Consider the following 220283-nt stretch of genomic DNA (forward strand, 5'->3'; position numbering starts at 1 on the left):
GGCGGGCGTCAGGTTTCGGCCGCCATACTGAAGATGAGGGGCGATATCGCGTAACGTTTGAGGCCGACGACCTCTTTGCGTTTCGCACGCCCAGCCTGCGCAATGTCACGCTGACTGGCCCTTGGGGGCATGACGGCGCGTTCGACGATCTGGAGGCGATGGTGCGCCATCATCTGGACAGCGTTGCATCGCTTGAAGCTTTCGATGCCAGCGCAGTGCCTCTGCCGCCCTTGGGCAGTATCATCGAACAGACGGCAGAGAACTCGGAATTGATCTTCCGCCCTCTCAACGGCGAACGTCGGGCGGCTTTTGATCTGCGTGATCGTTGGGTTCAGAGCGCGACGGCTCTGCGAGGCAGGATCGCACTGGCAAACACCCTGGCCCCTGTTGCGCTTGAGGATAATGAAATTGCCGAGTTGATGGCATTTCTGGACGCGCTGACCGATCCATCCGCCAGGGATCGGTCCGATCTGGTTCCGCAGCATGTACCCTCGGGTCTCGCACCGCAACCGGACCCCCGAAGGCCACGCAAGTAACCCGCCACGTTCATCACAGCTTCCGGTTCCTCATCCGGGCCGGTTCCCCGGGCAATTACGCCCAAAATCAACCAAAGGACCAATGATATGAAACCTTGTTTTCTTGCCAGTGCAGCTGTGCTGGCCCTGTCAATTGCAACAGATGTAGGCGCAGAGGACAGTACCAAAGTCAGCTACGATGCCGCCGAGCGTATGGAACTCACGTTCATCTTCCACATCGATGACGGCATGGCCGAACAGGATGTGTTTTATGAAAAAGAACCCGGATCAGGTGAGGTCTTTCGCCCGACCGCCGCAACCCGCGATATGGACGCGCCGCTTTACGCCCCGGCCTTGGAAGTTAAGCATAACTTTCTTGATACGACTGACACCGGACCGTATCCCAAGGGCCGTCCGCTGGGTTTGACATTGGGAGAGTGGTTTGCGGCAAAGGGGGGTGGCTCTTACAGCTGCGACAACGGTGTCGGCATCGTTGACCTGACCTTTGAGAACCTGGTGCCCAACGGGGTGTATACGATCTGGCATGACTTCATGGTCTGGCCGCCAACCAAACCGTTCATTGGCACTTATGACCTGCCATTTGGGGCGCGCGACGGGTCGGAAAACATCATTGTCGCCAATGACGATGGTCGCGCCGATTTTAAGCGTACGATCTCGCCCTGTCTGCAATTCAGCGGAGAACATCTTGCCGCCGATCTGGGTCTGGCGTGGCATTCGGATGGTAAGACCTACGGGCCGCTGCCGGGTGAGTTCTCGACCGTCACGCATGTCCAGATGTATGTGGCTCTGCCCGCACGCACAGGTCTCTGAGGCTGAAACCGCAGGGCAGGTCCAAAGCTTGCCCTGCCATTGCTGCATAGAAAGGGCACATTGTGAAAATCACAATCATAGATCAGGACGATAATGGTGGGTCATGGTTTGCAGATCGTGTCTGGACGTTGCAGGACGGCAGCTTTACCCCACCTTCCCCTACCGGATACCTAACGACACCGCAGATAGATGCCAGCGGCATACTGATGATGCATCACCCACCCGGTTACATAGATGATTGGCACACCGCGCCAGCGGTCGTTCTTGGGACGATCTTGCGCGGAGAGGTGCGCATCCAGACAAGTGATATGGATACGCGGGTGCTGCATGTCGGAGACCAGTTTTTGGCCTGTGACCTTGAGGGGAAAGGGCGCCGCATGTCAGAGATTAGCGGCGGACATTACGATCTGGCGCTTGTGATCCTAAATTCAGCGCCCTCTGCGAGTGCATTTTCACAATGAAGCTTCACGGATCTGAAGGTGTGGACGCCCGAACGCGTTCTCGGCTTTAAAGACATCGTGTCGATCCGGCTCTGAGCTCGCGTTTTCTGAAAGTCTTGGCCACACCGCTGACCCGGTCATCCTTTCACGCGTGTAACCATTTTGACCGGTGGCGCGCGGCGCAACACCAAGTTGTCAGAGGCACATTTCAATCGCTGCACCGGGGAACGCGTTGATCAGCGCTTGCGTTTGCGGCTCGGGCAGGGCGCATAAGGTTGTGGACAGGCCGTCCGCTATGGCGGCACTGGGCGCTGATACCGAAACGATGTGGTCCGGCCGCCTGTCCCCTTTGGGGTTTAGAATGTGACCATGCGCGCTTGTCAGCATGACGCTGTTGGCATCCGAGGTTGCAACGGCGCGGTCCCGAAGCGTGATGGATTTCTGAACTGTTCCTGCATTCTCGGCCAGGCCGACACGCCAGCTTTCGCCGTCGCTGCGCTGCCCTCGGGCGGCTATTTCTCCCATATCCACCAGCACGTCGCGCAACCCGTGCGCGGCCAGCAGGGCTGCAATGCGGTCGGTAATGGCACCCTGAGCGATGCCATTTAGTGTCAGCGCCGATTGTCCCGGATCGGGAAGGTGGATTGCATCTGCATCCACAGTGACCCGGTTCCATCCAACGCTGTTCCACGCTGCGCGCAGGCGGGCTTGATCAGCATCTTGAGCCATAGCAACCCAGACCGGTTGAATGGTCGGGTCGAATACCCCGTCCGAAGCCTCAAACAGTGCGGAGCATATTGAGAGGACGTTCAAAAGCTCCGGTGCAGGGGCTGTCAGACGACCCGTGCGGTTCAACTGATTCAACTGCGATTCCGAGCGGTAGAGGCTAAAGATGTTCTCAAGTCGGTTCAGCTCGGCCTCGACCGCGGTAAAGACCGGTGCGGCCTGAGCCTCCGTCAGGCCTTCCAGCCGCAAGCTGGCCTGGGCACCCAATGCGACACCGCGCCAGTTAGCCGCTTGCGTCGGAGTTGCTGCAGCCGGTGCTGCGGCGCAGGCAGCAGACATGATCAGGAAACGGCGACGGGACAGGGTGGTCATGACGGGGTCTCCAGTTTCAGGTCCAGATCGACGGGCCCCAGTACTTCGGTGTCGGGTATGTCGGACAGGGGCAGGCCTGTGCCGCCATATTGGGCAATGAACGCCATGGCATCGGTGCGGCCTGCGAAAGGCACCACTTCGCGTGCACCCATGCCGCCGGCGACATTAGCCCCGACTACGAAAGTTGCACCATCGGCCGCGATCCAGTTGGACACACCCGGCTGCCGCCAGTTAGGGGCGGCACCCATATCGCTGACATAGACGGCGGTGATTTGGGCGTCCCGTTCGGGGCTTTTGAGATAGGCGATCATGTCGCGCACCTGCGCGAAGAACAGGGGCATAGGATAGCCTTCCAGATGAATCTGACCCTTGGGTCCGCCATGTTCGGCAATGTTCATCTGGCAGAAATAACTCAGCGCGTCGGGGGTCAGATCAACCGGGTCAGGAACGGCGATCTGTTCTTCTTTGCAGGCCACCAGCGCGACCAGCGCGATCAAGACAAGATGTTTCATGGCTCGACCCTCCGGAATGCGGCGCGGGCCATGGCGAAACCCAGCACTGGCCAGATCAACAGGGATGCGGGGGCGGCCCAAGCGGGCAGGGCCTGCGCGGCCCCTGTCATGCCGGAAGCCATCGCAACACCTTCGGTGGCAGAGATGTTCCACAGGCGGAATGCGTCGGCCGGGTTGGCCACCATCACCCACGGAAAGACGGATTGGGTGAAGGTGCCGCCCTGATCCATGACGACGGCTCCCAACAAGCCCAGATCATAGAGGACGACAAAGACCAGCCAGAGCCCGGCCGACAGACCCGCCGCCGCCGTGGCGCCCCTCGCCAAAGCAGACAGCAGGTATCCCAGTGCCAGGAACACGGCGCCCAGAAGGATGGAAGTAAGGATCAAGCGCAGCAACGCCATCAGGCTCTCGGGGCCTGCGCCGCCAAACCATGCGGCGACGGCACCGGCGGTGCCAAAACCGACAGCCATAGCAAAAGTCAGTGCTGCGAGATGCGCGGTAAACTTGCCCAACAGGATTTCTCCGCGCCCAGCGGGGTAGGACAGCAGCAGCGACAGGCTCCCCCGGTCCACGTCTCCGGCGATGGCGTCAAAGGCAATCATCAGCGCCAGCAGGGGCGCAAGGTAGACCGACAGCGTGGTCATCGACGCGACCGAGACGGTCAGCATATCGACCCCCAGCGTTCCGGTTGGCGCGCTGCCCGCAAAGGTCAGCGCCAGTGCAAACAGCACCATGATCAGCGTGGCGACCAGCAGCCAGCGGTTGCGGCGCAGGATCAGCATTTCAGTGCGGGTGATGGCGAGAAAGCGGGTCATTGCAGATCCTCCTGTGCGTAATGGCGATAGAGGTCTTCCAATTTGGGAGGCGTCATTTCCAGATCTGCCACGGCCTCACCCATGCCAGCGATGCGTCGCAGGGCCTCCATCTTGTCATCCGGCGAGCAAAGCAGTTCGACCGACGCACCGTTGATGCGGTTGCCGCCCAGTTCCGCGGCCAGCGCATCCGGGTTGGTGCTGGCGCGCACCCGCAGGCGGATCGGCAGACCGGCCAGCGCCGACAGGTTGTTCAGCGTGTCATCGGCGACCATCCGGCCTTTGCGCATGATGGCTATGCGGTCGGTGCGGGCCTCGACCTCGGTCAGGGCATGGGAGGCGATCAGCACGGCTGTGCCTTGGGCTGCAAGTTCATCGATGATGGCATAGAGGTCTTGGCGCGAAATCGGGTCCAGGCCGCTGGTTGGTTCATCCAGCAGTGCTACTTTCGGTTGGCCCAGCAGCACTTGCGCCAGGCCTAATCGCTGCCGCATCCCTTTGGAGTAGGCACCGATCCGGCGATCCAGCGCATCGCTGAGCCCGACGCGGCCCAGCAGTCCGGTCACATCGGCTTTGGACCCGGACAGTTTTGCGAACAGGGTCAGTTGCTCCCGCCCGGTCAGGGCGGGGTGGAAGGACACCGCCTCGGGCAGATAGGCCGTGTCCCGCCGCGCTTGCGCGCTGCCGGGGGTGGCGGTGCCGATCTGAATGGCGCCGCCCTCAATCGGGATCAGCCCGAGGATGGATTTGATCAGCGTCGACTTGCCCGCGCCGTTATGGCCCAGCAGCGCCACGCGCTGACCGGGGGCAAGGGAAAGGGTGATACCGTCAAGAACGCGGGCCTTGCCGCGGTTCTTGCAGACCTGGGTTATCGTCAGGGCCTTATCCGTCATGAGGCACCTTTTTCATAGCTGGGGGTTCAGGGGCTTGCATTAGCGGGTTGCTGTCGATCACACCGCCCGGCAACAGGGCCGGAAACGCGGATTGCGACCAGCGCACCAGCTGCACGGCAGGCGAGCCGAGCAGTAATTTGGCTGAGGGTTGGGTCCACAGCACATGGTCCATCGAGTCATTGGGGCGATAGGGGGCGTCGGCGATGCCGTTGCCATCCACATCATAGGCGGCAAAATCGGACCAGTGATTGCCGCGCCCGTCTTCTGACCACTCGACCCACTTGGTCGAGACATATTTCACCTGTGTTCGGTTGCCGATGAACGCGTTGCCAACGATGCGATTGCGTTCGCTTCCAGCGGTGAAATGGATGCCGATGCCGCATCCTTGGAACCAGTTGTCGGTGAATTCGTTCTTGTTGGAATTATAGAGGAAGGTGCATTTTTCCTTGGCCCCGATCACGACATTGCCGGTGATTTGACTCTTGTTGGCATAGTTCAGCATCACGCCATGTTCCCGGTCACCCACCGAGACGTTGTTGGCCACCTTCACATTGGTCGTGAACATCACCGCATAGCCCAGATCATTGCCGATCGAGACATTGTCACTGACGACTGAATCGTCTGCGTACATGTAGTGCACGGCAAAGCGCAGGTCGCGGAACAGGTTGCCGGTGAAGAAATTCTTCTTCGAAGAGTTTACGAAAATCCCATCGCGGCCGAACTGAATGTCATTATCGGCGACAACGGCACCTGGCGCGTTCCAGACATAGACGCCATTGCCACGGTCATTCATCCGCTGGTCCAAACGCCCTTCGATCCGGTTTCCTCGCACGATGCTGTCCTTGGCACCGTGGATATCGACGCCATAGAGATTGCCCAGCAACACATTATCCTCGACCACCGGCGCGGTGGCCGTTTTGGTCAGCTGAATGCCGCTGTCGATCCCGTCATGGCTGGAGCCTGAGCCGACTACCGTCAGGCCGCGTAACGTGACGCCGGGCCCGGTCACAGTGATGACACTGCCCGCCCCTTGTCCGTCGATGGTGGCCTGTCCCAGCCCGTCGATGGTGACGGGCCGGTCCAGAACCAGCGTTTCGGCGTAAACACCAGGGCTCAGGCGGAGGGTGTCTCCATCCGCCGCCTGTGCCAGTATCTCATTGATGGCCCCCGCCCGGTTGGGCACATCCCAGTCTGCCGCCCAAAGGGGCGAGCCGAGCAGGAGTGATATGAGCAAGGACCAACGCATGGCTTACGCTCCCTGCGGCTCGACCAGCATCCGGCCGCGCATTTCCATGTGCAGCGCGTGGCAGAACCACTGGCAATAGAACCAGTGCACGCCCGGACGGTCGGCGGTGAAAGTGACCGAGGCGGTCGCCATCGGGGCCACTTCCATCGCGATGCCGTAGTTGCCCAGGCAGAAGCCGTGGGTCACGTCGTCCACGTCGTCCAGGTTGGTGATGTAGACCGTCACCTCGTCACCCTGTTTGACAGTGAACTTCTCAAGGCTGAAGGTCGGGGCCTGCGAGGTCATATAGACCCGCACCTTATTGCCGTCCCGGATGGGTTCCTCGGCACCGTCTTCCAGATCGATGCCATCAGCCTCGGCCTGTTTGCGGGCGTCTTCCCAGGTAACATCGTTGCGATCCCAGACGTTGACAGGATTGACGATGTCGCTGCGCACCATGATCGAGTCATGCGGCTCGGCAAAGGTCGGGCCGTCGTGGACCACCTTCATCTCGTTGGACGAGATGTCGATCAGCTGTTCGTTTTCCGGTTTCAGTGGACCAGTGTTCAGGAACCGGTCTTTCGAGAACTTGTTCATCGAAATCAGCCACTTACCGTCGGCCTCTTTGGTTTCACCCATAGTGGTCGAATTGTGACCCGGCTGGTAATGCACATCGACCTTCGAGATGATCGGGTCCACATCGGCACCGCCGTAAGCCTCAATCGCCTTGTCGATGTTCCACTTCACGATCTGGCTGTCCAGGAACAGCGTGGTGAACGCGTTGCCCTGACCGTCATAAGCGGTGTGAAGCGGGCCAAGACCCAGCTGCGGCTCACCCACGATGCAGGATCGCGGATCAGCGTCGCCGTCGAACAGCGCGTCCAGCTTGGTGACGTCCATGATCGACACGGTCGGCGACAGCTTGCCGTTGATACAGACATGCTTGCCGTCAGGCGCGGTGTTGATGCCGTGCGGAGAATTCGGGATCGGGATATAGCGGGTGTACTTCTTGTTCTGCCCTTTGCGTCCGTCGAGAACCTTGACGCCTTTCAGCTCTTGGTAATCACCGGCTTCGATACCTGCTTCGATTTCTGCGAGGTTGAAGACAACGACATGGTCCAGCTCGTTCTCGGTCATCTCGGCCAGGTTCATACCCATTTCCGAGTTGTACGAGGTCGAATAGGCGTATTTGCCCTGATAGTCGCAGTCGGTGTTGTCGAGGTTGCCCGACACGATCACCTGCCATGCGACCTCCATGGTGTCGCCGTCCAGCGCGGTGAAGATGTTCACGTATTGCGACGGATCGTCCAGCACGGTGCCATCATTGACCAGCGGAGTTTCATCCTCGCCATTCGCAAAGACATAGCCGGTGCGCGGGAATTTCTGCGGGCGCAGGCCGTGGATCGCCTTGGCGTTGGGGATCTCGGTGATCTTGTCGCATTTCATCACATCGCAACGCACGCGGGCGACACGGGTGTTGGCCTTGTCGTTCATGAACAGGTAACGGCCATCGTAGGTGCCGTCGGTGAACGACATATGCGGGTGGTGCAGATCGCCATTGTCATAGGTTTTCATGCCACGCTTGGCGAGAAACTCTTTGGTTTCCGGCAGCAGGCCGTCGGTCATGATTTTCAGCGATTCATTGGTCTGGCCCCAGCCGGTGGCTGAGCAGCGGTTGAACACCGGCACCCGCATCAGTTCGCGCATGGACGGAAAGCCGAGAATGCGCAATTCGCCGGTCTGTCCCGAGGACCAGAAGCCGTAGTATTCGTCCAGCTCGCCGGGTTCCAGATTGGCATTGGCCGCAGCGCTGGCCTGTTTCGCGGTCATCAGGGTTGACCCCAGACCGGTTCCGGCCAGCACGGCACCGGTGGCGGTCGCCCCCAGCATCCCGCGGCGGGTGATGTTCAGTTTGTTGTCATGTTCCGACATGATCGTTCCTCCTTTTTAGGAAACGGATTGCGGTTTGGCGTTTGGATGGTTCGCCGGTGGTTGTCCGAGTGGGGTCTTGAGGTCGACCGACCCTGTCTTGGCCCGCCGTTTCAGTTGGCGGATAACGACGGGACATTTGTCCTCGGACTGGTAGAGCACCTGACAATGCAGGCAGGTGACGCACTCATTCGGGTTGATCTCACCGGTGGGGTGGATCGCCTGAACGGGGCATTCATTGGCGCAGGTCTGGCAAGGCGTGCCGCAATCCTTGTAGCGGCGCAGCCAGTCGAACATTCGGACGCGGGCAGGGATCGCCAATGCGCCGCCCAGCGGGCAGAGATAGCGGCAATAGAACCGCTCAACGAACAGCCCGATCCCCAGCAGAAGCAACGCAAAGACCACAAAGGGCCAATCGCGCATGAATTTCAGGATGATCGCGGTCTTGAACGGCTCGATCTCGGCGTATTTTTCAGCCAGCGGGATCGACACAAAGCTGAGACCGAAGAGGCCCAGAAAGATCATGTACTTCGCGGGCCAGAGACGTTCGTTCAGCCCCCAGGGCAGGGTCCATTGCGGCACTTTGAATGCGCGTGCAATTTTGTTGGTCAGCTCTTGCAAGGCCCCAAACGGGCACAGCCAGCCGCAATAGGCCCCACGTCCCCAGAACAGCAGCGCGGCGGCGACAGCGAACCATTGGATAAAGACTAGCGGATCCAGCAGGAAGGCATCCCAAGAGAACCCGCTGCGCAGGCTGCCCGCCAGCGCCATCAGGTTCACCACGCTCAGCTGTGCATTGGCGTACCAGCCGATGAAGAACAGCGTCATGGTCAGGTATCCGATGCGGAACCAATAGAAGACCCGCGCGTTCATCGTGGCGTGGAACTGGAAGAAAAACGTCGCGGTCAGCACCAGCAGCATGATGCCAAGGACGCCAATTTCGACCGTGCGATCCTTCCAGATACGTTGCCACAGGGCGGCCTTGGCCGCAGCCTCGCTGGTGGCATCATCGACGATGGCAGGGGCAGCTACTGGCAGCAGGTAGCGTTCGGGCAGTTTGTAGCCCAGATCGAAGGTCAAAAACGTTTTCTCAACCGCGCCGACGGCCCGTTGCACCAGCAGTTGCAGGCGGAATGGTTCGGCGGGATCGAACTCAGCCTCGGCGGGGATTTTGAAGATATCCAACTCGGTGAAACTGGGCGCGTCGGCGGCTGCAACCCTGCCCAGGCGTTCTTGCTGCTTGTCGAAGAAGCGCACCGAATTGTCGCCCTGGATCAGCTGAATGCGGTCGAAAATTCCACCACGCACATAGCCCGAGCCCTTAAAGCTATAGGCCCCGCGCCCCAGCACCAGAATGGCCTGTTCTCCCTCATCCAGCCATTCGGTCAGGTTCTTGTATTCGGCCTCACCCAACAGGGATTTTCCGATTGCCGGAACCGAGACCAACGCCAGATGCATGTCGATGAACGTGTCATCCGGCTCTCCGGGTTCGGGGCGTTTGATGGCGCGTTGGTCGCCGGTGGCCGCAAAGGCTGTATTAACCTGTCCGACATCCAGTGTCAGACGCCGGATCGACCCGTCCCCGGACAGGGTAGTCCAGTCATAGGTTGCATCCTGCGCCATATCGATTTCGCGTTTGGGCCCGTCGGCCTGCAACGGCGACAGGCCCCCCAGACCCAGTGCGCGGGCCACTTTTATGCCGCCGCGCACAAGGCTGTCGTCAATCACCATGATGGTCACCGTCGCGCCGGATATGATGTCGAGGTCATGACCCTCGCCCCCGGTTTCGGCTTCGACCTTCAGGTCAAGCCCGGCATAGCCTTCGGTCAGCTCAACCATGCGCGAATTGGGGATGCCGATCAGAACGATGGGTTCCGAATGTTTGACCAGTTGTACCCCGGTCAGCACCGCATCGCTGTCGATGGCTGCAACCACGTGGATGGGCTTGCCGGAATAGCCGGTGGTGCCCACAAAGTCAGAGGTCAGAAAGGCCCAGGCCACCGTCTCGCCGCCCTTAAGAACCGGCGCAACGGGCACGTCCTCACGCACAGGGCCAAAGGCATCAGCACCGGGGGCCAGGTCAGTGGGTTCGATCTCGGGCAGGAAGCTGGCGAAGCTGTCGGCATGGGCGCTAATCGCCATCAGGCAGGACAGAACAAAGGCCAGCAGGAAATGGGTTGCGCGACTTACGACCACGACACACCTCCGGGTATTTGGGTGGGTGCCATGGACGCGTGCAGGGCGCGTTCGGTTTTTTCGTGGGCCGCGACCGGGGGGCCACGTGTTTCGGGCCATAACCGTTCGGACCTGTATGATGTGACCCGCTCACAAATCCGGCTTTGCAGGAACTCGGCGAAACCTGTCTGTGTCAAAACGGGCTGGTCGGGCAAGGACGCGGTGGCTGTGATAGCACACAGCGCACAGTCGGCACATTTCGGACAGGGCGCGGTCGGATCGTCGGTTGGCTCTTCCAAGTCGACCTCAACCCAAACCGCCCCTGCCTCCGAGCAGATCTCAATCCACATGCTTTGCCCGGGACTCGCCAGCGCCGGGCCAAGCAGTTGCAAAAGCAACAGGAAAATGCCCGCACAAGCACACACAGCGCGCATGGCGCAGACAGGGACGGTGTGCAGAGGGTTAGCGGCAGGCATGGAGAATCCAACTCGGCAAGCTTTCCTGAGTCCTATGGGATTCGCCGGTTCTGATACTTGACTTAGGTCAGGTACGCCGAAAAAGGGTGTCAGCTGTCGGCCTCATCCATCAATCCGCGCACCCAACGCGCCACCGGCCATACGGCAGGAATGCCCAGAGGAACTGACCACAGGATTGCGGTGACAGGCGCGATCACCGCAAACCCCAAGCCATGTGCAAGCAGACCCACCAGAAACAGGTTGATCGCAACCGCCAGCATTGTGGCGGGATACAGAAGAATGGCCAGCTTCCACACCGGCCATTTGTCCTCAGTGGCTGGTGCCTTCTGAGAAGGTGATCTTGTTCCAGACATTGTATTTTCCAGACGGTTTGCGCATTGGCAGGCGGCGGACCTCTTCCAGCGTTTGCGCGTCATAAACAATCACCGCACCGTCATCTTCCCAGATCGAAACCAGCGCGTGGCGACCGTCTTTGGTGAATTCCACATGGGCCACGGTTTTGCCCGGTGCAGGGCGCAACGTTTTGACGATCTCAAGGCTTTGCTTGTCGATCACGTGCATAGCGTCCTTGTTGGGCCCAAAGAACACATCGGCCCAGACATAGGGCGAGTTTTCATGGCTGCGCATAAAGAAACCGGGCCCTTCGGTCTTGATCCGTTTCACGGTTTCCCAAGTTGCCATGTCGATCACCGATACAGTGCCATCTGTCAGATGTGGCGTGGCCATGACGGTGGTATCCCCATGCCGCCATGTGATGCCCGAGCCCAGATGCGGCATGCCCGGCAAGTCCAGATCAGCCACTTTCTGACCGATCACCAAATCGATCACCTGACCGCCATTTCCGTCTCGGGAAGCGCCCATCACATATTCATAACTCTGGTCGAAAAAGAAATCGTCCAGATAGTCGGGCGTGGTGATCTTGCGCACCGGAAAGGGATCAGGGTTCTTGAACTGCCCTTCGATGCGGAAATCATGCCCCAACCCGGATTGAGGTGGGTTGTCGCCGTAAAAGACCTCCCAAATCTCGGGGACGTCTTTCAGGGCCAACACAAAACTTTCGCGCGGCGGGGCCTGGTAGACGGCTGAAACACGGCTGGGGTTGCCCTTTTTGCCTTTGACATCAATGACCTTGGCCACCGATAGATCATCTGTCGACAGCAGGGTCAGACTGTTAGGCAGGTAGTTCGCCACGGCCACCCATTTTCCGTCGCCCGACATGGCGATGTTGCGGCTGTTAACGCCTGCGCGGATGCGGCCGACCTGTTGCAGCGCCCAGATGTCATATTTCTGCACCCAGCCATCGCGCGACATGATGAATACAAAGCGCCCGTCCGGGCTGAACTTTGGCCCGCCATGGACGGCAAAAGGTGTCTCGAACCGGTCCAGAACCTCGAATGTGTCGCCATCCAGAACGCTGACATGGTGATCCCCGGTTTCAACGACCAGTGTAATGTTCATCGGGTCGCTGCCCCAAACGGGCGCGTCGACCGGGTTGTAATCCTCATCCAGAGTGAGGCTGGCCATGATCTCGGCCTCACCCCATTTGGGGTTGATTTCGAGCGGCGATTTCAGCCAGCCCGCCAGTTCCTCGATTTGCAACGCGTCGAGCTCGTGCGAGAAGGCGGGCATCTGCGTGGCCGTGCGCCCTTCGGCAATGACCAACGCCACGCGGGGGCCGCGCATGCGTTTCAACGTTTCGGGGATCAGCGCTGGGCCAACGCCGCCCAGACGGGTCTCGCCATGGCACGAGGCGCAGTGATTTGCATAGTCCGATGGGGCATCCGCCCATGCGGTTCCGGTCAGCAACAGGGAGCAAAGCGTGCCGATTTTCAGAGTGCTAAAAGAACTGATGTGCCGGATCATGACGTTTCCCCCGGAACGGTGTGACCTGCAGGCGCTCGCCTGCGCCATTCACGCCGATTTCTTGATTGGTTAGATAGCAGGCCGGATCTTCGGCCCAAGGATCCCCGGTTACCTGCAGCGCCCGAATCCGGGTATTACCGCCGCACACGTCCTTCAGCTGACAGGCCCCGCAACGCCCTTTCAACGGGCGAGGACGGGTGCGCAGCATCGCCAGCATCGGGTCATCACCGGTCCAAAGCTCGGAGAACGGTTTGGTCTTCACATTCCCGACCGTGTAGTCGGACCAGTAGGTGTCCGGATGCACCCGGCCCAGATTGTCTATATTGGCCACGCCCAGCCCGCTGGAATTGCCGCCCCACCTGGCAAGATGTTGGCGCACATGGGCGGCTTTTTCCGCGCCAAAATTCGCATACACCCAGTTCAGGAAATACCCGGCATCGGCGTCGTTGTTGCCGGTGACGATATCCAGCGGACGCCCGCCCGAGGCGGCCTCCCACGCGCGCTCCAGTAGCAGGTCCAGCCCGTTGCGGGTACGCAGATGTTCAGCATCTTCGCCCCGGTTCTTGTCACCGCGCCCGGCATAGACCAGATGCGACAGGTAGAATTTGTCGACCCCTTCATCATCACACAGTTGCAACAGGTCGGGCAGGTGGTGCTGGGTGCCTTCGGTCAGGCAAAAGCGCAGGCCAACTTTGATGCCGCGTTTCTTGCATTCGCGCACACCGCGCAGGGCGTCGGCAAAGGCGCCTTCGACCCCGCGGAACCAGTCATTGGTGGCCCCAATCCCGTCCAACGAGATGCCCACATAGTTGAACCCCACCTCAGCGATCATGTCGGCGGTTTCGTCATAAATCCGCGTGCCGTTGGTCGACAGCGCCAGCATCGGCACCAGATCGCGCGCACGTTTGGCGATGTCGAAGAAATCGAACCGGTCCAGCGGCTCCCCACCCGAGAGGATCAGGGCCGGGACGCGAAATTGGCCCAGATCCTCAAGGGTTACCATGGCTTGCTCGTGACTGAGCTCACCCGGGAAGGCCACATCCGCCGAGACAGTGTAGCAATGGCGGCACTTCAGGTTGCAGCGCCGCGTAAGGTTCCAGATCACTACCGGTTTCACAGGTCCTGGGCGGCGTTTGCGCGCCGGGGTCGGAGTGACCAGCTGATGCATGTATTCAGTCAGGCGGAACATGGTCTCAGCCCTTTGCTTTCAGGCGCAGTCCGGTCTTTTTCAGGATGCGGGTTGAGTACAGGATGTCTTTAGCCCGGCAGGCCTCGCCCAGAATGGCGCTGATCTCGGCGCGTTTTTCTTCGACCTCGGCACGGTCAGAACCGTGGACCATGGCAAACAGGTTAAAGGGCCAGTGGGGCAGGGCGCGGGGGCGTTCATAACAATGGGTGACAAAGGGCAATGCGCCGATCTGTGCGCCCAGTTCTGCGACCTGGTCGTCATCCACATCCCAGACGGTCATCCCGTTCGAAGTCATGCCCAATTTGTAGTGGTTGGGTGCAGCGGCGATGCGGCGGATCACACCGCGCGATTTCATCTTGGCCAGGCGGACCAAAAGGGCATCTTCATTCATACCCAACGTCTCGGCCACCTGCGCGTAAGGGGCTGGTACAAGAGGCAACCCGCCTTGCAGAACCTCGATGATCTGTCTGTCTTGCGCGTCGATCATGCCGCCACCCGGAAGCCAATGAAAAATTCCTGAAGTTTGGGAAACTGCAGGACCTCGATCCCGGTTTCCCGCTCGATTGCATCAGCGGTGATTGCGATCCCCTGAGGCGTTTCTGTCGCCATTACGAACCACATGTTCAGCCGGTGCGTGCGTTCATAATTATGCGCCACCTCCGGGTGTGCATTGACTTTGGTCAGGACGGTTTCGAATTTATCTGCAGGTACAGCCATTGCACACAGGCAGAACGCACCGCCCATGGCCGCTGCGTCGAAAAATGGGCCGAACCGAGTGATCACGCGATCGTTTTGCAGACGCCCGAGACGGCTGAGCAATTCGGCTTCGGGAATGCCCAGATCATCGGCGATGTCGGCAAAGGGATGAGTGGTCAGGGGCAGGTCGTCCTGCATCCTGTTCAGGATTGCGCGGTCAGTTGTATCCAGCATCATGCGGCGGCCTCTTTGGGTTGGATCAGCGCGCCCGTCTGTTTGAAACAGCGGGTCGAGAACAGAACTTTGTGCTGTGCGCCACGCAGTTCCGGCAGTGCGACCGCGCCTGACAGAACCTCTAGGGCTTCGCCGCGCGATCGGGCGTGGATCATGGAATACAGACGGTAGGGCCAGACGCTTTCGACCGGGTTCCGCTCGTAACACAGCGTCACGCCGGGAAGGGCCGCAAGGGCGGGCCCGGCGGTGTCGACCTGCGCGGCGGGCATATCCCAGACCACCATCGCATTGGCAGACCAGCCAAGCGCCCTATGGCGCACGATGACGCCAAGACGCGAGATGATACCTGCGGCGTGCAGCGCTTCAATCCGCAACATGACCTGATCCTCGTCGCGGTTCAGCGTTCGGGCCAGTGCGGCATAAGGATCAGCGACCAGAGGCAGGCCAGTACTGAGCGCCTGCAACAAAACGCGGTCGCCCGGTTGCATGGCGGTGCAATCCACCTTGCGCGGGCCTGGAACATGGCGCGCCGCACCCGACATCCGGAAACCCAGGTCAACATTGAAGGGTCGCACCAAACGCAAATCCAGAACTTGCAGCCCGGTGCGATGCGCAATGCGAGCCAATGTGTCGTTTACATGCGCGCGGTCGGGGCCGGTGGCCACGAACCAGAGGTTCCAGGAGTCCTCGCGTTGATAGTTGTGGTTCACACCCGGTTCTGCATCGATCAGCGCGGCGATCTCCTCCAGCCGCTCATCCGGTGCGGCAACTGCGGCCAGGGTACTGGCTGATACCGCGCCGGGCGCAATAGTGGCCCCGACCCGCGTGATCCGCCCGGTCTTGCGCATCCGGGCAAGCCGACCCAGCACCCCGGCCTCGTCCAGCCCAAGCGCATCGGCCAACACTTGAAAAGGGCGCCGCGTTATGGGGAAGTCACGCTGAAACTCATCCAGCAGGCGGCGGTCGGTTGGGTCGGTGATATGGTCCATCGCCTTACAGCCCCGTTCTGTGCGCGCGGGCGGTAAAGAATATGCCCGAGGGGCTGTCTGCCTCGATCTCGCGCAGTTTTTCGAAGGTCTGCGTGTCGTAGATCATGACCTTGCCCGCATCGCGCACGCTGATCCAAACCTCATGCCCGCGCGGCGTAAATTCCATATGCAGCACGGCGGGGCCGGGTTTGAACTCGTGGATGATCTCTTTGCTGACACTGTCGATGACCTGGATCGTGTCGTTCAGGGGGTGGGCGAAGTTCACCCAGACCTGCCGACCGTCCGGGCGAGCCATCGCAAAGACCGGCTGGCCATGGGTCTGTGTGCGCCCGGTCTCAGACAAGGAATCCGCGTCGATCCAAAGAACCTGGGGGTGACCGACGGCGGGCAAGACAAACTCGCGCCCGGTCAGCGCCCAGCCTTCCAGATGGGGCATCTTGTAGACCGGCATCTCCTGCTGGCCCCGGCCATAGTCGGGCAGCACGCGGATAGGTTCGGGCGTATCGGACCACAGATCCAGCGCGGTCAGTCCGTCCTCGCCGAACAGGCCGGTGATATAGGTGCGGCCATTGGCCGTGATCAGCGCGTCATAAGGGTTTTTGCCCATGTCGGGGATCTTGGTGATCTGCGGCGTACTATCGGTGAAATCAGCAATCCAGGTCTCACCCGTGTCCCACATGGTGAACACGAACCGGCGACCCGGCGCATCGACCAGACCGATGGTCTTGCTGCCGGTAGGGATGTCCGCGACCATCTTCAGCGTGTCGGCGTCAAAGACGCGGACGCCGCCCGGCTCATAGTTTGATACGGCCACCAGTTGACCATCATCCGAGATCGCGCCGCCGATAGCGTTACCCGCCTGCACAACGCGGTTCACGATCTGGCGGGTGACGATATCAACCTTGGTCAGACCGCCATCGCGACCGAACACATAGGCAAAACGCTGATCGGGCGAGTAAACCAACGAGGCGTGGGACAGATCGCCCAACCCCTCGATCCGGGCAAGCGCGGCCCGCTCGGATTGGTCAACCAGCAGGACCGAGCCACTGGCGCGTTCAATCACAAGTCCCAGATCTCCGGTCGCGGTTGGTTCGGCGTTTGATTCAATGGGGGCCGTTGTCATCATCAGGGTGGCTGCAAGGCCAAGGATAAGCTGTTTCATTGTGCCTCCGGTTGCAGAAGGTAGCGGGCGATCCATTCAGCCTCTTCTTCGCTGATCAGGGGACGCCAGGGAGGCATCGCCGTATCGGGGATGCCGTCGAGAATGACACCCGTCAGGATCTCAGGGTTGTAATGTTGCAATGTGTCGAATCGCAGATCCGGGCCAAGACCGCCTTTCAGGGACAATCCGTGGCACGATCCACAGTCCTGATGCACAAGCCGCTTGAGGGCATTGGGGTCGATAACATCGGCAGCCAGGGCCGAAGTGGCGACCAGTACAGCTGTGGTCAGAACAGCACGCGCCGCCCAACCCGAACGCTCTGTCGTCCGGACAGACAGGGGCGTGCGTTCTTGTTGACCAAGCCTAGCCATGTGCCTGTTCCTGCAACTCGGCCACGGGCTTTTCGGCATACAAGGAAACAACTTTGCCAATGATAAACAGCGTCGGCGCTTGCAGTTTGGCTGCACGCACATCAGTCGCCAGCCGATCCAGCCGCGAAACAAGGCGGCGTTCATTCGGAGTTGTGGCTTTGCCTACCGCCAGAACGGGGGTTGATCCGGGCAGGTTTTCGGTCATCAGACCCATGGCGATCTGGCCGATATTGGCAACGCCCATATAGACCACCAGGGTCGAATCCGGATCCGCCAGACGTTTCCAATCTAGATCCAGAACCTTGTCCGCCTGCCGGTGCCCGGTGACATATTGAACCGAAGTCGCCAGTCCGCGATGGGTTAGAGGCACACCGGTGGAACATGACGCACCTTGTCCAGCGGTGATGCCCGGCGCGTATTCGACCGGAACGCCACGGGCCATCAGATAGGCGGCCTCTTCCGAGCCGCGGCCAAAGATCATCGGGTCGCCACCTTTAAGACGGGCCACGATGTGTCCGGCGCGGGCTTCTTCCAGCAGGATGTCATTGATACGATCCTGTGGAACGGTGTGACATTTAGGGGCTTTGCCCACGGGGATCAGCCGTGCGTTTTCGGTATGCATGGCCAGAATCTCGTCCGAAACCAGGCGGTCATAGACCACGACATCGGCCTCTTGCAGCATGCGCAGGGCGCGCAGGGTCATCAATTCGGGATCGCCCGGGCCAGCGCCAATCAGAAAAACCTTACCGCTCATGTGCAAACTCGCTTGTTCTGAATGTCTTCGGAACCCGGGTTTCCTGTGCGAAACCGGCGCAGTGGCGGGACGTTGCTGGGGAAGCCGGGCGTGTCATGGGGGCAGGTTGACGGAATATCCGTGCTGCTTCCTTGACTAAAGTTAAGGAGCGCGGGTTTAGCGCCTGCGCTCCTCAGCCTTGCCTGTCTTTCTGCCTCGGCTCAGGGTTCGACGATAATCATGCCGATCATGTTTTGGGTTTCCCAATGGGGGCCGCACAGATAGTCCTGCGGTCCGGGTGTAAGGAAGGTCATATCAACCGTTTCTTCCGGAAACAGCCGGTCGCTTTCGGGGACGCTGCCATCTTTCAGCAGCACCGAATGGCTGGTGCGTTTGTCCACGTTGACCCAGCGCACGGTGGTGCCTGCCTTGACCGTCAGCTCAGCCGGGCAAAAGGTGTATTTGTACATCAGCACCACTTCGGCGTCCTCAATGGCCGCAGATGGCTGGCCGAATATCTCAACATACCGATCTTCAGCCTCGGCGCAGGTGTCGGCGGTTTCATCGGCCCATGCAGGCGCGGCCAGAAGCAGGAGCGCAGGTAAAACGTACAGGGGTTTCATGGTCGATGTTTCCTTTCCATCAAAGGGAATGGGGCCGGATTGCCCGGCCCCTCAGGTCACTGTTTCACCACGTTAATAAACGCGCTGTCGTCATCCAAAGCGAGGCTTGTATCCAGCGTCACATGGTGGAACCGGGCAGCTGCAAAGTCGTCGTGGATGGCAAAACCAACCGTATAGGTCTGGCCGGGTTCAAGCGGCACATCCCCTGGCGCGCCAGAGTTCAGAGGACGGGCAAAAACCACGGTCCACATCCCACCGGACAGGTTGGCCGAGGCGGCGATTTCACCGTCATTGACCACACGCTGTTCCAGCAGATACCCGTTGCTGGCGCTGCCATCGGAATAAACGCGCATCAGGTCCAGATAGGTGCCGTCGGCCAGGTATTGCTCGATCTGCGCTTCGGCCTGCAGCTTGTCCCAACCGCCCAGAGCCTTGCCACGACGCCCTTTGGTTTCAACCTCGGTGCGGCTTTCGCTGATGTATTTGGTCACCGTGTCCTGCGCGGTCATACGACCAGCGATATCTCCTGTGGCAGCAATCACATCCGCTTCGGGCGCGAAGGGCATAAAGGTGTTGTCCGCGTGGCACGAAGCCCAGCAGCCCACCTGATCGCCCATCTCGATACCGGTGCCGGTGATCATCATGGCAACCTTGATCTGGTTGTCCGGATCCATTTTGCCGCCATCGACAAAGGGTGCAGGGTTGTGGCCTGTATCCGGCCATTGCAGACGGACATACAGGTTTTGATCATCATGCGCCGCCTGAATGGTTGCGTCGATCACCCCGCGCTTGCCGGGGATCGGGGTCGGTTCCAGATCACCGCCCGCCACGATCTTGTTGCCAATGGTGTCCAGTTCCTTGGCGTGACAGGTCGAACATTGATCGCCCCCTTTGGTCAGCGGACGGGCACCACCGTGGAACTTGCCGTTCTGCACCCACTCAAACGAAGCCTGGCCGGGGTAGAACAGTTTCAGATCCGCACTCGCCACAGCGTTCCAGTCGATGTCGCCACCGACGTCACTGCCACCACCACTTGCAGGGGCGGCCGCGGCATCTCCGCTGGCGTTGGCGCGTTCTTCGGCGACGGCTGCGTCAACCGCGGCGGCGATTTGGGCCTGAACGGCCTCTTGCTGGGCCGCTTTGGCGGTTTTTTCAGCCTCAGCCTCAGCCGCTTCCTTGGCTTCGATGCGGGCAAGGCTGGTCAGGTATTCCTGCGGGATTGCGCGGATGAAATCGGGGTTCGGCGCTTCGAGCTTTTCCAGATATTCCTCATCGGCGCGGTCACGAGCGTCCGAATGTGCAATCCCCTTGTGACAGTCGATACAGGTCTGTCCAACCTCCATCGCGTTCAGGTGCTGCTGTCGGGCACGGGGTTTCTGGAACTCTGGCATCATCGATTCAAAATCGTGGCAATTCCGACATTCGCGTGAATCGGTGGATTTCATTCGCTCCCATTCGTTCATCGCCAAATGCACACGCTTGGCTTCGAACTTTTCGCGGGTGTTGATGGTGCCGACCATCTTTCCATACAGCTCTTTGGACGCCTTGATCTTGCGGATCATCTTGTGGGTCCAGTCCTTGGGAACGTGACAGTCGGAACAGACCGCGCCCACGCCAGACCGGTTCACGTCGTGGATCGTGCCGGTGTATTCCTCGTAAACGAAATCGCGCATCTCGTGGCATGAGATACAGAAATCCTTGGTGTTGGTGGCTTCCATGGCGGTGTTGAACCCGCCCCAGAAGATGATGCCGGCAGCAAAGGCCACGGCGATACCGGCCACGGGCATTCCCCACAGGAAATACCGGCGCCAGATTGGTTTTTTCTTTTCCGGTTCCGAGGTCATATCCGGGCTCCGTTTTGACTGTATTGACTGGCCCGGTCTGCCGGGCGGGCATGTTTGGCTGATCGGTCAAACGAGGAAAGGGCGGGCGAGGGGCCCGCCCTTTCCGGTGCTGATTGCAAACCCGTCAGGTGACGTGGTTTGACCGGTTGTAGACGTTGAACTTGCCGGTCGGTGCGAACAGGCCTTTGATCCGGGCCTTTTCTTCCAGAGTCTCAGCGTCGTAGATCACGATCTCACCGTTCGGCTCCTTCGAGTCGGCCAGGTTCCAGTTGGACACCCAGACCTCGGTTCCGTCCGCGTTGAACTCAAAGTGAACGGCGGCGTGGCCTTCCTGTTCGGTAAGCTGGATCGTTTTCACGATCTCACCGGTTTCCTTGTCGATGACCTGCACCGATTGTTGGATTTCAGGCTCGGGGTGTTTGGTCTGGTCCGCCCACACGTATTTCGAATTGGGATGTGTGCGGATGAACAGACCGGGGCCGTCGGTTTCAACTTCGTAGCAGGTTTTCCAGGCATCGTCGGGACGGTTCTCGGGGTCATTCCCCCAGACGGTCACAGTGCCCACACCCAGGTGAGTCGTACCGGCAACCGGGCCACAGTTCGGATCGTTCCAGTTTGCGCCCGGGCCGGGATGCGGCAGGGCGGCAGTGTCGATGATCGCTTCAAGCTTGCGCTCTTTGCTGTCGACGACGACCATCTGGTTCGATGCGTTTGCAGCGATCTGGAAGTACCGGCCTGTTGGATCAAAGAACCCGTCATGCAGGAAGCGTGCGGTGTCGATCTTGTCGATCCGCAAGTTGTCCAGATCGGAGTAATCGACCTGCCACATCTGGCCCAGCTCTTTGACGGCAACCAGCCATGTCGGTTCGTTCGGAGTTGTGTAGATTGCGGCCACGCGGGCCTCTTCCACATAGTCGCCTTCGGTGTTCACACCGCGGGTCGACACGACCTTGAGCGGCTCCATCGTCACAGCGTCCGAGATCACAAAGTGCGGTGGCCAATAGCCCCCACCGATGATGTATTTGCCATCACCTGAGACGGCAACGTCCCGGGCGTCATAGGCAACTTTAACCTCGGATACCAACATCTTGTCCGGTGTCTGCCAGAGATCGATCTTGGTCATCTTGCCGTCGCGGCCCATCGTGTACCAGAACCGGCCGGGTGTTTCAGGCTCGGTGATTTTGTGGTGTTCCGACGCCTTGATCACGTGCACGGCATATCCGGTTGGGATATGGGTCAGCACCTCTTTGGTGTCCCCGTCGATGATCGCGACCTTACCGACGTCACGTTCGATAACGACGAAGAAGTTTTCCCAGTTGCGACCGTGCAGCGGCTCGGTCGGATAGTCGGCTTCTTCGACATAGACCTTACGTGTGGCCCGCATCTGATCCAGCGACATTTCAGGCGGCTTGGGGGCCTCCATCATGATGTATGTGGACATATCCTTGATTTGCTGCTCGGTCATGATGTCCGAGAAATTGTTCATCCCGCCTTCGGTTCCCCAGGCGATGATCTTTTCAAGGCGTTCCTGACCCAGTTTCAGAGTGCCGCCTTCGGTCACAGTGCCGTCGGCCGCGGTTTTCTTCCAATGGGGTTCAAGGTTTTTGCCGGTGGCGCCTTTACGCAGCACGCCGTGGCAGCCTGCGCATTGTTCAAAATAGAGCTGTTTGGACGATTCAAATGCTTCATCGCTCAAGGTTGGTTCTTCGGCAAAGGCTGGTGCAGCGACGCTGCCCAGCAGCATCGCCAAACCGACCCCGAAGGCGCGGCCAGTTTTGTTGTAGCTGATTCCAAGTGACATGATCACTCTCCATTTGCTGGTGAGGCACCGCCAATGGTGGGACATCGGGCAGGTCAGCTCCTTGACGAAAGTCAACGCTGGCGGCGCAAGTTGGCTGGAAATTGGGAAAGAACGTCAAAAACACCGCACATAAAATTCGCCTCTTTGGCTCATGTTTTCCCGATGCTTTTGATTTTGGTTAAGTCGCGCGCGAGGACGGACTGCTAGGGCTGGGAAAACGAACCAGGAGAGCAGCCATGCCGACGTTCATCACCCGTATTCTAGGTGAGGGGTTTCGTGTTTTCTTTCTGTCCGCCGGGCTGTACGGCCTGTTTGTCGGGCTGGTCTGGGGGCTGTGGCTGGTCGTTCCTTACATGGCACCCGATTACGGCATGACGCCGCCCATGTGGCACGCGCATGAGATGATTTTTGGCTATGCCACCGCAGCGCTGGGCGGGTTTTTTCTGACCGCGGTGCCGAACTGGACCGGCGCGCCCGAAGCCCGTGCGCGTTTTGTCACTCTGGCTGCCGGGCTGTGGCTGGCGGGTCGGATGGCGATGTGGTTCTCAGGTTTTCTGCCGCCTGTTCTGGTCGCTGTCGTCGACCTGAGTTTTGTGCCTGTCTTGGCGGCCAAGATCGCAAGCCAGTTGGTCCGCCGCCCGAAACCTCAGAACATGATCTTCCTGCTGTTGCTCAGCTTTATTTGGGTTGCGGACCTGCTGACCCATCTGGAGTGGATGGGGGTCACGACGGATACGCTGCAAACCGGGCTGCGCGCCGGGTTGCTGATCCTCTGCGCCATGATCGCCATATTGGGCGGGCGCATCACGCCAGCCTTCACTCGCAACGCGATGAAACGAGCCGGTGAGCCCGAAGATAAATGGCCGGTCTCAGCGGTGGGGTTGGACAAGGCCGGGATGGTATTGGCGCTGATCCTGCCGCTTAGCGTCCTGGCGTTAGGGATAAGTTTGCTGCCGGGGACCCTGGCATTGGGACTTGGCGTAGTACAGACCCTGCGCATGGCGCGCTGGCGCACGCGGTGGTCAGTACGGCAGCCGATCCTGCTAGCGCTGCATATAGCGCTGGGCATGCTGGCGCTGGGGTTGATTCTATGGGGGCTTGGGGTGCTGGGAATAGGCAGCGAGATCGCCGCCTTGCACGTTCTGGGCATCGGCTGCGTCGGGGGGATGACTTTGGCTGTCATGAGCCGCGCCGCGCTGGGCCATAGCGGGCGTGACCTGATCGCGCCGGGGCCGATGGTGGTGGCTTATGGTTTGATGGCCTTTGCCGCCGTGTCGCGCTGGATCGGAACAGAACTGGATACCGGTTATCTGGGCGCAATGTTGCTGTCTGATGGTTTGTGGGTCTGCGCCTTTGCGCTGTATCTGATCGCCATGTGGCCGGCTTTGACCGGTCCACGCGCCCCTCGGGCAGGATGATTTCCCCCGAACTCCGGACGTCTTGACTTTCGTTAAGGCGCCTTGGCGACCCGATCTCCATGGTGTGTCTACTAGCAAAGCGGCGCAAAGGAGAGCGCAATGCGAGACGTCATGACCAAGAGCATGGCCCGCAACATATTCTATGGCGGGTCCCTGTTCTTTATCCTTATATTTTTGGCCCTGTCGGCCCATTCCCACTGGTACATCGTCACGTCCGAGAACGCGGCAAAACTGGATGACAGCGTGGTTCGGGGCAAACATGTCTGGGAAAAACACGCCTGTATCAACTGCCACACAATTCTTGGGGAAGGGGCCTATTTTGCCCCCGAGGTCGGAAACGTGATGACACGTTGGGGCGTACTGGACGACCCGGAATCAGCCTTTGAATCCCTCAAGGGCTGGATGGAGGCACAACCAACCGGCATTCCCGGTCGTCGGCAGATGCCCAATTTCAACCTCAGCGACGAAGAAATCCGCGACCTGACCAATTTTTTGATCTGGACGGACAATATCGACGCTCAGGACTGGCCGCCCAACGAGGCGGGCTGAGAAGGGAACGGAGCAATGAAATACGAATCCCAAAAAATCGCCTACGCCTACTTTGCCGTGGCAATGGGCCTGTTCGCGATACAGGTGATCGGCGGCCTGCTGGCCGGTTTGATCTATGTATCACCCAACTTCCTGAGCGAGCTTTTGCCGTTCAACATCGTGCGGATGCTGCACACAAACTCTCTGATCGTGTGGCTGATCCTTGGCTTCTTCGGTGCGGCGTACTTCCTGATCCCGGAAGAGGCCGAGCGCGAGATCCACTCGACCAAGCTGGCCTATCTGCAGCTGTTGATCCTTGTGGTTGGCACGTTGGGCGTGGTGGTCACCTATGTGTTCAACCTGTTTGAAGGCAACTGGCTGTTGGGCAAAGAGGGGCGCGAGTTCCTTGAACAGCCCAAGTGGGTTAAGGCGGGTATCGTCGTGGCCGCGCTGATCTTTCTGTACAACGTGTCGATGACCGTTCTGAAGGGCAAGAAAACCGCCATCACCAACATTTTGTTGTTGGGTCTGTGGGGTCTGGCGCTGCTGTTCCTGTTTGCCTTCTACAACCCGGGTAACCTGAGCCTTGATAAGCAATACTGGTGGTATGTTGTCCACCTGTGGGTCGAAGGTGTGTGGGAACTGATCATGGCCTCGATCCTGGCCTATCTGATGCTCAAGCTGACCGGTGTTGACCGCGAGATCGTCGAGAAATGGCTTTATGTCATCGTCGCCGCTGCGCTGTTCTCGGGCATCCTGGGCACCGGCCACCACTACTATTGGATCGGGACACCGGCCTACTGGCAGTGGATCGGATCGATCTTCTCAAGCCTCGAAGTGATCCCGTTCTTTGCGATGATGGCCTTTGCCTTCGTCATGGTCTGGAAAGGCCGCCGGGATCATCCCAACAAGGCCGCGCTGTTGTGGTCGCTGGGCTGTGCCACGCTTGCCTTCTTTGGCGCCGGCGTCTGGGGCTTCCTGCACACGCTGCATGGGGTGAACTACTATACCCACGGCACGCAGATCACCGCAGCCCACGGTCACTTGGCCTTCTACGGAGCCTATGTCTGCCTCAATCTGGCGATCTTCAGCTATGCCATGCCGATCCTCAAGAACCGCGATCCGTATAATCAGGTTCTGAACATGGCGAGCTTCTGGCTGATGACCAGCGGCATGGTCTTCATGACCTTCGTGCTGACCTTTGCCGGAACCGTGCAAACGCACATGCAGCGGGTGGTCGGAGACTACTTTATGGATGTGCAGGATCAGGTTGCGATCTTCTACTGGATGCGTCTTGGTTCAGGTATCGTGGTAGTCCTTGGTGCGCTGTTGTTCATCTACTCGATCTGGGTGCCCCGGAAAGAGATCATTGAACCCGGCGCTGCTGAAACCCCTGCGGAGTGATGGGTATGGATGGTTCCGTGAAACTGGGGAGGGGGGCGGCTGACGCCCCCTTCTACCTGCCCCAGGGCGACGAATGCGATGTGTTCGCCGCCGCTTATACAAACAACCTGCCGGTCCTGCTGAAAGGGCCAACGGGCTGCGGCAAGACCCGCTTTGTGGCCCATATGGCCGCCAGTCTTGGCCGCCCGCTTTACACTGTGGCCTGTCATGATGATCTTGCCGCTGCCGACCTGATCGGGCGTTACCTGCTGAAAGGAGGCGAAACCGTCTGGGTGGATGGTCCGCTGACCCGCGCGGTGCGCGAGGGAGCCATTTGCTATCTGGACGAAGTGGTCGAGGCTCGCAAGGACGTCACCGTTGTGTTGCACCCGCTGACCGATGATCGGCGTATACTGCCGATCGATCGCACCGGCGAGGAACTTGAGGCCACGCCCGGCTTTATGCTGGTGGCGTCTTATAACCCCGGCTACCAGAATATTCTGAAAACCCTGAAACCTTCGACCCGGCAGCGGTTCATCTCGCTGGAGTTCGACTTTCCATCGCCGCAGATGGAGGCCGAAGTGGTCGCCCGGGAAAGTGGACTGCCGCTGGAACGCTGCAAGCCGCTTATCCGGTTGGCTGGCAAGCTGCGTGGGCTCAAGGGTCAGGATCTTGAGGAAGGCGTCTCGACTCGTCTGGTGGTTTATGCCGCGACACTGATCGCACAGGGCATGTCCACAGACCGCGCCATCCTTGCCGCCATGATCGAACCTCTGACCGATGATGAGGATATCAAACGCGGGCTCCTCGATCTTGTCACGGCTGTCTTTGGGTGAGGCCAGCCAATGGTAAAGATCGACTTTGAGCCATGGGAACCCGAAGAAACGATCGGGAAACTGTGGCACACCCTTGCCAGCCGCCTTGATGCACCTGAGGTGCACATAGGAGCCGCGGTCGACCTTTCAGAGGTCGCGGGGCGGCTGGCAGTTCTTTTCCGGGGGCTTGGGGGAAGCCCGGGCGTCGAATTGCGCCCGGTCTCGCCCGAGGTCTCGCGCCACCGCCTAAGCTGGCGTCGTAGGTTGGGAACTGAAGTGGAACTGATGCCGCGCGCCTCATTCGATGGGGAAGTGCTGCGCTTGCCGGACAGTCTGGCCGTTTTCCCCGCGCGCGAGGCCAATGGCGCGCTTTATGTTTGGCTGGCAGCAGCAGCGGCCCATGCCGGAACCCGGTTTGAAGACGACGATCCCCTTCGCGCTGATCTGCGAGCGTTGGCGGCCGCAGAAGACATGGTCGCAGCAACGCTTGAGGATGCGCCCGGCCTGCGCTCGCTCTATGCCGAGCTGAGCAAGGGCGTGCTGTATCAGCGTGAAATTCGTTCCCTTCCGCCTGCTGAAGCCGCGGTAGAGGCGTTGATCCGGCAGGCGCTGGGCGACCCTGCGCCATTGCTGGACGGGGCCAAAGCCCTGTTGGAAGCGGTGGACGACATGACCGCACCGCGAGGGTATCAGCATTTCCGCCCTGTTCCCCTGTGGCCAGAACTGCGCGCTGTTGGGTTCTCCGAACATAGCGAGGTTGAAAACCCCGACACCGAAGGCCCGCCGGAAGAAACCGGCGACAAAACCCACCGTGCCCGGCGTCGGAAATCTGATCAGGCCTCGCGCAGCGACAGTTTCATCCTGCATAAGTTCGAGGCGATCCTCAGCTGGGCCGAGTTTCTGAACATCAACCGCCGAATAGACGATGACGACCCTGACAACGCCAAGAAAGCCGCCGATGATCAGGATGAGATCGGGCTGGGCCAGATCTCCAAAGCGCCACCTACGCGTCTGAAACTGCACCTGGACCTTGCGCCCGAAGATGTGAATCGCGAGCGACTGTCGGGTCGTATTCTGTACCCCGAATGGGACGTGCGCACCGGAAAATACCTGCCCGATCATGTGAACGTGCTGACCTCGGACGCTGATATCCGTGAAGGTGCCGCCGAATTCGGCAAGGACCCCGCCACCGCCCGCCGCATCCGTGCGGTGAAGCGCCAGTTCGAGGCGCTGCGCCCCGGACGTGTGATGACGCGCGGCCACCTGGACGGTGATCAGCTGGATATCGAGGCCGCCGTGCGCGCTGAAACTGATCGCCATGCCAGCGGTGAAGGTACTGATCGGGTGTGGTTGCAATCCCGGCCCGAGGCGCGCGATCTGGCGGTTTCGATCCTGCTGGATGTCAGCCGATCCACCGAGAGCGCGGTCACCGGACGCGCGGTGATTGACATTGAGCGCGAGGCATTGGCGGCGCTGGCCTGGGGATTGAACGCCTGCGGGGACGATTTTGCCATTCACGCCTTCAGCTCGCTGAAACGCCAACGTGTCTACGTGCAGCGCTGCAAGGGGTTCGATGAGATGATGGGCAAGACAGTAGAACAGCGCATCGCCTCGCTGCGGCCCGGCCACTACACAAGGTTGGGGGCGGCAATCCGCCATTGCTCGGCTGATCTGGCAGGTCAAACGTGCAAGCGGCGGTTGCTGCTTGTGATCACCGATGGCAAGCCCAACGATCTGGACCATTATGAAGGCCGCCACGGCATCGAAGACACTTGTATGGCTGTCCGTGAGGCCCGCCGCGCCGGGCAGTCGGTCTTTGGCGTCACCATCGACAAAACCGGCAAAAGCTGGTTCCCGCGCATGTTCGGGCAGGGTGGCTTTGCCGTTATTCCCGACCCGCATCGCCTGACCATGGCATTGCCGCAAATCTATCGCCAACTGGTCGGCGCATGAGCGACACCTCTTTGATGGACGAGCTTCCGGGCGAGTTGTTGATGTGGGTGCTGATCATCTCGGAATTGTTGGTTTTCGGGGCGGGGCTGATCGCCTTTATGGGCGTGCGTCTGACTGATCCGGCCGGGTTTGCCGAGGCGCAATCCCATCTCCACCGCACCGGCGCGGCGCTGAACACCGCCGTGCTGGTCACGTCCGGATATCTGGCCGCGCAAGCCTTGCACTGGCGTCAGATCGCCCGACGAGGTGCGGCGCGACTGGCCTTGGTTGGCGCGGCTCTGCTGGGCGTGGTGTTTCTGATCATCAAGGGTGCGGAATATGCGGACAAGGCCGCGCAGGGCATCAGCTATGAAACCCATCCGTTCTTTCTGTTCTACTACCTGTTGACCGGCTTTCATGCAGCACATGTGCTGGCTGGCGTCGCCATTCTGTTGCTTGTTGCCTGGCGGGACGCCCCCCGCAACATCGAAGCTGGCGCCCAGTTCTGGCATATGGTTGATCTGGTCTGGATCATGCTGTTTCCCGTGATCTACCTGTTGGGATAAGCGATATGTCCGACCCCGATATCACCTCGTGCAGAACTGGTTCCGACCACCTTGTGGTCGCCTGGTTGGGGCTATTGATACTGAGCTTGGCTTCAGCCCTGGTGACGATGGCACCGGTGCCACCTGCAGCCCTTGGGGCGGGTATCCTAATGTTGGCGCTGATCAAGACGCGAGTGATCCTGGCCCGGTATCTGGACCTTGCCGGAAGCCCCGCCTGGTTGCGTGGATTCACCATGGTGCTGACATGCTTTTCTGCCGCGATCTTTGGCTTGTACCTGATCTGACCGCAAAAAAAAGCCGCCCTAGAAAGAGCGGCAGTTTCCCAAGCAAAGGGACGCTTAGGTTATTGGGCGGCCATCGGCATCCGCGCGATCTGGCACTGCTGCCACAGGGCCGACAGTGCGCCGACCAGATGATCGATGTCTTCATCCGTATGAACGGGTGAGGGTGTGATCCGCAAACGCTCGGTCCCTTTTGGGACGGTGGGAAAGTTGATTGGCTGGATGTAGATGCCGAATTCTTCCAGCAGAGTGTCCGAGATGAATTTGCATTTCACCGGATCGCCCACCATCACCGGTATGATGTGGCTGGGGTTTGGCAGATGCGGAATACCCTCGGCATCCAGCCGGGCACGCACCTGCGCCACACGGGATTTTTGCAGGTCGCGTTCCACATTCGATTGTTTCAGATGCCGGATCGATGCAGCGGCCCCTGCGGCGATCGACGGCGGCAGGGCGGTCGTAAAGATAAACCCGCTGGCAAAGCTGCGCACGAAATCACACAGTGCAGCAGAAGCGGCGATATAGCCGCCCACGACGCCAAAGGCTTTGCCCAGCGTGCCTTCGATCACGGTCAGACGGTGCATCAGCCCTTCACGCTCGGCTATGCCGCCACCGTGCGGACCATAAAGGCCAACGGCGTGAACCTCATCCAGATAGGTCATCGCGCCATATTTGTCGGCCAGGTCGCAGATTTCCCTGATCGGGGCGATGTCGCCGTCCATCGAATAAACGGATTCAAAGGCGATCATCTTGGGGGCATCGGGATCGGCGGCAGCCAGTTTCGCCTCAAGATCATTTAGATCGTTGTGGGTCCAGATAACCTTCTGTGCCCGTGAGTGGCGGATGCCTTCAATCATCGAGGCATGGTTCAGCGCATCGGAAAAGACGATCAGGCCCGGAATTTTCGCGGCCAGCGTTCCCAGCGCGGCCCAGTTGGATACATAGCCCGAGGTGAACAGCAGCGCGGCCTCTTTGCCATGCAGATCGGCTAGTTCGGTTTCAAGCAATACATGATCATGGGTAGTCCCAGAGATATTCCGCGTGCCCCCAGCGCCAGCACCACAGCGATCCAGCGCGTCATGCATGGCCGCGATTACTGAAGGGTGTTGCCCCATGCCGAGGTAGTCGTTCGAGCACCAGATCCGAACGTTGCGCTGCACCGGTCCATCGGTCTGGCGCGCATTCGGGAAAGACCCGCATCGGCGTTGCAGATCGATAAAGACGCGATAGTTTCCTTCGTCCCGCAGATCATCGAGGCTCTGGGTGAAAAATCGCTCGTAGTCCATCTTTCTGGCTCCCCGGATTACTGGCTTTGGACCAAGATTAGGCCGGTGCCCCCCAACGTAACATGACATTAGTCAAGCTGCGGGCAGGAAAAGACTGGTGCACGCGGGGCCGCTTTGGCATAGCCTGATCCTGCGGGACGCACCGGTCAGATGATCGACCAGGGAATAGGGGAAGAACCTTCATGGCGCATGAAGCACAAAAGGCGATTGCCCGACAGTCACTCTTGCTCAAGAGTTTGCCGGACCAGCATATCGATACACTGCTCAGTCATGCGATCTGGCGGTCGTATGACCGAGGCGAGACAATCTTTCTGCAGGAAGAAGAGGCCAAGGCCGTTCACGTCGTGCTGGCGGGTTGGGTCAAACTGTTTCGCATGTCGCCAACCGGGGCCGAAGCTGTGGTCAGTGTTTTTACCCGCGGCGAAAGCTTTGGCGAAGCGGTTGCGCTGCGCAATGTTCCCTATCCTGTGTCGGCCGAGGCGGTTTCGCCTTGCGAGGTGATGCATATTCCCAGCCCCTTACTGCTGTCGTTGATGAAAGAAGATCCCGAAATTGGCGTTTCGATCCTGGCTTCTACCTTTACCCATTTGCATTCACTGGTTGCGCAATTGGAACAGCTCAAGGCCCAGACGGGCGCGCAGCGGGTCGCTGAATTCCTGCTGAACCTGTGCGAAGAAAACTTGGATGGGTGCGAGGTGGAGCTGCCCTACGATAAAATGCTGATCGCCGGGCGTTTGGGAATGAAACCTGAAAGCCTGAGCCGGGCATTCTCGCGCCTGAAAACGGTGGGGGTGAAGATCAACCGAAACCATGCCGAGATTTCCGATATCGACCGATTGCGTGACTACGCAGAAAGCGATCCATCGGAAAAATGACCGGAGCCCAAGCCGGGGCTTGCCAACAGATCAGCCATGCCTGTTCCTGCCCGCATCATGCGGCAGACGTCAACTGGCTGTCTTTCGCCAACTGTGCGGCTTCAAGGTGTTTCAATTCGTCCAGAGCCCGGGTTTGGTCTCCTGTCCGGGCAAGCGCTGTGTTGTACGCGCGCAGGACTGAACGCGGTCGCCAGGGCAACGCAGCCTGCGTGACCCAGGCCCGTAAAACCGGTGGGAGCCGGTCAAACTCGCGCATGGGGTCTTCTCTGCGGCGTCGCTTGCGGAGTTTTGTCTGGCCAAGGTTTCGACCCATCAACGAACCTCATCAGGTTCGAAGACCGGATCAAGCACAAGAACCAGGCGTGTCTCGTCGGTACCTTCGATGGGCGGCGAACGGTGGAGCAGACCAGAGCGTGGGTTCTGCGGCCAGAGCGTGCCACGCATGACCATTGGCGCTCCGGTGCCTACGGTGAAGACACGTTTTGGATCTTCGCCATCAGGCGAAATTCCATATTGGGTGCCCGTCCCCCGATAGGTGCAGATCAACCGGGCATGGAGAGCGTCGATGTGAAATTTCCGACAGGCGTTTGTGGTGATCGTGTCCAAGCGAAGACGCAGATAGGGTGCTCGCATCATCTCGGCAAAACGAGTGGCCAAGTCCGAGATATCCTCTTCAAGCCAGGCGCGCTCGGGAACATCCTCCATGCCCACGATTTCACACAGATGCCGCATTGCATCTTTCACGGCGTCCGGACGCAGTACAAGCCGCGCCTTGGGTAGCTTCAAAGGATCCAGCGCATCGATCCATGTTTGAAATTCTAAGGCAAGCTGGCGGCGCCAGAGGGTTGCTGCGCATCCGGGCTGTGCAATCCGTGCCAACCCGTCTGGAGTGTCCGTAACGCCGACGCCTACCGCTGCGTTTTTGATCTCGGCCTGGGCGTAGTTCATGCGGCATCCTCCACACGGCGCCACAACGGAAACGGATCCGGTAAATCATTGGGGAGGCTTTCCGGGTCAAAGGCAAGCGCGTCGGGCAACAGACAATCGTCGAGCCTGGATTTCAAAGCCGGCCAATCGATATCAGCGCCGATAAAGACAATTTCCTGTCGGCGGTCGCCCCAGGGATCCATCCAATGCTGATCTATATATTTCAACACTGACGGGTGATCGGGCCAGCGTTCCTTTGGAACCGAAGCCCACCAGGTCCCAATCGGCTTGACGCTGGACAGCGCGCCGGCAAGCGAGAATTCGGCAACCCACGCAGGCCTGGATGCGATCCAGAAATGGCCCTTGGCCCGGATCACGCCAGGCATCTCGCCGTTCAGCACGGCCAGAATCTTCTCTGGCTCAAATGGGCGGCGCGCGCGGTACACGAATGACGAAACACCATATTCTTCAGTTTCCGGGACATGGTCGGTAAAGCCGTAAAGTTCCTTTGCCCACATCGGGTGTTCGTGGGCGGCGTCGAAATCGAACAGCCCAGTATCCAGGATTGCCGAACTTTCGACCACGGAATGGTTTGTCTCGATGATTTGGGCATCGGCATTCAGGCTGCGAATGATCTTGCGTGCGGCGTCAGTGCGTTCGGAGCCTGCGTCATTCACTTTATTAAGGATGACGACATCCGCGAATTCAATCTGATCCGTCAGAAGGTGAACCAGAGTGCGCTCGTCCTCGTCCCCCAGCGTCTCGCTGCGGTCACTCAGAAAATCGTGACTTGAGAAATCGTTGAGCAGGTTCATCGCGTCAACAACCGTGACCATCGTGTCCAGACGCGCGACATCCGAAAGGCTCTCATCATTTTCGTCGCGGAAGTCAAAGGTCGCGGCAACTTGCAGGGGTTCAGATATTCCGGTCAACTCGATCAGCAAATAGTCGAACCGGCCTTCATCAGCCAACCGCCGGACTTCGGCCAAAAGGCCATCCCGCAGGGTGCAGCAGATACATCCGTTTGACATCTCGACCAACGTCTCGTCGGTGCGGCTCAGTTCGGTTTCGGCGCGTACAAGGTCGGCGTCGATATTCACCTCGGACATATCGTTGACGATCACAGCAACACGCCTGCCTTCGCGGTTGTTCAGCACGCGGTTCAGAAGGGTGGTTTTTCCGGCGCCAAGGAAGCCGGACAAGACGGTGACGGGAAGACGGATATCAGTCATGGGTCAGAAACACTTTATCTTTCGTAGCAAGGTCAGGTTGATGGGCGCGCAGCATGTCGAGGCTGCGTTGCAGTTCTGGTCGCCCAAGGTCGCGGGCTATAACCACAATGCGCGACCGGCGGTCATCGCCATCCCAGTTCTTCATCGGAACCGGCGGGTCGAAAATGTGTTGGACACCATGGAATACGAATGGCGTTTCGAGGCCTTCGAGAAACACGATGCCCTTGACGCGCAGAATGTCTGGGCCCTTGAGCGCGGTTAGCGTATCCAGCCATAGGTCAAAGACCGCGTCTTTCAGCGGCGCGTTCAACACAATCGAGGCCGAACTGATCCGTGTGTCATGTGGGAACATTGCCATTTGCGTTGTCTTGGGCCTGGAGAAGCCCGAGAGGTTGCCAAGCGGGTCAGGTTCACGCAGTTGAGCGGCTGAAGTCCACGCAATCGCTTCTTTTGGGTCTATGTCTTTGCGCAGACCGCTCAGCCCCCATAATATGTTGAGCTTGAAGCGACCTCCTACGGGTCGTTTGATCTGTGTGCTGGGGTTCAGGTTTTTTAAGCGGTCAGAAAATGCATCAGCCACGGCAGGTGAAACCAGATCCGTCTTGCTGAGCAGGATGAGATCGGCCATCGCAACTTGCGAAACGGCCTCGATCTGAGCGTCCAATGTTGTTGGCCCGTTAGCCGCGTCAACAACGGTCACCAGACCGTCCATTCGTGTAGCCTTTGGCAATTCGGGATCAACCAAAAGCGTCTGCAGAATAGGACCTGGGTCGGCAAGCCCGGTTGTTTCGATTACAATCCGTTCAAATCGAAGGGCCCCGTAATCCCGCCGCTCAATCAGATTTGCAATGGTCCCTGACAGGTCCCCGCGAATTGAACAACACAGGCAGCCGGATTGCATCAGCACGATCTCGTCCTCGACGGTTTCGATCAGGTCGTGGTCCAGCCCGGCTTCGCCGAATTCATTCACGATCACTGCGATTTTCCCGGCCGAGGTCTCAGACAGAACAGTGTTCAAAAGTGTTGTCTTTCCGGCCCCGAGAAAGCCCGTCACAACAGTGATCGGGATCCGCCGGTCCGCCTTGTCATCGACGCTGTTTGTCACATGAGAAATCACTGCTCGCTCCTGTTGGAAAATGAGATAACATAACATACCTTGAAAAGACAAGTCGCCCAGATCGCCGCCACCTCTAAAGATGAAAATTAGGGCAGTTCGGTGGATCAGGAGGACACCGTCGTGAGTGTCAGGGACAACGACGGCACTTGAAATACGTCCCTTGTGAACATGCGCTGTCCCTGATGACGCTGGCCCGGCCGAAGGATCACTTCGACCGAGCCAATCACTTGGCTTAAAGGCACTCGGCCAGGGTTTTGGCCATGTTGCGAATAACCTGCGGGTACAGGTCCGTCCCGGGATCCAGATCGGACCCAAGCGGATCGATCACGCCGGTATTGGCGGCAGTTCCGTCCAGCACAGCTTCGACTATTCCAGAGTTGAACTGCGGTTCAGCCAGAACGCATTCAATGCCCTCATCCTTGATGCGGGCCTGAATCTCGGCAATGCGTGCGGGGCTGGGGTCAGACGCATCCCCAATGGAAATCGCGCCCGAGGCCGGGAAATCAAAGGCGTCCTCGAAGTATTGGTAGGCGTCGTGAAATACGATGAAACTGCCGCCGTGTACCGGTTCAAGCGTCGCCACCACCTCTGCGGAAAGCGCATCCATCTCTTCACGTGCCGCTGCTGCATTGGCAAAGTAAGCCCCTGCATTGTCCGGATCGGCAGCGGACAGTTGCGCTGCAATCAGGTTCAGCCAGGTGTTTGCATTTGCAGGTGACAGCCAGGCGTGAGGGTCGTGCGCGCCATGTCCATGATCATCGTGATCGGCATGGTCTTCATGATCATCATGCCCGGTATGGTCTTCCCCTTCCGTATGTTTTGCGTGGTCGTCGTCATGCGCGTGCTCTTTGTCTTCGGCATGCTCGTCGCCGTGGTCATGCTCCTTATGATCGGTGTGGTCTTCGTGATCGTGATCCTTATGCGCCTCTTCGTCGTCATGCGCGTCATGATCATCGTCATGTCCATGCTCGTCGTCGCCATGGTCATGTGCTTCGAACAAAGCGCCTTCGCGGAAGTCCAAAAGGACAGTGCCGTCGGATTCCAGCAAGGTTGTGACGGTCGCGTCGTCAGCAAGTGTTTCAACCGCGCCTTCCATCCAAGGTGTCAGATCTTCGCCAAGCCAGAATACAAGGTCCGCCTCTTGCAGCGCGGCGGCCTCGGATGGCCGCAGATTGTATTCATGGGGTGAAGCACCCGGTGACACAATCAGATCAGGTGTTCCAACGCCATCCATGACACGAGCCACCAGGGAATGCACTGGCGCGATATCAACCGCGACCTTCGGAACATCCGCCATTGCTGTTCCACCCATTAACGCTGCGGTGATCGAAACTGGAAGAAGCTTTCTAGACATCAGACTCTCTATGTGATTGTATAACACTATGAGCGGCATACATGATATGGAATAACATGACAAGTGACACGCGACCCATTCCCGCTGATGCCTCGGCTCTGATCGGGTTTCAAAAACATGACCACGAGACCTGCGTTGAGACGGCTTTGGCAACCGCCGAGGACCGCTGCAGGGAAGATGGGCTGCGTTTGACTCCGGTTCGGCGCAAGGTGTTGGAGATGCTGGTTCAGGAACACCGCGCACTTGGCGCTTATGCGATCCTGGATCGGTTGCGCGAAGAAGGGTTCGGGTCGCAGCCACCGGTGGCTTACCGGGCGCTTGATTTTCTGGTCGAAAACGGATTTGTGCACAAAATCGAACGCCTGAATGCGTTTGTGGCCTGCGCGCATCCAGGAGCAACCCATTCACCGGCCTTTATGATCTGCCGCAAATGTGACGCTGTGGCCGAGGCACAGTCTGCCCCGGCCAAAGGGGCGCTTGGCGCCGCCGCCCGCGCGGTTGGGTTTGAGATTGAGCGAACGGTTGTAGAAGCCGAAGGCGTCTGCCCCGATTGTACCAAGAAGGCTTGAAGATGCCCCTTGTTTCTGTCGAAGGTCTCAGCATCCGCTACGGCGCCAACACCGTTCTGCATCATGTCGATATGGTAATCGAGCCAGGTGAGATCGTAACCATTGTCGGACCAAACGGGTCTGGCAAAACCAGTTTGCTACGCGCAGTGATTGGCGCGACCAAGCCCGTTGCGGGACGCGTTGTCCAGAAACCGGGGCTTAAGATTGGGTACGTTCCACAAAAACTGCATATCGATCCTACGCTGCCGATTACTGTTGAACGGTTTATGCGTCTAACCAACCAGGTGTCGCGACAGCGCTGTGTGGATGCGCTTGACTCAGCTGGCGTTCCCGATTTGCTGAAACGCCAGATGTCGCAGCTGTCAGGGGGGCAGTTTCAGCGGGTTTTGCTGGCCCGTGCGCTGATAAACCAGCCGGACATTCTGCTGCTCGACGAGGCGACCCAGGGTCTGGACCAGCGGGGATCAGCTGCCTTTTACCAACAGATTGAAACGGTACGCAGCGAAACCGGTTGCGCCATATTGATGATCAGCCACGAATTGCACGTGGTGATGAGCGCATCAGACAGGGTCATTTGCCTCAACGGGCATGTGTGTTGCGAAGGCTCGCCGGCGGTCGTCGCCTCAGCCCCGGAATACCGCGCCCTGTTTGGAACTGGTACAGGCGGAGCGCTTGCCTTGTATCAGCACCATCATGATCACCACCATGACCACGGTGAAAACCCCAAGGAAGCTGCAGAATAATGCTTGATGATTTTATGACACGCGCAACCCTGGCTGGGGTTGGCGTTGCGTTTGCAGCGGCACCGTTGGGATGTTTCGTCGTTTGGCGTCGTATGGCGTATTTCGGAGATGCCACGGCGCATGCAGCAATCCTTGGCGTTGCGCTGTCTTTGACATTTCAGATGTCAATCTTCACCGGTGCGCTGGCCGTTGCGCTGATCATGGCGCTGACCGTAACACTGCTGACTGGCCGAGGCTACGCGATGGATACGCTTTTGGGTGTTCTGGCGCATTCTGCCTTGGCCTTTGGACTTGTTGCGGTATCGTTCCTGTCCGGCGTTCGCATCGATTTAATGGCTTACCTGTTTGGCGACATTCTGGCCGTGTCACGCGCAGACCTGGCAGTGATCTGGGGTGGGGCGTCGTTGGTTGTGGCTCTGATTGCGTGGCGCTGGTCGCAACTGTTGACGGCGACCCTGAACGAAGAGCTGGCCTATGCCAGTGGTTTTGATCCCAGACGCGAGCAATTGGTCCTGACATTGTCGCTTGCGGTAACCGTGGCCGTTGCGATCAAGGTTGTGGGCGTTTTGCTAATCGCTGCGATGCTGATCATCCCGGCCGCGGCGGCACGCAGTTTGGCGCGATCTCCGGAATCGATGGCTTTGATCGCAGCGGCAATCGGCGCGTTCTCCGCCGTCGCCGGGCTGAGATCGGCATATGTGTTCGACACACCGGCTGGCCCATCCATTGTCTGCGTTGCTGCGATATTGTTTGCTTGCTTCAGTCTGATCGGATGGCAAACGCGACGAGGGCCGTAAATTCCCTCTGTGCAAAATAACGCCGGTCAGAAACTTCTGATCTGCACTGGTTCTGACCCATTGGATATTGCGTGGGGTGTCTGATCTGATGTTGGATAAACGCCAACGGACCTATCATATTCCGTGCATAAACCGTGAAAGCTACGCATGTAGCGACATGTGTGTCACGCCACTCGAATACTTGCTTTCAGTTTGAACCGATAGGGTTTGGTGGAGCCTAGGGGAGTCGAACCCCTGACCTCTTGCATGCCATGCAAGCGCTCTCCCAACTGAGCTAAGGCCCCATACAGGTACTGCCGCAGCAGTGGGCGGACGTTTATGAGACGGTGGCTGCAAGTGCAAGTCCAAATAAATGGAAATCGCCAAAAAATCTTCCGTCCCGCGCCCGGGGTGGGCATGAGGCGACGCGGGGGTCGCCTCTGACCGGTCTTAGGTTTCTTCTTCCGACGGCATGTCGGCGATTTCCTCCAGCGAGACGTTGTCTTCACTGTCATCATCATCGTCCAGAAGATCGTCGTCCAGTTCAACGTCAACAGTGTCGTCGTCATCCAGAACGGCTTCGCTATCCGACGCGTTCTCACGCGCTTTGGCCGATGCGGCGTCTTCGGCGTCCGCAGCGATCATCCGGCTTTTGCCGGTTTCAAGCTCCACGATCTCGCCGGTATAGGGGCTAACGATCGGGTTCTTATTCAGGTCATAAAACCGTTTGCCAGTCGTCGGGCAAACGCGCTTTACACCCCATTCTTCCTTGGGCATCTCAAATCCCCTTGATATCAGGTGAGTCGTATCAACGATTCAGGTCACGTGCCACAAGCAGCGGGCACTGTCAAAGCCTTTGCGCAGGAGAAACAGGTATATGGGAGATCATGCACTGCCCGGGAGGCCGCCGGTGCCGTTGACGCTGCGCAGATCGGCGCGGGCACGGCGTATCAGTTTGCGAATATCTCAGCTGGACGGCCGGGTTACGCTGACCTATCCGCATGGTTTGCCCGAGGTCGATGCGTTGAATTTCGCCCGCACTAAGGAAGAGTGGATTCGCAAGCACCTTCAGGACCGCCCCGAGCCTGCAACCGTTCAATTCGGTCAGATCATTCCGGTTGAAGGCGTCGACCGGCGAATCGTCCGCGCGCAGGGCCGTCGCATCCAGTTGCAAGACGATGAGATCGCGGTTCCCCAAGGGGCCGAAGCGCGACGTCTGGCTCGGTTCCTGAAAGAGCTGGCGCGGGATCGCCTGACCGGGGCCTGCGATGATTATGCGGCGATGCTGGGCCGCCCCTATTCCAGTTTGACGATCCGGGACACTCGGTCGCGCTGGGGGTCGTGCAGTTCGGCGGGGGGGTTGATGTTTTCCTGGCGGTTGATCCTGGCCCCCTCCGAGATCCTGCATTACGTCGCCGCGCATGAGGTGGCGCACCTGGCCGAGATGAACCACTCTGCTGCGTTCTGGGCCCAGGTCGAGAGGATATTCGGCGACTACAAAACCCAGCGGCGCTGGTTGCGCGACAACGGGGCGCAGCTGCATCAGTATCGATTTGACGCACCGGTGAGTTGACCCTCGGGCAGTTTGTGATCACATGGGGGGTATGTTAAGCGCACGCCCCTCCAACTCTCAGACCGCAACACATGATCGGGTCTATCGCGCTCTGCGATCCCGGATCATGCACGGAGAAATCGCGCCGGGGCAGGCGCTGACCCTGCGCGGGATCGGCAAGGAGTTTGGCGTCTCGATGACACCAGCGCGTGAGGCCGTGCGGCGGCTGGTGGCTGAAGGGGCATTGTTCCTGTCGACTTCAGGGCGGGTATCAACGCCGGAACTGACCAATGACCGGATCGAGGAATTGGCCGCCTTGCGGGCCTTGCTTGAGGTAGAGCTGGCCAGTCGAGCCTTGCCGCGTGCACATATCGCGCTGATTGACCGGTTGCAAAGCATCAACATGACCGTGGCCGAGATGGTCACCAAGCGGGACGCCGTAGGATATATTCGCACCAACCTGGAATTTCACCGCACGCTATATCTGCGGGCGCAAGCCCCGGCGATGCTGGCGATTGCGGAAACCGTCTGGTTGCAGATGGGGCCGACGATGCGGGCACTTTATGGGCGGCTGCGGCGCACTGAGCCGCCGCATTACCACAAGCTGATCATTGCGGCGCTGCAGGCCGGGGATGAACCGGGGTTGCGTCTGGCTGTTCGTTCGGATGTCACGCAGGGTCTGCGGATGCTTGTCAGTTAAGCGGCTTGTTGCCGAACATGCTGGTATGTTCCGGTAGGCTATGGTGGTTCTGGTCTGCGCATTGGGTCTGTTGTATTCTGCACCAAATCACAACAAGAGCAGATTTCAGACATGATCAATCGACGGAATTTTTCACTCGGGCTCGGGTCAATTTTGCTGGCCGCCTGTTCTGGTGGCGCGCCAACGCGTGCGCCTGCGTCGCGGATGCAGGCGGTACCAAATGCGGGCTGGGATGCCTGGGTTTCTGGCTTTAAGGCGCGCGCAGCGGGACAAGGGATATCCCAGACTACGATCAACCGCGCCTTTCAGGGGGCCGGGTACTTGCCCGGAGTGATTGAGCGTGATCGTAATCAGGTGGAATTCAAACGCTCACTCGAGGATTATCTGGCCATTTCGGCCTCGGACGAGCGGATCAGCACCGGAAAACAGATGCTGGTGCGCCACGCCGGAACGCTGTCGCAGATCGAGGCGCAATATGGCGTCGACAAAGAGGTTGTCGTGGCCGTCTGGGGCCTGGAAAGCCGCTATGGGGCCCGCCGGGGTGATGTGCCGGTGGTGTCCGCGCTGTCGACGCTGGCCTATGACGGGCGGCGCGGGCAGTTTTTTGAAAGCCAGCTGATCGCAGCGATGAAAATCCTTCAGAACGGCGACACCACGCCTGCCAATATGACCGGCAGCTGGGCCGGGGCGATGGGGCATACGCAGTTCATTCCGACCTCTTACCTTGCCTATGCGGTAGATTTCACCGGGGATGGGCGGCGCGATATCTGGTCCGAGGACCCGACGGATTCGCTGGCCTCGACTGCGGCCTACCTGTCGCGCGCGGGCTGGATCCGGGGACAGCCCTGGGGCGGTGAGGTCGGCACCGTATCCGGAACGCCTACGGCCGTGCTGCAACCTCAGGTGCCAGGCCCGCGTATTGCCGTGTTCCGCAATTTTCAGGTGATCAAGCGCTATAACAACTCGGACAGCTACGCGATTGGAGTCGGGCACCTGTCTGACCGGATTGCAGGTGGGGCACCGTTTCAGGCCTCGTTCGGGCCAGACGAAACTGGCCTGACACTGGAGGATCGCAAAGAGCTACAGCGCCGCCTGACCTCGGCGGGCTATGACACACAAGGTGCGGATGGGGTGATTGGCAACAACTCCAAATCCGCCATCAGCGCCTATCAACGCGCCAACGGGCTGTCTGTGACTGGAGAGCCCTCGGTTGCGTTGTTGCGCCAGTTGGGCGGCTGACGGATTAAGCCGCCAGACCTTTTTGGCCGATATCCAAGAATTTCTGACGGCGGTCCTTGATCAGGGCCGCCGCATCTTTGCCGTCCATCTCTTTCAGCATGGCAGCAATTGCGGCACGCACGGAATCGACCGTGGCCCCACGATCACGGTGGGCACCACCCTTGGGTTCGGTAATGATCCGGTCGCAGACACCCAGCTTGTACAGGTCTTGCGCAGTCAGACGCAGCGCCTCGGCGGCCTCACGCATCTTTTCCGCATCCTTCCACAGGATCGAGGCACAGCCCTCGGGCGAGATCACCGAATAGACAGAATGCTCCAGCATCGCGACGCGGTTGGCCGTCGCAAAAGCCACCGCTCCGCCGGACCCGCCTTCGCCGATAATGACCGAGACCAGCGGCACGCCGATCTTCAGGCACATCTCGGTTGAGCGTGCGATCGCCTCGGACTGGCCGCGTTCCTCGGCCCCTTTGCCAGGATAGGCGCCTGCGGTGTCGATCAGGGTGATAACCGGCAAGCCGAACCGGCTGGCCATTTCCATCAGGCGCACAGCTTTGCGGTAGCCTTCGGGGCGCGCCATGCCAAAGTTCCGTTCGATCCGGGATTTGGTATCCGACCCTTTTTCGTGCCCGATCACCATCACCGGCCGGTCGTCGAACCGCGCCAGACCACCAATCACGGCCAGATCGTCGGCAAAGTTCCGATCCCCGGCAAGTGGGGTGAATTCGGTGAACAACGCCTCGACATAATCCTTGCAATGGGGGCGTTCGGGATGCCGTGCGACCTGGCATTTGCGCCAGGGGGTCAGATCGGCATAAAGCTCGTCCAGCATCTTGGCGGCTTTGGCGTCCAACGCGGCGGCCTCTTGGGCGATATCCATTTCCTCGTTGGCGCGGGCCAGCGCGCGCAATTCCTCGGCCTTGCCTTCAATCTCGGCCAGTGGTTTTTCGAAATCCAGATACTGGGTCATGACGCCTCTCAACGCAGATGTTCCCCGCTATATGACCTGACGTCGCTCCGGATGCAACTCAGCAAGATTTGCGGATCAGGAATATGCAACCACAGATGGGCAGAGAGAAGGAAGGATGCCGATGGCCAACAGCTATGAAGATCGCGTTTTGCGCGTGCTGGCCTATATCCACGACCATCCCGCAGGGGACCTGTCATTGGATGCATTGGCTGATGTGGCGGCGATGTCGCGGTTCCACTGGCACCGCGTGTTTCGTGCCATCACCGGCGAGACCTGCGCACAGGCCGTGCGCCGGATCAGATTGCACCGCGCCGCCTGTTGGCTGGTGCAAACCGACCGCCCGGTTGCTGGGATCGCAACGGCTGTCGGCTACCCAAATCTGAATTCCTTTGCGCGGGCCTTTTCGCAGGCCTATGGCATCAGCCCCGGCACTTATCGCAGGTCCGGGCGCTGGTTGCTGGTCAATCCACACCTCAAAATTGGAGACTATCCCATGCATCCCGTTACAACCCGCACCGAACCCGCCCGCCGCATTGTGGCCCTGCCACACAAGGGCAACTATGCCGAGATCGGCAAGAGCTTTGAAACCTTTACCGCGATATGCGAATCCCGTGATCTGTGGCCACAGCTTGGTCCGGTTGTCGGTGTGTATCTGGACAGTCCGGATGATGTGGCCGTGGACAAGCTGCGCAGCTTCGCCGGCGCGCAATTCCGGGGTGACAACACGCCCGAGGGGATGGAAGACCTGAACATCACGGGCGGCAAAACGGCCGTCCTGACTTACAAGGGGCCATACTCGGGCATCCATGCGGCCTATCACAGCCTGTTTGGCAATTGGTTGCCTGAATCCGGTGAGGAACCAGCGGATCAGCCCTGCTATGAGATCTACCTCAATGATCCGCGCGACACCGCGCCAGATGAGTTGCTGACCGAAATCTGCCTGCCGCTGAAATAGCTCAGCTCGGCCACAAAACCGGGTAGAGCGAGGCCACCAGCAACGCAGCCATGGTCCAGTTAAAGAAAAACAATCGGCGCGGGTTCGTCAGGATCCGTGCCATCTGTTGTCCCAGAATGGTCCAGACGCTGACCGAGGGCAGATTAACCGCCCCAAAGATCAGAGCGACGATCATTATGGCCGTCAGCGTATGGTCCGGCGTATAGGCGGTAGTGGCCGTCAGGGCCATAGCCCAGGCCTTTGGGTTGACCCATTGAAACGCAGCGGCCTGCAAGAAGGTCATGGGGGTGCCAGTCGCTGCCTCTTCTTTTGCCGGGGCGGCGTGGGCAATCTTCCAGGCGAGATACAGCAAATAGACGACCGATGCGATTTTCAGCCCTAAATAGCTGACCGGGTAAGCCTCAAAAACCTTTACCAATCCCGTACCCACCAGTAGCACCATGAATGTAAACCCCAGGCCGATCCCCAGCATGTGCGGGACCGTGCGGCGAAATCCGAAATTCGCCCCGGATGCCATCAGCATCAGATTATTCGGCCCCGGCGTGATCGACGAGACGAAAGCAAAAGTGATCAAGGCCAGCAGGATATCGTAGGTCATGGCACGTATAATTGCATTGCAAAGGCCAAATGAAATTGCGTTTTGATGCAAAATTTTCTAGTAACCACAATTAATGACGAAAATTGATCAAATAAACAGCCTAATATTGCGTGAGCTGTCGCGCGATGGCCGTATCAGCAATCTGGATCTGGCGGACCGCGTCGGTCTGTCGCCGTCCGCCTGTCTGCGCCGGGTGCAAGAGTTGGAGCGCACGGGCGTGATCTCGGGCTACCGGGCGGTGCTGAACCCGACCGCGCTGGGCGTCGGGTTTGTCGCCTATGTCGGCGTTGGGCTGGGTGAGCACACAAAAGCTGCACAGGAAGGGTTCGAACGCGCCCTGCAACACGCGCCAGAGGTGGTCGAGTGTCACAACATCACCGGCACTCTGGAATACCTGCTGCGTGTGGAATGCACCGACCTGCCGTCCTACAAGACCTTTCACACCGAGGTGCTGGGAACGCTGCGACATGTGACGTCGATCACGTCGTATGTGGTGATGGGCTCGCCCAAGGATATGCGGGCTTGAAGGTGGAAATGTGATCTTTAACTGTCTTGCAGGGTGAAAATTCACGTCCTACTGTCACCTGAATGGCCTGACCAAAATGGAGAATAACTCCATAGGGGCCAAACTCAGGGAGAAGACCATGACATTTGTTCGGACCGGAGCGCTTGCCGTAGCCATGGCGTTGATCGCCGGGGTGGCTATGTCCGCACCGCTAAAACTGCAACCCGCAAATCCGCAACCCAACCCCAAGGCGGGTCTGGATGTGATGTATGCGTGGGAAGGAAACCCGCCGCGCAAGATACAGAACCTGACCAAGGTCAAGCAGATGGCGAAGAAAATGCAGCCGGGGCAACCGCTACGCGGTCTGGATTATCGCGACACCAGCGATGGCGACCCGGTTCTGACCTTCAATGAAGCCTACAATGTAGCGGCCAAAATCACCGGATACATCAAGTTCGATTCTCCAGGTATTTACGAATTGGAAACCTGGTCGAATGATGGCGTTGACGCATGGGTCGGCGGACAGCAGATCGGCTATGTAAATGGTCGTCAGGGATGCGAGGCAAATCAACGGACCGAGGTCGAGGTGCCCCAAGCCGGATGGTATCCGCTGAAGATCAGCTATTTCCAGAAATACGGCACGTCCTGCCTGATGATGAAGTCGGGCAAGCAGGGTGAAAGGATCACCTGGACACCAAACGAAGTGTTCGGCCGGTAGCAAAAGGCGCTCTATCGAGCGCCTTTTCCAATGTTCACCCGCGGGCAATCAGCTCGGCTTGCGCCACAATCACTTCGGCCTGTTTGATCGAGGCGATGTCGACTAGGCGGCCTTTGTAGACAGTTGCGCCTTCGCCATTGGCTTTTGCCTGTTCCATGGCGGCAAGTATCTCGCGCGCTTCGGTCACGGCCTCATCCGATGGCGTAAAGACCTGATTGGCCAGCGCGATCTGCTTGGGATGAATTGCCCATTTGCCCACCATGCCCAGAGTCGCCGAGCGTTTGGCCTGCGCGATGTACCCGTCATCATCCGAGAAATCGCCAAATGGTCCGTCCACTGGCAATACGCCGTGGGTGCGGCAGGCGGCGACAATGGCGGCCTGCGCCCAGTGCCACGGATCGGACCAGTGCTTTTCGCCTTCGCGCAGCATGTAATAGTTTTCCTGCGTACCGCCGATCCCGGTCGTCTGCATCCCCATAGAGGCGGCAAAATCCGCAGCCCCCAGGCTCATGGCCTGCATACGGGGCGACGAGGCCGCGATCGCTTCGACATGGGCGATGCCGGCTGCGGATTCGATGATGACCTCAAACGAAACCGGTTTGGAGCGGCCCTTGGCGCGTTCGATAGCGGTGACCAGCGCATCCACGGCATAAACATCCTCGGCGCAGCCCACCTTGGGGATCATGATTTGATCCAGGCGGTCGCCCGCCTGTTCCAGCAGGTCAACAACGTCGCGGTACCAATAGGGCGTATCCAGCCCGTTGATGCGGACCGACATGTATTTGCTGCCCCAATCGACGGTGTTCAGGGCTTCGATCACGTTGGCGCGGGCGGCGTCCTTGTCCGACGGCGCCACCGAATCCTCAAGATCAAGATTGATCACATCGGCGGCGGACGCGGCCATTTTGGGGAACAGCTTGGTGTTTGATCCTGGCCCGAACAGCTGACAACGGTTGGGGCGCGCGGGGGCGGCGGGTTGAATGCGAAAGCTCATCTGGACCTCGTGCGAGAAAGGAAATTGCGATTTTCTTGCCTCATGGGGTATTAAATTGCGCGGGGCTTCGCAAGCACCTTTGTGCAGTCGCGGCAATGCAATCGCAGCATTTGCGACGACACCCTGTGTGCCCGGTGATTAAAGTTTGGACGGTTTAAAAACTTGGAAGATAATTGCGCCCATCTGCAGGTTGACGCGAAATTTTCCCACAGGTCAGTTTGCCGCCGGGTGAAAACGCGAAACACTCGTCAGGCACGTCTCATAGCCTGCATCAGAATCAAAGGAGTGCACCGCAATGATCGAGACACCATATCTGCTGTTTTTGGGTGATGCGCCCGACCAATTGGCGGCCAAGGTTGCCATCGGCATCCGCGACTGGCGTCCGGAGAATGCCGTGGGTCAATACCGGATGGATGGCTGCAAGGCCGATCTCGGCCTGAAGGACCTGTCGCTTGCCGAGGCAAAAGCTGCCGGGGCAAAGACGCTGGTCATTGGTGTTGCCAACCGTGGCGGCGTCATCAGCGTGGCGTGGAAAGAGGTTCTGATCGAGGCGCTTGAGATGGGCTATGATCTGGCCTCGGGTTTGCACAATCTGCTGCGGGACGAAGGCGATCTGGTCGCTGCCGCGCAAACCCATGGCGGCACCTTGCATGACGTTCGGGTGCCGACCGATGGCTACCCCATCGCCAACGGCAAAAAACGCAGCGGCAAGCGGTGCCTGGCGGTTGGGACCGATTGCTCGGCCGGTAAAATGTATACCGCGATGTCGATGGATGCCGAAATGCGCAAGCGCGGGATGAAATCAACCTTCCGCGCCACAGGCCAGACCGGCATTCTGATCACCGGACAGGGTGTGCCGCTGGATGCGGTTGTGGCGGATTTCATGGCCGGTTCGGTTGAGTATCTGACACCCGATAACGACGCAGATCACTGGGATCACATCGAAGGGCAGGGCTCGCTGTTTCACATCTCGTATTCCGGTGTGACCATGGCACTGGTCCATGGCGGCCAGCCCGATGCCCTGATCTTGTGTCACGAACCCACCCGCACCCATATGCGCGGCCTGCCAGAATACGCGCTGCCCACGTTGGAGCAGTTGCGGGATACGGCCCTGCCGATGGCGCGGGTTGCGAACCCCGATTGTCAGGTTGCCGGTGTGTCGATCAACACACAGCACCTCAGCGAGGATGAGGCACGTGCCTATATCGCCAAGGTCGAGGCGGATATGGGCATTCCGGCAACCGACCCCTACCGTTTTGGAGCGGGCAAACTGGTGGAAGCGCTGACTGCTCTGTGATCTAAGCGGGCTGCTGTTGGCAAACCGAATGTGGCAAATGAAAGGGTGTGCGCGTGCAGATTGAGGTCTCTCGTGATGTGTTCCGGCTGGCTCAGGTCTTTACGATCTCGCGCGGGTCAAGAACCGAGGCAAAGGTTCTGACTGTTCGGATTTCGGACGGGGCGCATCAGGGCTGGGGTGAATGCGTGCCTTACGCCAGATATGATGAAACGCTGGAATCGGTTGAGGCTGAGATTGCCGGTTTGCCCGCCAGTTTTGGCCGCGCTGAGTTGATGGCCCTGTTGCCTGCCGGGGCCGCGCGGAACGCAGTCGATTGTGCGTTGTGGGATCTGGAGTGCAAGCGCACTGGCAAGCGGGCCTGGGAGCTGGCCGGGCTGCCGACGCCGGGGCCGGAAATCACCGCCTACACCCTGTCATTGGACACGCCTGAGGCGATGCAGACGCAGGCAGCTACAAACGCGCACCGCCCGTTGTTGAAGATCAAATTGGGCACACCAGATGATATGCCCCGGCTTGAGGCCGTGCGTGCAGGCGCGCCCAATGCCACGATCATCGTGGACGCAAATGAGGGCTGGTCGGCTGAAGTATACGCCGATCTGGCCCCGCATCTGGTGCGGCTGGGTGTGGCGCTGGTCGAACAGCCTCTGTCTGCCGGGGACGATGACGCGCTGATCGGAATGGACCGTCCGGTGCCGGTTTGCGCAGACGAATCCTGCCACGACCGCACCAGCCTAGCCGCGATGAAAGGCAAGTATGATGTGGTCAACATCAAGCTCGACAAGACCGGCGGTTTGACCGAAGCGCTGGCGCTGCGCGAACAGGCGCTGACTGACGGCTACAGGGTGATGGTCGGTTGCATGCTCGGCAGCTCTCTGGCAATGGCGCCTGCGACACTGCTGGCGCAGGGTGTAATGGTAACGGACCTTGACGGCCCGCTTCTGTTGGCCGAAGACCGCGACACCCCGCTGATATTTGATGACGCCGGAGTGCACCCGCCTGTGGCGGCACTTTGGGGCTGAGGAGACAAGACATGACCCGCACCGTTTATGTGAATGGCGATTACCTGCCTGAAACCGAGGCCAAGGTTTCGATCTTTGATCGCGGCTTCCTGATGGCGGACGCCGTTTACGAAGTCACCAGTGTTCTGGACGGCAAGCTGATTGATTTCGAAGGCCACGCCGTGCGCCTGAAACGCTCGCTGTCCGAATTGCAAATGGCCGAGCCCTGCAGCAAGGATGAGCTGCTGGAAATTCACCGCAAACTGGTCGAGCTGAACGGAATCGAAGAAGGTCTGATCTATTTACAGGTCTCGCGTGGCAGTGATGGCGACCGGGATTTTGCCTTTTCGTCTGAAGACACCAAGCCGACCATCGTTTTGTTTACCCAGAACAAGCCGGGTCTGGCCGATAGCCCTGCGTCTAAGAAAGGTGCCAAGATCATCTCGATCGACGATATCCGCTGGGGGCGTCGCGATATCAAGACAACCCAGTTGCTATACCCGTCGTTGGGCAAGATGATGGCCAAGGCGGCCGGGTGTGATGACGCCTGGATGGTTGAGGATGGCTATGTCACCGAAGGCACCAGCAATAATGCCTATCTCGTCAAAGGCGGCAAGATCGTCACGCGCCCGCTGTCCACCGACATCCTGCACGGGATCACCCGCAAGGCAGTTCTGCGCATGGCAGCCGAGGCGCAGATGGTGGTGGAAGAGCGCCTGTTCACAGTTGATGAGGCCAAGGAAGCGGACGAAGCCTTTACCACCTCGGCCAGTGCTTTCGTGATGCCCGTGGTTGAGATTGACGGGGTCACTCTGGGTGATGGCACGCCGGGTCCGATCGCCAAGCGCCTGCGCGAGATTTATCTGGACGAAAGCCGCAAAGCAGCGGTCTGAACCAAAAGGCCCGCCGAATGAGCGGGCCTTTTTACTGTCCGAACCTTCAGCCTTTTTTGCCGACGTTTTCTTCGAAGGCGACCTCGAACGCGGCTTGTTTGTCAGGGCTGGCCTCTGTCTGGTAGTTGGCTTTCCACTCATCTATGGTCATGCCGTAAAACACCTGACGGGCCTCATCCTTGCCCATCTCGATTCCCTTTTCACTGGCCGCTTCCTGATACCAGCGCGACAGGCAGTTGCGGCAGAACCCGGCCAGATTCATCATGTCGATGTTCTGAACGTCCGTCCGATCCTCCATCAGGTGCTTTTGCAACCGACGGAACGCGGCGGCCTGAAGTTCGATTTCGGTGTGCTTGTCCATGATCGGGCTCCGGATGGGTTTGTGGCGTGCTGTGTCTGACCTAACAAGCCAACGCCCGCGTTACAATAAACTGGTCATGGTCGAAGCCCGCAATTACACCAGTTTCAGCGCCAACCAAGGTATGATGCAGAATATGAGCGTCAGGATTTTGTAGTTGGCAAGATAGCGAAAATACGCGCGCCTCACTTCGGGCGGCTCCATCTGAAACATCCGTCCGTGAACAGTTACGGCCCACTCCTGTAACAGGACAATCATCAATGTGCTGAACAGTAATACCGCGATGTTCAGCACGGCCATCCAGCCAAAAAGGGTTGTCAGAAGCTCTTGTGTCATGGTCGCCTCCTTACCCCTTAAATATGGGTATCAAAGCGTGGCCTCACAATGACGTGAGGTCGAAATGTCGCGCAGCATTCTGGCGGTTACATTACAGCGCGCTGTTGGACAGGGCATCGCGCAGGATAACCGCCAAACGTTCCGCCCAGTTACGCTGTCCTGCGTGATCCGCGATCAGGTCGTTGCGCAATTCGATCAGTGCATTGGGGCGGCCATGCGCGGTACAGTGCCGGTCAATCGCATCGCCGGGCAGGACGCCCGTGTAAGGCTGGTTCACGCCAACGCAGAGATCCTCCTCTGCCTGTAGGCGGTCAATCAGCGGGTCCGAGAAGCGTTCATCCGGGGTGTGCAGAACGCCCACATGCCACGGGCGCGGCTCCCGGCCGCGCAATTGGCGGGTGAAAGAGTGCATCGACACGATCACCGCGTGGGGCAGGCCGGCCATACGCTCCAGCGCCTGATGATAGGGCCGATAGCACATGTTCAGACGCCGTTCGCGTTCAACCGCGTCAGCGTGGCGATTGCCGGGAATGATCGAACCGTCATAGAGTTTCATCAGCAGGGTCGGGTCGTCCTCGCCCCGGTTCGGGTCGATCACAAGCCGCGAGAAATTGGCAGCGATCACAGGCGCATCCAGAATCTCACCCAGATGCCTGGAGACTTCATAGGCCCCAACATCATAGGCGATGTGACGTTCCATATCCTCACGCGGCAGGCCAAGATCGCCCCCATTGATATCCGGTGGCACCGTATTGGTCGCGTGGTCACATGTGATCAGCCAGCGAGACGGGCGATCCGCGCCGTGGATAAAAAACGGAGAATACGTCATGAGCCTGTCATCTTGTTTGTCGCAGGTGTAGGGCAGTTGCTTCGGAAAGGGAATTGCGCAATAAGCGGCCTAACGCAGTGTTTGCGGTAACATCTGGGACGTGAGGAGAGTAAAACCAATGCGGCGCCTGAGAAATGTAAAAATCGTGGCGACGCTGGGACCGGCGTCCAATGACTATGACACCATCCGCGCGCTGCATGAGGCCGGGGCTGACGTGTTTCGCCTGAACATGAGCCATGGCAGCCATGAGGAAATTCGTGAACGACACCGGATCATCCGGCAGGTGGAAAAGGACCTGGACAGCCCGATTGCGATTCTGGCCGACCTTCAGGGCCCGAAGTTGCGCGTTGGTGTATTCGCCAATGACGCGGAAGAGCTGGAAGAGGGCGCCGTGTTCCGGCTGGACCTTGATCCCGCACCGGGGGATGCGGGTCGCGTGTGCCTGCCGCACCCTGAGATTTTTGCAGCGCTGGAACCCGGTGCACGCTTGTTGGTCAACGACGGCAAGATCCGCCTGACCGTTCAGGATTGCGGACAGAATTATGCCAATTGCACCGTCGAAGTGGGCGGTGCGATCTCGAACCGCAAAGGCGTGAACGTTCCGGATGTGCTGCTGCCGCTGGCTGCGCTGTCGGAAAAGGATCGGAACGATCTGGAATTTGTGTGTCAATTGGGCGTCGATTGGCTGGCGCTCAGCTTTGTGCAGCGGGCCAAGGACGTGTATGAGGCCCGCGCGCTGGCTGACGGCCGTGCCTCGATCCTGTCCAAGATCGAAAAACCGGCTGCAGTTGAGGCATTTGACGATATCCTTGATGCGTCTGACGGGGTCATGGTCGCCCGCGGTGATCTGGGTGTTGAATTGCCTGTTTCAGCTGTGCCGCCGATCCAGAAACGACTGGTCCGCAAATGCCGCGGGGCCGCCAAACCGGTGATCGTGGCGACGCAGATGCTGGAAAGCATGATCGAAAGCCCGATGCCCACGCGGGCCGAAGTCTCGGACGTGGCCACCGCCATCTATGAGGGAACGGACGCCATCATGCTCAGCGCCGAGTCGGCGGCCGGTTCGTATCCGATCGAAGCGGTGCAGACTATGAACAAGGTCGCCATCGAGGTTGAAGCCGACCCGACTTATACGCAAATCATTGCCGCGTCTCGCAGCGCCAAAGGTACAACCGTGGCTGACGGCATCGTGGCCGCCGCCCGCGAAATTGCCGAAAAAACCGAGATCAAGGCGATTTGCTGTTTTACGCAAAGCGGCACAACAGCCGCTTTGACGGCTCGTGAACGGCCCGGCGTGCCAATCATCGCGATGACGTCTCAGATGGGCACCGCGCGCCGCTTGTGTCTGAGCTGGGGATGCAACTGCGTCATGACACCCGAACTGGAGCGGTTCAAAAGCGCCGTTGTTAACGCCGCCCGCGCTGCACGGGCAGGGGGTTTTGCCACCGAAGTCGACCAGATTGTCGTGACCGCAGGTGTGCCTTTCAACGTTCCCGGGACAACGAATATTCTGCGTGTCGCGCCCTGTGACGAACGGCTGATCTACAGCACTGATCCCGAATAATCAGTCGCGCCTTGTTTTCATTCCGACCGGTTCCTTCACGGTTTCCATCACGGTAAAGGAACTGGTCTGGTGGATCCCGGGCAGTCTGTTGATCTTTTCGCCCAGTACCATCCTGAAATGCGCTATGTCCCGGGTGCGGACCGTCAGCAGATAATCAAACGATCCGGCCACCATCAAACAGTTTTCGATTTCAGGGACGTCTCGCACGGCCTCGTTGAATCTGTCCAACGATTGTTCCGCCGTTGCGGTCAGTGACACCTGTACAACCGTCAAATGGCCCAGACCCAACCGCTCTTTGTTCAGAACCGCGCTATAGCCGATGATATGTCCGCTTTTTTCAAGGCGTTTTACACGTTCGGAACAGGGTGTGTTGGTCAGGTTTACGCGCGCGGCAAGCTCTACAATGGGCAGGCGGCCATTGGCCTCAAGCTCTTGCAGGATGCGTTGATCGATCTTGTCCAAATCTCTGTCCATTAGGTAATTTACCTGCATTTCTGGCGTAGAACGAGATATTTAACTGAATATAGACCAAAAAAATCCCCATTTCCTAGTGATTATTCCTAATACTGACTTTGGGGCAGTCTTTAATTCAAGTTCCAGGTTCCGGCTGCCCTGCCGGGGGCACGGGCCCCGGTCAAATGTAAAAAAATGGAGGAACGAGATGACAACGAAAATTGTCATAGGACTGGACGGGACAGCAACCGGAGAACGCGCAATCGCCTTTGCCAAAGACCTGGCAGAGCGGATCGGAACTTGCGAGTTGTTGGTGGCTTACGTCATTGAATGGTCCCCTTATACTTTTCAAACGCCAGAAGAAAATGCGGCGCGGCACAAGCGGCGCGAAGAAGAGATCGAGCTTGCGACAACGCGGGTCGTTTCTCCTGCGGTTGATGCGCTTAAGGCGGCTGGGTTCAACGCAACTGGCATAGTGCGGCATGGTGATGTGGCTGAAACGCTGAACTCGGTCACGGTTGAAAACGGCGGCGCGCAGATTGTGGTTGGCCGCTCATCCGCGGACGGCCTGAAAAAGCGTATTTTCGGCAGCGCAACGCAGAACCTTGTGATGCACGCCGATGTGCCGGTCACGGTTGTGAATTGATGGGAGGCAGTAGAATGAAATCACTATCTAAACTGGGCCTGGCTGGCACAGCCGCAGCCCTGCTTGCCAACCCTGTCGCAGCACAAGAGGCGCCCGGGCTGGACGAAAAAATCAATCAGGCCTTTGCCGATCTGACCGGGCCGTTTGTCAGCTTTATCTTTGCGCCGCTTCCGGGAACGAGTTTTCCCTGGATCGTGATGTGGCTGGTGATCGCCGCGTCGGTCTTTACCCTGTATTTCGCCTTTGTGCAGATGCGGTTTTTCAGCCATGCGATCAGCCTGGTCAAAGGCGATTATTCTGACCCCAATGACGCGGGTGAGGTTAGCCACTTTCAGGCGTTGGCCACGGCGCTTTCGGGCACTGTTGGTCTGGGCAACATTGCTGGCGTGGCGGTGGCCGTCGGTATCGGTGGGCCGGGCGCGACATTCTGGATGATCCTTGCCGGGTTACTTGGGATGGCGTCGAAATTCACCGAATGTACGTTGGGTGTTAAGTATCGAAACGAATACGAAGACGGCACGGTTTCGGGCGGTCCGATGTATTACATGTCCAAGGGGTTCAGCGAACTGGGCTTGCCGGGCGGCAAGATCCTGGCGGTCCTGTTCTCGATCTTTTGTATTCTGGGTGCTCTGGGCGGGGGCAATATGTTCCAAGCCAATCAGGCGCATCAGCAGATTGCGGGCATCGTTGGCGACTATCCGGGCTGGATCACCGGGCTGGTGTTTGCGGTTGTGGTGTTCATGGTCATTGTCGGTGGCCTGAAATCCATCGCACGCGTGACGGAAAAGGTCGTGCCTTTCATGGGTATCCTTTATGTTCTGGCGGCGCTGGTCATCATCATCATGAACGCGGACATGATCGGCTGGGCCTTTGGTCAGATCTTTGCCGGTGCCTTCACCGGTCTGGGTGTCGCAGGCGGCATGGTCGGAGCCCTGATCCAGGGCTTCAAACGGGCGGCGTTCTCGAATGAGGCCGGCGTTGGTTCTGCGGCAATTGCCCACTCGGCAGTGCGCACCAAAGAGCCGATCACAGAAGGGTTTGTATCCCTGCTGGAACCGTTCATCGACACTGTGGTGATCTGTACCATGACCGCACTGGTCATTATCATCACCCAGCAGCTGATCATCGACCCGGAAACCGGAAACTACATGCTGAACGAGGCTGGCAGTGCCATCGCCACCGTTGATGGCAACTCGGGCGTCAGCCTGACTTCTGCGGCCTTTGGCAGCGCCTTCAGCTGGTTCCCGTATGTTCTTGCGATCGCGGTGATCCTGTTTGCCTTCTCAACCATGATCAGCTGGTCCTACTATGGCCTCAAGGCCTGGACCTATCTGTTTGGCGAAGGTCACACCAAGGAACTGGTGTTCAAGATCATCTTTTGCATTTTCGTGGTTATCGGTGCTGCGGCCAATCTTGGTCCGGTCATCGACTTCTCGGATGCGGCGATCTTTGCGATGGCGGTTGTGAACGTCTTTGCGCTCTACTTCCTGATGAAGGTGGTTCGGCAAGAGCTTGCATCTTATAGCGAGCGTCTGAAAAGCGGTGAAATCCGCAAATTCGGCCACTAAGTGACATCACCGGGGCGGCGCAGGTCGCCCCGGTGCCTGACCATCCTGCGAAATGCGCAGATTCTGGTCAAAACCCCCTTGCCAGCATGACCGAACTTGCGTAAACGGCGCTTCTGATCGCGTGACCGGCCAATGTGGCATGCCGAGTCGCGTTTAGTACCGAACCCCGAAAGGAGACGGAAATGCCTAAGATGAAGACAAAGTCGAGCGCCAAAAAGCGCTTTAAGGTGACTGCGACCGGTAAGGTCCTTGCTGGTCAGGCCGGCAAACGTCACGGCATGATCAAGCGGACTAAAAAGTTCATCCGCGACGCCCGTGGCAACACCACCCTGTCCGCCCCCGACGCCAAGATCGTCAAGGGCTATATGCCCTACGACCGATAAGAGGAGATTAAGATATGTCCCGCGTTAAAGGTGGAACCGTAACTCACGCCCGTCACAAGAAGGTCATCAAGGCCGCCAAAGGTTACTATGGCCGCCGCAAGAGCACCTTCAAGGTTGCCCGTCAGGCCGTCGATAAGGCCAACCAATACGCAACCCGCGACCGCAAGAACCGCAAGCGCAACTTCCGCGCATTGTGGATTCAGCGGATCAATGCGGCTGTGCGTTCGCATGACGAGGCCCTGACGTATTCCCGCTTCATCAACGGCCTGACATTGGCTGGTATCGAAGTGGACCGCAAAGTTCTGGCCGATCTGGCCGTGCACGAACCGGAAGCGTTCGGCGCGATCGTCGCCCAGGCGCAGGCTGCTCTGACTGCCTGATCCTCTGCAAAGAGACAGTGAATGAAGGGCCGTTCCGGAAGGAGCGGCCTTTTTCATTGCTGACGTTCTTTCTAGGGGGTGGGAACGGTCTTGGTGCTTTGGACTGCTTTTGCCAATGCACGTGAAAACATGTCCTCGACCAGCGCGGACTGTCGCAGGTGGACATCCCCGCCACCCACACAATATTCGGGTTTCGAGAGGCCGGGATTGTCCTCTGATCCGGTCACATCGCGCAGATCAAAATAGGGCAACCCAAGCGCCCGTGATTTTTCTTTCAGACCAGAGGAGAGTTCGGCATTGATATCCCAATGCCTCTGGATCGTGATGCCCAGTTCATCTGCTCTGCGCGTGAACTGGCCGCGGGGTGCCTGCAGACGCGTGCGTATCCGACGGTGCAGCATTTTTCGCAAGTCTTTGGGGTCTTGTATCGTGGCGGTGTTCAGCCCCTTGATCACGATGGCCCGGTTTCCCGCAACTTCTTTGCACGCCTCAAGATATCGCTTTTGCGCTTCCAACTTTGCTGTGATGGCGTCCTCAAGCCGGATGTTGTCCCGAAACGCCACGAAATAGCAGCTGAGTTCTGCATCAACCTGTCCAAATCCGAAACAGATCGCGGCCGGGTCAAGACGCTTGATCGCCCGTGCCGCGCGGGAATAAGAGGATTTCCGGTCGTTCTTGGGATAAAACCCGGCGGCGGTAGCGCCTTTGATGCTAATGACATTTGCCGTGTCGAACCCGTTCACTGCAGTGACGCTAACCCGCGCATACCGGAAATCCCCCCCATCCGGTTTCTGGCCGATCAGTCGGGCATGCGAGTCACCAACACACAGAAGCGTTTTCATTTCTTGTCCCGTTACGAATGCTTGAACACGGTTATATTTCTTCGTTCGCCCGTCAAGTTCGAAGGGTGCAACTTCAGTTGTTGCCCATCAAAATGACAACCCAGTTTATAATGATCTTCCCGGCTGTGTCAGAAAACAACACCGTTTGCCTGCGGCGACGAACGGGGATGGTATCGCAGGGCTTTCTTGCTAATAGTCACGTCACCAAAACCGGGTACAAAAAGGTCTTATGGTGTCTTGGCAACTTTATCTGCCCAAGCATCTGAGCTGGGCGAAGAAGTCTGAACACGTTTGAGCAGGTGAAACATGGTTGCCATCAGCAACAAGTACAAATTTGTTTTTCTAAAGTCCCGGAAGACCGCTGGAACAAGTATCGAGCGCGCCCTGTTTCCGTTTTGCACGAAACTGGATGACGATCTTCCCCTTGAGCTTTCAGACAGCCATTACGGGGAAGGGGTCGCTCGGGGTCCGGCCCCTGAAGGTTGGAGGCCACACATCCCCGCTGCACGTGTCCGCCGGCGGTTAGGGCAGGAAAAATGGGATTCGTATTTTCGGTTCACAGCGGTTCGAAACCCGTTTGATCGTGTTGTGTCACATTTTTTCTGGCTGCGCCGAGAGGATGAGATCATCCAGTCGGACAGTTTTGACGACATCCGGACCGCGTTCCGGCGATTTTGTGTGCGGCCCCGTTACGCAACCGACGCGGACATTGTCATGATTGACGATAAATTCGTTGCGCAAGATGCCATCAGGTATGAATGCCTTGCCGACGACCTTGCACGAATGGCCCAGAAGCTGGGCTTTGAAGAAGCGGTGGATCCCTTGCCTGAATTCAACAAGGGCATACGCAAATGGGGTGATGTCCCGGTCGCCGAATTCTATGACGACGCGTCCATTGAGGCGGTAAAACGCGCGATGGGTTGGGTGTTCGACAATTTTGACTATTCCGAAGATCCCCGAGACACACGTATTCCGGAGTTAAAAACCTAAAGCCGACCTGTGTTTGCACCACGATCCGTTTGCGAGAAACCGTAAAGGAAGGGCCATTCCGGAAAGAGCGGCCTTTATTGTCATTGGTCGCCAGACGTGGATTTGGAAAGCATTGAATACAAATCGACGGCTTCTGCGATGCGGGTAAATGATGGGTTCCCAATTCATCACAAAGTCAGCCGCCGCTGACTTTGACTTCATCCCGGAAATACGCATCATCACGAAATGATGCCAACTAACCTTTCTACGCGCTCGCGCGACGAACATCCCGTACATTACCTGGTTGTGGCACTTCATAAGCTCGGGGTATCGGAGGGTGATATTTGCGAGCGGCTGCAGCTCGACAAGACGCGGCTGTTTGATCCTGATGCGGTGTCTTCTGCAGAAAACTATCTGAATCTGTTTGAATGGGCAGCGCGGCAGCTCGGCGATGCGTCACTCGGCCTGCATATAACAGAAGTTGCCGAGCCGCGGCAGTTCGGGCTTTCCGCAAGAAATTGGGGCCAGACTGGCGACCAAAGTCCTGCAGCTTCACCTTTCCAAAGTCCCAAGATCTGACGGTATATAGAAGGATTTTCGGTGCCGATATCAGGTTCGATCAGACAGAGAACCGATTGACCTTTGCTGCAAGCACTCTCAGGCAGGAAATTCATGGATCGGACCCCGGACTTCTCGTTATTTTGCGCAATCAGGCGGATGCTATCTTGGCGCAGCCTTGGAGCGACCAGAGTTTGGCGCGCAAAGTGCGTTTGATCCTGTCATCACGGATTGGCCAGGCCGAAATGCGCGCGGAGCTGATGGCGGAACATTTAAATATGTCCGCTACAAACCTCCGGCGGCGGTTGAACGACGAAGAAACCTCTTTCCGACGACTGCGCCTGGACGTTCTTCAAGCTGCGGCACGCGAGGCGCTGGAACTAACGGATAAATCCGTGTCAGAAATTTCCGAGGACCTTGGGTATGCGGAAATCAGTGCCTTCAACCGTGCCTTCAAGCGAGAGGAAGGGATCAGTCCGCTCAAGTTCCGAAAACGTGCGATAAGCTGATATTTTCACTTTCGGTCCTGGAAGCTAAGCTTTTTATGCAGGCACACTGATCAAAAATGTCAAAAACGCGAACGCAACTGGCAAGGTGGGTGCCTCCGTTGCGTGTCATTGTCCAGCCATAGATGAGCTTGTGGGAAACGCGCTGTCTGCACCAGCGAACATCACCATCAGGATCGCGCCCAAGGTGGGAGGCACTTCACGCGCTGTGCGCGTAGGTGAAGCCGTGGGCGCGCATCGAAGCGGCGCAGAGATTGCGGCAGATCGGTTCAAACCGATGGTGCGACACGAAACGTGGAGGAATTCTAATGACTGACAAGAGAAACGCAGCGGCTGAAATGTCCGGTGACAACAGCAGGTCACATGTTCTTGACCTCAACTACAAACATCTCATTCCGCATCGTCTCGATACGTTCCGCAAGGCTGGCGTAGATATCCTGATCGGTGAGCGAGAAGGCTATGGGTTCAAGGACGTCAACGGCAAGGAATACCTCGATTTTCACCTAAATGGCGGCACCTATAACTTCGGCCACCGCCATCCGGAATTCATCGCCGCGCTGCAGGAAGGTCTGGAAAAATATGATCTGGGGAATCACCATTTCCCCAGCGATCCCCGTGCCGAGCTTGCCGAGGCACTAGTCGCCGCGGCACCAGGCGACATGCCGTACGTATCCTACGCTTCGGGCGGATCTGAGGCTGTGGACCTTGCCATCAAAGTGGCGCGGCAGACGACCGGCCGACGTGCCATCGTGGCCTTTGATTGCGCTTATCATGGGCGCTCGGGCCTGTCCGGTGCCGCTGGTGATGCAAGCACTGCAGAATACTTCCTTAGCGATAATCCGGAAGTTTTCCTAAAGGTTCCGTTCAACGATCTCGACGCGTTAGAGCGGGTGCTATCCACCGGCCAAGTCGCGGCGGCACTGATTGAAACCATCCCCGCCACTGCCGGTTTCATGCCGCCCGATCCCGGCTATCTGCCAGGCGTGGCCGAGCTGTGCCGGAAATACGGTACACTTTACATTGCCGACGAAGTGCAGACCGGCTTGATGCGCACGGGTAAGCTGTGGGGCAGCCAGACCTTTGGGATCGAACCGGATCTGCTGGTCACCGGCAAAGGTCTGAGCGGCGGCATCTACCCCTCGGCTGCGCTGCTGATGGCGGATCGCTGCAGCACCTACCTTAAGGAATTTGGTTGGGGCCATGTTTCGACCTTTGGCGGGTCCGAACTGGGCTGTTTGGTCGGCCAAAAGGTTATCGAGATGGCCCAACGCCCCGAGGTGTCCGAAAACGTGGCCAAGTTGTCGGCCTATTTCGAAACCTCTCTGGCCAAGTTGCAGACGCGCCATCCGCATCTGGAAACTGTGCATCAGACCGGGTTGGTGATCGGACTCAAGACCTCTTATGCCGATGGTGGCGTCATTTTGATGAAAGAGCTTGTTGAACGCGGCGTTTGGGCGATTTTTGCAGGTTTCGACATGTCGGCGCTGCAGTTCAAACCCGGTGTGCTGCTGGATATGGAGACCGCGAAGAAAGGCATGGAACGTCTGGACGATGCCCTTTCCGCCATGAAGGACCTGCCGGTGCCAAAAGCCGAAGCGCGTCCCAAAACGGCAATTGCAGCTTCGGTTCCCAAGATCGACGTCTCGGATGAAGTGACCAAAGACATGGAGCGGGCAGTTGACGCCCATCTGCGCGACCAGGAGTTTCATCCGCTCAAAACCCTTGGTCAGGGTGAAATCTGCGTCACGGTGGCGTTCCCAGATGATAACCCCGTTGCGGCATTCAAACGCCTACCGCCGTTTCCGGGCCGCGCGTATGCCGAAGCGTACCTAGAAACGGTCAACGACTATATCTCTAAACTGAGAGAGGCAGAGTGTCCGGTCGTGCCCACCGAGGGCCGCATCACCGAGACCGCTCAGGGCGGCGTCTCGCTCTACCTTTGCCAGCCGATGGCAAAAAAGGAGCAATTGGTTTCGAATGTCCTGCGCGCGGCCACGCCGGACGCCGACCACCCGGTGCTGAATGCCGTTCTGGAAACCACAAAGAACGCGATCAATCCACAGCTTGGTATTGATGCTCAGGTGTCGAATTGGGTCTGGCTCGACGGGAAAGTCATGCAAATTGATGTTTCAACACCGATGATGCGCACGGCGGCTGGGAAGGAATTGTTGGACCTTGATATCGTTTTGCAACCCTATCCGGCAATAATGCACCCCTTTTTACGCCGGTTCGTGGCCCCCGAGTTGTTGAAATCTTACTACGATCTGCGTGAAAACTGCATCGATTTGCTCGGCAATTTGAACCGTGAGGGCATGCCGCAGTGGATTGAACCTGCGCTGATCGCGTCGAACCGTTTGCTGCCGGCCGACGCACAGATCACCCGGGAAGAGGTGGACGAGGCCTACAAAAAGGACGCGGGGTCCTATGAGTTCATCTATCGGCTGAAACTGGTCAACGCGTGGTGGGCGCGGAATGTCCGCAGAACGGTCTATCCGTTCATCCTGCCAAAGCCTGAAAAGCGATGACCTAGCCTTGAGAACCCGTCGCCAGTTCAGCCCCAACAGAAGGGCTGCTTCGGCGGTGTTGAGGAAAATGCAGCAATGCTGCCGTTCACCCTGTTACCATGAACGGCAGTTATTGCCCGCCGACCGGACGTAAGACAAAGCATCGTAATCAATCACCAGAGAAAACCCGGGTGCGCTTGGTGTAGGCCTTCGTTACGCGCGAAACGCGCTTGCTGGCCTATTTGTTCTTGTCCTTTTTCACCAACTGCGCCGCAAAGGCAACGCCGGTGCCTGGACCGGCATAGGTGACCATAAGCACGTCATCCACATAGACCCCGTTGAATATCCCCGAAGAAACGTCGTCACCGGATATCCCAGCCTCGGCCAGAACAAAACGGGTTGGGTCGTCCAGTGAGAATGTGCCCATTGCCTCTTCGACGATCCAGTCCTTGTCGCCAATCCGACGCCAGCGGTTGGTGGCGGTGATCAGGTTGCCGTCCAGCTTGGTGATCTCCAGCTCCATTTCGGTCTGCAGCAGGCCCTTGTCGTGGTTTGGGTTCGATTTCGCGAAAGCCACCAGATAGGTGCCGGTCCAGGTGCCGACGATCTGAGGGAAACCGCTGCCGTCCTCGGCGCTGACGGGGGTCGCAAAGGCAATAACAATTGCAGCGGCGAGGCTGCGCGCAAATTTGAATAGCATGAACCAATCTCCTGCGTGGGGTAATTGCAGGCTATCCGAGTTCATAGATTTGGCAAACCGATGTGTGACCCAAAAAAACCGGCGCAGGACGCGCCGGTTTTTGATGTCTCGATTGGCATAAGACGTTGTGCAGTGTCAGCCGAACACACGTCCCAGCGCGCCGTCGACCGCATCGGTGATCTGGTCGATATCGTCTGCGGTAGCGATCAATGCAGGCGAGAAACACAGCGTGTTGTTCCGACCAGGGACCGAGCGGTTGGTGACGCCGATGATCACGCCCTGCGCCATACAGTCGGCCACAACAGCCTGCGCCAGCTTCTCGTCAACGGGCTCGCGGGAGGATCGATCCGCGACCAGTTCCGCCCCCAGGAAAAGACCCTTGCCGCGGACATCGCCGACGACTTTGTGCTTTTCCATCAGCGCCTGAAGGTTGCCGGTCATCCGTTCGCCCATGTCGACGCAATTACCCAGCAGGTTTTCGTCCTCGATGATGCGCATATTCTCGATCGCCGCCGCCGGACCAGCCGTGCAGCCACCAAAGGTCGAGATATCGCGGAAATAGCTCATCGGATCCGCCGCATCATCCTTGAAGTTGTCAAAGATTTCCTCGGTGGTGACTAGGCAGGCAATTGCCGCATAGCCCGAAGCCACACCTTTGGCCATAGTGACGAAATCAGGTTTTACGCCGTATTGCTGATAACCAAACCAGGTGCCTGTACGACCAACGCCGCAGACAACCTCATCGATATGCAGCAGGATGTCGTATTTCTTGCAGATCTCTTGTACGCGCTGCCAATACCCCTCAGGGGCTTCGATCACGCCACCTCCCGCCGTCACCGGCTCAAGGCACAGGGCACCGACGGTGTCAGGGCCTTCGCGCAGAATGACCTCTTCAATCTGATCTGCAGCCCATTCGCCAAAGTTCTCTTCTGGCGCGCCATCCAACTCGTGCTTGCGGTATTCCATGCAATGGGGAACGCGCACGAAATCGGGGGCGAAGGGACCATATTGGGCGTTGCGTTCATCCTGGCCACCAGCCGACATCGCCGCCAGGGTGGATCCATGATAATCGCGGTCGCGGTACAGGATCTTGGTTTTCTTGCCGCCGTATTTCTTATGGGCGATCTGGCGGACCATCTTGAACGCTTTCTCGTTCGCCTCAGACCCCGAATTGGTGTAATAGACCCGGCTCATCCCCGGCATTTTGCTGATCAGCTTTTCAGCAAAAATGGACCCGGGGATCGAACCCGCAGAGTTGGCGAAGTAGCACAGTTTCATCAACTGATCGTAGACCGCCTTGCAGATCGATTCGCGGCCATAGCCCACGTTCACCGTCCAGACACCGCCAGAAACGGCGTCCAGATGCTCTTTGCCGTTCTGGTCCCAGACACGCATGCCCTTGCCTTCGACAATGATCCGCGGATCGTTTGTTTCAAAGGGTTTATGCTGGATCAGGTGGTGCCAGATATGAGCGCGGTCGGCTTCGACCACACGGGAAAGATCGTTTTCATTGAACGTGCCGTCCATGACATGTCCTTTCAGAAGAAATGGGTGCGCAAATTACGGGAACGAAGCTGCCCCGGCTTTGTATTTCGATGGTTCAGATCACCGCGAAAGGCCATCGGTGGATAGGGCCAGACTGCACTATCGCGTAACGCCAGTCCATGCCCGCCGTATTTCTACGGGTTTGTCAGACGCGCATCTTTGTGGTCAAGTCGCGCAACAAGCGAACTGGAAGGGTCAGCCGATGACAGAGGCCAACATCTATGAAAGGCATTTGGACAAATGCCGGGCAAACTACACACCGCTGTCACCGCTGAGTTTTATCGAGCGCACCGCACTGATCTATCCGGACTACCCCTCGGTGGTTTATGGCGCGCGTCGTTATGAATGGGCCGAAACCTACGCCCGGTGCCGCCGTCTGGCCGGTGCATTGACCGCGCGGGGCATCGGCGCAGGCGATACGGTGTCGATCATTGCCGCAAACATTCCCGAGATGTACGAGGCGCATTTTGGTGTGCCCATGGCTGGCGCGGTTCTGAACGCAATCAACACACGTCTGGACGCGCCGATCATCGCCTTCATCCTGAACCACGCGGAATCCAGGGTTCTGCTGGTCGATCCCGAGTTTTCAGGCACGGTGAAAGAGGCGCTGAGTCAGGTTGATCACGACATTCTGGTCATTGATATCGAAGACCCCAGTTTTGACGGCGGCGAAAGGCTGGGCAGCCTGACTTATGACGCGCTGTTGGGGGAAGGTGATCCAGAGTTTGAATGGGTACTGCCCAAGGATGAGTGGGATGCGATCACGCTGAATTATACCTCGGGCACCACGGGCAACCCCAAAGGTGTTGTGTATCACCACCGCGGGGCCGCGCTTAATGCGCAATCGGATTTGCTGGATTGGAATATGCCGAAACACTCGGTCTATCTGTGGACCCTGCCGATGTTCCACTGCAACGGCTGGTGTTTTCCCTGGGCGATGGCCGCGAACGCAGGGGTTTCAGTCTGTTTGCGCGCCGTGCGAGACGAGCCTATCTATGCCGCCTTCCGGGAAGAAAAGGTCACACATTTCTGCGGCGCGCCGATTGTTCTGAACATGCTGGCCAATGCGCCTGATCACCTCAAGGATTTCGATCACGAGATCAAGGTGATGACAGCAGGGGCGCCACCGCCGGCGGCTGTCATCGAGAATATGGAAGGTATGGGCATCGAAGTGACCCATGTTTACGGTCTGACCGAAACATACGGACCTTCGGTGGTCTGTGCCTGGAAGGACGAATGGAACAGCAAAAGCGCCGAGGAACGTGCCGCGCTCAAAGTGCGCCAGGGCGTGCGCTATACCGCCTTGTCGGGGTTGATGGTTGCCGATCCAGAAACGCTGGAACCTGTTCCGGCGGACGGTGAGACCATGGGTGAAATCTTCATGCAGGGCAATGTCGTCATGAAAGGCTATCTGAAGAACGCTGAGGCCACGGACCAGGCCTTTAACGGTGGCTGGTTCGCCTCGGGCGATCTTGGGGTGATGCACCCAGACGGCTATATCGCGCTGAAAGACCGGTCCAAGGATATCATCATCTCGGGGGGTGAAAATATCTCATCGGTTGAGGTCGAAGATGTCCTCTACAAACACCCGGCCGTGATGGAGGCCGCCGTTGTTGCGCGCCCGGATGTCAAATGGGGTGAGACGCCTTGCGCCTTTGTCGAGCTTAAGCCGGGTGTGCAAGTGTCTGACGCGGATATAATCACCTTTTGCCGGGATAACATGGCCCATTTCAAAGCGCCCAGAACGGTTGTGTTCGGACCGCTGCCCAAAACATCGACCGGCAAAATCCAGAAGTTCAAGCTGCGGGATCAAGCAAGGGCGCTGGATTAAGCGCCCATTTTGTCAAAGATCGACAGATCCAACGCAAGCATCTCGCCCATCCAGATGGCTCGGTCCCGGTGATCGGTCAGATGATCGCCGGTTTCGGGATGGGTAAAGATCGTCAGGCCTTGCCGGTTCAGCATCAGCCATGGAATGACCTGTTCAAATACCTTGGGGGCAAAGGCCAACTGGCAGCTCCAACGTGGATGCGGACCGACATTCCGGGCGTGCATCCGGCCGACCTGAACCGGGAACAACCGCGCAGCCTCATCGCATAGCTGTTGCGCCGTCCCTTGTGTGGTGGCATCGAAATAGATGTGCGCGTGGTAACCAGTAATTTCGGGCATTGCGGTCTCCTTCAGACGTTTCAGGCAAGGTAAGACCGATGGCAGGCTGATCCTATCCCCACCCGTACACAGACCCTGTGCGGCGGCTCAGGTCGGCGCGTGTGCGTCCGGGTGGGCCGCAATGAACGCCGGGTGATCGGCGCAGTTAGCCTCGATCTGAAGAATGCGGGGCAGGTTGGTCAGATCCACATCCCACCGGCGGGCGTTATACATCTGCGGGATCAGGCACAGATCCGCCAGACCAGGGCGAATACCGGTGCAAAAGGGGGTCTGTTCAAAACCGCGCAGCAGTGCCTCGAATGCCAGCAGACCGGGGCGGATAAAATGGCGCATCCAGTCGCCGGGCATCCCTTCGGCCCCACCGCTGAGCGAGGTGGCGTGCTGCGCGACGGACAGGTTGCACACCGGATGCACGTCCACGGCGATGGAGTGCGCCAGCGCCGTCGCGCGCGCGCGTTCTACCGGGTCAGAGGGCAATAGCCCAACGCCGCGTGTATGATCCAAATAGTCGATGATCGCCAAAGACTGAGTCAGCCGAAAGCCATCAATTTCTAGCACCGGCACAAAGCCTTGCGGATTGCGCTCCAGATGAGCGTCCGAGCTGTGCTCGCCGGCCCTCAAATCGACCGTGACGGCCCGATACGCGATCCCTGCCAGATTCAGCGCGATGCGTACCCGGTAGCTGGCGGATGAACGCCAGTAATCGTAGAGGGCCACGTCACCCATGTCGTCAGCGGCCTTTGAGCGCGGCGGCATCCAGCGCTTGCGCCAGGACTTCGGAATTGCCGATATGGTTCGCCAGCACCAGCACCAGCCGCGCGTTCAGCGCATCGCTTTGTGCAGGGTCCAGCCCCTCATGCACCGACAGCAACCCGGCATAGAAATCATCGGCATTGTCGATATTCGGGGTGAGTATCAGATCGGTCATCGTTTCTACTCCTTACCGGTTGCGCGTCGGATCGCCTGCCGGAACGCGTTTTCTTCGTAATTGTCCCGCCGCGCAGCGACGTGCTGATCCGGGCGGATCAGATAGGCCGCACTGGTCGCACCCCCCAGATAGCGGCGTTTCAGTTCCAGCGTCAGGTCATCCTTGACCGACAGCGCCAGACGGGTAGCTTCAATCCCGCCTTCTTCAATTCGGTCAGGCGCGTCCGCGTCGATGGTCAACAAAGTGAACTTGCCTGCCAGTTTCGGCAATAGAAATTCATCCCCCAAAGGCGCGTCCGGACATGCCGCGCCCGGCCGGGTCACTTCCGGCCCGTTCAGCGCGTCTGCCGAGTTCAGAGAACTGCCCGTATAGGTGCAGGGCGTGCTGAGCCGTCCGGAGTTAACCAGCGGGCGGGCAAAGTCGTAATGTTCGCTGAGGTCCAGAACCGCATCGCGCAACAGACGCGACATCTCGGATTTCGGGGTGATGAAATCGGTTGAGCGGGTTGAGTTTGTGATGTTCTCATCGGCTGCCTGCACACGTTCGTGGCTATAGCTGTCCAGCAGCAACTCAGGTGCCTGGCCATCAATGACCAGCTTCAACTTCCAGCACAGGTTATCTGTATCCTGGACGCCGGAATTGGCCCCGCGGGCCCCAAACGGGCTGACCTGATGGGCGCTGTCGCCCGCAAACAATACCCGACCATGGCGGAAACGATCCATCCGGCGGCACTGGAACGTGTAGATTGATACCCATTCAAGATCGAACTCGACATCTTCGCCCAGCATGGCCTTGAGGCGTGGTATGACGTTTTCGGGCCGCTTTTCGTGTTCCTTGTCGATATCCCAGCCCAGCTGCAGGTCGATGCGCCAGACATTGTCCGGCTGTTTGTGCAGTAGGGCGGATTGGCCGCGGTTGAACGGCGGGTCAAACCAGAACCAACGTTCCGAAGGGAAGTCGGCCTCCATCACCACATCTGCGATCAGGAAATTGTCTTCGAACACGCGACCTTCGAAATCCAATCCCAGCATTCGCCGGGTGGGTGAGCTGGCCCCGTCGCAGGCGATCAGCCATTCGGCTTCGATGTTATAAGGCCCTTCAGGGGTGTCGACCTCAAGCGCGACATGGGTGCCATGAGTGCCGATGGCGTCGACCTTGTTGTGCCCGCGAATCTCGATCGGTGCGCCCGCGGCCTGTAATTCCCGAACTCGGGCCACCAGCGCATCTTCGAAATAGTATTGCTGAAGGTTGATGAAGGCAGGGTTGGCGTAACCGGTGTCGGGTTGCAGGTCAAATTCGTACACTTGGCGATCATCAAAATAGACCTTGCCAGCATCCCAAAGCACGCCCTTGTCCACCATCTGTCGCCCCGTACCCAGACGGTCGGCAATCTCGAGCGTTCGCTGAGAAAAGCATATGGCGCGGCTGCCAAAGCTGACCTTGTCGTTTTCGTCCAGCACAACAACTGCGATCCCCTGTTGGGCAAGGTCGATCGCGGCGGCCAATCCAACCGGCCCCGCCCCTACAACGATTGCTTTGTGCCGCACAGGCGTCGCTGCATCCTGATCCGGGCTGCGCTGATAAGCATAGAGCGGAGTTTCAAAAATCTTGTTCATGGGTTCTCCCCTGATACTCTGGCGCCGGTGGCGCAAAAGATTTCGTTCCCCGGCAGGCATATGCCATGGGCCTTACAGCGATGGTTTCACCAATTCCCCACGGGTAAAACGATCTGGATCAAATGCGACGGAATGTCCTTAACCTTGCAAAGCCTCCCACATGTCCAGGTCGCGTTGCGCGGTCCAGATACGCGGCGTGTCGATGCCTCGGGCCTCATCATAGGCGCGGGCGACGTTGAAGGGCAGGCAATGTTCGTAGATCGCATAGTCAGCGAACTTCGGATCACATTCGGCGCGCACAGCATCCCAGGCTTCTTTAAGTGATCCACCGCGGGCTGCCACTTTGGCCGCCGGGCGATAGGTGCTTTCGACAAAATCACGGGTATTCTCAATTGCAGCGTTCACCATATCCTTGCCGATCAGAGCGTTCCCCCGTCCTGGCGCGATGGCGTCCACATCGAACCATTTGATTTGGTCCAGAGTATCACCCCAATCGCTGAAATGACCGTCGCCGCAATAGCAGGCCGAGTGGTATTCGACGATATCGCCGGTGAACATCACGTTCTGATCGGGTACATGGATGACAATGTCACCTGCCGTGTGCGCGCGGCCCAGATGCATCAGGTCGATCCGGCGATTGCCCAGATACACAGTCATCGTATCGCTGAACGTCGTGGTGGGCCAGGTCAGGCCGGGGATGCTTTCATGCCCTTCGAACAGTCGGGGAAAACGTTGAAACTCGCTGTCCCAGTCTTCTTGACCGCGCTCGACCACCATGGCGCGGGCCATATCGGACATAAGGATTTGCTGCGCACCAAATGCACTGGCCCCCAGAACGCGCACCGCGTGGTAATGCGTCAGCGCCACGTGGGTGATTGGTTTGTCGGTGACCGAGCGGACACATTCGATCACCTTGCCCGCCAGGCGCGGAGTTGCCTGAGCCTCGACAATCATCACGCTGTCGTCGCCAATGATAACGCCCGAATTTGGGTCGCCCTCGGCAGTGAAGGCATAGAGACCTTCACCCACTTCGGTGAAGGTGATTTTCTTTTCCGACATATCCCCTTGGGACGCGAATGCCTTGGCCATGCTGGATTCCTTATCGTGCGTACGGGTTTTCAAGAGCAGGCAACACGGAGCCAACACAATCGCCGAACCCGATTGTGTAACCCTTGCCTTTGGCTGCGCCCGTCAGGGTCAGGACGTCGCCGTCTTCGATGAAACTGCGTGTCTCGCCGCTGTCCAGCGTCAGGGGCTCTTTGCCGCCCCAGCTGAGTTCCAGCAGTGAGCCGCGTTCGGGTTTGGTCGGGCCTGAAATCGTGCCTGATCCCAGCAGGTCGCCTGTGTTCATCGGACAACCCGAAGTGGAATGATGCGCCAGTTGCTGGGCGGCAGAGTAATACATCTGGTTGTAGTTGGTGCGCGCGATGGTGGTGGCGTCTTTTCCGTCAGGTGCCATCGTCACGGACAGGTTGATGTCATACAGCATCGGGCCGCAGTCTTTCAGATGGTCCAACAGCTCGAATTCGCGCGCGGGCGTGTCACAGCGAAACGGCTCAAGCGCCGCCTTAGTGACGATCCACGGGCTGATTGAGGTCGCCGTCGCTTTGGCCTGAAACGGGCCAAGCGGCTGGTATTCCCAGGCCTGAATGTCACGGGCCGACCAGTCGTTCAGCAGCACATAGCCAAAGATGTTGTCGTCGGCCTCTTGTACCGTGACTGGCCCGTCTGACGGGGTGCCGACAATTGCGCCCATCTCAAGCTCGATATCAAAGCGGCGACTGGGCAGGAACGCAGGATGATCCTGATCCGGGGCCTTCAACTGCCCCCAGGGGCGGCGGATATTCGTGCCCGAGACCACGACCGAAGATGCCCGGCCGTTATACCCGATCGGAATGTGCAGCCAGTTAGGCGGCAGCGCGTTTTCCGCGCCGCGAAACATGGTGCCCACGTTTTGGGCATGGTTCCGACCGGCGTAGAAGTCGGTGTATTCGCTGACGGCAAACGGCATATGCATTTCCGCGTCGTCTTGAGCGACCAGCATAGGTTCAATGTCACCACGTGCCTCGCTGCTTTCAGCCAGCAGGTCGGTCAACCGGTTGCGCAAGGCGGCCCAGACGGCTGGGCCTTCCTCCATCAGCGGGTTCCAGAAGGGCAGGTCGAACAGGGGCTCGTCTGACAGCGTAATCAGACCTTCAACCTCAGCAGTGGTGACGTCCAGGATCATGTCACCGATCGCTACTCCGCAGCGCGGGTCAGAGCCTTCGGTTGAAAACACGCCATAGGGCAGGTTGTTCAGAGGGAACGGGTGATCGGCATCATTGGCCGAGACCACCCAGGATTTCATCAATGGCATTGTGTCTCCAAACCTTTACTTGGTGTCATTTCTTGCCCGGTGTGCCGTCAAACTTTTTCTCAAGTGACGTCCAGCAGTCAATGTAATCATCCTGAAGCGGGGCCTTGTCGGCGGCAAACCCGGTCAAATGCTGTGGGAAGCGGGTTTCGATCATGAAGGACATTGTATTGTCCAACTTGTCCGGCCCGAGGTTGGAATTTGACGCTTTCTCAAATGCCTCCTTGTCAGGCCCATGCGGCAGCATCATGTTATGCAGGCTCATGCCACCGGGAACAAAGCCCTGCGGCTTGGCGTCATACTGGCCGTAAATGTTGCCCATCAGTTCAGACATGATGTTCTTGTGATACCAGGGCGGGCGGAACGTGTCTTCGGCCACCATCCAGCGCTCGCGGAACAGGACAAAGTCGATATTGGCCGTGCCGGGTTGGCCTGAGGGCGCAGTCAGAACGGTAAAGATCGACGGATCCGGGTGGTCAAACAGAATGGCACCAACCGGGCAATAAGTGCGCAAGTCGTATTTGTAGGGCGCGTAATTGCCATGCCAGGCCACCACGTCCAGTGGGCTTTGGCCAATCTTGGTGCTGTGGAACTGCCCGCACCATTTCACGGTTACGGTTGAGGGCACTTCGCGATCCTCGAAAGCGGCTACAGGCGCCTTGAAATCCCGTGGGTTGGCCATGCAGTTGGCACCAATGGGCCCTCGTCCCGGCAATTCGAATTTCTGGCCATAATTCTCGCAGACAAACCCGCGTGCGGGGCCTTCCAGCACCTCAACTCGGTATACCAGACCGCGCGGAAGGATGGCGATCTCCTTGGGCTCCAGATCGATGACACCCAGCTCGGTTGCAAAACGCAGGCGGCCTTCTTGTGGTACCACCAGCAGTTCGGAATCGGCCGAAAAGAAATACTCATCCACCATGGATTCTGTGACCAGATAGATATGGCTGGCCATGCCGACCTGCGTGTTCACGTCACCCGCGGTGGTCATCGTGCGCATGCCGGTCAACCAGGTCAGTCCCTCGTCGGTATGCGGCACTGCATCCCAGCGGTATTGACCCAGGCTAATTACATCAGGATCAACGCATGGTGCGGATTTCCAATAGGGCAGGGCGATCTTTTCATAACGGTGCGAATGCTTGACCGACGGCCGGATGCGATAGCACCATGTCCGTTCCGGCGGGTTTGCGGTAAAGGCGGTCCCGCTAAGCTGTTCGCCGTACAGGCCGTAATTGCATTTCTGAGGGCTGTTCATCCCCTGTGGCAACGCGCCGGGCAGGGCCTCGGATTCAAAGTCATTTCCAAACCCGGGCATATAGCCGGCATGGGTGCCAACTGGGGTGCTGGCCTGCGTCAGTGTGTGCGGATCAGTCGGATGGTTCATCCTGTGTTCCTCCATTTGCTGCTTGTCGGATAATAGTTGATTTTGTAACTAACAAGCATGACACAGCACGATTCCGCAAAAAATGATGACTTTGATCTGCAGGATTTCTTGCCTTACCTGCTGAATCGCGCGGCCGAGGAAAGCTCTTTAGAGTTTCAGCAGGTTTACAAGAACCGTTATGGCATGCTGCGCACGGAATGGCGGGTGCTGTTCCATTTGGGCAATTACGGCAAATTGACAGCAAAAGAGATCGGCACCAGAGCCCGGATACACAAGACCAAGATCAGTCGCGCCGTGCACCGGCTGGAAACACGCCGCTACCTAAAGCGCTCGCGCTGCGAGGCAGATCGCAGGGTCGAGGAATTGACCCTGACGCCTGCCGGGCAAGCCGCCTACCGCGATTTATGTAGTATTGCCGCGCAATACGATGCGAAGCTGGCCGGGCTGTTTAGTGCCGAGGAAACCGACCTGTTGCGCAAAATGCTGCGCCGTCTGGGACATATTGGCTAAGCACTGGTAATCACGAACCAGCGTCACCAGATCGGGGGCATAATGATAACAGGATTAACACATGATCGCCTTGGACAGTGAGACAACAAAATCCAGTGACCTGATCAATTGGCTGGTCACGCGCGGTCTGGAAGGCGCCGACAAGAACCAGCTGCTGGACGGGTATTGTGAAAAACTGGTGGAGCTGGGCGTTCCACTGATGCGCTTTCACGCCGCGCAATCGGCGCTGCACCCGGTATATGGCGGCACCGGCTTTAGCTGGTATCAAGGTCAGGGTGGGGATTTTGAGACTTTTGAGTATTCAGAAGAACCCAGCGAAATGTGGAAGCAAAGCCCGCTTTTTGCCATCCTGAATGATGAGGTCGAGGTGATTCACGAACGCCTTGTCGATCAGAATGAAGCCAGTCGCTTTCCCTTGTTGAACGACCTGCGTGAAATTGGCGCCACCGATTACTATGCGACCGGTGTGACCTTTGATGTTCCAACCCATAATGGGCCGAAAGACGCTAAAAAGGCTGTGGACGGTGTGCTGATGTCTTGGACGTCTGACGCGCCCGAAGGGTTTCGTGACGGCGATTTGTCGTTGATCAATACCGCTTTGCCGCATCTGGGGTTGGCGTTGAAATCAGCTTCCAACGCGCGGGTATCCAAAGACCTGATGCGAGTTTACCTGGGACGAGACGCGGGACGGCGTGTGTTGTCAGGCGAGATCCGGCGCGGGTCGTTGCAGCAGATCGATGCGGTGATCTGGAACTTTGATCTTGAGGGTTTCACCAGCCTGTCCGAAGAACTGCCGGGTGCCGAAATCATCGACATGCTGAACGACTATTTGGCGGTGGCTGTGGGCGTCGTGCATGACAACCGCGGCAATATCCTTAAGTTCATGGGCGACGGGCTGATGGCTATGTTCGATGTCGGCGAGATTGACGAAGACGCCCGCGCCGCGTTGAAGGCAGTGCCGGTGGTGCAGGAACGGATCGCAAAGCTGAACGCCAGTCGTGTGGCCGCTGGCCTGCCCGTCGCCAATTTCACTCTGGCGCTCCATGCGGGCGAGATTCTGTATGGCAATATCGGATCAGAAACCCGGCTGGACTTCACGGTCATCGGCCCGGCTGTGAATCAGACTGCTCGGATAGCTGGGATGCATCGGTCTTTGGGGCAGAGGATATTGATCTCGGATGACGTCGCACGCGCGGCACAACCCTGCGGTCAGGACCTGATTTCTGTCGGGCGCTACATGCTGCGCGGAGTAGCCGAGCCGAAGGAGCTGTTTACCGTGTACAATGCGAAGGGATCGTAGCGAAAGGTTTCACTTGCTGGCTGAACCCAATGGGTTTGTTGCGATGGCTTGCGACCAAATCGCTATGACTGGGCTTACAAAAAATGAATGAATTTGGATTGGTTCCTGTTCTCGAAACAGAGCGATTGCTTCTCCGCGGCCACCAAACAAGCGACTTTCCAGAAAGCGCGTCGATGTGGGCTGATCCTAAGGTGGTCGCCCACATCTCTGGGGTACCATCAAGTTATGAGCAGTCGTGGTCACGGTTGCTTGGATACACTGGGCATTGGCACCATCTTGGGTTTGGCTATTGGGCCGTAATCTCTAAAGAGGATGGTTCGTTCTTGGGCGAAGTCGGTTTTGCCGACTATCACCGCGATACCGAGCCTTCTTTGAAGGGCAAGCCCGAGGCTGGATGGGCATTGAATGTTCGTTCACAGGGAAAAGGTGTTGCGACCGAAGCGGTTGCTGCAATGTTGGTTTGGGCTGATGCAAATCTCAAACAAACTCATACGTCTTCAATGTTTGATCCCTCACACGTCGCGTCAATCAACGTTGCCAAGAAGGTCGGATACAAAAATAAGGTTCTGGGTCGATACGGGGATCAGGAAACTCTTTTCATGGAAAGAGAACGGCAGACGCCGGGTTCTTGAAAACAGGTTTCAAAAGTGATGTTTGCAAGGTCTGCCTAATCGATGTCCGATGCCCCTTAGAAATCGATCTCGACGCCGGGCAGGTTCAGCTCTTTCATCATGTCGCGCAGTTCCTGCCGCGCGGCAATGTTTGAAATGTTCAGCTGTTTGACGCCGATATCCTTGAGGTCCAGCAGGGTCAGCCCCCGGGGGAACAGCTCACGAAACACGACGCGTTCGGAAAAGCCCGCAGCGACCCGAAATCCGATGCGCTGCGACAGCATCTCGATCGCGCGCTGCATTTTTTCTTTGTTGACCATGCGCTGCGTGCCCACACGGTTGCGTACAACGACCCAGTCGATCGGTTTCAACCCCGCCTGCGCCCGCAATTGTCGCGCGTTCCACACCATCTCGGAGTAAACGGACGGCCCGAGGATTTTCTCACCTTTCGAGTCGATCCGTGCCAGCAGGTCAAAGTCGATGAAACTGTCGTTCAGCGGCGTGACCAGCGTATCGGCCAGTGAATGCGCCACCTGGCTGAGACGGGTATGCGATCCGGGGCAGTCGATCAGGATAAAGTCGCTGTCACTTTCTAGTTCGGCCACAGCGGCCGACAGGCGGTGATCATAGATGTTTTCGCCGGGCTTCAGTTTGCTCGCGTCGATCTCGGGTAGATCGTGGTGGCGGGGGCTGGGCAGGCTCAGATCTGCGTTATTCAGAAAGTTGATGCGGTTTTCGAAATAGCGCCCCAGGCTGCGCTGTCGCAGGTCCAGATCAAGCGTGCTGACCTTGTGCCCCAATCGCGCCAGCGCGGTCGCCACATGCATCGACACGGTCGATTTGCCTGCGCCACCCTTCTCATTCCCCACTACGATGATATGTGCCATGCCTGTATTCCCGTGTCCCGCCGTGCTTACCCACACGTTGTTGTAGACCACTATATGTTGTGGAAGGCTGGAAGGGAAGAACCCCAAGCATTGTTGCGATGCGATATCAGGTGCAAAATTGGAAAACCAAGCCACCTGTGTGGGTTATCCTGCGTGCTTGTCAAACTCCGAGCCCTGTTTCACTGTCCAGATCAGGGATTTGCATTAGAGGCCGCCGTTGGATCATCTGTTTCTGAACGTTCTGAACGTGGTGTTGCCGGTGCTGATTTGTGCTGGAATCGGCTATTGTCTGGCTTTGATCAAGGTGCCTTTTGACAACGCGGTGATTGGGGGGATCGTGTCGCGGGTGGGCTATCCGACCTTGATCATTTCGCACCTGTCCACCACTCAGATTGCCGTGGGTACGTTTCTGGACGTGATGGCAGCTGCCGTCCTTGCGATTGCGGGGTTCGGGGTGCTTGGTTTCGTGGCGCTCAAAGCCATGCGTCTGCCGGTGCGTGCGTTTCTGACACCCTTGATGCACGGCAATGTCGGCAATATCGGCCTTCCGATCACTCTGTTGGCGCTGGGCGATGCGGGGATGGCCTATACAATGGGGTTTGTCGTCGTAGTGCTGATCAGCATTTTTACTGTGGGCATGTGGATCCCTGCCGGAGAGTTCTCGCCCAAAAAACTGGCAACCTCGCCTATCATCTATGCGGTGGCGCTTTCGCTGATCCTGATGGCCACCGGATATAGCCTACCGCAACCGGTGGCAAAGTCCTTCGATATCCTCGGCGGTCTTTCGATCCCGCTGATGCTGCTGACGCTGGGCCATACGTTGGCGAGCCTTCGGGTCAAGAGCCTGGGTCGGGCCGTCGCGTTGACAGGCCTGCATCTGGTGATGGCTGTTGTAATTGCGTCAACACTCGTATGGGCGTTTGGATTCACCGGGGCCGAGCGTGGCGCGGTGATCCTGTGCTGCCTGATGCCGTCTTCAGTGGCGACATACCTGTTCATTGATCAGCATATGCCGGAATACGGACCCGATGTTGCTGGATTCATCCTGGTTTCGACACTGACCACAATAGCCGTGTTGCCCGTGACCTTGTCCTACTGGATTTGATCCCGCCCTATGCGGTGCGCTAAAAATCGTTAGACTGCTGATAAATTGCATTAAAGAACAACGATTTCAGGACACGTTCATGAGCGATAAGACCTCATCGGAACCCACCCCCGAGGCGCGGGCCCACGTTGTTCTGACGATGACCGCGATTTGCATGATGGTCGTCGGCTTTAATACCACCGCTGTCGCTACCATCCTGCCTAATCTGAAAGCTGACTTCGATCTGACCCCCTCAGGCCTGCAATGGGTGATGGCGATCTATACAGTGGCCAGCGCCACCCTTGTCACAATTGTCAGCCGTCTGGGCGATATCACCGGCAAGATGGGCGTGTTTTTCTTTGGCATGATCGTGTTTGCCATCGGGTCGGCCTCGGTCCTGTTTGCGCAGGATTCTACGATGCTGTTGATCGGACGTGGTGCGCAGGGCGCGGGGGCGGCGGCACTATTTGGCACCTCCCTATCCTTGCTGACCGCCGCCACGCCCGAGGATCAACGCGCCAGCGTTACCGGCGCATGGGGTGCGATTGTTGGCCTTGCTATCGGTGTCGGGCCGATTCTGGGCGGTGCTTTCGCCCACTACCTGAGTTGGCGCGGCGTCTTTGCGACTGACCTTGCGCTGCTGGCCATCGCGTTTGCAATCGGCCTGCATGTCAACAAAAAGAAGTACATCCCCGATACCCGCCTTGCCGATGCGCGGTTCGATTATCCCGGCGCGATTGCCATCCTGCTGTTTTTGGGGCCGCTGTCCTTTGCGCTCAGCAATGGGGAAAGCAATGGATGGGTCACGCCGCTGACGCTGATGCCGCTCGGGCTGGCGGCGGTTGCAACCGTTGCTTTGGTGATTGTCTCGCGCCGCAGCGATGACCCGCTGATTGAACTGCGTTACTTTCGCCATCCGCGCTACCTCATGGCAGCGACGGGGATGTTCGTCACGGGCTTTACGCTGTTCTGCTTTTTTGTGTACTTCAACACCTTTGTCCAATCGCCTGATGCATTCGGATACAGCTCGGTCGGGGCCGGGCTGGCGATCATGCCCCTTAGCCTCAGTATGTTTGTGATTTCGGTCACCGCCCCCCGGTTTCTTGCCCCCTTCAGCTTTCAGTGGCCGATTGCATTGGGGCTGGGTGCGATGGCCGTTGGGTTTCTATTGCTGACGACGACCACTAACACCACGCAATATGCCGAGATTTGGTGGAAGCTGATGATCGTTGGGATCGGGCTGGGTATCTGTTTCTCGTTGCTGCCCCGTCTGGGCCTGCGCCTGCTACCGGAAGAGCACGTGGGACAGGGGTCTGGGGTCATCAACGCGTGCCTTTACTTCGGTGCTACCCTTGGAGCCGTGGTTGGTGGTTTGGCCGAGGCCATCACAACCCGCCGGGGCCTGTCTAAGGTGATCGACGCACTGCCCACCGATTCAACCCAGGGCGCGGACCTGGCCCATGCGCTGGCCCATGGAACGCCCGGCCAGATCCAGCAATTGCTGTCCGGCTTGGACCCTGACACCAGTACAGCGCTGGCCAAGGCGCTGCGGGATGTGCAGGACAACGCTTTTGACAGTGCTATGGTGATCGCTGCAATCGCTGCGCTGATCGGAATGGCTCTGGCGCTGTTGCTGCTGCGCGGACCGGTGCCTGCAGTACACAGCGCAGCGGAATTGACGCGCGTACCCCGTTAAATGTGCAAGCCAAATGGCAGCGCCCGCTGCAGTTCAAGCGAACTTACCCTCCAAGGTACACGCCATCTTTGGGGCGATAAAAAACTTTCTGATCGTGCAGTTTGCCGAGAAGATCTTGGACGCTGCGAAGGGTGCTTTCGCGAAACACTTTGCTGGCAGCGGTTTCCTCTGGTCTTTCCTGCGACTGAGAGGCAGCCAAGCCGCGCAACGCCGTTTCGATCAGATCCATATCCTCTACCGAAAGTTCGAACATATCATTGTACTTGGGCATCTTCGGGGTCTCCGTCGTGTTTGGGCGGTTTTGATACCAAGTGTAACACCTTTTCGGCACAACTCGACTATCGCTCGATGCGGTGATCATGGCCTGTGCCAAGAGAGTTCGGTGACGGTGTTATCAAACGCTTTTCTGACAGCCATGTTTCGTTCGCACTTTCAAACCGATGTGCTGAAAAGCAAAAGGCCGCCCCAAGGGACGGCCTTTCGCATTCGAAAAGAGGAGGGTTTAGAAGCCCAGACCTTCGTATTTCTTTTTGAACTTCGACACACGGCCGCCGGCGTCCATCAGGCGCGACGAACCACCGGTCCATGCAGGGTGCACGGAGGGGTCGATTTCCAGAGCCAGCTGGTCGCCCTCGGCGCCCCAGGTGGATTTCATCTGAACCACGGTGCCATCGGTCATTTTGACGTCGATGACGTGATAATCGGGATGGATGTCTTTTTTCATCTTTCCGCTCCTTACGCTTCGGCGCCAGCTTTGGGCTTGTAGTTGGTGACCTCTGCGATACGTGCGGATTTACCACGACGGGTGCGCAGATAGTACAGTTTGGCGCGACGAACGCGGCCACGGCGGACAACGGTGATGCTGTCGATGTTTGTCGAAAACAGCGGGAACACACGCTCCACGCCTTCGCCAAACGAAATCTTGCGAACGGTGAACGAACCGGCAATGCCATTGCCGTTGTTGCGCGCGATGCAGACGCCTTCGTAGTTCTGCACACGGGTGCGCGACCCTTCGGTCACCTTATAGCCGACACGGATGGTGTCTCCGGCTTTGAAATCGGGGATGTCTTTCCCCAGGGCGGCAATCTGTTCCGCCTCAAGCTGTGCGATCAGGTCCATCGCAGGTACTCCTATATGCTCGCGGTTGGTCCACGAAGTTTGGGCACGGCCTGAGAGCTCTTGGTCTTCACCGGGTCCTGCGTACAGCCCGCCAGAGGTCAGATCGAATGTTCCTTATGCCTAGTTCGCCCTGACACGCCGCAGCCGAAGAAAGCCGGGTGTTGCGCCATGAGGCAAACCAAAACACCGGAGTCGCGACAGGCGCGGCACCGGATTGCGCTGCTTTACGGGCTTTGCGGGCAGGGATCAAGTCTAAATCGCTTTGATTGGCAGGCCGGATGGTAGGTTTTCGCCGCCCTAAAAATCCATCGTTGCCTTGTGGCGTCGATCAGGCATTCTGGGTGGCATAACACGAGCAGAAATTTGAAACAGGAATAGATCATGCGCGCAGCATTGATGTTGGCCGTTCTGGCCTTTGCAACCCTGTCCTGCGGGCGCAGCACCCCGCCGCCCCAAAAGCTGGAGGCGAACGCGTTTTTGGATACCACTGCGCCTTCGGTGATTTTCCCAGCCTTCGGCGACGCCGACCCGCATGACTGGGAGGAACGGCATCCCGGTCACTATCCGGTTCATGGCCTAGACGTGTCGCGATGGCAGGGGCCGATTGATTGGCGCACCGCCAAGGCATCCGGTGTCAGCTTCGTGTTCATCAAGGCGACCGAGGGGGGCGATGTGGCCGATCCGATGTTTGACGACCACCGGCGCGGAGCTCAGGCTGCAGGGGTGCCGTGGGGGGCGTATCACTATTACTATTTCTGCCGTCCTGCCCGGGAGCAGGCGCAGTGGTTCATCGAGAATGTCCCAAAAGGTGCAGACTTGCCGCATGTGCTGGATATGGAATGGACGCCGCATTCCAGGACCTGCACCTTACGCCCCGATGGCCGCACGGTTCGTGCCGAGGCGCAGCGGTTCCTTGATATTCTTGAACGCCATTACGGTCGCAGACCCATCGTCTACACCACGGTGGACTTCTACGCCGACACCGATATCGCACGCCTACCCAAGACCGAGTTTTGGCTGCGGTCTGTGGCCGGTCATCCCCGGCAGGTCTATCCCGGGTCTATATGGCGCTTCTGGCAATATACCGGGACCGGGCTGGTGCCGGGTGTTCAGGGACGCGTGGATATCAACACGTTCAACGGTCAGCCCGATATCTGGGCGCGCTGGAAGGCAAACGCCTACTGAACCGCGGCCAAACCATAGGTTTCGATAACGCCACCGCCGACAAGATGGTCCAGCCTGCGGACCCGCTCTTGTTCTGTCGCGCCCCGCAACCAACTGGTTTCATTGGTAGTTAGATCTCGGCGCTCGAAGCCGCGTTCTGTCAGGCAACGGTCGACCTGATCAATTTCTCCTTGGGTGCGGGATGCGCCCTAAGTGTTATAACCAATAATGGTACCGATTAATGGAGACGTCAGAAGAATGGCTGTTGCGTAGCCGCCAATCACGGCACTGTTGCCGCCAATATCCGCTTCGGCGGAGCAGGCATTCACAGCGATCCGGGCAGAATGCAGATTGTGACCCGCCTGAGTTGGCACTGACATTTCAAGAGGTTTGGTTGTGCAAGCGGACACAGCCACCAGCACGAATGCTAATTTCTTAATCATTATTGTTGCCTGTATTGGTGCAATTTACATTGCAAGGTAGAGGTTTATTTAGATTGAATATTGATCTGAAAAATCCACCACAAGTAGATCACGGTTAAGTTTGAAAACCGTGCCAAGTAAGCCACAGCCCTTGGGTCACCCTTTTTGGTTTTCATTCGATTTCAGGAAGCTATCCCACAGATCGGGCCGTCGTTTGCGTGTGATCTGCTCTGACATTTCGTGGCGCCATTCTGCGATTTTCCCGTGATGGCCTGACATCAGTACATCGGGAATCGGGCGGCCGTTCCATTCCGCCGGGCGGGTGTATTGTGGATGCTCCAACAGACCCGAGGAAAAGCTCTCTTCCTCGGCCGAAGCTTGATTGCCCAGTACGCCGGGGATCAACCGCACCGTTGCATCGATCAAGGCCTGAGCGGCTATCTCGCCACCAGTCATGACGAAATCCCCCAAGGAGACTTCCTGAATTCCGTAATGCTCCAACACCCGTTCATCGACGCCTTCGAACCTGCCACAAAGCAGAGTCATACCGTCACAGCGCGCAAGGTTCTGCATCATCTGCTGGTCCATCCGGCGACCGCGCGGGCTGAGGTAGATCAGTGGCCAGTTGCCCTGAATGCCTGCCATCGTGTGTTCAATCGCCTCGCCCAACACATCTGCGCGCAGCACCATGCCGGCGCCACCACCGGCGGGCGTGTCATCCACATTGCGATGCTTGCCGACACCGAATTGGCGCAGATCGACAGTTTCCATCTGCCACAGCCCCTCTTGCAGAGCCTTGCCGGTCAGGCTTTCGCCCAGAACGCCGGGGAAGGCGGACGGAAACAAGGTGATGATCTTTGCCTTCCATACCCCGTGCAGATCGGGCGTGGGCGACATCAATTCGCGTGGTTTGAGCGTCGGGCGGATCGCCTTGCGACCATGGGATTTACCAGGTGTGTCAGTCATGTCGTGCCGATCAGTACGTCTTTGGCGCGGTCAATAACCGCGGCTTTTTGTTCCACCAGAGCGGCCTCATCCAAGCGCGAGCGGTTGAGGTCCAGCAACAGGGTCAGAACATCTTCGGGCAGTCTGTTATTGACCCTGGTCGGCGGCACCAGACCTTTGGCTTTGTCCCGGGGCAGGTCGAGAAACTCGGCAAACGGAGTGCCGGGCCCATAGCGGCGCAGCTGTAACTCTTCCAGCCATTCCGAGGTCACGGTGACCGAGGGCAGCCTGTCCCTGATCTGGTTCAGCGTGTCTTCCAGCGCGGGCAGGTGATCCATGTTTGACCGGAACGTCTCAAAGTCCTGAACCTGACGTATGCGTTCCAAATCGTGGGCCCACAGGCTGCGCAACCAGCCGCCGCGCTGGCGCAGAGAGAGATAGATGGTGATCTCGACGTCCTGCCCGGTAAACCGATGGCGGATTGCGTCGACCATACAGGCCGCAAGCTCTGGCGCGGCCGCATAACCCTGTTCGATGTTGCGGCTGGGGCGCAGGCCCGCAAAGTTCTCTTCGCTAATGATCAGCCCACGTTTGTCGCCAAAATCGAGCGTATCCAGAAAAGCGTGCATCTGGGTGCCGAATTCGGACAGTGTCCCTACTGTGCCATAGACGGAATGGCTGGTGGCGGCCCGTGACAGGCCGGAATTGCGGGTGCGATAGGGCAGCACCAATGCAAAATGTGGCCAGATTAGCTCGCGGTTTTCGTACAGAAAAGACTGCGCCGCAGTGGTGCCTGTTTTGTGCAGGCCCAGATGCAGCAGGACGCGGCGCATCAGATCAGCCCTTCGGGTGGATCGGCGATGACGCGGCCCTTGTCCAGATCGACGGTTGGCACGGCCTCTTGCGTGAAAGGCAGCAAAACCGTGGCTTTCAGGCCCGGACCATGAAGTTCCAGCAAATCTGCGGCGCCGTGATTTTGCACCGATTTGACCCGGCCCAGCAGCGTACCGCCGGTGTCATAAACCTCAAGCCCGATCAGGTCAGTGTGATAAAACTCGTCATCAGGCAGCGACGGCAACTGGTCGCGTCGCGCAAACAGGCGCAGCCCGTTGATGGCGTCGGCCTGCTCTTTGGTTTCAATCCCACCCAGACGCGCGGCAAAGCCATTTTTGATCGGGCGGGTCAGAACCAACGGATAACGTTCTTTGCCGGCCTCGTCTGTCAGGGGCGAGTAGGTCTCGATATCCTCTGGGATCGCGCAAAAGCTCTTGAGCCGCACTTCACCACGCACTCCGTAAGAGCCCGCAATGCTGCCTACGCAAATCAGATCAGTCATTTGGCCCTTCCGTCGTTACACATAGCCCGTCCTGCCAGTCGCCACGCGTGGCACAGGCCTCGCGCTGGTTGCTGCGTTCAAAGAACACGCCCACAATAAAGGCGATCAGCAGCAGGATGGGAAGTCGTATCAATCCAAACACGGGTTATCGCACCTCAATGGGCAAAGCTGTGTCGCGGTTTTCCCAGCCGACACGCTCCAATTCGGGCGTGTCTGACAGCTCTTCCGGCCAGCCGATGCAGAAATAGCCAATCAGGCGCCAATCGTCCGGAACATCCAGGTCGTGTGCCATCTGGTCGGGGTCCAGAATGGACACCCAGCCCATCCCCAGCCCTTCGGTCCGCAAGGCCAGCCAAATAAGGGTAATGGCCGAAACCACCGAATAGCGTCGCATCTCGGGCATTGTGCCGGCACCCAGACCTTGCCCCTTTTCGGTGGCATCGTCGCAGAACACCGCCAGTTGCACTGGGGCTTCCTGCATGCCTGTCAGCTTGAGATTGCTATACAGCGCGGCTTTCTCACCGGAATAGCCGGTCAGTGCTTCTGAATTGGCAATCTGAAAATTCTCAAGTGCGGCAGCACGGGCCGCCTCACTTTCGACGCGGATCACGCGCCAGGGTTCGCTCAGCCCCACGGAAGGGGCCAGTCGAAACGCGTCGAGGCAGCGCGTCAGCACTGCCTCGTCCACAGGATCGGTGCGAAACCGGCGCACATCGCGCCGGAGCCGCATCAACAGATCGAACTGCGTGCGAAAATCGTCGGTGAAAGCCTGATCTCGCACAGCAATCGCCTGCTTACTCTTCTGCGGTCGCTTCTTCAGCTGGAGCAGCAGCCGCTTCGGCCGCAGCAGCAGCTTTGGCCGCTTTCTCTTCCACGCGCTCTTGGGCTTTCTTGCCCGGCGCACCCTTGTTGGGGTTGTTGCGCTCGGCTTTGTCACGGGTGCCTGCAGCCTCGAGCATGCGTGCGATCCGGTCTGTAGGCTGTGCGCCCTGATCCAGCCAGTACTGAACGCGCTCAACATTCATTTTCACGCGCTCTTCGCTGTCTTTCGGCAGCAGCGGGTTATAGGTACCCAGCTTTTCGATGAAACGGCCGTCGCGCGGCATACGGCTGTCAGCCGCAACAATGCGATAGAAGGGACGTTTTTTTGAGCCGCCGCGGGCGAGACGAATTTTCATAGCCATGGTGGTATCTCCTTTGAATGGCATCACGCCAGAGGCGTGTCTTTTGGTTGAGCCGGCATGCGCCCGGCTATTTCTGGTGTTTCTTGTGGTGTCGGATGACTTCCTGAATGATGAAATTCAGAAAAGCCTTGGCAAAGTCGGGGTCCAAATCGGCCTCTTTCGCCAGGTCTTCAAGCCGTTCAATCTGTGCGGCTTCGCGCGACGGATCGGACGGGGGAAGGTCGTGTGTGGCCTTAAGCTTGCCAACGGCCTGCGTATGCTTGAACCGCTCACCCAGCGTATAGACAAGGATCGCGTCCAGCCGGTCGATGCTTTCGCGATGGTTTTTCAACAACGTCGCAGCCTGCGTCACGGGGTTGGTCATTGGCCAGTCCTTTCGGTGGTCAAAGCAGGGGTCTTTACGTCGATCCGCGGGTGCCGCCAGATCTGGCAGGGCGTGCCCATCACCTCACCGTCACGCTCGTATGTGGCGCCCAGACGTTCGGCCAACGCGCGCGAGCGGGTGTTGTTGTGCGCGACATAAGATATCGGGCTATTCACGCCCAGTTTCCGAGCCGAATAGGCGCGCGCAGCATCAGCCGCCTCAAAGGCGATGCCTTTGCCCTCAAACGCGTCCAGAATGGTCCAACCCAGCTCGGGCTCGTCCCATCCGGGTGCGTTGATGATGCCGGTCCAGCCAGCGAATGTACCGCTGGCCTTCTCGACTATATGCCAGCCGCCATAGCCCAGGGTGGCCCAGTGACCGAACCGTCCCATCAGGGACCGCCAGCATTCCATCGCCGTTTTGGGGCCGCCGACCAAATGGCTGCGCTCGGTTTCGAAAAACGCAGTCATCGCGGGCAGATCGTCCAGGTGCGGAGCTCGCAGGATCAGGCGTTCGGTTTCAACTGTGGGGATGATGTACGACGTCATGCCACGTCCACCCGTGGCAGCTCGAACACATCGCGCGCAACCCCATCAGGGAATGTCTCGCGGTCGATCTTGCGCCCGCCCAACCGTTCCGCAAGGCGGCGCGCCGGCAGATTTTCGTCTCGCATGTGGGTTTCGACCGATGACCAGCCAAGCGTGTCATAAGCCCATTCAATAATCGCACGGCTTGCCTCGGTCGCAATTCCTTGGCCGCGCGCGTCAGGCATCAGCCACCAGGTCAGCTCATGACGGGGCCAATGATCAGGATGGGCCAATCCGCATCCGCCGATCACCTCGGTTTCACCGGTCCGGCGCAGCAACCACATTCCGAACGCCTTGGTTTGCCAGTGCTCGATATTGGCTTGCAGGATTTCTCTGACCTCATCGTCGCTGCGCCCGCCACGATACCCGCCAACGGCGACGTCTGACACGGCATAAAACGCCTGATACGCGCCGAAATCATCGGGCGTCGGCGCAGTCAACGTCAGCCGAGCTGTGGTTATGATGGGGGCGCTGGTCACGTTACTTCTTCTTGCCAAATCCGCTGAGCCCCGGGGGCAGGGCCATGCCGCCGCCCATGCCGGGCATGCCACCGCGACCACCCATTGCCTTGGCCGCAGCTTCCAGCGCCTTGGGGTCCATACCGCCGGCCATATCCTCGGGCGAGGGGCCGCCCTTGCCGAACATGCCCTTCATGGCCTGTTTCAGCATCTTGCCTTTGCCCATCTTGCCCATCTTCTTCATCATGTCCGACATCTGCCGGTGCATTTTCAGCAGCTTGTTGAGGTCGCTGACCTCCATCCCGGACCCGGCGGCAATCCGTTTCTTGCGGCTGGCCTGCAGCAGTTGCGGGTTGGCGCGTTCGCGTTTGGTCATCGACTGGATCAATGCGATCTGGCGCTTGAGCACCTTGTCGTCCATGCCAGCTTCTTCGACCTGCTTGGCCATCTTGCCCATGCCCGGCATCATGCCCATCATGCCCTGCATGCCGCCCATCTGGATCATCTGTTCCAGCTGCATCTTCAGGTCGTTCATGTTGAACTGACCTTTGACCATGCGCTTCATCATGCGCTCGGTCTGTTCGATCTCCATCGTTTCCTGGGCCTTTTCGACCAAGGCCACGATGTCGCCCATGCCCAGAATACGACCGGCGATCCGGTCCGGCTCGAACGTTTCAAGCGCGTCCATCTTTTCGCCTAGACCGACAAAGCGGATGGGCTTGCCAGTGACCGCGCGCATCGACAGCGCCGCACCGCCGCGCCCGTCCCCGTCCATCCGGGTCAGGACCACGCCCGAGATACCAACCTTGGCCTCGAATTCCTCGGCCACTTCAACAGCGACCTGGCCGGTCAGGCCATCGACCACCAACAGGGTTTCACGCGGGTCAACCGCGTTGCGGACCTGCTCGACTTCACCCATCAGCACTTCGTCGATGTGCAAACGGCCTGCGGTATCCAGCATGTAGACGTCATAGCCGCCCAGCGTCGCCTGTTGCTTGGCGCGTTTGGCGATATCGACAGGTTTCTGTCCCGGCACGATCGGCAGGGTATCCACGCCGACCTGTGTGCCCAGAACGGCCAACTGATCCATCGCCGCCGGGCGGTAGACGTCCAGCGAGGCCATCAGGACCTTTTTGCCTTCTTTTTCTTTCAGACGTTTGGCCAGTTTCCCGGTTGTGGTCGTCTTACCCGACCCCTGCAGGCCGACCATCAGGATCGGAGCAGGCGGGTTGTCGATCTTCAGAACGCCGGGGTCTTCCTCGCCGCGCAGCACCTCGACCAGCGTGTCATGCACGATCTTGACGACCTGCTGGCCGGGTGTGATCGACTTGGTGACAGCCTGACCGGTGGCCTGATCCTGAACCTTTTTGACGAATTCACGGGCAACCGGCAGCGAAACGTCAGCCTCAAGCAGGGCCACGCGCACTTCGCGCAGGGCGGTCTTGACGTCTTCCTCGGAAAGCGCGCCCTGTTTGGTCAGCCGGTCAAAGACGCCAGAGAGGCGTTCGGATAGATTTTCAAACATGCCTGCGGCCTCCTTAGCCGGTTTTGATGTGGCGCTTCTCAGATAAGAAACACCGGTTAAATACGCAATTGCCCCCACGGGCGAAACTCGCTGGTGGGGGGCGATCCCTGAACAACTCAAGGGACCGGAAGATCAGATGCTTCCGGATGTTGCGGTGGCATTTAGGCTGATTGGCTGTCCGAGTCAACCTTGTCTGCGGTCAACCAGTCATTGATGGCATCAACCAGCCGCGCGGTGTCCGATCCTTTGGTGTATCGGGTCACGATGGGATGGCGCCCGGCGCTCATCCCCTGGTCCAACACCAGAACCGGCCGGTGCTGATTAGGGGCAAGAAAAGACCCCTTGGGCAATGTGCTTTCAACTTCGGCGTGGGACAGCTCGGTCAGGGGATGTTCGATGGCCTCATATCCGAAAATGGACTTTTCGCGGATTTCGAGGGTTTGCGTTGCGCGATCGAAAATGACCAGAACGCGCCTGACAAACTTGTGGAACGTCCAAAACCCGAAAGCGCCACCGCCGATGATCAAGACCAGCCCGTAGATCATGAACCTGCCTCCGGCGAGCGTGAGGATCAGGCCCAACGCGATGAAAATCACGGTGTTGAAGGCAAACAGAACTCCGTAAAACCAAGGTATATCAGTGAGGATCAACTGGGTCGGAGTATTGCGTGCGATTTTCATGGGCACACTCTAGCAGTGCAGCCTGGACATGTCTCGCGCTTGAAATCCCGCGCCCGTTGCGCGATGAGCGCCCCAGACAGGAGGACCCCATGGACGCATCATCCGCTTTTCAGGACACGTTGCCGCTCAGTTCCGACGCGCTGCTGGCGCAGTTGGATGACTGGGGGCTGGCCTATCGGCTACACAGCCATGAGCCGCTGCGCACGGTCACGGACGCCAAAGCGGTCGAGGATCAGTTCATGGTGCCCGGCGAGAATGCATTGCGCCTCAAGAACCTCTATTTGCGCGACAAGAAAAAGCGGAACTATCTGGTGACGCTGGAACAAAGCCGCGACATTGACCTCAAGGCGCTGGGCGCCGAGTTGGGCGTCGGCAGCCTGTCCTTTGGCTCGGCGGATCGGCTGTTGCAAAACCTCGGCATCCGCCCCGGCGCGGTCAGCCCGCTGGCGATGATCAACGGCGTCCCGAACGACGTGCAGTTCTTCATGGACAGCGCGGCGCAACGGGCGGACATGATCTATATGCACCCGCTGGTGAATGACCGGACCGTGGCCATGACACGCGACGACTTGCTGTCGTTCTTTGACCGGATCGGTTGTGCAGTGAGCTGGCTGCCGTAGTCAGCCCTCAAGCGCCTCTTTCAGGGCTGCGGCGACATGCGCGGCGGAGGGGTTGATGAACAGATGTTCATCGGCCTCGAACACCGGGTCATCCAGATGATCGGGGAAGGCCAGTGGTAGCTCGGTGCAGGCCAGCAGGATTGCAGTGCCGGGCGCTGCATGTTTGGCGCAGAAAGCCAGCAACCGGGCGCGGGCAGTGTCCGAAGCCCCTCCATAGAAATCACTGTCGATCATTGCCTGCATTTCGGAGATCTCAGTGTCAGGCAATCGGTCATTCGCCCGGATATCGATTTCCGCCAGCCGATCCGAATAGTTGGTGGCCTGCATCGTGACGGTTGTGCCCAACACCAGCGCCGTGACGGCACCGGTTGAGGCGGTGACCTCAGCGGTTGCGTCGAAGATACTGAGAATGGGCATTGTGACCCCTTGTCGGATCGCGTGCAGCCGCGCATGAGGGGTATTCGACGCGATTATGGCGAAATCGCAATCTGCGCGTTGCAGCGTCATCAGCGCCTCGCGGAATACCGCATCGAAATCGGCCCAGCTGGCCTCATCTCCGGCCACGCCGCGCAAGGCGCGGGTTTTGGCCTGGGTGACGGATTCAATAGTCATGGGTGGGATCGGCAGAGGGGATCCGTGCCCGCGTTGGGCGAAATGACGCCCCGCACCCTGGGCAATCGCCCGATAATAATCCACGGTCGAGGCCCAGCCCACGCCGCCCAGAATGCCGATCTTTTTCATCGTAAACGCCCAGTCTGACAAACCCTGTTCGGGCTCAGACTGGACGTTTCGCGCCTTAAAGGCCAGAGATGATCAGGCCGCCAGTTCCGAGACTGCCTTGTGGGCGTTGCTCAGCGCGGCCTCGGCATCCAGCGCCATCTGGTCGGCGGCGACGATGTCGACATCCTGAATGCCGATAAAGCCCAGCACGTGCTTTGCATAACTGGTGGTAAAGTCGACCTCGGACCCGACTGCAGTGCCGCCCGACGCGATGGCCAGCACGGCGCGCTTGCCCTCCAGCAGGCCTTTGGGGCCATCTTCGTTGTAGGAAAAGGTCAGGCCAACCCGGGCGACCAGATCGATCCAGGCCTTAAAGGCGGCGGGCACCGAAAAATTGTAGATTGGCAGGCCAATCACAATGGTGTCGGCCTTCTGCAACTCGGCCACCAGTTCATCCGACAAGGCCAGCTGATCGCGCTGAACCGCGTCGCGTTGATCGGCGGGGGTGAAGTTGGCGTTGATCCAGTCTTCGGTCAGCAAAGGCAGCGGGACCGCAAGATCCCGACGGATGATGCGCCCCGCCTCCAGATGTTTGACGATCCGGTCCGAGAGGTCGCGGCTTGTAGATCCTTCGCGGCGGGCTGAGGCGTCGATATGCAGTATGGTTCTGGTCATGTCAGGGGCTCCTTTGGCTGTGGAATTCGTGTCTGGTACCAATATGAATGTTGCGTGAGCGAACAAAACTCTGTTAAGTCAACATCCATTGTTAGAATTTGCACAGTGGAACAGATGCGATGGACAATTGGGACGAGGTAAAGACCGCCTATCAGGTGGCACGTATGGGAACCGTCAGCGGTGCGGCCGAGGTTCTGGGCGTTCACCACGCCACCGTTATCCGCCACATTGACGCCATCGAGGCGCGGCTGGCCGTCAAGCTGTTCCAGCGCCACGCGCGCGGCTATACGCCCACCGAAGCAGGTGAGGATCTGCTGCGTGTGGCGCAGGCCACCGAGGATCAGTTCAATCAGTTGGTGGGTCGGATGAAAGGGCGCGGAGACGATGTCTCGGGCGAATTGGTTGTCACTTCTCTGGGCTCATTGGCGCCGCTGGTCGTGCCTACGCTCAGCGCGTTTCAAAAGTCGCATCCAGACCTGATTGTGCGCTATCTGACCGGTGATCGTCTGTTCCGCCTTGAATATGGCGAAGCGCATGTGGCCATTCGCGCGGGCTCGGCCCCCGACCAGCCGGACAATGTGGTTCAGCCCTTTATCACACAAGAGGTCGGTCTTTACGCCAGCAAGGATTACATTGACCGCCACGGTAAACCGTCGGGGATTGATGATTTCGCCGGCCACTATTTTGTAGGCACTGATGATGAAAACAGCCGTGCGCCGTTTTCGCGCTGGTTGCGTGGGGCCGTTCCGTCTGAGCAGATCACTTTTCGCTGCACCAACAACTTCTGCATTCGCGAAGCCGTCCTTTCGGGCGCCGGGATCGGCTTTATGGCTCGGTGGGAGGCCGCCCGCGATCCCAACCTGATTGAAGTGATCGAGCCCTTACCGGAATGGTTCGGCAACCTGTGGTTGGTTACTCATGTGGATTTGCACCGCACCACCAAGGTTCAGGCGTTTCTGAGCTTTCTTAAGGAACAGTCCAGGGGCTGGCTGCCGTGAGCCCTCAGGCCCGTGGCCATCTGGCCATGCTTGCCTTTTCGGCGCTGGTTGCGGGCAGCTTTTCACTGGGGGCGCAAATCGCCAACCAAATCACACCCGAGGCGATCACGGCGGCGCGTTTTGCCATCGCCTCTGTGGTGATCGGGGGCGCGGCGTTGGTGACAACCGGTTTGCCGCGCAGCGCAGCGCAGGCGCCGTGGCGCTATGTGGTTTTGGGCGGTCTGTTTGCTACCTATTTCGTGCTGATGTTCCACGGGCTCAAGACTGCGCCACCGGTCAGTGCCGCCGCCGTTTTCACTCTGACGCCGATCATGTCTGCCATCGCGGGGTGGGTGTTGCTGCGGCAGATCACGACGCCGCGTATGGCTTTTGCCCTGACCGTTGGCGCGGCAGGCGCGTTGTGGGTGATTTTCCGCGCCGACTGGCAGGCGCTCACCGCCTTTGAGATCGGTGGCGGTGAGATCATCTATTTCTGGGGCTGTGTGGCCCATGCGATCTATACTCCGATGGTGCGCAAACTGAACCGGGGTGAACCTGCTGTGGTGTTTACCTTTGGAACGTTGGTGGCAGGGTGTATTCTGCTGACCCTGTACGGGTGGTCCGACATCCGCGCGACGGATTGGGCCAACCTGCCGCTGATCGTTTGGGTCGGGTTGCTGTATGTCTCGATCTTTGCCACGGCGATCAGTTTCGTGCTGGTGCAATTCGCAACCTTGCGGCTGCCCTCAGCCAAGGTCATGGCCTATACCTATCTGACGCCCACTTGGGTGATCCTGTGGGAGGTTGCGCTGGGCCAACCAACTCCCGCGCTACTGGTCGGGTTTGGCGCAGTTTTGACTGTTGTGGCCCTGGTTCTGCTGCTGAAGACCGAAGATCAGCCGCTTAGTGCACCGAACCCTCTGGCCGAATGACGCTTGCTTTCAGCGTAGATTGTGCCAGCTTCGGCCCAAGGCAACGCAGGATAAAGACGATGAGATCAGCACTATTCCTTACTGTTGCAGTTGCCCTGTCAGCCTGCAATCAGCCTAGCCCCGCCAACACGGTTACCGAGGTCGAATTGCAGGGCAGTTGTGAGGCGTTGGTCTCGGCAGAGACGGGTGTCCGTCCCGATGATGTTTCGGCGATTTCGACTCAGATCCAACCTTCGGGATCGGTAACAACCCTGTCTGTCGCCGGGGCACAGGCACTTTGGTTGTGCCGAGCGGATCCGTTCGGCGTGATCACCGGTGTTGAATACAGCCAGGAAGGTTAAGCTCTACGCGGCCGGCGCGCTATGTACCCTTGAGGCAGATCAAGGCACGCAGGCTCTCTTTCTTTTACCTTTAGGCAAGGGAAAAGGAGGAACCCATGTTCAGCCACATCATGTTTCCAGTCGATCTGCATTTACCACCCGAGGTGCGTCGGGCCGCCGAGGTCGCCGCAGAGGTTGCCAAATGGCAAAGCGCCAAGATTACGGTGGTCAGCGTAACCGGAAGCCAGCCCGGGGATCCCGTGCAAACACATGCGGCGATAAACAAAGAACTCAGCGCCTTTACCGAACATCTGGCCAAAGACAGTGGGGTCGAGGTTGATTGCCGCAATATCCACTCGGTCGATGTTGCGGCTGAAGTCGACAGCGCTCTGAACCATGCCGCCGAAGAGATCGGAGCTGATCTGATTGTCGTCGGGACACATGCACCACGGATCACCGATTACATCTTTTCCAGCCACGCGGGATACCTGGTCAAACACTCGAAGGTTTCGGTGTTCGCAGTTCGGTGACACCAGGCCCTAGTCGTCTGCTGCTGGCAGTTCAACTTCCAAAAACCGCTCGAACGCATCCAGATTGACCGGTTCGAACTGCCCAAAGCCCTGCATCCAGACCGACGCCGCGCGCAGGGCGTCGGGTTCCAGCTTGCACCATTTCACCCGCCCGCGTTTTTCCTGACTGATCAAACCCGCTTTGGTCAGGATGACCAGATGCTTTGAGATCGCCGCCAGCGACATCTCGAACGGGTCCGCAACATCCGTCACGGCCATGTCATCCTCAAGCAGCATTGCCAGAATGGCGCGGCGGGTGGGGTCGGCCAGGGCCGCGAATACGATGTCCAGCTGGTCAGTCATGGCCAAGACATAATCGTTTGCGACCGGCGCGGAAAGAGTGTCAGAGCATCGGGTGGCGCATGTTTTGCGACGGCAGCCGCAGGTAAAGGCGCGCACGGTCGCTCTCTGACAGACCGATGTCCCGGGCCATTCGGTCGGTCGGGGGCAGGGGAGTCGGCTGCGGGCCGCGCTTTGGCGCGATCATGACGTCGAAGATATGTTTTAAAAACAGACGTAAAAATTGCGTCTTCTGTCTTTGAGCTTGTTCCATGACTTATACGCCTTTGCTTATTTCAAAAGCATTTTGTCAAAAAACCAGAGGCGTATCAAAATCAATTACTTGACGATATATGTCTGAAAATTGCACATATTGAACATGGCGCGCCTGTTACCCCCTTTAAATGCCCTGAAAGCTTTTGAGGCGGCGGGGCGGCACGAAAGCTTCAGCCGCGCGGCTGAGGAACTGAACGTCAGCCACTCTGCGATCAGCCGCCATGTGCGCGGGCTTGAGGATAATCTGGGGGCCTCGCTGTTTCGCGATCTGCCGCGCGGGGTCGAACTGACCCTTGAAGGGCATGCCTTGCTGACCCGCATCACCGCCGCATTGGACGAAGTGGCGGCGGCGACGGAAATGGCCCGCCAACAGCCCCAAGGCGTGATCACTGTCAGTTGCGAGCCGTTGTTCGCCCAGAAATTCCTGATCCCCCGCCTGTCCAGTTTCTATGCCGCCTTCCCTCAGATCGAGTTGCGGATCGAAGCAAGCCGCGCCTTGGCCGATGTCGCGCGCCATGAGGCTGATCTGGCCATTCGCTTTGCCCATCAGGGCAGTCTCAGCGTGCCGTCCGATCTGCTTAGCGATGCCCCCCTGTATCCCTATGCTGCGCCGATGCTGTGTCCCGGCGGTTGGAACGATCCGGCACAGCTGCTGGGCCACCGTCTTTACCGGGACCGATCTGGCGACCTCTGGCCACAATGGGCGGGATTGGCGGGAATTGCGCTTCCCGACGGCCACTCCGGGGCGTGGCGCATGGAAACCGGTTTGGCGCTTGAGGCGACCCTGCACGGGCAGGGTGTGTTCCTCGGGTCGCAGGATTGTGTGCTCGACGATTTGAGTGCCGGGCGTCTGATCCGATGCTTCCCAATCGGCTTTCGGGATGGGTGCTTCAGGCTCGTTCTGGGTGCTGGGTCTGCGCGCCGTAAATCCATCAACGCCTTTCGCGGATGGCTTCTGGATGAGACCGCGCTGCTGCGGGGGATGCCGATTGACGGGAATGATCAACCATTTGGTTGAATATGCGGATTCTGCTGATTTGCATCAACCTGTCGGGATGGGGCGAATTTCAGGCAATACGAAGATTGATAAATTTACATCAAATACAGTTACTTAGCCTGCGTCAATTCAGGCACCCAACGCCGTTGACTCTGTGCCCTGCGCGCCTTAGCACCATGCCCAAGACTGTACGAGGGAAACGCCCGTGACCGATGATGACCAAAAGCAGCGTATGGCGCAGCTGGAGGCCAAGATCGCGGCGACAAAAAAGGCTCAAAAGCCCGAGACCCGTGCAGACGCCGACTTTTCCGGGGGCGAGCTTGCCTGGCGAATGGTCATCGAAATGGTTTCCGGTCTTGGGATCGGATTTGGCATCGGATACGGGCTGGACAGTCTGTTCGGGACGATCCCGATCTTTCTGGTGCTGTTTACATTGCTGGGCCTGGTCGCCGGAGTGAAGGTTATGCTCCGCAGCGCACAACAGGCTCAAGAGAAACAAACGGCGGCCGAGGCCACCGATAAGGACGAGAGGGACTGAACGTGGCAAGCGAGACCACCGCAGCAGAAGGCAGCAGCCTGGTTTTCCATCCGATGGATCAGTTCATCGTCAAGCCGCTTTTTGGCGACGGTGCAATTGCCTGGTATACGCCGACGAACGTGACCCTGTGGCTGTTTCTGGCGATTGCCGCGGTCTTTGCCCTGCTGGTGCTCAGCACCTCCAAGCGCGCTATCGTGCCGACCCGGATGCAATCGGTGGCTGAACTGGCTTACGGCTTTGTCTACAAGATGCTCGAAGACATCTGCGGCAAGGATGGGGTCAAATACTTCCCCTATGTCATGACCCTGTTCATGTTCATCGTCTGCGCCAACTTCCTGGGCCTGATCCCGACGTCCTTCACCACAACATCGCATTTCGCCGTGACCATCCCGCTGGCGCTGGCCGTGTTCCTGACCGTCACCATTCTGGGTTTCGTCAAGAATGGTGCTGCGTTCCTGGGTCTGTTCTGGGTGTCCAGCGCGCCTTTGGCACTGCGCCCCGTTCTGGCGATCATCGAGCTGATCTCGTACTTTGTACGTCCCGTCAGCCACTCCATTCGTCTTGCCGGTAACGTTATGGCCGGTCACGCCGTGATCAAGGTTTTCGCAGGTTTTGCCGCGATCGCCGTGATCTCGCCCGTGTCCGTTCTGGCGATCACCGCAATGTACGGCCTCGAGGTCCTGGTGGCCTTCATTCAGGCCTACGTCTTCACCATTCTGACCTGCGTTTATCTGAAAGATGCGCTGCATCCTTCGCACTAAGGTCTGATAACCCAACATCGAAACTTCCAATTCGTAAGGAGAAACATCATGGAAGGCGATCTCGCACACATCGGCGCAGGCCTGGCAGCAATCGGTTCCGGCGCAGCCGCAATCGGGGTGGGCAACGTAGCAGGCAACTTCCTGGCCGGCGCCCTTCGCAACCCTTCAGCGGCTGCATCGCAGACCGCGACCCTGTTCATCGGTATCGCATTTGCAGAAGCCCTGGGGATCTTTGCATTCCTGGTCTCGCTGCTGCTGATGTTCGCCGTCTAATCTGCGGAACCTGATCCTTACGCACGGGTGGGCCCAAGCCATAGCGGCCCACCTGTTGTAAAGACAACGTTCCGACGGAGGACATCATGGCGACTGAACCCATTTCAGAAGAAGTAGTTGGCACATGCGTCGACTCCCATGGCTCTGCCATTGGGATGCCGCAGCTCTGCTTCGATTGGTTCCCCAACCAGATATTCTGGCTGGTTATCACGCTGGTCGTCATCTTTCTGGTCCTGTCCCGCGTGGCTCTGCCGCGTATCGCGGCAATCTTGGCGGAACGTCAGGGGACCATTACAAATGACCTGGCTGCGGCCGAAGATCTGAAGGCCAAAGCGGTCGAGGCTGAAGAGGCCTATAACAAAGCGCTGGCTGATGCCCGTGCCGAGGCACAGCGTATTGCCGCCGAAGCTCGTGCCGAAATCCAGTCTGGTCTGGATGACGCGATTGCTCTGGCAGACGCGGAAATCGCGGCCAAAGCGGCTGAATCGGAAAAGGCAATTGCCGACATCCGTGCCAGTGCGCTGGACAGCATTCAGGTGGTTGCCAAGGATACGGCGGCTGAACTGGTCACTGCGCTGGGGGGCGAGGCGGATGCCGATGCCGTTTCCGGTGCCGTAGACGCTCAGATGAAGGGATAAGTGACATGCGGAATACTCTTGCTCTTATCCTGACCCTGGGCGCGGCCAGCCCTGCATTCGCCGCAAGCGGGCCGTTCTTTTCGCTGGGCAACACCGACTTTGTGGTGCTGCTGGGCTTCATCGTTTTCATCGCGGTCCTGTTCTATTTCAAGGTTCCGGGCATGATCGGTGGTGCGCTGGACACCCGTGCCGAGGGCATCAAGTCCGAATTGGACGAAGCCCGTGCCCTGCATGAAGAAGCGCGCAGTCTGCTGGCGTCGTACGAGCGCAAGCAGCGCGAAGTTCAGACTCAGGCAGACGCCATTGTCGCGGCGGCCAAAGACGACGCCGCACTGGCGGCGGAACAGGCCAAAGCTGATCTGGAACAATCCATCGCACGCCGTCTGGCGGCCGCAAAGGATCAGATCGCGTCGGCCGAGGCATCGGCGGTTAGGGAAGTCCGTGATCAGGCCATCACCGTTGCCGTTTCGGCAGCGAATGCGGTTCTGGCCAAGCAGATGACTGCTGCACATGCGAACAAGCTGATCAACTCAGCGATTGCCGACGTAGGTGAAAAGCTGCACTAAGCATTTGGTGTGAGCCAAGTATTAAGCAACCCGGCAGAACCCTGCCGGGTTTGCTGTTTTTAGTGGCTGATCTGCACAACGTTAACCGTGACGCTTTTGCCCCCTGTTGCCTGATCGGGCAAATAAGATAAGCTCGACCGATACTTGCTTGCCGCCGACCAATTTACGGCCAGGGTGATTTTATGATGGGACTGCCATGACTGACCTGCCAATGATCAGTGTCGTGATTCCGAATTTGAATTGCGCCGACTTTTTGGAACGCACAATCAAATCCGTGCTGGAACAAGAGTATCCTAACCTGGACCTGATCCTTGCGGATGGAGGCAGCACTGACAGTTCAATGGATATCGTGGCGCGGTACCGCGATGCGTTTTCTCACGTGATCTCGGAGCCGGATACCGGGCAGGCCAATGCTTTGAACAAAGGGTTTGCCCTTTCGCGCGGCGAGGTGATGGGTTGGATCAATTCCGATGACAAACTGATGCCTGGCGGGTTGTCGGTTGTTGGGTCCTTGTTTGCGCTTAACAAGGATATTGAATGGCTGACCGGCCGGATGACCTGTATCGACGAGCAGGATAACTTGCTCAGCATCCGGCGGCCCAAGGTTGTTTCACGCGCCCGATTTTTGGCTGGCGACTATCAGTGGGTTCAGCAGGAATCGACCTATTGGCGTCGTAGCCTGTGGGAATGCGCAGGTGCCAAGTTTGACGAGTCACTCAAACTGGCAGTTGATGGCGAGCTATGGCTGCGCTTTTCGCGTCATGCCGAGCTGTTGCCGGTACATGCGCAGATTGGTGCATTCCGTTTTCGCGAAGGTCAGCGATCCGAAGCGATGGAAGAGTATAATGCCGAGATGCTCGAGGCGATCCGGTGCGAACGGCGCCTGGAAAGCAACGCGGACGAGCTGATGCGGTCCATTCTCGATATGCCGGTGGCGTTGCGCAATCGCTCAGAGGCCGAAGGCAGTTTCCCGGATCTCAGCGCCGTGGACCCCCAACCGTTGAAACGTCTGGACATGTGGATGCATGGCGTAATGCGGATTTTCCACGGCATCTAAAGCGCAAGCCCCCGGCGGTGTCACTCTGGATGCGGTATTGGGCGTCGCCGCCTACGCCAGACTATTAGCGCCAGTACGGTGATTGCGATCTCAACGGCAAAGGTCCAGTGGTTGAGAAACGACAATATCCAGTGCGAATGGGTAGCCTGAACCGTGACAAGGGGATGTGAAGCGTCCAACAGCGGCCAGCCCCAAGCAATCTCTCCGACGATTGAATCCAGCGCCATATGCACCACCCCACCGGCGCCAAAGAAAATAAGAACAATTCCAGCTCGCGGCATTCGAAGTCTAAGCATCAATCCTGCCAGTACTATGCCGACCCACAGAATTGGCCGGTGCGTCAGGTAAGCATGGTGATGATGTGCGCGGCTATCGACCAAATAAAACCAAAGCATATCGAGGTCAGGCGCAAGTGCGCCGATCATGGCCGCTGTAAAGGCCAATTTGTCGACACCTGGTGCCGCAGTCCGAAAGAACAGATATGCGCCGGGCAAATGGCCAATGAACATCAGGTCTATCCGGTTTCGTGTTGCAGCCGCTGCTGGGCAATCGCTTCGTTGCGGGCGGCTTTCTGGTGGTCTTCCATGCTGCGTCGGACAAAGCTCAGATGTTGTTGCACGGCGTCGCGCGCCCTTTCTGGGTCGCGGGCCTGCAAGGCGGTGTTGATGGTGCGGTGCTGGTCCAGAATGGCCTGGCGCGTTGCGCGCTGCTGAAACATCATCTGGCGGTTGTAAAACACGCCTTGCTGCAGCAGATCATACATGGATCGCATCATATGCAGCATCACCACATTATGGCTGGCTTCGATGATGGCCATGTGGAACTGTGCGTCCAGATGCGCCTCTTCCTCGGTGGCGTTGCGGGTATGGACGGTCTCCATCTTGTTAAAGATCGCCTGAATGACTTTCAGATCGCTGTCCGAGCCTAGCCGGGCCGTACGCTCCGCCGCCAGACCTTCCATGTCGCGCCGGAACGAGAGGTAGTCGAATACCGCCTCGTCATGGCTGCTGAACAGCCGGATCAGGGCCGGGGAAAAGGCCGACCCCAGAACTTCGGCCACATAGATGCCTGAACCCGCCTTGGCACTCAGCAAGCCCTGCTCCTGCAACTCGGCAATCGCCTCGCGCAGTGACGGGCGCGAAACGCCCAGCCGGTCGGCCAGATCACGTTCCGGCGGCAGTCTTTCCCCGGGGCGCAGGATACCGCGCAGGATCAGCAATTCGATTTGTTTGACCACCGCAATGGACAGCTTGTCGGTCTGGACTTTTTGAAAGGGCATACAGCTATCGGTCCGGGATTGGTCAAATCATATGACCACGGTTTTGCAGCCAGTTCAAGAAGGGCCAATCACCTGTTTGAAACATTAGGTCAGCATTATTGACATTAATCGCGCGATGTCTAATCTGCCGAACGTGAGAGGGAGGAGACTAATGTCTACGAAAGACCTGTTCGCCACGCGAACATCGCGCATGAAAGCGTCAGAAATACGCGAATTGCTTAAACTGCTGGACCAGCCGGGGATCATATCCTTTGCGGGGGGCATTCCGGACCCGGCCCTGTTTCCCGCCGAAGGATTTTCGGCCGCTTTCCAAAGCGCGTTAGGGCCGGAAAGTCAGGCGCAGGCGCTGCAGTATTCGGTAAGCGAAGGCTATGCGCCGCTGCGTGAATGGGTGGTCGACCACATGCGCGAGATCGGCATTGAATGCGGGCTGGACAACATCCTGATCACTTCGGGATCGCAGCAGGCGCTTGACTACCTGGGCAAGCTTTACCTGTCGCCTGGTGATACTGCGCTGGTTGGGTGGCCGACCTATCTGGGCGCACTGGCCGCCTTCAACGCCTATGAGCCGCGTTTTGATCGGCTGAGCATCAATGGCAATCGCAGGGCTGCAGAGTACAATGCTGCAGCGGGTGAGGGCGCGGTAAAGTTCGCCTATCTGTCGCCGGACTTCGCCAACCCGACCGGTGAAACCGTCGATCTGCGCGGCCGAGAGGCCCTGCTGGATCTGGCGGATGAGTTGAACTGTGCGGTGATCGAAGACGGCGCGTATCAGGCGCTCCGCTATGACGGTGAGGCGATCCCCCCGGTTCTGGCGTTGGAACTTGCGCGCAAAGGCGCGATCGAAGCTTGTCGGACGGTCTATTGCGGCAGCTTTTCAAAGACCCTGTCGCCAGGTTTGCGGGTCGGTTGGGTCGTGGCAGCCAAGCCAGTGATCTCGCAATTGGTGCTGATGAAACAGGCGGCGGACCTACATTCGGCAACGATCAACCAGATGGCCATTGATCAGGTGGCGCGGGCCAGCTTTGACACACATATCCCCATGCTGCGCCGGGTCTATGGCGCTCGCCGCGATGCCATGCTGGACGCGCTGGCAACCTATATGCCGGACGGTGTGGAATGGACCAAGCCCGAGGGCGGCATGTTCATCTGGGTGACCTTGCCAAAAGGCACAGACGGTGCCGACCTTCTGGCGCGTGCGCTGGACAGCGTGAAGGTTGCTTTTGTGCCCGGTCAGGCCTTTTTCCCGGATGGATCCGGCGTCGACACGATCCGGCTGAGTTTCTCAAACTCGGACGAGGCCACGATCCGTGAGGGTATCCGCCGCTTGGGGGACGTGCTGCGCGCATAAGACCGGAAAGGTTCTGTTAACCATATTGAGCCAAAGCTGGGCGCATGATCCGGTATCTGTCTCTTCTGGTGCTGGCCGCGTGTTCGGCTGGCACCCCATATTTTCGCGACCTGCCTGCAACCCGTGTGGCGGTGAACGGCAGCGTGTTTGACGTGCGCGTGCGCGGTGATCTTGCCGAGGCGGTGCGGATCAACACGCAATACGCCCCGCGCCTGGGCCCGATCCGAGATCGGGCTGGGCTGGCTATGGCGCAGGTCTCGGGTTGCCCTATTCTGGATGTGCTGGGCGATGCGGCGGTGACGGTTGGCGTTTTGGGCTGTGACCGCGCCGCCGGAGAGAGGTTGCTGCTGACCGCTGTCTCAACCCCGAATTACGAATGTGTCGATTTCGGCCTTTTTGAAGATATCGGCAAGGATTACGGCTATCAGGTGTTTGAATGCACGCCGTACTGAGATACGCGTTTTCTTGCGCAATTTCGGCAAGATGTTGTGGATAAGTCGGGATGATCTCCCACATCCTGCGTAACTGCGTTGACTCACCCCCAATCAGTTGCGCAAACTTCCAGATATAGGAATCATGGGACCAAGCGGCCATTGCGCTTTAGCAAACTGAAACTGACCGGCTTTAAAAGCTTTGTTGATCCGACCGATCTGATCATCGCGGACGGTTTGACCGGTGTGGTGGGTCCGAATGGGTGCGGCAAGTCCAACCTTCTGGAAGCGTTGCGCTGGGTGATGGGGGAAAACCGCCCCAAATCCATGCGCGGTGGCGCGATGGAGGATGTTATTTTTGCCGGTGCCGCCACACGCTCGGCCCGCAACTTTGCCGAAGTTGTTCTGACCCTGGACAACTCGGAACGTCTGGCGCCCTCGGGGTTCAACGACAACGACCAGCTTGAAATCATCCGCCGCATCACTCGCGATGTGGGCAGCGCTTATAAAACCAACGGTAAGGATGTGCGGGCGCGCGATGTGCAGATGCTGTTTGCCGACGCCTCGACCGGGGCGCATTCGCCCGCGCTGGTGGGGCAGAACCGTATTGCCGAGTTGATCAACGCCAAGCCCCGCGCCCGTCGCCGCATTCTGGAAGAGGCCGCTGGGATCTCGGGCCTGTATCAGCGCCGCCACGAGGCCGAGCTGAAGCTGAAAGGCACCGAATCCAATCTGACCCGCGTTGATGATGTGTTGGAGCAGTTGGGCACGCAACTGGCCCAGCTGGCCCGTCAGGCCCGTCAGGCCGCGCGCTATCGCGAGATTGGTGAACAGCTGCGTCAGGCCGAAGGCATGTTGCTGTATCGGCGCTGGAAAGAGGCTGATATGGCCCGCCAGCAAGCCGAAGAAAAGCTGCGCGAACGGATTACCGAAGCGTCCCGCGCCGAGGCTGACGCCCGCGCCGCCGCTGCCAAGCGGGCTGAGATCGAAGAGACTTTGCCGCCCTTGCGCGAAGAAGAGGCCATTGCTGCCGCTGTTTTGCAACGCCAGCAAGTACAACGCGATGCGCTGACCGATCAGGAAACCCGCGCCCGCCAAACCATTGAGACATTGACCAACCGTATTCAGCAGTTGGGCAATGATATCGAACGCGAAACCGGTCTGAATCGCGACGCGGGCCAGATGATCGAACGTCTGGAATGGGAAGCGCGCGAGCTTACCAAAGCTGCCGAAGGGCATGAGGACAAAGTGGCCGAGGCCGCCGAAATCGCGCGCGAGGCCGCGTCAGTCCTGCAGGACCGCGAAGATCACCTCTCCCAAGAGACCGAGGATATGGCGCGTCTGGTGGCGCGTCACCAATCGGGGCAGCGTTTGGTCGAAGACAGCCGCAAGACATTGGCCCGATCTGAAGGTGAGGAAGAAAAAGCCCGTGCCGCAGTGGCAGAGGCCAAATCGGCCCTGACCCGCGCCAGTGAGGCATTTGAAGCGGCGCAAGAGGGTGAAGAAGAAGCCCGAGAGGCGGCTGAGGCCGCCGAAGAGGCCTTGGCCGCCGCAGATGAGCTGCGCAACGAAACACAAGGCCGCGAGGCCGAGGCCCGCGCGCAACGTTCCGAGGCCGAAGGAGAGCTGGGCGCCATTCGCGCCGAGACGACAGCGCTGGCCAAGCTGGTTGAACGCGACACTGCCGAAGGTGGTCAGGTTCTGGACCTGCTGCGTGTGGCCCCGGGCTATGAAAAGGCTTTGGGAGCCGCGCTGGCCGACGATCTGCGCGCACCTTTGGTCGAGGGCGATGGTCCCTCTGGCTGGGTGCAGATGGCGGGTTACGACAGTGACCAGCCATTGCCCGAAGGGACAGAACCGCTGGCCTTGCACGTGTCGGGTCCTGATCGCCTTAGCCGTCGGATCGCACAGATCGGATTGGTCGATGCAGATCAGGGCGCGCGCCTGCAGGCATCATTGAAGCCAGGGCAGCGTTTGGTATCACGCTCAGGCGACCTGTGGCGTTGGGATGGCTTCCGGGCTTGGGCCGAGGATGCGCCCAGTGCGGCGGCATTGCGTTTAGAACAGTTGAACAAGCTAGAAGCGCTGAAACAGGAGCTGACCCGCACCGAGGCGCAAGCCGATGGGGCCCGCGCGGCACATGAGGCCCTGTCGCAGCAACTGGCCGATGTGACCGAGGCCGACCGCCGCGCGCGTGAAGCGCGTCGTGCTGCGGATCAGCGTATGGCCGAGACCGCGCGTCAGCTCAGCCGGGCCGAAGCCGACCGCAATCTGGCCCAGGGCAAGCTTGAGACCCTGACCCTCGCTGTAGATCGCCACAAAGAGGACGCCATGTCGGCCCGTGCTCAGCTGCGCGAGGCAGAAAGCGTGTTGGTGGGGCTGGGCAATCTCGACAGCGCCCGCGCCCAGGTCGAAGACATCAAACAAACGGTCGAGGCCGCGCGGATCACCATGCTGACCCACCGGTCGTCGCATGATGAACTGCGCCGCGAGGGTGAGGCCCGGACGCGCCGGACGCAAGAAGTGACCAAGGACCTCAGCGGCTGGAGGCACCGTCTGGAAACGGCTGAAAAACGGATTTCCGAACTGGCCGAGCGCAAGGAAGGTTCCGAAGAGGAACTGTCAGAAGCAATGGCTGCCCCGGCCGAAATTGCCGAAGCGCGCGAAGAGCTGAATGAGCTGATCGAAACGGTCGAGGCCCGTCGCGCTGAATCGGCAGACAAACTTGCCGAGGCTGAGCGCCAACAGCGCGAGGTCGTAATTGCTGAGCGGGATTCGGAGCGTTTGGCCTCAGAAGCTCGCGAGGCCCGTGCGGCGGCCGAGGCGCGGTGTGATGCCGCCAAGGAAAGCGTGGCTGCTACGTCAGAGCGGATTGCCGAGGATCAGCAATTGACGCCCAATCAATTGTTGAACCAGCTGGACGTGAACCCGGACCAGATGCCTGCCGCTGATGCTTTGGAAGCAGAAGTGAACCGCCACAAGCGTCAGCGTGACGCCATGGGGGCGGTGAACCTGCGTGCCGAGGAGGACGCCAAAGAGGTTCAGGAGGAGTTTGACACCCTGAACACTGAAAAGGCTGATTTGGAAGAGGCGATCAAGGCGCTGCGCAGCGGCATTGCCAGCCTGAACCGCGAAGGCCGCGAACGTCTGCTGACCGCGTTTGAGCAGGTGAACTCGAACTTTGCCATGCTGTTCAAGCATCTGTTCGGCGGTGGTGAGGCCAATCTGGTCATGGTTGAAAGCGACGATCCGCTGGATGCGGGACTTGAGATCATGTGTCAGCCGCCGGGTAAAAAACTCTCGACCCTAAGCCTGTTGTCGGGGGGGGAACAGACCCTGACAGCTACGGCGTTGATCTTTGGCGTCTTCCTCGCCAACCCGGCGCCCATCTGTGTGCTGGACGAGGTCGACGCGCCGCTGGATGATGCCAATGTCACCCGGTTCTGCGACCTGCTGGACGAGATGTGCCGCCAGACCGACACCCGCTTTTTGATTATCACCCACCACGCGGTGACCATGGCGCGGATGGACCGGTTGTTTGGTGTGACCATGCAGGAACAAGGCGTCAGCCAGCTTGTTTCGGTTGATCTGAAAAAAGCCGAACAGATGGTTGCCTGACCGATCACTGCAACGTTATGACCATCTGCCGACCCTGCAGGGTAAGCTGGCCGCATGACACGTTTTCTGATCCTCGCGCTTTTGGCCGCCGGACCGCTCTGGGCAGCCGAGTGGCCCACCAAACCCGGCGATGTCCCCCTGTCGTCAGTGGAATTGGACGGGCTCGCAGGCCGCACCCTGACTTTTTATGATGACGGTCAGTCCAAGTTTTCGGCAGGCGGGGCCTATTCGTTTACCTACGCCAGCGGCAACTCGGCCTTTGGCACCTATTCCATCGCCGAAGACGGCAGCGTCTGCATTGCCTATCGCAACGGGTTCACCCGGTGCGATCTGTATGTCCGCAGCGGTGAACGGCTGATCCTGATTGACGAAAAAGGCGATCGGTATCCGGTTCGGAGTGAGTAAATGATCGGAGTTCTGTGCCAAATGCCAATCAAATGATAGAAAATATCAAATAACTTAGTGATCTTTGGGAGAATAGCTGCCCGTTCTGGTGATATCGTACTGCGAAATTATCAAAGACGACGGAGAGTGGTGTATGTGCCGGTTTTTGGCCTGGGTAGGTGAGCAGCGATATCTGGACGAGTTGATCCAGGAGCAGGAGCAATCTCTTGTTATTCAAAGCCGAAATGCGCTGATCGGAAAAACGACGATAAATGCCGATGGTTTCGGACTGGCCTGGTATTCTGATCGTGGAACGCCGTGCTTCTACAAGGACACCCATCCGGCCTGGTCCGATGCCAATCTCAAGCAGTTGGCACATCACACCCGATCACGGCTTTTCCTGGCGCATGTGCGGGCCTCAACAGGAACCGCAACTTCGCGAAACAACTGTCATCCTTTTGGCTTCGACAAATGGAGCTTCATGCACAACGGACAGGCTGGGGGTCATGACAGAATTCGGCAGGCGCTAGACGCCATGATCCCCGCGCAATTATACGGATACCGCATGGGGGCAACAGAGAGCGAGGCAATCTTCCTGATCGCCCATGGCGAGGGTCTGAACACCGACCCAATCGGGGCTATGGAGCGCGCAATTGGGCGGGTGGAGACACTGTCCAGACAAAGTGGTGCGCTCCCATACCTACGATTTGCGGCATGCTGGTCAGATGGCAAACGTGTTTTTGCAGCACGCTATGCTTCTGACCGCTACGCACCCAGCCTGCACTACCGCGTCTGCAAGGACGGTATCATCATTTCTTCCGAGCCGCTGGATGTGGATAATGACGATTGGGTCGAGATCAAGCCCAACACGGCGATTGAAACTGAGGGTTCGTCAGTGCTGGTCCATGCATTCGACCCGTCAATTACGCGCAATCAGGAAAAGGTCGCGTAAAAGAACCAGCCCCTACAACCGTCCCAACAAATCCGCCGTTGGCCAGGCATCCGCTGGCAGCCCCAACCGCGCCTGTTCGGCCTGAACCGCTGCGCGGGTTCCGGCCCCCAAGATGCCGTCGATCTTGCCAACGTCATAGCCGCGCGCCTGCAGCTTGCTTTGCAACTGCTTCATTTGTGCGCCGGACAGACCGGGCGCCGGGTTGCCAGCATCATAGATTTGTCCGCCTTCCAGACGGGTGCCGAAATAGGCGGCGGTCAGCACATAGACAAAGCTTTGGTTCCACTCGAAATAGACGTCGAAATTGGGGTAGGCCAGAAAGGCGGGCCCCTTGTGCCCCTGTGGCAGGATCAGCGAGGCAGGCAGGTTGGCCAAGGACCCGCTGCGCGCCTGCACGCCCATTGCCTGCCAGTCGGAAACCGAACGTGGCTTGCCGGGGCCGGACAAGGACCAGTCCATCTGTGCAGGGAGCGTCACTTCTTGTAACCAGGGCTGGCCCGGTTGCCATCCCAGATGTGACAGCATCTTGCCCCCCGACATCAACGCATCAGGGGCTGAGGTCTTGAGCGAGACTGTGCCGTCGCCATCCCCGTCCACGCCGTTTTCAAGAATGTCGCGGGGCAACATCTGCACCATACCGATTTCGCCCGCCCAGGCACCGGTTGTGCGAGCTGGATCAAAATTGCGTTGTTGGTACAGTTCGATTGCGGCGAAAATCTGCGGTCGAAACAACTCTGGCCGGCGGCAATCATGGGCGAGTGTGACCAGCGCATTGCGGGTGTTGAAATCGCCCTGAAACGCGCCGTAGTCGGTCTCGAACGCCCAGAAGGCCAGCAACACGCCGCGCGAGATACCGTACTCGGCCTCGATTCTATCAAACACCGCGTCGTATTTGCGCGACATCGCCTGCCCGCGGTCAATCCGGTTTTGCGAGATCAGATGGCGTGAGAAATCGATGAACGGTTTCTGGAACACGCCCTGCGCCCGGTCGGCCTTCAACACCGCGTTGTCCTGTTGCACGCCTTTGAAAAACGCGTTGACGGTGGACTTGTCAAAACCCTGCTGAACGGCCTCGGATTTCAGCCCTTTAACAAAGGAATTGAACCCACTACCGCATTGGGCAAGGGCAGGTGTGGTGAGCAGGGCGGCGGCAACAAAGGCAGAGAGAAAGCGCATGAACGGATCCGTCAGAGAATAAAGTTGAGCCCAACCCACACCGACACGAGGCCAAGCGCAAGCCCCCAAACCCTCCAAAGCATGTCACATGCGCGGAAAACCTCTGGTGCTCCGATCTCGTGCGGGGCCTCGCCATTGACCCAAGCCAGGTCACGGAGTTGGCCGTCATAGCTGCGCGGGCCTGCGAGGGCGACATCGAGTGCACGCGCCATGGCGGCCTCGGGCCAGCCCGCATTGGGCGAGATATGGCGTCGGGCATCCGTCACCATATCAGACCAGCGCGCCCATTGACCGGACAGCGCCACGATCATCACATAAGTCAGGCGGGCAGGGATCAGGTTCAGCAGATCGTCCAGACGGGCAGCGGCCCATCCGAAGGCGTGGTATTTTTCGGTTCGATACCCGATCATGCTGTCGGCGGTATTGATCGCCTTATAAACCAACAGGCCCGGCAGCCCTGCGATCAGGAACCAGAACGCAGGCGCAATCACCCCGTCGCTGAGGTTTTCTGCGGCACTTTCGATGGCTGACCGCGCTACCTGCGCTTCGGTCATATCGGTTGTATCGCGTGAGACGATCATAGCTACTTTGGCGCGGCCTTCGTCCAGCGAGGCACGCAGCCCGTCGCCGACCGCGCGAACATGAGAGACCAGCGATTTTTGCGCCAACAGGATTGCGCAGAGGACAAGTTCAACCACCGGCCCTAGCATTGCCAGCCCGCGCCCGAGGACCACCGCTCCGCAGACCATCAGCAACACAACGGCGATCCCCTTCAGCCGTCGCTGGCTTCCCCGGTTCAGGCGCGTGTCCAGCCAGCCGATGATATTGCCCATCAGAACCGCCGGATGCCGGACCCGCGACCACAGCCAGTTCGGCTCGCCCAGGGCTGCGTCCAGACACATGGCGCAGACCAGCAGAAAGGCGGTGCTCACAGCACGGCCTCCAGCCGATCCCACCCATGGGCAGGGGGCAGGCCCAGTCGCAGATAGGACTGAGAATAGGGAAAGATGCGGCTCCAGATTTGGCCGCGTGCCAATTGGTCCTGCCATTCGGTGGCGTTGTTAACTTCGTAGAGGCGGAACAAGGGTGTGCCTCCGATCAACGTGGCTCCCTTGGCGGTGACAAGCCTGTCCAGACGAGCGGCATCCTCGGTTAGGCGCTGTCGGGTCTCGTCAGCCCAGCCGGTGTCTCGCAGCGCGCGTTCCCCGATCCGAAGGGCAGGGCCGGACACCGCCCAAGGGCCTGTTAGATCGTTCAACTGGGCGATCAGGTCGGGTTGCCCAATTGCAAAGCCCAGGCGCATCCCTGCTAATCCCCAGAATTTGCCAAAGCTCTTCAGCACGATGACACCGGGTCGCTGCGACAGACGGATCAACGAGACATCAGGGCTGATATCACAAAAGCTTTCGTCGATCACAGTCAGGGGCACACACGCATCCGCCTCGCTCCAAGTCCGCCCATCCGGGTTGTTTGGATGCACGATGACCCGGGCCTCTGCCGGGCCACCTGGCTGCACGGTCCAGCCTTGGGCGGCAAAAGCGGCGGCATGTTCGTTATACGTGGGCATTGTGATCTGCACACGGGCCTGCGGAGCAAGCGCCGGAATGCGGGCGATAATCGCTGAGGCCCCGGGTGCAGGCAGAATTGCTGCGTTGTCCGGCACAGACCAAAACGAGCGCGCCGCATTTGTCAGACGCTCAAACGCGCCATGATCGGGCAGATCGCTCCAATCCGATGGGGTAAGGCCCGACACTTCATAGGGCTGCGGGTTGATGCCGGTGGACAGGTCTATCCAGTCGGCACGCGCACCGCCATACGCGGTGATGGCACCGTCCAGCCCGCCGCCGTGGTCACGCGCCGCCCGAGGGTTCAAATCTTGGTCATGGCTTGCCATAGGGGTTCCACCGGATTCGCCTGCTTTGGCCCGGTTCAAGCGGATTTCTGCCGCTCATACAAGCAATTCCGCGTGATCACGGGGCTCTGCCGGCGCTGTTAACACTTTGTTAAGGAAATAGCGTGATCACAAACAACAAGGGTCGGCACCAATCACCACATCAAGTGCCGAGGTTGTTGCATATGAATGTTTTGATTGTTGAGAGTAACCCCGATCTGGGTCGGGTCTGGAAAAGGCATCTTGAACGGCAGGGTGCCGAGGTCACGCTTGTGACTGGTCAAGAGGCCGCAATCCTTGCGCTGTATGGCGCGGATTTCGATATCATCGTGCTGGATCTGGTGCTGGAAGCCGGCAGCGCGCTGGCTGTCGCCGATTTTGCCAGCTATCGCCGCCCAGAGGCGCGGGTGATCTTTGTCACCAACACGACCTTTTTCTCAGACGGGTCGATCTTTGCCCACAGCCCCAATGCCTGTGCCTATGTGCAAAGCGGAACGCCGCCAGAGGATCTGGCGGCGATGGTCGAACATTACGCGGCGGGTCGCTGATCGCGCCCGTGTGGCTCCATGTAATCCAGCACCGGGTTTGTCGGGATGATCCGATGCGGATTGATGCTGTCGTGGCTGTAATGATAGTGGCGCACGATGTGGTCCATATTCACCGTCTGTGCGACGCCCGGCCATTGGTACAGTTCGCGTGTGAAGGCCCACAGATTGGGGTAGTCGATCAGCCGCAGCCGGTTGCATTTGAAATGCAGGTGATAGACCGGATCAAACCGGATCAACGTGGTGAACAGCCGCCAATCGGCCTCGGTCACGCGGTCGCCCATCACATAGCGGTGGGACGCTAGACGGTCCTCAAGCCAATCGAGAGAGTCGAACAGCGGGTTGACGGCTGCATCATAGGCCGCCTGGCTGGTCGCAAAACCGGATTTGTAGACACCGTTGTTGACGTCGGAATAGATGCGGGCGTTGACCTCTTCAATCTCATCCCGCATCGCGGCGGGCCAGTAATCATCGGTATTGCCGGTGATCCCGCTGAACGCCGTGTTGAACATGCGGATGATTTCAGAGCTTTCGTTTGAGACGATCGTTGCCTGTTTTTTGTCCCACAGGATCGGCACTGTGACGCGACCCGAGTAGCTCGGATCGGCCTTCGTATAGACCTGATGCGCATAGTCGAACCCAAAAAGGGTGTCGCCAGTTGCCCCGTGCGCGTCCGTCTCAAAGGTCCAGCCTTTTTCCAGCATGTCAGGATGCACGACTGAGACCGATATCAAGTCGCTCAGACCTTTCAACTCCCGGAAGATCAGCGTTCGGTGCGCCCAGGGGCAGGCGTGGCTGACATAGAGGTGATAGCGCCCCGGTTCAGCCTTGAACCCGGCCTTGCCGGATGGACCGGCGCTGCCATCAGCGGTCAGCCAGTTGCGAAATTGCGCAGCGCTGCGTTTGAACGCACCGCCAGTGGATTTGGTGTCATACCAGGTGTCGTGCCATTTGCCGTCAACCAACAGGCCCATATCGAATTCTCCGCTTTGCGATTTTGGCAAAGATAAGAGGGTGTCTGGGCCGTTCCTATGCGAGGGCGCGCGCACAATCCCTGCGTTTGCGCACAGGTTCTGCTGGGATTTTCACGCAACAGGTTGATTTCGTGCACGTCTGTGTGACCAGCTTCACTGGATTTTTACACTCAGGGCCCCACAATAGAGTCCAGCGCGGGGGAAGAATTGGTATGAGTACTTATGTTTCAAAGGAAATCACGGCCGAACTGGTTGCGGCGCGAATCGCGGGGCTGAAGAAAACCAGCCGTTTGCGTGTCGAGTTTGGCGACAATACATTTAAAATTCTCAGATTGTGGAAAGATGGCTTCACGGTTGAGGCGGAAACCACGCCTCAGCTGCGCGGTTTGGTCGATATCTTCGATGGCGCGAAGCACATGTATCAATGCCTGATCATCGCCGACGACGATGAAGCAGGTGAGATGCGCTATGAATTCAAGCGCAGTACGGCTGCGGCCGACAAGGCTCCGCTGGATTTCTATCGTGCGCCGGATGCGCCGATTGCGCTGCTGGGGCACGAGGACTAAGGGCGGATTTCAACCACCGTCCCGTTGGAAGTCAGACTCCATAGCTTTGCCATCTCAGCATTTGACAGCGCGATGCAGCCTGCGGTCCAGTCTCCGGGCAGGGTCATGCCAACCACGCCGTTGGGTTGACCGTGGATGAAGATGTCACCGCCCGGGTCGATCCCCTGCGCATGGGCGTTTTCGATGTCTTTGGGTTGGGGATAGTTGATCCCCAGTGAAAGGTGAAACGCGCTTTGGGGATTGCGGCGGTCGATTTCGAAGACACCAATCGGGGTCTTTCCGTCGCCTTCTTGTTGTTTGTCCCCTTCAGGAGCGAACCCAAGCGCCACGTCCGCTTGCAGGACAACCGCCCCGTCCAGCGAGGCGGTCAGGAGGCGGGCGGATTTCTCAATCAATATATGGTCGACCCGCACCGCATCCGGGGCCATGGGCGGGGCCGATGGCCGCGGCCCAAAACGATGCCACCCTAGCCACGCGGCCCCTGCCAGCACGAACACCAAGGATATCAGTGCAAGCCGCCGCACGGCTATTGCAGGTCGGAAAAGGCGTGTTTCAGCCGGGTGCAAGCCTCTTCTACGCGGGCGCGCTGCGTGGCGAGGTTGAACCGCTCGAAGGTTTCGCCGCCCGCGCCAAACCCAGGACCGGATGAGGTGGCGATCTTGGCATCCTCGCGCAGGCGTCGGACAAACTCATCGTGGCTCATCCCGGTGCCCGAGAAATCTACCCAGGCCAGATAGGTGGCCTGCAGCGGCATGGACCACATGCCGGGGATGTCAGCGATGGCGGCGTCGAACAGTTTGCGGTTGCCGTCCAGATGCGCGACCTGGGCATCAACCCAAGCGGCACCCTGCGGGGTATAGGCGGCGGTTATCATGGCCACCCCCAATGCGCTGGGATCATAATCCAGCGTTTGAATGCGGTGGCGCATGGTCGCGCGCAGTTTGGGGTTGGGGATGATCATGTTACCCGTCCGCTGCCCTGCGATGTTGAATGTCTTGGACGCCGCCGTCAGCGTCACGGTCCAGGGCCGCGCATCCGGTGCCGCCACATCCATTGGCACAAAGGTGTTGCCGGGGTAGACCAGATCGTGATGGATCTCGTCCGTAACCAGGATCAACCCATTCCTCTCGGCAAACGCGGCCACGGCGCGCAGCTCTTCGGCAGTCCAGACCCGGCCCGAGGGGTTTTGCGGCGAACACCACAGCAACAGCTTTTCTGAACCATCCAGCCGAGATTGCGCGTCATCCAGATCAAGGGAATAGGTTTCGCCCTGCCTTACCAGTGGGCATTCTACCACCCGGCGGCCGGACTTGTTCACCTTGTGCGCGAACTCATGGTAAACGGGCGTGAAAATCACCACGCCGTCGCCCGGTTCGCTCCAGACATCGAGGCACAGCGCGATGGCATTGCCCAACCCTTGTGAGGTCAGAACCCAATCGGTATCGACATCCCAACCGTGGCGGTTTTTCATCCACCACTGGACCGAATTCAGGTAATCCGGGTGCATCCAGGAATAGCCAAAGACACCGTGATCCGCAGCCTCACGAACCGCTTCGATCACGCAAGGTGCGGTGGGATAATCGGAATCCGCGGTCCACATGGCCAGCCCGTCCTGTGGCGGCACGCCATAGAGCTTCTCCATCTTGTCCCATTTTGAACTGTTGGTTCCCCGGCGGTCGATCAGGTCGCTGAAAGTCATGTCTTCTCCATCTGTCTTGACGAAAGCTAGCCACAATTCCCGCAGGTGCAAGGGGGGCGTTGCGGCGGGGGCCGTGATGGCCTAAATCAGCCCCATGAAACGCAATATCCTGATCCATCCCGATCCCCGCCTGAAAAAGGTTTGCGCGCCGATTGCCGACCTGTCGGACGAGCTGCGCCAGCTGGCTGATGACATGTTGGAAACGATGTATGACGCGCCTGGCATCGGCCTTGCCGCGCCACAGATCGGCGTGTTGGATCGGCTGATCGTGCTGGATTGCATCAAGGAAGAGGGCGAAGCTCCGCGACCGCTGATAATGTTCAACCCCGAAGTGATCGCGTCTTCGGATGAGACCAATGTCTATGAGGAAGGCTGCCTGTCGATCCCCGAGCAATTCGCTGAGGTGACGCGCCCCAAGGTCGTAGATGTGGCGTGGATCGACCGTGACGGCAAAGCACAGCAGGAAACCTTTGATGGACTTTGGGCCACCTGCGTTCAGCACGAGATCGACCATCTGAACGGCAAGTTGTTCATTGATTACCTCAAGCCGCTCAAGCGCCAGATGATCACCCGCAAGATGCAAAAACTCAAGCGCGAGCAGGCGCGCTCATGACGGTGCGTACCTGTCTGCCCTGGCCGGACAAGCGCCTGCGCACCGCGGCCAGCGACGTGACCGAGATCACCGACGATATCCGCGCCATCTGGGCTGACATGATCGACACCATGGAGGCAATGCCCGGCGTTGGCCTTGCTGCGCCTCAGATCGGGGTCATGTTGCGACTGGCGGTTGTGGATGGTTCAACCGAACGCGGTCGGGCGGTGCGACTGGCCAACCCGGAAATCCTGCACAGCTCGGTCGAGCTGCGCGAGCATGACGAAGCCAGCCCCAATCTGCCCGGTGTATCCGCCAAGGTGAAACGCCCGCGCGCGGTGACGGTGCGGTTTCTGAACGAGCAGGGCATCATCGACCGCCGCGACTTTGTCGGGATCGAGGCCACCAGTGTGCAGCACCAGATCGATCACCTGAACGGCAGGATGTATTTCGACCGGCTCAGCAAGGTCAAACGCGACATGCTGCTGCGCAAAGCCAAAAAGCAGGGATAGATATGCGCGTCATTTTCATGGGCACGCCCGATTTCTCTGTCCCGGTGCTGGATGCGCTGGTCGCGGCCGGACAAGAGATCGCTGCCGTTTACTGCCAGCCACCCCGCCCAGCAGGTCGGGGCAAGAAAGACCGACCCACACCTGTGCATGCGCGGGCCGAGGCATTGGGACTGACCGTTCGCCATCCGGTCTCTTTGAAATCAGCACAAGAGCAAGATGCTTTTGCTGCGCTCAAGGCTGATGTGGCTGTGGTAGTCGCATATGGCTTGCTGTTGCCACAGCCCATTCTGGATGCGCCTTTGCAGGGGTGTCTGAACATCCACGCCAGCCTGCTGCCCCGCTGGCGCGGCGCGGCACCAATCCACCGTGCAATCATGGCTGGTGATGCCCAGACTGGCATCTGTATCATGCAGATGGAGGCTGGTTTGGACACCGGCCCCGTCCTGCTGCAGCAGGCGACCGACATTGGGCTGCAGGAAACGACTGCGCAGCTGCATGATCGTCTCTCGCACATGGGTTCTGACCTGATTGTCGCGGCTCTAACTCGCTTGCCGCACCTGACCCCTGAACCTCAGCCCCGAGATGGAGTGACCTACGCCTCCAAGATCGACAAATCCGAGGCCCGCATCGACTGGACCCGCACTGCAACTGAGGTTGATCGCCAGATCCGCGGCTTGTCCCCGTTTCCCGGCGCGTGGACAGAAATCGACGGTCAGCGCGTCAAGTTGTTGGCCTCATGCCTAGCCGAAGGGCAGGGTACGACTGGTGAGGTCCTGGACGATAATCTCACCGTAGCGTGCGGCGAAGGCGCGGTGCGTTTGCTGAGATTGCAGCGCGCAGGCAAAGGTGCGCAGGATGCAGAAGAGTTTCTGCGCGGATGGAACGTGGCGACGGGCAGTCGTTTATAAAAACAAGGGTAAGAAACCACATGTATATGACGTTGCTTGGGACAGTTATGATTGCGGCCATTGTTGGGGCGGTTTCCGAGAAATCGGGTTTTACCCGCAACGGCTATCTTCAATCGATCATCATCTGCATTGGCGGGGCGTTTTTGTTGTATTTTGCACAGTTCATGCTCGGCCGGATGTTTGGCTTTCGGCTGTGGTCCTTGGGCACGAACGCCGTTCTCGCCTCGGTCGGTGCGCTGATCATCGTCCCGACCCATTGGAGGAACTAATATGTCCGTCATCGCCCTGATCATCATCGGAGCCGCCGCAGGCTTCCTGGCCACAAGGCTGATGCGGATTGATGCGGATATCCCCACCACCATGCTGATCGGTATAGTCGGCGCGCTGGTCGGTGGTTTCCTGTTGCGCGCTTTGGTGACGATGATGGGCTGGTTGTCGGGATTTGTGGGCGCTGTTCTGGGCGCCCTGCTGGTGATCTGGATCTGGCAAACCTACCTGCGCCGCTGAACCTGGCTGTACTCAGGAACGCGGCGGGCGGCTTTTGTAGACGGGAAGCTTCCAGCCAAACAGCAGCGATCCTGCCCGTAAAACCCAGCAGATCATCGCGCAGGCTGCCAATGTTGCCAATTCGTCAAAGCCCAGACGCGCAGCCAGCACTGCGGTCATCGCACCCGCAAGCGCGCAAGAGACATACAGTTCGCCTTGTTTCAGGACCAACGGCACCTCGTTACAAACCACATCGCGCATCAGCCCGCCCAGGCATCCGGTGGTGACCCCCATCAGCACCACGATTGTTCCGGATTGGTCCAGCGACAACGCTGCGGCGCTGCCAGCTGCCACCGCGATGGAAAGCGCGAAACTGTCCAGCCAAACCAGCCAGTTATAGCGGCTTTCAACCAGATGGGCGGTAAAGAAAACCAGCACCGCAGCGCCGACAGCGATCAGGATATACGCAGGCTGGCCAACCCAAAACACCGGGTGCCGGTCCAGCAGCAGATCGCGCACCGTGCCGCCGCCCACAGCCGTCAAACAGGCGATGAAAGCAAAACCGACCAGATCCAGTTGCGCGCGGCTGGCCACCAACGCGCCCGTCAGCGCAAAAACCAGAACCGAGGCATAGTCCAGCAGCGCAAGCCCGCTCACGCTTGCGCCTTTTTTGGCTTAAAGGGGGCCATGCCCGCGCGGGCCAGCTCATCCGCCTTTTCATTTTCTGGATGCCCGGCATGGCCTTTGACCCATTCCCAGGTCACGTCGTGGCGAGTTTGTGCCTCGTCCAGGCGCTGCCACAGATCGACATTCTTGACGGGCTTTTTGTTCGAGGTTTTCCAGCCGTTCCTCTTCCACCCGAAAATCCATCCGGTGACGCCGTTCTTTACATAGGCGCTGTCCGTGACGACGATAACCTTCGACGCCCGCTCTAGTGTTTCAAGTGCGTTGATGGCGGCCAGCAGTTCCATCCGGTTGTTTGTGGTTTCAGCCTCACCACCGCAAAGTTCACGCTCTTTCAGGACGGTGTCGCCCTCGATTGCGCGCAGAAGAACGCCCCAGCCACCGGGGCCGGGATTACCAGAACAGGCACCATCGGTATAAGCAAACAACTCAGGCATGGGCCAGCACCAGAATGAAGCCGTCATACGACCCGGCCAACCCTCTGCCCATGCCAGTGGTTATGCGGTCGATCGTGAACCCCGCCGCAGCCAACGCCTCTTCGATCTCGGTCTGTGAGAAATAGGTGTAGTACCGATCCAGATCGTCGCGGTGTTCGCCTGTGCCCAGTTTCAGGCCAAGGAAAAAGACGCCCCCGGGTTTCAGGGCCTGGCGGATGGCTGCCAGGTGGCGCGGAAAATCTTTGCGAGGGGCATGTAGCAGCGAAAAACTGGCATACACGCCGTCATATTCGGCAACTTCTGTGACATCATCGAATGTGCCCAGATGGGCGTCGACGCCATTCTCGCGTGCGTGTTGGACAAAAGCCGGGGTTGCGTCCAGCGCCCGCACGGTGAGACCTTCGCGCAGGAAAAACGCGCTGTCCGAGCCGGGGCCGGACCCCAGATCAAGAACATGACCCTCACCCACAGCTTCTGCAAAAGCCAAACGCGACTCGATCTGTTCCGGGGGCAGGGGGATGCTCAGATAGGCGGAGACGCGGCTGGAATAGGCGTCAATCGTTTTCTGGTCAGTCACAGGTATACTCCGACAGCAAGGCATATCAGGACAATAGTGGTCAATAATAGACGCAGTCTGAGCCACCATACCGGAGTTAGTCGCCAATATGAAAAGACAGCGTCCAATATCAGCAAACCGGCAAAGCCATACATCAGATTGATGCCGGTGCTGACTGGCCCGCCACCGGTCTTGAAGAAAACCCAAAGCGCAGGAAGCACTGACAGCGCATAGCAGGTTGCCGCCTTGCTACCTGACGTTTTGGTGGCAAAGCCCCACAAGACACCGGACATAAAGCTCAGGATCACCGAGCCGTAGAATAGCTGGACGTAAGGCCCCACAAATCGCGACCCAAGCGTCTGTCTGCCCCAGTCGTTCAAATCGCCGTTCAGATAGGTCAGCGCGCCCCAAACAAATGGGATGAGCCCTGCCAGCCCAAGGTATAGCGGGGCTTTCGGGATACCGCTCATGCGGGTTGCCTCAGCACGCGCGGCACCTTGAATTCAACATTTTCAACTGCGGTTTCGACCAGTTCGACAGTGACATCGTAATGGTCGCGAAAGGCGTCGATCACCTCAGTGACCAGCACTTCGGGGGCCGATGCGCCCGCGGTGACTGCGACAGAGGAGATGCCTTCAAGCGCCCGCCAGTCAATCTCGGTGGCGCGTTGTACCAGCTGCGCATAGTTGCACCCGGCGCGCGATGCGACCTCGACCAGACGGCGGGAGTTTGATGAGTTGGGCGCGCCGACCACCAGCAAAGCGTCGGACTTCGGTGCAACCTCTTTCACGGCTTCCTGCCGGTTGGTGGTGGCATAGCAGATATCTTCTTTATGCGGGCCGACAATGGCCGGAAAACGGGCCTCAAGCGCTGCAATGATGTCCTTGGTGTCGTCCACCGACAGTGTGGTCTGGGTGACAAAGGCCAGCATTTCCGGGTTGCGGACCTGCACGTTGGCCACGTCTTCGACGGTCTCGACCAAAAGGACCTCACCATCGGGCAGCTGGCCCATGGTTCCAACGGTTTCGGGGTGTCCCTTGTGACCGATCATGATCATCTGCAACCCGGCCTCGGCGTGGCGCTGGGCCTCGACATGGACTTTGGACACCAGCGGGCAAGTTGCGTCGACATAGATCATCTCGCGCTTGGCGGCGCTGGCCGGTACGGATTTCGGCACGCCATGGGCCGAGAAAATCACCGGGCGGTCATCGGGGCATTCGTCCAGTTCCTCGACAAATACGGCCCCTTTGGCGCGCAGCCCGTCAACCACAAATTTGTTGTGCACAATCTCATGGCGCACAAACACCGGCGCGCCCCATTTCTGCAGCGCCATCTCGACGATCTTGATCGCCCGGTCAACACCGGCGCAGAATCCACGAGGGGCGGCAAGGTACAAGGTCAGCGGGGGCTTGGTCATGTCAGGGTCTCCATAAGGCCACAGGTAAGTCTTTTCCCGGCCTTGGTCCAGACAGGAGCGCGTCATTTACCTGACATGAATCGATGTTAGCCAATGGGTGTTTCAGCACCTAATCATTAATTAAAGAAGCGCGGCCAGGGTGGTGCATCCTGACCGCGCTAGTTCTTCCCCCGGCAGTGAGTGGCCGGGTCTTATTGTACGCCAGCTGCGACGCTGCGCGGTTCCATGGGCATTTCGCGCGGAGGCCGGCCAATCACGTCGCGCAGGTCCTCCAGTTCGATGAAGTTGTCGGCCTGGCGGCGCAGCTCATCGGAAATCATCGGGGGCTGGCTGCGAATGGTCGACACGACCGAAACGCGCACGCCCTGACGCTGCAGGCTTGCGATCAGCGGGCGGAAATCCCCATCGCCCGAAAACAGCACGATATGATCGACCCGCGGTGCCAGTTCCATGGCATCGACAGTCAATTCGATATCCATGTTACCTTTGACTTTCCGACGCCCCATGCTGTCGGTGTATTCCTTGGCCGGTTTAGTCACCATGGTGAAGCCGTTGTAGTGCAGCCAGTCAACCAAGGGACGGATCGGCGAATACTCGTCGTTTTCCAATAGCGCTGTATAGTAAAAAGCCCTGAGCATCTTGCCGCGACGCATGAATTCCTGACGCAGCAATTTGTAGTCTATATCAAACCCCAGTGCTTTTGCGGCTGCATAAAGATTCGAGCCGTCGATGAACAGCGCTAGCCGTTCGTCTTTATAAAACATAAATAGATCCTTCCGGTACAAACCAGCGCGCCGGGTGTTAGGTGAGTGGCTAAGAAATAAGCAGAGCGCTGATAAGCCCATAATTAGGGCATTTATTATGTATCGCAAGTATGCAATTCGCCGAATATTGGGAGCAGAATGAGCAATTTTTCGTCAGAAGCGGTCATCGCCTTGGGTGCAAATCTCAGTTTGAGAGGTGTTGAACCCAAGGTGACACTTCAAAACGCCATTGACGCGATTTCGCGTCAGGGGGTGGTGATTCGCGCCGTCAGCCGCTTTTTTGAAACCCCCTGTTTTCCTGCTGGGGCCGGGCCGGACTACATCAACGCGGCAGCTTTAGTCGACACCCATAAATCCCCGGCGGAGCTGCTGCAGCTCCTGCATGCAGTTGAACATGAGTTTGGCCGCGAACGGGTTCAGCGCTGGGGGATGCGCACGCTGGATCTGGATTTGGTAGGCTTTGGCGACCAGGTTCTACCGGACCTCGCCGAATTTAACCGATGGCTCGTTCTGTCGCCCGAAGCGCAACGGCAAGAGGTTCCGGGCCAGTTGATCCTGCCACATCCCCGACTGCAGGACCGTGCCTTTGTCCTGGTTCCGATGGCGGATGTGGCGCCGGACTGGCGCCATCCTGTGCTGGGCCGGACGGTTACGGAAATGCTCTCTGACCTGTCTGCCGAAGACATTGCGGCGGTCACCCCTGTGTGAAGGGTGCAATTGCGGCATTTCTTGCTTGTCAAGGCGGGGATTCGCGCTTAGATAAACCTCTTCCTGACATGGATTCAGTAACGGAGAGCGCCCAATGGCCCGCGTGACGGTAGAAGATTGTGTTGACAAGGTTCCGAACCGGTTTGAACTGGTGATGCTGGCCGCCCACCGGGCGCGCGAGATTTCCGCCGGTGGTCCGATCACCGTCGATCGCGACAACGACAAGAACCCTGTCGTATCGCTGCGCGAGATTGCTGATGAAACGCAAAGCGCCGATGACCTGCGCGAGCGTCTGATCGAGGCGAACCAGACCCAGATCGAGGTCGACGAGCCCGAAGAAGATCAGATGGCACTGCTAATGGGTGCCGAGTTGGACAAGCCTGCCGATGACGATATGTCCGAAGAGAAGCTGTTGCGCGCTCTGATGGAGGCTCAAGGCCAGGGGTAATTCCCAAACACGAAGGTGCGGACCGGATGATTTCTCCTGACGATCTGATTGCGCTGGTCCGCAACTACAACCCTAAGACAAATGCTGATCGCATCGCCCGGGCTTATGAGTTCGGCAAACAAATGCATGACGGCCAGCTTCGCCATTCCGGCGAGCCCTACTTTACCCATCCCGTTGCCGTTGCCGCTATCCTGACCGAACAGCGTCTGGATGATGCGACCATTATTACCGCGCTGTTGCACGACACGATCGAAGACACCAAAGCCAATTACGGCAAAGTGTCCGAGCTGTTTGGGGAAGAAGTCGCCAAGCTGGTCGATGGCGTCACCAAGCTGACCAATCTGCAGCTGTCCAGCCGTGAAACCAAACAGGCCGAGAACTTTCGCAAGCTGTTCATGGCGATGTCCAAGGATCTGCGGGTGATCCTGGTGAAACTGGCCGACCGGCTGCACAACATGCGCACGATCAAGGCAATGCGGCCCGAGAAACAGGTCGTCAAAGCGCGTGAAACGATGGATATCTATGCGCCGCTTGCAGGCCGCATGGGGATGCAATGGATGCGGGAAGAGCTGGAAGACCTCGCCTTCCGTGTTCTGAACCCCGAAGGCCGCCAGTCAATCATCCGCCGCTTTATCACTTTGCAGCGCGAAACCGGTGACGTGATCCACCGCATTACCGGTGATATGCGGCACGAGCTGGAAAAGGCCGGGATTGAGGCCGAGGTATTCGGCCGTGCCAAAAAACCTTACTCGATCTGGCGCAAGATGCAGGAAAAGGACCAGGGCTTCTCGCGCCTGTCTGACATCTATGGTTTCCGCATCATTACCCGATCTGAGGAAGATTGTTATCGCACCCTGGGCGCTATCCACCAGCGCTGGCGTGCGGTGCCGGGTCGGTTCAAGGATTATATCAGCCAGCCCAAATCGAACGGTTACCGCTCGATCCATACCACGGTGTCTGGGCGTGACGGTAAACGGGTCGAGGTGCAGATCCGCACCCGCCAAATGCACGATGTCGCCGAAACCGGGGTTGCGGCGCATTGGTCGTATCGAGACGGTGTACGTTCGGAAAACCCGTTTGCGGTGGACCCGGCCAAGTGGATCGCCAACCTGACCGAACAGTTCGACAGCGAAGAGGATCACGAAGACTTCCTCGAGGCCGTCAAACTCGAGATGTATTCCGACCAGGTGTTCTGTTTCACGCCCAAGGGCGATGTGGTCAAGCTGCCCCGTGGGGCAACGCCGATTGATTTCGCCTATGCGATCCACACTCGGATCGGACATGCCTGCGTTGGTGCCAAGGTGGACGGCATCCGCGTGCCGCTGTGGACTCGGATCAAGAACGGGCAATCGGTGGATATCATCACCGCCGACGGCCAGACGCCGCAGGTCACATGGCTGGAAATTGCGGTGACCGGTAAGGCCCGCACCGCCATTCGCCGGGCGTTGCGCGAAGTCGACCGCGAGCGATTCATCAAGCTGGGCAAGGAACTGGCCCGTTCCGGCTTTGAAAACGTTGGTCGCAAGTCGACGGACAAAGCGCTGGACACGGCTGCAAAGCACCTGCGCCTGAAGGATCGTCACGAATTGCTGGCTCGCCTTGGCAGCGCTGAACTGACAGCCCATGACGTGATCAGCGCTGTTTATCCCGAACTGACCCAGGACGAAGGAGACGCGATCCCCTTGCGCCGCGCGGTGATTGGCCTTGAACCGGGGCAGAAATTCGAACGCGCGCCTTGTTGTCAGCCGTTGCCGGGGGAACGCATCGTCGGCATCACCTATCGCGGCAAAGGTGTGGTTGTGCACGCCATCGATTGCGACCGCCTGTCCGATCACGAAAGCGAACCCGACCGCTGGGTCGACCTGCACTGGCATTCTGGCACCCACCCCGCTGTCTATGGTATGACGCTTGATCTGACCATCGGTAATGATGCCGGGGTGCTGGGGCGCATTTGCACATTGATTGGCGAGAAAAAGGCCAATATCTCGAACCTGGAATTCGTCGATCGCAAACCGGATTTTTACCGCCTTATGATCAGTGTCGAGCTGCGCGACCTGGAACAGTTGCATTCGTTGATGCTGATGCTTGAGGCCGAAAGTGACGTGGCTGCGGTTGAACGCTACAGGGACAGGTCCAAAACCGCTGTCGCGGCTGGCTGATAAAGGGGTGATCAGGAGTGGTATTTAAGCGCCGAGATCGACGCTCGCCTGTCCAGATTGCTTCGGAATTCGTCTACCCCCGTGGCGGATGGACCCGGGCCTTTCATTACGTCAAACACCGTGTTCGCCGCCTGCCGGATTCACCGGAACGCATTGCGCGCGGGATCGGGGCAGGGGTGTTTGCGGCATTTACCCCGTTTTATGGGCTGCATTTTGTGGTTGCTGCCCTGTGCGCGCGGCTGATCAATGGCAATATTCTGGCGGCGCTCAGCGGCACGTTTTTTGGCAATCCGCTGACCTATGTGCCCATCGGGGTTGTTTGCCTGCAAACCGGGCATTTCCTGTTGGGAACCGATTTTGAAGAAGGCGAAACGCATAGGCTGATGCGCACCTTCGCCAACGCCATTTATGATCTCAAGGACAACTTGGTCGCCCTGTTTACCGATCGCGTTGCGGATTGGCACGGGTTGGGCATCTTCTACCACGAGGTGTTCTATCCCTATCTTATCGGCAGCATTTTTCCCGGTCTTCTTGCCGCGGTGATCTGTCATTATCTCAGCCTGCCACTGATCCGCACGTACCAGCAGCGACGCCGCGCCCGGATCAAGGCGAAGTTCGAAGAAATCAAACGCTTGGCGGAATCCAAGACTGCCGTTTCTGTGACAAACCCACTAGGCTCGGGCCGGAAATCGGGAAAGGAATCGGGTGATGTCTGACAATCAACTGCGTCTGGGCGTAAACATCGACCACGTGGCAACCATTCGCAATGCCAGGGGCGGGGCTTACCCGGATCCGATGCGCGCGGCAAAACTGGCCGAAGAGGCGGGAGCTGACGGTATAACGGCGCATTTGCGTGAAGATCGGCGTCATATCGTAGACGAAGATATCGAAGCGCTGATGGACGCTCTGACTGTGCCGCTGAACTTTGAAATGGCAGCCACGCCCGAGATGCAGAAGATCGCACTGCGCCACAAGCCGCATGCCGTCTGCATCGTTCCCGAAAAGCGCGAGGAACGCACCACCGAAGGCGGGCTGGAAGTCGCGCGTGAAGAAAACAAGCTGGCCCATTACATCGCCCCGCTGCGCGAGGCTGGCTGTCGCGTGTCAATCTTTATCGCCGCCGACCAGCGTCAGATTGAGGCCGCCCACCGTATCGGCGCCGAGGTGATCGAACTTCATACCGGCGCTTATTGCGACGCGCATGCAGACGGTCATATGGATGAGGCCGCGCGTGAATTGGACGCCCTGCGCGACATGTCCGCTTTTGCTCATTCGCTGGGTCTCGAAGTGCACGCGGGCCATGGCCTGACCTACGACACGGTCAAACCCGTGGCGGTCTTTCCTGAAGTGCGTGAACTAAATATCGGCCACTTTCTGATTGGCGAAGCCATCTTCCGCGGTCTTACCCCAGCAATTTCTGAGATGCGCCGCCTTATGGATGAGGCGCGGGCGTGATCACCACAGGGTTTGTCGCCATCTGGTTGGCCTGGCTGATGGCCGGAGGGTCTCCCGGCCCTGCGACCATGGGTATCGCCGGAACCGCCATGAATGAGGGGCGCACCGCAGGCCTGGCCTTTGCGCTAGGCATCTGCGCGGGGTCGGCCATGTGGGGTGTTGCTGCTGCATTGGGACTGTCTGCGATTATGCTGGCCAATGTCTGGGTGTTTGAGGTGATCCGCTATTTTGGTGTGGCCTATCTGGGCTGGCTGGCGCTGAAAGCCCTGCGTCGCGCCATGAGCTCGGATGAGGTTGCGCTGGGCAACCCGGTCACCGGTTCACTGAGGGCGATCTTTGCCAAAGGCGCGGCTATTCACCTGACCAACCCCAAGGCGATCCTCAGCTGGGGATCGATCTATGCCATCGTGGCCCCAAATGACGCCAGCTTGTCGATGTTGTTGGGCTATTTCGGCCTGCTTTATGCCGGGTCGCTTTTTATCTTCATCGGCTACGCGTTCCTGTTCTCATCCGAACGCATGGTCCGCGCCTACCGCCGCGCCCGCCGCTGGTTCGACTTTGCGTTTGCAGGGTTCTTTGGAGTGGCGAGCTATAAGATCCTGACGGTGCGGTTGTCGTGAGTGAAAAGGTAGCCTACCGCAGGTGACAGACCACTGAAACAGGGCAGCTTTCCAGGTCGCTTTTAAAAACCTCCTAATCAACAAACAGAGTTAGACATGAGTTCGAGCATTCTCAGATTTTCACTTGTTTTCACTTTGGTCAGCATTGCTATCCCGTTGTTCGTTTTTGCGGCTAGCGCCGTGTTTGATGTCGATTTGTCTGGCAGCTTTGTTCACATGGTACCGTTTATAGCTGGGGCAATATTCGAGGGTCAGCGATATGCGCAGCAGTTTGACGAAATGCCAGCCAAGTCTGAAATGTGGAATGCGGCTCTTATTATGGCTTGCGTGGGAATGGTGATTTCTCTTGTTTGGGCGGCCTTGCTGTTTTTCGCGCTGCCTTCGTTGTCGGCCCCGCTTCGTGACATCCCTATTCTGTTTTTGGCTATCGGCTTTTGCGTGATTCTGCTTATTGCTTTTTTGATGTGTCGTGTGTTTGTCGCATTAGGGGCGCGCACGTACCTTAAAAACAGCAGGCGATCGACCTGATAGTCGCGTAGTTGTTGCCGCTGTCGGAGCCACCCCAAAAAAATCTGAACGTTTTATGGACACGTTCTAATCGTGCGATCAAATACCCAAATACCGGCACTGCCAAAACAGCGCACTAAGGTGAGACTATGCTATGAAAACACCAAGCCTTTGGCTCTTTGCCCTGTGGCTACTGCTAATCAGGTTTTCGCTGACATTGATGTTCGCGACAATTGAAATTCTGTTCAGGTATGATCTCACTCCACCGGGCATTCCGGTCATCTCAGCGGTATTGGCAGCTATGATCACAGCGCAGAGTTTTGCCCGCACGGCGCGCCGCACATTAAAGCTGCGGGAAATCGTGCGGTTTGCTGTTTTGGGCGCTTTCGTCTTTTACGTCGTAAACTGGACAGCGCTCCTTTTGATCGGGCAGGTGCTTCAATTCTACAGCAGCGCCTCGGAACTCAAAATGTCCCTTCTCGTTGAGGCGTATATGGCTTTTTACGCGCCTCCCCTACTGTATCGCACTCTGGCAATTGATATAATTTTGGTTTCTGCAGCGTTTATCGTGAATGCAGCGCTGGTGCCGCTTGCGGTGAAAACCGAACTGAAGGCCATGCAACGGGTTAAACGTAAAGAACAACCACAATGATCCTCAAGGCGATGCAGTGGTGAAGCCAATGAAGACCATATTGGCGACGAACGCAGAGGCCAAGCTGGATCGTTTGACCTTTGTTGCGTTCCTTTTTTCGGGACTGTCGTTTTTGTCGCTGATCAAATGGTGGTTTGATGTGACATGGCCCCTCGCAACGCTGCCTTTGGGGTTGGCCCTGGCGACGGCTGCGTTTTTTTATGGAGGCAAAGCGGGAACAAGGGGAAGGCAATGCGGACCATCGGTCAAAAGCTGGGTTCTTGCCCGGAAAATGATCTGGACCACCTTAGTTTGTGTGATCTGCGTTTTTGCGATTGCGTTGGTATTTGGGGATGCAGTTGCACCTAATTTTGGCTACCGGGCTTGGCTGTCTATTGGGCTAGAGCTTGTACTTTGCCTCGCCGTGTCGTTTGTCTTTTGTCGGTATGCATTTGTTGCCGGAGTAAATCGTGGGTACGCTGCCTTTTTGAAACAGGGAAATCGCAACCAATGATCCTCGGCATCGGCACAGACCTTGCGAATATCGATCGCATTCAGGGCACGCTTGATCGCTTTGGCGATCGCTTTCGCAACCGTGTCTTCACAGACATCGAACAGCACAAAGCGGAACGTCGCGCGGATACGGCGGGCACCTATGCCAAACGATGGGCCGCGAAAGAGGCGTGTTCCAAGGCATTGGGCACAGGTCTGCGGATGGGTATCGCCTGGCGGGATATGGCCGTCTCAAACCTTGATACCGGTCAGCCGGTGATGCAGGTGACCGGCTGGGCCGCGGAACGATTGGCAACGATGACGCCAGACGGGCACGAGGCGATCATTCACGTCACCCTGACCGATGATCACCCTTGGGCGCAGGCCTTTGTGGTGATCGAGGCGCGGCCACGCCAAGAAGGTGCTGCACAGCCTTGACTTGCCCCTGACCGACCCGCATGTAGCACCCAACAACGCAAGGACTGGAGAGCAGAATGGCCGAAGAAGCCAAAACCGGAAGTGGCATCTGGGAGACGATCAAAACCATCGTCTACGCACTGCTGATTGCGGGCATTTTCCGAACCCTGTTCTTTCAGCCTTTTTGGATTCCGTCAGGTTCGATGAAAGAGACCCTGCTGATCGGGGATTTCCTATTCGTCAACAAGATGGCTTATGGCTATTCGTATGCGTCGTGCCCCAGCCTGATCATTCCCAGAGTTGGTCTGAATATCGATGCCGAGGATGTTTGTGGCTGGATGAAGAGCGACGACAATTCCCGGATCTGGGGCGGTGAGCCTGCACGCGGCGACGTCATCGTTTTCCGCCATCCAGTAAGCGGGCGCGACTATATCAAACGGCTCATGGGCCTGCCGGGAGACCGCATTCAGGTCCGTAACGGCCAGGTCATCCTAAACGGTACGCCGGTTCCGCAACAGCCCGATGGTGTCTTCACCGAATTGTCAGAACCGCAGGGCCCGCAACGCCTGCGCCCGCGCTGTGAAAATGGACCAGTTGGTCTGGGCGGTCTTTGCGAAAAGTCCCGTTTGATCGAAACCCTGCCCAACGGCGTATCCTACGACGTGCTGAATATTGGCGAGCAGGGCTCCGACGATACCGGCATCTACACCGTGCCCGAAGGCCATTATTTCTTTATGGGGGACAACCGCGACAATTCCAGCGACAGCCGTGTACCGCAATCTGCGGGTGGGGTCGGTTATGTGCCCTATGAAAACCTGATCGGCCGGGCCGACCGGATCATGTTCTCGTCCGCTGGCCGGTCGATGCTGTTCTTCTGGACTTGGCGCGGGGATCGCTTCTTTAAGGCGGTCAATTGAAGCTATCGGCTGAGATAAAAGCGTTCCAGAAGCGTTTGGGGTATGAATTCAAAGATCCTGAACTGCTGGTGCGCGCACTGACCCATGGCTCGGTGTCCTCAGCAACGCGACCTGATAACCAACGGCTGGAGTTTCTGGGCGATCGTGTCTTGGGCCTTGTTATGGCCACTGCGTTGCTTGAGGCAGACAAGAAAGCGTCAGAAGGGCAGTTGGCGCCCCGCTTCAACGCATTGGTTCGTAAAGAAGCCTGTGCCGACGTTGCTCGCCAGATTGATCTGGGTGAGGTCCTGAAACTCGGCCGGTCCGAGATGCTGTCGGGTGGCCGTCGAAAGCAGGCCCTGTTGGGCGACGCGATGGAGGCTGTGATCGCTGCCATCTACCGCGATGCCGGATTTGAGGCCGCAGGTGATGTGATCCTGGCACTGTGGGGCGACCGCATCCACAATGTTGAGGCCGACGCACGCGACGCAAAAACCGCGCTGCAGGAATGGGCGCAAGCGCGGGGGCAGAAGCCGCCCTCCTATGTCGAAGTAAGGCGCAGCGGCCCGGATCACGCCCCGATTTTCACCATTGCAGCCCGACTGCAGGACGGTACCGAAGCCCAAGCCACCGCTGGATCAAAGCGGCAGGCAGAACAAGCAGCCGCCAAGGCCCTGTTAGAGCGTTTGGGGTAATGTGTCGCTGCCTAGAAAAACTGATCGTTGTGGCCTGAACGGGCAGCACAATATGAAAATCAGACCTGCAATCCCTTCTGATGCTTCCAGCCTTGCAGCGCTGTCGATTGAGGTTTGGCTGGCCACTTATCAGCGTGATGGCATCGGCGCATTCTTTGCTAATTATGCCTTGAACGAATTCACCAGCCAACGCGCCAAGGCGCGCATCGCCGATCCAACAGAATTTCTAGCCGTACTAGAGGCGGGATCAGGGTTGATTGGGTATGTCGCCGTCGCGACTGATAGAACGCCTCCGCTGCCCGGTGTAGGTGGCCCGGAAATCTCAACCCTCTATGTTCAGCCGAGACACCAGGGCAAAGGCGTTGGCAAGGCGCTGCTGAACACCGCGCTACAACACTGCCGTGAACTTGGTGGTGAAAGAACCTGGCTCACCACCAATTCCGAGAACACACCCGCGATTGATTTTTACCTGTCACAGGGTTTCGAACATATCGGCACCACAAGCTTTCGGATCCAGGATCAGGCCTATCCCAACCATGTGCTTGAACTTGATTTGCGCCAGGATCGGGCAACAGGAGCCTTTAGATCACCCGAATAAACTCTGTCAGCCCGGTTTTCTGATGCTCGATCACATGGCAATGAAAGGCCCAGTCGCCGGGATTGTCCGCAACCAGCGCGATCTCTACCACCTCATCCTTTAGCAGCAGCATGGTATCAGTCATCAAAGGCGGCAGTTTTCGCTGGTTCGAGCGGATCGGCTTGAAGGCCAAACCATGCAGGTGGATCGGATGTGTGTTGGGGGATTCGTTGCGCAGGCGCAGCACATAGGTCTTGCCCATTTTCAAAATCGCCAAAGGACCCACATCCTGCGCCGCATCCCCTGGCCAAGGTTTGCGATTTATTGACCAGAAGTTATACCCGAGCGTGCCACAAAAACCGTTATCCGGAATGCCGCCTTCTGGCGTCCAGCCAAAAACAAACTCATGCAGTTCAGCATTGGCCAAATCGGGTTTGGCAACCGGATTGGCGGGCAGGGGGCGCAACTCACGCAGATCCCGAGCCTGCGATTGCCTTATGGCCCGCAGCCGTACCATCGCCCTGTGGGGTTGCCCCGGCAGTTTGACAATCAGATCGACGGTCTGACCTTCGTCCGTGGGCATCGCCACGGCAATATCGACGCGCTGCCCGGGTCCGACCAACAATGGCGTTTCTTTGACGGGCAGTGGCACCTCACCTTCGATCGGATGACCGTCCCAGGCGATGATCCGTGCGTCCGAGGCCGACAGATGCAGCTTGTAAGTCCGGGTTGTGTCCGTATTGACCACCCGCAAACGCACCAATCCCCCGGCCGCATGGTCATAGGTTGGGCTTTGCAGCCAATTCACAGTATGGACATTGCCGAAGGTTCCGGACCGCGCCGCGCCACGTTGGGTAAAGGCTGGTAAAAAGCTGCCGTCGTCATTCAGCCGGAAATCGCGCAGGTTTATGACCTGTTCGCTATCGAAGCCAGGGTTTTCAGGTTCGGCAATCACCATCACACCAGTCAAGCCATGCGCCATCTGTTCCATGGTCATGCAATGGGGGTGGTACCAGTAGGTGCCCGCATCCGGCGGTGTGAACTCATAGGTGAACAGCTCATTTTCGCCCATTGGCATCTGGGTCAGATAGGGCACTCCGTCCATCGCGTTGGGTATGCGCAGCCCATGCCAGTGCATGGCTGTGTATTCGGGCAGCGTATTGCGAACCGGCAACCGCATCACCTTGCCCTGCTTTCCGTACAGCACCGGCGGAGGTGCGTCCGGAGACAGGCTGACCATGCCATTGGTGATCTGGCCGCCGCGCAGCGCAAAACTGGCAGGCTGCAGGATCAGCTCTTTCACGTGGCTCGCTGCCACACCATAGCCCCCTATACCCAGCGCCCCTGCAGCGGTTGCGCTGCTCAAAAGAAACTCACGACGGTTCATGTCTACCTCGCGTAAAGGATCATCGCCTGGCTGGGTTTGGCGTGGCGCAGTCATAGTCCTGCCACCCTCTGCGCATGGCGGCAATGCGACAAATCCCTCTGGCCCGCCACGCCATTCTGCTATAGGGGTGCGCACTTGCAAACAGGATCGCATTGACCATGACTACACGCGCCGGATTTATCGCCCTGATCGGAGAGCCCAACGCTGGCAAATCCACCCTGCTGAACCGCATGGTCGGGGCCAAGGTCTCGATCGTGACGCATAAGGTGCAGACCACTCGTGCCCGTATTCGCGGCGTGGCGATGGAAGGTGACGCGCAGCTGGTCTTTGTCGACACGCCGGGCCTGTTCAAACCCCGTCGCCGTCTGGACCGCGCCATGGTCGCTGCGGCCTGGGGTGGTGCGGCAGATGCCGACGTTGTCGTTCTGATGGTTGAGGCGCATCGTGGCATCACCGAAGGCGTCGAGCGTATCCTGGAAGGGCTGAAAGAGATTGGTCAGGGTCGCAAAGTCGCGTTGGCCATCAATAAGATCGACCGGGTTCAGTCCGAGGTCCTGCTGGCCCTGACCAGCGATCTGAACGCGCGCTATCCCTTCTCTGAGACCTTCATGATTTCGGCTGAAAAGGGCCACGGCGTTGGTGACCTGCGGACATGGCTGGCCGGTGAAGTGCCCGAGGGTCCGTGGCTGTACCCCGAAGATCAGATCGCGGACTTGCCGATGCGCATGATCGCCGCCGAAATGACCCGCGAGAAACTGACCCTGCGCCTGCACCAGGAATTGCCCTATCAGCTGACGGTCGAGACCGAAAACTGGGAAGAACGCAAGGACGGATCAGCCAAGGTCGATCAGATTATCTATGTCATGCGCGACGGCCACAAGGGCATCGTGCTGGGCAAGAAAGGTGAGACGATCAAGGCCGTGAGCCAGGCCGCACGGGCCGAGTTGGAAGAATTCCTGGATCGCAAAATCCACTTGTTTCTGCAGGTCAAAGTCCGGCCCAATTGGCTGGAGGAATCCGAACGCTACTCGGAAATGGGGCTGGATTTCAAAGACGGAAACGCATGACGCGCCTGACGGCAGATTTCTGGGTCCACGCCTATCTCGCGCGGCTGCGGTTTCTGGAAATCCCGGCCTTTGTGGTTGCACACGGAGACGACACCGCAGGCGCGGTTCTGGTCAAACTGAACACTTTGGACGGCCAGGCGGTGGCGTTCCAACGCAGCTTTGATCTAATGAGCGGTGATCGCAAATGGGTTGAGTTGTCCTCAGGCCCTGAGGGCGACGTGGATCAGGCGATCCAACGCCAACGCAGCTTTGACCCTGATCTCTGGGTCGTTGAGGTTGAGGATCGGGAGGGGCGGCATTTGTTGGGGGAAGAAGGGCTGGAGTAGCGACTCCATTAATGGCTGCTTCGAGCCCAGAATGACCAATGCGGCAATTTGTATTGGTGTCAGCTTTGAGTAGGGCTATAATCTTGTCGCGTTGAGGCTTCTTCGAGACGTGTTTTGAGACGGTCAACAACATATTGCGCTGTTTCAATATCATCTGGCGACAGGCCTTCCGAGAGTTCATTCACCCATGGGATTTGCCTCGCAATCGCGGCTTCGTACACCTCCTGCCCCTTTCGAGTCATGACAACCAAGTGCGCGCGCTTGTGGTGTGGGTTCGGCTGAAACTCCACTATGCCTTCTTTGCTCAATTCATTGATGATCCGTTGTACGCCCTGCCGGTGAACACCCATCGTCCGTGCATGCCAGGCAACGGATTCCGGCCGATCCGAATAAGCAATGGCGCCAAGGATCTGCCATCGGGCACTTGTCAGACCGAGTTCTGATACGAGGCGATCACCGGCAAGCTGCAATCGACCGTTCAGCCGAAACACATCCAGTATCAACGCTGTTACGGCTTCTCCTTCTTCGGTCCTTCGCGCGTCCGTCATATCGGCTCCTCATTTTTTTGACAACATATTGTCATTTTGTTTGATGCTTCTTAGATATGACAACACGACACCAAATTGAAGTTGCTTTCAAGGAGTACCGCAATGGTCAGTTTCAAACCCCTCGACCCCGAGTTTCCCATTGAACGGCAATTGGGCATCGACGCCGGACCCATCGTTCTCGTCAATCTCTTCACAGTCAATCCCGTTGATCAAGTCGCCTTGGTAGAAGCTTGGAAGAGCGATGCCCAATGGATGAAAATGCAGCCGGGTTACATCAGCACCCAGCTGCATAAGGCCATTGGTGACGGCAGCATGTATATGAACTACGCGGTCTGGGACTTTGTCGCGGATTTCCGCGCCGCGTTTTCAAACCCCGAGTTTCAGCAGCAGCTCAGCCACTATCCCTCAAGCGCTGTGACCGCACCCCACCTGTTCGAGAAGGTTGCGGTGCCGAATTGCTGCACGGCCTGACGAAATCCTTTCCAAAAAACAATTTGAGGGAACCGCTATGAAAACAAAGATTCACGCCATCGCGGGCGGCATCGGCTTTGTGATGATCCTCCTCTTCTGGACATCAACGGTCACCAGCGAGCTCTTTGCGAGCCATGAAACAGTCGCAACCTCCAAGGCTTTGATCCTAAAAGGCATGTTCATCCTCATACCGGCAATGGCGATTGTTGGCGGATCGGGCATGGCAATGGGTCGGAAGCGCAAGGATGCGCTGACGAAAGCCAAGAAAACCCGCATGCCTGTCATTGCGTTGAATGGTTTGCTGATCCTCGTACCCGCCGCCTGGTTTTTGGCTGGCAAAGCCGCTGCTGGCGAATTCGACAGCACATTTTATACGATTCAGGTGATTGAACTAATCGCCGGGGCGGCCAACCTCACGATGATGGGACTGAACATTCGTGATGGCTTGCGAATGACCGGCAAAATTCGGAGGCCCCGCTGAAGATGTGGTTCCATCCCAAGCATGGCCAAATTGCCGACACTCGAGCAAACGCAGCGAATTGGTGCTATGTCCGCAGAGCATCCTTTAGTCCACACCATTGAACTTGTCCTTTAGTATAGCTCTTGAAACCTAACATCCTTAACGCTTGCAGAATTCGGCTCATCACGGTCTTGTGCCCTCATACTGACGCAATCACGAACAGGACCCGCACTTGGACTGGCGCGATCACGGCATCCTTCTGACTTCTCGCCGCCATGGCGAGACATCGGCGATCATCGAAGTCTTCACCGAAGGCCACGGGCGACATGCCGGAGTTGTACGCGGTGGAACCAGCCGCAAGATTGCGCCGATCCTGCAGCCCGGCGCACAGCTGGACGTGCTTTGGCGGGCGCGGCTTGAGGAACATCTCGGTAGCTTTCAGGTCGAACCTCTCAGGTCGCGCGCAGCGGCAGCGTTTTCGGGGCGGCTGGCGCTGGCCGGGTTGAACGCCAGCGTGGCGCTTTTGTCCTTTTGCCTGCCCGAGAGGGAACCACATCCGGCGATCTATAAGCAGACCGAACAGTTGATGGACCTGCTGGGGCAGGATGAGATCTGGCCGCTGGCCTATCTGCGCTGGGAACTGGCACTGCTCGAGGAGTTGGGCTTTGGCCTTGATCTATCGGCCTGTGCCGTGACCGGTGCGACGGACGGGCTGATCTATGTTTCACCCAAAACCGGTCGGGCAGTCAGCGCCCAAGGCGCAGGTGAATGGGCGGACAAACTGTTGCCTCTGCCGCCCTGCCTGCGTGGCGAAGGCGCTGCGCCGGATACCGAGATTGCAGACGGCCTGCAGACCACCGGCTATTTTCTGGAACACCGTTTGGCCCCGTCTCTGGGCCATACCCCGCTGCCCGAGGCACGGGCGCGATTTGTGGATCAGGTCATTCGGCGGCTTTGAACATCATCTCGTGCCCGTCCTCATTGCGCAGGATCAGTACGTCTCCTGAGACTTCGGACTGGGTCATCGCCATCAAGACGGCAAAATAGAACCCTTCATCCTCGAGCCCGGCGCAGGCGGCGCGGGTGGAAATCAGGTCCTGCACTTCGAACCACGGGTAGGGCGCGCTGAGGGTGCCGTTATAGCTGTTGCAGGGGGCGTTGCCGGTGATCTTGCCTTCTTCAGGAAAGCGCAGCAGGGCGCTGGCCTCGAACGGGCGTCCATCAATTTCCTGCAGCACCCATGTTTGATCTGCAGCGCCGTAGGCGGCAACGGTTTCATCCCGGTCGCACTGGAAGAGGGCCATCAGGGGCAGCATCAGTATCAAGCGGATCATAAGGGGTCTTAGCCTATGGCGTGTGTCAAAGGAACGGGTTGCTGTGCTCTCAATAGGGCAGCGCACCGCTGAGCAGTTGCTCGCGCACTTCCGAACGGGGACGCCAGTTGTATCGCGTGTCCTCGCGGACCGGTGCCCAGAACAGGGTGCCGCTGTTGCGCCAGGGGTCGAGGATGAGTTCGTCATACATCGAATCTTCCTTGGCACTGATCAAAGCCGAGTGGTGGATGATACGGAATGGTGTCGGCGGAGATGTGGCCCAATGCATGTCCAGCGTACGGAAATTTTCCTGCCGCAAGCGCCCGGTCATCGCCTGGGCCCAGTCGTTGCACAGTCCCTTTTCACGGAACCCGTTGATGATCTTGGCGTTGTGGATGATGGCGGGATCGGTGACGTCCCAATCCAACGCCAGCTGCTGCGAGTAGGTGTAAGCGATAGTAGCGGCCTGCCGCGCCTCGACCGGGTCGACATTTGGCCCGAGGTTTTGGATCGCCTGTGCCAGATTGGTGATGTCGTTCTGGCTGGCAGTCGGTTGCGTGGTCGCGCAGCCAGCCAAAGCGATTGCAGCGAAACTCGCCCATAGTGCAAATATCAATCGGGTCATGTCGTGTTCAGCAATTCCGGGCTGTGGGCGTTCCGATGGTTGCTGTATCGGGGTTCTGGCGGAAATCAAAGGGGGAAGATTTGGTGCTGGCGGGTCAGGACTGATCCCGTGCTGTTTGAGTAAATCGGTTTCGGCTTGTACAGGGGATCCTGAAACCACCTGTGAAAGAAAAAGACCCGGCACAAAGGCCGGGTCAGTTGGGGAAACAGGAGTGCCGAAAAGGGTCACCCGAGCAAACGTCGTGCGATGACCTGTGCCTGAATTTCGGCGGCTCCCTCAAAAATATTTAGAATGCGTGCGTCGCATAGAATGCGACTGATCTTGTATTCCAGTGCAAAGCCGTTGCCGCCGTGGATTTGCAGGCCGTTATCGGCAGCAGCCCAGGCCACGCGGGCACCCAGCAGCTTGGCCATCCCGGCCTCAAGATCGCAGCGATGACCGTTGTCTTTTTCCCAAGCCGAGAAATAGGTCAGTTGTCGTGCGATCATAATCTCGACCGCCATCATCGCCAGCTTGCCGGACACGCGGGGGAAGTTGATCAGCGACTTGCCGAACTGTTTGCGGTCCTGCGCATATTGCATGGCGATGTCCAGCGCGCTTTGGGCCACACCGATGGCGCGGGCCGCGGTCTGGATGCGGGCGGATTTGAAGGTTTCCATGAGCTGTTTAAAACCCTTGCCTTCTTCGCCACCCAAAAGGTTCTCACCCTTGACTTTGAAGCCATCAAAGCCCAGCTCGTATTCCTTCATGCCGCGGTAACCCAGCACTTCAATCTCACCGCCAGTCATGCCGGGGGTGGGGAAGGGGTTCTCGTCCGTTCCTGGTGTTTTTTCCGCCAGGAACATCGACAGGCCGCGGTGATCGGTACTGTCGGGGTTGGTGCGGGCTAGCAGCGTCATCACATGGGTCCGCGCCGCGTGGGTGATCCAGGTTTTATTGCCGGTGATCTGGTAATCGCCATTCTCATCCTTGACGGCGCGGGCGCGCAGACTGCCAAGGTCCGAACCTGTGTTGGGTTCAGTGAATACGGCGGTCGGCAAAATCTCGGCGCTGGCGATTTTAGGCAGCCAATTGGCTTTTTGCTCGTCTGTGCCGCCTGCGATGATCAGCTCGGCCGCAATCTCGGACCGAGTACCCAATGAGCCAACGCCGATATAGCCGCGCGACAGCTCTTCCGAGACCACACACATAGAGGCTTTGGACAGGCCAAATCCGCCGAACTCTTCGGGGATGGTCAGACCGAAAACACCCATTTCGGCCAGTTCCTCAATGATTTCCATCGGGATCAGCTCGTCTTTGAGGTGCCAATCGTGGGCGTTGGGTTCGACTTTTTCCTGCGCATAGCGGCGGAACTGGTCGCGGATCATCTCAAGTTCTTCGTCCAGACCGGAAGCGCCAAACATTGTAGCACCGGCCTGATCTTCCATCAGCTGAACAAGACGCGTACGGGCGGCCTGAGAGTTGGCCTGCGCCATTAGTTTCTGCACTTCTGCGCATTGAAAACCGGACAGGGCGTCCCAGCCCAATCCCATATCCTGAAGGCGCAGAACCTCACCCTGGTTCATCGGGATGCCGCCCGCGACCTGATGCAGGTATTCACCAAAGGCGATCTGGAGCAGCAACTGTTCGATCTCACCGAACTTTCCGTCTGCCTCCAAGGTTTCAGCCCAGCGTTGCATTTGTTGCAGTGACTGATTGTACGTCGCAAGCCAGGCCAGGCCATGAGCCGCCGTTTGGTTGGCTTCGATCAGCGCACCGGACACCCGGCCATCCGCCGAGACCAGAGCCCGAACCGACTCGCGCGCGCGTTCGAACACTGTTTCAACGGCAGGCACGGCTGCGCGTGTCAGAGTCAGCAGCTCGGGCAAAATCGCGGATGTGTTCATCTGGGTCATATCCTGTCCGTCATGGGCCATGAATCAGGTCTCTCCTTGGGTCGTCTGGTCATATCATGCTGCACGTGCAGCGCAACAAAAATACGAATTACGTTGCGAAAAAGTTCGAAAATTGCTTTGCAAATTTTGCAGTGCAGCGCCCGTCAGGAGTGATATCAGGTGGTCATGACGTTTTTCCCGATGTTGACACCACAGGACTTGTTGCTGGCTTTGGCTGTCGCTGTTTTGGCCGGATGGGTTAAGGGCATGGTGGGGTTTGCCATGCCTATGGTTCTGGTGTCCGGGCTGAGTATGTTTCTACCGCCTGACGTGGCCCTCGCCGGATTGATCCTGCCTACGCTGGTTACCAATGGCGTTCAGGCGTTGCGCGAAGGTGTGTCAGCGGCTGTGTCGTCGATCCGCAAGTTTCGCATCTTCCTGCTTGTTGGGTTGGTATTCCTTCTGGCGGGGGCTCAGCTCGTCAGCCTTGTGCCAGCTCGTACCTTTTTGTTGATGATCGGCGCTCCGGTCACATTCTTTGCGTTGATTCAAATCCTGGGTGTCCGCCTGACCCTTAACAAACCCTCGGTACGTATTGAGGTCGGAATTGGTGCGATCGCCGGGTTTGTGGGTGGCATGTCAGGTGTCTGGGGGCCGCCGACCGTTGCCTATTTGACGGCGTTAAACACACCCAAGGCCGAGCAAATGCGCGTTCAGGGGGTGATTTATGGGCTGGGTGCGGTTGCGCTGCTGCTGGCGCATCTGGGATCGGGTGTTTTGCGGGCTGAGACTGCGCCGTTATCGGCCGTTTTGATCGCGCCCGCGCTGGCTGGAATGTGGATTGGTATGCAACTGCAGCCTCGCATCGATCAGGTGCTGTTTCGAAAGGTAACGCTGCTTGTGCTGCTGGCCGCGGGGGTGAATTTGCTGCGACGTGCGGTGTTTGGCTAGCTCCGGCTGTCTATTAGGCGAAGTGTGAAATACAATCCGAGCATAAGGAAAAACAGGCCCGAGATGTCGCCTATCAGAAAAGCGACATATTCCGCGCGAGCACTGCCAAACGCCATGTTGGTCAGACCGGACACAAGGAATGAGGTGATGATCCCCACCCCCATGACACAGGACCAGCAGGGATTTCGGTCTGCCCGTGGAAACAAATCCCAGCCAACCCATTTGAACAGGTAAAACACAGCGGGAACGGTTGTGACGGCAATCGCGATGGCCAACAATCGGCTTGGCAGGAAGACGTCGGCACCACCGAGAAATGCAAATACCAGGAAAACTCCTGGCAACAACGCAAAGATCGACCGCCATCCTAGCAGCCAGGCCGACAAAACCCGCACGCCGTGTGGCAGAAACAGCAGGCTTGCCCTGCTGGGGTATTCAGGAAAGAACACGTTCTGTAGCGGCATCAGAACCTCGAACGTGAGGAACGATGCAACCACATAGGCCAAAGAGGCATAGAACGTGTCAGAGGCCCACCTGCGCACGGGTTTCAGCAACCACAGCGCAGGTTAGGGGCGTCATCTGGGGGCATGTACGATATACCGTCCCCGATTGGCCATGCCGCTTTGCGACAGGTAACCCTTTTGCACCAGCGATTTAAGTGCCCGGAAAAATGTCGGACGCGAAACGCTTTGGACAAGGGTGTGTTCGATCAAGCCAAATGTGCGCACTTCCTGGTCCGCTTTGGACAATTCCTCGGCTGCATAATAGATGTCGCGTTCAACCGGAGAGAGTTGCTCCAGCCCAAGTGTCCGCTCCATGCTCTGCATCAATTTGCGCAGTTCGGTCAGTTTTGAGACTTCGGTCATATTCTACCCATCGTTTTTCGTGCCGTGTGCCGCCTTTGCGCGACAATTAGTGACATGCTGGTTTGAGTGTTTTTAGCATATCTCAACTTGACACTTATCCCCTTTGGAATACACTAGTTATCTGATTAGGTTGCTCAATTTGCTGATGTGAAGGTCTGCTCGAGCTGCCCCTAGGTCTTTTTCTTTCGGTTCGGTGCAGAAATGCGCCGGACCTATTTTCCTTATGACGTCATGAAATACCTCACGCAGGGCGTTCGGGCAACGAATTTGTATGCGCTTACATCACAATACAACTTAAAGAAGATTGCTTTTAAGCATGTGTCCCAAAAACTGGGGGGGCATGCGCCCCCCCCGTAATTTTGTCAGCCAATGGCGACGGCTTTGATGTCTTCGTCGATGAACGGCAGATACTGTTCAAAGTTTTCGGCGAACATCTGCACCAGTTTCTCGGCCTGTTTGTCGAACGCTGCCTGATCATCCCAAGTGCGTCGCGGGTCCAGCAACACTTCGGCCACTCCGGGTACTGACACAGGCACGTCAAAGCCAAAATTGGCATCCTTGCGGAATTCGGCATCGCGCAGCGAACCTTCCAGGGCGGCGGTCAGCAGGGCGCGGGTGGCCCGGATCGGCATCCGGCTTCCAACGCCATAGGCGCCGCCGGTCCAGCCGGTGTTGACCAGCCAGCAGGTCGCACCGTGCTGGGCGATCTTGTCACGCAGCAGGTTGCCGTATTCTTCGGGACGGCGCGGCATGAACGGCGCACCAAAGCAGGTTGAGAAGGTCGGTTGCGGTTCGGTCACACCACGCTCGGTCCCGGCTACTTTCGAGGTAAAGCCCGACAGGAAGTGGTACATCGCCTGCGCCGGCGTCAGCCGCGCGATCGGAGGCAGTACACCAAAGGCATCACAGGTCAGCATGATGATATTCTTGGGATGCCCACCCAACGCGCTTTTGGACGCGTTCGAGATATACTCAAGCGGATAAGCGCAGCGCATGTTGGCCGTCAGCGAGTCATCGTCGAAATCCAGCTCTTTGGTTTCGGGATCGAACACCATGTTTTCGATTACCGTGCCGAATTTGGTGGTGGTCGCGTAGATTTCCGGCTCGGCCTCGGCGTTCAGGTTGATTGTCTTGGCGTAACAACCGCCCTCAAAGTTGAAGGTGCCGCGATCCGACCAGCCATGTTCATCATCACCGATCAACGTGCGGGCAGGGTCGGCGGACAATGTGGTCTTGCCGGTGCCGGACAGGCCAAAGAACACTGCGGTGTCGACCGGATTGCCAACCGCGTGGTTGGCCGAGCAATGCATCGGCATCACGCCTTTTTCCGGCAACATGTAGTTCAAAAGGGTGAAGACGGATTTCTTGTTCTCACCCGCGTATTCGGTGCCGCCAATCAGGATCAGCTTGCGATCAAAGTTCATCGCAATCACGGTCTCGCTGCGGCAACCGTGCTTGGCCGGGTCGGCCTGAAAGCTGGGGCAGTTGATGACGGTGAAATCTGATGTGAACTCGTCCAGGTCTTCGCGGTCCGGGCGGCGCAGCAGGTGGCGGATGAACAGGTTGTGCCAGGCCAGTTCGGTAACCATGCGCACGTTGATCGAATAAGCCGGGTCGGCCCCGCCAACCAGGTCCTGCACGAAATAGTCGCGGCCCTTCATATGCGCCAGCATGTCGTCATAAAGGGCATCGAACCCTTCAGAGGTCATCGCGGCGTTGTTTTCCCACCAGATGCTGTCTTTGACGCTGTCGGTCTTGACGACGTGCTTGTCCTTGGGGGACCGGCCGGTGAACTTGCCGGTGGTGACCAGAAAGGCTCCGCCATTGCCAAGTGTGCCTTCACCCCGCTTGAGGGCTTCTTCGATCAGCGCCGGTTCCATGAAGTTGTAATAGACATTGCCCAGACCCTCGATGCCCTGATCCTCGAGGCGGAATTGCGGGTTAACCCGTCCAGATGTCATGTGTGTCTTCTCCTGTGGCGGCGCTGCGGTGGTTGGGTCGCGTGCGCTCTTGGGGCAGTATGCCGGGAAAAACCCGGCGGCTGGGCGGGTCTTACCATGGTCATTTGGGGCATGAACAGGACGGTTTGGCGCAGTTAGCGCAACCAAGTCCAGGTTTAGCGCCATCACGAATTTCCTGTCGGAAATCCGGGCAGTAATTTGCGGGCGGCAAGGCATTTTTGCCGCATAGCTGCCGCAAGAAAGGCATGATTCGCAGTTACGGATTGATTCGGCGCATCAAAAACGCCAACAATGACTTACAAAAAAGCGCATTATTGCGCAGGTGAGCAGGAATAGGGGTGAACCCGATGTCAAAGATTGCACTGGTGGATGACGACAGAAACATTCTGACGTCCGTGTCCATGACGCTCGAAGCTGAAGGCTTCGAGGTTGAAACGTATAACGATGGTCAGGCGGCACTGGACGCTTTCAACAAGAAGCTGCCCGACATGGCCGTTCTGGATATAAAGATGCCTCGGATGGATGGCATGGACCTGCTTCAACGGTTGCGACAAAAAACCCAGATGCCAGTGATCTTTCTAACGTCCAAGGACGATGAGATTGACGAAGTTCTGGGGCTGCGGATGGGCGCGGATGACTATGTTAAAAAGCCTTTCTCGCAACGTTTGCTGGTTGAACGCATTCGCGCGCTTCTGCGCCGGCAAGAGGCAACCACGGGTGACGTGACCAACGCCACAACCGGCGACACCAAAGTGATGGAGCGGGGCGAGCTGCGGATGGATCCACTGCGCCACGCAGTCAGCTGGAAAGGGTCGGATGTCTCTTTGACTGTGACCGAGTTTCTGTTGCTGCAGGCCCTGGCGCAGCGTCCGGGTTTTGTCAAAAGCCGGGATCAACTGATGGACGTCGCATATGACGACCAAGTCTATGTGGACGACCGGACCATCGATAGCCATATCAAGCGTTTGCGCAAAAAGATGCGCGCCGCAGATCATGAGTTTTCGGCTATCGAAACGTTGTATGGTATCGGATACAGGTACAACGAAGAATAAGCGTGGCCGCTTTAAAGAGGTAACCGGGTCTCGTGCGCGATACGGAACAAGCCAGCGAATTGCGGGACGGTGATGTCGTTCTGGGGGATGATTGGGTCATCCCGCAGGATTTTGATTCTGCCGAGCTGCGTGCATCGCGCCGCCGTCGCAATCTGTTTTCCTTGCGTGGATCGCCCCTTGCCCGAAAGATCATAACCTTCAACCTGATTGCTTTGGTTATCCTTGTTACCGGGTTGTTGTATCTCGACTCTTCCCGGGAAGAGCAGGTGCAGCAGACCGCGCGCAACCTGATCGGCGACGCGCAACTTGTCAGCAACGTGTTCGAGGCACAGCTGCGTCAAAACGCGTCCGGCCCGCCTCAGGATGCTTCGGTTCTGGACGTCAAAGACACGCTTGCAGGCCTCAGCCTTCCTGTCGGGGGCGAGGTTTTTGTCTATGACGCAGGCGGGACGCTTATTGGCTGGACGCGGGGCGCACCTGCTTCAGCACAGATGCCAGTATTACTCAGATCCAAGGCCGAGGTTCAGACCGGCAGTACATTGATCAGCGATGCGCTGAACGCGGTCTGGACGGGTTTGTCTAGGATCTTTACTCGAACTGCCCCGGATGAGGCCCCAACCCTTGCGCAACGTGTGCAAGAGATTATTCCGAAGGCTCTGATGGGTCAGATGCAGGTTCAGGCCGTTAAGGATGATGTCGGCCAGACTGTTATCGTGGCCGCCGCACCAATTCTGCAGGCGGATCTTCCCGTGGGTGCCGTGGCGATGGCCGGGCCTGCGGGCCAAATCGATGCTCTGGCGCGGCAAGAACAAGAGCGGATCCTGCAAATGTTCGTCGTAGCCCTGTTGGTGTCGATCGGCCTGAGCCTTGTTCTGGCCTCGACCATCGCGAACCCCTTGGCTGATCTGGCCGCCGCCGCCGAAATGGGCAAGGATCGGGGCGCGGGTGTCAATCCGGGCCGGATACGTATCCCCGACCTCAGCGCGCGTCCGGATGAAATCGGGCGTCTCAGCCGCGCTTTGCGCGGGATGGTAACCGCGCTCTACAATCGCATCGACGCCAACGAACAGTTTGCCGCTGATGTGGCCCATGAGATCAAGAACCCGCTGGCCAGCCTGCAATCCGCCGTTGGCACCTTGCGTATGGTCAAGCGCGATGATCAGCGGAACAAGCTTTTGGGTGTGATCGAGCATGATGTGCGGCGACTGGACCGTCTGGTCAGCGATATCTCGAACGCGTCCCGTCTGGACGCGGAACTGGTCAAGGAAGAAGAACAGCCCTTTGATCTGCTGAAATTGCTGGGCAATCTTGGTGAATATCTGGGCGAAGAGGCCCGGACCAAGGGGATTGACTATATTACCGATCTGCCATCCAAAAGCATCGTCGTGAACGGGCTCGAGGCCCGTCTTGCGCAGGTTTTCGTCAACCTGATCACCAATGCGATTTCCTTCTGCGAGGAAAGCGATGCGATCCGTGTCTGGGTGCGCCGCCGGGAAAACCGGGTTCTGATCGTGGTCGAAGACACCGGCCCCGGCATCCCCGAACAGGCGTTGACCAAGGTGTTCACGCAATTCTATTCCGAACGGCCGGCCGAGCATTTCGGCAACAATTCGGGTCTCGGGCTGGCCATTTCCAAACAGATCGTCGAAGCCCATGGCGGCGTAATCTGGGCCGAGAACATCCGCCCGACCGAAGCGGACATCACATCGGATCCACTGGGCGCACGCTTTGTCGTGGGGCTGCCAGTGTAAGCGCATGAGTGGCCAGACGCTCTTAGATTTTCAGGATCAAGACAACGCCATCGTTCACGCCACCTGCGTCGCTGTAGGTGGGTGCGGCGCCCTGATCGTTGGGCGTTCAGGCGTTGGCAAATCGGGTCTTGCGCTGCAGATGATCGCGGCAGGGGCCATTTTGGTGGCTGATGACAGGGTGGAGTTGCGCATGGTCGATGGGCAGGTATTGGCGGATGCCCCCGAAAGTACCCGCGGATTGATCGAAGCCCGCGGCATCGGCTTGGTACGCGCACAGCCAGCGGGGGGGACAGAAGTAACCTATGTTGTGGATCTGGACCAAACGGAACAGGCGCGACTGCCCGATCCCGTCACGATCCAACTCCTGAGGCAAACTGTTCCCTTGCTTCGGGCGGCGGCTATCCCCAACTTGCCAGCAGCACTTCTGCAATTGTTGAAAATGGGGCGCGTGGACCCGGACTGGCTCGGCACATGACAACACAACGGCGCATTGTTCTGGTGACCGGACCCTCGGGGGCCGGGCGATCAACGGCGATCCGTGTTCTTGAAGATCTGGGGTTTGAAGCCATCGACAACCTGCCGATGGGCCTGTTGCTGCGCCTACTTGATGGGCCGCAAAGCGATCAGCCGATGGCGTTGGGCATTGATGCGCGCAACCGGGATTTCTCGACAATCGGGTTCATTGAACTGGCGGTCAAGCTCAGGCGCATGGAGAATGTCGACCTGACAACACTTTACCTCGATTGCAGTGATGAAGTTCTTGTACGCCGTTTCTCGGAAACCCGCAGGCGTCACCCGGTTGCAGCCGAAGCAGGCCCGGAAACCGGCGTGCGGCAGGAAAAGGAACTGCTGGCCCCCATCCGAGAGATTGCCGACACCTTGATCGACACCTCTTCTTTGAACGTCCATCAGTTGCGGGAAGAGGTCGACCGCTGGTTTGCCCCCAAGGACGGGAGACATCTGGCGGTCTCTATCGAATCCTTTTCCTATAAGCGCGGCCTTCCGCGCGGTTTGGATATGGTTTTTGACTGCAGGTTTCTGGCCAACCCGTACTGGCGACCGGACCTGAGGGCAGAAGACGGTCGAAACCCGGACGTGGCGCGCTATGTTCAGGCCGACATGAACTATGCGCCGTTTTTTGACCGCGTTGTTGATCTGCTGAAACTGCTGCTGCCGGCCTTTCGGGCCGAAGGCAAAGCGCACCTGTTCGTGGCCTTTGGCTGCACCGGAGGGCAACACAGATCTGTGGCCATTGCAGAAGCGGTTGCAAAGGCTCTTGCAGAGGAGGTGCAGCAAGTGGCAGTTAGGCATCGCGAAATGGAACGTCGATCGTTGAATGTGAGGTCGGATTGATCGGGATCGTACTCGTAGCACATGGCGGGCTGGCCAGGGAATATCTGGCCGCGATGCAGCATGTGGTTGGAAAGCAACCCGGCCTGGCCGCGATCTCGATCGAGGCCGACCATGACCGCACGCAAAAGCAAGGCGAGATCTGCGCGGCTGCCGACAGTGTCGATGTTGGCGACGGCGTAGTTGTTGTTACGGATTTGTTCGGAGGCAGCCCATCGAATCTGAGCTTGCGGGCTTGCGCACCGCAGGATCGGCGTATCCTTTACGGAGCGAATCTGCCTATGTTGATCAAACTGGCCAAATCCCGCCACCTTCCTATTGGCGATGCCGTAAGGCAGGCGATGGAGGCTGGACGCAAATACATCAATGCGCAAAATGTGACATTGGAAGAAGACCGGACAGAAACAGAATGACCCTCCGAAGCTTGAAAATCGTTAATGAAAAAGGCCTGCACGCCCGGGCCTCGGCAAAACTGGTCGAGGTGGTCGAGGGCTTTGACGCACAGGCCGAGGTGTCCAGGGACGGGCTTTCTGCCGCGGGTGACAGCATCATGGGCCTTTTGATGTTGGCAGCATCACGCGGAACGACTATTGACGTCGAGACGTCCGGACCTGATGCTGAGGCGTTGGCCGATGCTGTGGAAACCCTGGTGAATGACAAATTCGGGGAAGGGTTCTGACGACGTCAGCCGCGATAGAAAAACGGGAAGACCAGGAATTGGCGGAAACGACGCACGAGACCAAGACAAGCCCGGTGGTAGATGGGACCGAGGATCAGGGTGAAATCTACGACCGTAGAACCCTGACCTACGCAAACTCCTTCGACGATGTCTGGACTTCCACGGCCATCCGCGCCATCGAATGGTGCACGGGCAAACTGACCATTCTGCGCATGGTGAACAAGTTCGAGAAACAGAACGAGTATTATCGTGGCCAGAGGTTCTGGGGCGGTGCGCTCAAGGTGATGGGCATCGATCTGACCACGCCAGCAGAACAGATCGCGCGCATTCCAAAAACAGGTGCTGTGGTAGTGGTTGCCAACCACCCACATGGCATGGTCGACGGCATGATCCTGGCCGAGCTGATCGGACAGGTGCGCAGTGATTACCGCATTCTCACCCGTTCGGTTCTGACCGGGCTGGATGAGGCCGCGACCTCCTTCATGATCCCTGTTCCGTTTCCGCATGACCCCGAAGCGCAGATGAAAATGCTGGAGATGCGGGGCAAAGCGATGGACCACCTCAAGGAAGGTGGGGTCGTGGCCTTGTTCCCGTCGGGCGTTGTGATGTCGTCGGATGACTGGTTCGGCCCGGCGCAGGAACGGGAATGGAACGTATTCACCGCCAAAATGATCCGCCGCTCTGGCGCTCAGGTGGTGCCTATTTTCTTCCCAGGCCGCAACTCACGCGCTTATCAGATCGCCAACAGGGTATCGGCAATCCTGCGGCAGGGTCTCTTGCTGCACGAGATTGTCCGGTCCTGCAACAAGCCGCAATCCCCGGTGATTGGCGCACCGATCTCGGATGAGGACATGCAACTTCTGGAAAGCGACCCGCGCGGCTTTATGGCCTGGCTCAGAAAGCACACGCTGGCCTTGGGTCAATCGCTCAAACCCTGATCCGATTCTTCATCTGGCAATAAATATCCCGGGGGTGAGCCCGAATAAAATCCGGGCGAGGGGGCTGGCCCCCCGACGACCCTACCGGGTCGGAACCGGCGCCTCGCCTCTGTAATCATAGAAACCACGCTCGGTCTTGCGTCCAAGCCATCCGGCTTCAACATATTTGGTCAACAGCGGGCAGGGGCGATATTTGGTATCTGCCAGACCTTCATGCAATACGTTCATGATCGCAAGACAGGTGTCCAAACCGATAAAATCGGCCAGCTCCAGCGGCCCCATAGGGTGGTTTGCCCCCAGCTTCATAGACTGGTCGATGGACTGCACATTCCCGACCCCTTCATACAGGGTGTAAACGGCCTCATTGATCATCGGCATCAGGATACGGTTCACGATGAAGGCGGGGAAATCCTCGGCGCTGGCGGCGGTTTTTCCGAGCCGGTCCACGACTGTCTTGCAGGCACTGAACGTCTCTTCATCCGTGGCAATGCCGCGGATTAGTTCCACCAGCTGCATCACCGGTACCGGGTTCATGAAATGAAACCCCATGAAACGTTCGGGGCGATCCGTGCGGCTGGCCAGACGTGTGATCGAGATGGATGACGTGTTCGATGTAAGAATCGTATGCGGCAGCAAATGTGGTTGCAGATCCTCAAATATCGCCTGTTTGATTGCCTCACGTTCGGTGGCGGCTTCGATGACCAGATCGGTTTGACCCAGCTGCGGCAGGTCCATCGTGGTCTTGATCCGAGACAACGCTGCCTGCACCGCCTCGTCGGTGATCTTCCCGCGCGAGGCCTGGCGCGCCAGGTTACCCTCGATCGTCGCCACGGCGCTGTTCAGGGCATCCTGATTTACGTCATTTATCAGAACGTCATACTCGGCCAGGGCCAGGACGTGGGCAATACCATTGCCCATCTGGCCTGCGCCAATCACTCCGACTGATTTTACATCCATCTTCAGGTGCCTCTGTGTCACGGGTTAGGGCGACAGTATCGGCAGATCGGTGCGGGCGGCAAGAGGATCAAGCCCTTCGAATTTGCTTCAAATGCGCACATTAGGAGATTCTCAAGACTTGCGGCTGCAAGATGGCACCGGGTGAAAAATGGGTGAGTGTTATGAGCTATCATCAAACAGGCTCGGGGGGACCCGAGGATGCCGTATGCCAATACGCCGGATCACGTCTCTGGTTTCGTGGGCCGGAACGGTCGCTGGACACGCCTTACATGGCATGTGTCGGCGCGGATGAAACCTTTGGGCGGTTTGTCGACCGTCCCTTTGCAGCGATTCTAGAGGAAAAGCTGGACAGGCGGTGCCTGAATTTGGGCAGTCTGTTTTGCGGGCTTGATACGCTGTGCGGGGATACGGGTCTGTTCAAGCTCATAACCGAGGCTGAGCTGTGCATTCTGCAAGCGCCAAGCGTTCTGGGGCAGACGAATCACTTCTACCGTGTCCACTCCCGGCGCAATGACCGGGTACTGGCGCCGACACAGGATTTGATTGCGCTTTATCCCGAAGTCGATTTTGCGGATGTTCATTACGTGTGCCATCTGATGTCCCTATTGCAGGACCAACACGACGCCCGGTTTGAAATCGTGGCAGAAGAGCTGCGCCGAAACTGGGTGCTCAAAATCCGCGATCTATTGGGAAAGCTGAAAACACCTGTCCTTCTGCTGAACCTTCAGGTTCTACGCCATCAGGACAGTGCCCGTCAGGGCGGAAAAATGGTGGTTTCAATCACCGATCAGATGCTTGAACAGGTGCGATCGGTCAGCGCGGGTTATGCGCAGGTTTCGGCATTTGTTTCGGGCCATTCGGATGAGCTGGAGGACATGCTGTTCGGAACCCTTCAGCAGCCGATGGCCGAACACATGATCGGCCCGGCGGCGCATAAATCCGTCGCCGAGGCGCTGATTGCACCGGTCCGGAACCTGAACTGAAAAAGGCCCGCCGATTGGCGGGCCTTCTGCAATCTTGAAAGTTCTGATCCGAAAATCAGCCGAGTTTCTCGGTCAGTTCCGGTACGGCCTGGAACAGGTCGGCGACCAGACCGAAATCGGCAACCTGGAAGATCGGCGCTTCTTCGTCTTTGTTGATCGCAACAATGACTTTCGAGTCTTTCATACCCGCCAAGTGCTGGATCGCACCCGAGATGCCGACAGCGACATACAGGTCCGGGGCAACAACCTTACCGGTCTGACCCACCTGCCAGTCGTTCGGGGCATAGCCCGAGTCAACAGCCGCGCGCGATGCGCCAACGGCGGCGCCCAGCTTGTCGGCCAGACCTTCGATCAGTTTGAAGTCTTCTTCAGAGCCGACACCACGGCCGCCCGAGACAACAACGCCAGCCGAAGTCAGTTCCGGACGATCGCTCTCGGCGACCTTGTCCTCGACCCATTCAGACAGGCCAGGGTTGTCGCCAACCGCGATGGTCTCAACTGCCGCCGAGCCACCTTCGCCGGCCGCATCAAAGCTAGCGGTCCGGATGGTGATGACTTTTTTAGCGTCGTTCGATTTCACGGTCTGGATTGCGTTACCCGCGTAGATCGGGCGCTCGAAAGTCGACCCATCAACCACACCGGACGCATCCGAAACGATCATTACATCCAACAGCGCGGCAACACGCGGCATGACGTTTTTGGCGTCGGTGGTGGCGGGTGCCACGATGTGTTCGTAGCTGTCAGACAGCCCCACGATCAGTGCTGCGGTCGATTCTGCCAGGCGGTGACCCAGCGACGCGTCTTCGGCAACCAGAACCTTGGAAACGCCGTCGATCTTGGCAGCAGCCTCACCCGCAGCAGCGGCAGAACCGCCTGCGGCCAGAACGGTCACATCGCCCAGCGCCTTTGCGGCGTTGACGGCCTTGGCGGTGGCGTCCATCGCCAGCTCACCATTGTTGACTTCGGCAAGAAGAAGTACAGCCATTACACAGCCCCCGCTTCTTTGAGTTTCGTGACCAGCTCATCCACTGAACCGACGATGATACCTGCGGCGCGCGCTGCGGGCTCTTCGGTTTTGACGACTTCCAGACGCGGTGAGACGTCGACGCCGTAATCGGCGGCGGTCTTCTCATCCAGAGGCTTTTTCTTCGCCTTCATGATGTTGGGCAGCGACGCATAACGCGGCTCGTTCAGACGCAGATCAACGGTCACGATGGTTGGCATCTTGACGCTGATGGTCTGCAGGCCGCCGTCCACCTCACGGGTGATCTTGGCGTTGTCGCCTTCGATGTCGACCTCAGAGGCAAAAGTGCCCTGCGACCAGCCCAGCAGAGCTGACAGCATCTGACCGGTGGCGTTCATGTCGTTGTCGATGGCTTGTTTACCAGCCAGAACCAGACCGGGCTGCTCTTCCTCGACCACTTTGGCCAGGATTTTGGCAACGGCCAGAGGCTCGATGTCCTGATGCACGTCATCAGCGGCAATAACCAGAATTGCGCGGTCCGCGCCCATGGCCAGCGCAGTGCGCAGCGTTTCCTGCGATTGCTTGACGCCAATTGAAATCGCGATGACCTCATCGGCCTTGCCCGCTTCTTTCAGGCGGATGGCTTCTTCCACCGCAATCTCGTCGAATGGATTCATCGACATTTTGACATTGGCGAGATCGACACCGCTACCGTCCGCTTTCACGCGAACCTTCACATTGTAGTCAATCACGCGTTTGACAGGCACGAGTACCTTCATTTTGCGCTTGCTCCTCACAAAAACGGTGAGCCGCGACGCGACTCCACCAATGCTCTCGGACGCCTGAATAGCGTCTCAGTTCACGTGGTAACAGGGCAAAATCGTCACGTCATGGGTTTGGGACGTCGCGTTTTGTGTTTTTTGACGCAACGGCCAGTAATATTATTGCGTTGCTGGCGGCTTTTAACGGTTCGCGCCCGGAACCCACAGCACATCCTTGGTGCCGTTTTCATTGGCGCAGCGGGCGGCAACAAAAAACCAGTCGCTCAGGCGATTGAGGTATTTTACCGCCACTTCGTTCACCGGCTCCATATTGGTAAGCTCAACGGCAAGCCTCTCGGCCCGACGCGACACGGTTCGGCAGACATGTAGATTGGCCGCCAGACGCGAACCGCCGGGCAGAATGAAACTGCGCAGCGGCTCAAGCGTTTCGTTCATTGCGTCGATCTCGGCCTCGAGCCGGTCAATCTGAGCAGGGACAATGCGCAGCGGAGGGTAATCGGCCTCGGTGTCCTTTTCCATGTCGGGGCGGCAAAAATCCGCACCCAGATCGAACAGGTCGTTCTGAATACGCGACAGCGCGGCTTCGACTTCACTGTCAGCCTCGGTGCGGGCAACGCCGACAAATGCGTTCAACTCATCCACTGTGCCATAGGCTGCCACGCGGCCCGCGTATTTGGCGACGCGTTCGCCATTGCCCAACGCAGTTTTTCCGTCATCGCCTGTGCGCGTGTAGATCTTGTTGAGAACGACCATTTACTGACCTCCTTGTCCGCGCAGATAGACGTGGAGCACGATCAGCACCACGGCAATGAATTGGAATAGGATGCGCAACTGCATCATCTTGTTGCTTTTCAAAGCAGCGCTTTTCCCGCTTTTGCCGAAATTGGCGATGCCAATCGCCAGCACAACAACAACCGCTGCCATGGCCAACAGGAGAACGACCATCAAAAGGTCCATGAGTACACCGTCCGGGTTTCTTGTTTCGTTGGCCTATCATCTAACGTCGGAGGCGTGAAAAGCGAACGGGAATTTTTGCCTCAGACGTCTGACAGGATGCGGTCAATGGTGCGGGTGGGCAGGATGCGGCGCAGGTATCCAGCAATATAGGTTGGCGTCGTCACATAGTACCGGGCACGGGGTCGTTTCGATTCAACCGCATGGGCCAGCTTGTCGGTCACCGCCGAGGCGGGCAGTTCGAACCGGTCGGGTCCCGAGGATTCGTATAATCTTTTCAACAAGGATGCTTCATACCGGTCACGCAGGGCCGAACCTTGCCAGTTGATAAAGCGTTCGAATACCGGGATCGAATTCTCGCGGATTTTCGAGGTGATCGGACCAGGTTCAATCAGAACCACCTTGATATCGGTATCGGCCAGTTCTAGCCGCAGCGTATCGGTCAACCCTTCGACCGCGTATTTTGTTGCGACGTAAGCACCGCGCCACGGGTAAGCGACCAAACCCAGAACCGACGAATTCTGAACGATTCGCCCATGCCCCTGGGCCCTCATGACCGGAATCACCTGTCGGGTTAGTTCATGCCAGCCGAAAAAATTGGTCTCGAAGATATGGCGCAGACCGTCCGTTGGTAAATCTTCGACTGCGCCGGGTAGGCCATGGGCGCCATTGTTGAACAAAGCATCCAGCGTGCCTTGGGTGGCCTCCAGAACCTCGGCCAGTCCTGCGGCGATGCTGTCGGCGTCGGTATAGTCGATGCGCGGGCTTTCAAACCCCTGCGCGCGCAGCCGGTCGCAGTCCCGTTGCTGACGGCAGGACGCAAACACCCGCCACCCGCGAGCACGCATGCCATGCGCCGCATCAAGACCGATCCCGGATGAGCAGCCGGTGATGAGAATAGTTTTCTGCATGATCTTCCTGAAGTTGAACCTGAACTAAAGCTATTGTGAGGTTCGGGTCAGGACAATGACAGCAGAACGTCAGTTTGATGTTTTTCGAACAAGAGACCCTGAAATCCATCCAACCTGTTGCTGGGGCAACACGCGCAGGCGCAACCAGCCGGTTCCAGAATCGCTTAGAACTTCGACCTTCTGACCAATGGTTGCCTTGCCGACGATAGGATAGATCGTGCCGGGGCCGTCGCGCATGTTCACACGCGTGCCCGAGATCTCGCGAATGTCTTTCACGGGTTCCGGAACCGTAGGGGTTTCTGCGATGTCTTCCTGCACGTCTTCGGTAACCTGCTGCAACCCGGCCACACCATCCTCTAGCGAGGCAAGCGTGATGCTGGCGCCTTGATCATCAAAAACCGAAAAGCCTGAGAAGGACCCGAGATCGGCGGTTTCGGCCACGATCTCAGCGATGTCTTCGCTGGCGGGCGCCGGTTGAGCGCGGACCTGAGGCGCACGTGCGGCCACTTGGGTCACAAGTTCTTCAACACGTGCCGGTGCGACAGGTAAAGGTTTTGGAACGGAAGCAATACGTTCGGGTTGGTCGCTGCGCAGGCCGCGGGGTTCGAATTCCGCGCCTCCGCTAATTACATAAAAGCACCAACCTAGTGCTGCGAAAGTAATAACAATAAGGCGCGTCATGGCGCATCCCCCGGGTCAATCGTAAGAAACAAGAAATAGGCAGCAGTCTAATCCAGTCAGCCTAGCATATTTGGTGACCCGAGTCGAAAAACGGGGGAAATCGGGGGGTTGTCTCCCCCTGTTGCAAAAAGCGCGACTTGTCCCCAGCAAAATATGCGCTGCTTGCTTTACCCGCGCGCACTTGCGGCGTATCACATCATATATGAACGATACGATCGACGACCCCAATATGGAGGCCCCTGACAACGGGGGCGAGATAGCCGAGCCGCTGCGCCGCGCAATCGGTGAACGCTATCTGACCTATGCGCTGTCCACCATCATGCACCGGGCTTTGCCTGACGCGCGCGATGGCCTGAAGCCGGTACACCGGCGAATCCTCTATGCCATGCGCGAGCTGCGACTCAGTGCCAGCGGCGGTTTCAGAAAATCGGCCAAAATCTCGGGCGACGTGATGGGTAACTATCACCCACATGGTGATGCCGCGATCTATGATGCGATGGCGCGCCTGGCGCAGGACTTCAACGTTCGCTACCCGCTGGTCGACGGACAAGGGAATTTCGGCAATATCGACGGCGATAACCCGGCGGCCTCGCGATACACCGAGGCACGGATGACCATCGTGGCCGAGGCGCTGTTAGAAGGTCTGAACGAAGACGCCGTCGATTTCCGTGACAACTATGACGGCACGCTGACCGAGCCTGTTGTGCTGCCCGCGCAGTTCCCGAATCTGCTGGCCAATGGCTCCAGCGGGATTGCGGTGGGTATGGCCACCAACATCCCCCCGCACAACATTGCGGAACTGTGCGATGCCTGCCTGCATCTGATCAAAGTGCCCGATGCCCGCGACGACACTTTGCTGAATTATGTGCCCGGGCCTGATTTCCCGACCGGCGGCGTAATTGTCGAACCACCAGAGAATATTGCGCAGGCCTATCGCACCGGGCGCGGGTCGTTCCGCCTGCGCTGTAGGTATGAGGTTGAGGATTTGGGCCGCGGCCAGTGGCAGATCGTGGTCACGGAGATTCCTTATCAAGTTCAGAAATCCAAACTGATCGAAAAGATCGCCGAGGTGATTCAGACCAAGAAAATCCCGATCCTCGGTGATGTGCGCGACGAATCCGCCGATGACATCCGCCTGATCCTGGAGCCGCGCTCTAAGAACGTGGATCCTGAGGTGCTTATGGGCATGCTCTATCGCAACTCGGATCTTGAGGTTCGGTTCAGCCTGAACATGAACGTTCTGATTGACGGGGTGACACCCAAGGTCTGCTCGATGAAGGAAGTGCTGCGGGCATTCCTTGATCACCGGCAAGAGGTTCTGCTGCGCCGCTCAAAGCATCGGCTTGCCAAGATCGACCACCGGCTGGAAGTACTGGAAGGCTTTATTGTTGCCTTCCTGAACCTCGACCGGGTGATCGACATCATTCGCTATGACGACGACCCCAAGGCTGCGTTAATGCGCGAGGATTGGGGCATCGACCACGTCCGCGCCACCAACGAGGCGGATTACGTATCGCCCAAGCCGGGTGAGGGCGAGTTGTCCGAGGTGCAGGTCGATGCGATCCTCAACATGCGCCTGCGCAGCCTGCGCCGTCTGGAAGAGATGGAGCTGGTTCGCGAGCGTGATGCCCTGATGGAAGAGCGCGCCAACCTCGAAGATCTGCTGGCCGACCCAGACCTGCAATGGGCCAAAATCGCTGAACAGCTGAAGGAAACCAAAAAGACATTCGGCAAGGACTACGAAGGCGGCGCTCGTCGCACCCAGTTTGCTTTGGCTGGTGAGGTCGAAGAAGTACCGCTTGAGGCGATGATCGACCGTGAGCCGATCACTGTTGTCTGCTCTCAGATGGGCTGGATCCGCGCCATGACCGGCCATATCGATCTGACCCGTGAGCTGAAGTTCAAGGATGGCGATGGCGCCCGTTTCATCTTTCACGCTGAAACGACCGACCGTCTGCTGGTGTTTGCCTCTAACGGGCGGTTCTACACCGTCAGTGCCGCGAGCCTGCCCGGCGGGCGCGGTATGGGCGAACCCCTGCGCCTGATGGTGGATCTGCCGAACGAGGCGCAGATCATTGACATCCTGATCCACAAGCCAGGGCGCAAGCTGCTTGTGGCTTCCGGGTCAGGCAACGGGTTTGTGGTGCCCGAGGATGACGTACTAGCCCAGACCCGCAACGGCAAACAAGTGCTGAACGTAAAAGCACCGGAAACTGCGATGATCTGCAAACCCATTGACGGGGACCACGTGGCTGTTGTGTCCCAGAACGGGAAGTTCCTGGTCTTCCCGACCGAGGAACTGCCGGAGATGACTCGCGGCAAAGGAGTGCGCCTGCAAAAGTACAACATGGCGCGGGGTCGTCAGGGCACGTTGGAGTTGGATGGCGGGCTATCCGATCTGACGACGTTCAACTGGGAAGAAGGTTTAAAATGGTCGATGGGTGGCGACAAAACCCGGCATGAGGCTGACTTGTCACAATGGCTGGCCAAACGTGCCAGCGTTGGGAAAAAGGCACCTTATGGCTTTCCGCGCGACTATAAATTTTCGTGATCACCCGCTCGGGCGAGTGGTTTTATGCCGATACGGCTTGGCACAAGCCGTATCGGTGCGCTAGATCAAGGAAAAACAGGCTTATCGAGGTGAATTCATGCTGCGCATTCTGACACTGATTACCGGGTTGGCCCTGTTGGGTGCCTGCACCCAGACGCAGGTTTTTGAAGAGCCAGAAAGCCTGGGCGAATTCAAGTTGCGGGTAAACTATGCCTTTGCTGGCAAGGCAGTGAAAGGGCCGGTGTCGCGGGATGCAACGCCTGACGAATGGACTGCGGCCATTCAAAACGCAGTCGACATCAGAATGGGCCGCTATCAGGGCGCGCAGGAATACGATGTAGGCATCAGCCTCGAAGGTTACATGCTGGCGCCTCCGGGAATTCCGGTTATCTACAACCCGAAAAGTACGGCCATCGTGCTGGTGAATGTGTATGACGTGAACAAGAAGGAATTTCTGGCTAAGGGTAAGAAATTCCAGGTTCTGGAAGATACAACAGGCGGCAGCGCCTTCAAAGGGTCCGGGCACGAACGAACCAAAGAAGAGCAGATGAGCGGTCTTGCCCTGAAAGTTGCCGACCGGGTCGAGGAGTGGCTAGCCGAAGAGCACAAAGAAAATGGCTGGTTCGACAAGCGGCCGAACCTGATCCAACCGCTTGATTCAGCCGTGGTTCCACAAAATCCGGCATGATATCCCCGTTTCCCTCAGGATGTGCTTGATTTTCCGCTTTGAACCCAATATCTCGCGCGCGCAGATGTAACTTACGGGACCAAGGGTCCCCCAAATCGCAAAAAGGCGCCTGAGGATATGGCAAAGGAAAAGTTTGAGCGTAACAAGCCGCACGTGAACATTGGCACGATTGGCCACGTTGACCACGGCAAGACGACGCTGACCGCAGCGATCACCAAGTATTTTGGTGACTTCCAAGCGTATGATCAGATTGACGGCGCGCCGGAAGAAAAAGCGCGTGGCATCACCATCTCGACCGCCCACGTGGAATACGAGACGGAAAACCGTCACTATGCCCACGTTGACTGCCCCGGCCACGCCGACTACGTCAAGAACATGATCACCGGTGCTGCCCAGATGGACGGCGCGATTCTGGTTGTGAACGCCGCTGACGGCCCGATGCCGCAGACACGTGAACACATCCTGCTGGGCCGCCAGGTTGGCATCCCGACAATGGTCGTGTTCATGAACAAAGTGGATCAGGTTGACGACGAAGAGCTGCTGGAACTGGTGGAAATGGAAATCCGCGAGCTTCTGTCTTCGTATGAATACCCTGGCGACGACATTCCGATCATTGCCGGTTCGGCTTTGGCCGCGATGGAAGGCAACAACCCGGAGATCGGCGAGGAATCCATCCGCAAGCTGATGGCGGCCGTGGACGAATACATCCCGACGCCTGAGCGTGCGATTGACCAGCCGTTCCTGATGCCGGTCGAAGACGTGTTCTCGATCTCGGGTCGTGGTACAGTTGTGACCGGTCGTGTTGAGCGTGGCGTGATCAATGTTGGCGACGAGATCGAAATCGTCGGCATCCGCGACACCAAGAAAACCACCTGCACGGGCGTTGAAATGTTCCGCAAGCTGCTGGACCGCGGAGAAGCGGGCGACAACATCGGCGCGCTGCTGCGCGGTGTGGACCGTGAAGGTGTTGAGCGTGGCCAGGTTCTGTGTAAGCCGGGCTCGGTGACACCGCACACCAAGTTCGAAGCCGAAGCCTATATCCTGACCAAGGATGAAGGTGGCCGTCACACGCCGTTCTTTGCGAACTACCGTCCTCAGTTCTACTTCCGGACCACTGACGTGACCGGCACCGTGACCCTGGCGTCCGGCACCGAGATGGTCATGCCCGGCGACAACGTGTCGTTCGAGGTTGAGCTGATCGCGCCGATCGCGATGGAAAACGGCCTGCGTTTCGCCATCCGCGAAGGCGGCCGCACCGTCGGCGCCGGCGTCGTGTCGAAAATCGTCGAGTAACAACGCCTAGGCGTTGTTACCGGTGAGCGGCAGTGGCTCTGAAAGAGCAATGAGAGCCCACTCGGTTGAAACAAAGAAGGCCGTCCCACATGGGACGGCCTTTTTCACTTTCTAACAGGTTGTTCCGCAGCCGATCCAAGTATCAGTTACACGCCGCATCAACGATAAACTCTACCTTAAGCTCGGGCCGTGCCAGCTTGGCTTCGCCACAGGCGCGGGCCGGGGCGTGGCCGGCCGGGACCCAAGCGTTCCAAACCTCGTTCAATCCGGCGAAATCCTTCATATCAGCCAGCCAGATCGTCACGCGCAGCATGTTTTCTCGCGACGAGCCCGCCTGTTCCAAAAGAGTGTCGATTTTGCTCAGGCAGATGCGGACCTGTTCCTGAATCGTTTCACCCTCGGCGACCTGTCCGGTCAGGTAGGCTACGCCGTTGTGTTTCACAATTTTAGATGAACGTTCGCCGGTTTCGATGCGTTCGATCATGGGGTTATCCTCACTTTGCTGATCAATCAGGGCCTGTCGGTACTGGTCTTGTTTTTGGTCACAGTTGAGGGCTTAAGGCAAACGCAAATAAATAAACTCGAGTTCAGAAAATCTGAAGCAATAGCGCTGCGGCTATTCTGTGATGTCTTGACGGTCCCCACGGCAATCGGGCCATTTTGATCACCTCCGATTTGAAACGGTTATGACAGCTCAAAGCAGCCTTTTTCTTATCACAATTGTGAGTATTCTGCGGGAAACAAACAAAGTGCTTTTTAGACAGATGTTCTACACCACAAGTGCATTGACACGACTGGCCGCGTTTGCCGCGATGCTGGTCTGGGCCGGTGGCAGCGCCATTGCCAAACCACTTCTTACGAATTCTCAGTCAACCTATGTGTCGGCCTGTGTGGAACAGGATGACACGCCAGAGCGGTTGGTGGAAATCTGCCAGCTTGGTCTGGGGGCTGCAGGAGCATCGGACCGCCAACGCATTGACATGTTGGATAGGCTGGCCTGGGCCTATTTCGATCTGGATGATTACGACGCCTCCGACAGGGCATTTTCGGAACTCCTTGAACTGAATCCCGAGGCTGAGCCAGGCCTTCAAGGGAAGGCGTGGATTCTGTACTACCACGATGATTATGGTCTGGCGACCGAGCTGTTTAGAAAGGCGGTATCGCGCAAGCCGACGGCCCGCAACATGGCAGGCCTTGCCGCTAGCGCACTCTACGGCGGACAGAGTAACGTAGAAGAATTCGAAGCGCGCATGCGCGCGGCAATGGCTTTGGACCCTGAATACACTTGGGCCATACGTCAGCTGGCCTGGGAACTCAGCGATCAGGGCCGCAATGACGAGGCGCTGGATCTGTTCCGCTCGGCCATCGAAATCGATCCGTCTGATTCTTATGCCGAGTATGGCATGGCCTTTGTGCTGTCAGAGCAGGACAGGTGGGAGCCAGCCTTTGAACATGTCACCCGAACGCTGGAGCTGCACCCTGAATTTGTCGCCGCCCTGTCGCGCCGTTCCTTGATCCTGCTGATGCTGGACCGGCCGAAACAGGCACTGAAGGACGCCGAAGCGGTCATCGCCGCCAAACCGGATGACGCGGATGGGTATGTTCGCAAAGCTCGCGCGCTGTCTGAGCTGGGCCAGCGGTCCCAGGCGCATAGTGTTCTTGAGATGGCCGAAACCCGGGCAGGCCCCAGCAGTTACCTGTTGTTCTGGCGGGCACGGTTGCTGGCTGATGATTACAGCTATGACGAAGCTCTGATCCACATCCGGCGCAGCATCAAGCTGGACGGTGCCGACCATTTCGACCATCGCCTGCACGCGGAAATAGCGCTCTGGCTGGAAGACAGGCAAGAGGCCCGGGACGCCATCGATCAGGCGCTGGCGCTTAGCCCCGATGCGCCATACGTGCAGTATGTTGATGCGCTGGTGATGCTGGCAGAGGGTGAATTCGACGCTGCGGAAGACAGGTTTGATGCGGCTATGGAGGCGGGGCTATCTCCGGATTACCTTAGTGATTTTCTGTCTGTGCTGGTTGCCGAAGGACGTTTCGTTCAGGCGATAAAACTGCGTGTCCGTTACAATAGCTGACAGGCTGCGGCTGGCGAAAATGCCACCAAGTCCAATTGTCCTGCGCTTCCGAAGACTTGGCCTGTTTTTGCGGGGCGTCGGGAGACCTATACCCCCCTGCATTTAAGCCTGAACCATTCGTGAGAGGTTATGCAGCCGCAGATTGCGCAGCGTCGCGAACTGCGCTGATGTTCTTTCCATAGACCTCGGGCGACGACACCGACCCGCCTTTGAACACAGCCGAGCCTGCGACCAGCACATCCGCCCCTGCAGCAGCGACCAGTGGGGCCGTGATTGGGTCGACACCGCCGTCGATCTCGATATGAACCGGGCGGTCACCGATCATCTGACGCAGCTTGCGCACTTTGTCCGTCATATCGATGAACTTCTGTCCCCCAAAACCGGGGTTCACCGTCATCACGCAGACCAGATCGGTCAGGTCCAGCAAATGCTCGACCGCGTCGGCTGGGGTGCCGGGGTTCAGGGCAACACCTGCTTTCATACCTGCGGTGCGGATGGCCTGCAGCGTGCGATGCGTGTGCGGCCCGGCCTCTATATGCGCGGTCAGGATGTCGGCGCCTGCGTCGGCATAGGCCTGGATGTAGGGATCAACCGGGGCGATCATCAGGTGAACATCCATCACGGTTTTCACATGCGGACGGAACGCTTTGACGGCCGGGGGACCAAAGGTCAGGTTCGGTACGAAATGGCCATCCATCACATCAATATGCACCCAGTCGGCACCTTGCGCCTCGATCGCCTGAATCTCGGCGCCGAAATTGGCGAAATCGGCGGACAGGATCGACGGGGCGATCTTGATGCAGCGGTCAAAGCTCATGTGTGGCCTCATATCATTTATCGAGTTGGCCCGCATATACCCGCGATGCGGGCGGTTGGGTAGGCCCCTCCGGTGCGGTGGTGCTTTACAAAACTTTCACTGAACCGACACAAAGCCGTTGAACATCGTCTTTAGCTGACCCCCAACACATTTGGGGGTGGCACGTGCTGCGCATAAAAAAACTGACGAAACGCTTCGGCGATAATGTGGCCGTGAATGCGGCGACGCTGGATGTGGACAAGCCTTGCATGATCGGCATCATCGGTCGGTCCGGAGCAGGTAAATCGACCCTGCTGCGAATGATCAACCGCCTGACCGACGCAAGTGCGGGAGAGATCCTGTTCCAGGACCGGGACGTGACCCAACTGAAAGGGCGCGACAAGCGGGCCTGGCAGGCCGATTGTGCCATGATCTTTCAGCAGTTCAACCTCGTGCCTCGCATGGATGTGGTGTCCAACGTTCTGCATGGCACGCTGAACCGGCATTCGACACTGGCGACCATGTTCAACCTGTTCCCGATGGATGAGGTCCACCGTGCCATCGACATATTGGACCGTCTGGGCATAGCCGAACATGCCCCCAAACGCGCCGAGGCGCTGTCAGGTGGTCAGCAGCAGCGGGTCGCCATTGCGCGCGCCCTGATGCAGGACCCCAAGATCATTTTGGCGGATGAACCCATCGCCTCGCTGGATCCGATGAATGCTCAGGTCGTGATGCAGGCTCTGCGCCGCATCCACGAAGAGGATGGTCGGACGGTCATCGCCAACCTGCACACTTTGGATACTGCGCGCCGCTATTGCGACCGCGTGGTTGGTATGCGGGATGGGCGCATTGTGTTCGACGGTCTGCCCGAACAGCTGACAACCGGTGTCGCCCGCGAGATTTACGGTGCCGATGCCAGCTTCTCGGAAGAGGCGACATCGACTGAGATCGACACGCTTGATGCGACCCAGAAAGCGTTGATGGAAGCCGAAGCGACCATCTGAACCAACAACCCCTTTCATCGCCCGGCCCGATGAGAGGCCGGGGACACAAACCTGGAGAGAGACAGATGAAAAAATTGATGGCTGCCCTGGTGGCGACAACGGCACTGGCCGCACCGGTCATGGCTGACGAAATCAGCGAATTCCGCATTGGTATTCTGGGCGGCGAGAACGCTCAGGACCGGTTGAACAACAACGAATGCCTGCGCGAATACACCGAAGAGGCGCTGGGTGTCGAAACCAAGCTGTTTGCGCCTGCCGATTATGACGGTGTGATCCAGGGCCTGCTGGGCGGCACCATCGACATGGCCTGGCTGGGCGCATCGGGCTATGCCAAAACCTATCTGAGCGACCCCGAAGCGGTTGAGCCGGTGCTGGTGAAGGTCAACACCGATGGCGGCTATGGCTATTACTCGATCGGTTTCGCCCGGAAAGACAGCGGCATCACCTCGCTGGATGACATGAAGGGTAAGACCTTTGGCTTTGGAGATCCGAACTCGACCTCGGGTTACCTGATCCCGTCGATCGAAATCCCTGCCGCAATCGGTGCGACCATGGAATCGGGCGACTATTTTGGTGACGTGAAATTCACCGGCGGGCACGAGCAGACCATCGTTGCCGTCAATAACGGTGACGTTGACGGTGGTGTGACCTGGGCCGACGGTCTGGGCGATTGGGAAGATGGATTTCAGTCGGGCGCGCTGCGCCGCGCGGTTGATGCGGGTCTGGTCGACATGAATGACATGGTCATGATCTGGCAGTCCGAACCGATCCCCGAAGGCCCGGTTGTGATCCGCAAATCGCTGCCGACCGAAGTCAAGGCGAAGATGACCAAGCTGTGGGACAACCTTAGCGAAAAAGACCGCGAGTGCTTTTACGGTGTGGCGGCAGGCGAAGCCAAAAGCTTCGATCCGATCACCCATGATGCCTATGAGATCATCATCGAAGCCCGCAAGCTGAAGTCCAACTAAGCCTGCACATTCAAAGATCGGGGTCCGGTAACAAGCCGTGCCCCGTTTTCCCACTCAGGAGCATTCCATGACAGACCTGTCCGCAGGGACCCACGGCGTCGACCAGATCAAGGCCGACTATTCCGAGATGACACGACGCAAGCGGGTCTATGGTGGTATCCTTCTGATCGTTTTTGTGGCCTTGATGGCCGCTGGTTTCCGCACCGCAGATGACCGCAATGCCGGCAGCTTTGTCGACGGCTGGCATCGAATATTCGACTATCCGACCGAGGTTCTGTCCGAGGCGTGGGAAAAGATCGGTGCGCTGCCGGAAAACCTGGTCACGTTCTTCCCTGCGCTAGTTGAAACGCTGAACATCGCTGCTGCCTCGACCCTGATCGGCACCATTGCGGGCACGTTTCTGGCCCTGATGTCGACGCGGGGTATGGCCATGTGGCCGGCACTGATCCCGCTGTTCCGCCGCATCGCTGATATCTGCCGCGCGATCCCCGAGATTGTGATTGCGCTGGTTCTTATCTTTGTGCTGGGCGGTGGCCCGGTTCCGGCGATGATTGCGATTGCCATCCACACCGCTGGCGCGCTGGGCAAGCTGTTTTCCGAAGTGAACGAGAACGCCTCGTTGAAACCGGTCGAGGGGTTGCATTCGGTTGGCGCTAACTGGTCGCAACGGATGTATCTGGGTGTGATCCCCCAGGTTGGCCCTAACTATGTCAGCTATGCCTTGCTGCGGTTCGAAATCAACATCCGCGCCTCGGCCATTCTGGGTTTTGTCGGTGCGGGTGGTCTGGGGTACGAGCTGCGCAACTCGATGTCCTGGGGGCAGGGGCGCTATGATCAGGCGGCTGCGATCTTCCTTTTGTTGTTTGTCACTATTGTCGTGGTTGATCAGCTGTCCGGCCTGCTGCGCGACCGCCTGACTCACGGATTCGAGAAAGGAGCCCGGGCATGAGCACCTTTGCCACAGACCTGAGCATTGATGAGCTCAAGGCCGAGGCCGACCGTCTGTTCAGCCGCAAGAGGCTGGTGAATTTTGGCATGCCAGCCTTGATGCTGGCCTATCTGGCCTATGTTTTCTTTGCCTTTGACGTAGCGGGCTTGGCTGGGCGGGCGAACTGGGAAAACGGTAAAACGCTGGTTGCGGACAGTTACAGCTATAAAACCCACGTTGCGCGGGACAACCGAAATGGCGAGGTATCGGTCTCTATCGAGGGCGAACGCAAGGGAACCTATCCCGACGGTCAGGCCCCGGACTGGGTCGCCCTTGGGGCAACCACGGTGATCGATCTGGAAGACGGCCATGTTGTGCGTTTTGGTCCCGAGACGGTGGAATATGACATTCCCGGCTATGGCACAGTGCGTGCAACGCCAACCCGTTCGGCGGGCGTTCAGCCCGAATTGCCCGCGGGTGAGGTGCCAGACTGGATCAACGTGTCAAAGAACCGGATGGCGATCACCACGGATGCGGGCCGCCTGACGGTGACGCGCAACCGTTCAGAGGTGTTTCGCTACTTCACCGGATGGGAGCTGTTCTGGTTCACCCTCGACAGCCCGTATTACGGCAAATCCCCGTCTCAACTGGCCGGTCTTGCGGCCTCGGGTGAGGCGGGTGCGATCCTGGACGATTTTTGGACCAACAAGATGTGGCGGCACCAGGATGTGGCCTGGGCTATTTTTGAGACGATCCTGATGGCTTTTCTGGGCACACTGGGCGCGGGCATGATTGCCCTGCCGCTGGCTTTCCTGGCGACGCGGAACTTCAACCCGCTGAAATCCGCTCGGTTCCTGACCCGGCGCGTTTTTGATTTCGTGCGCGGGGTGGATGCGCTGATCTGGACTGTGGTGCTGGCCCGCGCCTTTGGCCCCGGTCCTCTGACCGGTGCGCTGGCCATTCTGGTGACCGATACCGGCACCTTCGGCAAGATCTTCTCGGAGGCACTGGAAAACGTCGACCAAAAGCAGATCGAAGGGGTGCAATCCACCGGGGCCAATGCGCCGCAACGCTATCGCTTTGGTGTGATCCCGCAGGTGACGCCGGTATTGCTCAGCCAGCTGTTGTACTTCCTCGAATCCAACACACGAAGTGCCACCGTGATTGGTGCCATTACCGGGGGCGGTATCGGCTTGCTGCTGACACAAGCCATTATCACGCAGAAGGACTGGGAAGAGGTGGCCTATTACATCATCCTGATCATTCTGATGGTCATGCTGATGGATTGGTTCTCGGGCTGGTTGCGCCGGCGTTTGATTCAGGGGGAAACCTCGCCAAAGCGGAAACGGGCCAAGGTCGCCCAAGCGGTCTGAACCACCCGGGATACAAGGTATACTCATGGCACGTCTTCGTTCGGATCAACCGTTTATCCACCCGGATTGCGCGATTACAAACGCGACCTTTGGTGAATATGTTGAAATCGGCGCTGGAACGCGCGTGGCGAATGCAGTCATCGGGGACTATTCCTATTGCGACCGCACATGCGACATCGCCAATGCCGAGATCGGGAAATTCGCCAACATCGCCAGTTTTACGAGGATTGGCGCGACGGATCACCCGATGGAGAAGGCATCGCTGCATCACTTCCTGTATCGCTCGGCGGATTACTGGGATGACGTAGAAGTAGATGCCACATGGTTCGAACACCGCGCCAGTCGCATTACCCGTATCGGTCATGATACGTGGATTGGTCATGCCGCCATCATCAAGCCCGAGATCACGATTGGCCACGGTGCAGTTGTGGCTGCGGGCGCTGTAGTGACCAAGGATGTTGCACCTTACACGATCGTCGGCGGCGTGACCGCCGATCCGATCCGCCGACGGTATTCTGAGGACGTTGCAGAACGCATGATGGCGATGGCCTGGTGGGATTGGGACAACGCGCGTCTTCGTTTGGCTTTGCCTGATTTCCGCGCGCTGAAGGCCGAGGCGTTTTTGGAAAAATACGAAAAACACCAAGCCTGACAGCAGGTGCTCCCGCGCCCGCACGTGCATTGGCTGCGCCGATACACGCTGGCGGCCTTGGGCCGCGCGCCGCGCGGCGCCACGCCCAACGGGATGAGACCTCCGCAAGGAGGTTGAAGACGGGCGGGAGCCCATGGACGTCTAGTCTTCGTTCATCGTCAGCGTAACGCGTTCACCTGCGAAAACAGTGCGGCCATATTCAACCGGAATGCCGGTGGTGTCGGCGTTGACCCCAACTGAAAACAGAACCGGCGCGCCTTCGGTCAGGTGCAAGTGCAGTGCCTGCGTTGGTGTTGCCGCCCGCGCGGTCAGGCGGGTTGAGACGCGGGTGTAATCTTCGACTCCGCAGCGTTGCAACGCTCTTGTCACTGATTGAGTTTCCGACAGGGCGTCTAGTATGTCGGGAAGTCGTTCCGCCGGGAAAACGCTCTGAAACAAGCCGATGGGCTGTCCATCCGCCAACGACAGGCCATCGTAGACGTGAACAGTGTCACCGGGAGTAAGCTGCAGGGCCTCAGCCTCACTATCATCGGCTACGCGGGTCGTCAGCGATAGGATCTTTTTGCCCGGTATCTTGCCGCTTGCAGAGATGCTCTTGTGATATCTGACTCGCTTTCCAATCGGATAATCGGTTGGCCGTGCTGCCACAAACACGCCTGCGCCACGGCGAGGATGCACCAGCCCTTGCTCGGCCATATCCGACAAGGCCCGCCGCACGGTATGTCGGTTAACCCCGTGCTGCGCCGCCAGTTGCGCCTCGGTCGGCAGTTGATCTCCGGTGTTGTATCGCCCTTCCGCTATGTCTGAAGTCAGACTGAGGGCGATGCTTTTCCAAACCGGCGTTTTGCTCATGTCATCAAACTTTCACGATACACGGATTGCGAGTCACTGCGCTTGGGTGTAATATTTGTCTAGTTGTATAGTATAATTAGACAACCCGGCCAAGAGGCTTTGATGTCAGAACACACAGAAATCGCGCATGCAGCGCGTCAGGAATGGATGGGTCTGCTGGCCCGCGCACCAGGGCAAATGTTGATGGAGCTGTGGGGCGCTTATGAGGCACAGCCAGCTTTTGAATGGCTGCGCAGTCCCGAAGTGGGCGGCGTCATGGTCCGTGGGCGGACCGGCGCCACAGGGGCTCCGTTTAACCTAGGTGAAATGACAGTCACGCGTTGTTCCTTAGTCCTGGGCGACGGAACAGTGGGGCATGGCTATGTGCAGGGACGCTCAAAACCCAAAGCGCAGACGGCTGCGCTGATTGATGCCTTGATGCAGACCACTGCCGCCGACGACTTGCACGCCCGGGTGATCGGCCCGCTTCGTCAGCAAATGCAGGACGCCAAGACGTCGCGCGCCGCCAAAGCCGCCGCGACGAAGGTCGAGTTTTTCACGATGGTACGGGGAGAGGGCTGATGACCCAGCAAACTCAATTCTCCGGTGGGTTTTGCGACGCGCCAATTGACGCGGCACACGCATTTCGGGCGGCCATGACGGTGATGGCGCGCCCGGGTCAGATCCGTGCGATCTCGGGCGGGCAGCCGCCCGTGCCCTTGTCCGTGGCTTCGGGTACATTGTTGCTGACGTTGTGCGATCCGGACACCAAAGTACATTTGGCGGGGGCGGCTGACACGGACGCCGTTCGCCAATGGCTTACCTTTCATACCGGCGCGCCGATCACAGATGCAGCAAGCGCGGATTTTGCAGTCGGGACATGGCGAGCGCTGCGGCCGATGGGCAGGTACCGGATCGGAACAGCGGAATACCCCGATCGATCCACCACTTTGATCGTTGAATGTGATGACTTGCATCAAAAGGGTGCTGCACTGACAGGGCCTGGGATACGAGAAATCTCTTATCTGTCCTTGCCCGACGTTCCAGTGCTTCAGGCCAATGCGGCGCTTTATCCGCTGGGCTGTGACTTCTTTTTCACCTGTGGTGACCGGGTTGCGGCCCTGCCGCGCAGCACGCAGATCAAGGCGGAGGGTTAAGCGATGTATGTTGCCGTCAAAGGGGGCGAAAAGGCCATCGACAACGCTCATGCCTGGCTGGCCGAAGAGCGGCGGGGATCGACAGACGTGGCAGAGCTTAGCATCGCTCAGATTCGCGAACAGCTAAGCCTTGCGGTGAATCGGGTTATGGCCGAGGGGTCTTTGTTCGATCCCGACCTGGCCGCTCTGGCGATCAAGCAGGCGCGCGGAGACCTGATCGAGGCGATCTTTCTGATCCGTGCCTATCGCACGACGCTGCCCCGGTTCGGGTCTTCCAACCCGGTGAAGACAAGTGAGATGACGTGTGATCGGCGAATCTCGGCCACGTTCAAGGATGCGCCAGGAGGGCAGGTTCTGGGCCCGACATTCGACTACACCCACCGATTGCTAGACTTCAAACTGGCGGCTGAGGGCGAACTGCCCGCCACGCCCAAAGCGCATCCGCGCGAAGAGGTAACGCCGCATATTACCGAATTCTTACAGGGCGAGGGTATCATTCAGGATGAGCCGCCTTGCGATGACATTCCCGGTGATCTGACCCGCGAGCCGATGGAGTTTCCCGCGGGCCGTCCCCTGCGCCTGCAGTCCCTGACGCGCGGGGATGAGGGATTTGTGCTGGGAATGGCTTATTCGACCCAACGTGGCTATGCCCGCAACCACGCCTTTGTCGGAGAGTTGCGGATCGGCAAGGTCGCGGTTGAGATGGACATTCCCGAACTGGGCTTCGCCATCGAGATCGGCGAAGTTGAGCTGACCGAATGCGAGACGGTGAACCAGTTTAAGGGCTCCAAAACCGAACCGCCACAATTCACGCGTGGCTATGGCTTGGTCTTTGGCCAATCAGAACGCAAATCCATCGCGATGGCACTGGTAGACCGGGCCTTGCGGTGGGAGGAACTCGGCGAAGACAATCTGGGCGCACCGGCACAGGACGAGGAATTCGTTTTAAGCCATGCGGATAACATCCAGGCGACTGGGTTCCTGGAACATATCAAACTTCCGCATTACGTTGACTTCCAGTCCGAGTTGGAACTGGTCCGCAAATTGCGTCGCGAGGCTGAGGAACGGATCACACCAAGGGAGGCGGTCGAATGAGTTCAGTCTGCCCCGCCACCACAATCCCCGCCACCGAAATCATCACCACCCGAAATCCATCCGCCTCCCGAATTGTCGTGGGAATTTCGGTTCTGCTGAGGCCGACCCTTTCGAGAAGGCAATCTCCAAACAAAAACAACGAAAGCCAGCGTGCCAAAGATCAGAGAGATTTCAGTGAAAGTTATGTCCGGCAAATTCGGTTCTCTGTTCGAAACATCGTAAAGAGATATGTCTTGAGCGGGCACAAAATTGCAAGCTGCAACAAACTACCCATGCACAGGGTCTTCCGGGTCATCCTGAAGGGGCTGGCTGTGCCTCTAGCGGAGGCTTCTGTTTTCATAGGCGAATTTCTGCTGGTGCTCCTCGTCGATCGGGGTTTTGCGGGCGCGCGCGGCATAGGTCGACGTATCGATGGCGTTCCAGCGAGCGGTCGGGTCGCGCTGTATCGACTTGTGCCGTCGACGGGAATGGACGCGCTGCCAAAACAGGTAAAGCATAACGATAAAAAAGAACAAGCAAATCAAGAATACGTCCACAACAACACCAAAAACCAAAGTGATACATCAAATGAATGAGTATAACTTCGCATATTTGGACGAGCAGACCAAGCGCATGATCCGCCGGGCTATCCTGAAAGGTCTGGCTGTGCCCGGATATCAGGTGCCCTTCGCGAGCCGTGAAATGCCCATGCCTTATGGGTGGGGTACCGGCGGTGTGCAGGTGTCGGCCGCGACGCTGACGCCGGACGACACCTTCAAGGTGATCGATCAGGGCGCGGATGACACCACCAACGCCGTGTCGATCCGTAAGTTCTTTGAGAACACCGCAGGGGTCGAGACCACTGAGGAAACCGAAAAAGCAACGGTCATTCAAACCCGCCACCGCATCCCAGAGGTAAAGCTGCGCGAAGACCAGATCCTCGTCTATCAGGTGCCGATCCCGGAACCATTGCGGTTTCTTGAGCCGCGCGAGACCGAAACGCGCAAGATGCACAGCCTTGAGGAATACGGGTTGATGCATGTGAAACTGTACGAGGATATCAGCCAACACGGGGCGATCTCGACCGCCTATGCCTATCCGGTCAAAGTGTCGGGGCGCTATGTGATGGATCCGTCTCCGATCCCGAAATTTGATAATCCCAAGCTTGAGATGGGCGCGATCCAGCTGTTTGGCGCAGGGCGCGAGCAGCGGATTTACGCGGTGCCGCCGCATACACAAGTGGTGAGCCTCGATTTCGAAGACTACCCGTTCGAGGCGACCAAAGCCGATCACCCCTGTGATCTGTGCGGGGCCGAGGACAGCTATCTGGATGAGGTAATCATGGATGACGCGGGCAACCGGATGTTTGTCTGTTCGGACACCGATTACTGCCGGTCGCGTCGCGCGGCAGGCCAATTGGGCCGGTTGGCCGAGGAGAACGCAGCATGATGCGCGACTATGTCTTGGGAATTGATCATCTGGGCCTGACGGTCGCAGACCTGGACGCATCCAAGGCGTTCTTTGTCGATGCACTGGGCTGGGACGTGGTCGGGGGTAAACCCGAATACCCATCAGCCTTCGTCAGCAATGGCGCGGCAGTTTTGACCCTGTGGCAGCAAAAAGGGGAACATCAGCGCGGTTTTGACCGGCATGCCCATGTCGGCCTGCATCATGCGGCGTTCAAAGTGCCGGACGAAGAGGCCCTGAAGGCTGTCTTTGATGCGGTGAAAGACTGGCCCGGTGTGACTGTCGAGTTTTCGCCAGAACCGTCTGGCCAGGGTCCGAAGATCCATTTTATGATCCAGGAGCCTGGCGGCAACCGGATCGAATTTGCCTACGATCCGAGGTGAGCGATATGACCCCTTTGCTGAGTGTTCAGGATATCCGAAAAACCTACGGCGCGCGCATCGGTTGCACCGATGTCAGCTTTGAACTCTACCCCGGCGAGGTGATGGGGATAGTAGGTGAAAGCGGCTCGGGCAAGTCGACGCTGCTGAATTGTCTGGCGGGGCATCTGGAACCCGATGGCGGCCGTGTGATCTTTGATACACGGACAGACGGGCCGGTGGATACATTGACAATGTCCGAACCCGAGCGGCGGATGCTGGGGCGAACGGACTGGGCCTTTGTGCATCAACACGCCCGCGACGGGTTGCGCATGTCTGTAAGTGCCGGCGGTAACATCGGTGAACGCCTCATGGCCGTCGGAGATCGCCACTATGGCGCGATCCGTGACAAGGCGATCGATTGGCTGGGCCGGGTCGAGATCAGCGAGACCCGCGTGGATGACCGCCCGACGGCGTTTTCCGGCGGGATGCAACAGCGCCTGCAGATCGCGCGCAATCTGGTAACCGGCCCTCGGCTGGTGTTCATGGATGAACCGACCGGCGGGCTTGATGTTTCGGTTCAGGCGCGGCTGTTGGACCTGCTGCGCGGGCTGGTGCGTGAGATGGGGCTGAGCGCCATCATCGTCACCCACGATCTGGCTGTGGTGCGCCTGCTGGCGGACCGGCTGATGGTTATGAAAGACGGGTGCGTGGTTGAGGCCGGGCTGACCGATCAAGTGCTGGACGATCCACAACACGCCTATACCCAGTTGTTGGTTTCAAGCGTGTTACAGGTCTGAGGGTGAAGGTCATGATTGAACTCAAAAACGTCAGCAAGAGCTTTACTCTGCACAATCAGGGAAGCGCTGTTATTCCGGTGATGGCGGCAGCGTCGTTAAAAGTTGCGCCCGGGGAATGCGTCGCCCTGACCGGTGCCTCAGGCGCAGGAAAATCAACGCTGATGCGCGTCATTTATGGGAATTACCTGGCGGCGTCAGGGCAAGTATGGGTTGGTGATCTGGATGTGGCCCAGGCTGAACCCCGCCAGATACTGGCGCTGCGGCGGGAAACGCTGGGATATGTCAGCCAGTTCCTGCGTGTGGTACCGCGCGTACCAACATTAGACGTGGTGGCCGAACCGCTGTTGGCCGTTGGATGTGACCGGAAAGACGCCCTGGACAAGGCCACCGAATTGCTGACGCGATTGAACATCCCCGAGCGCTTGTGGGATCTAAGTCCGACGACGTTTTCGGGCGGTGAGCAGCAACGCGTTAATATTGCACGCGGATTTTCTTATGGGTACCCGGCCATGTTGCTGGATGAACCGACCGCCAGCTTGGACCAGAAGAACCGCGAGACGGTCTTGTCCCTGATCGAAGAGGCCAAGGCCCGTGGCGCGGCCATCATCGGTATTTTTCATGATGTCGAGGCGCGACATCAGGTGTGCGACCGCGAGATTGACGTATCGGGCTTTACCCCCGGTATGGCCGCATGAGCCGCGCGCCAGTCATAGCGGTCGTTGGCCCTTCGGGCGTTGGCAAGGACAGCGTGATGGAGGCGCTAGCGTCCCGGGCGCCAGGAATTCAGCGGGTGCGCCGCGTGATCACCCGCCCCGAGGGTGAGGACGGAGAGGATTTTGATCGTGTCCGCGTCGAGACCTTTCAAAAACGGGCGAAAGACGGAGCGTTTGCATTGCATTGGGCCGCGCATGGCCTGCTTTACGGCGTACCCAAAGAGGTTGAAGACCTGCGGTGCCACGCGGATGCGGTGCTTGTGAACTTGTCGCGATCCGTATTGGTGCAGGCGCAGGATGTATTTGGCGACCTGATCGTAATCTCTCTGACCGCTGACCCAGAAGTTCTGGCACAGCGCTTGTCTGCCCGCGGCCGGGAAGGCAAAACCGAACAGGCGCTGCGGCTGGCGCGGGCGCAGACTCAGTTGCCGGACGGATTGGCGAAGGTGATCGAGATCGACAACTCCGGACCGTTAGAGCCGACGATTGTCGCTATCCTTGCCCGGCTTCAACCGGAAAGGACGTAACGTTGGATCAGGTGAAACCGCCCATCCTCGGCCTCGCCCACCAATGCCAGATCATTGATCTGAAACGGGCGCGGCAGCAACTGCATCAGCCGCGATTGCAGCGTGGCGTCGACCGTTGCCAGTGTTGCCTTGTCCAGTTTACCGCTCAGCGTGATGTGAAATCGGAAAGATCCCATGACGTAAGGATAGCCCCATTGAACAAGATTGGCGTCCTGTTCCGCTGTCAATTCGGCGGCACGGCGGCGTTCCAGTTCGGCCACAGGCGCGGGGGTGCGGAAATCGTCCAGATCGCGGACACAAGCCGCCGCCAGCGCGCTCAGCGCGGTTTCATCGCCCAAAGGGCGCAGGGCCAGAAACCGACCCAACCTGGCGATCTCCAACCCGTCCAAAGTCACCCTAGGGCGCGACTGAGCCAGCCGTTCGCAGGCTTTGGACAGCGCGTCAAGAGACTGACCTTCGTGCAGGCGAAACGGCGGCTTCATGGTGGCATGCAGCCCGTATTTGCGTGGTACCTGGGTCACGGCATCAACGTCCACGCCGTCAATCAAAGGATGGGCGACCTCTTGCCCGGTTTCCATATCCCAGCCCAGCCAGTTGGTCGCAAAATGTGTCCACGCGGCCCCGGCCGGTGGCGCAAAATAAATCGCGTATCGCGTGAATGTCACATTGGCCTCCTATGCGTGGCCTTTCCAATAGCTCAAACCGTGTGAAGTTCAGATGACAGAAGATATGATCCTTGCCAATGCCACGCTTGTTCTTCCGGATGAGACCGTAACCGGCAGCGTGCGGATTGAGGGTGAGACGATTACAGAAATCGCCACCGGGGCAACCGTGCCCGCCGGGGCGATTGACTGTGGTGGTGACTATGTCTGCCCCGGGCTGGTCGAGCTGCATACCGACAATCTGGAACGCCACATCCAGCCGCGCCCCAAGGTCGACTGGCCCCACGCGGCGGCGATTCTGGCCCATGATGCCGAGCTGGCCAGCACTGGGATCACCACCGTGTTTGATGCGATGCGCGTGGGCTCTATCCCTTCGGGGCAGCGTTATGTGAAATACGCGCGCGGCCTGTCGCGCGAGCTGTGGCAATTGCGGGAACAGGACGCGCTCAAGATCAGTCACTTCCTGCATTTGCGGGCTGAAGTTTGCTCGGAAACTCTGGTCGAAGAACTCAACGAGTTTGGCCCCGAAGACCGCGTAGGCCTGGTCTCATTAATGGATCACACGCCGGGTCAGCGGCAGTTCCGCGATATCACAAAGCTTGAAGCTTACTTGAAAGGCAAGCTGGGGCTTGAGGGTGATGGGTTCCTGCAGCATGTTGCTGACCTCAAGGCGATGCGGGACCGAAACGGCGACAAACATGAGGCTGAGACGGTCAAGGCTGCCAATCGTTTCGGTGCCATGCTGGCCAGCCATGACGATACCACAGAGGAGCAAGTCCGTACCTCGGCCGGTCACGGTATTCGACTGGCTGAATTCCCCACCACGGTTGAGGCCGCCCGTGCCTGTCACGTGCAAGGCATCAAGGTGATGATGGGGGCACCGAACGTGATCCGGGGCGGATCGCATTCCGGCAATGTTGCAGCGCATGAACTGGCCGAGATGGGGCATCTCGATATCTTGTCTTCGGATTACGTTCCAGCCGCCTTGCTGCTTTCCGCGGCCCGGCTGGGGGAGATCTGGGGCGACATGGCGCGCGGTCTGAAGACCGTAACGCAGACCCCCGCGCAGGTTGTCGGGCTGGACGACCGGGGCGAGTTGCGGGCCGGCACCCGTGCTGATGTGATCCGGTTCAGACTGCGCGAAGGCGCACCTGCTTTGAATGGCGTATGGTCGCGCGGGCGGCGGGTCGCATAGTCATGCGCGGAAGAAACGCCTGATCAGGCCCTGTAGAACAGATAGCGGTCGGGCGCGATTGTGTCCGGGCCGCTGACCTGTTCAAAGCCCACCAAAGGTTGGCCCGAGATCAGCCACCCGCCTGGCATCATCACTTGCGCGATCAGCGGGCTGAGACGTGCCGCCTCGGCCACGTCGTCGGCCTTGATACCGCGCCCGAAATCATAATGTGCCAACGCGATCCTGTGGTTGCCAGCAGCCAGCTTTTCAAGCATGGGCTCTGCCTCACCCTGCAAGAAGTCCTCGGCCGGAGGGGTGCTGGAGGGATGGCATTGCAACATTCGGTCCATCACCCAGATACGCCGGTTCGGCAGAATTTCCCGCAGGTGATCGTAGGTGCGGCCATTGCCCAGCCCCATATCCAGAACATCGCCAGCCAGATCCGATATCTGGGCCACCGCCCAGTTCAGCCCGTCGCGTTGGGCCGTCAGGCGGCGCAGCATGGAATCCAGTCGGCTCATTCGGGGTCTCCGGTCTGTTTGGATGACGGCGCGGTCCAGACATAACTTGGCCCGGCCAGCAGTCTGCGCAGCAGGTCTTGGGTAAAGGTCCAGATGTCTTGATCATGGACCAGATGGTGGGTCAAGATGCCAAACGGCTCTGTGTTATCGGCTCGCCCCTCGCGCCGGTCGCGTAGCATTTGAGCTGTCTTGTCGATCAGCATGTTTGGATCGGCCAGCCCCCTGGTTCCGCGCCAGTCAATCGGGTCTAGATGAGTGTTGATCTGCTCAAGCCCCGGCGCGGGTGTGGCCGTCTTGCGTGGCGTCGCGGTCGAGACAAAGCGATAGCCCAGGCCCGGCAGTTCCTGAACCACTTCGGGCGCGACACGGTTCCAGGGCGGCACGAACATCGGGTTCAGCCTGTCCCCAAACACTGTCTGCATGCGCTGCAATCCTGCAAGCGCATCGTCGGTGATCTTGTCCATCGGCCGGTGCAGTCGGAATTCAGATTTCTTTTCATTTTGGGGCGCGTTGTTGTGATGTGCCCAGCCATGCACAACAGGGATCAGCGTGAGGTGGCGCGCGACATGCTCTGCCAATTCTTCATCTGCGTCCCGAGGAATGATGGCCAGATGCACCGGCAGGGCAAGGGATTCCGACAGCTTGGTCAGCTCCTCAAGCTGAGATGTCGCTGCAATCGCGTCGTCGTCGCGCCACCACAGCGGCAATGTCAGCGCTTGGGATTGCCATAGGGCGAGTTCGGCCTCCAAAGGGCACCAATCGGCGGTCATGCCCGCGCCTTCAACTGTTTGGCAATTTCGACCGATTTAGTGGCCCCGTCAAAGCCTCGATCGGATATCGGTCGGGGGTCTGACGTTACAACCTCAGCCACGGCTCGGGCCAGCGTCTCGCCATCCAGTTTTTTGCTTGGCAAAACACTTGTCGCGGGCATTTCGGACAAGGTTTGACCCCGCAGGCTTTGCTCAACCTCTTTTCCGTCATCGAAGGGAACAAATACAGCAGGGGTGCCGGATTGCAGAATATCCAGCGCAGTGTTGTAGCCGCACATGCTGACCGAGGCTGCGGCCAGGGGCAGCATCTGGCGAAAATCAGGGCGCACTGGCTCGATAATCACCGACGTATCTCCTGCCAATTGTCTTAGCTGATCAATACGCGCCGGTGCATCCTGTCCGCCCACCAATAGGCGCCAGCGCCTGTTGGGCATCTGGCGGGCGGCCTCGATGGCCGCACGAAAGATCGGTTGGCCCACCGATCCCCCACCTGCGCTGACCAAAACCTCGTCTTTGCCTACGCCCTCGCGGTGTGGCGCCGGAGCCTTCGGAGCGACAAAACCGGTATAGTACAGACGGTCGTTTAGGCGATCTGTGACTGGCCAGCTGACCGCAAGCGGAATGACGTTCTGGTCAGAGTGGACGAGAACACCGTCATAATATTCACAAACGATGTCTTCAGTGCGGTCTGCCTTTGACGGTTTGGACGGCGGGGCCAGAATATCGCGGATCGAGCCCAGGATGATCGGTTTTCTTGGCAAGTCGCGGGCCGCCTGTAGACCGGCAAGGAACTCGGCGGCCAGGGACCGACGGCCAAAGGGGAAAAGTTCCGTGATCAGCACATCCGGTGCGAAACTTTGGACCGCCTTGACCAGCGCAGTTGCGCGGGCTGCGTGATAGGCCTCTTCAGCGACTTCGCCGCTCTGGGTTAGCAGCCGTGTGAAATCAGTGCCATCCGATCGCAGCGGCGGCAAACCCAACAGGGTCATACCGGCGCTGTCCAGTTGCGGCGCAGGCATCCCGCCGGTTGCCACAAAAGTCTCGTGCCCGTCTTCCACAAATGCCCGGCCCAGCGTCAAGGCGCGGCTCAGGTGCCCTGTCCCCAGCAAATGGGTAACAACGATCATCACTTTCATTGGGTCGTCTCCGGCCGGATCAGGCGCACAGGGTCGGGCAGGGCAGTCAGTGTTGTCATATCCACGATATACAAGCGGTTGCGCTTGATTTGAAAGGGGGCGGGACCAGCAAATTCCCATCCCCAGGCCCGGGCCAGAATGACCCGTATGATGCCAATGTGACACACGGCGATGCTGTCCGAACTCAGACCGTTCAGCCAGGGTTCCAATCGGGTCCAGACCTCGGCCGGGCTTTCCCCGTTTGGCGGGCGAAAATCCCAACTCCAGCCTTCGATGTGGCGGTATCCGCTGTTTGGGTCGGCAATCAGGTCCACGCCGCACAAACCTTCCCAATCGCCCCAGTTCATCTCTGTCAATGCCTCCGAGGTGAGAGGATCATGTCCGGAAACCAGCCGCGCAGTCTCACTTGCCCGCAGTAGTGGGCTGGACCACAAGGCTGCGCGGTCCCAGGGTTCCGGCAGCCGCGCTGCTGCCAGCTCGGACCGGGCATCGTCATCCAGCGGAATGTCGCTGCGCCCCTGAATGCGCCCCGCGCGGTTCCAGTGTGTGTGACCATGGCGTAGTAGGGCCAGTTTGGTCATGTTTGCCCCCTGACCAATGGTCGAACCGCCGTCCAAAACCGGTCGGTTGCCGCAGGCATAAGGTGGCGCATGGCAATCCGGTCGCGGGCCTTGGCACCCAGTGACAGCCGCAACGGTCGGTCGTTCAGCAAGCTGTGTAGTCTGGCGGCAAGCGCCTCAGGGCCTGCATCGATTGACGGATAGTCGGATTGGGCAAGCACATCCCTGACGCCGGGCCTGTCCTGCGCGACAACCGGAAGACCATTGGCCTGCGCCTCAAGATAGATCATGCCATATGCCTCGTTCACACCGGGCCAGACCAACAACGCGGCTGTCTGGTACAGCGCCTGTACAGTGTCGTGGTCGAGTTGGCCGAGAAAGCAGGCCTTGTCGCCAAACGGGGCCATGAGCGCTTGGACCTCTGCGCGGGCCGGGCCATCCCCTACGATGTTCAATGCCCAATCCCCCCCTAACTGCGCCAGTGTCTGCGCAAGGATGTCATATGAGGCCAGCTTGTCTCCGTGTCGCATCATGCCGACCGCCAGCATCGGCCCATCGCAAGAGGACGCGGGCGGCAGGTCCGCGCTTGGTAAAAACGGCGGCAGTTCCACCAGGCTTTGACCTGCGACCCAATCCCGCTGCAGCGTGATCAGGTCATTTGCAGTGTGGTAGAAGATCACACGAGCGGCGTCACACGCGCCATGCGCGGACTCGGCAAACCCGGCCCAGGGACCGTTCAGGCGGCTGGTCGCACGGGTGCTTTCCAGTTGCACATATAGGATGTCCCGCGCCTTGCACACAGCCGGGCCCAGCAGATCTGGCGCTTTGTAATAGTTGTGATAGGTCACCCAAAGCGCCGTGTCCGCGGGCAATTCAGCGATCAGCCGTTGGACCTCAGCTTCGGCCTCATGGCGCAGCTCGGCCTGTATCTGTGTGTCGCCATGTTTGTCGTAGACGCGCAGCCGGGATACCAGATCAACGCTGTCCCCTGGCGCCGCAATTGCCCGCATCAGGTTGCGCGCCATTTCACGATCCCCGGATGGCACCGGACTGTCCGGAGATTTCATCGGGGTGTAAAAGGCGACCCGGGCCATCAGTCTTTGCTTGCGCCCAACGCGCTAAGCCGTTTTGACAAAAGGGCAATGCCGGGATCCATGCGGAACTCGGCGAGCAGGCGGTTATAGGCATTGGTGGCCATGGCTGCTGACTTGTCGGGCTGGGCCGCCAATTGGGTGATAGCAGAAGCCAGCGCGGCGGGGTCATCGCCGGACAGCACACCGTGGGTCCCGGTTTCAATGAATTCGGGAATGGCTGAGACCGGAGTGGACAGGATTGGCAAAAGCTGAGATGCGGCCTCCATCAGAACATTTGGCAACCCGTCGCGGTCACCATCCGCGGCGATGCGGCTGGGCAGTACAAACAGATCGGCCGCGCGCATGGCCGCGATGACCCCGGGCTGGTCACAGGCCCCTGCCCAGGTGATCCTTTGCGACACGCCAACTGCTGCGGCCCGGTTGCGCAGCGCCTCACCAAGGGTGCCGCCACCAATATGGGTCCAGTGCCAATCGAGTGCCTTTGGCAGTAAGGCAAACGCGTCGATCAAGCGGTCGAACCCCTTTTTCTCGACCAGCCGTCCAACGGACAGCATGTGAAACGATCCATCCGCTTCGCGGACATTTCGTTCAGGAGGGGCTGGAAAACGGCTCAGGTCCAAACCGTGATAGATCAGATCGACCCGTTTGGGATCATCGGCCAGACTGCGCAGGTGATCTGCGCCAATGGCCGTACAGGTCGCGCCAAAGGCTGCGCCATGGGTTTTGGCCTGCAGCTTTTCGGTTTTTTCCCAATCGGGAGAGGTCCAGATGTCCTTGGCGTGGGCGGAAAAGCTCCAGGGCAGGCCGCGCATGATGGCGGCATAACGCGCGACCGAGGACGGTGTGTGCATGAAATGCGCGTACATCACCTGCGTTGCATCGGGCAGTTCGGCGGCCAGCACACAGGCCTGCCCGAACCGGCGGATACGGTTATGGGTGGGATCGCGGCGCAGGTCGGCGCGCCAGACCTTATAGGCCTCGGCATAGCCAGGCAGGCGCTGCGCGGCGTCGCGGGCAGCCCAGACGCGCTGTGGTTCCTGGTACAGGTATTCGGGCAGGTAATGCACCTGACCGCTGAACCGATCGTGCAACGGGTGACGTTTAACGTCCGTCGGATGGCGCAGGGACCAGATGTCAAAGCTGTGGCCAGCATCCTGCAAGGCGACCAGTTCCTGTGCGATGAACGTCTCGGACAGGCGCGGCCACCCTTTGACCAACACCGCCAATTTCGGCTGGGTTGAGCTCATCCGGTGGCCCGTTCCTGTTCCCGGCGCAACAGGGCATCCACACGGTCAGTCACATAATCCAACCCGTCCAACAGCCCATCCCGCATAGCCTCGGACGGCAAGGCCTGGGTCGGCAAATTGCGGATGGCCTTAATCATCGCGGCCGTTGTCAGCCCGTCGCGGAATTCGTCCAACATCCGCACCAGCCCCAGCCCCTCGGCGCGCGAAGCACGTATCCATTGCTCCAGGCGCGGCGTTGTGCGTGGGACGATGACGGCGCGCTTGTCAAAAGACAGAACCTCGCAAAACGTATTGTAGCCCCCCATGCAAACCACGCCAGCGGCCCCGGCAAACAGCGTTTCGATCTGAGATTCGAACCCCACAGCTGTCACACGCCCGTTCAGCGCAGCAACGCGCGCCTCAAAATCCTCGCGCAGCTCACCCGACAGGAACGGGCCGTAAACCAGCACAGCGCGTGGTGACAGGTCGGGATCTTGTTCATAGGCGGCCAGCACGAGGTCCACCATCGCCCTGCCATCGCCACCTCCGCCCGGTGTGATCAGGATATAGGGCTGTTCCGGCGGCTCACCCACCGGGCCGAGATCGCGGCGCAGATAGCCGGTCCAGTGAATGCGTGACTGTGCCGCCGGGCTCAGTGGCAATCCTTCGGTCGGGTCATAGATCGAGCGCATGCCATAAACCCAGATCTCATTATAGAATTTCTCGGTTGCAGCGACGGCTTCTTTACGTTCCCACTCGGCGGCAAGAACTTCGGGTTCGTCCAGCACATCGCGCAAGCCCAATACCAGTTTGGTGCGCCTGGAGCGCAAAAGGCTTTCCAAAGTGGGCAGCAGCTCGCCGCGAAAACCGGTGGGCTCTTTGTCGACGATCAGCACGTCCGGATCAAACTGCTGAACAGCGGTCTGAATCAGGCCAGAGCGCAGCTCGGTCACTTCTTCGATACCCATCCCGATCGTGCGCGCTGCATAAGATCCATCGGCACGTTTGGTTACACCCGGCAGTCGTACATGGTCGACGCGGCGTGGAAAGGTGAAACGTCCGGCCACCGGTGATCCGGTCAGAATCAAGGCCGAGGCCTCTGGGTTGGCTTGCGTTATCGCGCCGGCCAGCGTGCGTGAACGCCGCAAATGACCCAATCCGAACGTATCGTGACTATAGAACAGGATGCGCGGCGCCCGGCCGTATGTGTCGTTGTGTTGTCCTAGGCTCATGCCTTCGCCTGTCGTGTTTCTCGGTGTAAATCCGCGCGTTTACACCCGTTATCGTATATTCTTTGTCGGCGCTTGCCAAAGGGATTGCTTACGTCGTGCAAATTCAAAAAACATTGCGAATTGGCAACATCTTGCGCCCCGGCTTGTACGTGGCCCAGTGCGCATACGGCGCGTGCCGCACTTGCAACCATCCTTGTTTATCTCGTCGGGTTTGTCATATGCGGTTTTTGCAGGGTTGCAAGCCATCTTGGTGCAAACATTGCACCGGGAACACGACCTGACACGATATTGAGAAGCCCGATGCTGAATATTTGTACCCGGGCAGGTGCTTATGTAACCTGTGGCGCAACATGCGAATTGGACAGAAAACGCGATGAAACTCAAACTGTTTGCCGGACTTTCTCTGATAATCTGGGCATTTGCAGTGGCCTTTGCCACAGGCGCCGCGGCGCAGACGTCTTTGATTCCCGGGTATAGTTCGGGTTCTGAATCCACAACGGGCACAAGCGAAGACGGTGATCTGGCCGCCGCGATCAAGGCCGCAACCGACTCTGGTGCCAGCGTGATTGTCATCGATAGCACCGGCCAGATTGTGTCATCCGGGGCACAGCAAGGCAGCACGGCAAATGCTGCAGAGCCGCACGATCCGATGGCGGGTGGATCGCAACTTATGAAGGCGCAGGAGCGGTTCTCGAAATTTCGGCATTCCATGGAATCCAGGCTCGAGGCGCTGCCATATTCGATTTTTGAGGTGCAATACGTCCTGCGCCAAACCAGTCCGGATGGTCGAATCCAGACCTATGTCGAAGTTCTGGCCTGGAACATCGTGTTCCTGCTGCTGGGTCGTTGGTTGTCCATCGAGATATATGGCAAACGCCTCGCCAGAAGAGTTGTTGTGGCGCGGTCCAAAGATAACCCGCAGGGGTATCGTGAAAAGATGCCGTTTCTGGTCTTTCGGTTTGTCATGGGGATCGGGGGCACGATTTTTGCGATGATCATGGCCCTGATCGTGGGGTATCTGATCTTTGGCGAGGCCGAAGACATCTCGGTCCAATTCACGCTCACAGCCATATTCACGGCCTTCTTCCTGTCCCGCACAGTGTCCGATCTGTGGCGCATGGTGCTGTCGCCTTATCTGAGCCAGTACCGTATTCCGCCGTTTTCCGACAGAGATGCCAAACGGCTGTACTTCTGGGCCTCAGCCCTTGCGACCTATGATATCTCGGTGGTGTTGTTTGCGACCTGGGTGGCGGATTTCGGTCTGAACTACAACGTTTACGCCATGGTCTATGGCGGTCTGACCATGTTTGGTGCGCTGGGTAACGTGCTGATGATCCTGTTCAATGCCCGCGCCATTTCGAACGCGCTGCGTGGCGGACGGGCGCCGGGTCAGGTGTCATGGATCGCCCGTTCCATTTCCTACGCCTGGGCACCAGTTGTGGTGCTTTACATCGTGTTCAGCTGGTTCAAACTGGCGGTTGATCTGGTGCTCGAAAACGAAAACTCGGTTCCGATTGTGGCCAGCACCTATGGAATATTCATGTCGGTGGTCGTGGCCTACGGCGCGATGAACTATTTGCTAGAGCGGTATTTTGACCGCAACCGCAAACTGGCGGTTGTGAGCCCCGAGACTGAGGTTGAGGTGGATGAAGACGCCGCGATGCGCCACGAAACCGCCGAAGCCGAGAAGCGTAAACATACGATCCTGACTTATGAGGACCTGGCGCGCCGCGTGGCCGGTATTCTGGCTTTTGTTGTTGGTCTTTACGCGCTGGTCGTCATCTGGAACCCCGACGCAAGCTGGAGCGAGGATCTGCCGATTGAGCGTGCGCTTGATGTGATGGTCATCTTGTTCATGGGCTACATTCTATTCCATTTCTTCCGCATCTGGATCGACTCGAAAATCGCCGAGGAAACCGACATGGGCGGGGAAGAGGCCGAACTGGGCGACGAAGGGGGCGAAGGCGGGCAAAGCCGGTTGGCGACGCTGTTGCCGCTGTTCCGGGGCGCAATACTGGCGGTGGTTGTCGTCACCATTGTTCTGATCACGCTGATGGAGTTGGGCATCAATGTCAGCCCGCTATTTGCGGGTGCCGGTGTGGTTGGTCTGGCCGTTGGGTTCGGGTCGCAGACACTGGTGCGGGATATCTTTTCCGGCGCCTTCTTTCTGCTGGATGATGCGTTCCGAAAAGGCGAATATATCGACATCGGTGATGTGAAGGGGACGGTTGAAAAGATTTCGGTTCGGTCCTTCCAGCTGCGCCACCATCTGGGCGCGCTGAACACGATTCCATTTGGTGAGATCAAGGTTCTGACCAACTATTCCCGTGACTGGGTGATTATGAAGTTACCACTGCGGGTGACCTACGACACTGATGTCGAAAAGGTGCGGAAGCTGATCAAGAAGCTGGGTCAGGAAATGCTGAGCGATCCGGTGATCGGGGAAAACTTCATTCAACCGCTGAAATCGCAGGGCGTGATCGAGATGCAGGATTCGGCGATGATCATCCGGGTCAAGTTCATGACCAAACCGGGTGATCAGTGGTTGGTGCGTAAGAAGGTCTATCAGGATATCCGGGAATTGTTCGCGCGCGAAGGCATCAAGTTTGCCCATCGCGAGGTCACCGTGCGTCTGGCCGATGGCAAAGAAACTGAGAACCTGACTCCCAAAGAGCGTGAGGCAGTAACCGGTGCCGTTCAGGCTGCAATTGACGAGGATTATCTGGACGATATCGGCCCCGGAGGGGATGACCGCTAAGGGCCTCTCTCGCCCCATTGGGCTGCGTCTCTGACGAGGCGAAATCCAATGCGTTGGGCCGGGCCGCGCGTACCGCGCGGCGGTCTGCTCAGACTGTTTGCGACTGCCAGTTCGGTTGAGACGTTCCCAGTTTCGATGCGGGCAGGGGCCAGGACATTCGGGCGGCCCCCACCGAGAGTGCAGGTTTCAGGCGCTGACCCAGACCCCAGTCAGAAGCTTCTTGTTTCTGGGCATAATCCTCGGGTTTTGCGTCGGTGATATCTTCGTCCGCATCAGCCTTGCCCAGTGCGGCCAACAGCTCGGCCGTACGGGCCAGCGACAGTTGGGCATGCATGATCGCGTTCCCAGAGGCGGCCTCGGCCATCGCCGACAAAACGGCGGCAGCCATCAGATACCCGGTTGCGTGGTCCAGCGCTTGAACCGGCAATGGCGTGGGCCGGTCAGTTTTTGCCCAGGCACGGCCCGCATCCGCGATCCCGGCGCTCATCTGAACAAGGCTGTCAAAGCCACGCCTGTTGGACCAGGGCCCCTGCCAGCCATAGGCGTCCAAGGTAATCTCGACCCTGTTGGGGGCAATTTCATCGCGTTTGACCTTGCCCAGCCCAAGGGCATCCAGCGCGCCGGGCCGGTACCCGTGCACAAAGACATCAGCCTGGGACAGCAACGTATGCAGTTTCTCCAGCCCGGTTGGTGTTTTCAGGTCAAGATACGCGCAGCGCTTACCCAGAGAAATATCGGGGATTACGCCGGGTTCGTCCCAGCCGGGCGGGTCTATACGCAGCACCTCGGCCCCGAACCCCGCAAGCGTGCGGGTTGATACCGGACCCGCCAGAACGCGAGTGAGGTCCAGAACCCGCAAACCGGTCAATGGCCGCGCGATTGTGGCCTCAGACCTGTCGCGCAGCTTGATACGGCGTGGGCTGTGCCAACCGATCAACGGATCGCGCGACACCGCACGGCCCTGCGGATGCTCGAGCCAGTCCGACCGGCTGCGCATCGCTGCCGCAACCCCGCCTGCGGCAACAATGTCGGTTTCCAGACCCGCGACGGTCCACCCCCTCAGCGCTTGCGCAACGGCGTCCCGATCCGGTGCTGTCTTCAGAACCTTCAGTGCCGCTGCTCTGTGATGGGGCAGGTTGGTGTGCAACCTGATCCAGCCGTCTGCAGCCTGATAATCCCCGGCGATGGCGTCCCAGAGGTTGGGCATGTCCCAGCCTTCGGGCTGGAAGGAATACCCATACCAGAGAGAGGCAAGCCGGTGATCAACCGAAAACCCGGGCGGCTGGGGCGCAAGGTTCAGCGCCGCCACGAGCCGCGCCAGCTCCTGACCCACGGCGGCAAAACTGGCCGTGGCCAGCTCGGATACTGCAAAAACGCTGGGCCGTGCTCCTTTTCCGGTCGTTTCGAAACTGTCCGACGCAGGAAGGGCAGAGATCAGGGTCATTGCTGATACGGGTCCAGACTGTCGCGCAACCCGTCGCCGAGGAAGTTGAAGGCAAGCACGATGACGATGATCGGCAGCATCGGGATGGCCGTCCACGGGTAGATCTCGATCGAAGCCAGGTTTTGGGCGTCGTTCAGCATCACCCCCCAGCTGACCGCAGGGGCCCGCAGGCCAAGGCCAAGGAAGCTGAGCGCGGTCTCCCCGAGGATCATAGCCGGGATCGACAGGGTGGCCGAGGCAATCAGGTGCGACATGAAATTGGGCAGCAGGTGTTTTCGGATCACCCGGCCCGAACTTGCGCCCATCATCTCAGCCGCGCGAACATATTCTTCTTCGCGGAGGGACAGGAATTTGGCGCGCACGGATCGGGCCAGCCCGGGCCAATCCAGTATCCCGAGGATGATTGAGATAATGAAGAACACCGCAACGGGACTCCAGTTCGACGGCACGGCCGCAGACAGCGCTAGCCAGAGCGGTAGTTCAGGCAGAGAGCGCAGAATCTCAATCACGCGGTTAATCACCCAGTCGATCTTGCCGCCGAAATACCCGGCGATCGAGCCGAATAAGATGCCAAGTGTGAATGAGACGGAAATGCCGATCAAACCCACCGTCAGCGATAATTGTGCGCCATAGAGGATGCGGCTGAACACGTCGCGGCCCAGGCGGTCGGACCCCCACAGGAACAGGGTCGCCCCTTCGGGAGCGCAGAACAGATGCGTGTCGGTTTTGATCAGACCGGCCAGTTTGTATTCTGACCCTTCGCAGAAAAATCGGACTGAACGCGGGTCATCCGTGGCGGGCACAAACGTCCACTGAAAGGTTTCAAGATCGGCCTCGGCCACAATGGGAAAGACATAGGGGCCGATAAACTCGCCCTCGTAGAACCAGTTGACGCTTTGTGGGGGCGCGTACAGATGCTCTCCGTTTCGTTCATTTGGTCCATAGGGTGCGATGAACCCGGCAAAGGGCAGCATCACGTAACACAGCAGCAGGAAAATGCCCGAGATCAGCCCCAGCTTATGGGTTCTGAACTTGCGCCACACCAAGATCCAGTTCGGCGCGTCCAGATCGGCGCGCTCAAGCTGTTGAAGAGAGGCCTCGGGGTCGAAGGGGGCATCGTCGACATAGCGACCATCGGGTAGTTTGGTCATGCTTCACGCCCCTCATACCGGATACGCGGATCGAGCATGACCAGCAGAATGTCAGAGATCATGGTGCCGATCAGAGTTAGCAGGGCCACGAACATCAAAATGAAGGCTGACAGAAACTGATCCTGCGTTTTCAACGCCGTCAGCAAGGTGGGGCCAATGGTTTGCAGGCCCAGAACAACCGAAACCAAAACCGAGCCTGAGATCATCGACGGCAGCAGGTTACCGATATCAGCGACAAAGGGGTTGAACGCCACGCGCAGCGGGTATTTTGTCAGCATCCGAGACGGGGCCATGCCTTTTGCGATGGCAGTTTCCACATAGGGTTTGCCAAGTTCGTCCAGCATGTTCGCTCGCAGTCGCTGCATCATTGCCGATGCGCCCGAAGTCCCGATCACGAAGGTTGGAACAATCAGGTGGATGAGGATGGATTTCAATTTCTCCCAGCTCATCGGCAACCCTTCGAACGAAGGATCCATCAGGCCGCCAATGGGCAGGTTGAAATAGCGGTGGCCGTAGTAAAACAGGATCAGCGCCAGCAGAAAGTTCGGCGTGGCCAGGCCCAGATAGCCCACAAAGGCCGACGTATAGTCGATCCACGTCCGCGATTTCGCAGCGGCGAGCACACCCAGCGGCAGGGCCACAGCATAGACAAACAGGATGGCCGCAAGGTTGACCACAACGGTCAGCCAAAGAGTGTCGCCGACAATTTCGGCCACCGGACGGTCAAACTCAAAGGACCAGCCGTAATTGCCCTGCAACAGGCCTTCGAACCCATGCGGACCGGGCCAAAAACCAATCCAGATCAGATATTGCTCCCACATCGGGCGATCCAGCGCATATTCCGCGCGCAGGAACTCGGCCTTGGCCACACCGGCGGATTGGCCCGAGGCCTGCAACTCGGCGATCTGATTGCTCAGATAGTCGCCAGGTGGCAGGTTGATAATCACGAAAACCAGAACCGACACCACCAACAGTGTCAGCAGCATCGTGAAAAAGCGATACACCGCATAGCGCAGCATGACCATTTAGCTGCTCCTGTCAGTCGGCGAAGAAAAATTCGTCCGGACGGTGAATGCCGAAATGCGCGCCGGGTTCCCAGGCCCACATGGCCTGTTCGGGGACGTTGCGCAAACGGTTCGATACAACAATCGGCTGTGGCGCGCCGTTCAGGATGCCAATGGCATACAATTGATCTGCGTGGATATTGAGCATTTCGGTCCAGACTGCCTCGCGCTCTTCATCTGTGTTGGCAACTTCCCAGTCATGGGCCAGTTGCATCAGGCGTTCCGCCTCGGGCATGTCCGGGGCTTCGCCAACTTCGCCTCCGGTCTGGTAATACTGGCCCCATTTAGGCCAGGCCAGAAACACCTGATCGGTCGGCGCCAGATAGGCCGGGGATGTGTGGACCTGCGGGATACCATCATCCCAGCCGAACCAGACCGAGGCCATGGTGCTGCCCGCGAAAACCCGGTTGCGCAGGATGTCTCGGTCCAGCGGGCGCATCACAAGATCCACACCAATGTCACGCCATGTATCCGTCACGATCTGGAGGGCGTTTTCAACCTCTTGCCGCTCGCCTGCGGTTTCGATGACCAGCTCCATCGGGCGGCCGTCAGGCAAAAGGCGAACGCCGTTCTTGTCACGTTCGGTCAGGCCAGCCTCATCCAGCAGGGTATTGGCCATGTCGGTGTCATACTGGGCCCAGGATTGCGCGTTTTCCTCATCGTAAAAGGGCGAGGCCGGCAGCACCGACATCGCACCCGGTTTGGCGAGTTTGAAATACAGCGCCTGATTGATGGTCTTGCGATCAATTGCCAGCGACAAAGCACGGCGTACACGGACGTCGCGCAGAACGTCGCGCCAGCCCTCATCGGCAAAGTTCAGGTTGGGATAGATCGCAATTTGCGAGGCCACCCCGGTATTCCACAACAACGTTTTGTAGTCTCCGCCTGCCTCACCTTTTTTCAGGATAGAAGCGTCGCGGAAGGCCAATCCACGACCCTGCAGATCGCTTTCACCTGCGTTTGTCTTTGCGGCGACAAGGCCGGGGGCCACGATCTCCATCTCGACCACGTCAATATAGGGCAGCTGCACACCATTGCTGTCGATGCGGTGATAATAGGGGTTGCGCACGAAGTTATGCCTGATCTTCTTGCCGGAACTGGCATTTAACCAGGGCTGCAAAGTAGGCAATTCGTGGTTGTCGAACTTATACAGGTTATCCAGTTTGTTATGCAGCGCCGCCCAGCTTTTGACGCGGGCATCGTCGACCTGAAACGCCAGTTCTTCCGCATCGGCATATTGCTCGTGATACTGTTTCAAAAACGCGGATGGTCGATAAATAAAGGGCGGTCTGGCCTGTGCCAGCGATTGTAGAAAGTCCGGGTTTGGATCTTCCCATTCATAGACAACCGTGACCTCGTCTGGGAAAGTGACTGTCGGTGTCTTGCCTTCGACGATCAGGAAATCCGGCGGGCCTGAGGGGCTTAGAAGGTCGTTATTGGCAACGTCATCCCACCAGTAGCGAAAATCCTCGGATGTGAACGGAGAGCCATCCGACCACTTATGCCCATCCCGCAAGTGCAGGGTGAACTTGCGATTGTCTTCATTCTCGAACGACTGCAGCAGATCAGGTACGATTTCGTATTTTTCATTAAATCCCACCAGCCGCGCATAGCCGTAGACAACCATCTGGCGGATATCCTTGGACCGCGTAACCATGGTGCGCAATGTTCCGCCCGGCGTTCCGAACGCGCGCCCTTTGGCACCAAGATCCACAACCAATGGCTCGACCGGCAGGCGTTCCTGCACCGGGGGCAGATGCCCCGCTGTCACCTCGGATTTCCAGAATTCACCTTCCTGAGGGGCGGGTGTGTCTGCCGTGGCGGGCAGCATCCAACTGACAGCCAGCGTAGCGGCCAGAAGCAGGGGGCGAGTGGTCTTAAACATGGCATCGTACCTTATGGCCGGGCTCCATCTCTACCAAAGAAGGTATCACGGAGTCGGTAAATCGGAAGGCGTCATCCCAACTGTCTGGTGAACCAGCACCCAAAGCAACCAGTTTTAGGTCGATGGGGCGGTTGATGTCGGGTTCCGGTTGAGCGGCTATCAGAGCCTTGGTGTAAGGGTGGCGGGGATTGTAAAAAAGGGTCTCGGGCGGCGCCTGTTCAACGACTAGCCCTCGGCGCATGACAGCGACTTCGTCGGCGATACGCGCCACAACAGCCAGATCGTGAGAGATAAAGAAATAGGACAGGTTCAGGCTGTCCTGCAGATTCTCGAGCAGTGTCAGAATCTGCTCTTGCACAGACACGTCGAGAGCCGAGGTCGGCTCGTCACAGACGATAAGCTGTGGGTCCAGCATCATCGCGCGGGCAATGGACAGGCGCTGGCGCTGACCACCGGAAAACGCGTGAGGGTAGCGTTTTAGCATGTCGGAATTCAGACCGACCCGCTCCAGCATCTCGGCCGCCTTATCCCGCTGTTCGGATGTCGTTCCAACTTTGTGGATCTCCAAAGGCTCGGTCATGGCGTCCTGAACGCGCATCCGCGGGCTGAGGGAACTGTAGGGATCCTGAAACACCATTTGCGCCTTGCGTTGAAAGGCGGTGCGCTGGGCGCGGGTCATGTCATGGACTGGAATTGGGTCTTCGGTGGGCGATGTTCGGAACAGCACCTCACCGCCGGGGTTGGGGCGTTCCGCCCCAAGCGCAATGCGGGCTGCCGTCGTTTTTCCCGAGCCGCTTTCGCCGACAACTGCAAGTGTCTTGCCCCGTGCAAGCTTTAGATCAACACCGCGGCAAGCATGTATCAACCGCTCACCCTGCCAGCCCTTGCTGGACCGCATAGTGTATGTCTTTGACACGTCCTTCATCTGAAGGATCAGGTCCTTGTCCGGCATAGGCAGTCCAACGGAATCTTCGTCAGGGATCGCGGGGGCGGCGTCGAACAGCTGTTTGGTATAGGGATGGGCCGGTGCGGTGAGGACTGGCGCGGCAGCTCCGGCCTCCATCACGCGGCCCTTGTGCATGACGACCACCTGTTCGGCCATATTGGCCACCACGCCCAGATCATGGGTCACAAGGATCAGCGCCATGCCGGTTTCGCGCTGAAGCTCTTTGATCAGCCCCAGAACCTGCGCCTGTGTCGTAACGTCCAGTGCGGTTGTCGGCTCGTCTGCAATCAGCAATTCCGGCTTGGCCACCATCGCCATCGCGATCATGGCGCGCTGGCGCATGCCGCCAGACAGCTCGAACGGATAAGAATCATAGGCGCGCTGGGGATCGGGAAACCCCACACGCTCAAACTGCACCAGCACTTCTTTGCGGGCCTGCGCTTCGGACGCGCCGCGATGCAGCCACAGAACTTCGCTGACCTGATTGCCGATCTTGTGCAGAGGCGACAGCGACCGCATCGGTTCCTGAAAGATCATCGAAACCCGATTGCCGCGGATGTCCCGCATCTGGCGTTCGCTGATCGAGATCAGCTCGTCCACGCCTTTGGAATCATTCAAGGTAATAGAGCCGCTGCGAATCTGCGCGGTGCGCGGCAGGATGCGCAAAGCGGCGCGGCACGAAATGGTTTTACCCGACCCGGATTCGCCGACCAAAGCCAGCGTCTGCCCGGCCTCAACATCAAAATTCACGCCTTGGACAACGGACTCACCCGCACCAAATCCGATGCTGAGGTCCCTGACGGACAGCAACGCAGTCATGCGGGTATTCCACCCGAAGGGCCGTAGGTCGGCATCGGCTTGATCAACTCCCTGTGTTTTTTGTCGCAGTTTCGCGCGGTTGTGCCTGACTAGTCAAACCCGTTCTTGGGCCGAAACGTCGCGGAAACGTGAAACTGAGGCCAAATTGCCTACACAAAGCCGGTAGGATTTGTCATCACATACCATGTCGGCCACTTCTTGCGTGCCGACTGGTATCAAGGAGAGATTTCCCCGTGTCCGACGCCCAAAGCAGATTGGATCTGTTCATCGACCGCATGGTGTCTCAGCGCACCTGTCTGGATTACGCCATCTCACAGTCTCATGGGATGCCTGGTCCTGTATTCGAACTGGGTCTTGGCAACGGCCGCACGTACCATCACATGGTACAGTACATTGAGAACCGCCCTGTTTACGTGTTCGAGCGCGCGGTTGCCTCTCATCCGGATTCGACGCCGCCCGATGATCGTGTGATTCTGGGTGACGTCCGTGAGACGCTGCCAGCCTCGTTGGATCGTTTCGGGGCCACCGCCAGCCTTATCCATGCGGACCTTGGAGGGCATAACCGGGAAAAAAACGATGCCTTTGCCAGATTCGTTTCCCCGCTGATCGAACCGTTGCTAGCCGAAGGTGGCCTGATGGTGTCCAGCGACCGGATGTATTTCGACACCCTGACCGAATTGCCTTTGCCGCCCACCGCAGTGGATGGCCGATGTTTTATCTATCGCCGCTGACGGGCTAAGAGGATATTTCCATGCTATTCTACGATTGCGCGACTGCCCCCAACCCGCGCCGGGCCCGCATGTTCATTGCTGAAAAAGGGCTGGATATAGAAACCCGGCAAATCTCGATCGCCAAGGGCGAACAGCTGAGCGGTGCTTTCAAAGCAGTCAATCCGAATGCGACCATTCCGGTTCTGGTTACGGATCAAGGCACAGTGCTGACCGAAAACCTTGGGATCGCGGCATATCTCGAAGCCCGTTGCCCCGAGCCGCCGTTGATGGGACGCACGGCGGACGAAAAGGGATTGGTTTTGATGTGGAACAGCCTGGTCGAACAGCAAGGCGGGATGCCCATTGCTGAAACCCTGCGAAATACGCATCCGGCTTTTGCGGATCGGGCTATTCCGGGTCCGGTAAATCACGCGCAGATTCCCGAGCTGGCCCAACGTGGGGCGGTACGGGTCGGGCTTTTCTTTGACCTGTTGGAAACGCGGCTGTCTGAGAGCGCCTATATCGCCGGGCCGGATTTCACCCTTGCCGATATCTCTGCCTTTGTCTTTGTGGACTTTGCCCGCGTCATTAAGGCGCGGATTCCGCAGGAAAATTCTGCCACTCTGGCGTGGTTCGAAGGGATTGGTTCGCGCCCCAGCGCGCAGCTTTAAACCTTGCCACCGGGTTTCATGATTTCTGACGGCCAGGACTGTACAGAAATGTCTAGACAGAAGTGAACAGTGCGTCTAGCGTCCTTTGCAATCATGCAGGGGAGAGCAGGATGAAATCTCAGTATAGGGTTGTGGTCATTGGCGGCGGCGTTGTGGGTGCGTCGGTTCTGTATCATCTGGCCAAGTTCGGATGGTCGGATGTGGTCATGCTGGAACGTCGGCGCCTGGCGTCGGGGTCGTCCTGGCATGCGGCGGGGGGCATTCATGCGCTGAACGCCGATCCCAATATGGCGTCACTACAGGCCTATACGATTGATCTGCTCAGCGAGATCGAAAAGGAATCCGGCCAGAATATCGGCCTGCATATGACGGGCGGCCTGACGCTTGCGGGAACGCCGGAGCGTTGGGAGTGGCTGCAGGCGAATTACCGGATTTTCCAATCCATTGGCATTGACGATTGCGAATTGCTGTCCCCGGAAGAAGCGCAGAGGCGCTGCCCGATCATGTCGACCGACGGCGTGTTGGGGGCAATGTGGGCCGACCGTGAAGGATACATCGATACCACGGGCACAGTGCAGGCCTACGCGACGGCTGCCAAGAAACGCGGCGCTGAGTATTACGAGGAAACCAAGGTCGAGGAGTTGATCCAGACAGACGACGGCTGGCAGGTCGTGACCGACAAAGGAACGATCACGTGTGAGCATGTGGTCAATGCCGCCGGCCTCTGGGCCAAACAGGTGGGGCGTATGGCGGGGGTTGAGCTGCCGGTTTCGCCTTTGAAACACCATTATCTGATCACCGATTCCATTCCCGAAGTGGCCGCCGCTGATTTTGAGATGCCAATGACCGTCGATCTCGAAGGTTTCACCTATATGCGGCAGGACCAGAAGGGCGTCCTGATTGGTATCTATGAGGTCGATCACGAACATTGGGCGATGGATGGCGCGCCCTGGAACTATGGTGAAGAGCTGTTTCAGGAACAACTCGACCGGATCGAAAACGAACTGACGCTGGGCTTTGAACGTTATCCCGCGATCCAGGACGTCGGCATCAAGACGTGGGTGAATGGCGCGTTTACGTTTTCGCCGGATGGCAATCCGCTGGTGGGCCCCGTTCCGGGCAAACGCGGTTACTGGACGGCCTGCGCAGTTATGGCCGGTTTCCTGCAGGGCGGCGGCGTTGGCAAGACGCTAGCCGAGTGGATGATCCAGGGCGAACCCGAGGCGGACGCATGGCCGATGGATGTGGCGCGTTATGGCGATTTTGCCCAGAACAAGCGCTATATTCGCGAAACCACCGGGCAGTTCTATTCCCGCCGGTTTGTAATGACCTATCCGAACGAACAACTGCCCGCGGGTCGCCCGATGAAAATGGCACCGGCCCATGACGCGATGACCGAAGCCGGGTGCAAATGGGGCGTCAGCTGGGATCTTGAGGTGCCGCTGTATTTCGCACCGCAGGGGTTCGAAGAGACGCCGACGCTGAAACGATCCAACGCGCATGACATAGTGGCCGAAGAATGCCGGACCATTCGCGAAGGCGTCGGCCTGCTGGATATCACGGGCTTTTCCCGGTTCGAAGTATCTGGACCAAATGCCAAGATTTGGCTGGACAAGGTCATGGCGTCGAAGCTGCCCGCGCCGGGGCGGGCCAAGCTGGCACCGATGCTGGGTGAGAATGGGCGCCTAAAAGGCGATCTGACCGTTCTCAACTGGGGCGATGGCACATGGTGGATCATGGGCAGTTACTACCTGCGCGCCTGGCATATGCGCTGGTTCGATGACCATATGATTGACGGTGTTTCCATCCGCGATCTTGGTGAGGAATACTGTGGCTTTGGCCTTGTCGGTCCGAAATCGCAGGCTGTGATCGAAAAGCTGGCGGAACAGGATATCTCGGGCCTGAAATTCATGGGTTGCGGTGATTTCGACATCGGCCTGGTGCGCGCCCGCGTTGCGCGCATGTCTGTGACCGGCGAAAAAGGTTATGAAATCAACTGCCGCTATGGCGACCATATCAAGCTGCGCCGGATGTTGCTTGAGGCCGGGGCCGAAAATGGCATTTGCGAATGCGGTTTCAACGCCATGCTGTCAACGCGGCTTGAGAAGAGCTTTGGCATCTGGTCGGCAGAATTCACCCAGGCCTACACGCCCAGTATGACCGGAATGGATCGCTGGATCGACTGGGACAAAGAGTTTGTCGGCAAACAGGCCGCGTTGGCCGAGCGGGACGGAAACGGGCCGGCGCAGGTGCAGGTCACGCTTGAGGTCGACGCGTTGGACGCCGATGCCAGCGGCTACGAGCCGATCTGGGCGGGCGAAGACGGCGTCGGGTTCGTCACCTCGGGCGGGTTCGGGCATTACACCGGCAAGTCGCTGGCCATGGGGCTGGTCAACCAAGACAAGGCAGAACCGGGCACGGAACTGTCCGTCCATGTGGTTGGCGTTGAATGCTCTGCGCGGGTGATCGCGCCGTCACCTTATGATCCACAGGGCAAGGCGATGAGGGGCTGATGGTCACCTCACAAACACCCGAGCGGAGCAGACGGCGGCGGGGGCGCGGTGCAGACGCCCCGCCAAAGCCTTGCCGCGGTGTGAACTACCGCCAGCTTAAAAACCCCTTCCCGCAGATGGAGGTTTTCCCGGCCGATCATATGGCGGATATGCACGATACTGCCCTGCGGATGCTGCAAGAGCTTGGCGTCCGGGTCCTGCTGCCCGAAGCGCGAAGGATATTCGCCAAGGCTGGTGCAAAAGTTGATGAAGACAGTGAAATGGTCTTTATCGGGCACGATATAGTCGAGGCTGCGGTTGCCTCGGCCCCCAAGTCCATCGCTTGCCAGGCGGGCGCGCGGCACCGGGATTTCACGCTTGAATTGGGCTCGTTGGTGTTCCAGCCGGGGGCCGGGGCCCCCAATGCCACGGATCTGGAACGCGGGCGGAGACCGGCGACAGGGCAGGACTATCTGGAGTTCCTGAAGCTCACGCATCATTTTGATGTATTTCAGATGATCTCGCCTCAGGTCGAACCGCAGGATGTACCGACCCATCTGCGGCACTACTTCACCACGCGGGCGCAGATGGAACTGACGGACAAGTTCCCGTTCTTCTTCTCGCGCGGGACACCGCAGGTAACGGACTGCTTTGAGATGTTGTCCACCGCGCGTGGTCTCTCAGACGATGTTTTCCGCGCCAATCCGCATTGCTACACGATCATCAATACCAACAGTCCGCGGACACTCGATATCCCCATGGCCCAAGGTTTGATTGACTTTGCCCGATATGGCCAGATGTCGATCATCACGCCGTTCACTCTGATGGGGGCAATGGCACCCATCACCGTTGCGGGCGCAATCACTCTGTCCCATGCCGAGGCGCTTGCGGCGCTGACGCTGACCCAACTGACCAACCCCGGCGCGCCGGTCTGTTACGGGACATTCACCAGCAATGTTGATATGAAATCGGGCGCTCCGGCCTTTGGGACGCCCTCGCATTTTCAGGCGTCACTGGCCGCTGGCCAATTGGCGCGGCATCTGGGTTTACCCTGGCGGTCAGCGGCCGGGTCGGCCTCGAACAGCAATGATGTCCAGGCGGCCAATGAAAACCAGTTTGGTCTGTGGGGTTGTCTGATGGCCGGGGCGACGGTGATTATCCATTCTGCTGGCTGGTTGGAAGGTGGTCTGACTGTATCCTTTGAGAAACTGGTTTGCGACGCCGAAGTGCTGAACATGGTGGCGGAACTATGCGCCGGTGCCCAGGCCGGACGCGACGAGATTGGCTTTGACACCGCGCTGGCCGAGGTGGAGCCCAGCGGTCATTTCTTTGCCTCCAGTCAGACGATGGCGCGTTACAATACCGAGTTTTACCAACCGCACCTGCACGATTATGCCAATTTCGGAACCTGGACAGAACGCGGCTCGGTGGACGCCAACCACCGGGCGACCGGAGTTTGGAAAGACATCCTTGCTAATTTCGAACCCCCGGACCAAAACGGCGACGGGCTGGCCGCGCTCGAGACGTTTATTGCCCGACGAACTCAGGAGGGCGGCGCGCCGCCGGAAAGCTGAATGAACACCAAACCCATCCTTCACCGTGATGATCCAGAGGCCGAACCACTGGTCGGCAACGTCAAGGTCACGCGAGACGATTGGCTGAACGTGGCGATGGACGTGCTGATCTCGGACGGGGTGGACCAGATAAAGGTTCTGAACCTGGCCGAGCGGATGGCCGTGTCCCGGTCTTCGTTCTATTGGTATTTCAAATCCAGGCAAGAGCTGCTGGATGCGCTACTGGCCCGGTGGCAGGCCACCAATACCGCCGCGCTTGTCGCGCAGTCCGAGGCCCCGGCAGACACTATCACAGGTGCAGTTTGCAACGTGCACCGCTGCGTGGTGAACACCGATCTGTTTGACACGGCGCTGGATTTTGCCGTGCGCGACTGGGCACGTAAATCGGGCAAGGTCCGGCGGTCATTGGACCAATCGGATGCCCGTCGGTTGCAGGCCCTGCACGCGATGTTCGCGCGCTATGGTTATTCTGAGATTGAGGCCGAAACTCGCGCCCGCGTGCTGTATTACATGCAGATCGGCTATGACCTTGCACAGCTGAACGAACCCATGTCGGTGCGGATCGCAATGGTTCCGCACTATCTTTACGTCTTCACCGGGGTCGAACCGATGTCCGAGGAAGTCGAAGAATTCAGCGCCTATTCAAAGCGCTATTGGAAAGGAGATCCCTCATGAGCCAACCAGATGCAATCATCATCGGAACAGGTGTGATCGGCGCAGCGGTCGCGTTTGAAATGGCCAAGGCGGGGTGGAAAACCCTGTCGCTGGACCGCAACGCTCAGGTTGGTCATGGCTCGACCGCCGGGTCCTGCGCGATCATCCGGATGCATTATTCGACCTTCGACGGCACGGCGTTTGCCTGGGAGGGGTACCATTACTGGCGCGACTGGGCCGAATATCTGGGCCTGCCTGACGACGCCAATCTGGCGCAGTTCCGCGAAACGGGATGTCTGGTGATGAAAACAGACGCCAACGGGATGCTGGACAAGCACATGAAAAACAGCGCCGATCTGGATTGCCCGTTCGAGGAGTGGTCGCCCAAGAAGATCGTCGACCGGTTACCGGTTTACTCCCTGGACAGCTTTACGCCGCCCAAACGTATGGACGATCCTGACTTTGGCCAACCAAATGGGCGCAAGATGCAAGGGGGCGTGTTCTGGCCTCAGGCGGGGTATGTCACCGATCCGGCCCTGTCGGCGCAAAACCTTATGGATGCGGCCAAACAGCATGGCGCTGAGGTGCGCACCGGGGCAGAAGTTGTTGAGGTTTTGGCAGAAGACGGGCGCGTGGCGGGTGTCAAACTGGCCTCGGGTGAAGAGATCCGCGCCAAGGTTATTGTAAATGTAGCCGGGCCCGGCTCGGCCATCATCAACAAGCTGGCAGGCGTGCTGGACGACATGACCATCGAAACCCGCCCCCTGCGGCAAGAAGTGGTGCATGTGCCTGCGCCCGAAGGGTTTGATTTTGAACACCAGGGCACAATCGTTTCAGACAGCGATATCGCGCTTTATTGCCGGCCTGAGCATGGCAACCACATCCTGATCGGTTCGGAAGATCCGGAATGTGATGCGCATCAATGGTGCGAGGATGACGTGCACTACAATCACGATTTCACCGATCAATGGACCACGCAGGCGATGCGTTATGCGCAACGCGTGCCCAGCCTTGGCATCCCGTCCAAAACCCGCGGTGTGGTCGATCTGTATGACGCGTCGACGGACTGGATTCCTATCTATGACAAATCCAGCCTGCAGGGGTTCTACATGGCCTGCGGCACCAGCGGGAACCAATACAAGAACGCGCCAATTGCGGGCAAAATGATGACCGCGCTGATCGAATACTGCGAAGGTGGGGTGGATCACGACGCGCAGCCACTGCAGTTTGAACTGCCCTATATCAAACATGCGATCGATGTCGGGTTCTATTCCCGCAAGCGCCCGATCAATGAAGAAAGCAGTTTTTCGGTTCTGGGCTAGCTTGCGCTGCCAAATGCTCTAACTATCCTGAAAGCTGCAAAAACGGCAGGGTCCGGGATGACTGAACCGACGAACCGAGTTCTGATACTTGGAAGTGCGCCAAGCGCTGTGACGGCACGGGCATGGCCCCGTGACGCCTTCACCCATATTGTTGCGATCAACAATGCCTGGCGTATTCGTCCGGATTGGGATGTTCTGATTCACCCCGAGGATTTTCCGAGGGCAAACCGTCCCGACAATATCGCGGACCATCAACGGATCGTCTCGGCCGAGGAATACGTGCCTGTGCAGAACGATTTTGGGGGGTTTGTGTATGCTGGTGGGACAATGGCGTTCACCGCCGGGTACTGGGCCCTTGCAGCGCTGCGGCCTGCGGTCATGGCGTATTGCGGCTGCGACATGGTGTATCCCGAAACCGGCAAAACCCATTTCTATGGAACCGGAGAGGCCGATCCGTTGCGCACAGATGTAACTCTGCGCTCGCTCGAGGCCAAATCGGCGCGGCTGGCGATGTTTGGAGCAGAACAAGACTGCCGGGTTGTCAGGCTGTCGAACGGGGCCAGCCGGTTGCTGTTCCCGCCAGCGGGGTTGGGTGATCTGACCGCAGGCTCGTTGCCGTCGACAAAACGAATGGAAGAAGTTTTACACGCTGAAAAAATGCTGGGCTACATGGTTCCGTCCGGACGCTATTGGGAGGCGGAAGACTGCTTCGATTCCACTGAGATAGACGCAATAGACCGGCGATGGATATCCATCTACCAAGCACCCGTTTTTGAAGATGTAGCCTGAGAATACCCGGTCTTTTAGGCGGCGAAGCTTGCCCAGGCCCAGACCATGGCTACATATGTCAGATTATGGAGGCACTGATCCAAACCGGCGGCACGCCAGAACGCGGCCTGGCTCGGCACCAGTTGCTTTTTGTCTGAATAGCTGGCCTTGGCGAAATCAATGTTGAAATGAACAATCCATTCCAGCGCTGCGATGATCAAAATGAATGACCATGGTGCGCCAAACAGCATGAATACAATAACTGAGCCCACAATGTGGACTCCAGCATGCTGCGCACGGCCCCAGTGAAAATACTCACCACGACCGGACAACATTTTAGGCGTCTGGAGGTAGAAATCCGCAAACATATGTTTGATTTGCAACAAGCAAATCATCAATAACACTGCGCCTAAGCTGGCACTCAAATTGGCCTCCCGAAATCGTCCTGGTTGAAACTTTAGGGGCTAAACCGAAGTTGCGCAAATGAACTTGTTCACACTCGGCGATAATCTGGTCAAATTGGAAACTATTTGCGTCTCAGACCCGGATTGCGGTAAATTCAGACTGTTGGATTTACGACATTTTCGGCAATATCAGGTCGGTGATCCGTAACAGGGGCAGGTTCCATAGAACGCACGATCTTCCGGTTTATTTGGAAATACTCGAAACGCGACCAGATGATCCTGCTGGCCGTGACCTCTACGCTGTTTCCGTTGCTGTATCTGACGTTGGAATTGCCTAAGCGCATAATTAACGATGCGATTGGTGCAACCAGTTCCGTGGTCGAATTCTGGGGCTATAGCCTGCAGCAGACCACTTTCCTTGTCATCCTGTGTGGCGCATTTCTGGCGGCCGTGCTGGCGCATGGTCTGATGAAAATGCGGATCAACACCATGAAAGGCGTGCTGAGCGAGCGGATGCTGCGCCGGTTCCGGTATCAGTTGATCAACCGCGCCTTGCGCTTTCCGCAGCCCTATTTCGAGCGGGTCAGTCAGGGTGAAATGGTTTCGATGATCACCGCCGAAAGCGAGCCGATGGGTGGTCTGATGGGCGACGCGATCAGCCAGCCGGTTTTACAGGCGGGGCAGATGATCACGATTCTGTCTTTCCTGTTTCTGCAAAGCGTCTGGTTTGGTCTGGCTGCCGTTGCATTGATCCCGCTGCAGGCTTGGCTGATCCCCAAATTGCAGCGCCAGATCAACCTGCTGAACAAGGAACGCATTCAGGAAGTCCGTTTGCTGGCGGCCCAGATCGGTGAGAACGCGGCTGGGGCTTCGACATTGCGATCCAACGGCGGCTGGCGCTATCGCCGGGCGATGATTTCGGATCAGCTGGGGCGGCTTTTCGCGATTCGGTTCGACATCTACCAGAAGAAGTTCTTTATGAAGTTCATCAACAACTTCATATCGCAGCTGACGCCTTTCATGTTCTACTTGGTCGGTGGTCTGTTGGTGCTGCAGGGCTCGGTTTCTCTGGGCGCGCTGGTCGCGGCACTGGCGGCGTACAAGGATCTCAGCTCCCCCTGGAAGGAACTGCTGACTTACTACAACCAAACCCAGGACATGTCGCTGCGATGGGATGTGGTTGTAGAGCGCTTTGCGCCATCGGGCATGCCGGATGAAAAGCTGTTCGAAGGCGAGCCCGAGAAGCGCCCGCGTCTGAATGGTGATATCGTTCTGACCCATGTCTCGGTTCGGGACATGGACGGCAATCAGGTTCTGGACGATCTGAATCTGGCGTTCCCCAGCGGGCAAACCATCGGGATTGCAACCCCCAGCGAAGAAGACAGGCGCGCCGTGGCCGAGTTGCTGACGCGCGAGGTATTGCCCAGCTCGGGCCGGGTTGAGATTGGCGATGAAAACCTGTCTGGCGTGCATCAAAGTATCGTGGCTGCGCGGATCGGCTATGCCTCATCCCGTCCTGTAATGTTCCAGGGCACTTTTGGCGACAACGTCATGATGCCGATGCGGTTCAAACCGGTGACGGCCCCGGTGGAGGACCCGGCGTTTGCCGAAACTCAACGGGCTGGAAACAGCGCGGACCCATTCCAGGCGGACTGGCTTGATCCCTCGCTGGCCGGGTTGAACAGCCCGGCAGAGCTGCGTGACTGGTGGCTGCACCTGATCGACGGTTTGGGATCAGGCCCAGCCCTCTTTCAACGCGGATCGGAACAAAGTTTCGATCCAAAAGAACATCAGGAACTGGCGCGCAAACTGGTTGAGCTGCGCCCCTTGGTGCAACAGGCTGTGCTGAAAGCCGGGCTGGAACAACAGGCGCTGGTTTTTGATCGCAACACCTATAACCCTGCATTGCCGGTGGCAGAAAACCTGCTGTTTGCAACGCCACGCGTCCCGGTCACACAGGAATTGCTGGCGGGCCAAACGGTCTTTCTGGGGCAATTGCGAGAGTTGGGCCTGGATGAAACTTTGGTCAACCTGACCCGCGACGTGATCGAGATGCTGCGCCAGATTTTTGGTCTGGATGGCACTGATCACCCGTTGTTCCGCAAGCTTGGGCTTGAGGCAAAGACCTATGAAACCGCTGTGGAACTCATTGAGCAGACCCGAAACGACGGGGTCGCCGGGTTGAACGATGAGCAGCTGGCCAATCTGCTGGCGGTGCCGTTGGTGATTTCAGCCGAACAGATTGGGCCAGCTTTCACGGATGAGCTTAAGAACCGCATCCTAGAACTGCGCCACAGCCATTCGGAAAAGCTGTTGGAGCGGTTGTCGGATGTCTTCGTCCCCTTGCGCGGCGATGAATTCGCCCCCGGTTTGACCGTGATGGAGAACGCGTTGTTCGGCAAGGTCAGCCAGATCGGTGGTACGCGCTCGGATGAGGTACGCAAGCTGATCGTGGATGTTCTGGACGAAAACGGCGCGCGCCCGCTTGTGGTCGAATTGATCTATGACGTCCCAGTTGCGCTGGGCGGGCAGAACCTTCCGGCGCTGTTTGCCGAACCTCTGGCCTTTACCCGCGCGACAATCAAAAAGCCCGATATTCTGATCCTCGAGAATGCGCTGGCCAGCTACGACATGGCCACACAGGTCGCCGTGTACAAAAACCTGCGGTCAATGTTGCCGGACACGACAGTGATCTATCTGAATGATCAGTTCGAAAACCCGGCGGTATTCGACATGTATGTGGAAATCCGGCAGGGTAGGGTGGTTTCGGATGAAGGACCCAGCGAAGTGGAAGAAGACAGTGCAGCCTCAGCTGATCTGGCGCGCAAGCTGCGCGCGTTGGAACAGACGCCGCTGTTCTCGGGCCTGGACCGCAGGCAGTTGCGCCTGCTGGCCTTTGGTGCGCGCTGGTATGATGCCAAACCCGGCGAGGTCGTCTTTTTGAAAGACGACCAACCCACTGATGGTGCTTATGTGGTGCTTGAGGGCGAGGCAGGGCTGTACTTGCCTCAGTTGGAAGGTCCGGATCAGTTGATTGCCAAGGTCGGATCCGGCGCTCTGGTGGGTGAGTTGGGTCTGATCCGAAAAGAACCACGCGCGCTGAGCATGATTGCGGAAACCGGCCTGTCCTGTTTGCGGATCGGTGAGGAAGAATTCCTAGCGGTGGTTGAGAACGACGCCGCAACAGCGTTCAAACTGATGCAGGTTATCGCCGGGTATGTTTCAAACTAGGGGTTGCGGACCTGGCCGGCGGGTTTTGCCCAGGGGGTGAGACCAGGTGCTTTACGCGTCGCTCGCCGGGGCACCCCCCTGAAACGCATTGCCGTTGACATAGTCGCAGGGGTCTTCCTGCATCTCCAGATGCAGCCCGTCACCAGTATATGGGTGCGCGCGGGCCAGGTCTTCGTCCACATCAATGCCCAGGCCGGGTGCGGTTGGGGCAGTCACGAAACCGTCTTCAGTGCGCAAGGTGCCTTTGATCAATTGTTGGTGGAACGGCGTTTCGATGGTTTCCAGCAACAAGAGGTTGGGGATGGATGCCGCCAGATGCACGTTTGCCGCCCACTCAACCGGTCCGGCATACAGATGAGGTGCCATCTGAGCGTTGAACACTTCGGCCATGGCGGCAACTTTCTTCATCTCCCAGATGCCGCCTGCACGGCCCAAGGCGGGTTGCAGGATTTCCGCCGCACCTGCGCGCAGTACGGCGCCAAATTCGGCTTTGGTGGTCATCCGTTCGCCGGTCGCAACGGGAATGCGAACATTGCGGGCGACACGGGCCATATCCTCGATCATGTCGGGTGGTGTCGGTTCCTCGAACCACAGGGGAGAGTAGGGTTCCAAAGCCTGACCCAGTCGAATGGCACCTGCGGTGTTGAACTGCCCATGGGTGCCAAAAAGCAGATCTGCCTTGTCGCCAACCGCATCGCGGATTGCTTTGCAGAAGGCAACTGACATCGCGATGTCTGACATCGCAGGCATGTGCCCGCCGCGGATGGTGTAGGGACCTGCCGGGTCAAACTTGACCGCCGTAAACCCCTGCCGGACCATTTCTGCAGCGCTTTCTGCCGCCTGATCGGCCGAGGTCCAGAAATCGGACAGGTTATGCTGCGGCAGCGGGTAGAGATAGGTATAGGCGCGGATACAGTCATTCATCAGCCCGCCTAACAGGGCATAGACGGGACGGTCGCGATCCTTGCCCAGAATGTCCCAACACGCAATCTCTAGCCCGGAAAAAGCACCCATCACCGTCAGGTCCGGGCGCTGGGTGAACCCGCTGGAATAGGCGCGGCGGAACATCAGCTCGATGTTTTCAGGGTTTTCGCCCAGCATATGCCGTTCGAACACATCTCGGATGACATGGCGCATCGCCTCGGGGCCAACGGATGAGGCATAGCATTCGCCCCAACCCGTGATCCCGGTATCGGTCGTGACTTTGACCAAAATCCAATAGCGCCCGCCCCAGCCCGGTGCAGGCGGGGCGGTGACGATGATGTCGAGTTCCTGCAGTTTCATCCGGTATCCTCCCGCCCGGTGGCGTCAGTCGTTGTCAAAGACAATCACGTTGCGCTTGGCTGATCCGGTTTTGGTGTCCTCGATCGCCTCGTTGATCTGCGACAGGGACCAACGGCCCGAGATCAACTCGTCCAGCTTCAGCCGTCCCTGTTCATACAAATCAATCATCCACGGGATATCGCGCTGGATGACCACATCCCCCATTTTCGATCCGACCAATCCCTGGCCCATCGCGGCCAGAACAACCGGCTCATAGCTGGACATGTCGCCCGAATGGGGCATTCCGATCATGATCGCCTTGCCCCCACGACCCAAATAGCGCGGGGCCTGATCATAGGCAGGTATCGCACCGACGGTGATCAGAACGGCGTCCGCTCCGCGATTTCCCAGTGCTTTGTACACGGCTTTCCAGGGTTCCTTGAGGCTAGCCAATACGCCGTGGGTCGCGCCGAATTCCTTGGCGATTTCCAACTTCTCTTCGGTCATGTCGACCGCCACGATGCGCCGGGCCCCCGCGATGCGCGCGCCCTGAATGGCGTTTAGGCCCACACCACCTGCGCCGATCACGACAACATCCTGACCCGGTCGCAGATTGGCGGCATTCACAGCCGCACCAACACCTGTGATCACACCGCAGGACAGCAAACTGGCAAGGTCCTTGGGCAGGGCCGGTGGGATCTTCACGATCTGACGGTGACTGACCACAACCTTTTCGGCAAAGGCGCCGCAAGCCATTGCCTGATCCAAAGGCGCCCCATCCGCGGTATGCAGCGGACCCTTGCTAGTATCGAACGGTGTTTCGCATATTGTCGGTTTGCCTCCGGCGCAAGATGGGCACGACCCGCAGGCCCGGATTAGCGTGACGACAACTGGGTCACCGACCTGAAATTCGCCAACCGCATCACCCGCGGCGGTGATCACCCCAGCCGCTTCGTGGCCATAAACAGCAGGCAGAAATCCGCCCCATGCGCCGCTGGCGAATGAGATGTCGGAATGACAGATGGCAACTGCATCCAGAGTGACTTCGACTTCACCCGTGCCGGGTGGCTCAATCAATACGTCCTCGATGACCAGAGGTTTGCCGAACGCATGGCAGACGGCCGCTTTGATAGTTTGCATGGTTTTCCTCATTCCATTTTGATCACGGTGGCGCGCGGTGATCCGCTCTGCAAGGTGGAAAGCGTCATGAAAGGGTCGTTGTTATGCTACCTGAGGGCGTGAACGCAAAAACAACGCGAATCCAACGAACATCAAAAGCATAGCCAGCAAAAATGGCGCGCCGGGAAGGTAGTAGGCCGTGCCGGGCCGTACAAAATATGCAAACACACTGGTCATGGCCAGCGGAGACAGAACCATCGACAGTGCATGAAGTGATGTGAGGACGCCCTGAAGCTCACCTTGTTGCGAATCCGGGGTCGCGCGCGAGGTCAGGGCCTGCAGGGCCGGGGTGACTACAGCCCCAAGCGCAGTGATGGGGATCAGCATCAGGGCGATGAAACCATTGGTAAGAAGTGTAAGCAGCAAAAAACTGATGATCCCGAAAGCCATGCCGAAGATGATCGTGATGCGTTCCCCCAGATATCGGGTGGCCGGGCGGATCAGCCCGCCCTGAACCGCTGCCATCCCAATGCCGTAGATGCCCAATGACAGGCCGATCATCTGCGGCGACCAGCCGAACCGCTCGGTCGTGAAATAGGCCCAGATCGCGGGGTAGACATAGATCGAAACTGAATACAGGAAATAGACCCACAGCAGTGGGCGTATGCCGGGCAAGGCGGCAATGGCGCGCAGAGAGTTCACGGGGTTGGCCCGCCGCAGGCTGAAAGATCTGCGGGTCCTGTCGGTCACTGTTTCGGGCATCACCAGAAGGCCTGCAAGAAAGGTCAACGCCGATAGCCCCGCCGCCGCCCAGAAAGGCGCGCGCGTGCCATATTCGGCGAGCAGTCCGCCAATCACCGGCCCCAGCACGAAGCCCACGCCAAAGGCTGCACCCAGCAGACCAAAATTGGCGGCTTTTTCATGCGGCTTTGACACATCCGCCATGAACGCCGCTGCGGTGGCATGGGTTGCCGCAGTGACGCCACCGACGATACGCCCGATCAGCAACAGCCAGATGGTGCCGGCAAGCGCCATCACCACATAGTCCAGCGACATAACGAACAGCGAAACCAACAACACGGCGCGCCGACCGTAGGCGTCCGACAGATTTCCCAGAATTGGCCCGAAGACAAACTGCATGGCGGCAAAAGCGGTGCTCAGCACCCCGCCCCAGATCGCCGCATCAGCCAGCGAGCCGTCCTGGACCTCGACAATCAGTTCCGGCATGATGGGCAGCACCAGACCGATGCCCATTGCGTCGATCATAACCGTGCCGAGAACAAAGAGAAAAGGCAGACGCATGGGACCCGTTCAACTGGATTACCGGGACACTACCACGGAGAAATGATGTGTGAAGGGCCTGCGTTGGGACCTTACTCAGGGTAACTCCTGCGCCAGATCATCCAGAATGGCGGCCAGTTCACCGGGGTGGGAAAAAAACGGGGAATGCGAGCTGTTGATCACGCGACGCAGACCTTCTTGGGCAACGCGGCTCATTTCTTCTTCATATTCCGGGGGAATCGTCCGGTCATCGGTTGCGCGGATATAGGCTTTTGGAACGCCCGCAAAGCGTTTGCTCAGCGCCAGTGGCGTGTCCTGCGGGGCGATAGGTTGCGGGCATAGGCGCGCCAATGAATACGGCACCGTTTCCGGCGGGCAGTCGTGATAGAACAATTCCTGCACCCGGTCCGGCCTGACCGTGTAGGACAAGCCATCTGTGGATTTCTCAACAGCGTCGGCAAACATCTGACGTGGCGCGCGTTTACGCATCTCGACCATGGACAGGCCGTCGCGGGGCACATAAGCGCACAGGTAGACAAGCGCGCGCATGGCATCCGGGTTTGCTTCGGCTGCCGCACTGATGGGATAGCCACCCCAGGAATGGCCCACAATGATCGTGTCAGGCGTTGATCCGGCCAGGACGGCATCGCGGCAACTGTCCAGAGTGACCTGCGCAATCGGCGTTGGATCAGACCCGTGGCTGGGCATATCGACGGTTTGCGCCGCATGTCCCAACGCCTCAAGCGCGGGGATAAGGTCGCGCCAGCACCATGCACCGTGACAGGACCCATGGACCAACAGGAAATCTGCCAAGTCTCTGCTCCTTTAAATATGTCCGATGTCGCTTAGAAAGCTTTGCAGCAAGGCGGCGTATTCGGACGGTTGTTCAACGCAAGGCAAATGGCCAGCCCTTCGCATCAGCTCAAATCGTGCGCCGGGGATCAAATCAATGGTCTCTCGTACCAGATCGGGCGGGGTTGATCCATCTTCACTGCCGGCGATGCCCATTGTCGGCAATCGCAGGCCGCTGGCCGGCGTGTAGAAATCCGTGCCCGAGATGGCAGCGCAACAGCCGACATAGCCATCCACCGGCTGCCGGACCATCATGTTGCGCCATGCCACGTGTTCGGCAGATGCGCGAAAGTCGCGGGAAAACCAACGCTCCATCGCCGCGTCGGCCAGCGCTTCGATCCCATCTTTGTGCACGGCGGCCATCCGGTCCTGCCAGATCTTGGGCGTGCCGATTTTGGCGGCGGTGTTCGACAAAACCAGCGCGCGCACCTGATCCATGCGTTTGACTGCCAGCCCTTGCGCGATCAGGCCACCAATCGAGAGGCCGACAAATACACAATCCCGTACTTGCAGATGATCCAGCAATGCCTCGGTATCGCGCACCAGGGCTCCCATTGAGTAAGGCGCGGGGGGCTCCGAGGACAGGCCATGACCCCGCTTGTCATAGCGGATGATCCGCAATCCGGCGGGCAGATGGGGCAGAACCGCGTCCCAAAGGCGCAGATCGGTTCCCAGTGAATTGGCAAAGACAATCGGCGCGCCATTTGGATCACCATCAACCCGATAGTGGAGCTGCACGTCCCCGATATCCGCAATTTGCATGACCAAAGCCCCCTGCCGTCACACGCTAAAGTCCCAGACTGACACTTTACTTGATCGGTGTCAGGTCAGGAATTCCTGCGCCTTCCCAAAGACCTCGGGGTCCGCGTTGCCCCCCGACGCCACAACAATCACCGAATCGCCTTCGATTTCGTCCCTCCGGAACAAGGCAGAGGCCAGCGAGACTGCACCGCCCGGTTCCAGCACGATTTTCAACCGTAAAAAGGCCTGCGCCATGGCGCGCATCGCTTCGTCCTCGGTCACGGACAGGCCCGGGCCGCACAGGCGGCGCAGGATGGGAAAAGTGATGTCTCCGGGCTGCGGCGTCAGGATCGCGTCGCAGATATTGCCAGAAGCTGCGTTGTTGTTTTGAATTTGGCCGGTAGCAAGCGACCGCTTGACGTCGTCAAACCCTTCGGGCTCGCACGGGCGGGCGCGTAGACCGGGCGCATGACTTTCCAAGGCCAGGGCAATACCCGATGTCAGCCCGCCGCCGCCGCAACAGACCAAAACATCCGCCTGATCCACGCCCATGTCAGCTGCTTGCCGCGCAATCTCCAGCCCTGTTGTGCCCTGTCCTGCGATGACCTGTGGTTCGTCATAAGGACGGATCAAGGTCAGGCCGCGCTGGGCGGCCAAAGTCTCGCCAATCTCTTCCCGGCTTTCATTGGCGCGGTCGTACAAAACCACTTCTCCGCCCAATGCCCTGGTGTTGTTGATCTTTAATTGCGGCGCGTCCGACGGCATGACAATGACAGATGAAATCCCGTGCTGCGTGGCGGCAAAGGCTACGCCTTGCGCATGGTTGCCAGAGGAATAGGCGATCACCCCGCGCTGCCGGTCTGCGTCACCCAGTGCCGAGATTGCCGACCACGCCCCGCGGAACTTGAAGCTGCCGGTATGTTGCAGGCATTCGGGTTTCACCAATACGCGCCGCCCGGCGAGCTCGTCCAGAAAGGGTGAGGTCAGAAGTGGCGTTTCCCGCACATGCCCATTTAACCGGACAGCAGCGGCTTCGATCATGTCCAGCGTGCTCATGCGGCGTCCAGTACTTTGCGAATGAGGTTCAGCGACTGCGGTTCGTCCAAGAACGGAACATGCCCGCGATCAGGCACCTCAACAGAGATAAGACCCGGGTGACGTTTGTGCATTTCGATCAACGTTTCGGTACCAAGAATGTCCGAGTTCGCGCCGCGGATTACGCCGGTTGGAATATCCCGCAGCGCCTCAAAAAACGCCCACAAGTCCGGAGTTTCACCAGCCGCAGCCTGATCCATCAAGGCCGTGCGCAAAGCCGGGTCATAGCGCAACGCCAAACCGTCCGCGGTTTGCTCGTACTGGAATTCTGCCACCTGACGCCACCGGTCAAGCGAGATACCAGGGAACTGTGGTTCCATAACATGCTGCAGCGCTTGCGCGGCATGGTCATAAGTTTTGGACACCGGTTGTTTGCCGATGTAGCCCATGATCTTCGCGATCCCCGTAGGTTCGATTACCGGCCCCACATCATTCAGAACCACGGCCCGCAACCGCTCGGGGTGGCTGATCGCCAGTGCCATCGCGATCAGGCCCCCACGAGAGGTTCCAAGGACGGCCACGCGGTCAAGACCCAAATGGTCAAGCAACTCAATCACGTCTTGGGATTCACGCGGGACGTTGTAGTTCATGAAGTCTGGATCATAATCCGACTGCCCACGCCCTCGGTAATCCATCGCAATCAACCGCAGGTCCGTGACATATGGGGCAAGGAAGGAAAAATCCTTGGTGTTTCTGGTCAGGCCAGCAAGGCACAGCAGGGGCGTCCCCGACCCTGTGTCCTTGAAATAGAGGTCTCTGTCATCGGAAGTCGTAAAGAAAGCCATCAAAGTCCAGCCAGTTGAGGAATGGGCATCAGGTCGGACAGTACATGTGCAGGTTTCCATGGCAAGCGGTCCATTGGCTCGCCCGCCCGGTTTACCCAGGCAGTGGTAAATCCATATCCACTGGCCCCGGCAGCGTCCCAGCCATTTGAGCTGACGAACAATACCTCGTCGCGGGCGCAACCAAACCTTTGCTGCACCAGATCGTAAACCCGCGCATGTGGTTTGAAGACACCGACGCTTTCGACTGACAGCACATCGTCCAACACATCGCCCAAACCAGCGGATTGCACCGCACCATCCAGCATTGCCGGCGATCCGTTCGACAAAATCGCCGTTTGCAGGCCACCGACTTTCAGTGCGCTCAACATTTCCGGCACTTCCGGGTAAGCCTGCAATTCCCAGTACAGGTCAAGCAAGCGCTGACGCAGCGAGGGATCGCCATCCAGACCGGTGGCCTCAAGCGCCCAGTCCAGCCCGTCTTGCGTCACGTTCCAGAAATCGCCATGCGCATCGGCCACCGCCCGCAACCAAGTGTATTGCAACTGCTTCAACCGCCAGTGATTGGCCAGATCCGGCCAATTTTGTCTTAGCGCCTCAAAGCCGGGTTCGTCGGCGGCCTGACGCGCCGCGGCGGATACATCGAACAGCGTTCCGTAGGCGTCAAAAACGCAAGTTGTTATCGGCATCAATACCCCTCCCTGGATTGCGCGCAGGTTGGCACAAAGACCCAGGGTGCAAAAGGGGTAGAGGGTTTACAATACCGTGTTTCGCCCTACGCTTGCCGGCTCATTCCTTAACGGCCGGAGGCCACACATGACCGCAATCAAACAAGGCGACACGGTTCGCATCCATTACACCGGCACCCTGCTGGACGGGAACGTGTTCGACAGCTCTGAGGGGCGCGATCCGCTGGAGTTTGTGGTTGGCTCGGGCCAGATTATTCCGGGATTGGACACGGCCATGCCCGGTCTTGCCACGGGTGAGAAAAAGCGCGTTGAGATTGCCTGTGTGGACGCCTACGGCCCGATCAATCCCGCAATGCGGCAGCAGATCCCCCGCGAAGGCATCCCGGACGACATCCCGCTGGAGCCCGGCGTCCAGTTGCAGATGCAGACACCCGATGGACAGACCCTGCCGGTAACAGTGGTCGAGACAGACGAAGCGACTGTAACATTGGATGCCAACCATCCACTGGCGGGGCAGGATTTGATTTTCGAGATCGAGGTTGTCTCAGTCAACTGACCGCGATGCGGGTGGACAGGTCAGCCCGAAAACAGGCTGGTCCATGTCTTCAGGGATTCCTGTGCGTCCGGCTGTGTGAAGAACACAAACAGGAACAGCAAGGTGGTCAGTGTCAACAATGCAACCCGCCCGCGATAACCCAGAAAGCCGGATTTTCGTCGGGACGCCCGTATGTTGCTTGCGATTATTTGGTCAGCTTTGCTCATGCCGGTATTCCTGCCTGCGAAAGATGGTGAAATCTTGACGCAGGCAGGGAAAGATCGGGTCACATGGCTTCGGGTTGCGGCATGCCCAGAACGTGGAAACCACCGTCGACGCGAATGATCTCGCCCGAGGTGCAGGCACCTGCGTCTGAGGCCAGATAAACGGCCGTGCCGCCTACGGCTTCCAGTGTTGCGTTGGAGCGCATCGGCGCGTTTTGATCACAGAATTTGAAGGTCTTGCGCGCGCCGCCGATTGCGGCACCCGCCAAGGTCTTCATCGGACCGGGCGAGATTGCGTTCACGCGGATGCCTTCTGGTCCCAGATCGTTGGCCAGGTAACGGGTCGCTGATTCCAGCGCCGCCTTGGCCACGCCCATGACGTTGTAATTCGGCACAACCCGGTTAGAGCCCTGATAGGTGAGGGTCAGAATGGTGCCGCCGTTCTCTTTCATCATCGGATAGGCGCGGCGGGATACTTCGATCAGTGAATAGGCCGAAATATCCATCGAGTTTTTGAAGTTCGCTCGTGTGGTGTCCAGAAATCGGCCCGTCAGTTCAGACTTGTCCGAATAGGCGATGGCGTGAACCACAAAGTCGATTGTTGGCCAGCGGGCGCCCAGTTCGTCAAATGCCCGGTCCAGCGAGGCGTCGTCGGTGACGTCTGCATCGACCATGAAATCGCTGCCCAGGCTTTGGGCCAGCGGCTCTAGGCGTTTGCCAAATGCCTCACCCTGATAGGTGAAGGCCAGTTCGGCACCGGCCTCGTGCATGGCCTTGGCAATACCCCACGCGATCGAGCGGTCATTGGCCACGCCCATGATCAGGCCGCGTTTGCCTTTCATTTGATCCGACATCCTAATTCACCCGTTATACTTGGACAGAATCATGGACCCGTTTGTGCCGCCAAAGCCGAAGCTGTTGGTCATGACACTGTCCAATCCTGCGTTTTCAACAACTTGCGTTGCAATTTCACCGGGCTCGATGCCTTCGGCAAGTGTGTCGACATTAATCGACGGCGTAATGAAATCATGGTCCAGCATCAGCAGGCAGAAGATAGCCTCAAGCGCGCCAGCCGCACCCTGCGCATGCCCTGTCATCGACTTGGTCGACGAGATCGGCGGTACGTTCCCTGCACCGAAAATGCGGCGCACCGCTTCGACCTCACCTACATCGCCTACTGGCGTCGAGGTGCCGTGGGCGTTGATGTAATCAACTTTGCGTCCTTCGGGCATGGTGGACAGGGCCAGACGCATGGCGCGCTCACCGCCTTCACCGGAAGGGGCCACCATATCGTGACCGTCCGAGGTGGCCGCGTATCCCGTGACTTCGGCATAGATCTTGGCACCACGGGCCAGGGCGTGCTCCAGATCTTCCAACACCACGATGCCACCGCCGCCCGAGATCACAAACCCGTCGCGGTCCTGGTCAAACGCGCGCGAGGCTTTCTCGGGCGTATCGTTGTATTTCGAGGACATCGCGCCCATCGCGTCAAACAGGCAGGACAGGGTCCAGTCAAGTTCCTCACCACCACCTGCAAACATGATGTCCTGCTTGCCCATCATGATCTGTTCAGCCGCGTTACCGATGCAATGCAGCGAGGTCGAGCAGGCCGAAGTGATCGAATAGTTGATCCCTTTGATCTTGAATGCAGTCGCAAGGTTTGCCGAAATCGTCGAGCACATGCATTTCGGCACCGCAAAAGGTCCGATCCGCTTGGTGGCGCCGGTTTTCAGCACTGTTTGGTGTGCGGTCAGCATGGCGCTGGTTGACGGGCCGCCCGATCCGGCCACCAGACCAGTGCGTGGGTTTTCAACCAGATCCTCGGTCAGACCGGCATCAGAGATTGCCTGGTTCATCGCGATATGGGCATAGGCCGCACCCGGTCCCATGAACCGCAAAGTGCGCTTTTCGACATGCTCGGATACATCAATCTTAAGCGATCCGGCGATCTGGCTGCGAAAGCCGTGTTCGACCATCTGCTCGTTGGCCTCAATGCCGGACTTGCCAGCCTTAAGTGAGGCCAGAACCTCTTCGGCATTGTTCCCGATGGAGGACACGACCCCCAAACCGGTGACAACTACTCGACGCATGTGCGTGCTCCTTATTTCGGGCCGGTCAGGCTCAGGCTTCAGACAGGACGACTTTCATGTCTTTGACATCATAGATCATTTCACCGTCTGCTTCGACGATACCATCCGCCACACCCATAGTCAGCCGGCGGGTCTGGATCGCCTTTTTGAAATCGATTTTATAGGTCAGCATCTTGCGATCCGGGCGGACCATGCCGGTCAGTTTTACCTCTCCGACGCCGACAGCCATGCCGCGCCCCTGCCAGCCGCGCCAGCCCAGGTTGAAGCCGGTCAGCTGCCACAGGCCATCAAGGCCAAGACAGCCGGGCATGATCGGATTTCCGGGAAAGTGACACTCAAAGAACCACAGGTCCGGATTAATATCGAATTCGGCCAGGATGTGGCCTTTACCGTGGGCGCCGCCATCTGCAGAAACATCGGTGATCCGGTCCATCATCAGCATCGGCGGGGCAGGTAGCTGCGCGTTGCCGGGGCCGAATAACTCGCCACGGGCGCATTTCAGCAGATCGTCCTTGTCAAAGCTGCTCGGGAATTGGGCCATTCTGCCGCCTCTCCTGCCATGGGTCTGTTTGTGTTATTTGGCCTCGTCTACCACCCGTTTGCAAGGTCCTGCAAGAGCGGCGGCTCACATCCTGTTGTGATCAGATCATTCCTTGCGAATGAATTTCATTTGAAATTACCTTACCAGACTACTTATATATAGCTCAGCAACAAATCGGTATCGGATACATGACACTTGCAAGCCAGAGCATAGCCACAAATTGGTTGGTTCAAGCCAGACTGCGCCCGACGCGTCAGCGTGTGGCCCTGGCCGAGTTGTTGGTTGGGGACGGATTGCATCGCCACGTCACCGCAGAAAGCCTGTTTGAAGCAGCCAAAAAGAACGGCGACGCTGTCTCGCTGGCCACTGTCTACAACACTCTGCGCGCTTTCTGCGATGCGGGTGTTTTGCAGGAAATCACTGTGGACGGGTCGAAAAGCTATTTCGATACCAACACGCATGATCATCCGCATTTCTTCTGGGAAGATGAAAGCCGTCTGAGTGATGCGCCGTCTGAGGAACTGGTGATTCAACGCCTGCCCGAAGCCCCGGAAGGGGTTGAGATTGCGTCGGTCGACGTGGTCATCCGCCTCCGAAAAAAGTAACCTTACGTCATTAAGTCGATCATAACGCGTTCTGCGGCCGCTGTTTGTGGATCCGCTGGCCCTGTTCCATGTCTCGCCAGTACTACCGGTTCGGCGGCAAACGAATCCGACACCGGTAGGCTGCGCAACGGCATGCCGTCGTAACTGACTTCTGTCGGAGGGTTAGCATAGCTGATCGCAATGCCCTCTTGATGCGCGGCAAGACTACGCTGAATTTCCAATGACGCCGCCCGGTGTGCGATGGTTGGGTTTTGACCAATCTGTCGAAAAAGCCCCAGCACATGCTGCGCAGAAAGTCCCTCTTGTGACAGGATTAGAGGGTAGGCGGCCAGATCCCGCACTGACACATTGCTGCGCGAGGCCAAAGCGTGATCCGGCGACATCAGGGCGTTTGGTGTGCTGGAAAACAATGTATGCCGGGTAAAAGCTGCATCCATGCTCAGCCCGTAGGTCAGCGCCAGATCGATCTGCCCATCGACGAGACCCGAGATCAACCCTTGAAAACTGTCCACCCGGTAAGACACTGCGACATCAGGCAGTTCGACGCGCAACCGTCGCAGAGCACGCGCCAGCAAAAACGGTGCCAGATCGACAAAGCAACCCACGCGCAACCGGGCTTTGACTGACCCCGTGTCAGAGGCGTTTTCCAGACGGGCCGCGCATGTCAACAGGGCCTCGGCGTCTTCGATAAAGCTGCGCCCCTGCGGCGTCAGCGCCATGGCCGCACCACGTTTTCGGGCAAACAAGGGATAGCCCAATTGATCCTCAACCCGGGTCAAAGCGTTGGACAGAGCGGGTTGCGAAACATTCAGGTGTTGTGCGGTGGCGGACAGGCTGCCGTGTTGCCCGATGGCGCAGACATATTCGTATTGGCGCAAGGAGATATATAACATGAAGTTAAGTCTATCTTTGAAAGATATGATTTGAACAGAGGGCTGTCTCATGCGCAGATCATCTGACCACGGGCACGGAGACAGAGATGACGCATCCTTTGATTACCCAGGACTTGATCGACACCTACCAGAAGGACGGTGTTGTTTTGATCAAAGGGTTGTTTGCAAATCACGTGGACACGCTGCGCGACGGTATTGCGGCGAATATGGCAGAGCCGGGTCCGTACGCATCCGAGAACAAAAAGCAGGGTGAGACGGGCCTGTTCTTTGACGATTACTGCAATTGGCACCGGATCGGTCAGTTTCGGGATGTGATAAAAAACTCTCCGGCGGCGGAGGTTGCGGCCGACCTCATGCAGTCACAAACCGTGCAGATGTTTCACGACCACGTCTTGGTCAAGGAACCGGGGACGTCGATGGCAACGCCGTGGCACCAGGACGGGCCTTATTACTTTGTTGAAGGTCGCCAAACGGTCAGTTTCTGGTCACCACTGGACCCTGTGAAACAGGCGACATTGCGCTGCGTTGCCGGGTCCCACCTGTGGGAAAAAGAAGTGTTACCAACGCGCTGGGCCTCGGAAGATGGGTTTTTCCCGGACGAGGGCCAGTACATACCCGTCCCTGATCCAGATGCCGAGGGTATGAAAGTGGTGGAGTTCGAAATGGAACCCGGCGATGCGGTTGCCTTCAACTATCGCACGCTGCACGGAGCCCGTGGGAACCAGTCAGACCGCCGTCGCCGTGCTTTTTCGCTGCGTCTGGTTGGCGATGATGCGCGATATGTCGAACGTCCGGGTCGAACCTCTCCGCCATTTCCCGGCCACGACATGATCCCCGGCCAGCGGCTGCGCGAAGACTGGTTTCCGGTTCTGTTGCAGCGTTAGATCAAAGGCCCGGTCGGATCAGAACCACTGACCGGGTTCGATCAGCCCCAGATCCAGCAATTGGCTTGACGACCATTGAAACGGAACCGAGTTTCGCCAGCGAAACGTTGGGATGTCGAATGTCGATCCGGCGTTGCTTTTCAAGGCTTTGGCCGCTCGGAATGAGCAAATTGCTGCTGTCATGTTGTGGTGCCAGGGGCAGGAATAAGTATTGTACTCGGGTTCATCGAACGTGTGATCGGGCTGCAATTTCAGGTCTTTGCGGGACTTGAAAAGGGCGATCCGGTCGATGCGCCGTCGCTCGTACGGAATGTGGTCCTCGAACCGCCAGCGCAAACCACCTGACATATCCAACTGACGGTCGACTGGTTGGTCGTCTACGTCGTGGCGCGTGTGGGCGTAGTAGCCTGTGCTGTCCAGCATCGCGTGGTCCGGGGCGACACCGTTTGGAAAGTCGGTCAGATCACCCGCATACAGATCGACCACATGGCTGAGCATCGCATCCCGGCGCTCTTCTGTGTGAAAGGCCAGCAATTCGCCGACCGTACGGGTCTCGCAAAACGGAAAAAACAGGTATTCGGCGTTATAGCAGTAATACATCCAAAGCCCGGGCGCGGCCTGGATCAGCCTGTTGACCGTGTCAAACACCACCGTTCTAGGGGCGCAGGCCAGAGCGACGCGGTGGATGCGGTCCGACAGCTCGGGGTTCAGCGCAAAATCCTGCGGCATGAAGGCGATCAGGGATTTGAAACCCAGGTTCAGGTGGTGTTGGATGGTGCTGGCGATCTCAACATCGTCCTCGGCAAAGATCAGCGCGACAGGGCCCTTGGCCAGAGCGCTTTTGCCCGAAGTCAGAAAATCGTCAATTGAGTCGTATTGCATCGCCTGTCCGGTTCCACTTTGCTGGAATCTCCGGCCAAAATCGGGTAATCGCGCGGGCATTGCAAGCGGCGTTCGTAAGGTATAGACGACGCCGATCCCGCGAACGCAAAGGCTATGACCATGTCAGACCCCAAAAAGCTGTACATCAAAACTTATGGTTGTCAGATGAATGTCTATGACAGCGAGCGTATGGCCGAAACGCTGGGCGGGCAGGGCTATGTTGAAACCCAAACCCCCGATGACGCGGATATGATTTTGCTGAACACCTGCCATATCCGGGAAAAAGCGGCCGAAAAAGTCTATTCCGAGCTGGGTCGGTTCAAAGGGTTGAAGGCCGAAAAACCCGATCTCAAGATCGGTGTTGCCGGCTGCGTCGCGCAGGCCGAGGGCGAAGAGATCATGCGTCGCCAGCCTCTGGTCGATCTGGTAGTTGGGCCGCAAAGCTATCACCGCCTGCCCGAGATGGAGGCGAAGACGCGCGAAGGTGCAAAAGCGCTGGATACGGACTTCCCCGAAGAGGACAAGTTCGAAATGCTGAAGAACCGACCAAAGGCCAAACGAGGCCCGACGGCGTTTCTGACCGTACAAGAGGGTTGCGACAAGTTCTGTGCCTTCTGTGTCGTGCCTTATACCCGAGGTGCCGAGGTCAGCCGCCCTGCTGACCGTATCCTGCGCGAGGCACAGGATTTGGTCGAGCGTGGCGTGCGCGAGATCACTCTGCTTGGTCAGAACGTGAACGCGTATCACGGCGCAGGTTCGAACGGCGACATGACGCTGGCTGGTCTGATCTGGGAGCTGAACAAGGTCGATGGTCTGGAGCGCATTCGTTTTACCACCTCGCACCCCAATGACATGGCCGACGATCTGATCGAGGCGCATGGGACTTGTGAAAAACTGATGCCTTACCTGCATCTTCCGGTGCAATCAGGATCGGACAGAATCCTAAAGCGTATGAACCGCAGCCATACGGCGGAAAGTTACCTGCGACTGCTCGAACGCATCCGGGCTGCACGTCCGGATATCGTGATGTCGGGCGACTTTATCGTCGGGTTTCCCGAAGAAACTGAAGAGGATTTTCAGGCCACACTGGATCTGGTTGAGCAGGTCAAATACGGCTATGCCTATTCGTTCAAGTATTCCACGCGGCCCGGAACACCTGCGGCGGAACGGTCTCAGGTTGATCCTCAGGCGGCGGATGACCGCCTACAGCGCCTGCAAGCTCTGATCACGCGGCATCAGCGCGAAATTCAGGATGCAATGGTTGGGCGCACAGTCCGCGTCCTGTTTGAAAAACCCGGTCGCCTTCCGGGGCAAATGGTTGGAAAGTCTGAGTATCTGCATTCGGTACACGTGTCTGACGCGGATGTTGGAATCGGCGATCTGAAGGACGTTCGGATCACGTCGTCCGGTGCGAACTCGCTGGCCGGAGCGCTGGTTTGATCCTGTTTTAGGGTGTGTCCTGAATACTGTCGGTGGCGTTTGTTTCCAAAATTAACCCTTGATTTATGCCTTGGAACTATGTTCCGAGAAAGGTCAGATTTTCGGGGCGTGTGTTTTGTGCCCGTTAGAAACAAGATCTGCGCCGACCTGTTTTCAGGTTAGGACGATGGAGGGTGCGAGTGAAATTCCTGAAACGTTACTTTGGACCGGGCAGACATACCGCCCTTTCGACCCTGCTGGTCTATTCCATCCTGTCCAGCGCGACAGTCGCTGGTAATCTGGATCAGGGCGTCACCGATGCGCCCGTTGTCAGCCCAAAACGGTTCAGCAGCGATGTAAACGCCTTTTACCTTGGGCTTTCCGGGGGCTATGCGACCGGGGGCACAGACAGGTTTGGTCTACGTACATCCACGGGGTCTCTCTTTGAAATAGGGGAAGTAGACCTGAGCGGTGGCTACGGTGGCATCCGCGGCGGATGGCGTGGCGTTTTGCCTGCCATGGGTGGTCGCGACTATGTCTACGGGTTTGAGCTTGGTTACGATTTTGGCTCGCTCGATGATGAAGTTTCAACTCAGATTGGCGGTGTGGATGTAACAGGCGGGTCCGAGGTATCCGATGTCTTGTCCGTGCGTTTTCGCAACGGGCTTAGCAACAAAAGCGGCACCGTTTTGTATTTCCTCACCGTTGGCTATGTGCAGGGTGACGTCACAACCACCAGCAGCATTACGTCCGGCACTGCAGTTCAGTCCCTGGAGGACGAAGGAAGTCGGCCGGGGTTTTCGGCAAGCATCGGGGCCGAACACCGGCTGAATGAAAACTGGTCCATAACGGGCGAGTATGAATATGTGCAATTCGAGTCGGAGACGGTTGAATTCGACGGTGGGTTTTCAACAAAATCCACGCCGCGCTATCGTGGATTGAGATTTGGTTTGAACTACACCTTTTGATACCTGCCCCTCAAAAGCCGCACGCCAAGGGATTTGCGGCAAGCGCGGCTTAAAACTCGGCGGTTTTACCATCCGATACGGAAAAAATGAAACTGTGGCTTGCGCCCACCAAGATTTGTTGTCTACGCTCAAGATGAAAACGCCAACACAGGAGAACGTATTGGCCATCGGTGCCCTGACCCCACCGCAAAACGAAATGCCCCAGCGCGAGGCGTTTGTAGAATTTCCTGACAACCGGTTATTGATTGATCTGTGCGGCGAGTACGACCGCAACTTGACCGATATCGAACAGAAGCTGTCCGTCCAGATCGTGCGGCGCGGCAACCAGCTTGTTGTCATGGGTGACGAAGACGCCCAGAAACAGGCGATCGAGGTGCTTCAGTCGCTATACACGCGGCTTGAAGGCGGCCGCGATGTCGAGGCTGCGGATGTAGACCGCGAGCTGCGGATGGGTGGTGCAGAAAAAGGAACCGGTACCCGAGACGGCGACCAGTTAGAGATGTTCAAGGGCGGGACAGTCGAGATCAAGACCCGCAAAAAACTGGTCGAGCCGCGCACTGATGCACAGAAGGCCTATGTCCAGTCCCTGTTCAATAATGAGCTGGCCTTTGGAATCGGCCCCGCCGGGACCGGCAAGACCTATCTGGCGGTCGCGGCAGGTGTGTCGATGTTCATCGGGGGTCATGTTGACCGGATCATCCTCAGTCGCCCGGCCGTCGAGGCGGGTGAAAAGCTGGGCTATCTGCCCGGTGACATGAAGGACAAGGTCGACCCCTATATGCAGCCGCTCTATGATGCGTTGAACGACTTTTTGCCGGGCAAGCAACTGGCCAAGTTGATCGAGGAAAAGCGAATCGAAATTGCCCCGCTGGCCTTTATGCGCGGGCGCACGCTGGCCAATGCGTTTGTGGTTCTG

The 220283-nt window shown here is 58.4% G+C and carries 248 protein-coding genes and 1 tRNA gene (2 of these 249 only partly in view); 124 read left to right on the forward strand and 125 right to left on the reverse strand.

Annotated features, from left to right (window positions below; all coding sequences use genetic code 11):
* The 3 genes from SJY13_RS18480 to SJY13_RS18490 all read left to right on the forward strand — a co-directional run.
* Nucleotides 1-536, forward strand: partial view of a cytochrome-c peroxidase gene (locus SJY13_RS18480; protein ID WP_377192988.1) — the 3' portion only. 955 nt of this gene lie to the left of the window's left edge; only the last 536 of its 1491 coding nucleotides appear in the window; its start codon lies off the left edge, out of view; it ends in the stop codon at nucleotides 534-536.
* 87 nt (nucleotides 537-623) lie between these two features.
* Nucleotides 624-1346 carry a hypothetical protein gene (locus SJY13_RS18485; protein ID WP_377192990.1) on the forward strand — a complete coding sequence of 241 codons (723 nt, stop codon included), beginning with the start codon at nucleotides 624-626 and terminating at the stop codon, nucleotides 1344-1346.
* 62 nt (nucleotides 1347-1408) lie between these two features.
* Entirely contained in the window at nucleotides 1409-1807 is a 399-nt protein-coding gene (locus SJY13_RS18490) for a hypothetical protein (protein WP_377192992.1), read from the forward strand.
* Between the two features lie 174 nt (nucleotides 1808-1981).
* Here SJY13_RS18490 and SJY13_RS18495 read toward each other — a convergent pair whose 3' ends face one another.
* The 20 genes from SJY13_RS18495 to SJY13_RS18590 all read right to left on the reverse strand — a co-directional run bounded on the left by SJY13_RS18495 (nucleotide 1982) and on the right by SJY13_RS18590 (nucleotide 22414).
* Entirely contained in the window at nucleotides 1982-2884 is a 903-nt protein-coding gene (locus tag SJY13_RS18495) for an FAD:protein FMN transferase (protein ID WP_377192994.1), read from the reverse strand.
* Nucleotides 2881-3396, reverse strand: a complete 516-nt coding sequence (locus SJY13_RS18500; RefSeq protein WP_377192996.1) for a nitrous oxide reductase accessory protein NosL — start codon at nucleotides 3394-3396, stop codon at nucleotides 2881-2883. The genes SJY13_RS18495 and SJY13_RS18500 overlap by 4 nt, the downstream gene beginning before the upstream one ends.
* The gene (locus tag SJY13_RS18505; protein WP_377192998.1) at nucleotides 3393-4214 is read right to left on the reverse strand and encodes an ABC transporter permease; all 822 of its coding nucleotides are present in this window, start codon (nucleotides 4212-4214) and stop codon (nucleotides 3393-3395) included. The genes SJY13_RS18500 and SJY13_RS18505 overlap by 4 nt, the downstream gene beginning before the upstream one ends.
* On the reverse strand, nucleotides 4211-5104 hold the full coding sequence (locus SJY13_RS18510) for an ABC transporter ATP-binding protein (protein ID WP_377193000.1): 894 nt from the start codon (nucleotides 5102-5104) through the stop codon (nucleotides 4211-4213). Before SJY13_RS18510 ends, SJY13_RS18505 begins: the two co-directional genes overlap by 4 nt.
* Entirely contained in the window at nucleotides 5094-6350 is a 1257-nt protein-coding gene (locus SJY13_RS18515; protein ID WP_377193002.1) for a nitrous oxide reductase family maturation protein NosD, read from the reverse strand. Before SJY13_RS18515 ends, SJY13_RS18510 begins: the two co-directional genes overlap by 11 nt.
* A 3-nt stretch (nucleotides 6351-6353) precedes the next feature.
* Nucleotides 6354-8261: a TAT-dependent nitrous-oxide reductase gene (nosZ, locus tag SJY13_RS18520; RefSeq protein WP_085823108.1), complete on the reverse strand. Its 1908-nt coding sequence runs from the start codon at nucleotides 8259-8261 to the stop codon at nucleotides 6354-6356.
* A gap of 15 nt (nucleotides 8262-8276) precedes the next feature.
* Entirely contained in the window at nucleotides 8277-10400 is a 2124-nt protein-coding gene (locus SJY13_RS18525; RefSeq protein ID WP_377193712.1) for a 4Fe-4S binding protein, read from the reverse strand.
* Between the two features lie 44 nt (nucleotides 10401-10444).
* Nucleotides 10445-10909 carry a DUF2946 family protein gene (locus SJY13_RS18530; RefSeq protein ID WP_377193004.1) on the reverse strand — a complete coding sequence of 155 codons (465 nt, stop codon included), beginning with the start codon at nucleotides 10907-10909 and terminating at the stop codon, nucleotides 10445-10447.
* Nucleotides 10910-10998: 89 nt separating this feature from the next.
* Nucleotides 10999-11262 (reverse strand): hypothetical protein, encoded by a 264-nt coding sequence (locus tag SJY13_RS18535; RefSeq protein WP_085823106.1) that lies wholly within the window; start codon nucleotides 11260-11262, stop codon nucleotides 10999-11001.
* Nucleotides 11219-12772: a cytochrome D1 domain-containing protein gene (locus SJY13_RS18540; protein ID WP_377193006.1), complete on the reverse strand. Its 1554-nt coding sequence runs from the start codon at nucleotides 12770-12772 to the stop codon at nucleotides 11219-11221. Before SJY13_RS18540 ends, SJY13_RS18535 begins: the two co-directional genes overlap by 44 nt.
* Entirely contained in the window at nucleotides 12747-13961 is a 1215-nt protein-coding gene (gene nirJ / locus SJY13_RS18545) for a heme d1 biosynthesis radical SAM protein NirJ (RefSeq protein ID WP_377193008.1), read from the reverse strand. The genes SJY13_RS18540 and nirJ overlap by 26 nt, the downstream gene beginning before the upstream one ends.
* 4 nt (nucleotides 13962-13965) lie before the next feature.
* Entirely contained in the window at nucleotides 13966-14448 is a 483-nt protein-coding gene (gene ahbB / locus SJY13_RS18550; RefSeq protein ID WP_377193010.1) for a siroheme decarboxylase subunit beta, read from the reverse strand.
* The gene (locus tag SJY13_RS18555) at nucleotides 14445-14894 is read right to left on the reverse strand and encodes an Lrp/AsnC family transcriptional regulator (RefSeq protein WP_377193012.1); all 450 of its coding nucleotides are present in this window, start codon (nucleotides 14892-14894) and stop codon (nucleotides 14445-14447) included. The genes ahbB (SJY13_RS18550) and SJY13_RS18555 overlap by 4 nt, the downstream gene beginning before the upstream one ends.
* On the reverse strand, nucleotides 14891-15880 hold the full coding sequence (gene ahbB, locus SJY13_RS18560) for a siroheme decarboxylase subunit beta (RefSeq protein WP_377193014.1): 990 nt from the start codon (nucleotides 15878-15880) through the stop codon (nucleotides 14891-14893). Before ahbB (SJY13_RS18560) ends, SJY13_RS18555 begins: the two co-directional genes overlap by 4 nt.
* Before the next feature lie 4 nt (nucleotides 15881-15884).
* Nucleotides 15885-17042, reverse strand: coding sequence for a cytochrome D1 domain-containing protein (locus SJY13_RS18565; RefSeq protein ID WP_377193016.1), 1158 nt, complete (start codon nucleotides 17040-17042; stop codon nucleotides 15885-15887).
* Nucleotides 17039-17413, reverse strand: coding sequence for a c-type cytochrome (locus SJY13_RS18570; protein WP_377193018.1), 375 nt, complete (start codon nucleotides 17411-17413; stop codon nucleotides 17039-17041). The genes SJY13_RS18565 and SJY13_RS18570 overlap by 4 nt, the downstream gene beginning before the upstream one ends.
* Nucleotides 17406-18167, reverse strand: a complete 762-nt coding sequence (gene cobA, locus SJY13_RS18575) for a uroporphyrinogen-III C-methyltransferase (protein ID WP_377193020.1) — start codon at nucleotides 18165-18167, stop codon at nucleotides 17406-17408. Before cobA ends, SJY13_RS18570 begins: the two co-directional genes overlap by 8 nt.
* A 200-nt stretch (nucleotides 18168-18367) precedes the next feature.
* Nucleotides 18368-18769, reverse strand: coding sequence for a cupredoxin domain-containing protein (locus SJY13_RS18580; protein WP_377193022.1), 402 nt, complete (start codon nucleotides 18767-18769; stop codon nucleotides 18368-18370).
* A 56-nt stretch (nucleotides 18770-18825) separates the two neighbouring features.
* A complete protein-coding gene (locus tag SJY13_RS18585) occupies nucleotides 18826-20613 on the reverse strand; it encodes a NapC/NirT family cytochrome c (protein WP_377193024.1) in 1788 nt (595 codons plus the stop codon).
* Between the two features lie 124 nt (nucleotides 20614-20737).
* Complete coding sequence (locus SJY13_RS18590; RefSeq protein WP_085823095.1) at nucleotides 20738-22414, reverse strand: cytochrome D1 domain-containing protein; 1677 nt, start codon at nucleotides 22412-22414, stop codon at nucleotides 20738-20740.
* Nucleotides 22415-22650: 236 nt separating this feature from the next.
* Here SJY13_RS18590 and SJY13_RS18595 point away from each other — a divergent pair, with 236 nt between their 5' ends.
* The 7 genes from SJY13_RS18595 to SJY13_RS18625 all read left to right on the forward strand — a co-directional run bounded on the left by SJY13_RS18595 (nucleotide 22651) and on the right by SJY13_RS18625 (nucleotide 29340).
* Entirely contained in the window at nucleotides 22651-23832 is a 1182-nt protein-coding gene (locus tag SJY13_RS18595; protein ID WP_377193026.1) for an NnrS family protein, read from the forward strand.
* 99 nt (nucleotides 23833-23931) lie between these two features.
* The gene (locus SJY13_RS18600; protein ID WP_085823093.1) at nucleotides 23932-24381 is read left to right on the forward strand and encodes a c-type cytochrome; all 450 of its coding nucleotides are present in this window, start codon (nucleotides 23932-23934) and stop codon (nucleotides 24379-24381) included.
* A 15-nt stretch (nucleotides 24382-24396) separates the two neighbouring features.
* Nucleotides 24397-25764 carry a cbb3-type cytochrome c oxidase subunit I gene (locus SJY13_RS18605; protein WP_377193028.1) on the forward strand — a complete coding sequence of 456 codons (1368 nt, stop codon included), beginning with the start codon at nucleotides 24397-24399 and terminating at the stop codon, nucleotides 25762-25764.
* Complete coding sequence (locus SJY13_RS18610) at nucleotides 25764-26579, forward strand: CbbQ/NirQ/NorQ/GpvN family protein (protein ID WP_085823091.1); 816 nt, start codon at nucleotides 25764-25766, stop codon at nucleotides 26577-26579. The genes SJY13_RS18605 and SJY13_RS18610 overlap by 1 nt, the downstream gene beginning before the upstream one ends.
* Nucleotides 26580-26588: 9 nt before the next feature.
* Nucleotides 26589-28511 (forward strand): nitric oxide reductase activation protein NorD, encoded by a 1923-nt coding sequence (locus tag SJY13_RS18615; RefSeq protein ID WP_377193030.1) that lies wholly within the window; start codon nucleotides 26589-26591, stop codon nucleotides 28509-28511.
* A complete protein-coding gene (locus SJY13_RS18620; protein WP_377193032.1) occupies nucleotides 28508-29056 on the forward strand; it encodes a cytochrome c oxidase subunit 3 in 549 nt (182 codons plus the stop codon). Before SJY13_RS18615 ends, SJY13_RS18620 begins: the two co-directional genes overlap by 4 nt.
* 5 nt (nucleotides 29057-29061) lie before the next feature.
* Entirely contained in the window at nucleotides 29062-29340 is a 279-nt protein-coding gene (locus tag SJY13_RS18625) for a cytochrome C oxidase subunit IV family protein (protein WP_143534894.1), read from the forward strand.
* A gap of 59 nt (nucleotides 29341-29399) precedes the next feature.
* On the opposite strand, the gene hemA is transcribed toward SJY13_RS18625, so the two are convergent.
* The gene (gene hemA, locus SJY13_RS18630; RefSeq protein WP_377193034.1) at nucleotides 29400-30623 is read right to left on the reverse strand and encodes a 5-aminolevulinate synthase; all 1224 of its coding nucleotides are present in this window, start codon (nucleotides 30621-30623) and stop codon (nucleotides 29400-29402) included.
* 182 nt (nucleotides 30624-30805) lie between these two features.
* Here hemA and SJY13_RS18635 point away from each other — a divergent pair, with 182 nt between their 5' ends.
* Entirely contained in the window at nucleotides 30806-31498 is a 693-nt protein-coding gene (locus tag SJY13_RS18635) for a Crp/Fnr family transcriptional regulator (RefSeq protein ID WP_085823087.1), read from the forward strand.
* Nucleotides 31499-31553: 55 nt separating this feature from the next.
* Here the strand turns inward: SJY13_RS18635 and SJY13_RS18640 are convergent, their stop codons facing one another.
* The 5 genes from SJY13_RS18640 to SJY13_RS18660 form a co-directional block, all read right to left on the reverse strand.
* On the reverse strand, nucleotides 31554-31754 hold the full coding sequence (locus tag SJY13_RS18640) for a DUF6525 family protein (RefSeq protein WP_377193036.1): 201 nt from the start codon (nucleotides 31752-31754) through the stop codon (nucleotides 31554-31556).
* Nucleotides 31755-31810: 56 nt separating this feature from the next.
* Nucleotides 31811-32446, reverse strand: coding sequence for a DUF1826 domain-containing protein (locus tag SJY13_RS18645; RefSeq protein WP_377193038.1), 636 nt, complete (start codon nucleotides 32444-32446; stop codon nucleotides 31811-31813).
* Entirely contained in the window at nucleotides 32443-33657 is a 1215-nt protein-coding gene (locus tag SJY13_RS18650; protein WP_377193040.1) for a GTP-binding protein, read from the reverse strand. Before SJY13_RS18650 ends, SJY13_RS18645 begins: the two co-directional genes overlap by 4 nt.
* Entirely contained in the window at nucleotides 33650-34774 is a 1125-nt protein-coding gene (locus SJY13_RS18655; protein ID WP_377193042.1) for a CobW family GTP-binding protein, read from the reverse strand. The genes SJY13_RS18650 and SJY13_RS18655 overlap by 8 nt, the downstream gene beginning before the upstream one ends.
* Nucleotides 34775-35006: 232 nt before the next feature.
* On the reverse strand, nucleotides 35007-36128 hold the full coding sequence (locus SJY13_RS18660; RefSeq protein WP_377193044.1) for a zinc ABC transporter substrate-binding protein: 1122 nt from the start codon (nucleotides 36126-36128) through the stop codon (nucleotides 35007-35009).
* 56 nt (nucleotides 36129-36184) lie between these two features.
* Between SJY13_RS18660 and SJY13_RS18665 the strand changes: the two genes are divergently transcribed.
* Genes SJY13_RS18665 through SJY13_RS18675 form a run of 3 tightly spaced genes read left to right on the forward strand, consistent with a single transcriptional unit; the run spans nucleotide 36185 to nucleotide 38237 of the window.
* On the forward strand, nucleotides 36185-36697 hold the full coding sequence (locus tag SJY13_RS18665) for a transcriptional repressor (RefSeq protein WP_377193714.1): 513 nt from the start codon (nucleotides 36185-36187) through the stop codon (nucleotides 36695-36697).
* Between the two features lie 2 nt (nucleotides 36698-36699).
* Complete coding sequence (locus SJY13_RS18670; protein WP_377193046.1) at nucleotides 36700-37440, forward strand: metal ABC transporter ATP-binding protein; 741 nt, start codon at nucleotides 36700-36702, stop codon at nucleotides 37438-37440.
* The gene (locus SJY13_RS18675) at nucleotides 37440-38237 is read left to right on the forward strand and encodes a metal ABC transporter permease (protein WP_085823080.1); all 798 of its coding nucleotides are present in this window, start codon (nucleotides 37440-37442) and stop codon (nucleotides 38235-38237) included. The genes SJY13_RS18670 and SJY13_RS18675 overlap by 1 nt, the downstream gene beginning before the upstream one ends.
* 208 nt (nucleotides 38238-38445) lie before the next feature.
* Here the strand turns inward: SJY13_RS18675 and SJY13_RS18680 are convergent.
* Nucleotides 38446-38521 (reverse strand) — tRNA-Ala (locus SJY13_RS18680).
* A 145-nt stretch (nucleotides 38522-38666) separates the two neighbouring features.
* Nucleotides 38667-38993: a TIGR02300 family protein gene (locus SJY13_RS18685; RefSeq protein WP_085824363.1), complete on the reverse strand. Its 327-nt coding sequence runs from the start codon at nucleotides 38991-38993 to the stop codon at nucleotides 38667-38669.
* A 100-nt stretch (nucleotides 38994-39093) separates the two neighbouring features.
* Here SJY13_RS18685 and SJY13_RS18690 point away from each other — a divergent pair, with 100 nt between their 5' ends.
* The 3 genes from SJY13_RS18690 to SJY13_RS18700 all read left to right on the forward strand — a co-directional run bounded on the left by SJY13_RS18690 (nucleotide 39094) and on the right by SJY13_RS18700 (nucleotide 41707).
* Nucleotides 39094-39789, forward strand: a complete 696-nt coding sequence (locus SJY13_RS18690) for a M48 family metallopeptidase (protein WP_377193048.1) — start codon at nucleotides 39094-39096, stop codon at nucleotides 39787-39789.
* Between the two features lie 31 nt (nucleotides 39790-39820).
* The gene (locus SJY13_RS18695; protein ID WP_377193716.1) at nucleotides 39821-40468 is read left to right on the forward strand and encodes a GntR family transcriptional regulator; all 648 of its coding nucleotides are present in this window, start codon (nucleotides 39821-39823) and stop codon (nucleotides 40466-40468) included.
* Between the two features lie 111 nt (nucleotides 40469-40579).
* The gene (locus SJY13_RS18700) at nucleotides 40580-41707 is read left to right on the forward strand and encodes a lytic murein transglycosylase (protein ID WP_377193050.1); all 1128 of its coding nucleotides are present in this window, start codon (nucleotides 40580-40582) and stop codon (nucleotides 41705-41707) included.
* Nucleotides 41708-41711: 4 nt separating this feature from the next.
* Here SJY13_RS18700 and SJY13_RS18705 read toward each other — a convergent pair whose 3' ends face one another.
* Nucleotides 41712-42674, reverse strand: coding sequence for an acetyl-CoA carboxylase carboxyltransferase subunit alpha (locus SJY13_RS18705; protein ID WP_377193052.1), 963 nt, complete (start codon nucleotides 42672-42674; stop codon nucleotides 41712-41714).
* A 121-nt stretch (nucleotides 42675-42795) separates the two neighbouring features.
* Here SJY13_RS18705 and SJY13_RS18710 point away from each other — a divergent pair, with 121 nt between their 5' ends.
* Nucleotides 42796-43629, forward strand: a complete 834-nt coding sequence (locus SJY13_RS18710) for an AraC family transcriptional regulator (RefSeq protein WP_085824368.1) — start codon at nucleotides 42796-42798, stop codon at nucleotides 43627-43629.
* Between the two features lies 1 nt (nucleotide 43630).
* Here SJY13_RS18710 and SJY13_RS18715 read toward each other — a convergent pair whose 3' ends face one another.
* Nucleotides 43631-44227, reverse strand: a complete 597-nt coding sequence (locus SJY13_RS18715) for a LysE family translocator (protein ID WP_377193054.1) — start codon at nucleotides 44225-44227, stop codon at nucleotides 43631-43633.
* A gap of 73 nt (nucleotides 44228-44300) precedes the next feature.
* Between SJY13_RS18715 and SJY13_RS18720 the strand changes: the two genes are divergently transcribed.
* Both SJY13_RS18720 and SJY13_RS18725 read left to right on the forward strand, forming a co-directional pair.
* Complete coding sequence (locus SJY13_RS18720; protein WP_085824370.1) at nucleotides 44301-44753, forward strand: Lrp/AsnC family transcriptional regulator; 453 nt, start codon at nucleotides 44301-44303, stop codon at nucleotides 44751-44753.
* A 118-nt stretch (nucleotides 44754-44871) separates the two neighbouring features.
* Nucleotides 44872-45450: a PA14 domain-containing protein gene (locus SJY13_RS18725; RefSeq protein WP_377193056.1), complete on the forward strand. Its 579-nt coding sequence runs from the start codon at nucleotides 44872-44874 to the stop codon at nucleotides 45448-45450.
* Between the two features lie 34 nt (nucleotides 45451-45484).
* On the opposite strand, the gene SJY13_RS18730 is transcribed toward SJY13_RS18725, so the two are convergent.
* Nucleotides 45485-46444: an L-malyl-CoA/beta-methylmalyl-CoA lyase gene (locus tag SJY13_RS18730; protein WP_377193058.1), complete on the reverse strand. Its 960-nt coding sequence runs from the start codon at nucleotides 46442-46444 to the stop codon at nucleotides 45485-45487.
* Between the two features lie 295 nt (nucleotides 46445-46739).
* On the opposite strand from SJY13_RS18730, the gene dgcN reads away from it, so the two are divergent.
* Genes dgcN through SJY13_RS18745 form a run of 3 tightly spaced genes read left to right on the forward strand, consistent with a single transcriptional unit; the run spans nucleotide 46740 to nucleotide 49632 of the window.
* Nucleotides 46740-47741 carry an N-acetyltransferase DgcN gene (dgcN, locus tag SJY13_RS18735; protein ID WP_377193060.1) on the forward strand — a complete coding sequence of 334 codons (1002 nt, stop codon included), beginning with the start codon at nucleotides 46740-46742 and terminating at the stop codon, nucleotides 47739-47741.
* 53 nt (nucleotides 47742-47794) lie between these two features.
* A complete protein-coding gene (gene dgcA, locus SJY13_RS18740) occupies nucleotides 47795-48760 on the forward strand; it encodes an N-acetyl-D-Glu racemase DgcA (RefSeq protein ID WP_377193062.1) in 966 nt (321 codons plus the stop codon).
* A gap of 11 nt (nucleotides 48761-48771) precedes the next feature.
* Nucleotides 48772-49632, forward strand: coding sequence for a D-amino-acid transaminase (locus tag SJY13_RS18745; protein ID WP_377193064.1), 861 nt, complete (start codon nucleotides 48772-48774; stop codon nucleotides 49630-49632).
* A gap of 46 nt (nucleotides 49633-49678) precedes the next feature.
* Here the strand turns inward: SJY13_RS18745 and SJY13_RS18750 are convergent, their stop codons facing one another.
* The 3 genes from SJY13_RS18750 to SJY13_RS18760 form a co-directional block, all read right to left on the reverse strand.
* Complete coding sequence (locus SJY13_RS18750) at nucleotides 49679-49993, reverse strand: DUF1244 domain-containing protein (protein ID WP_377193066.1); 315 nt, start codon at nucleotides 49991-49993, stop codon at nucleotides 49679-49681.
* Between the two features lie 93 nt (nucleotides 49994-50086).
* Complete coding sequence (locus tag SJY13_RS18755; protein WP_377193068.1) at nucleotides 50087-50326, reverse strand: DUF6868 family protein; 240 nt, start codon at nucleotides 50324-50326, stop codon at nucleotides 50087-50089.
* 91 nt (nucleotides 50327-50417) lie between these two features.
* The gene (locus SJY13_RS18760; protein WP_377193070.1) at nucleotides 50418-51155 is read right to left on the reverse strand and encodes an N-formylglutamate amidohydrolase; all 738 of its coding nucleotides are present in this window, start codon (nucleotides 51153-51155) and stop codon (nucleotides 50418-50420) included.
* Nucleotides 51156-51273: 118 nt separating this feature from the next.
* Between SJY13_RS18760 and pyk the strand changes: the two genes are divergently transcribed.
* A complete protein-coding gene (gene pyk / locus SJY13_RS18765) occupies nucleotides 51274-52719 on the forward strand; it encodes a pyruvate kinase (RefSeq protein ID WP_377193072.1) in 1446 nt (481 codons plus the stop codon).
* Here the strand turns inward: pyk and SJY13_RS18770 are convergent, their stop codons facing one another.
* A complete protein-coding gene (locus SJY13_RS18770) occupies nucleotides 52720-53193 on the reverse strand; it encodes an Lrp/AsnC ligand binding domain-containing protein (protein WP_377193073.1) in 474 nt (157 codons plus the stop codon). It lies immediately after the preceding gene.
* Nucleotides 53194-53380: 187 nt separating this feature from the next.
* On the opposite strand from SJY13_RS18770, the gene SJY13_RS18775 reads away from it, so the two are divergent.
* The 4 genes from SJY13_RS18775 to rplT all read left to right on the forward strand — a co-directional run bounded on the left by SJY13_RS18775 (nucleotide 53381) and on the right by rplT (nucleotide 56149).
* Nucleotides 53381-53818: a universal stress protein gene (locus SJY13_RS18775; protein WP_085824380.1), complete on the forward strand. Its 438-nt coding sequence runs from the start codon at nucleotides 53381-53383 to the stop codon at nucleotides 53816-53818.
* 14 nt (nucleotides 53819-53832) lie between these two features.
* Nucleotides 53833-55386, forward strand: coding sequence for an alanine/glycine:cation symporter family protein (locus SJY13_RS18780; protein WP_377193075.1), 1554 nt, complete (start codon nucleotides 53833-53835; stop codon nucleotides 55384-55386).
* Nucleotides 55387-55568: 182 nt separating this feature from the next.
* The gene (gene rpmI, locus SJY13_RS18785) at nucleotides 55569-55769 is read left to right on the forward strand and encodes a 50S ribosomal protein L35 (RefSeq protein ID WP_010443552.1); all 201 of its coding nucleotides are present in this window, start codon (nucleotides 55569-55571) and stop codon (nucleotides 55767-55769) included.
* Between the two features lie 14 nt (nucleotides 55770-55783).
* Nucleotides 55784-56149 (forward strand): 50S ribosomal protein L20, encoded by a 366-nt coding sequence (gene rplT, locus SJY13_RS18790; protein ID WP_074737047.1) that lies wholly within the window; start codon nucleotides 55784-55786, stop codon nucleotides 56147-56149.
* A 71-nt stretch (nucleotides 56150-56220) separates the two neighbouring features.
* Here the strand turns inward: rplT and SJY13_RS18795 are convergent, their stop codons facing one another.
* Nucleotides 56221-56991 (reverse strand): hypothetical protein, encoded by a 771-nt coding sequence (locus SJY13_RS18795; protein ID WP_377193077.1) that lies wholly within the window; start codon nucleotides 56989-56991, stop codon nucleotides 56221-56223.
* A gap of 306 nt (nucleotides 56992-57297) precedes the next feature.
* On the opposite strand from SJY13_RS18795, the gene SJY13_RS18800 reads away from it, so the two are divergent.
* From SJY13_RS18800 to SJY13_RS18815, 4 genes are all read left to right on the forward strand, one after another.
* Nucleotides 57298-57981, forward strand: a complete 684-nt coding sequence (locus SJY13_RS18800) for a sulfotransferase family 2 domain-containing protein (protein ID WP_377193079.1) — start codon at nucleotides 57298-57300, stop codon at nucleotides 57979-57981.
* Nucleotides 57982-58209: 228 nt separating this feature from the next.
* The gene (locus SJY13_RS18805; RefSeq protein ID WP_377193081.1) at nucleotides 58210-58539 is read left to right on the forward strand and encodes an AraC family transcriptional regulator ligand-binding domain-containing protein; all 330 of its coding nucleotides are present in this window, start codon (nucleotides 58210-58212) and stop codon (nucleotides 58537-58539) included.
* Entirely contained in the window at nucleotides 58479-59027 is a 549-nt protein-coding gene (locus tag SJY13_RS18810) for a helix-turn-helix transcriptional regulator (RefSeq protein WP_377193083.1), read from the forward strand. Before SJY13_RS18805 ends, SJY13_RS18810 begins: the two co-directional genes overlap by 61 nt.
* A 305-nt stretch (nucleotides 59028-59332) precedes the next feature.
* Nucleotides 59333-61549, forward strand: coding sequence for an aminotransferase class III-fold pyridoxal phosphate-dependent enzyme (locus tag SJY13_RS18815; protein ID WP_377193085.1), 2217 nt, complete (start codon nucleotides 59333-59335; stop codon nucleotides 61547-61549).
* Nucleotides 61550-61766: 217 nt separating this feature from the next.
* On the opposite strand, the gene SJY13_RS18820 is transcribed toward SJY13_RS18815, so the two are convergent.
* Both SJY13_RS18820 and SJY13_RS18825 read right to left on the reverse strand, forming a co-directional pair.
* Nucleotides 61767-62228 (reverse strand): hypothetical protein, encoded by a 462-nt coding sequence (locus SJY13_RS18820; RefSeq protein WP_085824385.1) that lies wholly within the window; start codon nucleotides 62226-62228, stop codon nucleotides 61767-61769.
* Nucleotides 62229-62363: 135 nt separating this feature from the next.
* Nucleotides 62364-63755, reverse strand: a complete 1392-nt coding sequence (locus SJY13_RS18825; RefSeq protein WP_377193087.1) for an aminotransferase family protein — start codon at nucleotides 63753-63755, stop codon at nucleotides 62364-62366.
* 220 nt (nucleotides 63756-63975) lie between these two features.
* On the opposite strand from SJY13_RS18825, the gene SJY13_RS18830 reads away from it, so the two are divergent.
* The gene (locus tag SJY13_RS18830; RefSeq protein ID WP_377193089.1) at nucleotides 63976-65604 is read left to right on the forward strand and encodes an acyl-CoA synthetase; all 1629 of its coding nucleotides are present in this window, start codon (nucleotides 63976-63978) and stop codon (nucleotides 65602-65604) included.
* On the opposite strand, the gene SJY13_RS18835 is transcribed toward SJY13_RS18830, so the two are convergent.
* From SJY13_RS18835 to hmgA, 7 genes are all read right to left on the reverse strand, one after another.
* Complete coding sequence (locus SJY13_RS18835) at nucleotides 65601-65942, reverse strand: DOPA 4,5-dioxygenase family protein (protein ID WP_085824388.1); 342 nt, start codon at nucleotides 65940-65942, stop codon at nucleotides 65601-65603. The genes SJY13_RS18830 and SJY13_RS18835 overlap by 4 nt on opposite strands.
* Nucleotides 65943-66029: 87 nt before the next feature.
* Entirely contained in the window at nucleotides 66030-66668 is a 639-nt protein-coding gene (maiA, locus tag SJY13_RS18840) for a maleylacetoacetate isomerase (RefSeq protein ID WP_377193718.1), read from the reverse strand.
* A gap of 4 nt (nucleotides 66669-66672) precedes the next feature.
* Nucleotides 66673-66870, reverse strand: coding sequence for a DUF2783 domain-containing protein (locus SJY13_RS18845; protein WP_085824389.1), 198 nt, complete (start codon nucleotides 66868-66870; stop codon nucleotides 66673-66675).
* A 5-nt stretch (nucleotides 66871-66875) separates the two neighbouring features.
* Nucleotides 66876-68486, reverse strand: coding sequence for an FAD-dependent oxidoreductase (locus SJY13_RS18850; RefSeq protein WP_377193091.1), 1611 nt, complete (start codon nucleotides 68484-68486; stop codon nucleotides 66876-66878).
* A gap of 138 nt (nucleotides 68487-68624) precedes the next feature.
* Nucleotides 68625-69575, reverse strand: coding sequence for an MBL fold metallo-hydrolase (locus SJY13_RS18855; protein ID WP_085824391.1), 951 nt, complete (start codon nucleotides 69573-69575; stop codon nucleotides 68625-68627).
* A gap of 10 nt (nucleotides 69576-69585) precedes the next feature.
* On the reverse strand, nucleotides 69586-70842 hold the full coding sequence (gene fahA, locus SJY13_RS18860; protein WP_377193093.1) for a fumarylacetoacetase: 1257 nt from the start codon (nucleotides 70840-70842) through the stop codon (nucleotides 69586-69588).
* 25 nt (nucleotides 70843-70867) lie between these two features.
* Nucleotides 70868-72223: a homogentisate 1,2-dioxygenase gene (gene hmgA, locus SJY13_RS18865; protein ID WP_377193095.1), complete on the reverse strand. Its 1356-nt coding sequence runs from the start codon at nucleotides 72221-72223 to the stop codon at nucleotides 70868-70870.
* Nucleotides 72224-72280: 57 nt separating this feature from the next.
* Between hmgA and SJY13_RS18870 the strand changes: the two genes are divergently transcribed.
* From SJY13_RS18870 to SJY13_RS18880, 3 genes are all read left to right on the forward strand, one after another.
* Nucleotides 72281-72733 (forward strand): MarR family winged helix-turn-helix transcriptional regulator, encoded by a 453-nt coding sequence (locus SJY13_RS18870; RefSeq protein ID WP_377193097.1) that lies wholly within the window; start codon nucleotides 72281-72283, stop codon nucleotides 72731-72733.
* Between the two features lie 61 nt (nucleotides 72734-72794).
* Nucleotides 72795-74033 (forward strand): adenylate/guanylate cyclase domain-containing protein, encoded by a 1239-nt coding sequence (locus SJY13_RS18875; RefSeq protein WP_377193099.1) that lies wholly within the window; start codon nucleotides 72795-72797, stop codon nucleotides 74031-74033.
* 83 nt (nucleotides 74034-74116) lie between these two features.
* On the forward strand, nucleotides 74117-74665 hold the full coding sequence (locus SJY13_RS18880; protein WP_377193101.1) for a GNAT family N-acetyltransferase: 549 nt from the start codon (nucleotides 74117-74119) through the stop codon (nucleotides 74663-74665).
* A gap of 56 nt (nucleotides 74666-74721) precedes the next feature.
* On the opposite strand, the gene SJY13_RS18885 is transcribed toward SJY13_RS18880, so the two are convergent.
* Entirely contained in the window at nucleotides 74722-75531 is an 810-nt protein-coding gene (locus SJY13_RS18885; protein ID WP_085824397.1) for a division plane positioning ATPase MipZ, read from the reverse strand.
* 217 nt (nucleotides 75532-75748) lie between these two features.
* Between SJY13_RS18885 and SJY13_RS18890 the strand changes: the two genes are divergently transcribed.
* Nucleotides 75749-76636: an AEC family transporter gene (locus tag SJY13_RS18890; RefSeq protein WP_377193103.1), complete on the forward strand. Its 888-nt coding sequence runs from the start codon at nucleotides 75749-75751 to the stop codon at nucleotides 76634-76636.
* Between the two features lie 79 nt (nucleotides 76637-76715).
* Nucleotides 76716-78311, forward strand: coding sequence for an MFS transporter (locus SJY13_RS18895; protein ID WP_377193105.1), 1596 nt, complete (start codon nucleotides 76716-76718; stop codon nucleotides 78309-78311).
* Between the two features lie 43 nt (nucleotides 78312-78354).
* Here SJY13_RS18895 and SJY13_RS18900 read toward each other — a convergent pair whose 3' ends face one another.
* The 3 genes from SJY13_RS18900 to rplS form a co-directional block, all read right to left on the reverse strand.
* Complete coding sequence (locus tag SJY13_RS18900; RefSeq protein WP_377193107.1) at nucleotides 78355-78564, reverse strand: hypothetical protein; 210 nt, start codon at nucleotides 78562-78564, stop codon at nucleotides 78355-78357.
* Between the two features lie 249 nt (nucleotides 78565-78813).
* Nucleotides 78814-79035, reverse strand: a complete 222-nt coding sequence (rpmE, locus tag SJY13_RS18905; protein WP_050605278.1) for a 50S ribosomal protein L31 — start codon at nucleotides 79033-79035, stop codon at nucleotides 78814-78816.
* A gap of 11 nt (nucleotides 79036-79046) precedes the next feature.
* On the reverse strand, nucleotides 79047-79430 hold the full coding sequence (rplS, locus tag SJY13_RS18910; protein ID WP_085824401.1) for a 50S ribosomal protein L19: 384 nt from the start codon (nucleotides 79428-79430) through the stop codon (nucleotides 79047-79049).
* A 381-nt stretch (nucleotides 79431-79811) separates the two neighbouring features.
* Between rplS and SJY13_RS18915 the strand changes: the two genes are divergently transcribed.
* Nucleotides 79812-80615 (forward strand): glycoside hydrolase family 25 protein, encoded by an 804-nt coding sequence (locus tag SJY13_RS18915; RefSeq protein ID WP_085824402.1) that lies wholly within the window; start codon nucleotides 79812-79814, stop codon nucleotides 80613-80615.
* 188 nt (nucleotides 80616-80803) lie between these two features.
* Here the strand turns inward: SJY13_RS18915 and SJY13_RS18920 are convergent, their stop codons facing one another.
* The 12 genes from SJY13_RS18920 to SJY13_RS18975 form a co-directional block, all read right to left on the reverse strand.
* Complete coding sequence (locus tag SJY13_RS18920; RefSeq protein ID WP_377193109.1) at nucleotides 80804-81037, reverse strand: hypothetical protein; 234 nt, start codon at nucleotides 81035-81037, stop codon at nucleotides 80804-80806.
* Nucleotides 81038-81172: 135 nt separating this feature from the next.
* A complete protein-coding gene (gene trmD / locus SJY13_RS18925; RefSeq protein ID WP_377193111.1) occupies nucleotides 81173-81982 on the reverse strand; it encodes a tRNA (guanosine(37)-N1)-methyltransferase TrmD in 810 nt (269 codons plus the stop codon).
* The gene (locus tag SJY13_RS18930) at nucleotides 81979-82794 is read right to left on the reverse strand and encodes a hypothetical protein (protein ID WP_377193113.1); all 816 of its coding nucleotides are present in this window, start codon (nucleotides 82792-82794) and stop codon (nucleotides 81979-81981) included. Before SJY13_RS18930 ends, trmD begins: the two co-directional genes overlap by 4 nt.
* Nucleotides 82794-83297 carry a ribosome maturation factor RimM gene (gene rimM, locus SJY13_RS18935; protein ID WP_377193115.1) on the reverse strand — a complete coding sequence of 168 codons (504 nt, stop codon included), beginning with the start codon at nucleotides 83295-83297 and terminating at the stop codon, nucleotides 82794-82796. The genes SJY13_RS18930 and rimM overlap by 1 nt, the downstream gene beginning before the upstream one ends.
* Nucleotides 83290-83439 (reverse strand): hypothetical protein, encoded by a 150-nt coding sequence (locus SJY13_RS18940; RefSeq protein WP_200818612.1) that lies wholly within the window; start codon nucleotides 83437-83439, stop codon nucleotides 83290-83292. The genes rimM and SJY13_RS18940 overlap by 8 nt, the downstream gene beginning before the upstream one ends.
* Before the next feature lie 3 nt (nucleotides 83440-83442).
* On the reverse strand, nucleotides 83443-84078 hold the full coding sequence (gene bluB, locus SJY13_RS18945) for a 5,6-dimethylbenzimidazole synthase (RefSeq protein ID WP_377193117.1): 636 nt from the start codon (nucleotides 84076-84078) through the stop codon (nucleotides 83443-83445).
* Between the two features lie 13 nt (nucleotides 84079-84091).
* Complete coding sequence (rpsP, locus tag SJY13_RS18950) at nucleotides 84092-84481, reverse strand: 30S ribosomal protein S16 (RefSeq protein ID WP_377193119.1); 390 nt, start codon at nucleotides 84479-84481, stop codon at nucleotides 84092-84094.
* A gap of 67 nt (nucleotides 84482-84548) precedes the next feature.
* Nucleotides 84549-84845: a chorismate mutase gene (locus SJY13_RS18955; RefSeq protein ID WP_085824409.1), complete on the reverse strand. Its 297-nt coding sequence runs from the start codon at nucleotides 84843-84845 to the stop codon at nucleotides 84549-84551.
* Nucleotides 84842-85393, reverse strand: a complete 552-nt coding sequence (locus SJY13_RS18960) for a GNAT family N-acetyltransferase (protein WP_377193121.1) — start codon at nucleotides 85391-85393, stop codon at nucleotides 84842-84844. Before SJY13_RS18960 ends, SJY13_RS18955 begins: the two co-directional genes overlap by 4 nt.
* Complete coding sequence (locus tag SJY13_RS18965; RefSeq protein WP_377193123.1) at nucleotides 85390-85911, reverse strand: GNAT family N-acetyltransferase; 522 nt, start codon at nucleotides 85909-85911, stop codon at nucleotides 85390-85392. Before SJY13_RS18965 ends, SJY13_RS18960 begins: the two co-directional genes overlap by 4 nt.
* 1 nt (nucleotide 85912) lies before the next feature.
* Nucleotides 85913-87415 carry a signal recognition particle protein gene (gene ffh, locus SJY13_RS18970; RefSeq protein WP_377193125.1) on the reverse strand — a complete coding sequence of 501 codons (1503 nt, stop codon included), beginning with the start codon at nucleotides 87413-87415 and terminating at the stop codon, nucleotides 85913-85915.
* Between the two features lie 161 nt (nucleotides 87416-87576).
* Nucleotides 87577-88095, reverse strand: a complete 519-nt coding sequence (locus SJY13_RS18975; RefSeq protein ID WP_377193127.1) for a DUF3784 domain-containing protein — start codon at nucleotides 88093-88095, stop codon at nucleotides 87577-87579.
* Nucleotides 88096-88184: 89 nt separating this feature from the next.
* Here SJY13_RS18975 and SJY13_RS18980 point away from each other — a divergent pair, with 89 nt between their 5' ends.
* A complete protein-coding gene (locus SJY13_RS18980; protein ID WP_377193129.1) occupies nucleotides 88185-88715 on the forward strand; it encodes a prolyl-tRNA synthetase associated domain-containing protein in 531 nt (176 codons plus the stop codon).
* Here the strand turns inward: SJY13_RS18980 and SJY13_RS18985 are convergent, their stop codons facing one another.
* Both SJY13_RS18985 and SJY13_RS18990 read right to left on the reverse strand, forming a co-directional pair.
* Complete coding sequence (locus SJY13_RS18985) at nucleotides 88716-89456, reverse strand: aspartate/glutamate racemase family protein (protein WP_377193131.1); 741 nt, start codon at nucleotides 89454-89456, stop codon at nucleotides 88716-88718. It abuts the gene before it with no gap.
* Nucleotides 89457-89528: 72 nt separating this feature from the next.
* Complete coding sequence (locus SJY13_RS18990; RefSeq protein WP_377193133.1) at nucleotides 89529-90110, reverse strand: FMN-dependent NADH-azoreductase; 582 nt, start codon at nucleotides 90108-90110, stop codon at nucleotides 89529-89531.
* Between the two features lie 119 nt (nucleotides 90111-90229).
* On the opposite strand from SJY13_RS18990, the gene SJY13_RS18995 reads away from it, so the two are divergent.
* From SJY13_RS18995 to SJY13_RS19010, 4 genes are all read left to right on the forward strand, one after another.
* Nucleotides 90230-91108: a LysR family transcriptional regulator gene (locus SJY13_RS18995; protein WP_085824417.1), complete on the forward strand. Its 879-nt coding sequence runs from the start codon at nucleotides 90230-90232 to the stop codon at nucleotides 91106-91108.
* Nucleotides 91105-92019 (forward strand): DMT family transporter, encoded by a 915-nt coding sequence (locus tag SJY13_RS19000; RefSeq protein ID WP_377193135.1) that lies wholly within the window; start codon nucleotides 91105-91107, stop codon nucleotides 92017-92019. Before SJY13_RS18995 ends, SJY13_RS19000 begins: the two co-directional genes overlap by 4 nt.
* A gap of 59 nt (nucleotides 92020-92078) precedes the next feature.
* The gene (locus SJY13_RS19005) at nucleotides 92079-92360 is read left to right on the forward strand and encodes a hypothetical protein (protein ID WP_377193137.1); all 282 of its coding nucleotides are present in this window, start codon (nucleotides 92079-92081) and stop codon (nucleotides 92358-92360) included.
* A 95-nt stretch (nucleotides 92361-92455) separates the two neighbouring features.
* Nucleotides 92456-92869: a universal stress protein gene (locus SJY13_RS19010; RefSeq protein ID WP_377193139.1), complete on the forward strand. Its 414-nt coding sequence runs from the start codon at nucleotides 92456-92458 to the stop codon at nucleotides 92867-92869.
* A 9-nt stretch (nucleotides 92870-92878) separates the two neighbouring features.
* Here the strand turns inward: SJY13_RS19010 and SJY13_RS19015 are convergent, their stop codons facing one another.
* Nucleotides 92879-93211: an ArsR/SmtB family transcription factor gene (locus SJY13_RS19015; protein WP_085824421.1), complete on the reverse strand. Its 333-nt coding sequence runs from the start codon at nucleotides 93209-93211 to the stop codon at nucleotides 92879-92881.
* Nucleotides 93212-93251: 40 nt separating this feature from the next.
* Entirely contained in the window at nucleotides 93252-93461 is a 210-nt protein-coding gene (locus SJY13_RS19020; RefSeq protein ID WP_377193141.1) for a hypothetical protein, read from the reverse strand.
* 105 nt (nucleotides 93462-93566) lie between these two features.
* On the opposite strand from SJY13_RS19020, the gene SJY13_RS19025 reads away from it, so the two are divergent.
* From SJY13_RS19025 to SJY13_RS19055, 7 genes are all read left to right on the forward strand, one after another.
* A complete protein-coding gene (locus SJY13_RS19025) occupies nucleotides 93567-94481 on the forward strand; it encodes a LysR substrate-binding domain-containing protein (RefSeq protein WP_377193143.1) in 915 nt (304 codons plus the stop codon).
* Nucleotides 94482-94665: 184 nt separating this feature from the next.
* Nucleotides 94666-94998, forward strand: a complete 333-nt coding sequence (locus SJY13_RS19030) for an AtpZ/AtpI family protein (protein ID WP_377193145.1) — start codon at nucleotides 94666-94668, stop codon at nucleotides 94996-94998.
* Nucleotides 94999-95000: 2 nt separating this feature from the next.
* Complete coding sequence (locus tag SJY13_RS19035) at nucleotides 95001-95759, forward strand: F0F1 ATP synthase subunit A (RefSeq protein WP_085824425.1); 759 nt, start codon at nucleotides 95001-95003, stop codon at nucleotides 95757-95759.
* Nucleotides 95760-95807: 48 nt separating this feature from the next.
* Nucleotides 95808-96032: a F0F1 ATP synthase subunit C gene (locus SJY13_RS19040; protein ID WP_005981269.1), complete on the forward strand. Its 225-nt coding sequence runs from the start codon at nucleotides 95808-95810 to the stop codon at nucleotides 96030-96032.
* Between the two features lie 86 nt (nucleotides 96033-96118).
* The gene (locus SJY13_RS19045) at nucleotides 96119-96670 is read left to right on the forward strand and encodes a F0F1 ATP synthase subunit B' (RefSeq protein ID WP_377193147.1); all 552 of its coding nucleotides are present in this window, start codon (nucleotides 96119-96121) and stop codon (nucleotides 96668-96670) included.
* 5 nt (nucleotides 96671-96675) lie between these two features.
* A complete protein-coding gene (locus tag SJY13_RS19050) occupies nucleotides 96676-97236 on the forward strand; it encodes a F0F1 ATP synthase subunit B (protein ID WP_377193149.1) in 561 nt (186 codons plus the stop codon).
* Between the two features lie 196 nt (nucleotides 97237-97432).
* Nucleotides 97433-98293 carry a glycosyltransferase family 2 protein gene (locus tag SJY13_RS19055; protein WP_377193151.1) on the forward strand — a complete coding sequence of 287 codons (861 nt, stop codon included), beginning with the start codon at nucleotides 97433-97435 and terminating at the stop codon, nucleotides 98291-98293.
* 20 nt (nucleotides 98294-98313) lie between these two features.
* On the opposite strand, the gene SJY13_RS19060 is transcribed toward SJY13_RS19055, so the two are convergent.
* Entirely contained in the window at nucleotides 98314-98802 is a 489-nt protein-coding gene (locus SJY13_RS19060; RefSeq protein ID WP_377193153.1) for a metal-dependent hydrolase, read from the reverse strand.
* 5 nt (nucleotides 98803-98807) lie between these two features.
* Entirely contained in the window at nucleotides 98808-99572 is a 765-nt protein-coding gene (locus SJY13_RS19065) for an FCD domain-containing protein (RefSeq protein ID WP_377193155.1), read from the reverse strand.
* Between the two features lie 151 nt (nucleotides 99573-99723).
* Between SJY13_RS19065 and SJY13_RS19070 the strand changes: the two genes are divergently transcribed.
* The 5 genes from SJY13_RS19070 to SJY13_RS19090 all read left to right on the forward strand — a co-directional run bounded on the left by SJY13_RS19070 (nucleotide 99724) and on the right by SJY13_RS19090 (nucleotide 106308).
* Nucleotides 99724-100923: an aminotransferase-like domain-containing protein gene (locus SJY13_RS19070; protein WP_377193157.1), complete on the forward strand. Its 1200-nt coding sequence runs from the start codon at nucleotides 99724-99726 to the stop codon at nucleotides 100921-100923.
* A 44-nt stretch (nucleotides 100924-100967) separates the two neighbouring features.
* Complete coding sequence (locus tag SJY13_RS19075) at nucleotides 100968-101375, forward strand: hypothetical protein (protein ID WP_377193159.1); 408 nt, start codon at nucleotides 100968-100970, stop codon at nucleotides 101373-101375.
* 141 nt (nucleotides 101376-101516) lie between these two features.
* Entirely contained in the window at nucleotides 101517-104972 is a 3456-nt protein-coding gene (locus tag SJY13_RS19080) for a chromosome segregation SMC family protein (protein WP_377193161.1), read from the forward strand.
* A 54-nt stretch (nucleotides 104973-105026) separates the two neighbouring features.
* The gene (locus SJY13_RS19085; protein ID WP_377193163.1) at nucleotides 105027-105377 is read left to right on the forward strand and encodes a hypothetical protein; all 351 of its coding nucleotides are present in this window, start codon (nucleotides 105027-105029) and stop codon (nucleotides 105375-105377) included.
* Nucleotides 105378-105510: 133 nt separating this feature from the next.
* Nucleotides 105511-106308 carry a class II glutamine amidotransferase gene (locus tag SJY13_RS19090; RefSeq protein ID WP_377193165.1) on the forward strand — a complete coding sequence of 266 codons (798 nt, stop codon included), beginning with the start codon at nucleotides 105511-105513 and terminating at the stop codon, nucleotides 106306-106308.
* 12 nt (nucleotides 106309-106320) lie between these two features.
* Here the strand turns inward: SJY13_RS19090 and SJY13_RS19095 are convergent, their stop codons facing one another.
* From SJY13_RS19095 to SJY13_RS19105, 3 genes are read right to left on the reverse strand one after another with little or no spacing between them, the layout of a single operon-like run.
* Nucleotides 106321-107484 (reverse strand): lytic murein transglycosylase, encoded by a 1164-nt coding sequence (locus tag SJY13_RS19095; protein WP_377193167.1) that lies wholly within the window; start codon nucleotides 107482-107484, stop codon nucleotides 106321-106323.
* 11 nt (nucleotides 107485-107495) lie between these two features.
* Nucleotides 107496-108416: an adenosylcobinamide-phosphate synthase CbiB gene (gene cbiB, locus SJY13_RS19100; RefSeq protein ID WP_377193169.1), complete on the reverse strand. Its 921-nt coding sequence runs from the start codon at nucleotides 108414-108416 to the stop codon at nucleotides 107496-107498.
* Nucleotides 108413-109378 carry a threonine-phosphate decarboxylase gene (locus SJY13_RS19105; protein ID WP_377193171.1) on the reverse strand — a complete coding sequence of 322 codons (966 nt, stop codon included), beginning with the start codon at nucleotides 109376-109378 and terminating at the stop codon, nucleotides 108413-108415. The genes cbiB and SJY13_RS19105 overlap by 4 nt, the downstream gene beginning before the upstream one ends.
* Nucleotides 109379-109560: 182 nt before the next feature.
* On the opposite strand from SJY13_RS19105, the gene SJY13_RS19110 reads away from it, so the two are divergent.
* Nucleotides 109561-109923 carry a response regulator transcription factor gene (locus SJY13_RS19110; protein WP_085824438.1) on the forward strand — a complete coding sequence of 121 codons (363 nt, stop codon included), beginning with the start codon at nucleotides 109561-109563 and terminating at the stop codon, nucleotides 109921-109923.
* On the opposite strand, the gene SJY13_RS19115 is transcribed toward SJY13_RS19110, so the two are convergent.
* A complete protein-coding gene (locus SJY13_RS19115) occupies nucleotides 109905-110894 on the reverse strand; it encodes a glutathione S-transferase family protein (protein WP_377193173.1) in 990 nt (329 codons plus the stop codon). The two genes, SJY13_RS19110 and SJY13_RS19115, sit on opposite strands and share 19 nt — an antisense overlap.
* Nucleotides 110895-111106: 212 nt before the next feature.
* On the opposite strand from SJY13_RS19115, the gene SJY13_RS19120 reads away from it, so the two are divergent.
* The gene (locus SJY13_RS19120; protein ID WP_377193175.1) at nucleotides 111107-111460 is read left to right on the forward strand and encodes a hypothetical protein; all 354 of its coding nucleotides are present in this window, start codon (nucleotides 111107-111109) and stop codon (nucleotides 111458-111460) included.
* Here SJY13_RS19120 and SJY13_RS19125 read toward each other — a convergent pair.
* Nucleotides 111457-111984 carry a L,D-transpeptidase family protein gene (locus SJY13_RS19125; protein ID WP_377193177.1) on the reverse strand — a complete coding sequence of 176 codons (528 nt, stop codon included), beginning with the start codon at nucleotides 111982-111984 and terminating at the stop codon, nucleotides 111457-111459. The two genes, SJY13_RS19120 and SJY13_RS19125, sit on opposite strands and share 4 nt — an antisense overlap.
* 2 nt (nucleotides 111985-111986) lie before the next feature.
* The gene (locus SJY13_RS19130; RefSeq protein WP_377193179.1) at nucleotides 111987-113159 is read right to left on the reverse strand and encodes a MalY/PatB family protein; all 1173 of its coding nucleotides are present in this window, start codon (nucleotides 113157-113159) and stop codon (nucleotides 111987-111989) included.
* A gap of 94 nt (nucleotides 113160-113253) precedes the next feature.
* Between SJY13_RS19130 and def (SJY13_RS19135) the strand changes: the two genes are divergently transcribed.
* The 5 genes from def (SJY13_RS19135) to SJY13_RS19155 are packed head-to-tail and all read left to right on the forward strand — an operon-like array spanning nucleotide 113254 to nucleotide 115678.
* The gene (gene def / locus SJY13_RS19135) at nucleotides 113254-113772 is read left to right on the forward strand and encodes a peptide deformylase (RefSeq protein WP_377193181.1); all 519 of its coding nucleotides are present in this window, start codon (nucleotides 113254-113256) and stop codon (nucleotides 113770-113772) included.
* The gene (gene def / locus SJY13_RS19140) at nucleotides 113769-114263 is read left to right on the forward strand and encodes a peptide deformylase (RefSeq protein ID WP_085824444.1); all 495 of its coding nucleotides are present in this window, start codon (nucleotides 113769-113771) and stop codon (nucleotides 114261-114263) included. The genes def (SJY13_RS19135) and def (SJY13_RS19140) overlap by 4 nt, the downstream gene beginning before the upstream one ends.
* Before the next feature lie 2 nt (nucleotides 114264-114265).
* Nucleotides 114266-115171: a methionyl-tRNA formyltransferase gene (fmt, locus tag SJY13_RS19145; RefSeq protein ID WP_377193183.1), complete on the forward strand. Its 906-nt coding sequence runs from the start codon at nucleotides 114266-114268 to the stop codon at nucleotides 115169-115171.
* Between the two features lie 20 nt (nucleotides 115172-115191).
* A complete protein-coding gene (locus tag SJY13_RS19150; protein WP_377193185.1) occupies nucleotides 115192-115440 on the forward strand; it encodes a hypothetical protein in 249 nt (82 codons plus the stop codon).
* Nucleotide 115441: 1 nt separating this feature from the next.
* Nucleotides 115442-115678: a GlsB/YeaQ/YmgE family stress response membrane protein gene (locus SJY13_RS19155; RefSeq protein ID WP_377193187.1), complete on the forward strand. Its 237-nt coding sequence runs from the start codon at nucleotides 115442-115444 to the stop codon at nucleotides 115676-115678.
* A 12-nt stretch (nucleotides 115679-115690) separates the two neighbouring features.
* Here the strand turns inward: SJY13_RS19155 and SJY13_RS19160 are convergent, their stop codons facing one another.
* The 6 genes from SJY13_RS19160 to SJY13_RS19185 all read right to left on the reverse strand — a co-directional run bounded on the left by SJY13_RS19160 (nucleotide 115691) and on the right by SJY13_RS19185 (nucleotide 119515).
* Nucleotides 115691-116314: a trimeric intracellular cation channel family protein gene (locus SJY13_RS19160; protein WP_085824448.1), complete on the reverse strand. Its 624-nt coding sequence runs from the start codon at nucleotides 116312-116314 to the stop codon at nucleotides 115691-115693.
* Nucleotides 116311-116778, reverse strand: a complete 468-nt coding sequence (gene rnhA, locus SJY13_RS19165; protein ID WP_085824449.1) for a ribonuclease HI — start codon at nucleotides 116776-116778, stop codon at nucleotides 116311-116313. The genes SJY13_RS19160 and rnhA overlap by 4 nt, the downstream gene beginning before the upstream one ends.
* Nucleotides 116771-117355 (reverse strand): class I SAM-dependent DNA methyltransferase, encoded by a 585-nt coding sequence (locus SJY13_RS19170; protein ID WP_377193189.1) that lies wholly within the window; start codon nucleotides 117353-117355, stop codon nucleotides 116771-116773. Before SJY13_RS19170 ends, rnhA begins: the two co-directional genes overlap by 8 nt.
* Entirely contained in the window at nucleotides 117352-117804 is a 453-nt protein-coding gene (locus tag SJY13_RS19175; RefSeq protein WP_377193191.1) for a DUF3429 domain-containing protein, read from the reverse strand. Before SJY13_RS19175 ends, SJY13_RS19170 begins: the two co-directional genes overlap by 4 nt.
* A complete protein-coding gene (gene ispH / locus SJY13_RS19180) occupies nucleotides 117801-118751 on the reverse strand; it encodes a 4-hydroxy-3-methylbut-2-enyl diphosphate reductase (RefSeq protein WP_377193193.1) in 951 nt (316 codons plus the stop codon). Before ispH ends, SJY13_RS19175 begins: the two co-directional genes overlap by 4 nt.
* 191 nt (nucleotides 118752-118942) lie before the next feature.
* Nucleotides 118943-119515: a LabA-like NYN domain-containing protein gene (locus SJY13_RS19185; RefSeq protein ID WP_085824452.1), complete on the reverse strand. Its 573-nt coding sequence runs from the start codon at nucleotides 119513-119515 to the stop codon at nucleotides 118943-118945.
* Nucleotides 119516-119653: 138 nt separating this feature from the next.
* On the opposite strand from SJY13_RS19185, the gene folK reads away from it, so the two are divergent.
* The 13 genes from folK to SJY13_RS19250 all read left to right on the forward strand — a co-directional run bounded on the left by folK (nucleotide 119654) and on the right by SJY13_RS19250 (nucleotide 129141).
* On the forward strand, nucleotides 119654-120223 hold the full coding sequence (folK, locus tag SJY13_RS19190; RefSeq protein ID WP_377193195.1) for a 2-amino-4-hydroxy-6-hydroxymethyldihydropteridine diphosphokinase: 570 nt from the start codon (nucleotides 119654-119656) through the stop codon (nucleotides 120221-120223).
* 94 nt (nucleotides 120224-120317) lie between these two features.
* Nucleotides 120318-120671, forward strand: coding sequence for a DNA-directed RNA polymerase subunit omega (gene rpoZ / locus SJY13_RS19195; RefSeq protein ID WP_377193197.1), 354 nt, complete (start codon nucleotides 120318-120320; stop codon nucleotides 120669-120671).
* Nucleotides 120672-120697: 26 nt separating this feature from the next.
* A complete protein-coding gene (locus SJY13_RS19200) occupies nucleotides 120698-122830 on the forward strand; it encodes a RelA/SpoT family protein (protein ID WP_377193199.1) in 2133 nt (710 codons plus the stop codon).
* 17 nt (nucleotides 122831-122847) lie between these two features.
* Nucleotides 122848-123546: a DUF2062 domain-containing protein gene (locus SJY13_RS19205; protein WP_377193201.1), complete on the forward strand. Its 699-nt coding sequence runs from the start codon at nucleotides 122848-122850 to the stop codon at nucleotides 123544-123546.
* A complete protein-coding gene (locus SJY13_RS19210; RefSeq protein WP_085824457.1) occupies nucleotides 123539-124285 on the forward strand; it encodes a pyridoxine 5'-phosphate synthase in 747 nt (248 codons plus the stop codon). The genes SJY13_RS19205 and SJY13_RS19210 overlap by 8 nt, the downstream gene beginning before the upstream one ends.
* Nucleotides 124282-124905 carry a LysE family translocator gene (locus tag SJY13_RS19215; protein WP_085824458.1) on the forward strand — a complete coding sequence of 208 codons (624 nt, stop codon included), beginning with the start codon at nucleotides 124282-124284 and terminating at the stop codon, nucleotides 124903-124905. The genes SJY13_RS19210 and SJY13_RS19215 overlap by 4 nt, the downstream gene beginning before the upstream one ends.
* Nucleotides 124906-125001: 96 nt before the next feature.
* A complete protein-coding gene (locus SJY13_RS19220) occupies nucleotides 125002-125433 on the forward strand; it encodes an ABZJ_00895 family protein (RefSeq protein WP_377193203.1) in 432 nt (143 codons plus the stop codon).
* A gap of 133 nt (nucleotides 125434-125566) precedes the next feature.
* Nucleotides 125567-126064: an ABZJ_00895 family protein gene (locus SJY13_RS19225; RefSeq protein WP_377193205.1), complete on the forward strand. Its 498-nt coding sequence runs from the start codon at nucleotides 125567-125569 to the stop codon at nucleotides 126062-126064.
* A 73-nt stretch (nucleotides 126065-126137) separates the two neighbouring features.
* Nucleotides 126138-126557 carry a hypothetical protein gene (locus SJY13_RS19230; RefSeq protein ID WP_377193207.1) on the forward strand — a complete coding sequence of 140 codons (420 nt, stop codon included), beginning with the start codon at nucleotides 126138-126140 and terminating at the stop codon, nucleotides 126555-126557.
* Nucleotides 126554-126973, forward strand: coding sequence for a holo-ACP synthase (gene acpS / locus SJY13_RS19235; protein WP_085824462.1), 420 nt, complete (start codon nucleotides 126554-126556; stop codon nucleotides 126971-126973). Before SJY13_RS19230 ends, acpS begins: the two co-directional genes overlap by 4 nt.
* 56 nt (nucleotides 126974-127029) lie before the next feature.
* The gene (gene lepB / locus SJY13_RS19240) at nucleotides 127030-127869 is read left to right on the forward strand and encodes a signal peptidase I (protein ID WP_377193209.1); all 840 of its coding nucleotides are present in this window, start codon (nucleotides 127030-127032) and stop codon (nucleotides 127867-127869) included.
* The gene (gene rnc, locus SJY13_RS19245) at nucleotides 127866-128543 is read left to right on the forward strand and encodes a ribonuclease III (RefSeq protein ID WP_377193211.1); all 678 of its coding nucleotides are present in this window, start codon (nucleotides 127866-127868) and stop codon (nucleotides 128541-128543) included. Before lepB ends, rnc begins: the two co-directional genes overlap by 4 nt.
* 52 nt (nucleotides 128544-128595) lie before the next feature.
* On the forward strand, nucleotides 128596-129141 hold the full coding sequence (locus tag SJY13_RS19250) for a GNAT family N-acetyltransferase (protein ID WP_377193213.1): 546 nt from the start codon (nucleotides 128596-128598) through the stop codon (nucleotides 129139-129141).
* Here the strand turns inward: SJY13_RS19250 and SJY13_RS19255 are convergent.
* The gene (locus SJY13_RS19255) at nucleotides 129125-130561 is read right to left on the reverse strand and encodes a multicopper oxidase family protein (protein WP_377193215.1); all 1437 of its coding nucleotides are present in this window, start codon (nucleotides 130559-130561) and stop codon (nucleotides 129125-129127) included. The genes SJY13_RS19250 and SJY13_RS19255 overlap by 17 nt on opposite strands.
* A 104-nt stretch (nucleotides 130562-130665) precedes the next feature.
* On the opposite strand from SJY13_RS19255, the gene era reads away from it, so the two are divergent.
* Nucleotides 130666-131574: a GTPase Era gene (era, locus tag SJY13_RS19260; protein ID WP_377193217.1), complete on the forward strand. Its 909-nt coding sequence runs from the start codon at nucleotides 130666-130668 to the stop codon at nucleotides 131572-131574.
* Nucleotides 131571-131900 (forward strand): DUF1491 family protein, encoded by a 330-nt coding sequence (locus SJY13_RS19265; RefSeq protein ID WP_377193219.1) that lies wholly within the window; start codon nucleotides 131571-131573, stop codon nucleotides 131898-131900. The genes era and SJY13_RS19265 overlap by 4 nt, the downstream gene beginning before the upstream one ends.
* Nucleotides 131901-131959: 59 nt before the next feature.
* Here SJY13_RS19265 and SJY13_RS19270 read toward each other — a convergent pair whose 3' ends face one another.
* A complete protein-coding gene (locus tag SJY13_RS19270; RefSeq protein ID WP_377193221.1) occupies nucleotides 131960-132448 on the reverse strand; it encodes a MarR family winged helix-turn-helix transcriptional regulator in 489 nt (162 codons plus the stop codon).
* A gap of 102 nt (nucleotides 132449-132550) precedes the next feature.
* On the opposite strand from SJY13_RS19270, the gene SJY13_RS19275 reads away from it, so the two are divergent.
* The 3 genes from SJY13_RS19275 to recO all read left to right on the forward strand — a co-directional run bounded on the left by SJY13_RS19275 (nucleotide 132551) and on the right by recO (nucleotide 134337).
* Nucleotides 132551-132919: an antibiotic biosynthesis monooxygenase family protein gene (locus tag SJY13_RS19275; protein ID WP_377193223.1), complete on the forward strand. Its 369-nt coding sequence runs from the start codon at nucleotides 132551-132553 to the stop codon at nucleotides 132917-132919.
* A 37-nt stretch (nucleotides 132920-132956) separates the two neighbouring features.
* Nucleotides 132957-133400, forward strand: coding sequence for a hypothetical protein (locus tag SJY13_RS19280; RefSeq protein WP_377193225.1), 444 nt, complete (start codon nucleotides 132957-132959; stop codon nucleotides 133398-133400).
* A gap of 211 nt (nucleotides 133401-133611) precedes the next feature.
* Nucleotides 133612-134337 (forward strand): DNA repair protein RecO, encoded by a 726-nt coding sequence (recO, locus tag SJY13_RS19285; protein ID WP_377193227.1) that lies wholly within the window; start codon nucleotides 133612-133614, stop codon nucleotides 134335-134337.
* Here recO and SJY13_RS19290 read toward each other — a convergent pair.
* The 3 genes from SJY13_RS19290 to SJY13_RS19300 all read right to left on the reverse strand — a co-directional run bounded on the left by SJY13_RS19290 (nucleotide 134321) and on the right by SJY13_RS19300 (nucleotide 137233).
* Nucleotides 134321-134713 carry an META domain-containing protein gene (locus SJY13_RS19290; protein ID WP_377193229.1) on the reverse strand — a complete coding sequence of 131 codons (393 nt, stop codon included), beginning with the start codon at nucleotides 134711-134713 and terminating at the stop codon, nucleotides 134321-134323. The two genes, recO and SJY13_RS19290, sit on opposite strands and share 17 nt — an antisense overlap.
* A 49-nt stretch (nucleotides 134714-134762) precedes the next feature.
* Nucleotides 134763-135317 (reverse strand): hypothetical protein, encoded by a 555-nt coding sequence (locus SJY13_RS19295; RefSeq protein ID WP_377193231.1) that lies wholly within the window; start codon nucleotides 135315-135317, stop codon nucleotides 134763-134765.
* A gap of 224 nt (nucleotides 135318-135541) precedes the next feature.
* Nucleotides 135542-137233, reverse strand: a complete 1692-nt coding sequence (locus SJY13_RS19300; RefSeq protein ID WP_377193233.1) for an acyl-CoA dehydrogenase family protein — start codon at nucleotides 137231-137233, stop codon at nucleotides 135542-135544.
* 144 nt (nucleotides 137234-137377) lie between these two features.
* On the opposite strand from SJY13_RS19300, the gene SJY13_RS19305 reads away from it, so the two are divergent.
* Nucleotides 137378-138142 carry a sulfite exporter TauE/SafE family protein gene (locus tag SJY13_RS19305; protein WP_377193235.1) on the forward strand — a complete coding sequence of 255 codons (765 nt, stop codon included), beginning with the start codon at nucleotides 137378-137380 and terminating at the stop codon, nucleotides 138140-138142.
* Here SJY13_RS19305 and SJY13_RS19310 read toward each other — a convergent pair.
* The 3 genes from SJY13_RS19310 to SJY13_RS19320 all read right to left on the reverse strand — a co-directional run bounded on the left by SJY13_RS19310 (nucleotide 138139) and on the right by SJY13_RS19320 (nucleotide 140966).
* Nucleotides 138139-138693: a hypothetical protein gene (locus tag SJY13_RS19310; protein ID WP_377193237.1), complete on the reverse strand. Its 555-nt coding sequence runs from the start codon at nucleotides 138691-138693 to the stop codon at nucleotides 138139-138141. The two genes, SJY13_RS19305 and SJY13_RS19310, sit on opposite strands and share 4 nt — an antisense overlap.
* A 21-nt stretch (nucleotides 138694-138714) precedes the next feature.
* The gene (locus tag SJY13_RS19315; protein WP_377193239.1) at nucleotides 138715-139005 is read right to left on the reverse strand and encodes a hypothetical protein; all 291 of its coding nucleotides are present in this window, start codon (nucleotides 139003-139005) and stop codon (nucleotides 138715-138717) included.
* 362 nt (nucleotides 139006-139367) lie between these two features.
* Entirely contained in the window at nucleotides 139368-140966 is a 1599-nt protein-coding gene (locus SJY13_RS19320) for a phosphoenolpyruvate carboxykinase (RefSeq protein ID WP_377193241.1), read from the reverse strand.
* Nucleotides 140967-141313: 347 nt separating this feature from the next.
* On the opposite strand from SJY13_RS19320, the gene SJY13_RS19325 reads away from it, so the two are divergent.
* The 7 genes from SJY13_RS19325 to SJY13_RS19355 are packed head-to-tail and all read left to right on the forward strand — an operon-like array spanning nucleotide 141314 to nucleotide 146736.
* A complete protein-coding gene (locus tag SJY13_RS19325) occupies nucleotides 141314-142018 on the forward strand; it encodes a response regulator transcription factor (protein WP_085824480.1) in 705 nt (234 codons plus the stop codon).
* Nucleotides 142019-142050: 32 nt separating this feature from the next.
* A complete protein-coding gene (locus SJY13_RS19330) occupies nucleotides 142051-143769 on the forward strand; it encodes a sensor histidine kinase (RefSeq protein WP_377193243.1) in 1719 nt (572 codons plus the stop codon).
* 4 nt (nucleotides 143770-143773) lie between these two features.
* Entirely contained in the window at nucleotides 143774-144244 is a 471-nt protein-coding gene (locus tag SJY13_RS19335; protein ID WP_377193245.1) for an HPr kinase/phosphorylase, read from the forward strand.
* Nucleotides 144241-145122 carry an RNase adapter RapZ gene (gene rapZ / locus SJY13_RS19340; protein ID WP_377193247.1) on the forward strand — a complete coding sequence of 294 codons (882 nt, stop codon included), beginning with the start codon at nucleotides 144241-144243 and terminating at the stop codon, nucleotides 145120-145122. The genes SJY13_RS19335 and rapZ overlap by 4 nt, the downstream gene beginning before the upstream one ends.
* On the forward strand, nucleotides 145119-145532 hold the full coding sequence (locus SJY13_RS19345) for a PTS sugar transporter subunit IIA (RefSeq protein ID WP_085824484.1): 414 nt from the start codon (nucleotides 145119-145121) through the stop codon (nucleotides 145530-145532). Before rapZ ends, SJY13_RS19345 begins: the two co-directional genes overlap by 4 nt.
* Entirely contained in the window at nucleotides 145529-145798 is a 270-nt protein-coding gene (locus tag SJY13_RS19350; RefSeq protein ID WP_085824485.1) for an HPr family phosphocarrier protein, read from the forward strand. Before SJY13_RS19345 ends, SJY13_RS19350 begins: the two co-directional genes overlap by 4 nt.
* Before the next feature lie 38 nt (nucleotides 145799-145836).
* The gene (locus SJY13_RS19355) at nucleotides 145837-146736 is read left to right on the forward strand and encodes a lysophospholipid acyltransferase family protein (protein WP_377193249.1); all 900 of its coding nucleotides are present in this window, start codon (nucleotides 145837-145839) and stop codon (nucleotides 146734-146736) included.
* Between the two features lie 81 nt (nucleotides 146737-146817).
* Here the strand turns inward: SJY13_RS19355 and SJY13_RS19360 are convergent, their stop codons facing one another.
* Nucleotides 146818-147693, reverse strand: a complete 876-nt coding sequence (locus SJY13_RS19360) for a 3-hydroxybutyryl-CoA dehydrogenase (protein WP_377193251.1) — start codon at nucleotides 147691-147693, stop codon at nucleotides 146818-146820.
* 161 nt (nucleotides 147694-147854) lie between these two features.
* On the opposite strand from SJY13_RS19360, the gene SJY13_RS19365 reads away from it, so the two are divergent.
* The gene (locus tag SJY13_RS19365; protein WP_377193253.1) at nucleotides 147855-148676 is read left to right on the forward strand and encodes a DUF6473 family protein; all 822 of its coding nucleotides are present in this window, start codon (nucleotides 147855-147857) and stop codon (nucleotides 148674-148676) included.
* A gap of 55 nt (nucleotides 148677-148731) precedes the next feature.
* Here SJY13_RS19365 and SJY13_RS19370 read toward each other — a convergent pair whose 3' ends face one another.
* The 6 genes from SJY13_RS19370 to SJY13_RS19395 form a co-directional block, all read right to left on the reverse strand.
* Nucleotides 148732-149661, reverse strand: a complete 930-nt coding sequence (locus tag SJY13_RS19370) for an electron transfer flavoprotein subunit alpha/FixB family protein (protein WP_085824488.1) — start codon at nucleotides 149659-149661, stop codon at nucleotides 148732-148734.
* Complete coding sequence (locus SJY13_RS19375; protein WP_377193255.1) at nucleotides 149661-150419, reverse strand: electron transfer flavoprotein subunit beta/FixA family protein; 759 nt, start codon at nucleotides 150417-150419, stop codon at nucleotides 149661-149663. Before SJY13_RS19375 ends, SJY13_RS19370 begins: the two co-directional genes overlap by 1 nt.
* 183 nt (nucleotides 150420-150602) lie before the next feature.
* Nucleotides 150603-151175 carry a cob(I)yrinic acid a,c-diamide adenosyltransferase gene (locus tag SJY13_RS19380; RefSeq protein WP_085824490.1) on the reverse strand — a complete coding sequence of 191 codons (573 nt, stop codon included), beginning with the start codon at nucleotides 151173-151175 and terminating at the stop codon, nucleotides 150603-150605.
* Nucleotides 151176-151379, reverse strand: coding sequence for a twin transmembrane helix small protein (locus SJY13_RS19385; RefSeq protein ID WP_377193257.1), 204 nt, complete (start codon nucleotides 151377-151379; stop codon nucleotides 151176-151178).
* 80 nt (nucleotides 151380-151459) lie between these two features.
* Complete coding sequence (locus tag SJY13_RS19390; RefSeq protein ID WP_377193259.1) at nucleotides 151460-152287, reverse strand: SDR family NAD(P)-dependent oxidoreductase; 828 nt, start codon at nucleotides 152285-152287, stop codon at nucleotides 151460-151462.
* Nucleotides 152288-152356: 69 nt separating this feature from the next.
* The gene (locus tag SJY13_RS19395) at nucleotides 152357-152968 is read right to left on the reverse strand and encodes an SH3 domain-containing protein (protein WP_377193261.1); all 612 of its coding nucleotides are present in this window, start codon (nucleotides 152966-152968) and stop codon (nucleotides 152357-152359) included.
* A 202-nt stretch (nucleotides 152969-153170) separates the two neighbouring features.
* Here SJY13_RS19395 and SJY13_RS19400 point away from each other — a divergent pair, with 202 nt between their 5' ends.
* From SJY13_RS19400 to tuf, 3 genes are all read left to right on the forward strand, one after another.
* A complete protein-coding gene (locus tag SJY13_RS19400) occupies nucleotides 153171-155519 on the forward strand; it encodes a DNA topoisomerase IV subunit A (RefSeq protein WP_377193263.1) in 2349 nt (782 codons plus the stop codon).
* A 97-nt stretch (nucleotides 155520-155616) separates the two neighbouring features.
* Entirely contained in the window at nucleotides 155617-156207 is a 591-nt protein-coding gene (locus SJY13_RS19405; RefSeq protein ID WP_085824494.1) for a hypothetical protein, read from the forward strand.
* A gap of 117 nt (nucleotides 156208-156324) precedes the next feature.
* A complete protein-coding gene (gene tuf, locus SJY13_RS19410) occupies nucleotides 156325-157500 on the forward strand; it encodes an elongation factor Tu (protein WP_377192686.1) in 1176 nt (391 codons plus the stop codon).
* Nucleotides 157501-157642: 142 nt separating this feature from the next.
* On the opposite strand, the gene SJY13_RS19415 is transcribed toward tuf, so the two are convergent.
* Nucleotides 157643-157984, reverse strand: a complete 342-nt coding sequence (locus SJY13_RS19415; RefSeq protein WP_377193265.1) for a RidA family protein — start codon at nucleotides 157982-157984, stop codon at nucleotides 157643-157645.
* A 280-nt stretch (nucleotides 157985-158264) separates the two neighbouring features.
* On the opposite strand from SJY13_RS19415, the gene SJY13_RS19420 reads away from it, so the two are divergent.
* Nucleotides 158265-159584 carry a tetratricopeptide repeat protein gene (locus tag SJY13_RS19420; RefSeq protein ID WP_377193267.1) on the forward strand — a complete coding sequence of 440 codons (1320 nt, stop codon included), beginning with the start codon at nucleotides 158265-158267 and terminating at the stop codon, nucleotides 159582-159584.
* Between the two features lie 127 nt (nucleotides 159585-159711).
* On the opposite strand, the gene rpe is transcribed toward SJY13_RS19420, so the two are convergent.
* On the reverse strand, nucleotides 159712-160401 hold the full coding sequence (gene rpe / locus SJY13_RS19425) for a ribulose-phosphate 3-epimerase (protein WP_377193269.1): 690 nt from the start codon (nucleotides 160399-160401) through the stop codon (nucleotides 159712-159714).
* 164 nt (nucleotides 160402-160565) lie between these two features.
* Between rpe and phnC the strand changes: the two genes are divergently transcribed.
* The 5 genes from phnC to SJY13_RS19450 all read left to right on the forward strand — a co-directional run bounded on the left by phnC (nucleotide 160566) and on the right by SJY13_RS19450 (nucleotide 165308).
* The gene (gene phnC / locus SJY13_RS19430) at nucleotides 160566-161387 is read left to right on the forward strand and encodes a phosphonate ABC transporter ATP-binding protein (protein ID WP_377193271.1); all 822 of its coding nucleotides are present in this window, start codon (nucleotides 160566-160568) and stop codon (nucleotides 161385-161387) included.
* A gap of 65 nt (nucleotides 161388-161452) precedes the next feature.
* Nucleotides 161453-162355, forward strand: a complete 903-nt coding sequence (gene phnD / locus SJY13_RS19435; RefSeq protein WP_377193273.1) for a phosphonate ABC transporter substrate-binding protein — start codon at nucleotides 161453-161455, stop codon at nucleotides 162353-162355.
* Nucleotides 162356-162422: 67 nt separating this feature from the next.
* Nucleotides 162423-163304 (forward strand): phosphonate ABC transporter, permease protein PhnE, encoded by an 882-nt coding sequence (gene phnE / locus SJY13_RS19440; RefSeq protein ID WP_377193275.1) that lies wholly within the window; start codon nucleotides 162423-162425, stop codon nucleotides 163302-163304.
* A complete protein-coding gene (gene phnE / locus SJY13_RS19445) occupies nucleotides 163301-164656 on the forward strand; it encodes a phosphonate ABC transporter, permease protein PhnE (RefSeq protein ID WP_377193277.1) in 1356 nt (451 codons plus the stop codon). The genes phnE (SJY13_RS19440) and phnE (SJY13_RS19445) overlap by 4 nt, the downstream gene beginning before the upstream one ends.
* A gap of 25 nt (nucleotides 164657-164681) precedes the next feature.
* Nucleotides 164682-165308: a chloramphenicol acetyltransferase gene (locus SJY13_RS19450; protein WP_377193279.1), complete on the forward strand. Its 627-nt coding sequence runs from the start codon at nucleotides 164682-164684 to the stop codon at nucleotides 165306-165308.
* A gap of 141 nt (nucleotides 165309-165449) precedes the next feature.
* On the opposite strand, the gene phnF is transcribed toward SJY13_RS19450, so the two are convergent.
* Nucleotides 165450-166160 carry a phosphonate metabolism transcriptional regulator PhnF gene (phnF, locus tag SJY13_RS19455; protein ID WP_377193281.1) on the reverse strand — a complete coding sequence of 237 codons (711 nt, stop codon included), beginning with the start codon at nucleotides 166158-166160 and terminating at the stop codon, nucleotides 165450-165452.
* 102 nt (nucleotides 166161-166262) lie between these two features.
* Between phnF and phnG the strand changes: the two genes are divergently transcribed.
* The 9 genes from phnG to SJY13_RS19500 are packed head-to-tail and all read left to right on the forward strand — an operon-like array spanning nucleotide 166263 to nucleotide 172236.
* On the forward strand, nucleotides 166263-166721 hold the full coding sequence (gene phnG, locus SJY13_RS19460) for a phosphonate C-P lyase system protein PhnG (protein WP_377193283.1): 459 nt from the start codon (nucleotides 166263-166265) through the stop codon (nucleotides 166719-166721).
* Nucleotides 166721-167296 carry a phosphonate C-P lyase system protein PhnH gene (phnH, locus tag SJY13_RS19465; RefSeq protein WP_377193285.1) on the forward strand — a complete coding sequence of 192 codons (576 nt, stop codon included), beginning with the start codon at nucleotides 166721-166723 and terminating at the stop codon, nucleotides 167294-167296. The genes phnG and phnH overlap by 1 nt, the downstream gene beginning before the upstream one ends.
* A 3-nt stretch (nucleotides 167297-167299) precedes the next feature.
* Nucleotides 167300-168391: a carbon-phosphorus lyase complex subunit PhnI gene (locus SJY13_RS19470; protein ID WP_377193287.1), complete on the forward strand. Its 1092-nt coding sequence runs from the start codon at nucleotides 167300-167302 to the stop codon at nucleotides 168389-168391.
* Nucleotides 168388-168966 carry a hypothetical protein gene (locus SJY13_RS19475; protein WP_377193289.1) on the forward strand — a complete coding sequence of 193 codons (579 nt, stop codon included), beginning with the start codon at nucleotides 168388-168390 and terminating at the stop codon, nucleotides 168964-168966. The genes SJY13_RS19470 and SJY13_RS19475 overlap by 4 nt, the downstream gene beginning before the upstream one ends.
* Nucleotides 168959-169819 (forward strand): alpha-D-ribose 1-methylphosphonate 5-phosphate C-P-lyase PhnJ, encoded by an 861-nt coding sequence (locus tag SJY13_RS19480; protein ID WP_377193291.1) that lies wholly within the window; start codon nucleotides 168959-168961, stop codon nucleotides 169817-169819. Before SJY13_RS19475 ends, SJY13_RS19480 begins: the two co-directional genes overlap by 8 nt.
* Nucleotides 169816-170220: a VOC family protein gene (locus SJY13_RS19485; protein ID WP_377193293.1), complete on the forward strand. Its 405-nt coding sequence runs from the start codon at nucleotides 169816-169818 to the stop codon at nucleotides 170218-170220. Before SJY13_RS19480 ends, SJY13_RS19485 begins: the two co-directional genes overlap by 4 nt.
* A 5-nt stretch (nucleotides 170221-170225) precedes the next feature.
* A complete protein-coding gene (gene phnK / locus SJY13_RS19490) occupies nucleotides 170226-170996 on the forward strand; it encodes a phosphonate C-P lyase system protein PhnK (protein ID WP_377193295.1) in 771 nt (256 codons plus the stop codon).
* Between the two features lie 11 nt (nucleotides 170997-171007).
* Nucleotides 171008-171691 (forward strand): phosphonate C-P lyase system protein PhnL, encoded by a 684-nt coding sequence (gene phnL, locus SJY13_RS19495; RefSeq protein WP_377193297.1) that lies wholly within the window; start codon nucleotides 171008-171010, stop codon nucleotides 171689-171691.
* The gene (locus SJY13_RS19500) at nucleotides 171688-172236 is read left to right on the forward strand and encodes an AAA family ATPase (RefSeq protein WP_377193299.1); all 549 of its coding nucleotides are present in this window, start codon (nucleotides 171688-171690) and stop codon (nucleotides 172234-172236) included. The genes phnL and SJY13_RS19500 overlap by 4 nt, the downstream gene beginning before the upstream one ends.
* On the opposite strand, the gene SJY13_RS19505 is transcribed toward SJY13_RS19500, so the two are convergent.
* Nucleotides 172218-172901: a DUF1045 domain-containing protein gene (locus tag SJY13_RS19505; protein WP_377193301.1), complete on the reverse strand. Its 684-nt coding sequence runs from the start codon at nucleotides 172899-172901 to the stop codon at nucleotides 172218-172220. The genes SJY13_RS19500 and SJY13_RS19505 overlap by 19 nt on opposite strands.
* 52 nt (nucleotides 172902-172953) lie before the next feature.
* Between SJY13_RS19505 and SJY13_RS19510 the strand changes: the two genes are divergently transcribed.
* Nucleotides 172954-174093 carry an alpha-D-ribose 1-methylphosphonate 5-triphosphate diphosphatase gene (locus SJY13_RS19510; protein ID WP_377193303.1) on the forward strand — a complete coding sequence of 380 codons (1140 nt, stop codon included), beginning with the start codon at nucleotides 172954-172956 and terminating at the stop codon, nucleotides 174091-174093.
* A gap of 23 nt (nucleotides 174094-174116) precedes the next feature.
* Here SJY13_RS19510 and SJY13_RS19515 read toward each other — a convergent pair whose 3' ends face one another.
* From SJY13_RS19515 to SJY13_RS19545, 7 genes are read right to left on the reverse strand one after another with little or no spacing between them, the layout of a single operon-like run.
* Entirely contained in the window at nucleotides 174117-174593 is a 477-nt protein-coding gene (locus SJY13_RS19515; RefSeq protein WP_377193305.1) for a class I SAM-dependent methyltransferase, read from the reverse strand.
* Nucleotides 174590-175363 (reverse strand): polysaccharide deacetylase family protein, encoded by a 774-nt coding sequence (locus SJY13_RS19520; protein WP_377193307.1) that lies wholly within the window; start codon nucleotides 175361-175363, stop codon nucleotides 174590-174592. Before SJY13_RS19520 ends, SJY13_RS19515 begins: the two co-directional genes overlap by 4 nt.
* The gene (locus SJY13_RS19525) at nucleotides 175360-176499 is read right to left on the reverse strand and encodes a glycosyltransferase family protein (protein WP_377193309.1); all 1140 of its coding nucleotides are present in this window, start codon (nucleotides 176497-176499) and stop codon (nucleotides 175360-175362) included. Before SJY13_RS19525 ends, SJY13_RS19520 begins: the two co-directional genes overlap by 4 nt.
* Nucleotides 176496-177080 carry a histidine phosphatase family protein gene (locus SJY13_RS19530; protein WP_377193311.1) on the reverse strand — a complete coding sequence of 195 codons (585 nt, stop codon included), beginning with the start codon at nucleotides 177078-177080 and terminating at the stop codon, nucleotides 176496-176498. Before SJY13_RS19530 ends, SJY13_RS19525 begins: the two co-directional genes overlap by 4 nt.
* Nucleotides 177077-178153: a glycosyltransferase family 4 protein gene (locus SJY13_RS19535; protein WP_377193313.1), complete on the reverse strand. Its 1077-nt coding sequence runs from the start codon at nucleotides 178151-178153 to the stop codon at nucleotides 177077-177079. The genes SJY13_RS19530 and SJY13_RS19535 overlap by 4 nt, the downstream gene beginning before the upstream one ends.
* The gene (locus SJY13_RS19540) at nucleotides 178153-179400 is read right to left on the reverse strand and encodes a glycosyltransferase family 4 protein (protein WP_377193315.1); all 1248 of its coding nucleotides are present in this window, start codon (nucleotides 179398-179400) and stop codon (nucleotides 178153-178155) included. The genes SJY13_RS19535 and SJY13_RS19540 overlap by 1 nt, the downstream gene beginning before the upstream one ends.
* Nucleotides 179397-180611 (reverse strand): glycosyltransferase family protein, encoded by a 1215-nt coding sequence (locus SJY13_RS19545; RefSeq protein ID WP_377193317.1) that lies wholly within the window; start codon nucleotides 180609-180611, stop codon nucleotides 179397-179399. The genes SJY13_RS19540 and SJY13_RS19545 overlap by 4 nt, the downstream gene beginning before the upstream one ends.
* A gap of 373 nt (nucleotides 180612-180984) precedes the next feature.
* Between SJY13_RS19545 and SJY13_RS19550 the strand changes: the two genes are divergently transcribed.
* Entirely contained in the window at nucleotides 180985-183369 is a 2385-nt protein-coding gene (locus SJY13_RS19550; protein ID WP_377193319.1) for a mechanosensitive ion channel family protein, read from the forward strand.
* Nucleotides 183370-183457: 88 nt separating this feature from the next.
* On the opposite strand, the gene SJY13_RS19555 is transcribed toward SJY13_RS19550, so the two are convergent.
* The 5 genes from SJY13_RS19555 to SJY13_RS19575 are packed head-to-tail and all read right to left on the reverse strand — an operon-like array spanning nucleotide 183458 to nucleotide 190678.
* Entirely contained in the window at nucleotides 183458-184813 is a 1356-nt protein-coding gene (locus tag SJY13_RS19555; protein WP_377193321.1) for a CoA transferase, read from the reverse strand.
* Nucleotides 184810-185964, reverse strand: a complete 1155-nt coding sequence (locus SJY13_RS19560) for an ABC transporter permease (protein ID WP_085824310.1) — start codon at nucleotides 185962-185964, stop codon at nucleotides 184810-184812. Before SJY13_RS19560 ends, SJY13_RS19555 begins: the two co-directional genes overlap by 4 nt.
* Nucleotides 185961-186989, reverse strand: coding sequence for an ABC transporter permease (locus SJY13_RS19565; RefSeq protein WP_377193323.1), 1029 nt, complete (start codon nucleotides 186987-186989; stop codon nucleotides 185961-185963). The genes SJY13_RS19560 and SJY13_RS19565 overlap by 4 nt, the downstream gene beginning before the upstream one ends.
* A gap of 13 nt (nucleotides 186990-187002) precedes the next feature.
* Nucleotides 187003-188913 (reverse strand): ABC transporter substrate-binding protein, encoded by a 1911-nt coding sequence (locus SJY13_RS19570; protein ID WP_377193325.1) that lies wholly within the window; start codon nucleotides 188911-188913, stop codon nucleotides 187003-187005.
* Nucleotides 188906-190678, reverse strand: coding sequence for an ABC transporter ATP-binding protein (locus SJY13_RS19575; RefSeq protein ID WP_377193327.1), 1773 nt, complete (start codon nucleotides 190676-190678; stop codon nucleotides 188906-188908). Before SJY13_RS19575 ends, SJY13_RS19570 begins: the two co-directional genes overlap by 8 nt.
* Before the next feature lie 233 nt (nucleotides 190679-190911).
* Between SJY13_RS19575 and SJY13_RS19580 the strand changes: the two genes are divergently transcribed.
* From SJY13_RS19580 to SJY13_RS19610, 7 genes are all read left to right on the forward strand, one after another.
* On the forward strand, nucleotides 190912-191409 hold the full coding sequence (locus SJY13_RS19580; protein ID WP_377193329.1) for a class I SAM-dependent methyltransferase: 498 nt from the start codon (nucleotides 190912-190914) through the stop codon (nucleotides 191407-191409).
* 20 nt (nucleotides 191410-191429) lie between these two features.
* Complete coding sequence (locus tag SJY13_RS19585; RefSeq protein ID WP_377193331.1) at nucleotides 191430-192059, forward strand: glutathione S-transferase family protein; 630 nt, start codon at nucleotides 191430-191432, stop codon at nucleotides 192057-192059.
* A 110-nt stretch (nucleotides 192060-192169) separates the two neighbouring features.
* Nucleotides 192170-194572, forward strand: coding sequence for a GcvT family protein (locus SJY13_RS19590; RefSeq protein ID WP_377193333.1), 2403 nt, complete (start codon nucleotides 192170-192172; stop codon nucleotides 194570-194572).
* Complete coding sequence (locus SJY13_RS19595; RefSeq protein ID WP_377193335.1) at nucleotides 194572-196125, forward strand: trimethylamine methyltransferase family protein; 1554 nt, start codon at nucleotides 194572-194574, stop codon at nucleotides 196123-196125. The genes SJY13_RS19590 and SJY13_RS19595 overlap by 1 nt, the downstream gene beginning before the upstream one ends.
* The gene (locus SJY13_RS19600) at nucleotides 196126-196800 is read left to right on the forward strand and encodes a TetR/AcrR family transcriptional regulator (protein ID WP_377193337.1); all 675 of its coding nucleotides are present in this window, start codon (nucleotides 196126-196128) and stop codon (nucleotides 196798-196800) included.
* Nucleotides 196797-198101, forward strand: coding sequence for an NAD(P)/FAD-dependent oxidoreductase (locus SJY13_RS19605; protein ID WP_377193339.1), 1305 nt, complete (start codon nucleotides 196797-196799; stop codon nucleotides 198099-198101). The genes SJY13_RS19600 and SJY13_RS19605 overlap by 4 nt, the downstream gene beginning before the upstream one ends.
* Before the next feature lie 57 nt (nucleotides 198102-198158).
* Complete coding sequence (locus SJY13_RS19610; protein WP_377193341.1) at nucleotides 198159-198890, forward strand: hypothetical protein; 732 nt, start codon at nucleotides 198159-198161, stop codon at nucleotides 198888-198890.
* A gap of 14 nt (nucleotides 198891-198904) precedes the next feature.
* Here the strand turns inward: SJY13_RS19610 and SJY13_RS19615 are convergent, their stop codons facing one another.
* Nucleotides 198905-199264: a DUF3307 domain-containing protein gene (locus SJY13_RS19615; protein ID WP_377193720.1), complete on the reverse strand. Its 360-nt coding sequence runs from the start codon at nucleotides 199262-199264 to the stop codon at nucleotides 198905-198907.
* A gap of 282 nt (nucleotides 199265-199546) precedes the next feature.
* Between SJY13_RS19615 and SJY13_RS19620 the strand changes: the two genes are divergently transcribed.
* Nucleotides 199547-202504 carry an ABC transporter transmembrane domain-containing protein gene (locus tag SJY13_RS19620; RefSeq protein ID WP_377193343.1) on the forward strand — a complete coding sequence of 986 codons (2958 nt, stop codon included), beginning with the start codon at nucleotides 199547-199549 and terminating at the stop codon, nucleotides 202502-202504.
* Between the two features lie 51 nt (nucleotides 202505-202555).
* Here SJY13_RS19620 and SJY13_RS19625 read toward each other — a convergent pair whose 3' ends face one another.
* The 8 genes from SJY13_RS19625 to SJY13_RS19660 all read right to left on the reverse strand — a co-directional run bounded on the left by SJY13_RS19625 (nucleotide 202556) and on the right by SJY13_RS19660 (nucleotide 210326).
* Entirely contained in the window at nucleotides 202556-203788 is a 1233-nt protein-coding gene (locus SJY13_RS19625) for a mandelate racemase/muconate lactonizing enzyme family protein (RefSeq protein WP_377193345.1), read from the reverse strand.
* A 24-nt stretch (nucleotides 203789-203812) separates the two neighbouring features.
* On the reverse strand, nucleotides 203813-204907 hold the full coding sequence (locus SJY13_RS19630) for a Zn-dependent alcohol dehydrogenase (RefSeq protein WP_377193347.1): 1095 nt from the start codon (nucleotides 204905-204907) through the stop codon (nucleotides 203813-203815).
* A gap of 81 nt (nucleotides 204908-204988) precedes the next feature.
* A complete protein-coding gene (locus SJY13_RS19635) occupies nucleotides 204989-206188 on the reverse strand; it encodes a TCR/Tet family MFS transporter (RefSeq protein ID WP_377193349.1) in 1200 nt (399 codons plus the stop codon).
* Between the two features lie 75 nt (nucleotides 206189-206263).
* The gene (locus SJY13_RS19640) at nucleotides 206264-206980 is read right to left on the reverse strand and encodes an alpha/beta fold hydrolase (RefSeq protein WP_377193351.1); all 717 of its coding nucleotides are present in this window, start codon (nucleotides 206978-206980) and stop codon (nucleotides 206264-206266) included.
* Nucleotides 206981-206992: 12 nt separating this feature from the next.
* On the reverse strand, nucleotides 206993-207781 hold the full coding sequence (gene pcaD, locus SJY13_RS19645) for a 3-oxoadipate enol-lactonase (RefSeq protein WP_377193353.1): 789 nt from the start codon (nucleotides 207779-207781) through the stop codon (nucleotides 206993-206995).
* A gap of 60 nt (nucleotides 207782-207841) precedes the next feature.
* A complete protein-coding gene (locus tag SJY13_RS19650) occupies nucleotides 207842-208816 on the reverse strand; it encodes a threonine ammonia-lyase (RefSeq protein WP_377193355.1) in 975 nt (324 codons plus the stop codon).
* Entirely contained in the window at nucleotides 208813-209640 is an 828-nt protein-coding gene (locus tag SJY13_RS19655; RefSeq protein WP_377193357.1) for an alpha/beta fold hydrolase, read from the reverse strand. Before SJY13_RS19655 ends, SJY13_RS19650 begins: the two co-directional genes overlap by 4 nt.
* Nucleotides 209640-210326, reverse strand: a complete 687-nt coding sequence (locus tag SJY13_RS19660) for a haloacid dehalogenase type II (protein WP_377193359.1) — start codon at nucleotides 210324-210326, stop codon at nucleotides 209640-209642. Before SJY13_RS19660 ends, SJY13_RS19655 begins: the two co-directional genes overlap by 1 nt.
* 127 nt (nucleotides 210327-210453) lie before the next feature.
* Here SJY13_RS19660 and SJY13_RS19665 point away from each other — a divergent pair, with 127 nt between their 5' ends.
* On the forward strand, nucleotides 210454-210882 hold the full coding sequence (locus SJY13_RS19665; protein WP_377193361.1) for an FKBP-type peptidyl-prolyl cis-trans isomerase: 429 nt from the start codon (nucleotides 210454-210456) through the stop codon (nucleotides 210880-210882).
* A gap of 20 nt (nucleotides 210883-210902) precedes the next feature.
* Here the strand turns inward: SJY13_RS19665 and SJY13_RS19670 are convergent, their stop codons facing one another.
* Genes SJY13_RS19670 through fabA form a run of 4 tightly spaced genes read right to left on the reverse strand, consistent with a single transcriptional unit; the run spans nucleotide 210903 to nucleotide 213716 of the window.
* Nucleotides 210903-211088, reverse strand: a complete 186-nt coding sequence (locus SJY13_RS19670) for a hypothetical protein (RefSeq protein ID WP_085824289.1) — start codon at nucleotides 211086-211088, stop codon at nucleotides 210903-210905.
* A 59-nt stretch (nucleotides 211089-211147) separates the two neighbouring features.
* On the reverse strand, nucleotides 211148-211939 hold the full coding sequence (locus tag SJY13_RS19675; protein WP_377193363.1) for an enoyl-ACP reductase FabI: 792 nt from the start codon (nucleotides 211937-211939) through the stop codon (nucleotides 211148-211150).
* A 6-nt stretch (nucleotides 211940-211945) separates the two neighbouring features.
* Nucleotides 211946-213175, reverse strand: coding sequence for a beta-ketoacyl-ACP synthase I (gene fabB / locus SJY13_RS19680; protein ID WP_085824287.1), 1230 nt, complete (start codon nucleotides 213173-213175; stop codon nucleotides 211946-211948).
* Nucleotides 213176-213206: 31 nt separating this feature from the next.
* Nucleotides 213207-213716, reverse strand: coding sequence for a bifunctional 3-hydroxydecanoyl-ACP dehydratase/trans-2-decenoyl-ACP isomerase (gene fabA, locus SJY13_RS19685; RefSeq protein WP_085824286.1), 510 nt, complete (start codon nucleotides 213714-213716; stop codon nucleotides 213207-213209).
* 188 nt (nucleotides 213717-213904) lie between these two features.
* Here fabA and irrA point away from each other — a divergent pair, with 188 nt between their 5' ends.
* Nucleotides 213905-214321: an iron response transcriptional regulator IrrA gene (irrA, locus tag SJY13_RS19690; RefSeq protein WP_085824285.1), complete on the forward strand. Its 417-nt coding sequence runs from the start codon at nucleotides 213905-213907 to the stop codon at nucleotides 214319-214321.
* A gap of 2 nt (nucleotides 214322-214323) precedes the next feature.
* On the opposite strand, the gene SJY13_RS19695 is transcribed toward irrA, so the two are convergent.
* A complete protein-coding gene (locus SJY13_RS19695) occupies nucleotides 214324-215214 on the reverse strand; it encodes a LysR family transcriptional regulator (RefSeq protein ID WP_377193365.1) in 891 nt (296 codons plus the stop codon).
* A gap of 86 nt (nucleotides 215215-215300) precedes the next feature.
* Here SJY13_RS19695 and SJY13_RS19700 point away from each other — a divergent pair, with 86 nt between their 5' ends.
* Nucleotides 215301-216098 (forward strand): phytanoyl-CoA dioxygenase family protein, encoded by a 798-nt coding sequence (locus SJY13_RS19700; RefSeq protein ID WP_377193367.1) that lies wholly within the window; start codon nucleotides 215301-215303, stop codon nucleotides 216096-216098.
* An 18-nt stretch (nucleotides 216099-216116) separates the two neighbouring features.
* Here the strand turns inward: SJY13_RS19700 and SJY13_RS19705 are convergent, their stop codons facing one another.
* Nucleotides 216117-216980 carry a glycosyltransferase family protein gene (locus tag SJY13_RS19705; RefSeq protein ID WP_085824282.1) on the reverse strand — a complete coding sequence of 288 codons (864 nt, stop codon included), beginning with the start codon at nucleotides 216978-216980 and terminating at the stop codon, nucleotides 216117-216119.
* Nucleotides 216981-217100: 120 nt separating this feature from the next.
* Between SJY13_RS19705 and miaB the strand changes: the two genes are divergently transcribed.
* The 3 genes from miaB to SJY13_RS19720 all read left to right on the forward strand — a co-directional run.
* Nucleotides 217101-218420, forward strand: a complete 1320-nt coding sequence (gene miaB, locus SJY13_RS19710; RefSeq protein ID WP_377193722.1) for a tRNA (N6-isopentenyl adenosine(37)-C2)-methylthiotransferase MiaB — start codon at nucleotides 217101-217103, stop codon at nucleotides 218418-218420.
* 179 nt (nucleotides 218421-218599) lie between these two features.
* Nucleotides 218600-219367, forward strand: coding sequence for an outer membrane protein (locus SJY13_RS19715; RefSeq protein WP_377193369.1), 768 nt, complete (start codon nucleotides 218600-218602; stop codon nucleotides 219365-219367).
* A gap of 160 nt (nucleotides 219368-219527) precedes the next feature.
* On the forward strand, nucleotides 219528-220283 hold the 5' portion of the coding sequence (locus SJY13_RS19720) for a PhoH family protein (protein ID WP_085824281.1). The gene runs 267 nt beyond the window's last position; the window shows 756 of its 1023 coding nt (coding positions 1-756); its start codon is at nucleotides 219528-219530; the stop codon falls past the right edge of the window.

The sequence above is a fragment of the Ruegeria meonggei genome (genome assembly GCF_042768335.1).
In the GTDB taxonomy this organism is placed as follows: domain Bacteria; phylum Pseudomonadota; class Alphaproteobacteria; order Rhodobacterales; family Rhodobacteraceae; genus Ruegeria; species Ruegeria meonggei.

Bases quoted from the DNA above. Each gene is read 5' to 3' on its own strand.
- SJY13_RS18485 (WP_377192990.1), top strand. From the start codon at position 624: ATGAAACCTTGTTTTCTTGCCAGTGCAGCTGTGCTGGCCCTGTCAATT.
- SJY13_RS18495 (WP_377192994.1), bottom strand. From the start codon at position 2,884: ATGACCACCCTGTCCCGTCGCCGTTTCCTGATCATGTCTGCTGCCTGC.
- SJY13_RS18500 (WP_377192996.1), bottom strand. From the start codon at position 3,396: ATGAAACATCTTGTCTTGATCGCGCTGGTCGCGCTGGTGGCCTGCAAA.
- SJY13_RS18505 (WP_377192998.1), bottom strand. From the start codon at position 4,214: ATGACCCGCTTTCTCGCCATCACCCGCACTGAAATGCTGATCCTGCGC.
- SJY13_RS18510 (WP_377193000.1), bottom strand. From the start codon at position 5,104: ATGACGGATAAGGCCCTGACGATAACCCAGGTCTGCAAGAACCGCGGC.
- SJY13_RS18515 (WP_377193002.1), bottom strand. From the start codon at position 6,350: ATGCGTTGGTCCTTGCTCATATCACTCCTGCTCGGCTCGCCCCTTTGG.
- nosZ (WP_085823108.1), bottom strand. From the start codon at position 8,261: ATGTCGGAACATGACAACAAACTGAACATCACCCGCCGCGGGATGCTG.
- SJY13_RS18525 (WP_377193712.1), bottom strand. From the start codon at position 10,400: ATGGCGATTAGCGCCCATGCCGACAGCTTCGCCAGCTTCCTGCCCGAG.
- SJY13_RS18530 (WP_377193004.1), bottom strand. From the start codon at position 10,909: ATGCCTGCCGCTAACCCTCTGCACACCGTCCCTGTCTGCGCCATGCGC.
- SJY13_RS18535 (WP_085823106.1), bottom strand. From the start codon at position 11,262: ATGTCTGGAACAAGATCACCTTCTCAGAAGGCACCAGCCACTGAGGAC.
- SJY13_RS18540 (WP_377193006.1), bottom strand. From the start codon at position 12,772: ATGATCCGGCACATCAGTTCTTTTAGCACTCTGAAAATCGGCACGCTT.
- nirJ (WP_377193008.1), bottom strand. From the start codon at position 13,961: ATGTTCCGCCTGACTGAATACATGCATCAGCTGGTCACTCCGACCCCG.
- ahbB (WP_377193010.1), bottom strand. From the start codon at position 14,448: ATGATCGACGCGCAAGACAGACAGATCATCGAGGTTCTGCAAGGCGGG.
- SJY13_RS18555 (WP_377193012.1), bottom strand. From the start codon at position 14,894: ATGATGCTGGATACAACTGACCGCGCAATCCTGAACAGGATGCAGGAC.
- ahbB (WP_377193014.1), bottom strand. From the start codon at position 15,880: ATGGACCATATCACCGACCCAACCGACCGCCGCCTGCTGGATGAGTTT.
- SJY13_RS18565 (WP_377193016.1), bottom strand. From the start codon at position 17,042: ATGAAACAGCTTATCCTTGGCCTTGCAGCCACCCTGATGATGACAACG.
- SJY13_RS18570 (WP_377193018.1), bottom strand. From the start codon at position 17,413: ATGGCTAGGCTTGGTCAACAAGAACGCACGCCCCTGTCTGTCCGGACG.
- cobA (WP_377193020.1), bottom strand. From the start codon at position 18,167: ATGAGCGGTAAGGTTTTTCTGATTGGCGCTGGCCCGGGCGATCCCGAA.
- SJY13_RS18580 (WP_377193022.1), bottom strand. From the start codon at position 18,769: ATGAAACCCCTGTACGTTTTACCTGCGCTCCTGCTTCTGGCCGCGCCT.
- SJY13_RS18585 (WP_377193024.1), bottom strand. From the start codon at position 20,613: ATGACCTCGGAACCGGAAAAGAAAAAACCAATCTGGCGCCGGTATTTC.
- SJY13_RS18590 (WP_085823095.1), bottom strand. From the start codon at position 22,414: ATGTCACTTGGAATCAGCTACAACAAAACTGGCCGCGCCTTCGGGGTC.
- SJY13_RS18595 (WP_377193026.1), top strand. From the start codon at position 22,651: ATGCCGACGTTCATCACCCGTATTCTAGGTGAGGGGTTTCGTGTTTTC.
- SJY13_RS18600 (WP_085823093.1), top strand. From the start codon at position 23,932: ATGCGAGACGTCATGACCAAGAGCATGGCCCGCAACATATTCTATGGC.
- SJY13_RS18605 (WP_377193028.1), top strand. From the start codon at position 24,397: ATGAAATACGAATCCCAAAAAATCGCCTACGCCTACTTTGCCGTGGCA.
- SJY13_RS18610 (WP_085823091.1), top strand. From the start codon at position 25,764: ATGGGTATGGATGGTTCCGTGAAACTGGGGAGGGGGGCGGCTGACGCC.
- SJY13_RS18615 (WP_377193030.1), top strand. From the start codon at position 26,589: ATGGTAAAGATCGACTTTGAGCCATGGGAACCCGAAGAAACGATCGGG.
- SJY13_RS18620 (WP_377193032.1), top strand. From the start codon at position 28,508: ATGAGCGACACCTCTTTGATGGACGAGCTTCCGGGCGAGTTGTTGATG.
- SJY13_RS18625 (WP_143534894.1), top strand. From the start codon at position 29,062: ATGTCCGACCCCGATATCACCTCGTGCAGAACTGGTTCCGACCACCTT.
- hemA (WP_377193034.1), bottom strand. From the start codon at position 30,623: ATGGACTACGAGCGATTTTTCACCCAGAGCCTCGATGATCTGCGGGAC.
- SJY13_RS18635 (WP_085823087.1), top strand. From the start codon at position 30,806: ATGGCGCATGAAGCACAAAAGGCGATTGCCCGACAGTCACTCTTGCTC.
- SJY13_RS18640 (WP_377193036.1), bottom strand. From the start codon at position 31,754: ATGCGCGAGTTTGACCGGCTCCCACCGGTTTTACGGGCCTGGGTCACG.
- SJY13_RS18645 (WP_377193038.1), bottom strand. From the start codon at position 32,446: ATGAACTACGCCCAGGCCGAGATCAAAAACGCAGCGGTAGGCGTCGGC.
- SJY13_RS18650 (WP_377193040.1), bottom strand. From the start codon at position 33,657: ATGACTGATATCCGTCTTCCCGTCACCGTCTTGTCCGGCTTCCTTGGC.
- SJY13_RS18660 (WP_377193044.1), bottom strand. From the start codon at position 36,128: ATGTCTAGAAAGCTTCTTCCAGTTTCGATCACCGCAGCGTTAATGGGT.
- SJY13_RS18665 (WP_377193714.1), top strand. From the start codon at position 36,185: ATGACAAGTGACACGCGACCCATTCCCGCTGATGCCTCGGCTCTGATC.
- SJY13_RS18670 (WP_377193046.1), top strand. From the start codon at position 36,700: ATGCCCCTTGTTTCTGTCGAAGGTCTCAGCATCCGCTACGGCGCCAAC.
- SJY13_RS18675 (WP_085823080.1), top strand. From the start codon at position 37,440: ATGCTTGATGATTTTATGACACGCGCAACCCTGGCTGGGGTTGGCGTT.
- SJY13_RS18685 (WP_085824363.1), bottom strand. From the start codon at position 38,993: ATGCCCAAGGAAGAATGGGGTGTAAAGCGCGTTTGCCCGACGACTGGC.
- SJY13_RS18690 (WP_377193048.1), top strand. From the start codon at position 39,094: ATGGGAGATCATGCACTGCCCGGGAGGCCGCCGGTGCCGTTGACGCTG.
- SJY13_RS18695 (WP_377193716.1), top strand. From the start codon at position 39,821: ATGTTAAGCGCACGCCCCTCCAACTCTCAGACCGCAACACATGATCGG.
- SJY13_RS18700 (WP_377193050.1), top strand. From the start codon at position 40,580: ATGATCAATCGACGGAATTTTTCACTCGGGCTCGGGTCAATTTTGCTG.
- SJY13_RS18705 (WP_377193052.1), bottom strand. From the start codon at position 42,674: ATGACCCAGTATCTGGATTTCGAAAAACCACTGGCCGAGATTGAAGGC.
- SJY13_RS18710 (WP_085824368.1), top strand. From the start codon at position 42,796: ATGGCCAACAGCTATGAAGATCGCGTTTTGCGCGTGCTGGCCTATATC.
- SJY13_RS18715 (WP_377193054.1), bottom strand. From the start codon at position 44,227: ATGACCTACGATATCCTGCTGGCCTTGATCACTTTTGCTTTCGTCTCG.
- SJY13_RS18720 (WP_085824370.1), top strand. From the start codon at position 44,301: ATGACGAAAATTGATCAAATAAACAGCCTAATATTGCGTGAGCTGTCG.
- SJY13_RS18725 (WP_377193056.1), top strand. From the start codon at position 44,872: ATGACATTTGTTCGGACCGGAGCGCTTGCCGTAGCCATGGCGTTGATC.
- SJY13_RS18730 (WP_377193058.1), bottom strand. From the start codon at position 46,444: ATGAGCTTTCGCATTCAACCCGCCGCCCCCGCGCGCCCCAACCGTTGT.
- dgcN (WP_377193060.1), top strand. From the start codon at position 46,740: ATGATCGAGACACCATATCTGCTGTTTTTGGGTGATGCGCCCGACCAA.
- SJY13_RS18745 (WP_377193064.1), top strand. From the start codon at position 48,772: ATGACCCGCACCGTTTATGTGAATGGCGATTACCTGCCTGAAACCGAG.
- SJY13_RS18750 (WP_377193066.1), bottom strand. From the start codon at position 49,993: ATGGACAAGCACACCGAAATCGAACTTCAGGCCGCCGCGTTCCGTCGG.
- SJY13_RS18755 (WP_377193068.1), bottom strand. From the start codon at position 50,326: ATGACACAAGAGCTTCTGACAACCCTTTTTGGCTGGATGGCCGTGCTG.
- SJY13_RS18760 (WP_377193070.1), bottom strand. From the start codon at position 51,155: ATGACGTATTCTCCGTTTTTTATCCACGGCGCGGATCGCCCGTCTCGC.
- pyk (WP_377193072.1), top strand. From the start codon at position 51,274: ATGCGGCGCCTGAGAAATGTAAAAATCGTGGCGACGCTGGGACCGGCG.
- SJY13_RS18770 (WP_377193073.1), bottom strand. From the start codon at position 53,193: ATGGACAGAGATTTGGACAAGATCGATCAACGCATCCTGCAAGAGCTT.
- SJY13_RS18775 (WP_085824380.1), top strand. From the start codon at position 53,381: ATGACAACGAAAATTGTCATAGGACTGGACGGGACAGCAACCGGAGAA.
- SJY13_RS18780 (WP_377193075.1), top strand. From the start codon at position 53,833: ATGAAATCACTATCTAAACTGGGCCTGGCTGGCACAGCCGCAGCCCTG.
- rpmI (WP_010443552.1), top strand. From the start codon at position 55,569: ATGCCTAAGATGAAGACAAAGTCGAGCGCCAAAAAGCGCTTTAAGGTG.
- rplT (WP_074737047.1), top strand. From the start codon at position 55,784: ATGTCCCGCGTTAAAGGTGGAACCGTAACTCACGCCCGTCACAAGAAG.
- SJY13_RS18795 (WP_377193077.1), bottom strand. From the start codon at position 56,991: ATGAAAACGCTTCTGTGTGTTGGTGACTCGCATGCCCGACTGATCGGC.
- SJY13_RS18800 (WP_377193079.1), top strand. From the start codon at position 57,298: ATGGTTGCCATCAGCAACAAGTACAAATTTGTTTTTCTAAAGTCCCGG.
- SJY13_RS18805 (WP_377193081.1), top strand. From the start codon at position 58,210: ATGCCAACTAACCTTTCTACGCGCTCGCGCGACGAACATCCCGTACAT.
- SJY13_RS18815 (WP_377193085.1), top strand. From the start codon at position 59,333: ATGACTGACAAGAGAAACGCAGCGGCTGAAATGTCCGGTGACAACAGC.
- SJY13_RS18820 (WP_085824385.1), bottom strand. From the start codon at position 62,228: ATGCTATTCAAATTTGCGCGCAGCCTCGCCGCTGCAATTGTTATTGCC.
- SJY13_RS18825 (WP_377193087.1), bottom strand. From the start codon at position 63,755: ATGGACGGCACGTTCAATGAAAACGATCTTTCCCGTGTGGTCGAAGCC.
- SJY13_RS18830 (WP_377193089.1), top strand. From the start codon at position 63,976: ATGACAGAGGCCAACATCTATGAAAGGCATTTGGACAAATGCCGGGCA.
- SJY13_RS18835 (WP_085824388.1), bottom strand. From the start codon at position 65,942: ATGCCCGAAATTACTGGTTACCACGCGCACATCTATTTCGATGCCACC.
- maiA (WP_377193718.1), bottom strand. From the start codon at position 66,668: ATGGGTGACGTGGCCCTCTACGATTACTGGCGTTCATCCGCCAGCTAC.
- SJY13_RS18845 (WP_085824389.1), bottom strand. From the start codon at position 66,870: ATGACCGATCTGATACTCACCCCGAATATCGACAATGCCGATGATTTC.
- SJY13_RS18850 (WP_377193091.1), bottom strand. From the start codon at position 68,486: ATGAACAAGATTTTTGAAACTCCGCTCTATGCTTATCAGCGCAGCCCG.
- SJY13_RS18855 (WP_085824391.1), bottom strand. From the start codon at position 69,575: ATGGCCAAGGCATTCGCGTCCCAAGGGGATATGTCGGAAAAGAAAATC.
- fahA (WP_377193093.1), bottom strand. From the start codon at position 70,842: ATGCCATTGATGAAATCCTGGGTGGTCTCGGCCAATGATGCCGATCAC.
- hmgA (WP_377193095.1), bottom strand. From the start codon at position 72,223: ATGAACCATCCGACTGATCCGCACACACTGACGCAGGCCAGCACCCCA.
- SJY13_RS18870 (WP_377193097.1), top strand. From the start codon at position 72,281: ATGACACAGCACGATTCCGCAAAAAATGATGACTTTGATCTGCAGGAT.
- SJY13_RS18875 (WP_377193099.1), top strand. From the start codon at position 72,795: ATGATCGCCTTGGACAGTGAGACAACAAAATCCAGTGACCTGATCAAT.
- SJY13_RS18880 (WP_377193101.1), top strand. From the start codon at position 74,117: ATGAATGAATTTGGATTGGTTCCTGTTCTCGAAACAGAGCGATTGCTT.
- SJY13_RS18885 (WP_085824397.1), bottom strand. From the start codon at position 75,531: ATGGCACATATCATCGTAGTGGGGAATGAGAAGGGTGGCGCAGGCAAA.
- SJY13_RS18895 (WP_377193105.1), top strand. From the start codon at position 76,716: ATGAGCGATAAGACCTCATCGGAACCCACCCCCGAGGCGCGGGCCCAC.
- SJY13_RS18900 (WP_377193107.1), bottom strand. From the start codon at position 78,564: ATGTTCGAACTTTCGGTAGAGGATATGGATCTGATCGAAACGGCGTTG.
- rpmE (WP_050605278.1), bottom strand. From the start codon at position 79,035: ATGAAAAAAGACATCCATCCCGATTATCACGTCATCGACGTCAAAATG.
- rplS (WP_085824401.1), bottom strand. From the start codon at position 79,430: ATGGACCTGATCGCACAGCTTGAGGCGGAACAGATTGCCGCCCTGGGG.
- SJY13_RS18915 (WP_085824402.1), top strand. From the start codon at position 79,812: ATGCGCGCAGCATTGATGTTGGCCGTTCTGGCCTTTGCAACCCTGTCC.
- SJY13_RS18920 (WP_377193109.1), bottom strand. From the start codon at position 81,037: ATGATTAAGAAATTAGCATTCGTGCTGGTGGCTGTGTCCGCTTGCACA.
- trmD (WP_377193111.1), bottom strand. From the start codon at position 81,982: ATGACTGACACACCTGGTAAATCCCATGGTCGCAAGGCGATCCGCCCG.
- SJY13_RS18930 (WP_377193113.1), bottom strand. From the start codon at position 82,794: ATGCGCCGCGTCCTGCTGCATCTGGGCCTGCACAAAACAGGCACCACT.
- rimM (WP_377193115.1), bottom strand. From the start codon at position 83,297: ATGACTGATCTGATTTGCGTAGGCAGCATTGCGGGCTCTTACGGAGTG.
- rpsP (WP_377193119.1), bottom strand. From the start codon at position 84,481: ATGGCTATGAAAATTCGTCTCGCCCGCGGCGGCTCAAAAAAACGTCCC.
- SJY13_RS18955 (WP_085824409.1), bottom strand. From the start codon at position 84,845: ATGACCAACCCCGTGACGCAGGCTGCGACGTTGTTGAAAAACCATCGC.
- SJY13_RS18960 (WP_377193121.1), bottom strand. From the start codon at position 85,393: ATGACGTCGTACATCATCCCCACAGTTGAAACCGAACGCCTGATCCTG.
- ffh (WP_377193125.1), bottom strand. From the start codon at position 87,415: ATGTTTGAAAATCTATCCGAACGCCTCTCTGGCGTCTTTGACCGGCTG.
- SJY13_RS18975 (WP_377193127.1), bottom strand. From the start codon at position 88,095: ATGAAAATCGCACGCAATACTCCGACCCAGTTGATCCTCACTGATATA.
- SJY13_RS18980 (WP_377193129.1), top strand. From the start codon at position 88,185: ATGGACGCATCATCCGCTTTTCAGGACACGTTGCCGCTCAGTTCCGAC.
- SJY13_RS18985 (WP_377193131.1), bottom strand. From the start codon at position 89,456: ATGAAAAAGATCGGCATTCTGGGCGGCGTGGGCTGGGCCTCGACCGTG.
- SJY13_RS18990 (WP_377193133.1), bottom strand. From the start codon at position 90,110: ATGACCAGAACCATACTGCATATCGACGCCTCAGCCCGCCGCGAAGGA.
- SJY13_RS18995 (WP_085824417.1), top strand. From the start codon at position 90,230: ATGGACAATTGGGACGAGGTAAAGACCGCCTATCAGGTGGCACGTATG.
- SJY13_RS19005 (WP_377193137.1), top strand. From the start codon at position 92,079: ATGAGATCAGCACTATTCCTTACTGTTGCAGTTGCCCTGTCAGCCTGC.
- SJY13_RS19010 (WP_377193139.1), top strand. From the start codon at position 92,456: ATGTTCAGCCACATCATGTTTCCAGTCGATCTGCATTTACCACCCGAG.
- SJY13_RS19015 (WP_085824421.1), bottom strand. From the start codon at position 93,211: ATGACTGACCAGCTGGACATCGTATTCGCGGCCCTGGCCGACCCCACC.
- SJY13_RS19020 (WP_377193141.1), bottom strand. From the start codon at position 93,461: ATGGAACAAGCTCAAAGACAGAAGACGCAATTTTTACGTCTGTTTTTA.
- SJY13_RS19025 (WP_377193143.1), top strand. From the start codon at position 93,567: ATGGCGCGCCTGTTACCCCCTTTAAATGCCCTGAAAGCTTTTGAGGCG.
- SJY13_RS19040 (WP_005981269.1), top strand. From the start codon at position 95,808: ATGGAAGGCGATCTCGCACACATCGGCGCAGGCCTGGCAGCAATCGGT.
- SJY13_RS19045 (WP_377193147.1), top strand. From the start codon at position 96,119: ATGGCGACTGAACCCATTTCAGAAGAAGTAGTTGGCACATGCGTCGAC.
- SJY13_RS19050 (WP_377193149.1), top strand. From the start codon at position 96,676: ATGCGGAATACTCTTGCTCTTATCCTGACCCTGGGCGCGGCCAGCCCT.
- SJY13_RS19055 (WP_377193151.1), top strand. From the start codon at position 97,433: ATGACTGACCTGCCAATGATCAGTGTCGTGATTCCGAATTTGAATTGC.
- SJY13_RS19060 (WP_377193153.1), bottom strand. From the start codon at position 98,802: ATGTTCATTGGCCATTTGCCCGGCGCATATCTGTTCTTTCGGACTGCG.
- SJY13_RS19065 (WP_377193155.1), bottom strand. From the start codon at position 99,572: ATGCCCTTTCAAAAAGTCCAGACCGACAAGCTGTCCATTGCGGTGGTC.
- SJY13_RS19070 (WP_377193157.1), top strand. From the start codon at position 99,724: ATGTCTACGAAAGACCTGTTCGCCACGCGAACATCGCGCATGAAAGCG.
- SJY13_RS19075 (WP_377193159.1), top strand. From the start codon at position 100,968: ATGATCCGGTATCTGTCTCTTCTGGTGCTGGCCGCGTGTTCGGCTGGC.
- SJY13_RS19085 (WP_377193163.1), top strand. From the start codon at position 105,027: ATGACACGTTTTCTGATCCTCGCGCTTTTGGCCGCCGGACCGCTCTGG.
- SJY13_RS19090 (WP_377193165.1), top strand. From the start codon at position 105,511: ATGTGCCGGTTTTTGGCCTGGGTAGGTGAGCAGCGATATCTGGACGAG.
- SJY13_RS19095 (WP_377193167.1), bottom strand. From the start codon at position 107,484: ATGCGCTTTCTCTCTGCCTTTGTTGCCGCCGCCCTGCTCACCACACCT.
- SJY13_RS19105 (WP_377193171.1), bottom strand. From the start codon at position 109,378: ATGGCAAGCCATGACCAAGATTTGAACCCTCGGGCGGCGCGTGACCAC.
- SJY13_RS19110 (WP_085824438.1), top strand. From the start codon at position 109,561: ATGAATGTTTTGATTGTTGAGAGTAACCCCGATCTGGGTCGGGTCTGG.
- SJY13_RS19115 (WP_377193173.1), bottom strand. From the start codon at position 110,894: ATGGGCCTGTTGGTTGACGGCAAATGGCACGACACCTGGTATGACACC.
- SJY13_RS19120 (WP_377193175.1), top strand. From the start codon at position 111,107: ATGAGTACTTATGTTTCAAAGGAAATCACGGCCGAACTGGTTGCGGCG.
- SJY13_RS19130 (WP_377193179.1), bottom strand. From the start codon at position 113,159: ATGACTTTCAGCGACCTGATCGACCGCCGGGGAACCAACAGTTCAAAA.
- def (WP_377193181.1), top strand. From the start codon at position 113,254: ATGAAACGCAATATCCTGATCCATCCCGATCCCCGCCTGAAAAAGGTT.
- def (WP_085824444.1), top strand. From the start codon at position 113,769: ATGACGGTGCGTACCTGTCTGCCCTGGCCGGACAAGCGCCTGCGCACC.
- fmt (WP_377193183.1), top strand. From the start codon at position 114,266: ATGCGCGTCATTTTCATGGGCACGCCCGATTTCTCTGTCCCGGTGCTG.
- SJY13_RS19150 (WP_377193185.1), top strand. From the start codon at position 115,192: ATGTATATGACGTTGCTTGGGACAGTTATGATTGCGGCCATTGTTGGG.
- SJY13_RS19155 (WP_377193187.1), top strand. From the start codon at position 115,442: ATGTCCGTCATCGCCCTGATCATCATCGGAGCCGCCGCAGGCTTCCTG.
- rnhA (WP_085824449.1), bottom strand. From the start codon at position 116,778: ATGCCTGAGTTGTTTGCTTATACCGATGGTGCCTGTTCTGGTAATCCC.
- SJY13_RS19175 (WP_377193191.1), bottom strand. From the start codon at position 117,804: ATGAGCGGTATCCCGAAAGCCCCGCTATACCTTGGGCTGGCAGGGCTC.
- ispH (WP_377193193.1), bottom strand. From the start codon at position 118,751: ATGACCAAGCCCCCGCTGACCTTGTACCTTGCCGCCCCTCGTGGATTC.
- SJY13_RS19185 (WP_085824452.1), bottom strand. From the start codon at position 119,515: ATGTTTTATAAAGACGAACGGCTAGCGCTGTTCATCGACGGCTCGAAT.
- folK (WP_377193195.1), top strand. From the start codon at position 119,654: ATGAGCAATTTTTCGTCAGAAGCGGTCATCGCCTTGGGTGCAAATCTC.
- rpoZ (WP_377193197.1), top strand. From the start codon at position 120,318: ATGGCCCGCGTGACGGTAGAAGATTGTGTTGACAAGGTTCCGAACCGG.
- SJY13_RS19200 (WP_377193199.1), top strand. From the start codon at position 120,698: ATGATTTCTCCTGACGATCTGATTGCGCTGGTCCGCAACTACAACCCT.
- SJY13_RS19210 (WP_085824457.1), top strand. From the start codon at position 123,539: ATGTCTGACAATCAACTGCGTCTGGGCGTAAACATCGACCACGTGGCA.
- SJY13_RS19220 (WP_377193203.1), top strand. From the start codon at position 125,002: ATGAGTTCGAGCATTCTCAGATTTTCACTTGTTTTCACTTTGGTCAGC.
- SJY13_RS19225 (WP_377193205.1), top strand. From the start codon at position 125,567: ATGAAAACACCAAGCCTTTGGCTCTTTGCCCTGTGGCTACTGCTAATC.
- acpS (WP_085824462.1), top strand. From the start codon at position 126,554: ATGATCCTCGGCATCGGCACAGACCTTGCGAATATCGATCGCATTCAG.
- lepB (WP_377193209.1), top strand. From the start codon at position 127,030: ATGGCCGAAGAAGCCAAAACCGGAAGTGGCATCTGGGAGACGATCAAA.
- SJY13_RS19250 (WP_377193213.1), top strand. From the start codon at position 128,596: ATGAAAATCAGACCTGCAATCCCTTCTGATGCTTCCAGCCTTGCAGCG.
- SJY13_RS19255 (WP_377193215.1), bottom strand. From the start codon at position 130,561: ATGACTGCGCCACGCCAAACCCAGCCAGGCGATGATCCTTTACGCGAG.
- era (WP_377193217.1), top strand. From the start codon at position 130,666: ATGACTACACGCGCCGGATTTATCGCCCTGATCGGAGAGCCCAACGCT.
- SJY13_RS19265 (WP_377193219.1), top strand. From the start codon at position 131,571: ATGACGCGCCTGACGGCAGATTTCTGGGTCCACGCCTATCTCGCGCGG.
- SJY13_RS19270 (WP_377193221.1), bottom strand. From the start codon at position 132,448: ATGACGGACGCGCGAAGGACCGAAGAAGGAGAAGCCGTAACAGCGTTG.
- SJY13_RS19275 (WP_377193223.1), top strand. From the start codon at position 132,551: ATGGTCAGTTTCAAACCCCTCGACCCCGAGTTTCCCATTGAACGGCAA.
- SJY13_RS19280 (WP_377193225.1), top strand. From the start codon at position 132,957: ATGAAAACAAAGATTCACGCCATCGCGGGCGGCATCGGCTTTGTGATG.
- SJY13_RS19290 (WP_377193229.1), bottom strand. From the start codon at position 134,713: ATGATCCGCTTGATACTGATGCTGCCCCTGATGGCCCTCTTCCAGTGC.
- SJY13_RS19295 (WP_377193231.1), bottom strand. From the start codon at position 135,317: ATGACCCGATTGATATTTGCACTATGGGCGAGTTTCGCTGCAATCGCT.
- SJY13_RS19300 (WP_377193233.1), bottom strand. From the start codon at position 137,233: ATGGCCCATGACGGACAGGATATGACCCAGATGAACACATCCGCGATT.
- SJY13_RS19305 (WP_377193235.1), top strand. From the start codon at position 137,378: ATGACGTTTTTCCCGATGTTGACACCACAGGACTTGTTGCTGGCTTTG.
- SJY13_RS19315 (WP_377193239.1), bottom strand. From the start codon at position 139,005: ATGACCGAAGTCTCAAAACTGACCGAACTGCGCAAATTGATGCAGAGC.
- SJY13_RS19320 (WP_377193241.1), bottom strand. From the start codon at position 140,966: ATGACATCTGGACGGGTTAACCCGCAATTCCGCCTCGAGGATCAGGGC.
- SJY13_RS19325 (WP_085824480.1), top strand. From the start codon at position 141,314: ATGTCAAAGATTGCACTGGTGGATGACGACAGAAACATTCTGACGTCC.
- SJY13_RS19335 (WP_377193245.1), top strand. From the start codon at position 143,774: ATGAGTGGCCAGACGCTCTTAGATTTTCAGGATCAAGACAACGCCATC.
- rapZ (WP_377193247.1), top strand. From the start codon at position 144,241: ATGACAACACAACGGCGCATTGTTCTGGTGACCGGACCCTCGGGGGCC.
- SJY13_RS19350 (WP_085824485.1), top strand. From the start codon at position 145,529: ATGACCCTCCGAAGCTTGAAAATCGTTAATGAAAAAGGCCTGCACGCC.
- SJY13_RS19360 (WP_377193251.1), bottom strand. From the start codon at position 147,693: ATGGATGTAAAATCAGTCGGAGTGATTGGCGCAGGCCAGATGGGCAAT.
- SJY13_RS19365 (WP_377193253.1), top strand. From the start codon at position 147,855: ATGAGCTATCATCAAACAGGCTCGGGGGGACCCGAGGATGCCGTATGC.
- SJY13_RS19370 (WP_085824488.1), bottom strand. From the start codon at position 149,661: ATGGCTGTACTTCTTCTTGCCGAAGTCAACAATGGTGAGCTGGCGATG.
- SJY13_RS19375 (WP_377193255.1), bottom strand. From the start codon at position 150,419: ATGAAGGTACTCGTGCCTGTCAAACGCGTGATTGACTACAATGTGAAG.
- SJY13_RS19380 (WP_085824490.1), bottom strand. From the start codon at position 151,175: ATGGTCGTTCTCAACAAGATCTACACGCGCACAGGCGATGACGGAAAA.
- SJY13_RS19385 (WP_377193257.1), bottom strand. From the start codon at position 151,379: ATGGACCTTTTGATGGTCGTTCTCCTGTTGGCCATGGCAGCGGTTGTT.
- SJY13_RS19390 (WP_377193259.1), bottom strand. From the start codon at position 152,287: ATGCAGAAAACTATTCTCATCACCGGCTGCTCATCCGGGATCGGTCTT.
- SJY13_RS19395 (WP_377193261.1), bottom strand. From the start codon at position 152,968: ATGACGCGCCTTATTGTTATTACTTTCGCAGCACTAGGTTGGTGCTTT.
- SJY13_RS19400 (WP_377193263.1), top strand. From the start codon at position 153,171: ATGAACGATACGATCGACGACCCCAATATGGAGGCCCCTGACAACGGG.
- SJY13_RS19405 (WP_085824494.1), top strand. From the start codon at position 155,617: ATGCTGCGCATTCTGACACTGATTACCGGGTTGGCCCTGTTGGGTGCC.
- tuf (WP_377192686.1), top strand. From the start codon at position 156,325: ATGGCAAAGGAAAAGTTTGAGCGTAACAAGCCGCACGTGAACATTGGC.
- SJY13_RS19415 (WP_377193265.1), bottom strand. From the start codon at position 157,984: ATGATCGAACGCATCGAAACCGGCGAACGTTCATCTAAAATTGTGAAA.
- SJY13_RS19420 (WP_377193267.1), top strand. From the start codon at position 158,265: ATGTTCTACACCACAAGTGCATTGACACGACTGGCCGCGTTTGCCGCG.
- rpe (WP_377193269.1), bottom strand. From the start codon at position 160,401: ATGAGCTTTGACCGCTGCATCAAGATCGCCCCGTCGATCCTGTCCGCC.
- phnD (WP_377193273.1), top strand. From the start codon at position 161,453: ATGAAAAAATTGATGGCTGCCCTGGTGGCGACAACGGCACTGGCCGCA.
- phnE (WP_377193275.1), top strand. From the start codon at position 162,423: ATGACAGACCTGTCCGCAGGGACCCACGGCGTCGACCAGATCAAGGCC.
- phnE (WP_377193277.1), top strand. From the start codon at position 163,301: ATGAGCACCTTTGCCACAGACCTGAGCATTGATGAGCTCAAGGCCGAG.
- SJY13_RS19450 (WP_377193279.1), top strand. From the start codon at position 164,682: ATGGCACGTCTTCGTTCGGATCAACCGTTTATCCACCCGGATTGCGCG.
- phnF (WP_377193281.1), bottom strand. From the start codon at position 166,160: ATGAGCAAAACGCCGGTTTGGAAAAGCATCGCCCTCAGTCTGACTTCA.
- phnG (WP_377193283.1), top strand. From the start codon at position 166,263: ATGTCAGAACACACAGAAATCGCGCATGCAGCGCGTCAGGAATGGATG.
- phnH (WP_377193285.1), top strand. From the start codon at position 166,721: ATGACCCAGCAAACTCAATTCTCCGGTGGGTTTTGCGACGCGCCAATT.
- SJY13_RS19470 (WP_377193287.1), top strand. From the start codon at position 167,300: ATGTATGTTGCCGTCAAAGGGGGCGAAAAGGCCATCGACAACGCTCAT.
- SJY13_RS19475 (WP_377193289.1), top strand. From the start codon at position 168,388: ATGAGTTCAGTCTGCCCCGCCACCACAATCCCCGCCACCGAAATCATC.
- SJY13_RS19480 (WP_377193291.1), top strand. From the start codon at position 168,959: ATGAATGAGTATAACTTCGCATATTTGGACGAGCAGACCAAGCGCATG.
- SJY13_RS19485 (WP_377193293.1), top strand. From the start codon at position 169,816: ATGATGCGCGACTATGTCTTGGGAATTGATCATCTGGGCCTGACGGTC.
- phnK (WP_377193295.1), top strand. From the start codon at position 170,226: ATGACCCCTTTGCTGAGTGTTCAGGATATCCGAAAAACCTACGGCGCG.
- phnL (WP_377193297.1), top strand. From the start codon at position 171,008: ATGATTGAACTCAAAAACGTCAGCAAGAGCTTTACTCTGCACAATCAG.
- SJY13_RS19500 (WP_377193299.1), top strand. From the start codon at position 171,688: ATGAGCCGCGCGCCAGTCATAGCGGTCGTTGGCCCTTCGGGCGTTGGC.
- SJY13_RS19510 (WP_377193303.1), top strand. From the start codon at position 172,954: ATGACAGAAGATATGATCCTTGCCAATGCCACGCTTGTTCTTCCGGAT.
- SJY13_RS19515 (WP_377193305.1), bottom strand. From the start codon at position 174,593: ATGAGCCGACTGGATTCCATGCTGCGCCGCCTGACGGCCCAACGCGAC.
- SJY13_RS19520 (WP_377193307.1), bottom strand. From the start codon at position 175,363: ATGACCGCCGATTGGTGCCCTTTGGAGGCCGAACTCGCCCTATGGCAA.
- SJY13_RS19525 (WP_377193309.1), bottom strand. From the start codon at position 176,499: ATGAAAGTGATGATCGTTGTTACCCATTTGCTGGGGACAGGGCACCTG.
- SJY13_RS19530 (WP_377193311.1), bottom strand. From the start codon at position 177,080: ATGACCAAACTGGCCCTACTACGCCATGGTCACACACACTGGAACCGC.
- SJY13_RS19535 (WP_377193313.1), bottom strand. From the start codon at position 178,153: ATGGCCCGGGTCGCCTTTTACACCCCGATGAAATCTCCGGACAGTCCG.
- SJY13_RS19540 (WP_377193315.1), bottom strand. From the start codon at position 179,400: ATGAGCTCAACCCAGCCGAAATTGGCGGTGTTGGTCAAAGGGTGGCCG.
- SJY13_RS19545 (WP_377193317.1), bottom strand. From the start codon at position 180,611: ATGAGCCTAGGACAACACAACGACACATACGGCCGGGCGCCGCGCATC.
- SJY13_RS19550 (WP_377193319.1), top strand. From the start codon at position 180,985: ATGAAACTCAAACTGTTTGCCGGACTTTCTCTGATAATCTGGGCATTT.
- SJY13_RS19555 (WP_377193321.1), bottom strand. From the start codon at position 184,813: ATGACCCTGATCTCTGCCCTTCCTGCGTCGGACAGTTTCGAAACGACC.
- SJY13_RS19560 (WP_085824310.1), bottom strand. From the start codon at position 185,964: ATGACCAAACTACCCGATGGTCGCTATGTCGACGATGCCCCCTTCGAC.
- SJY13_RS19565 (WP_377193323.1), bottom strand. From the start codon at position 186,989: ATGGTCATGCTGCGCTATGCGGTGTATCGCTTTTTCACGATGCTGCTG.
- SJY13_RS19570 (WP_377193325.1), bottom strand. From the start codon at position 188,913: ATGTTTAAGACCACTCGCCCCCTGCTTCTGGCCGCTACGCTGGCTGTC.
- SJY13_RS19575 (WP_377193327.1), bottom strand. From the start codon at position 190,678: ATGACTGCGTTGCTGTCCGTCAGGGACCTCAGCATCGGATTTGGTGCG.
- SJY13_RS19585 (WP_377193331.1), top strand. From the start codon at position 191,430: ATGCTATTCTACGATTGCGCGACTGCCCCCAACCCGCGCCGGGCCCGC.
- SJY13_RS19590 (WP_377193333.1), top strand. From the start codon at position 192,170: ATGAAATCTCAGTATAGGGTTGTGGTCATTGGCGGCGGCGTTGTGGGT.
- SJY13_RS19595 (WP_377193335.1), top strand. From the start codon at position 194,572: ATGGTCACCTCACAAACACCCGAGCGGAGCAGACGGCGGCGGGGGCGC.
- SJY13_RS19600 (WP_377193337.1), top strand. From the start codon at position 196,126: ATGAACACCAAACCCATCCTTCACCGTGATGATCCAGAGGCCGAACCA.
- SJY13_RS19605 (WP_377193339.1), top strand. From the start codon at position 196,797: ATGAGCCAACCAGATGCAATCATCATCGGAACAGGTGTGATCGGCGCA.
- SJY13_RS19610 (WP_377193341.1), top strand. From the start codon at position 198,159: ATGACTGAACCGACGAACCGAGTTCTGATACTTGGAAGTGCGCCAAGC.
- SJY13_RS19615 (WP_377193720.1), bottom strand. From the start codon at position 199,264: ATGATTTGCTTGTTGCAAATCAAACATATGTTTGCGGATTTCTACCTC.
- SJY13_RS19620 (WP_377193343.1), top strand. From the start codon at position 199,547: ATGATCCTGCTGGCCGTGACCTCTACGCTGTTTCCGTTGCTGTATCTG.
- SJY13_RS19625 (WP_377193345.1), bottom strand. From the start codon at position 203,788: ATGAAACTGCAGGAACTCGACATCATCGTCACCGCCCCGCCTGCACCG.
- SJY13_RS19630 (WP_377193347.1), bottom strand. From the start codon at position 204,907: ATGCAAACTATCAAAGCGGCCGTCTGCCATGCGTTCGGCAAACCTCTG.
- SJY13_RS19635 (WP_377193349.1), bottom strand. From the start codon at position 206,188: ATGCGTCTGCCTTTTCTCTTTGTTCTCGGCACGGTTATGATCGACGCA.
- pcaD (WP_377193353.1), bottom strand. From the start codon at position 207,781: ATGCAAATTGCGGATATCGGGGACGTGCAGCTCCACTATCGGGTTGAT.
- SJY13_RS19650 (WP_377193355.1), bottom strand. From the start codon at position 208,816: ATGAGCACGCTGGACATGATCGAAGCCGCTGCTGTCCGGTTAAATGGG.
- SJY13_RS19655 (WP_377193357.1), bottom strand. From the start codon at position 209,640: ATGGCTTTCTTTACGACTTCCGATGACAGAGACCTCTATTTCAAGGAC.
- SJY13_RS19660 (WP_377193359.1), bottom strand. From the start codon at position 210,326: ATGCCGATAACAACTTGCGTTTTTGACGCCTACGGAACGCTGTTCGAT.
- SJY13_RS19665 (WP_377193361.1), top strand. From the start codon at position 210,454: ATGACCGCAATCAAACAAGGCGACACGGTTCGCATCCATTACACCGGC.
- SJY13_RS19670 (WP_085824289.1), bottom strand. From the start codon at position 211,088: ATGAGCAAAGCTGACCAAATAATCGCAAGCAACATACGGGCGTCCCGA.
- SJY13_RS19675 (WP_377193363.1), bottom strand. From the start codon at position 211,939: ATGTCGGATCAAATGAAAGGCAAACGCGGCCTGATCATGGGCGTGGCC.
- fabB (WP_085824287.1), bottom strand. From the start codon at position 213,175: ATGCGTCGAGTAGTTGTCACCGGTTTGGGGGTCGTGTCCTCCATCGGG.
- fabA (WP_085824286.1), bottom strand. From the start codon at position 213,716: ATGGCCCAATTCCCGAGCAGCTTTGACAAGGACGATCTGCTGAAATGC.
- irrA (WP_085824285.1), top strand. From the start codon at position 213,905: ATGACACTTGCAAGCCAGAGCATAGCCACAAATTGGTTGGTTCAAGCC.
- SJY13_RS19695 (WP_377193365.1), bottom strand. From the start codon at position 215,214: ATGTTATATATCTCCTTGCGCCAATACGAATATGTCTGCGCCATCGGG.
- SJY13_RS19700 (WP_377193367.1), top strand. From the start codon at position 215,301: ATGACGCATCCTTTGATTACCCAGGACTTGATCGACACCTACCAGAAG.
- SJY13_RS19705 (WP_085824282.1), bottom strand. From the start codon at position 216,980: ATGCAATACGACTCAATTGACGATTTTCTGACTTCGGGCAAAAGCGCT.
- miaB (WP_377193722.1), top strand. From the start codon at position 217,101: ATGTCAGACCCCAAAAAGCTGTACATCAAAACTTATGGTTGTCAGATG.